The sequence below is a fragment of the Halobacteroides halobius DSM 5150 genome, assembly GCF_000328625.1.
GTDB lineage: Bacteria > Bacillota > Halanaerobiia > Halobacteroidales > Halobacteroidaceae > Halobacteroides > Halobacteroides halobius.
In genome coordinates this window covers 2,421,389-2,649,255 of sequence record NC_019978.1, presented here as the reverse complement: position 1 = coordinate 2,649,255, position 227,867 = coordinate 2,421,389, and the positions used below count along the sequence as shown (strand labels likewise).

Annotated in this window: 222 protein-coding genes, 1 pseudogene and 6 riboswitches (1 of these 229 cut by a window edge); of the genes and pseudogenes, 208 read left to right on the top strand and 15 right to left on the bottom strand. The window is 33.0% G+C overall.

Translation table 11 applies throughout. From position 1 onward, the window contains the following. Positions 1 to 52 precede the first annotated feature (52 nt). From rnpA to HALHA_RS12810, 18 genes are all read left to right on the top strand, one after another. The gene (gene rnpA / locus HALHA_RS12895) at positions 53 to 391 is read left to right on the top strand and encodes a ribonuclease P protein component (protein ID WP_015328217.1); all 339 of its coding nucleotides are present in this window, start codon (positions 53 to 55) and stop codon (positions 389 to 391) included. A gap of 4 nt (positions 392 to 395) precedes the next feature. Continuing rightward, positions 396 to 617, top strand: coding sequence for a membrane protein insertion efficiency factor YidD (gene yidD / locus HALHA_RS12890; RefSeq protein WP_015328216.1), 222 nt, complete (start codon positions 396 to 398; stop codon positions 615 to 617). 21 nt (positions 618 to 638) lie between these two features. Continuing rightward, the gene (locus tag HALHA_RS12885; RefSeq protein WP_041608308.1) at positions 639 to 1,292 is read left to right on the top strand and encodes a YidC/Oxa1 family membrane protein insertase; all 654 of its coding nucleotides are present in this window, start codon (positions 639 to 641) and stop codon (positions 1,290 to 1,292) included. A 1-nt stretch (position 1,293) separates the two neighbouring features. After that, on the top strand, positions 1,294 to 1,920 hold the full coding sequence (gene jag / locus HALHA_RS12880; RefSeq protein WP_015328214.1) for an RNA-binding cell elongation regulator Jag/EloR: 627 nt from the start codon (positions 1,294 to 1,296) through the stop codon (positions 1,918 to 1,920). A 110-nt stretch (positions 1,921 to 2,030) separates the two neighbouring features. Beyond that, the gene (mnmE, locus tag HALHA_RS12875; protein ID WP_015328213.1) at positions 2,031 to 3,416 is read left to right on the top strand and encodes a tRNA uridine-5-carboxymethylaminomethyl(34) synthesis GTPase MnmE; all 1,386 of its coding nucleotides are present in this window, start codon (positions 2,031 to 2,033) and stop codon (positions 3,414 to 3,416) included. Between the two features lie 26 nt (positions 3,417 to 3,442). Then, positions 3,443 to 5,311, top strand: a complete 1,869-nt coding sequence (mnmG, locus tag HALHA_RS12870) for a tRNA uridine-5-carboxymethylaminomethyl(34) synthesis enzyme MnmG (RefSeq protein WP_015328212.1) — start codon at positions 3,443 to 3,445, stop codon at positions 5,309 to 5,311. Beyond that, positions 5,312 to 7,174, top strand: coding sequence for a tRNA uridine-5-carboxymethylaminomethyl(34) synthesis enzyme MnmG (mnmG, locus tag HALHA_RS12865; RefSeq protein ID WP_015328211.1), 1,863 nt, complete (start codon positions 5,312 to 5,314; stop codon positions 7,172 to 7,174). Between the two features lie 73 nt (positions 7,175 to 7,247). Further along, positions 7,248 to 7,964, top strand: a complete 717-nt coding sequence (gene rsmG, locus HALHA_RS12860) for a 16S rRNA (guanine(527)-N(7))-methyltransferase RsmG (RefSeq protein ID WP_041607888.1) — start codon at positions 7,248 to 7,250, stop codon at positions 7,962 to 7,964. Between the two features lie 13 nt (positions 7,965 to 7,977). Further along, positions 7,978 to 8,397, top strand: a complete 420-nt coding sequence (locus HALHA_RS12855) for a hypothetical protein (RefSeq protein ID WP_015328209.1) — start codon at positions 7,978 to 7,980, stop codon at positions 8,395 to 8,397. A 325-nt stretch (positions 8,398 to 8,722) separates the two neighbouring features. Then, complete coding sequence (gene hydG, locus HALHA_RS12850; RefSeq protein ID WP_015328208.1) at positions 8,723 to 10,108, top strand: [FeFe] hydrogenase H-cluster radical SAM maturase HydG; 1,386 nt, start codon at positions 8,723 to 8,725, stop codon at positions 10,106 to 10,108. Then, entirely contained in the window at positions 10,083 to 10,325 is a 243-nt protein-coding gene (locus HALHA_RS12845) for a hypothetical protein (RefSeq protein WP_015328207.1), read from the top strand. Before hydG ends, HALHA_RS12845 begins: the two co-directional genes overlap by 26 nt. Before the next feature lie 447 nt (positions 10,326 to 10,772). Continuing rightward, a complete protein-coding gene (gene hydE / locus HALHA_RS12840) occupies positions 10,773 to 12,143 on the top strand; it encodes a [FeFe] hydrogenase H-cluster radical SAM maturase HydE (RefSeq protein ID WP_015328206.1) in 1,371 nt (456 codons plus the stop codon). Then, positions 12,121 to 13,338, top strand: a complete 1,218-nt coding sequence (hydF, locus tag HALHA_RS12835; RefSeq protein WP_015328205.1) for a [FeFe] hydrogenase H-cluster maturation GTPase HydF — start codon at positions 12,121 to 12,123, stop codon at positions 13,336 to 13,338. Before hydE ends, hydF begins: the two co-directional genes overlap by 23 nt. Positions 13,339 to 13,362: 24 nt before the next feature. Then, positions 13,363 to 14,502, top strand: a complete 1,140-nt coding sequence (locus HALHA_RS12830; protein ID WP_015328204.1) for an aminotransferase class V-fold PLP-dependent enzyme — start codon at positions 13,363 to 13,365, stop codon at positions 14,500 to 14,502. A gap of 82 nt (positions 14,503 to 14,584) precedes the next feature. After that, a riboswitch (cyclic di-GMP riboswitch) is annotated at positions 14,585 to 14,677 on the top strand. Between the two features lie 160 nt (positions 14,678 to 14,837). Further along, on the top strand, positions 14,838 to 15,509 hold the full coding sequence (locus tag HALHA_RS12825; protein WP_015328203.1) for a DUF554 domain-containing protein: 672 nt from the start codon (positions 14,838 to 14,840) through the stop codon (positions 15,507 to 15,509). Between the two features lie 54 nt (positions 15,510 to 15,563). After that, complete coding sequence (locus HALHA_RS12820) at positions 15,564 to 15,926, top strand: hypothetical protein (protein WP_015328202.1); 363 nt, start codon at positions 15,564 to 15,566, stop codon at positions 15,924 to 15,926. Positions 15,927 to 15,976: 50 nt separating this feature from the next. After that, positions 15,977 to 16,396 carry a bactofilin family protein gene (locus tag HALHA_RS12815; protein ID WP_015328201.1) on the top strand — a complete coding sequence of 140 codons (420 nt, stop codon included), beginning with the start codon at positions 15,977 to 15,979 and terminating at the stop codon, positions 16,394 to 16,396. Further along, the gene (locus HALHA_RS12810) at positions 16,386 to 16,814 is read left to right on the top strand and encodes a GNAT family N-acetyltransferase (RefSeq protein WP_015328200.1); all 429 of its coding nucleotides are present in this window, start codon (positions 16,386 to 16,388) and stop codon (positions 16,812 to 16,814) included. The genes HALHA_RS12815 and HALHA_RS12810 overlap by 11 nt, the downstream gene beginning before the upstream one ends. Positions 16,815 to 16,817: 3 nt before the next feature. On the opposite strand, the gene yyaC is transcribed toward HALHA_RS12810, so the two are convergent. Next, positions 16,818 to 17,504, bottom strand: coding sequence for a spore protease YyaC (gene yyaC, locus HALHA_RS12805; RefSeq protein ID WP_015328199.1), 687 nt, complete (start codon positions 17,502 to 17,504; stop codon positions 16,818 to 16,820). 126 nt (positions 17,505 to 17,630) lie between these two features. Here yyaC and HALHA_RS12800 point away from each other — a divergent pair, with 126 nt between their 5' ends. The 32 genes from HALHA_RS12800 (at position 17,631) to purH (ending at position 48,752) form a co-directional block, all read left to right on the top strand. Next, positions 17,631 to 18,680, top strand: a complete 1,050-nt coding sequence (locus HALHA_RS12800; protein ID WP_015328198.1) for a YkvI family membrane protein — start codon at positions 17,631 to 17,633, stop codon at positions 18,678 to 18,680. Then, entirely contained in the window at positions 18,670 to 19,806 is a 1,137-nt protein-coding gene (gene alr / locus HALHA_RS12795) for an alanine racemase (RefSeq protein WP_015328197.1), read from the top strand. Before HALHA_RS12800 ends, alr begins: the two co-directional genes overlap by 11 nt. Continuing rightward, positions 19,794 to 20,651, top strand: coding sequence for a mechanosensitive ion channel family protein (locus HALHA_RS12790; RefSeq protein WP_015328196.1), 858 nt, complete (start codon positions 19,794 to 19,796; stop codon positions 20,649 to 20,651). The genes alr and HALHA_RS12790 overlap by 13 nt, the downstream gene beginning before the upstream one ends. A gap of 75 nt (positions 20,652 to 20,726) precedes the next feature. Next, positions 20,727 to 20,909 carry a DUF951 domain-containing protein gene (locus tag HALHA_RS12785; RefSeq protein ID WP_015328195.1) on the top strand — a complete coding sequence of 61 codons (183 nt, stop codon included), beginning with the start codon at positions 20,727 to 20,729 and terminating at the stop codon, positions 20,907 to 20,909. A gap of 26 nt (positions 20,910 to 20,935) precedes the next feature. Continuing rightward, complete coding sequence (gene ychF / locus HALHA_RS12780; protein WP_015328194.1) at positions 20,936 to 22,033, top strand: redox-regulated ATPase YchF; 1,098 nt, start codon at positions 20,936 to 20,938, stop codon at positions 22,031 to 22,033. A 104-nt stretch (positions 22,034 to 22,137) separates the two neighbouring features. Next, positions 22,138 to 22,422, top strand: a complete 285-nt coding sequence (gene rpsF, locus HALHA_RS12775) for a 30S ribosomal protein S6 (RefSeq protein WP_015328193.1) — start codon at positions 22,138 to 22,140, stop codon at positions 22,420 to 22,422. A gap of 19 nt (positions 22,423 to 22,441) precedes the next feature. Beyond that, a complete protein-coding gene (locus HALHA_RS12770; protein ID WP_015328192.1) occupies positions 22,442 to 22,840 on the top strand; it encodes a single-stranded DNA-binding protein in 399 nt (132 codons plus the stop codon). A 31-nt stretch (positions 22,841 to 22,871) separates the two neighbouring features. After that, positions 22,872 to 23,081: a 30S ribosomal protein S18 gene (rpsR, locus tag HALHA_RS12765; protein WP_015328191.1), complete on the top strand. Its 210-nt coding sequence runs from the start codon at positions 22,872 to 22,874 to the stop codon at positions 23,079 to 23,081. Positions 23,082 to 23,183: 102 nt separating this feature from the next. Then, positions 23,184 to 23,504, top strand: a complete 321-nt coding sequence (locus tag HALHA_RS12760) for a MazG-like family protein (protein ID WP_015328190.1) — start codon at positions 23,184 to 23,186, stop codon at positions 23,502 to 23,504. A gap of 10 nt (positions 23,505 to 23,514) precedes the next feature. Then, the gene (locus HALHA_RS12755; RefSeq protein ID WP_015328189.1) at positions 23,515 to 24,405 is read left to right on the top strand and encodes a DUF2232 domain-containing protein; all 891 of its coding nucleotides are present in this window, start codon (positions 23,515 to 23,517) and stop codon (positions 24,403 to 24,405) included. A gap of 27 nt (positions 24,406 to 24,432) precedes the next feature. Next, positions 24,433 to 24,879: a 50S ribosomal protein L9 gene (gene rplI / locus HALHA_RS12750; RefSeq protein WP_015328188.1), complete on the top strand. Its 447-nt coding sequence runs from the start codon at positions 24,433 to 24,435 to the stop codon at positions 24,877 to 24,879. A gap of 98 nt (positions 24,880 to 24,977) precedes the next feature. Further along, the gene (dnaB, locus tag HALHA_RS12745) at positions 24,978 to 26,309 is read left to right on the top strand and encodes a replicative DNA helicase (protein WP_015328187.1); all 1,332 of its coding nucleotides are present in this window, start codon (positions 24,978 to 24,980) and stop codon (positions 26,307 to 26,309) included. 102 nt (positions 26,310 to 26,411) lie between these two features. Then, positions 26,412 to 26,882 (top strand): hypothetical protein, encoded by a 471-nt coding sequence (locus tag HALHA_RS12740; protein ID WP_015328186.1) that lies wholly within the window; start codon positions 26,412 to 26,414, stop codon positions 26,880 to 26,882. A 5-nt stretch (positions 26,883 to 26,887) separates the two neighbouring features. Beyond that, positions 26,888 to 27,193 (top strand): hypothetical protein, encoded by a 306-nt coding sequence (locus tag HALHA_RS12735; RefSeq protein WP_015328185.1) that lies wholly within the window; start codon positions 26,888 to 26,890, stop codon positions 27,191 to 27,193. 171 nt (positions 27,194 to 27,364) lie between these two features. Further along, positions 27,365 to 28,633 carry a transposase gene (locus HALHA_RS12730; RefSeq protein WP_015326168.1) on the top strand — a complete coding sequence of 423 codons (1,269 nt, stop codon included), beginning with the start codon at positions 27,365 to 27,367 and terminating at the stop codon, positions 28,631 to 28,633. A 118-nt stretch (positions 28,634 to 28,751) separates the two neighbouring features. Then, positions 28,752 to 29,240 (top strand): sensor histidine kinase, encoded by a 489-nt coding sequence (locus HALHA_RS12725; protein ID WP_052326484.1) that lies wholly within the window; start codon positions 28,752 to 28,754, stop codon positions 29,238 to 29,240. Positions 29,241 to 29,259: 19 nt separating this feature from the next. Next, on the top strand, positions 29,260 to 29,901 hold the full coding sequence (locus HALHA_RS12720; RefSeq protein WP_015328183.1) for an accessory gene regulator ArgB-like protein: 642 nt from the start codon (positions 29,260 to 29,262) through the stop codon (positions 29,899 to 29,901). 4 nt (positions 29,902 to 29,905) lie between these two features. Beyond that, positions 29,906 to 30,028 carry a cyclic lactone autoinducer peptide gene (locus tag HALHA_RS13385; RefSeq protein WP_015328182.1) on the top strand — a complete coding sequence of 41 codons (123 nt, stop codon included), beginning with the start codon at positions 29,906 to 29,908 and terminating at the stop codon, positions 30,026 to 30,028. 323 nt (positions 30,029 to 30,351) lie between these two features. Further along, positions 30,352 to 31,647: an adenylosuccinate lyase gene (gene purB, locus HALHA_RS12715; RefSeq protein ID WP_015328181.1), complete on the top strand. Its 1,296-nt coding sequence runs from the start codon at positions 30,352 to 30,354 to the stop codon at positions 31,645 to 31,647. Positions 31,648 to 31,695: 48 nt separating this feature from the next. Then, a complete protein-coding gene (locus HALHA_RS12710) occupies positions 31,696 to 32,979 on the top strand; it encodes an adenylosuccinate synthase (RefSeq protein ID WP_015328180.1) in 1,284 nt (427 codons plus the stop codon). A 56-nt stretch (positions 32,980 to 33,035) separates the two neighbouring features. After that, positions 33,036 to 33,122: riboswitch (ZMP/ZTP riboswitch) on the top strand. A 202-nt stretch (positions 33,123 to 33,324) separates the two neighbouring features. After that, the gene (pflB, locus tag HALHA_RS12705; protein ID WP_015328179.1) at positions 33,325 to 35,547 is read left to right on the top strand and encodes a formate C-acetyltransferase; all 2,223 of its coding nucleotides are present in this window, start codon (positions 33,325 to 33,327) and stop codon (positions 35,545 to 35,547) included. Positions 35,548 to 35,776: 229 nt separating this feature from the next. Then, positions 35,777 to 36,511 (top strand): pyruvate formate-lyase-activating protein, encoded by a 735-nt coding sequence (pflA, locus tag HALHA_RS12700; RefSeq protein WP_015328178.1) that lies wholly within the window; start codon positions 35,777 to 35,779, stop codon positions 36,509 to 36,511. Between the two features lie 75 nt (positions 36,512 to 36,586). Further along, entirely contained in the window at positions 36,587 to 37,600 is a 1,014-nt protein-coding gene (locus HALHA_RS12695; RefSeq protein WP_015328177.1) for a hypothetical protein, read from the top strand. Between the two features lie 83 nt (positions 37,601 to 37,683). Beyond that, positions 37,684 to 37,785: riboswitch (purine riboswitch) on the top strand. 162 nt (positions 37,786 to 37,947) lie between these two features. Then, positions 37,948 to 39,222, top strand: coding sequence for a phosphoribosylamine--glycine ligase (gene purD / locus HALHA_RS12690; RefSeq protein WP_015328176.1), 1,275 nt, complete (start codon positions 37,948 to 37,950; stop codon positions 39,220 to 39,222). Positions 39,223 to 39,247: 25 nt separating this feature from the next. Then, a complete protein-coding gene (locus HALHA_RS12685) occupies positions 39,248 to 40,405 on the top strand; it encodes a 5-(carboxyamino)imidazole ribonucleotide synthase (protein WP_015328175.1) in 1,158 nt (385 codons plus the stop codon). A gap of 26 nt (positions 40,406 to 40,431) precedes the next feature. Then, positions 40,432 to 40,950, top strand: coding sequence for a 5-(carboxyamino)imidazole ribonucleotide mutase (gene purE / locus HALHA_RS12680; protein ID WP_015328174.1), 519 nt, complete (start codon positions 40,432 to 40,434; stop codon positions 40,948 to 40,950). Positions 40,951 to 41,043: 93 nt separating this feature from the next. Then, positions 41,044 to 41,141, top strand: a riboswitch (purine riboswitch). Positions 41,142 to 41,248: 107 nt separating this feature from the next. Then, the gene (locus HALHA_RS12675) at positions 41,249 to 42,649 is read left to right on the top strand and encodes a lyase family protein (RefSeq protein WP_015328173.1); all 1,401 of its coding nucleotides are present in this window, start codon (positions 41,249 to 41,251) and stop codon (positions 42,647 to 42,649) included. A 50-nt stretch (positions 42,650 to 42,699) separates the two neighbouring features. Further along, positions 42,700 to 43,407 (top strand): phosphoribosylaminoimidazolesuccinocarboxamide synthase, encoded by a 708-nt coding sequence (purC, locus tag HALHA_RS12670; protein ID WP_015328172.1) that lies wholly within the window; start codon positions 42,700 to 42,702, stop codon positions 43,405 to 43,407. A gap of 55 nt (positions 43,408 to 43,462) precedes the next feature. Next, the gene (purF, locus tag HALHA_RS12665; RefSeq protein WP_015328171.1) at positions 43,463 to 44,893 is read left to right on the top strand and encodes an amidophosphoribosyltransferase; all 1,431 of its coding nucleotides are present in this window, start codon (positions 43,463 to 43,465) and stop codon (positions 44,891 to 44,893) included. A gap of 45 nt (positions 44,894 to 44,938) precedes the next feature. Next, the gene (gene purM, locus HALHA_RS12660) at positions 44,939 to 45,979 is read left to right on the top strand and encodes a phosphoribosylformylglycinamidine cyclo-ligase (RefSeq protein WP_015328170.1); all 1,041 of its coding nucleotides are present in this window, start codon (positions 44,939 to 44,941) and stop codon (positions 45,977 to 45,979) included. 212 nt (positions 45,980 to 46,191) lie between these two features. Then, positions 46,192 to 46,797, top strand: a complete 606-nt coding sequence (gene purN, locus HALHA_RS12655; protein WP_015328169.1) for a phosphoribosylglycinamide formyltransferase — start codon at positions 46,192 to 46,194, stop codon at positions 46,795 to 46,797. A gap of 389 nt (positions 46,798 to 47,186) precedes the next feature. Next, positions 47,187 to 48,752 carry a bifunctional phosphoribosylaminoimidazolecarboxamide formyltransferase/IMP cyclohydrolase gene (gene purH / locus HALHA_RS12650; RefSeq protein ID WP_015328168.1) on the top strand — a complete coding sequence of 522 codons (1,566 nt, stop codon included), beginning with the start codon at positions 47,187 to 47,189 and terminating at the stop codon, positions 48,750 to 48,752. Between the two features lie 51 nt (positions 48,753 to 48,803). Here purH and HALHA_RS12645 read toward each other — a convergent pair whose 3' ends face one another. Then, complete coding sequence (locus HALHA_RS12645) at positions 48,804 to 49,112, bottom strand: winged helix-turn-helix transcriptional regulator (RefSeq protein ID WP_015328167.1); 309 nt, start codon at positions 49,110 to 49,112, stop codon at positions 48,804 to 48,806. Between the two features lie 278 nt (positions 49,113 to 49,390). On the opposite strand from HALHA_RS12645, the gene HALHA_RS12640 reads away from it, so the two are divergent. After that, the gene (locus HALHA_RS12640) at positions 49,391 to 49,984 is read left to right on the top strand and encodes an FMN-dependent NADH-azoreductase (RefSeq protein ID WP_015328166.1); all 594 of its coding nucleotides are present in this window, start codon (positions 49,391 to 49,393) and stop codon (positions 49,982 to 49,984) included. 88 nt (positions 49,985 to 50,072) lie between these two features. Here HALHA_RS12640 and HALHA_RS12635 read toward each other — a convergent pair whose 3' ends face one another. Next, positions 50,073 to 50,954, bottom strand: coding sequence for a LysR family transcriptional regulator (locus HALHA_RS12635; RefSeq protein ID WP_015328165.1), 882 nt, complete (start codon positions 50,952 to 50,954; stop codon positions 50,073 to 50,075). Between the two features lie 218 nt (positions 50,955 to 51,172). On the opposite strand from HALHA_RS12635, the gene HALHA_RS12630 reads away from it, so the two are divergent. Continuing rightward, entirely contained in the window at positions 51,173 to 54,946 is a 3,774-nt protein-coding gene (locus tag HALHA_RS12630; protein WP_015328164.1) for a phosphoribosylformylglycinamidine synthase, read from the top strand. A 62-nt stretch (positions 54,947 to 55,008) separates the two neighbouring features. Here HALHA_RS12630 and HALHA_RS12625 read toward each other — a convergent pair whose 3' ends face one another. After that, entirely contained in the window at positions 55,009 to 55,446 is a 438-nt protein-coding gene (locus HALHA_RS12625; RefSeq protein WP_015328163.1) for a hypothetical protein, read from the bottom strand. Positions 55,447 to 55,574: 128 nt separating this feature from the next. On the opposite strand from HALHA_RS12625, the gene HALHA_RS12620 reads away from it, so the two are divergent. Continuing rightward, on the top strand, positions 55,575 to 56,840 hold the full coding sequence (locus tag HALHA_RS12620; protein WP_015328162.1) for a patatin-like phospholipase family protein: 1,266 nt from the start codon (positions 55,575 to 55,577) through the stop codon (positions 56,838 to 56,840). On the opposite strand, the gene HALHA_RS12615 is transcribed toward HALHA_RS12620, so the two are convergent. Beyond that, entirely contained in the window at positions 56,837 to 58,435 is a 1,599-nt protein-coding gene (locus HALHA_RS12615) for a bifunctional diguanylate cyclase/phosphohydrolase (RefSeq protein WP_015328161.1), read from the bottom strand. The two genes, HALHA_RS12620 and HALHA_RS12615, sit on opposite strands and share 4 nt — an antisense overlap. Positions 58,436 to 58,453: 18 nt before the next feature. Beyond that, positions 58,454 to 58,538: riboswitch (cyclic di-GMP riboswitch) on the bottom strand. A 192-nt stretch (positions 58,539 to 58,730) separates the two neighbouring features. Here HALHA_RS12615 and HALHA_RS12610 point away from each other — a divergent pair. Then, positions 58,731 to 59,366 carry a thymidine kinase gene (locus HALHA_RS12610; protein ID WP_015328160.1) on the top strand — a complete coding sequence of 212 codons (636 nt, stop codon included), beginning with the start codon at positions 58,731 to 58,733 and terminating at the stop codon, positions 59,364 to 59,366. Between the two features lie 7 nt (positions 59,367 to 59,373). Here HALHA_RS12610 and HALHA_RS12605 read toward each other — a convergent pair whose 3' ends face one another. Together HALHA_RS12605 and lgt are read right to left on the bottom strand one after the other, a co-directional pair. After that, complete coding sequence (locus HALHA_RS12605; protein ID WP_015328159.1) at positions 59,374 to 60,282, bottom strand: P1 family peptidase; 909 nt, start codon at positions 60,280 to 60,282, stop codon at positions 59,374 to 59,376. 22 nt (positions 60,283 to 60,304) lie between these two features. Further along, positions 60,305 to 61,090 (bottom strand): prolipoprotein diacylglyceryl transferase, encoded by a 786-nt coding sequence (gene lgt, locus HALHA_RS12600; protein WP_015328158.1) that lies wholly within the window; start codon positions 61,088 to 61,090, stop codon positions 60,305 to 60,307. 119 nt (positions 61,091 to 61,209) lie between these two features. On the opposite strand from lgt, the gene HALHA_RS12595 reads away from it, so the two are divergent. Both HALHA_RS12595 and hflX read left to right on the top strand, forming a co-directional pair. Further along, positions 61,210 to 61,833 carry a redox-sensing transcriptional repressor Rex gene (locus HALHA_RS12595; protein ID WP_015328157.1) on the top strand — a complete coding sequence of 208 codons (624 nt, stop codon included), beginning with the start codon at positions 61,210 to 61,212 and terminating at the stop codon, positions 61,831 to 61,833. A 308-nt stretch (positions 61,834 to 62,141) separates the two neighbouring features. Further along, complete coding sequence (gene hflX / locus HALHA_RS12590; protein ID WP_245547372.1) at positions 62,142 to 63,533, top strand: GTPase HflX; 1,392 nt, start codon at positions 62,142 to 62,144, stop codon at positions 63,531 to 63,533. A 79-nt stretch (positions 63,534 to 63,612) separates the two neighbouring features. Here the strand turns inward: hflX and HALHA_RS12585 are convergent, their stop codons facing one another. Beyond that, positions 63,613 to 64,383 carry a CheR family methyltransferase gene (locus HALHA_RS12585; RefSeq protein WP_015328155.1) on the bottom strand — a complete coding sequence of 257 codons (771 nt, stop codon included), beginning with the start codon at positions 64,381 to 64,383 and terminating at the stop codon, positions 63,613 to 63,615. A gap of 105 nt (positions 64,384 to 64,488) precedes the next feature. Here HALHA_RS12585 and HALHA_RS12580 point away from each other — a divergent pair, with 105 nt between their 5' ends. The 11 genes and pseudogenes from HALHA_RS12580 to HALHA_RS12530 all read left to right on the top strand — a co-directional run bounded on the left by HALHA_RS12580 (position 64,489) and on the right by HALHA_RS12530 (position 75,390). Further along, positions 64,489 to 65,274 (top strand): MBL fold metallo-hydrolase, encoded by a 786-nt coding sequence (locus HALHA_RS12580; protein WP_015328154.1) that lies wholly within the window; start codon positions 64,489 to 64,491, stop codon positions 65,272 to 65,274. Between the two features lie 11 nt (positions 65,275 to 65,285). Further along, positions 65,286 to 66,422, top strand: coding sequence for a S1C family serine protease (locus tag HALHA_RS12575; protein ID WP_015328153.1), 1,137 nt, complete (start codon positions 65,286 to 65,288; stop codon positions 66,420 to 66,422). 25 nt (positions 66,423 to 66,447) lie between these two features. Continuing rightward, positions 66,448 to 66,927, top strand: coding sequence for a 23S rRNA (pseudouridine(1915)-N(3))-methyltransferase RlmH (gene rlmH / locus HALHA_RS12570; RefSeq protein WP_015328152.1), 480 nt, complete (start codon positions 66,448 to 66,450; stop codon positions 66,925 to 66,927). Between the two features lie 110 nt (positions 66,928 to 67,037). After that, positions 67,038 to 69,002, top strand: a complete 1,965-nt coding sequence (brxL, locus tag HALHA_RS12565; protein ID WP_015328151.1) for a BREX system Lon protease-like protein BrxL — start codon at positions 67,038 to 67,040, stop codon at positions 69,000 to 69,002. Between the two features lie 192 nt (positions 69,003 to 69,194). After that, a pseudogene (locus tag HALHA_RS13765) lies at positions 69,195 to 69,389 on the top strand (cold-shock protein); the annotation flags it as partial. A 71-nt stretch (positions 69,390 to 69,460) separates the two neighbouring features. Beyond that, positions 69,461 to 70,375, top strand: coding sequence for an ABC transporter ATP-binding protein (locus HALHA_RS12555; RefSeq protein WP_015328149.1), 915 nt, complete (start codon positions 69,461 to 69,463; stop codon positions 70,373 to 70,375). Beyond that, a complete protein-coding gene (locus tag HALHA_RS12550) occupies positions 70,368 to 71,132 on the top strand; it encodes an ABC transporter permease (RefSeq protein ID WP_015328148.1) in 765 nt (254 codons plus the stop codon). Before HALHA_RS12555 ends, HALHA_RS12550 begins: the two co-directional genes overlap by 8 nt. Positions 71,133 to 71,254: 122 nt before the next feature. Continuing rightward, positions 71,255 to 72,346, top strand: coding sequence for a GerAB/ArcD/ProY family transporter (locus HALHA_RS12545; protein ID WP_015328147.1), 1,092 nt, complete (start codon positions 71,255 to 71,257; stop codon positions 72,344 to 72,346). After that, complete coding sequence (locus HALHA_RS12540; protein WP_015328146.1) at positions 72,346 to 73,956, top strand: spore germination protein; 1,611 nt, start codon at positions 72,346 to 72,348, stop codon at positions 73,954 to 73,956. The genes HALHA_RS12545 and HALHA_RS12540 overlap by 1 nt, the downstream gene beginning before the upstream one ends. Continuing rightward, positions 73,949 to 75,133 (top strand): Ger(x)C family spore germination protein, encoded by a 1,185-nt coding sequence (locus tag HALHA_RS12535; RefSeq protein ID WP_015328145.1) that lies wholly within the window; start codon positions 73,949 to 73,951, stop codon positions 75,131 to 75,133. Before HALHA_RS12540 ends, HALHA_RS12535 begins: the two co-directional genes overlap by 8 nt. An 11-nt stretch (positions 75,134 to 75,144) precedes the next feature. Further along, complete coding sequence (locus HALHA_RS12530; RefSeq protein ID WP_015328144.1) at positions 75,145 to 75,390, top strand: hypothetical protein; 246 nt, start codon at positions 75,145 to 75,147, stop codon at positions 75,388 to 75,390. A gap of 21 nt (positions 75,391 to 75,411) precedes the next feature. Here HALHA_RS12530 and HALHA_RS12525 read toward each other — a convergent pair whose 3' ends face one another. Then, positions 75,412 to 76,497 (bottom strand): GerAB/ArcD/ProY family transporter, encoded by a 1,086-nt coding sequence (locus HALHA_RS12525; protein WP_015328143.1) that lies wholly within the window; start codon positions 76,495 to 76,497, stop codon positions 75,412 to 75,414. A 142-nt stretch (positions 76,498 to 76,639) separates the two neighbouring features. Here HALHA_RS12525 and HALHA_RS12520 point away from each other — a divergent pair, with 142 nt between their 5' ends. The 4 genes from HALHA_RS12520 (at position 76,640) to HALHA_RS12505 (ending at position 79,190) form a co-directional block, all read left to right on the top strand. Continuing rightward, on the top strand, positions 76,640 to 77,431 hold the full coding sequence (locus tag HALHA_RS12520; protein WP_015328142.1) for a SigB/SigF/SigG family RNA polymerase sigma factor: 792 nt from the start codon (positions 76,640 to 76,642) through the stop codon (positions 77,429 to 77,431). Next, positions 77,419 to 78,057, top strand: coding sequence for a stage II sporulation protein R (gene spoIIR / locus HALHA_RS12515; protein ID WP_015328141.1), 639 nt, complete (start codon positions 77,419 to 77,421; stop codon positions 78,055 to 78,057). The genes HALHA_RS12520 and spoIIR overlap by 13 nt, the downstream gene beginning before the upstream one ends. Positions 78,058 to 78,105: 48 nt before the next feature. Next, on the top strand, positions 78,106 to 78,549 hold the full coding sequence (locus tag HALHA_RS12510; RefSeq protein ID WP_015328140.1) for a C40 family peptidase: 444 nt from the start codon (positions 78,106 to 78,108) through the stop codon (positions 78,547 to 78,549). Between the two features lie 116 nt (positions 78,550 to 78,665). Further along, positions 78,666 to 79,190, top strand: coding sequence for a phosphatase PAP2 family protein (locus HALHA_RS12505; protein WP_015328139.1), 525 nt, complete (start codon positions 78,666 to 78,668; stop codon positions 79,188 to 79,190). 42 nt (positions 79,191 to 79,232) lie between these two features. On the opposite strand, the gene HALHA_RS12500 is transcribed toward HALHA_RS12505, so the two are convergent. Genes HALHA_RS12500 through HALHA_RS13380 form a run of 3 tightly spaced genes read right to left on the bottom strand, consistent with a single transcriptional unit; the run spans position 79,233 to position 80,252 of the window. Next, positions 79,233 to 79,796 (bottom strand): manganese catalase family protein, encoded by a 564-nt coding sequence (locus HALHA_RS12500; RefSeq protein WP_015328138.1) that lies wholly within the window; start codon positions 79,794 to 79,796, stop codon positions 79,233 to 79,235. A gap of 27 nt (positions 79,797 to 79,823) precedes the next feature. Then, positions 79,824 to 80,078, bottom strand: coding sequence for a spore coat protein CotJB (locus tag HALHA_RS12495; RefSeq protein WP_015328137.1), 255 nt, complete (start codon positions 80,076 to 80,078; stop codon positions 79,824 to 79,826). Positions 80,079 to 80,090: 12 nt separating this feature from the next. Next, a complete protein-coding gene (locus HALHA_RS13380) occupies positions 80,091 to 80,252 on the bottom strand; it encodes a spore coat associated protein CotJA (RefSeq protein WP_015328136.1) in 162 nt (53 codons plus the stop codon). Between the two features lie 161 nt (positions 80,253 to 80,413). Between HALHA_RS13380 and HALHA_RS13375 the strand changes: the two genes are divergently transcribed. The 28 genes from HALHA_RS13375 (at position 80,414) to ilvD (HALHA_RS12360) (ending at position 112,613) form a co-directional block, all read left to right on the top strand. Next, complete coding sequence (locus HALHA_RS13375) at positions 80,414 to 80,569, top strand: DUF1540 domain-containing protein (protein ID WP_015328135.1); 156 nt, start codon at positions 80,414 to 80,416, stop codon at positions 80,567 to 80,569. Positions 80,570 to 80,764: 195 nt separating this feature from the next. Continuing rightward, entirely contained in the window at positions 80,765 to 81,535 is a 771-nt protein-coding gene (locus HALHA_RS12490) for a DeoR/GlpR family DNA-binding transcription regulator (protein WP_015328134.1), read from the top strand. Next, positions 81,532 to 82,476, top strand: coding sequence for a 1-phosphofructokinase (gene pfkB, locus HALHA_RS12485; protein WP_015328133.1), 945 nt, complete (start codon positions 81,532 to 81,534; stop codon positions 82,474 to 82,476). The genes HALHA_RS12490 and pfkB overlap by 4 nt, the downstream gene beginning before the upstream one ends. Positions 82,477 to 82,506: 30 nt before the next feature. Then, positions 82,507 to 82,959: a PTS sugar transporter subunit IIA gene (locus HALHA_RS12480; RefSeq protein WP_015328132.1), complete on the top strand. Its 453-nt coding sequence runs from the start codon at positions 82,507 to 82,509 to the stop codon at positions 82,957 to 82,959. A 25-nt stretch (positions 82,960 to 82,984) separates the two neighbouring features. Beyond that, a complete protein-coding gene (locus HALHA_RS12475) occupies positions 82,985 to 84,400 on the top strand; it encodes a PTS fructose transporter subunit IIC (protein WP_015328131.1) in 1,416 nt (471 codons plus the stop codon). 120 nt (positions 84,401 to 84,520) lie between these two features. Next, positions 84,521 to 84,976, top strand: a complete 456-nt coding sequence (locus tag HALHA_RS12470) for a hypothetical protein (RefSeq protein ID WP_015328130.1) — start codon at positions 84,521 to 84,523, stop codon at positions 84,974 to 84,976. Positions 84,977 to 85,047: 71 nt separating this feature from the next. Then, entirely contained in the window at positions 85,048 to 85,773 is a 726-nt protein-coding gene (locus HALHA_RS12465) for an NAD+ synthase (RefSeq protein ID WP_015328129.1), read from the top strand. 832 nt (positions 85,774 to 86,605) lie between these two features. Beyond that, complete coding sequence (gene ltrA / locus HALHA_RS12460; RefSeq protein ID WP_015326122.1) at positions 86,606 to 87,757, top strand: group II intron reverse transcriptase/maturase; 1,152 nt, start codon at positions 86,606 to 86,608, stop codon at positions 87,755 to 87,757. A 186-nt stretch (positions 87,758 to 87,943) separates the two neighbouring features. Further along, positions 87,944 to 89,971, top strand: a complete 2,028-nt coding sequence (locus HALHA_RS12455) for a sigma 54-interacting transcriptional regulator (protein WP_015328128.1) — start codon at positions 87,944 to 87,946, stop codon at positions 89,969 to 89,971. Positions 89,972 to 90,266: 295 nt separating this feature from the next. Continuing rightward, a complete protein-coding gene (locus HALHA_RS12450) occupies positions 90,267 to 90,530 on the top strand; it encodes an HPr family phosphocarrier protein (protein ID WP_015328127.1) in 264 nt (87 codons plus the stop codon). Between the two features lie 15 nt (positions 90,531 to 90,545). Continuing rightward, a complete protein-coding gene (gene ptsP, locus HALHA_RS12445) occupies positions 90,546 to 92,255 on the top strand; it encodes a phosphoenolpyruvate--protein phosphotransferase (protein ID WP_015328126.1) in 1,710 nt (569 codons plus the stop codon). A 123-nt stretch (positions 92,256 to 92,378) separates the two neighbouring features. Then, entirely contained in the window at positions 92,379 to 93,707 is a 1,329-nt protein-coding gene (gene rpoN, locus HALHA_RS12440; RefSeq protein ID WP_015328125.1) for an RNA polymerase factor sigma-54, read from the top strand. A 14-nt stretch (positions 93,708 to 93,721) separates the two neighbouring features. Then, complete coding sequence (locus HALHA_RS12435; RefSeq protein ID WP_015328124.1) at positions 93,722 to 96,457, top strand: sigma-54-dependent transcriptional regulator; 2,736 nt, start codon at positions 93,722 to 93,724, stop codon at positions 96,455 to 96,457. A 347-nt stretch (positions 96,458 to 96,804) separates the two neighbouring features. Then, the gene (locus HALHA_RS12430) at positions 96,805 to 97,119 is read left to right on the top strand and encodes a PTS sugar transporter subunit IIB (RefSeq protein ID WP_015328123.1); all 315 of its coding nucleotides are present in this window, start codon (positions 96,805 to 96,807) and stop codon (positions 97,117 to 97,119) included. A gap of 28 nt (positions 97,120 to 97,147) precedes the next feature. Next, a complete protein-coding gene (locus HALHA_RS12425) occupies positions 97,148 to 98,470 on the top strand; it encodes a PTS sugar transporter subunit IIC (RefSeq protein ID WP_015328122.1) in 1,323 nt (440 codons plus the stop codon). Positions 98,471 to 98,521: 51 nt separating this feature from the next. Beyond that, positions 98,522 to 98,866: a PTS sugar transporter subunit IIA gene (locus HALHA_RS12420; RefSeq protein WP_015328121.1), complete on the top strand. Its 345-nt coding sequence runs from the start codon at positions 98,522 to 98,524 to the stop codon at positions 98,864 to 98,866. 29 nt (positions 98,867 to 98,895) lie between these two features. After that, positions 98,896 to 100,221 (top strand): 6-phospho-alpha-glucosidase, encoded by a 1,326-nt coding sequence (locus HALHA_RS12415; protein WP_015328120.1) that lies wholly within the window; start codon positions 98,896 to 98,898, stop codon positions 100,219 to 100,221. A gap of 272 nt (positions 100,222 to 100,493) precedes the next feature. Continuing rightward, entirely contained in the window at positions 100,494 to 101,276 is a 783-nt protein-coding gene (locus HALHA_RS12410) for an IclR family transcriptional regulator (RefSeq protein ID WP_015328119.1), read from the top strand. Between the two features lie 429 nt (positions 101,277 to 101,705). Next, positions 101,706 to 102,761, top strand: coding sequence for a TRAP transporter substrate-binding protein (locus HALHA_RS12405; RefSeq protein WP_015328118.1), 1,056 nt, complete (start codon positions 101,706 to 101,708; stop codon positions 102,759 to 102,761). 64 nt (positions 102,762 to 102,825) lie between these two features. Next, positions 102,826 to 103,329 carry a TRAP transporter small permease gene (locus HALHA_RS12400; RefSeq protein WP_015328117.1) on the top strand — a complete coding sequence of 168 codons (504 nt, stop codon included), beginning with the start codon at positions 102,826 to 102,828 and terminating at the stop codon, positions 103,327 to 103,329. 26 nt (positions 103,330 to 103,355) lie between these two features. Beyond that, positions 103,356 to 104,645 carry a TRAP transporter large permease gene (locus HALHA_RS12395; RefSeq protein ID WP_015328116.1) on the top strand — a complete coding sequence of 430 codons (1,290 nt, stop codon included), beginning with the start codon at positions 103,356 to 103,358 and terminating at the stop codon, positions 104,643 to 104,645. A 248-nt stretch (positions 104,646 to 104,893) separates the two neighbouring features. Next, complete coding sequence (locus tag HALHA_RS12390; protein ID WP_015328115.1) at positions 104,894 to 105,871, top strand: C-terminal binding protein; 978 nt, start codon at positions 104,894 to 104,896, stop codon at positions 105,869 to 105,871. Positions 105,872 to 105,889: 18 nt separating this feature from the next. Continuing rightward, positions 105,890 to 106,840: a sugar kinase gene (locus HALHA_RS12385; protein WP_015328114.1), complete on the top strand. Its 951-nt coding sequence runs from the start codon at positions 105,890 to 105,892 to the stop codon at positions 106,838 to 106,840. Between the two features lie 16 nt (positions 106,841 to 106,856). After that, on the top strand, positions 106,857 to 107,513 hold the full coding sequence (locus tag HALHA_RS12380) for a bifunctional 4-hydroxy-2-oxoglutarate aldolase/2-dehydro-3-deoxy-phosphogluconate aldolase (RefSeq protein ID WP_015328113.1): 657 nt from the start codon (positions 106,857 to 106,859) through the stop codon (positions 107,511 to 107,513). 37 nt (positions 107,514 to 107,550) lie between these two features. Beyond that, positions 107,551 to 108,000: a NanQ anomerase/TabA/YiaL family protein gene (locus tag HALHA_RS12375; RefSeq protein ID WP_015328112.1), complete on the top strand. Its 450-nt coding sequence runs from the start codon at positions 107,551 to 107,553 to the stop codon at positions 107,998 to 108,000. A 23-nt stretch (positions 108,001 to 108,023) separates the two neighbouring features. Further along, complete coding sequence (dgoD, locus tag HALHA_RS12370; RefSeq protein WP_015328111.1) at positions 108,024 to 109,172, top strand: galactonate dehydratase; 1,149 nt, start codon at positions 108,024 to 108,026, stop codon at positions 109,170 to 109,172. Positions 109,173 to 109,195: 23 nt separating this feature from the next. After that, positions 109,196 to 110,917: a dihydroxy-acid dehydratase gene (gene ilvD / locus HALHA_RS12365; RefSeq protein WP_015328110.1), complete on the top strand. Its 1,722-nt coding sequence runs from the start codon at positions 109,196 to 109,198 to the stop codon at positions 110,915 to 110,917. Between the two features lie 16 nt (positions 110,918 to 110,933). After that, positions 110,934 to 112,613 carry a dihydroxy-acid dehydratase gene (gene ilvD / locus HALHA_RS12360; RefSeq protein WP_015328109.1) on the top strand — a complete coding sequence of 560 codons (1,680 nt, stop codon included), beginning with the start codon at positions 110,934 to 110,936 and terminating at the stop codon, positions 112,611 to 112,613. A 51-nt stretch (positions 112,614 to 112,664) separates the two neighbouring features. Here the strand turns inward: ilvD (HALHA_RS12360) and HALHA_RS12355 are convergent, their stop codons facing one another. Next, entirely contained in the window at positions 112,665 to 113,507 is an 843-nt protein-coding gene (locus tag HALHA_RS12355) for an AraC family transcriptional regulator (protein WP_015328108.1), read from the bottom strand. Between the two features lie 315 nt (positions 113,508 to 113,822). Here HALHA_RS12355 and HALHA_RS12350 point away from each other — a divergent pair, with 315 nt between their 5' ends. From HALHA_RS12350 to HALHA_RS12240, 23 genes are all read left to right on the top strand, one after another. After that, a complete protein-coding gene (locus HALHA_RS12350; RefSeq protein WP_015326168.1) occupies positions 113,823 to 115,091 on the top strand; it encodes a transposase in 1,269 nt (422 codons plus the stop codon). Between the two features lie 229 nt (positions 115,092 to 115,320). Next, a complete protein-coding gene (gene melA / locus HALHA_RS12345; protein WP_015328107.1) occupies positions 115,321 to 116,616 on the top strand; it encodes an alpha-glucosidase/alpha-galactosidase in 1,296 nt (431 codons plus the stop codon). A 75-nt stretch (positions 116,617 to 116,691) separates the two neighbouring features. After that, complete coding sequence (locus tag HALHA_RS12340) at positions 116,692 to 118,782, top strand: ABC transporter substrate-binding protein (RefSeq protein ID WP_015328106.1); 2,091 nt, start codon at positions 116,692 to 116,694, stop codon at positions 118,780 to 118,782. A 55-nt stretch (positions 118,783 to 118,837) separates the two neighbouring features. Beyond that, positions 118,838 to 119,833: an ABC transporter permease gene (locus tag HALHA_RS12335; RefSeq protein ID WP_015328105.1), complete on the top strand. Its 996-nt coding sequence runs from the start codon at positions 118,838 to 118,840 to the stop codon at positions 119,831 to 119,833. After that, positions 119,826 to 120,971: an ABC transporter permease gene (locus HALHA_RS12330; RefSeq protein ID WP_015328104.1), complete on the top strand. Its 1,146-nt coding sequence runs from the start codon at positions 119,826 to 119,828 to the stop codon at positions 120,969 to 120,971. Before HALHA_RS12335 ends, HALHA_RS12330 begins: the two co-directional genes overlap by 8 nt. 30 nt (positions 120,972 to 121,001) lie before the next feature. After that, the gene (locus HALHA_RS12325; protein WP_015328103.1) at positions 121,002 to 122,024 is read left to right on the top strand and encodes an ABC transporter ATP-binding protein; all 1,023 of its coding nucleotides are present in this window, start codon (positions 121,002 to 121,004) and stop codon (positions 122,022 to 122,024) included. After that, positions 122,002 to 123,051 carry an ABC transporter ATP-binding protein gene (locus HALHA_RS12320; RefSeq protein ID WP_015328102.1) on the top strand — a complete coding sequence of 350 codons (1,050 nt, stop codon included), beginning with the start codon at positions 122,002 to 122,004 and terminating at the stop codon, positions 123,049 to 123,051. Before HALHA_RS12325 ends, HALHA_RS12320 begins: the two co-directional genes overlap by 23 nt. A gap of 41 nt (positions 123,052 to 123,092) precedes the next feature. Beyond that, positions 123,093 to 125,282, top strand: coding sequence for an alpha-galactosidase (locus HALHA_RS12315; RefSeq protein WP_015328101.1), 2,190 nt, complete (start codon positions 123,093 to 123,095; stop codon positions 125,280 to 125,282). A gap of 1,087 nt (positions 125,283 to 126,369) precedes the next feature. Beyond that, on the top strand, positions 126,370 to 127,413 hold the full coding sequence (locus HALHA_RS12310) for a sugar ABC transporter substrate-binding protein (protein ID WP_015328100.1): 1,044 nt from the start codon (positions 126,370 to 126,372) through the stop codon (positions 127,411 to 127,413). Between the two features lie 98 nt (positions 127,414 to 127,511). Continuing rightward, positions 127,512 to 129,026 carry a sugar ABC transporter ATP-binding protein gene (locus HALHA_RS12305; protein WP_015328099.1) on the top strand — a complete coding sequence of 505 codons (1,515 nt, stop codon included), beginning with the start codon at positions 127,512 to 127,514 and terminating at the stop codon, positions 129,024 to 129,026. Further along, positions 129,016 to 130,005, top strand: a complete 990-nt coding sequence (locus HALHA_RS12300) for an ABC transporter permease (RefSeq protein ID WP_015328098.1) — start codon at positions 129,016 to 129,018, stop codon at positions 130,003 to 130,005. Before HALHA_RS12305 ends, HALHA_RS12300 begins: the two co-directional genes overlap by 11 nt. Before the next feature lie 145 nt (positions 130,006 to 130,150). Further along, positions 130,151 to 131,170 (top strand): 5-dehydro-2-deoxygluconokinase, encoded by a 1,020-nt coding sequence (iolC, locus tag HALHA_RS12295; protein WP_015328097.1) that lies wholly within the window; start codon positions 130,151 to 130,153, stop codon positions 131,168 to 131,170. A gap of 33 nt (positions 131,171 to 131,203) precedes the next feature. Then, on the top strand, positions 131,204 to 132,034 hold the full coding sequence (locus HALHA_RS12290; protein ID WP_015328096.1) for a class II fructose-bisphosphate aldolase: 831 nt from the start codon (positions 131,204 to 131,206) through the stop codon (positions 132,032 to 132,034). A 12-nt stretch (positions 132,035 to 132,046) separates the two neighbouring features. Next, positions 132,047 to 132,838 (top strand): 5-deoxy-glucuronate isomerase, encoded by a 792-nt coding sequence (locus HALHA_RS12285; RefSeq protein ID WP_015328095.1) that lies wholly within the window; start codon positions 132,047 to 132,049, stop codon positions 132,836 to 132,838. A 35-nt stretch (positions 132,839 to 132,873) separates the two neighbouring features. Continuing rightward, positions 132,874 to 133,890: an inositol 2-dehydrogenase gene (iolG, locus tag HALHA_RS12280; protein ID WP_015328094.1), complete on the top strand. Its 1,017-nt coding sequence runs from the start codon at positions 132,874 to 132,876 to the stop codon at positions 133,888 to 133,890. A gap of 31 nt (positions 133,891 to 133,921) precedes the next feature. After that, the gene (gene iolD, locus HALHA_RS12275; protein ID WP_015328093.1) at positions 133,922 to 135,856 is read left to right on the top strand and encodes a 3D-(3,5/4)-trihydroxycyclohexane-1,2-dione acylhydrolase (decyclizing); all 1,935 of its coding nucleotides are present in this window, start codon (positions 133,922 to 133,924) and stop codon (positions 135,854 to 135,856) included. A gap of 17 nt (positions 135,857 to 135,873) precedes the next feature. After that, entirely contained in the window at positions 135,874 to 136,770 is an 897-nt protein-coding gene (gene iolE, locus HALHA_RS12270; RefSeq protein WP_041608297.1) for a myo-inosose-2 dehydratase, read from the top strand. Between the two features lie 22 nt (positions 136,771 to 136,792). Then, entirely contained in the window at positions 136,793 to 137,809 is a 1,017-nt protein-coding gene (gene iolG / locus HALHA_RS12265) for an inositol 2-dehydrogenase (RefSeq protein ID WP_015328091.1), read from the top strand. A gap of 82 nt (positions 137,810 to 137,891) precedes the next feature. Further along, positions 137,892 to 139,346, top strand: a complete 1,455-nt coding sequence (locus tag HALHA_RS12260) for a CoA-acylating methylmalonate-semialdehyde dehydrogenase (protein ID WP_015328090.1) — start codon at positions 137,892 to 137,894, stop codon at positions 139,344 to 139,346. A gap of 165 nt (positions 139,347 to 139,511) precedes the next feature. Further along, positions 139,512 to 140,516, top strand: a complete 1,005-nt coding sequence (locus tag HALHA_RS12255; protein WP_015328089.1) for a LacI family DNA-binding transcriptional regulator — start codon at positions 139,512 to 139,514, stop codon at positions 140,514 to 140,516. Positions 140,517 to 140,543: 27 nt separating this feature from the next. After that, entirely contained in the window at positions 140,544 to 141,479 is a 936-nt protein-coding gene (locus tag HALHA_RS12250; RefSeq protein ID WP_015328088.1) for an AEC family transporter, read from the top strand. A 223-nt stretch (positions 141,480 to 141,702) separates the two neighbouring features. Further along, positions 141,703 to 142,398, top strand: coding sequence for a DUF421 domain-containing protein (locus tag HALHA_RS12245; protein WP_015328087.1), 696 nt, complete (start codon positions 141,703 to 141,705; stop codon positions 142,396 to 142,398). 2 nt (positions 142,399 to 142,400) lie between these two features. Next, complete coding sequence (locus HALHA_RS12240; RefSeq protein WP_015328086.1) at positions 142,401 to 142,784, top strand: DUF4363 family protein; 384 nt, start codon at positions 142,401 to 142,403, stop codon at positions 142,782 to 142,784. Between the two features lie 41 nt (positions 142,785 to 142,825). Here the strand turns inward: HALHA_RS12240 and HALHA_RS12235 are convergent, their stop codons facing one another. Then, positions 142,826 to 144,316: an amino acid permease gene (locus HALHA_RS12235; protein ID WP_015328085.1), complete on the bottom strand. Its 1,491-nt coding sequence runs from the start codon at positions 144,314 to 144,316 to the stop codon at positions 142,826 to 142,828. A 385-nt stretch (positions 144,317 to 144,701) separates the two neighbouring features. Between HALHA_RS12235 and glnA the strand changes: the two genes are divergently transcribed. The 59 genes from glnA (at position 144,702) to HALHA_RS13205 (ending at position 199,562) form a co-directional block, all read left to right on the top strand. Beyond that, on the top strand, positions 144,702 to 146,033 hold the full coding sequence (gene glnA, locus HALHA_RS12230; protein ID WP_015328084.1) for a type I glutamate--ammonia ligase: 1,332 nt from the start codon (positions 144,702 to 144,704) through the stop codon (positions 146,031 to 146,033). 117 nt (positions 146,034 to 146,150) lie between these two features. Then, positions 146,151 to 147,323 (top strand): beta-aspartyl-peptidase, encoded by a 1,173-nt coding sequence (gene iadA, locus HALHA_RS12225; protein ID WP_015328083.1) that lies wholly within the window; start codon positions 146,151 to 146,153, stop codon positions 147,321 to 147,323. 119 nt (positions 147,324 to 147,442) lie between these two features. Next, positions 147,443 to 147,895 carry a DUF441 domain-containing protein gene (locus tag HALHA_RS12220; protein ID WP_015328082.1) on the top strand — a complete coding sequence of 151 codons (453 nt, stop codon included), beginning with the start codon at positions 147,443 to 147,445 and terminating at the stop codon, positions 147,893 to 147,895. 235 nt (positions 147,896 to 148,130) lie between these two features. Further along, entirely contained in the window at positions 148,131 to 148,364 is a 234-nt protein-coding gene (locus HALHA_RS13760) for a hypothetical protein (protein WP_245547369.1), read from the top strand. Positions 148,365 to 148,451: 87 nt separating this feature from the next. Next, positions 148,452 to 148,868: a YwiB family protein gene (locus tag HALHA_RS12210; RefSeq protein WP_015328080.1), complete on the top strand. Its 417-nt coding sequence runs from the start codon at positions 148,452 to 148,454 to the stop codon at positions 148,866 to 148,868. 1 nt (position 148,869) lies between these two features. Beyond that, complete coding sequence (gene argS, locus HALHA_RS12205) at positions 148,870 to 150,534, top strand: arginine--tRNA ligase (RefSeq protein ID WP_015328079.1); 1,665 nt, start codon at positions 148,870 to 148,872, stop codon at positions 150,532 to 150,534. Positions 150,535 to 150,809: 275 nt separating this feature from the next. Beyond that, complete coding sequence (locus tag HALHA_RS12200; protein ID WP_015328078.1) at positions 150,810 to 150,965, top strand: XapX domain-containing protein; 156 nt, start codon at positions 150,810 to 150,812, stop codon at positions 150,963 to 150,965. A 102-nt stretch (positions 150,966 to 151,067) separates the two neighbouring features. Next, positions 151,068 to 152,669, top strand: a complete 1,602-nt coding sequence (locus HALHA_RS12195) for a CTP synthase (RefSeq protein ID WP_015328077.1) — start codon at positions 151,068 to 151,070, stop codon at positions 152,667 to 152,669. A 59-nt stretch (positions 152,670 to 152,728) separates the two neighbouring features. Further along, a complete protein-coding gene (ilvA, locus tag HALHA_RS12190; protein WP_015328076.1) occupies positions 152,729 to 153,940 on the top strand; it encodes a threonine ammonia-lyase in 1,212 nt (403 codons plus the stop codon). A gap of 46 nt (positions 153,941 to 153,986) precedes the next feature. Then, the gene (locus HALHA_RS12185; protein WP_015328075.1) at positions 153,987 to 154,382 is read left to right on the top strand and encodes a RidA family protein; all 396 of its coding nucleotides are present in this window, start codon (positions 153,987 to 153,989) and stop codon (positions 154,380 to 154,382) included. A gap of 100 nt (positions 154,383 to 154,482) precedes the next feature. Continuing rightward, the gene (locus HALHA_RS12180) at positions 154,483 to 155,220 is read left to right on the top strand and encodes a hypothetical protein (protein WP_015328074.1); all 738 of its coding nucleotides are present in this window, start codon (positions 154,483 to 154,485) and stop codon (positions 155,218 to 155,220) included. A gap of 76 nt (positions 155,221 to 155,296) precedes the next feature. Continuing rightward, entirely contained in the window at positions 155,297 to 155,935 is a 639-nt protein-coding gene (locus tag HALHA_RS12175; RefSeq protein WP_015328073.1) for a hypothetical protein, read from the top strand. 82 nt (positions 155,936 to 156,017) lie between these two features. Next, positions 156,018 to 156,872 carry a class II fructose-1,6-bisphosphate aldolase gene (gene fba / locus HALHA_RS12170; RefSeq protein WP_015328072.1) on the top strand — a complete coding sequence of 285 codons (855 nt, stop codon included), beginning with the start codon at positions 156,018 to 156,020 and terminating at the stop codon, positions 156,870 to 156,872. 144 nt (positions 156,873 to 157,016) lie between these two features. After that, entirely contained in the window at positions 157,017 to 157,994 is a 978-nt protein-coding gene (gene glpX, locus HALHA_RS12165) for a class II fructose-bisphosphatase (RefSeq protein WP_015328071.1), read from the top strand. 87 nt (positions 157,995 to 158,081) lie between these two features. Further along, entirely contained in the window at positions 158,082 to 159,083 is a 1,002-nt protein-coding gene (locus HALHA_RS12160) for a sodium:calcium antiporter (RefSeq protein WP_156801240.1), read from the top strand. A gap of 21 nt (positions 159,084 to 159,104) precedes the next feature. After that, positions 159,105 to 160,355: a transcription termination factor Rho gene (gene rho, locus HALHA_RS12155; protein ID WP_015328069.1), complete on the top strand. Its 1,251-nt coding sequence runs from the start codon at positions 159,105 to 159,107 to the stop codon at positions 160,353 to 160,355. 88 nt (positions 160,356 to 160,443) lie between these two features. Then, positions 160,444 to 160,647: a 50S ribosomal protein L31 gene (gene rpmE, locus HALHA_RS12150; RefSeq protein WP_015328068.1), complete on the top strand. Its 204-nt coding sequence runs from the start codon at positions 160,444 to 160,446 to the stop codon at positions 160,645 to 160,647. A gap of 74 nt (positions 160,648 to 160,721) precedes the next feature. Continuing rightward, positions 160,722 to 161,594, top strand: coding sequence for a DUF1385 domain-containing protein (locus HALHA_RS12145; protein ID WP_015328067.1), 873 nt, complete (start codon positions 160,722 to 160,724; stop codon positions 161,592 to 161,594). Between the two features lie 79 nt (positions 161,595 to 161,673). Next, positions 161,674 to 162,768, top strand: coding sequence for a peptide chain release factor 1 (gene prfA / locus HALHA_RS12140; protein WP_015328066.1), 1,095 nt, complete (start codon positions 161,674 to 161,676; stop codon positions 162,766 to 162,768). A gap of 1 nt (position 162,769) precedes the next feature. Beyond that, positions 162,770 to 163,624: a peptide chain release factor N(5)-glutamine methyltransferase gene (prmC, locus tag HALHA_RS12135; protein WP_015328065.1), complete on the top strand. Its 855-nt coding sequence runs from the start codon at positions 162,770 to 162,772 to the stop codon at positions 163,622 to 163,624. 39 nt (positions 163,625 to 163,663) lie between these two features. Next, entirely contained in the window at positions 163,664 to 164,704 is a 1,041-nt protein-coding gene (locus HALHA_RS12130) for an L-threonylcarbamoyladenylate synthase (protein WP_015328064.1), read from the top strand. Between the two features lie 88 nt (positions 164,705 to 164,792). Next, on the top strand, positions 164,793 to 165,362 hold the full coding sequence (locus HALHA_RS12125) for a manganese efflux pump MntP (RefSeq protein WP_015328063.1): 570 nt from the start codon (positions 164,793 to 164,795) through the stop codon (positions 165,360 to 165,362). Positions 165,363 to 165,374: 12 nt separating this feature from the next. Beyond that, positions 165,375 to 165,908: a manganese efflux pump MntP gene (locus HALHA_RS12120; protein WP_015328062.1), complete on the top strand. Its 534-nt coding sequence runs from the start codon at positions 165,375 to 165,377 to the stop codon at positions 165,906 to 165,908. A gap of 12 nt (positions 165,909 to 165,920) precedes the next feature. Then, positions 165,921 to 166,607 carry a low molecular weight protein arginine phosphatase gene (locus HALHA_RS12115; RefSeq protein WP_015328061.1) on the top strand — a complete coding sequence of 229 codons (687 nt, stop codon included), beginning with the start codon at positions 165,921 to 165,923 and terminating at the stop codon, positions 166,605 to 166,607. Between the two features lie 62 nt (positions 166,608 to 166,669). Beyond that, complete coding sequence (gene rpiB / locus HALHA_RS12110) at positions 166,670 to 167,107, top strand: ribose 5-phosphate isomerase B (protein WP_015328060.1); 438 nt, start codon at positions 166,670 to 166,672, stop codon at positions 167,105 to 167,107. A gap of 4 nt (positions 167,108 to 167,111) precedes the next feature. Then, complete coding sequence (glyA, locus tag HALHA_RS12105) at positions 167,112 to 168,344, top strand: serine hydroxymethyltransferase (protein WP_015328059.1); 1,233 nt, start codon at positions 167,112 to 167,114, stop codon at positions 168,342 to 168,344. Between the two features lie 22 nt (positions 168,345 to 168,366). Further along, entirely contained in the window at positions 168,367 to 168,996 is a 630-nt protein-coding gene (upp, locus tag HALHA_RS12100; protein WP_015328058.1) for a uracil phosphoribosyltransferase, read from the top strand. Beyond that, positions 168,965 to 169,438: a deoxycytidylate deaminase gene (locus HALHA_RS12095; RefSeq protein WP_015328057.1), complete on the top strand. Its 474-nt coding sequence runs from the start codon at positions 168,965 to 168,967 to the stop codon at positions 169,436 to 169,438. Before upp ends, HALHA_RS12095 begins: the two co-directional genes overlap by 32 nt. A gap of 122 nt (positions 169,439 to 169,560) precedes the next feature. Next, the gene (locus HALHA_RS12090) at positions 169,561 to 170,568 is read left to right on the top strand and encodes an MraY family glycosyltransferase (RefSeq protein ID WP_015328056.1); all 1,008 of its coding nucleotides are present in this window, start codon (positions 169,561 to 169,563) and stop codon (positions 170,566 to 170,568) included. 89 nt (positions 170,569 to 170,657) lie between these two features. Beyond that, positions 170,658 to 170,796: riboswitch (cyclic di-AMP (ydaO/yuaA leader) on the top strand. Positions 170,797 to 170,983: 187 nt separating this feature from the next. Beyond that, entirely contained in the window at positions 170,984 to 171,205 is a 222-nt protein-coding gene (locus tag HALHA_RS12085; RefSeq protein ID WP_015328055.1) for an AtpZ/AtpI family protein, read from the top strand. A 3-nt stretch (positions 171,206 to 171,208) separates the two neighbouring features. Continuing rightward, positions 171,209 to 171,619, top strand: a complete 411-nt coding sequence (locus HALHA_RS12080) for an ATP synthase subunit I (RefSeq protein ID WP_015328054.1) — start codon at positions 171,209 to 171,211, stop codon at positions 171,617 to 171,619. Between the two features lie 4 nt (positions 171,620 to 171,623). Next, the gene (gene atpB, locus HALHA_RS12075; RefSeq protein WP_015328053.1) at positions 171,624 to 172,373 is read left to right on the top strand and encodes a F0F1 ATP synthase subunit A; all 750 of its coding nucleotides are present in this window, start codon (positions 171,624 to 171,626) and stop codon (positions 172,371 to 172,373) included. Positions 172,374 to 172,402: 29 nt separating this feature from the next. Continuing rightward, entirely contained in the window at positions 172,403 to 172,954 is a 552-nt protein-coding gene (gene atpE, locus HALHA_RS12070; RefSeq protein WP_015328052.1) for an ATP synthase F0 subunit C, read from the top strand. Positions 172,955 to 172,989: 35 nt separating this feature from the next. Next, positions 172,990 to 173,241, top strand: a complete 252-nt coding sequence (gene atpE, locus HALHA_RS12065; RefSeq protein ID WP_015328051.1) for an ATP synthase F0 subunit C — start codon at positions 172,990 to 172,992, stop codon at positions 173,239 to 173,241. 99 nt (positions 173,242 to 173,340) lie between these two features. Continuing rightward, entirely contained in the window at positions 173,341 to 173,844 is a 504-nt protein-coding gene (atpF, locus tag HALHA_RS12060) for a F0F1 ATP synthase subunit B (protein WP_015328050.1), read from the top strand. Further along, positions 173,841 to 174,389, top strand: a complete 549-nt coding sequence (atpH, locus tag HALHA_RS12055) for an ATP synthase F1 subunit delta (RefSeq protein ID WP_015328049.1) — start codon at positions 173,841 to 173,843, stop codon at positions 174,387 to 174,389. The genes atpF and atpH overlap by 4 nt, the downstream gene beginning before the upstream one ends. Positions 174,390 to 174,399: 10 nt before the next feature. Next, positions 174,400 to 175,929 (top strand): F0F1 ATP synthase subunit alpha, encoded by a 1,530-nt coding sequence (atpA, locus tag HALHA_RS12050; protein WP_015328048.1) that lies wholly within the window; start codon positions 174,400 to 174,402, stop codon positions 175,927 to 175,929. Positions 175,930 to 176,016: 87 nt separating this feature from the next. Then, on the top strand, positions 176,017 to 176,862 hold the full coding sequence (gene atpG, locus HALHA_RS12045; RefSeq protein WP_015328047.1) for an ATP synthase F1 subunit gamma: 846 nt from the start codon (positions 176,017 to 176,019) through the stop codon (positions 176,860 to 176,862). A gap of 19 nt (positions 176,863 to 176,881) precedes the next feature. Beyond that, entirely contained in the window at positions 176,882 to 178,309 is a 1,428-nt protein-coding gene (gene atpD / locus HALHA_RS12040; RefSeq protein ID WP_015328046.1) for a F0F1 ATP synthase subunit beta, read from the top strand. Between the two features lie 2 nt (positions 178,310 to 178,311). After that, positions 178,312 to 178,722, top strand: coding sequence for a F0F1 ATP synthase subunit epsilon (locus tag HALHA_RS12035; RefSeq protein ID WP_015328045.1), 411 nt, complete (start codon positions 178,312 to 178,314; stop codon positions 178,720 to 178,722). A gap of 288 nt (positions 178,723 to 179,010) precedes the next feature. After that, the gene (locus HALHA_RS12030; RefSeq protein ID WP_015328044.1) at positions 179,011 to 179,607 is read left to right on the top strand and encodes a YueI family protein; all 597 of its coding nucleotides are present in this window, start codon (positions 179,011 to 179,013) and stop codon (positions 179,605 to 179,607) included. Between the two features lie 80 nt (positions 179,608 to 179,687). Continuing rightward, positions 179,688 to 180,938, top strand: coding sequence for a UDP-N-acetylglucosamine 1-carboxyvinyltransferase (gene murA, locus HALHA_RS12025; RefSeq protein WP_015328043.1), 1,251 nt, complete (start codon positions 179,688 to 179,690; stop codon positions 180,936 to 180,938). Between the two features lie 89 nt (positions 180,939 to 181,027). Beyond that, positions 181,028 to 181,939, top strand: coding sequence for a stage II sporulation protein D (gene spoIID / locus HALHA_RS12020; RefSeq protein ID WP_015328042.1), 912 nt, complete (start codon positions 181,028 to 181,030; stop codon positions 181,937 to 181,939). Positions 181,940 to 181,990: 51 nt separating this feature from the next. Beyond that, positions 181,991 to 182,701 (top strand): M23 family metallopeptidase, encoded by a 711-nt coding sequence (locus HALHA_RS13210; RefSeq protein ID WP_015328041.1) that lies wholly within the window; start codon positions 181,991 to 181,993, stop codon positions 182,699 to 182,701. 77 nt (positions 182,702 to 182,778) lie between these two features. Then, entirely contained in the window at positions 182,779 to 183,060 is a 282-nt protein-coding gene (gene spoIIID / locus HALHA_RS12010) for a sporulation transcriptional regulator SpoIIID (protein ID WP_015328040.1), read from the top strand. A 148-nt stretch (positions 183,061 to 183,208) separates the two neighbouring features. Beyond that, positions 183,209 to 183,952: a flagellar basal-body rod protein FlgF gene (flgF, locus tag HALHA_RS12005; protein ID WP_015328039.1), complete on the top strand. Its 744-nt coding sequence runs from the start codon at positions 183,209 to 183,211 to the stop codon at positions 183,950 to 183,952. A gap of 24 nt (positions 183,953 to 183,976) precedes the next feature. Further along, the gene (flgG, locus tag HALHA_RS12000; RefSeq protein ID WP_015328038.1) at positions 183,977 to 184,765 is read left to right on the top strand and encodes a flagellar basal-body rod protein FlgG; all 789 of its coding nucleotides are present in this window, start codon (positions 183,977 to 183,979) and stop codon (positions 184,763 to 184,765) included. A gap of 12 nt (positions 184,766 to 184,777) precedes the next feature. Next, positions 184,778 to 185,749, top strand: a complete 972-nt coding sequence (flgA, locus tag HALHA_RS11995) for a flagellar basal body P-ring formation chaperone FlgA (RefSeq protein ID WP_015328037.1) — start codon at positions 184,778 to 184,780, stop codon at positions 185,747 to 185,749. Positions 185,750 to 185,775: 26 nt separating this feature from the next. Continuing rightward, positions 185,776 to 186,348: a flagellar basal body L-ring protein FlgH gene (locus HALHA_RS11990; RefSeq protein WP_015328036.1), complete on the top strand. Its 573-nt coding sequence runs from the start codon at positions 185,776 to 185,778 to the stop codon at positions 186,346 to 186,348. 13 nt (positions 186,349 to 186,361) lie between these two features. Next, positions 186,362 to 187,453, top strand: a complete 1,092-nt coding sequence (locus tag HALHA_RS11985) for a flagellar basal body P-ring protein FlgI (protein WP_015328035.1) — start codon at positions 186,362 to 186,364, stop codon at positions 187,451 to 187,453. An 11-nt stretch (positions 187,454 to 187,464) separates the two neighbouring features. Then, positions 187,465 to 187,758: a rod-binding protein gene (locus HALHA_RS11980; protein WP_015328034.1), complete on the top strand. Its 294-nt coding sequence runs from the start codon at positions 187,465 to 187,467 to the stop codon at positions 187,756 to 187,758. Between the two features lie 16 nt (positions 187,759 to 187,774). Further along, positions 187,775 to 189,535: a SpoIVB peptidase S55 domain-containing protein gene (locus HALHA_RS11975; protein WP_015328033.1), complete on the top strand. Its 1,761-nt coding sequence runs from the start codon at positions 187,775 to 187,777 to the stop codon at positions 189,533 to 189,535. Positions 189,536 to 189,703: 168 nt separating this feature from the next. Next, positions 189,704 to 193,915 carry a translocation/assembly module TamB domain-containing protein gene (locus HALHA_RS11970; RefSeq protein ID WP_015328032.1) on the top strand — a complete coding sequence of 1,404 codons (4,212 nt, stop codon included), beginning with the start codon at positions 189,704 to 189,706 and terminating at the stop codon, positions 193,913 to 193,915. 29 nt (positions 193,916 to 193,944) lie between these two features. Beyond that, complete coding sequence (locus HALHA_RS11965) at positions 193,945 to 195,660, top strand: BamA/OMP85 family outer membrane protein (protein WP_015328031.1); 1,716 nt, start codon at positions 193,945 to 193,947, stop codon at positions 195,658 to 195,660. A gap of 15 nt (positions 195,661 to 195,675) precedes the next feature. After that, positions 195,676 to 196,158, top strand: coding sequence for an OmpH/Skp family outer membrane protein (locus HALHA_RS11960; RefSeq protein ID WP_015328030.1), 483 nt, complete (start codon positions 195,676 to 195,678; stop codon positions 196,156 to 196,158). A 32-nt stretch (positions 196,159 to 196,190) separates the two neighbouring features. Next, the gene (locus tag HALHA_RS11955; protein WP_015328029.1) at positions 196,191 to 197,321 is read left to right on the top strand and encodes a coiled-coil domain-containing protein; all 1,131 of its coding nucleotides are present in this window, start codon (positions 196,191 to 196,193) and stop codon (positions 197,319 to 197,321) included. Between the two features lie 17 nt (positions 197,322 to 197,338). After that, complete coding sequence (locus HALHA_RS11950; RefSeq protein ID WP_015328028.1) at positions 197,339 to 197,803, top strand: OmpH/Skp family outer membrane protein; 465 nt, start codon at positions 197,339 to 197,341, stop codon at positions 197,801 to 197,803. A 65-nt stretch (positions 197,804 to 197,868) separates the two neighbouring features. Next, positions 197,869 to 198,915 (top strand): UDP-3-O-(3-hydroxymyristoyl)glucosamine N-acyltransferase, encoded by a 1,047-nt coding sequence (gene lpxD, locus HALHA_RS11945; RefSeq protein WP_015328027.1) that lies wholly within the window; start codon positions 197,869 to 197,871, stop codon positions 198,913 to 198,915. Next, positions 198,912 to 199,562: a YjbH domain-containing protein gene (locus HALHA_RS13205; RefSeq protein WP_015328026.1), complete on the top strand. Its 651-nt coding sequence runs from the start codon at positions 198,912 to 198,914 to the stop codon at positions 199,560 to 199,562. The genes lpxD and HALHA_RS13205 overlap by 4 nt, the downstream gene beginning before the upstream one ends. A 34-nt stretch (positions 199,563 to 199,596) precedes the next feature. On the opposite strand, the gene HALHA_RS13200 is transcribed toward HALHA_RS13205, so the two are convergent. Beyond that, complete coding sequence (locus HALHA_RS13200; protein ID WP_015328025.1) at positions 199,597 to 200,439, bottom strand: L,D-transpeptidase; 843 nt, start codon at positions 200,437 to 200,439, stop codon at positions 199,597 to 199,599. Between the two features lie 609 nt (positions 200,440 to 201,048). On the opposite strand from HALHA_RS13200, the gene HALHA_RS13195 reads away from it, so the two are divergent. The 27 genes from HALHA_RS13195 to HALHA_RS13190 form a co-directional block, all read left to right on the top strand. Beyond that, the gene (locus HALHA_RS13195) at positions 201,049 to 202,680 is read left to right on the top strand and encodes a peptidase S8 (protein WP_015328024.1); all 1,632 of its coding nucleotides are present in this window, start codon (positions 201,049 to 201,051) and stop codon (positions 202,678 to 202,680) included. Between the two features lie 70 nt (positions 202,681 to 202,750). After that, positions 202,751 to 203,836: an LptF/LptG family permease gene (locus HALHA_RS11925; RefSeq protein ID WP_015328023.1), complete on the top strand. Its 1,086-nt coding sequence runs from the start codon at positions 202,751 to 202,753 to the stop codon at positions 203,834 to 203,836. 14 nt (positions 203,837 to 203,850) lie between these two features. Then, positions 203,851 to 204,930 carry an LptF/LptG family permease gene (locus HALHA_RS11920; protein WP_015328022.1) on the top strand — a complete coding sequence of 360 codons (1,080 nt, stop codon included), beginning with the start codon at positions 203,851 to 203,853 and terminating at the stop codon, positions 204,928 to 204,930. Between the two features lie 4 nt (positions 204,931 to 204,934). Continuing rightward, a complete protein-coding gene (locus HALHA_RS11915) occupies positions 204,935 to 206,548 on the top strand; it encodes an LptA/OstA family protein (RefSeq protein WP_015328021.1) in 1,614 nt (537 codons plus the stop codon). A gap of 141 nt (positions 206,549 to 206,689) precedes the next feature. After that, entirely contained in the window at positions 206,690 to 207,175 is a 486-nt protein-coding gene (locus tag HALHA_RS11910; protein ID WP_015328020.1) for a hypothetical protein, read from the top strand. Continuing rightward, positions 207,168 to 207,725 carry an LPS export ABC transporter periplasmic protein LptC gene (gene lptC, locus HALHA_RS11905; RefSeq protein WP_015328019.1) on the top strand — a complete coding sequence of 186 codons (558 nt, stop codon included), beginning with the start codon at positions 207,168 to 207,170 and terminating at the stop codon, positions 207,723 to 207,725. The genes HALHA_RS11910 and lptC (HALHA_RS11905) overlap by 8 nt, the downstream gene beginning before the upstream one ends. Then, complete coding sequence (locus HALHA_RS11900; RefSeq protein ID WP_041607866.1) at positions 207,715 to 208,332, top strand: LptA/OstA family protein; 618 nt, start codon at positions 207,715 to 207,717, stop codon at positions 208,330 to 208,332. The genes lptC (HALHA_RS11905) and HALHA_RS11900 overlap by 11 nt, the downstream gene beginning before the upstream one ends. A 141-nt stretch (positions 208,333 to 208,473) precedes the next feature. After that, positions 208,474 to 210,864 carry a coiled-coil domain-containing protein gene (locus tag HALHA_RS11895; RefSeq protein WP_015328017.1) on the top strand — a complete coding sequence of 797 codons (2,391 nt, stop codon included), beginning with the start codon at positions 208,474 to 208,476 and terminating at the stop codon, positions 210,862 to 210,864. Between the two features lie 10 nt (positions 210,865 to 210,874). Then, positions 210,875 to 211,606, top strand: a complete 732-nt coding sequence (locus HALHA_RS11890) for an amino acid ABC transporter ATP-binding protein (RefSeq protein ID WP_015328016.1) — start codon at positions 210,875 to 210,877, stop codon at positions 211,604 to 211,606. 489 nt (positions 211,607 to 212,095) lie between these two features. Next, on the top strand, positions 212,096 to 212,923 hold the full coding sequence (gene lpxC, locus HALHA_RS11885; protein ID WP_015328015.1) for a UDP-3-O-acyl-N-acetylglucosamine deacetylase: 828 nt from the start codon (positions 212,096 to 212,098) through the stop codon (positions 212,921 to 212,923). A 15-nt stretch (positions 212,924 to 212,938) separates the two neighbouring features. Next, positions 212,939 to 213,379: a 3-hydroxyacyl-ACP dehydratase FabZ gene (gene fabZ, locus HALHA_RS11880; RefSeq protein ID WP_015328014.1), complete on the top strand. Its 441-nt coding sequence runs from the start codon at positions 212,939 to 212,941 to the stop codon at positions 213,377 to 213,379. Positions 213,380 to 213,395: 16 nt separating this feature from the next. Beyond that, positions 213,396 to 214,211, top strand: a complete 816-nt coding sequence (gene lpxA, locus HALHA_RS11875; protein ID WP_015328013.1) for an acyl-ACP--UDP-N-acetylglucosamine O-acyltransferase — start codon at positions 213,396 to 213,398, stop codon at positions 214,209 to 214,211. 107 nt (positions 214,212 to 214,318) lie between these two features. Beyond that, the gene (locus HALHA_RS11870; RefSeq protein ID WP_015328012.1) at positions 214,319 to 215,128 is read left to right on the top strand and encodes an LpxI family protein; all 810 of its coding nucleotides are present in this window, start codon (positions 214,319 to 214,321) and stop codon (positions 215,126 to 215,128) included. Between the two features lie 212 nt (positions 215,129 to 215,340). Then, positions 215,341 to 216,480 carry a lipid-A-disaccharide synthase gene (gene lpxB / locus HALHA_RS11865; RefSeq protein WP_041607863.1) on the top strand — a complete coding sequence of 380 codons (1,140 nt, stop codon included), beginning with the start codon at positions 215,341 to 215,343 and terminating at the stop codon, positions 216,478 to 216,480. Then, on the top strand, positions 216,477 to 218,198 hold the full coding sequence (locus HALHA_RS11860) for an ABC transporter ATP-binding protein (protein ID WP_015328010.1): 1,722 nt from the start codon (positions 216,477 to 216,479) through the stop codon (positions 218,196 to 218,198). Before lpxB ends, HALHA_RS11860 begins: the two co-directional genes overlap by 4 nt. A gap of 8 nt (positions 218,199 to 218,206) precedes the next feature. Next, entirely contained in the window at positions 218,207 to 218,830 is a 624-nt protein-coding gene (locus HALHA_RS11855) for a lysophospholipid acyltransferase family protein (RefSeq protein ID WP_015328009.1), read from the top strand. Positions 218,831 to 218,832: 2 nt separating this feature from the next. Next, a complete protein-coding gene (lpxK, locus tag HALHA_RS11850) occupies positions 218,833 to 219,957 on the top strand; it encodes a tetraacyldisaccharide 4'-kinase (RefSeq protein WP_015328008.1) in 1,125 nt (374 codons plus the stop codon). Then, positions 219,954 to 220,679 (top strand): 3-deoxy-manno-octulosonate cytidylyltransferase, encoded by a 726-nt coding sequence (gene kdsB, locus HALHA_RS11845; RefSeq protein ID WP_015328007.1) that lies wholly within the window; start codon positions 219,954 to 219,956, stop codon positions 220,677 to 220,679. Before lpxK ends, kdsB begins: the two co-directional genes overlap by 4 nt. Before the next feature lie 20 nt (positions 220,680 to 220,699). Further along, positions 220,700 to 221,527 carry a 3-deoxy-8-phosphooctulonate synthase gene (kdsA, locus tag HALHA_RS11840; protein WP_015328006.1) on the top strand — a complete coding sequence of 276 codons (828 nt, stop codon included), beginning with the start codon at positions 220,700 to 220,702 and terminating at the stop codon, positions 221,525 to 221,527. 1 nt (position 221,528) lies between these two features. Beyond that, the gene (locus HALHA_RS11835) at positions 221,529 to 222,506 is read left to right on the top strand and encodes a KpsF/GutQ family sugar-phosphate isomerase (RefSeq protein WP_015328005.1); all 978 of its coding nucleotides are present in this window, start codon (positions 221,529 to 221,531) and stop codon (positions 222,504 to 222,506) included. A 30-nt stretch (positions 222,507 to 222,536) separates the two neighbouring features. After that, a complete protein-coding gene (locus HALHA_RS11830; protein ID WP_015328004.1) occupies positions 222,537 to 223,025 on the top strand; it encodes a KdsC family phosphatase in 489 nt (162 codons plus the stop codon). A gap of 37 nt (positions 223,026 to 223,062) precedes the next feature. After that, positions 223,063 to 223,944 (top strand): lysophospholipid acyltransferase family protein, encoded by an 882-nt coding sequence (locus HALHA_RS11825; protein ID WP_015328003.1) that lies wholly within the window; start codon positions 223,063 to 223,065, stop codon positions 223,942 to 223,944. Further along, positions 223,941 to 224,507, top strand: coding sequence for an LPS export ABC transporter periplasmic protein LptC (gene lptC / locus HALHA_RS11820; RefSeq protein WP_015328002.1), 567 nt, complete (start codon positions 223,941 to 223,943; stop codon positions 224,505 to 224,507). Before HALHA_RS11825 ends, lptC (HALHA_RS11820) begins: the two co-directional genes overlap by 4 nt. A 15-nt stretch (positions 224,508 to 224,522) precedes the next feature. Next, entirely contained in the window at positions 224,523 to 225,152 is a 630-nt protein-coding gene (locus HALHA_RS11815; protein WP_015328001.1) for an LptA/OstA family protein, read from the top strand. A 1-nt stretch (position 225,153) separates the two neighbouring features. Further along, complete coding sequence (lptB, locus tag HALHA_RS11810) at positions 225,154 to 225,870, top strand: LPS export ABC transporter ATP-binding protein (protein WP_015328000.1); 717 nt, start codon at positions 225,154 to 225,156, stop codon at positions 225,868 to 225,870. Positions 225,871 to 225,890: 20 nt separating this feature from the next. Further along, positions 225,891 to 226,988 carry an LptF/LptG family permease gene (locus tag HALHA_RS11805; protein ID WP_015327999.1) on the top strand — a complete coding sequence of 366 codons (1,098 nt, stop codon included), beginning with the start codon at positions 225,891 to 225,893 and terminating at the stop codon, positions 226,986 to 226,988. A 23-nt stretch (positions 226,989 to 227,011) separates the two neighbouring features. Then, on the top strand, positions 227,012 to 227,867 hold the 5' portion of the coding sequence (locus tag HALHA_RS13190; RefSeq protein ID WP_015327998.1) for a DUF3084 domain-containing protein. Its footprint extends 185 nt past the window's final position; 856 of the gene's 1,041 nt are visible here — the first part of the coding sequence; its start codon is at positions 227,012 to 227,014; the stop codon falls past the right edge of the window.

The following is a 227,867-nucleotide window of genomic DNA, read 5'->3' as shown; positions in this document are numbered from 1 at the left end:
TAGAGTATAAGTTAGTTATTATAGGGCTAATCGGTTTTAAGGAGGATCACTCATGAAAGAAGATGGTAAGTTAAGAAAAACTTATCAATTTAAAAGAGTTTATAACCATGGTAATTCAGTTGCTGATCGTATATTAGTGTTATATTCTTTAGCTAATAATAAGTCACAAAGAAGGATCGGGTATTCAGTTAGTAAAAAGATAGGTAAAGCTGTTACTAGAAATAGAGTAAAACGTTTATTTAGAGAGGTTTATAGGCATAATAATAGTCAATTAGTCTCAGGAACAGATATAGTTTTAATTGCTAGAAAACCAATTGTAGATGCTTCTTATCATCAGATTGAAAATTCTTTTAATAAATTATGCCATAAAGCTAAGATAGTGAAAGAGTGATTTTATGAAATTAGTTACTAAAAGTTTAATTAAGCTTGTAAAATTATATCAAAAGTTTATTTCTCCACTAAAGCCTAGAAGTAGTTGTCGGTTTCGCCCTACTTGTTCAACTTATTCAATTCATGCTTTAGAGAAGTATGGATTGTTTAAAGGTAGTTGGATCTCACTTAAACGAATATTAAAGTGTCATCCATTTCATCCAGGAGGTTATGACCCAGTAGATTAAGGAGGTTTTATTTTGTTAGAAATGTTTTCGCTTGGAATATTTGGCTGGTTAGGAGATTTTATGCAAAGTCTATTAATTTGGTTTTATGGATTTACAGGGAGCTATGGTTTAGCTATTATCTCATTAACTGTAGCTGTTAGAGTTGTTTTATTTCCACTAGTAGCTAAACAGACTCGTTCTATGAAAAAGATGCAGGAATTACAACCTAAGATGGAAGAATTAAAAGAAAAATATGGCGATGACAAACAAGAATTTCAACAAAAAACAATGGAGTTATACCAAAAACATCAGGTGAATCCAGCTTCAGGATGTTTACCTTTGTTAGTACAGATGCCAATTTTGTTTGGTTTGTTTAGAGGGTTAAGAGGGTGGCAGGAATTAACTGGACAATCATTTCTTATGGTGCCAGATTTAAGTGACCCTTATCTTCCTTTAGTGGTCTTAACTGGTTTAACTATGCTAGGACAAAGTTTATTAACCCAGAAATTATCTGGTAATGATGCAGCAAATAACAAAATGCTTTTATTTATGCCTTTGCTAATCGTTTTTATTGGTTATAGCTTACCTTCAGGAGTTTTATTGTATTGGTTTACTTCTAATTTAATAATGACTATTCAACAATACTTTTTATATACAGAATCGACTGCTATGGAGTTAAAGGAGGAATCTAGTTAAGATGCAGAGGGTCATTGTAACAGGAGAGACTATTGAAGAGGCCCTTGATGAAGGATTGGAAAAATTAGATGCTAAACGAGATGAGGTTAATTATGATGTTTTAGAAGAGCCTAAAGATGGTTTTTTAGGCATCTTTGGTAGACAAATAGCTAAATTAGAAGTTACAAAGCAAAAATCTAAGGTTGAAAAAGCATTGGTGTTTTTAGAAGAATTATTAGAAGAGATGGATTTAGGATTTGAAGTAGAATTAGTTGAAAATAGGGTTAGTGATAATGAAGCTATTTTTAATATTTCTGGGGATGACTTAGGAATTATTATTGGTCATCGTGGAAATACATTAGACTCATTACAGTATTTAACTAATCTAGCAGTTAATAAAGGGGAAAAAGATTATTTGCATGTTGCATTGGATGCAGAGGGCTATAGACAAAGAAGAAAGCAAACCTTGAAAAATTTAGCACTAAAATTAGCTAAAAAGTCAAAAAAAGAAGGTAGACAGATTACTTTAGACCCTATGCCTCCACATGAAAGAAAGATTATTCATAAATCTTTACAGAAGGTATCAGGTGTAGCTACTCAAAGTAAAGGACAAGATCCTAATCGGAAAGTAGTGATTAATGCTAGTTAATTTTCAGCCCAGTATTTAAAAATACTGGGCTTATTTAATTTACATATCTATTTTATTAAAAGTAATTAAAAACTTGTTAGTGGGTATTTTAGTTAAGGGAGGTGGCTTATTTGTATCCAACAGATACAATTGCTGCTATTTCTACTTCAGTTAATGAAGGCGGAATTGGAATTGTTAGAATTAGTGGGCCAAAAGCAATAGAAATAGCAGATAAAATTTTTAAAAGTATACAGAATAAAAGTTTAGCAGATGTAGATAGTTATACAGCTCATTATGGCAATATTATTGACCCTAAAACGGAGCAGTTAATTGATGAAGTTATAACTTTGGTTATGAAAGCTCCTAAAACTTACACTACAGAGGATATAGTAGAGATAGACTGCCATGGAGGGACTGTTATTTTAAGGAAAATATTAGATGTTGTATTACAGCAAGGAGCTAGATTAGCTGAGCCAGGTGAATTTACTAAACGAGCTTTTTTGAATGGAAGGATGGATTTATCTCAAGCAGAAGCAGTAATTGATTTAATTCGATCTAAAACTGAAGCGAATATGGAGGTTGCTCTTGATCATTTGGAGGGTGGACTAGCAAAGAAAGTAAATGATATTCGACAGGATTTAGTCTCTTTGTTGGCCCATTTAGAAGCAACGATTGATTTTCCTGAGGATGAAATAGATGATTTTGAATCTAATGAGTTAGATAATAGAATCAATCAAGTACTAAATAAAGTGGACAACTTATTAGAGACTAGCAAGCGAGGTAAGATATTAAAAGAGGGGATTGAAACTGCTATTATTGGAAGACCTAATGTAGGAAAGTCGAGTTTATTAAATGCATTATTAAGGGAAAAAAGAGCTATTGTTACTGAAGTTCCAGGTACTACGCGAGATGTTATTGAAGAAGTGATTAATATTGGTGGAATCCCTATTAAAATAATTGATACAGCAGGTATTAGAGAAGCAAAGGATCAAGTTGAAAAGATAGGAATAGAAAGATCAGAAAAATTTTTAGATAAAGCAGATTTAATCCTACTAGTATTGGATATGAGTCGTGAACTTTCTAAAGAGGACCATGATCTAATAGCAGCTATCAAGAATAAACAAGCAGTAATAATTGCCAATAAATTAGATTTAGAAGCTGAAGTTAGCATAGATGAAATAAAAGAAATTGCATCTGATAAGCCACTAGTTAAAACGGCGGCTATTGATAATCAGGGTATTGATAAATTAGAAAAAGTAATTTCTGATCTAGTCTTTAGTGGAGATGTAGAAGCACAAAGTCAAACTTTAATTACGAATATGAGACACAAGAATGCTTTAGATCGGGCCAAGCAAAGTTTATTGGATGTAAAGGAGACATTTGAACGCGGATTACCTAATGATTTTATTACTATTGATCTCCGTGAAGCTTTAGAAGCTGTAGGTGAAATTACAGGTGATACTCTTGGAGAGGATATTATAGACCAAATTTTTGCTGATTTTTGTTTAGGAAAATAGGATAAAATTTTGTAAGGAGGATTAGAATGAAAGATTATGATATTATAGTTATTGGTGCTGGCCATGCAGGCTGTGAAGCAGCTTTAGCTGGCGCTAGAATGGGTTGTAGTACTTTATTATTAACTTTAAATGTTGACCATGTTGCTTTAATGCCCTGTAATCCATCAATTGGGGGGCCTGCTAAAGGAAATATTGTTCGTGAAATAGATGCTTTAGGTGGACAAATGGGTAAGAATATCGATAAGACATATGTTAACATGCAACTGCTAAATACTTCTAAAGGGCCAGCAGTTCATGCTCTAAGAGCCCAAGCTGATAAACATAAGTATCAAGTTGAAATGACTAAGACGTTACAAGAACAGGATAACTTAGATTTAAAGCAAACAGTAGTAACAGATATAATTGTTAATCAGGGGTCTGTTACAGGAGTTAAGACAATTACAGGAATCAGCTACAATGCTCAGAAGGTAGTTTTAACTACAGGAACTTCTCTTGATGGAAAAGTGATAATTGGTGATGTTAAGTATACTGGAGGAAGACAAGGAGAATTTGCGGCTGTTAAGTTATCAGATAGCCTAAAAGAAGCCGGAATTAAATTAGAAAGATTTCAGACTGCAACTCCTCCCCGGATTGATAAAGATACAGTTGATTTCTCTAAAATGAGAGTGCACCCAGGATCAGAGGATAAGTTACAGTTCTCCTTTTTTGAATCCCGAGCTGAGAGAGAACAGATTCCTTGCTGGTTAACTAGAACTAATGAAGCAACTAAAGAAGTAATTAAGGAAAATATTGAACATTCTCCATTATCAACTGGGATTGTAGAGGGGGAAGGGCCAAGGTACTGTCCATCTATTGACCGTAAAGTTATGCGCTTCCCAGATAAAAAGAGCCATCAAGTTTTTGTAGAACCTGAAGGTGCTGATACTAACGAATTATACTTAAATGGATTGACTACAAGTATGCCAGAAGACTTTCAGGAAGATATTATTAGAAGTGTGCCGGGCTTAGAAGAAGCTGAAATTGTAAGGCCAGGTTATGCTGTTGAGTATGATTATATCCCACCCCATCAACTACAACCTACAATGGAGAATAAAGTAGTTAATGATTTATATACAGCAGGACAAATAAATGGTACTAGTGGATATGAAGAAGCAGGAGCTCAAGGACTAATGGCTGGAATTAATGCAGTTCTATCTTTAAAGGAAGAGGAACCTTTGATTTTAAAGCGTTCTGATTCCTATATAGGGGTTTTAATTGATGATTTAGTAACTAAGGGAACTAGCGAACCTTATCGAATGCTAACTTCTCGGGCAGAATATAGATTATTACTTCGTCATGACAATGCTGATTTAAGATTAAGTGAAACCGGGTATAAAATAGGGTTATTAGATAAAGAGAATTATCAACAAGTTGCAGATAAGAGGCAAAAGATTGAATCAACAATAAAAATCTTAGATAATGTTAGAATCACCCCTACTAAAGAAGTGCGGGGTGTATTGAAAGAGTTAGGAAGCGGTGGATTAAAAAAACCTGTTAATCTGACAACTATTTTGCAGAGACCTGAAGTTGATTATGATGATTTAAAAAAATTATCAGATGAGGTTCCAGAGATTGATCTTGAAATAGAAGAACAGGTTAAAATTCGAACTAAATATCGCGGTTATATTGAAAAACAATTAAAACAGGTTGAGAAATTTAAAGAGATGGAGGAAAAGAAATTACCAGAAGATATTAATTATCATAAATTGGATAATGTAAGACTTGAAGCTAGAGAGAAGTTAAATAGAATCAGACCTGTATCTTTGGGCCAAGCTTCTCGGATTTCAGGTGTTTCTCCAGCAGATATTTCATCATTAATGATTTATTTAGAGCAGTTAGATCGAGGGGGGAAATAATTGCGAGAGTATGATGTAATTGTAGTTGGGACAGGACATGCAGGTTGTGAGGCTGCTTTAGCTAGTGCTAGAATGGGTCATCGGACATTAGCTATAACCATTGATTTGGATAATATTGCTTTAATGCCTTGTAATCCAGCTATTGGCGGGCCAGCTAAGACTAATATTGTTCGTGAAATAGATGCTCTAGGTGGTGAAATGGCTAAAAATATTGATAAATCCTGCATTCACATCCGCATGTTAAATACGGGCAAGGGGCCAGCGGTTCAAGCCTTACGTGCTCAAGCGGATAAAATGACTTACCATCTAGAGATGAAGAAAGTATTAGAAAAGCAAGAGCAACTTGATTTACGCCAGGGTATAGTTGAAGAGTTAATAGTAGAGGATAAAATTGTGACAGGTGTTAAGATAAAAAGTGGAGCAACTTTTAAGGGCCAAAAAGTTATTTTAACAACAGGGACCTTTTTACAAGGTGAGATTATTATTGGAGAAACTTCTTTTAACTCTGGTCCCCATAACCAATTTCCTGCTAATGCTTTATCAGCTAATTTAGAAGATTTAGGGTTTGAATTAAGAAGATTTAAAACAGGAACTCCACCTCGAGTAGATAAACGAACAATAGATGTTGACCAATTAACAGTCCAACCCGGATTAGAAGAGCCAGTAGCTTTTTCATTTGCTAATGATACTATTCGTAACAATTTAGCACAGCAGGAATGTTGGCAGACCTATACTAATCAAGAGACTCATCAAGTAATCCAGGAAAATTTAGACCGTTCTCCAATGTGTACGGGTGAAATTGATGGAGAAGAACCAAGATATTGTCCTTCATTAGAGACGAAAGTAGATAGATTTCCAGATAAAGATAGACACAAACTTTATTTAGAGCCAGAAGGTGAATATATTTATGAGATGTACTTAGCGGGTCTATCTACTAGTCTACCAGAGGATGTACAAGTAGAGATGTTACATACTATTCCAGGGTTTAAAGAAGCAGAAATTATGAGACCGGCTTATGCAATAGAATATGATTGTATAGATCCTAAGTTACTACATCCTACTTTAGAGACTAAATTAGTTAATAACTTATATACAGCGGGCCAAATTAATGGAACCAGTGGTTACGAAGAAGCAGGAGCTCAGGGTTTAATGGCTGCAATCAATGCTGCTTTATCTTTACAAGGTGAAGAACCATTGATTTTAAATAGATCAGATGCTTATATTGGGGTTTTAATTGATGATCTAGTTACCCAGGGGACTAATGAACCATATCGGATGCTAACCTCTCGGGCTGAATATAGATTAGTATTACGTCAGGATAATGCTGATTTAAGATTAACTCCTTTAGGGTATGAATTAGGTCTAATATCTGAACCAAGATATAAAAAATTTAAGACTAAAAAAAGAAAGATTGCAGAAGAAAAAGAACGATTAAGAAATACAGAGATCTATTCTTCAGATGAAGATGCGCAAAAGCATTTAGAGAAACTAGGAAGTTCAAGAGTAAAGACTAAAGATAATCTAGGGCGATTATTAAGAAGACCGGAATTGGATTATGATTCACTAGTTACAATAGATCCTAAACGTCCTAAGCTAGCTACTGATATAAAAGAACAGGTAGAGATCCAACTAAAGTATGAAGGGTATATAAATAGACAATTAAAGCAGATTGAGCGCCAAAGAGAACTAGAGGATACTAAAATCCCACAAGATATAGATTATGATACTATTGAAAGTTTACGTTTAGAAGCTAGAGAAAAATTAGATGAAATTAGACCAGTATCTCTAGGCCAAGCATCACGAATTTCAGGGGTTTCTCCAGCTGATATTTCAGTATTAACGGTTTATTTAGAACAATTATAGGTTGGCAATAATTATATATTGTTAAGAAGGTACTTAGTGTAAAAAAAGTTAAAGGAAAGCAAGGTGATATATGATGGATTATAAAGAAAAACTAACTAAGGGTAGTAAAGAATTAGGGATAGATTTAAATCAATCCCAAGTAGAACAATTTTTAAATTATATGCAAGTTTTAAGAAAATGGAATAAAAAGATTAATCTCACTGCTTTAGATAAACCGGAGGAAATTATCGTTAAGCATTTTTTAGATTCTTTATCTTGTGTAAAGGGAATAAATTTAGTAGGAAAAGAAAAAGTTATTGATGTAGGAACTGGAGCTGGATTTCCTAGCTTACCCCTAAAAATTATTTATCCAGACTTGGCCCTTACTTTGCTAGATGCCTCTAAAAAAAGAGTTAGTTTTTTACAACGGGTATGTTACAAGCTAGGGTTATCTAAAGTAGAATTTATTCATGGCCGAGCCGAAGATTATGGGCAAAATGATGATTATCGAGAAAGGTATGATTACGCTGTAGCTAGAGCAGTTGCTAGTTTAAATGTTTTATCTGAGTATGTAGTACCATTTGTTAAAAAAGAGGGCCAATTTATTGCTCAAAAGGGACCTGAAGTAGAACAAGAGGTTATCAATGGAGAACAAGCAATCAAGTTATTAGGTGGTAAAGTGCTTAAAGTAAAGGAGATCACCTTGCCTTTTAGTGAAGCTGAGAGAAGGTTGGCGATTATAGATAAAGTTTCTTCTACTCCTGTTGAATATCCTAGACAGGCAGGTCAACCTAAGAAAAAGCCTTTGTAAAAGGAGGACTAAAATGAAGAAGTTAGTTATAGCTTTAATTTGTTTAATTGTTTTATTAGTTTCCCCTCCTATAGCAGCCCAAGTTAAAATTAGTACTTTATTAACTACTGAAGGTTTGGATCCACAAGGAAATCCTGTTACTGTTAAACGAAAATTTAGTTTAAGCCAAAATCAAGGTGTTCAATATTATGTAAGTTGGCTTGATGACCAGCAAGCTCATAATGTAGCTGTTAAGTGGTTTGATAGCCAAGATAAATTAATCAACCTATTGGTTTTAGAAGAATTTGCTGGAAATATTGTTAGGGATTACATTAGTTTTTCTCAGCGAACGAAGACGCAATTTTTTATTCCTGATCAAGTGGGTAACTATCAAATTTATCTCTATGTGGATCAGGAGTTAATTGCTGTAACTGAATTTAAGATTACTAAATAATTATCCTACATTTTCGGTGTTTATCGGAAAGTCAGTACTCTTCCACTATTTTTTCCGAAAGAATCGGTAATAGTAGTTTGCACTAGATCAAGGAAGAGTGTTATAATGAGTTTAGTAATTGAATACTTATTAAATAAAGATTCCTAATAAAGTGGGAGGTAATCCTGCTTTAGAGGGAGGACAATAACATCGATTTATAACTCTTAATGAAAGGGGGAACCTGCTCATCCAGAGGTATAAGCTTTAGGTATAGTAGACTAAGACTTATCCTTTGGGGTAAGTCTTTTTGTTTTGTAATTAGAAATTAAAAATTAGAGGTGATAAAATGAGTTATGATTTTATAGAAGATGCTAAGTTAGAACGGATTTTAGATATGGTAGAACCAACAGCAGAGGAAATAGAACGTATTATTAATAAATCATTAAATAAGAAACGTTTGAATCTAGAAGAGACTGCTATCTTACTTCAGGCCAAGAAACCAGCCTTAGTAGAAAAGATTTTTGCTGGGGCCAAGGAACTAAAAGATAAGGTTTATGGAGATCGAATTGTTTTATTTGCTCCGCTTTATGTAGGGAATAAGTGTATTAATAATTGTAAGTACTGTGGATTTAAAGCTTCTAATGATGAAGTTGATCGTTGTACATTAACTCATCAGGACTTAGCTCAACAGATTAAAGCTTTAGAATCTAGAGGGCAAAAGAGATCTATTTTAGTCTATGGAGAACATCCTGATTATGATGCCGATTTTATTGCTGATACTGTTAAAACAGTATATCAGACTAAACAGGATAAAGGCGAAATTAGACGAGTTAATATCAATGCTGCTCCACTTGAGGTTGCAGGATATAAGAAATTAAAGGAAGTAGGAATTGGAACCTATCAAATATTTCAAGAGACATATCACCATGATACTTATCAGCAAGTTCATCCTTCCGGACCAAAGTCTGATTTCAAATGGCGTCTGACGGGCTTAGATAGAGCTATGGAGGCGGGAATTGATGATGTAGGTATTGGGGCCTTATTTGGATTGTATGACTGGAAATATGAAGTTCTAGGCTTATTAGAGCATACTATTCACTTAGAAGAGAAGTATGGAGTTGGCCCGCATACTATTTCTTTTCCTCGTTTAAAAGAAGCTACTAATATGGATATTGATGAAGAATATTTAGTCGATGATGATGAATTTAAGAAACTAGTAGCTATCTTACGTTTGGCAGTGCCTTATACTGGTTTGATCTTAACAGCTAGAGAAGAAGCTGAAATTAGACGTGAGGTAATTGAACTAGGTGTTTCTCAGATTGATGCCGGAACTAGAATTGAGATGAATGGTTATACTGAAAAGGATGAAGAACAGGATTTAAACCGAGAACAATTTAAGATTGGTGATACCCGTTCTTTAGAAGAAGTAATTCATGAACAGGTTGGTAATGGTAAATTACCTTCTTTTTGTACAGCTTGTTATCGGCTTGGTAGAACTGGAGAACATTTTATGGAATTTGCTATCCCAGGTTTTATCAAACGGTATTGTACTCCTAATGCTATCTTAACTTTTAAGGAATATTTAGAGGATTATGCAACTGAGGAGACTAGAAAAGATGGTGAAGAATTGATTGCTAATAAGATGGCTGAAGTTAATAACCAAGAAATCAAAGAGGAATTAGAAGGTAAGTTAAGGCGGGTTGAAGATGGAGAACGAGATTTATACTTTTAAAACAGATGTAAGTAATATAGTAGATAAAGCTAAGATGAAGGTTTGGCTAGCTAGAAAGTATGGTAAAAGAGTAGAGCATATTTTCAAAGTTGGAGAAGAACAGTTTACTTCTCCAGAGGTAATAGTTGAGAATTCAGATTATGTGTTACTAGGACAGAATATTAAAGAGAAGAAAGAAGAACTGATAAGTTTATTTAAGCAATATTTTTTAGATTAGAATTAAATTTAATTGATATATAGTTTAACTTTTAGATTGCTGAGAGAGGATTTCTCACTAGATAAATTTCTCAAAATTCGTCTAAGCTTACTTCCATAAAAATAAGGTTAAGCTAATCAAAAATAGATGATTAGCTAACCCAAACCTTATTTTTATTCCAGTTCACTAAGACTCATTAATGAAAAATTTAAAAGTCGTTGCGAAACCCTCTCCAGTAATTATTAAAGGTATTGTGGAGCTTTTGGACTGTCTTATAGTTTTTGTTCATATGGTTTGAATGAAAGGTAAATGAGATATGAATAAGCAAATCTATGATTTGATTTATCTCATTTTACCTGGAATGAAATGAACAAAAACTATTTAAGGAAAAAGCCACACAATGCCTGATTGAGAAGTGCAACTGTGTAATTTCAGATACAAATTTAGAAGTTGAAAGCAGGTGCTAAAATGGCTTTACGTGATAAATTTTTAGATGAAGCAAGTAATCAGCAGTCAGTTCTAGTTTGTGCTTCTACTCATCATATGTTAGAAGCTAATCAGAGATTAAAAGAAGGTAGGATTAAGACTGAGTTGGTTCCTACACCACAAGGGATTGGGTCAGCTTGTACTACAGCTATTCGGTTTAGTAGAGAGCAGGAGCATAAAGTAGAGCAACTACTTAACCAAGCTACTGGTATTGAATGGGAAGATATTTATCCAATTGAGAAAAAGGATAGAAGAGAAGATTGGCAAGATTTATTAGAACTTGATTTAAGAGATAAGTTTAAAAAGACTTTAAGTAGAGTGGCCCAGGATGAAGTATTATCTAAGTCAGAAGTAATTACTCTTTTGGAAGCTGAAAGTGATGATGAATTAGAGGCATTATTTGAATCTGCAAATAGAATGAGACAAGAAATGGTCAGTGATATGGTTGATATTCGGGCGGCAATTGAGTTTTCTAATTATTGTACTAAAAACTGCAACTATTGTGGTCTGCGTCGTGATAATGATGTAAAACGATACAGGATGACTGAAGATGAGATTTTAGAGGGAGTAGCAGAGATAAATGAATTAGGAATAAAAACTGTTATTCTCCAGTCTGGCGAGGACCCTTGGTATACTACGGATAAGATTGTTAGTATCATAGAGCGGATTAAAGAGGAGTTTGGCATGAATATTACTCTTAGTCTAGGTGAAAGATCCTATGAAGAGTATAAGATTTTTAGAGAAGCTGGGGCCAATAACTACTTACTGAAGATAGAAGCAGCTAATCGTTGTTTATTTGATCAGATTAATCCTGATGATGATTATGAGATACGAAGACAACATACTAAATGGCTAAAGGAGCTAGGTTATATTACTGGTTCTGGAGGAATGATTGGTCTTCCTAATCAGACTATAGAAAACTTAGCTCAAGATATTTTATTTCAGAAGAAGTATGGGATTCATATGATAGGGGTTGGCCCATTCTTGCCAGCTGATGGAACCCCATATCAAGATTATTCTGCGGGAGACTTTTTATTATCCCTAAAGGTAGTAGCAGTTATGCGTTTGGTCTGTCAAAATGTCTTTATACCTTCAACTACTGCTTTAGCTTCTTTAACTGAGGATGGCCAGACAGAAGGATTAAAGGCCGGGGCCAATGTAATTATGTTGATTATGACTCCACCGGCACTACAGGAAAACTATCAGATTTATAGCAACAAGAATATGGTTGATTTGGATTTTGCTATTCAGTCTATCTTGGAAGCTGATCGGAAGATACCACCTTATATTAATCTAGACCAACTTAAGCGAATAGATAGGAGTGAGATAAATGCAGAAAACACCACAGGCTAATCGGGTTCATATTGCTATTTTAGGGCGCAGAAATGCTGGGAAATCAAGCTTGATCAATGCTTTAACTAATCAAGAGTTGGCTGTTGTTTCTGATGTAGCAGGAACTACTACTGATCCTGTTTATAAATCAATGGAGTTACTTCCTTTAGGACCAGTAACAATGATTGATACAGCAGGAATTGATGATACAGGTGAATTAGGTAAGTTACGAGTTAAGAAGACAAAAGAAGTCTTAAGTCGAACTGATTTAGCAGTATTAGTAGTGGATCCTGAACAAGGCGTTGCTGATTATGAAAAGGAACTATTACAAGAAGTAGAAGATAGAGAGATTCCTGTAGTAGGAGTAATTAATAAAGCAGATAAGCTAGACAAAATAGATAAAAAAGAGTTAATGAAAGAATTAGGACTCAAATTAATAACTGTTAGTGCTACTGAAGAGACTGGAATTGAAAAATTAAAGAAAGAGATTGTCTTTGCTGCTCCAACTGAGTTTGAAGAGCCACATATTATTGGGGACTTAATTAACCCTCAAGATACAGTTGTTTTGGTAGTGCCTATAGATAGTGCTGCACCTAAGGGGCGTTTGATTTTGCCTCAGATGCAGACTTTACGTGATGTATTAGATAGTGATGCTCAAGCAATGGTTGTTAAAGATACTGAACTAGAAGAAGCATTAACAGAACTTAAGTCGGAACCGGAGATTGTAGTAACCGATTCACAAGCTTTTAACGGAGTATCTGCTGATGTACCAGAGGAAATTAAGTTGACTGGCTTCTCTATTCTTTTTGCTCGTTATAAAGGTGATTTAGAGATTTATACTAAAGGTGTTAAAGGGATTGAAGCATTAAACCCGGGAGATAAAGTTTTAGTAGCTGAGTCTTGTACTCACCATCGAACTGCTGAGGATATAGGGACAGTCAAGATTCCTAATTGGATTGAAGATTTTGTAGGTGGTGAATTAGAATTTGATCATGTAGCCGGACGAGAATTTCCTAATAATATTGAACAATATGATTTGATTGTGCAGTGTGGTGGTTGTATGACTAATAGAAAGGAAATTTTATATCGTTTAAAGAAGGCTAATAGTTTAAATATTCCAGTTATTAATTATGGGATGTTAATTGCTCATGTGCATGGCATTTTAGACCGAGCTTTAGCACCATTTCCAACTGCTAAAGAAATATGGGAAGAATAAGGAATAGAAAAGAGGATAATGAAAATGATTTATCTTGATAATGCAGCGACAAGTTGGCCCAAACCAGAAGTAGTCTATCAAACGATGGATCAATTTATGCGCCATAAAGCAGCAAATCCAGGTCGGGCTGGACATAAAATGGCTGCTCAGGCTGGTGAGCTAGTCTGGCAGACAAGAAATTTATTAGCTAAATTTTTCAATGCTCATCGTAGCCAAGAGATTATTCTAACTAAGAATGCCACAGAAGCTTTAAATTTAGCCCTGCAAGGTTATCTAGAAGCAGGAGATCATGTGGTTACGACTAGCTTGGCCCATAACTCTATCTTACGACCACTTAAGGAATTTGAACCAGAGATTGAGGTAACAATTGTTGAAGCAGATAATTCAGGTCAGATTAAGCTAGAGCAGATTGAAGCTAGTCTACAGCAAAATACTAAGTTAGTAGCTGTAACTCATGCATCAAATGTAACAGGTTTTTTATTACCTATAAAAGAGATTGGGGAGTTATTAGAAGAAAAGGATATCAAATTTTTAGTTGATGCAGCTCAGACAGCAGGGGTCTATCCTTTGGATGTTCAAGAGATGAAGATTGATATGTTAGCCTTTACTGGACATAAGTCTTTATTTGGCCCGCCAGGTACGGGGGGGCTCTATTTAAATAATAGTATAGAACTTAAACCATTATTATCGGGAGGAACCGGTAGTAATTCCGAAGATATTTATCAACCCCGGATTTGTCCGGATAGATACGAGAGTGGAACAGCTAATACGGTTGGTTTAGCTGGTTTGAAGGCTGGGATAGAGTTTATTTTAGAGGAAGGTTTGGATAGTATTAGACAGCATGAAGAGGAATTATTAGATTATTTAATCAGCAAATTAAAAGAGATACCAGAAATTACTTTATACGGGCCAACTAATATAAACAAGCAAGCTCCTTTATTATCAGTTAACTTTGGAGCTGAAGATTCTGGTGAGCTAGGCTATATCTTAGATAAGGCTTTTGATATAGCAGTTAGAACTGGTCTGCATTGTGCACCCTTGGCCCATAGAAGTTTAGGTACTTTTCAAAGAGGCACAGTTAGATTTAGTTTAGGCTATTTTAACACCTTAGATGAATTGGAAGAGGTAATAAGAGTTAGTAAAGAAATAGCTGCTAAATTGTAAAGATTAAAAATAATACTTTATTGAAGAAGGAAAATAAAATATTATCTAGTATTATTGTAATAAGCAATCAAATATAGAAAATCCTCGAAAATGGCACACTTATCGAAAGATAAGGTCGCAAAGCTATGAGTCTAAGGTACAATAATCATTGTACTAAGATCGTCAAGTTACCGAAAGAAATATAGGCTTATAACAAGGCTCTATTCTTTAATTTAAGAGGAATAGAGCCTTTCTTTGTTAATCAATGATTATCGTTATCATTTATTATAGGTGATATTATTTAGCAGGAATTCAAGCCAAGATAAGGAATATGTAAGATAAGGAATGGTGATATAATGACGGGGACTATAGTAAATACTATTGCAATTATTATAGGTGGTACTTTAGGAAGGTTTTTAGGAGATAAATTAACTGATTCTATTAAAGATGTAGTAATGCAAGGGTTAAGTTTAGCTGTTTTATTAATAGGATTACAGATGGCTTTAAAAGCTAATCAAATTATTTTAGTTATATTTAGTCTGGTAATTGGAGGGATAATTGGGGAATTACTAAAAATAGAGACTAAATTAGAACAGATAGGCATCTGGTTAGAAAAAACTTCTGGTCAAAAGGGGGAAATTGTAACAGGTTTTGTACAGTGTAGCTTGATTTATTGTATTGGTGCAATGGCAATTATGGGGGCTATTCAGGATGGATTACAGAATAATCCAGCTACTTTATATGCTAAATCATTATTAGATGGTTTTTCTGCGATTGCTTTCTCTTCTACGTTAGGGATAGGGGTTATTTTATCTGCTTTTTCTGTTCTTATTTATCAAGGTTCAATTACTTTATTAGCTAGTTCATTAAAAGGGATTTTAACCCCAACTGTGGTAAATGAAATGACAGCAACTGGAGGGTTGTTAATTATTGGGATTGCTTTTAACATATTAGAATTAACTAATATTAAAGTAGGTAATTTATTACCTGCTGTTTTTATAAATGTTATACTAGTGACTTTAGTTTGAATTAATACATAATAAAAAGTTATATGAGTATTTATAAAAGGAAAGGAGGAAGAAATGTTTTCTGAAAAGCAAAGAAAAGAATATACTTTTCAAATTATTCCTCATGTTTCCCGTGATATATTTAAGGTTGGTTTGTCTAAAAAAATAGTTAAAATAATTATTAGTTGTTTATTAATCGGATTAATAGCTTTAGTAGGTTCTTTATGTTATTATTATTATAGTTATAATAACTCTTTAGAAAGAATTGATAATTTAATATTATTTAAAGAAAAAAACAAAGAACTAATATCAAATAATCAATATTTATATAATGAGTTAATTGAAATTTCTAATGAAACTGAAAAGATTAACAAAGTGCTAAATCAGCTTAAGAAAGAAGATTATAAGATTAGAAAAATTATTGATTTCAATAGTTAATGTAAAATGTTTAAATTTAAGAGATTATATTAAATATGGGGGATCTATTAATGTTTAATAAAAATAATGATGACAAGAATAATGTAGGGACTGTTATTAGTCAAGGGACTGCTATTGAAGGAGAGATAGCAGTATCAGAGTCAATTAGGATTGATGGTCAATTATACGGGAAATTAATTGCAGAAGGTGATGTGTTTATTGGGAAAGAAGGTAATTTAGAAGCTGATATTACCGGTAATAATGTAGTAATTGCTGGTACAGTAAAGGGGAATATTAAAGCAGAAGATAAATTAGAAATTATAAGTACAGGAAAATTAAGTGGAGATATTAGCATTTCCAATTTAGTTATTCACGATGGAGGTGTTTTTGAAGGAAGTAGTACAGCTAACTTGGCACAATCTAACCTTAATGCAACTGAAGAAAGTTATGAAGAGGATACTTCATTAGAGGATGAAGAAGATGAAAGTTAAGGTTATTAACTCAGAAGGGGATTTAGATAGAGCCTTAAATTTAAGAAAAGAGGTTTTTGTTGCAGAACAAGGAGTACCATTAGATTTAGAAGTTGATGGTAATGATCAAGAAGCAATTCATTTTATAGTAGAGAATAATGGTCAATTAATTGGTACTTGTCGACTAATGAAATCAAACTCACAAGTTGCTAAATTGGAGAGAATGGCTATTAAATCTAAGTATCGTAAACAAGGCGTAGGTAGTAAATTAATAACAGAAGTTATAGATTTTGCTCAAAGTAATAATTTTAAAAAACTAATATTACATTCTCAGCTCCAGGCTAAGGAATTTTATTTAAAACATGATTTTGAAATTGCTTCTAATCAGGTAATTAAAGAAGCTGGAATTGACCATTTTAAAATGAAAATGGAATTATAGAAACTATCTTAAGCTTTTAGCTAAAGCATAGGAGATTATTTTAGCCATTTTAAATACTATATTTAATCTTGTGCTTTGTAAGACAAAGTATTCCATATATCCTGATACATTAACTAAACCAGTAATATGTAGATTTCCTATTTCAGGTAAATCTTTGTTAACTCCTGAACCAGGGCGTAAAGGACCGTGTTTAACGCTAATTGAACCAACACTTTTATTCTTTCCTAATCCAGCGTCAATGGCAATAATAAAAGGATTATTATACGTTCGCTGGATTACCTCTATTTTTTCTTCCAAATTAGTAGCGTGAACTGGAGCTTCTAGAGTTCCGAAGATATCAACTTTATTATTTAAGCGAAAATTTGTTAGTTTTGATCCTACTAACGGGCCAAGAGCATCTCCAGTAGAGCGATCAGTTCCCACACAGGTTACGATTAGTTTTTGGGTGGAAGAATGATATTTTAGTTCTAATTGCCTATTAATAATCTTCTTTAGATTGGAAATTGCTAAGGGATCATCAATATGTACTCGATCTCGAGATAATAATTCCTGGCGATCAAATGTTGTAGAAGATGTATTTTGGAGACTAAGGTAACATTGTTGACAGACAGGTTGGTCTGCAAAGATAAATTTAAATTCAGTTAGAGACATACCACAATGTTGACAATACATTTGCCTATTTCCTTTCAAATTAATCCCTCCCTAAAATATATTGTCATTTTTTATTATATGTAGATCCATCAAGTTTAAACTGTAATATTTTACTAAATTTATTTTGTGTCTTACCTCATATATATTAGATGGGGGAGGGATAATATGAAATTAGATCGATATTTACAAATAACACTAACATATATTGGAGCTGTTATTGGAGCTGGTTTTGCTTCAGGACAAGAGATATTACAGTTTTTTATTACATATGGTACCAGTGGTTTATCAGGGATTATTTTAGCTGGATTGCTATTTATAATATTAGGTAGTAGTATTGTGTTAATTGGATATGACTTAGAGCTACCTGATTACCAAAGTTTATTTTACCAATTAGGAGGTAGCTTTCTTGGTTTATTAGCCGATATATTCTTAACTTTATTTTTATTAGGGAGTTTAATTGTTATGTTAGCTGGTTGTAAAGAAATCTTTAATTATTTCTTTACCTTGGAGATAAATTTAGGTTTAATAATTACTCTAATTATTATAGCAATAGCTAATTATTATGGATTAAATGGAATAATGAAGTTAAATAGTTTATTTACACCAATTTTAATTTTAATTAGCTTAGTGGTAGTAATCAATTTAAATAATAATTTTGGGCTTAGCTTAGAGCAATTTTCTTTAAGCATGCCGGCGATAGTTTCTTCTTTTGTTTATGCAGGATATAATACAGTATTAGGGATAGTTGTTTTATTACCCTTGACTACTAAAATAAAGAAGCAGGAAATGATATTAGGAATTTTTACAGGAGGTATCATCTTAGGATTAATTGCTTTATTAATTGGTTATAATTTGTATTATTTTTTTGACGATATAGCTGGTAGTGAAATGCCAATGTTAGAGTTAGTAAGTAAGTATAAAGTTGAGTTTCATTATATTTATGGTGTAGTATTGTGGTGTGCTATGATTACCACAGCTAGTTGTAACTTATATGGTTTAACAGAGAGAATTAAGTCGATTATAAATTTAAGTAGAGGTAAATTGGTTATTATAATTTTAGCGATTATATTACCAGTTGTTAATCTTTCTTTTTCTCATTTAGTAGAATTGATCTATCCTTGGTTAGGAAAGATAAGCTTGAGTTTAGTAGCAGGACTAATGATTGTTTTTTTCGGAAAGAAAGTTTATAAAGGAAGTGGTGATTATGGTCACTAGCCCTAGTTGGGTAGAAGTCAATTTAGATGCAATTCAGTATAATATTCAGCAGGTTGATAAGCGGTTAGACTCTAATACTAAAATAATGGCTATTGTAAAGGCCAATGCCTATGGTCATGGAGCAGTTGAAGTAGCAAAAGAAGTATTAAATGGAGGGGTAAATTATTTAGGAGTAGCTACAGTTAACGAAGGTGTTAAATTACGCCAAGCAAATATAAAAGCTCCTATTCTAATTTTAGGTACTACATTTTCTCAACAAGTAACCGATGTAGTTAAGTATGATTTAACGCCAACAGTTTATACTTATCAGCTAGCTGAGCAATTATCTAAGAAGGGCCAAGAGGTTAAAATTCATTTAAACTTAGATACAGGAATGGGGCGGATTGGCTTAAGGTCAGATGAAACTATAGAAAAAATAAAAAAAATAGCTAAGCTATCCAATGTGAAAATTGAAGGAATCTTTACTCATTTTGCTAAGGCAGATACAGATTTAGATTATACTAAGAAACAGCTCAATGAGTTTAAGGCAGTTGTTAACCAATTAGAAAAGCAAGGGATTAAAATTCCTATTAAACATACTGCAAATAGTGCAGCGATAGTTAATTATTCTGCTAGTCATTATAATTTAGTAAGGATGGGGCTAGTATTATATGGATTGTATCCCAGGCCTGAGTTAGCAGATAAGATAGAACTAAAAGCAGCACTAAGTTGGAAAGCTAGGATTGCTCACCTTAAAGAAGTTCCTGCTGGGGTAAGTATTAGTTATGGTGGAAGATATATTACTTCTACTACTACTAAAGTAGCTACTTTACCGCTTGGTTATCATGATGGCTATTCTCGTAAGTTATCTGGGGTGGGTGATATTCTTTATCAGGGCCAACGTTACCCCGTTATTGGGCGGGTTTGTATGGATCAATTAATGGTAGATATGACAGGAGCTCAAGCAGCAATTGGTGATGTAGTTACTCTGTTAGGAAGTGCAGGAGAAGAAGAAATATCTGCTAATGAGTTAGCAGATAAAATAGGGACTATTAATTATGAAGTAATTAGTAGAATTGGCCCAAGAGTACCACGAGTATTCTATAAGCAGGGGGAAATTAAGGAGGCTAAGCTATGGAAGAGTTAGTAGAGTGGTTGGCCCGCTTTTTCTCTCCAAATCTATTAATAAAAATTGGACTAGCTTTATTACAATTAGTAGGGATTTTAATTACCACTAAGTTATTATTAAGATTTGGTTATTTCTTTTTAGAAAGACTTTTTAAAGGCAAGAATAAAAGTGATAAATACATTAGACAGCGTAATAAAACATTAAATAGCATTTTAAAGAGTGCTTTAAGGTATATTCTGTATTTTATTGGTGGTACTATGGCGCTCGAAGTTTTAGGAGTACCGACTACTTCAATTATAGCTGGTGCTGGAGTAGTTGGTGTGGCTGTTGGTTTTGGTGCTCAGAGTCTAGTTAAAGATATAATTACAGGCTTTTTTATCCTCTTTGAAAAACAGTTTGTGTTAGGAGATTATATCAAGATAGCTGGTCAAGAGGGCTTTGTAGAGGAGATTGGATTAAGGGTCACTAAAATAAAAGATTTTGATGGGATTATTCATAATATTCCTAATGGTAGTATTAAACAAGTGACTAACTTGACTGCTAGTGCTAGAAGAGTTGTAGTAGATGTAGCAATTGATTATCAACAAAATATTCAAGAAGCAATTACTATCTTAGATGAGTTATGCCAAGAGGTAAAAGAAGAGCATACTAATATAATCAAAGACGGGCCAACTGTCTTAGGAGTTCAAGAGCTAGCAGCTTCAAGTGTTAACTTACGCATTACGGCTATGGTTGACCCTTTTCAAATTTGGGAAATGGAGCGAATTATAAAGCAGCAGGTTAAGGAGCATTTTGATGAAAGAGAAATTGAGATTCCCTATAAGCACTTAACAATTGTTAAGAAGAGTGAAGAATTAGTATGATTAATTCGGTTGCATTTTCTGCTAATTACTTATATACTTTTGTAAGGAGAATAAACAAGCTATGGAGGTGACAGTGTGGAATTTACTGTTGGTGAAGTGGTACAATTTAAGAAAGAACATCCGTGTGGTAATGATAAATGGGAGATTTTAAGAGTTGGAGCTGATGTTCGGGTACGATGTATTGGTTGTGGAAGAATGATTATGCTACCTCGCAAGAAATTTGAAAAGAGCGTTAAGCAAAAAGTTGATAAACTGTAAACTAACATAAAGGAGCGGTCTAAGTTATGGGTATGAAATGTGGAATTGTAGGACTACCTAATGTAGGTAAATCTACTTTATTTAATGCAATTACTGAAGCAGGAGCCGATTCAGAGAATTATCCTTTCTGTACAATTGATCCTAATGTGGGAATTGTAGATGTTCCAGATAAAAGACTTGATAATTTAACAGAAATAATTGATCCTCAAGAGACAATACCTACAGCAATTGAATTTGTTGATATTGCTGGTTTGGTAAAGGGGGCTAGTAAAGGAGAAGGTTTAGGAAATAAATTTTTAGGTAATATTAGGGAAGTAGATGCTATTGTTCATGTTGTACGTTGCTTTCAAAATGATGATATCACTCATGTAGAAGGAAGTGTTGATCCTTTACGTGATATAGAGATTATAGAAATGGAGCTAATCTTAGCTGATTTAGAGAGTGTGACTAATAAAAAAGAAAAGACTGAAAAAATGTTAAAGACAGGCGATAAAATGTATAAGGAACAATTTGAAGTATTAGAGAAAGTAGAAGCAGTTTTAGAAGAAGGTAATCCAGCCCGTATGTTAGATTTATCTGATAAAGAAAAAAAGTTAATTAAAGATTTAAATCTATTAACTTTAAAACCAGTCTTATATGCTGCTAATGTAGGAGAGGATGATATTACTAAAGATTCTATTCCATTAGTTGAAAAAATAGAGAACAAAGCAGCTCAAGAAGATGCTGAAGTAGTTACAGTTAGTGCTGGTGTAGAAGCTGAAATTGCTGAATTAGAAGGTGCAGAAAAGGAATTATTTTTGGAAGAATTAGGAATAGAGGAATCTGGTTTGGATAAATTAATTAAAGCAGGATATAAATTATTAGGTTTAATTACCTTTTTCACAGCAGGTGAGAAAGAAGTTAGAGCTTGGACAGTAAATAAAGGAGCCACCGCTCCAGAAGCCGCAGGAGTAATTCATTCTGATATGGAGCGAGGTTTTATTAGGGCAGAAGTTATTAGTTATGAAGAATTAGTAGCAGTAGGATCATTTGCTAGTGCAAGGAATGCTGGGACATTACGCTTAGAAGGAAAAGATTACATAATTAAAGATGGAGATGTTTGTTACTTCAAATTTAATGTTTAATTTAACTTCAAACTTTGCAAACTGCTTGTACTATGTTATAATAATATTTGATTCCATGCTCTAACTTAGTTTAGAGCCAATGACCATATGGGGAGGTGAAGGTAATGAGAAAATATGAAACTATGTTTATTCTTAATTCTGATTTAGAAGAAGAAGCTACTGAATCATTAGTAGAGAAGTTAACTGGTGTAATTGCTGATAATGATGGTGAATTAGTTGATGTAGATGAATGGGGTACAAAAGAGTTAGCTTATGAGATTAATGACCAAAAAGCTGGTTATTATACAGTAGTTAATTTTGAGGGAACTCCGGCAACTGTTAATGAATTAAAGAGAAATTATAAAATTAATGATAATGTTATGAGATATATTGTCTTAAGAGATGAATAAATAGTAGGTGGTGTTTTGATTGCTAAATAAAGTTATATTAATTGGTAGGTTAACTGATGACCCTGAATTGCGATATACTCCAAGTGGAACGGCTGTATGTAATTTTACATTAGCTGTTGAACGTAACTTTAGAAATCAAAATGGAGAATATGACACCGACTTTATTGATATTGTTGTTTGGAGAAAGCAGGCAGAAAACTGTGCTAACTACTTATCTAAAGGTCGTTTAGCGGCGGCAGAAGGTAGATTGCAGATTAGGTCTTATGAGAATAATGAAGGGCAACGGCGTAGAGTAACTGAAATTGTTGCAAATAGTGTGCAGTTTTTAGAGTATTCAAATAACAACAACAATAATAATAATCAAAACAACAATCAAGGACAATCTAGTGCGGAAGAAGATATAGATGTTCCGTTTTAGTAAAAGCGAAGATCTATAAGGAGGTGACGTTATGGGACGTCGAAAGTCTTGTGAATTTTGTGCAAAAGGTTTAGATGGAGTTGATTATAAAGACTTAAAGACTTTAAAAAAATATATTACTGACCGGGGAAAAGTACTACCTAGAAGAATTACAGGTAACTGTGCTAAGCACCAACGTGATATAACTAAGGCAATTAAGAGAGCTAGAAATATGGCTTTATTGCCTTTTAAAATTGATTAATTTATAAAAAAGGAGGTTATAACCTCCTTTTATTTTAATTTTGCAGGAAAAAGAAATTTCTTCCAGAAATAGGTGATAGACACTTTTTTTGGGAGGTTCGCCATGAAGAAGTATAATTCTAAAGATAGATCTATTACAAAGAATTTAAAGATTATCGAGTGGTTGAAAACAGAATTATTAGATAATGTATCTACTTTATTTAAAGCAATGTTTAATAAAGATGATGAGTTTGAATTACTAGATATAATAGTTAAAATTATTATGTCGGCTTATTTATTGGCCCAAAGATTAGGGTATTCATTTGACCAGGTAGATAGGAAGTTAGAAAAAAAGTTAAATCGTAATATTGATGATAAACACCAAATTGAAAATTGGTATGGTGACTTAAGTAAACTACTGGAACACTTGCGAAAGCGAAGTTGAGGTGTTATTATTGAAGACTAAGGCATTAGTAGAGGGGGCATTATTAGCAGGGCTTACTGTGATAATGACTATCTTAGGTTTCTTTTTACCTTTAGGTAGTTTTATATTATTAATAACTCCCTTACCATTGATTGTTTTGGCTGCTAGATGGAGTAGTAAGTTAAGTATTATGGCTAGTTTAGTAAATGCCATTCTTTTGATGATTTTAATTAATCCTTCCTTATTACTGCTAAGTATCTTTTATACTGGTTTAATTGGTGTTAGTATGGGGGCAGCTTTTGAGGAAGAATTCTCTGCGAAATTAATTTTAGCTGTAGGAAGTATAGCAGTAATTGTATCATTTATCGTTAGTTTATTTGTTGGAACTTATATATTTAATATTGATATTTTAAAACAGTTAGAGGCAGGATTTGATTTAGGAATTGGGGTTTATCAACAATTAGGAATATCTGGTGAAACAGTTAAAGAATTAGGGGCTCAAATTGTTACTTTAATTAAAGAGACTTATCCGGCTTTATTCTTAAGTAGTGGTGTATTAGTGGCAATTGTCAACTACTATTTTAGTGCTAAGGTTCTAAATCGCTTTTCTGAATATAGTTATCCTCCGTTACTTTCTTTAGAGAAAATGAGATTATCTAAATATATAGCATTTTTGTATATTTTATCAATTATTTTTAATCAACAGATAGTTTGGAAGAACATTTACATTATTGCTAATTTTTTAGTATTGTTAGAAGGGGTAGCTGTGATTTATTATTATATATTAGAAGGTAGAATAAATAAATTAATAATAATTTTAGCTATAATTTTCTTCCCAATTACTATGCAAATGTTATTATTTGTAGGGTTGGCTGATATTTTATTTGATTTTCGTAGATTAAGTAAAGAAAATCTTACTTAACTTTATTTACTATAATGGAGGGATAGTATGAAAGTTATTTTAAAGCAAAATGTTAATGGTTTAGGAAAAAAAGGAGAAATAGTTGAGGCGGCTGATGGATATGCCCGTAATTTTTTATTTGCCAAAGGATTAGCTAAGGAGGCAAATCAAGGGAATCTAAACAATTTACAACAGAAGAAGAAAGCTAAAAAGAATCGAAAGCAAAGAAAACTAGAAGAGGCTAAGAAAAAAGCTGAAAAGATTGAAGATAAAGTATTAGAACTTTCAGTTAAAGCTGGAGACAATGGTCGATTATTTGGTTCAGTAACTTCTAATGATGTTGCTGATAAAGTACAAGAAAAAACAGGAGTAAAAATTGATAAGCGTAAAGTACAGTTATCTGACAATATTAAAAGTTTAGGTACTACAAAGGTTGATATTAAGTTGCATAAAGATGTTACAGCTACAGTTAAAGTTAAGGTTGTAGAAGCTTAAAGAATAAATTATTATATACTTAAGAGGTAAAAAGAGTAGCTAACTGGTGCTACTCTTTTTGAATTTATCTAGTATATCTTAGAGGGGGTGAATTAATAATGAATGAGGTGGAAAAAGTCCCTCCTCATAGTTTAGATGCAGAAAAATCTACTTTAGGATCAATGTTATTAGATCGTGATGCTATTGGTAAAGGGATTGAGATATTAACCTCTGATGATTTTTATTGGCAATCACACTCTATTATCTTTGGAGCAATTAGTCAATTATTTGAGGCTGGTGAACCAGTTGATTTAGTAACTATCAATCAACAGTTAAGAGAAGATAAAAAATTAGAAGAAGTAGGTGGAGCATCTTATATAACTTCGTTGGTTAATAGTGTTCCTACAGCAGCTAATATAGAGCATTATGCTAAGATTGTAGGAGAAAAAGCGATGTTAAGGCGATTAATTAAGGTAGCAGGAGAAATTTCTCAACTTGGTTATAGTGAAGAAGAAGATGTAGATACCTTATTAGATAAAGCTGAAAGTCGTATTTTTGAAATTTCTCAAACAAGAAGGACAGATGGTTTTGCTAATGTTAAGGATGTATTAATGGATACTTTTGATCGCTTAGAACAGTTACATGAGCACAATAGTGATGTAACAGGAGTCCCAACTGGTTTTAGTGATTTAGATAAAATGACTTCTGGTTTTCAAGAGTCTGATTTAATAATTATTGCAGCAAGGCCTAGTATGGGAAAGACTGCTTTAGCTTTAAATATAGCACAATATGTAGCTGTGGAAGAGGATATTCCAGTAGCTATCTTTTCACTAGAGATGTCAAAGGCACAGTTAGTACAAAGAATGTTATGTACTGAGGCACAGGTTGATAACCATAGACTGCGAACTGGTAAATTAAGGGATAATGATTGGCGTAGATTATCCCAAGCAGCAGGTCGTTTAGGAGAATCGAATATATTTATTGATGATACTCCAGGAATTAGTGCTATGGAGATGAGGGCCAAGGCTAGAAGAATCAAAACTGAACACGGATTAGGTATGATTTTAATAGATTATTTACAATTGATGCAAGGAAGTGGAAGTTCTGAGAGTCGTCAATTAGAAGTATCTAAGATTTCTCGTTCTTTAAAAGGTTTAGCTAGAGAATTGGATGTACCAGTAGTTTCATTATCTCAGTTAAGTAGAGCAGTAGAACAAAGAAATGATAAACGACCTCAACTTAGTGATTTAAGGTCTAGTGGTTCTATTGAGCAGGATGCTGATGTAGTAGCATTTATTTATCGTGATGAATATTATAATCCTGACACGGAAAAACAAGGGATTACTGAAATTATCGTAGGAAAACAACGGAATGGTCCTGTAGGTACAGTAGAACTAGCTTTTCAAAAAGAATATACAAGATTTGTTGATTTATCTAAGAGAGAAGGGTAGATGATTTTCATCTACTCTTTTTGCTATATTGCAGGAGATTTGCGAAATTTGTCGAAAGTCAAAGATAATAATTAATATTTTATTGATCTTTGGAGGGATATGATGAAACTATCTTTAGGACAAATCTTATTTGCAAGTTTACCACAAAGTTTTTTATTAATTTATGTTTGTTTAGGTTTATATAATATTAAGACTAGTTTATGGGATAATATTAAAATCACACTAATCTATATGATTAGTTTATTCAGTCTAAGAAATCTATTCAATATGTATGGGCTACATACTTTTATTTTAATTTTACTGCTTATTGTAATATTTAAATTAATTATTAAAGTAGACTGGAAGGTAGCAATTATTTCTTCAGTATCTGGTTTCAGTCTATTAATGATAGGAAACTCCCTAGTGCTCCCGTTTGTTGTTAATTACCTACAAATAAGTGTAAAACAAATTATGCAAGGTGGTTTAATTCAATATTTACTCATTGCTCATCTTGTCAATCTCCCCCTGTGGTTAACTGCTATAGTTATTTATTATTGGGACTTTAATATTTTTAACTTGTCAGAAAGGATATAGTTATTATGAAAAATAATAATAAATCCAAGCTATATTATGTAATTATTATTCTTATAAGCCAATCATTTTTATTACTACTAGTTGCTACTTGGAGAGATATAAACGTTTTTAATATTGTTTCTAACAATACTTTATTAGAAATTATTTTATTTACTGCAATTATTTTATCTCTTATATCTATTGTTTTAATTAAAGAGTTATTTAAAATGGTTAATCGAGAAATGGAGTATAAAATTCAACAAATAAAATTATCAGAAAAGAGAAAGTTGATTAGAAAATTGAGAGAGCAAAAACATGATTTCTCTAAGTAGAGTTTCCCCATTTTTTCAAAAATAATAAATTAGAACTTATTGATAATAAAATTGTGGATAACTTTTGGTAAAACAGATAGTAACTGCTCTAAAATAAAAAAAGGTGAAATGAACTCCTAAATTTGGTATAATTAGTTTGGCAACCAAAACCAAATAGGAGGTCATTTCACCATGATTAATTATACCAAACTTATCTATCAATTGAAACGAAAATTATCAACTTTTTCAGATAAAATCACTAAAAATTTATCAAAACCAAAATCTAAATTCATTTTTCAAATATTATATGGTCTATTAGAAAGTCAATCTATATTATTAAGTGAAATTTCTAGAGCTTTAAAAGAAGATATAACATTAAAAAAAGTAATTGATCGTTTATCTCGCAATTGTAAAAATTTTGATCAAAGATCAACAGTTATGAATAATTATATTAATTCAGTTAAAACATGCATTAACGAAAACACAATTTTTTGTTGTGATAAATCTGATATAGTTAAACCTGCAAGCAAAAAATTAGAAGCATTAGACCAAGTTCGTGATGGAAGCACTGGGAAAATTAACGATGGTTATGATACTTTTGAAATTGCAGCATTAACAGAAGAACATGAGATGCCGCTTTCTGTATATTCTCGGGTTTATTCTACTAAAGAAAAAGGATTCAAAAGTCAGAATATAGAGACTATCAAAGGTCTTGATTTTGTTAAATCACACTTTGGGAATCAAGGTATTTATGCCTTAGATCGTTGGTACGATAATAATCGTTTTTATAAATATTTTACAAAAAACAATGATGAATGTAATTTTGTTATTAGAGCTAAAAAAACTAGAAATGTTATTTATAAAGGGCAAACAATGAATATATTAGATGTAGCAAAGTTTTACAAAGGTAAATATGTTGCTAATTTTAAAGATAAAAACAATAATCCCCAAAAAGCAAAGTATAGTTATGCTGAAATAAAACTTCCTGCTATGCCAGATAAAGATTTAACTATGGTTATAGTAAAAGGGCTTGGGCTAACCCCTATGATATTAATTAGTAATTTAGCTCCTGAATCAAAAAAACTTACTAAAACTATATTTGAAGCATACTTAAAAAGATGGAAAGTAGAAGAATACTTTCGATTTAAAAAACAACAATTCAATTTAGAAAATATTAGAGTCAGATCTTTAAATAGTATTAGAACTATGGATTTGCTACTTAGTATTTTAATTGGTTTTATTGCTATGCTGTCAGAAAAGCGAAATAAAACTAAATTAAATATGTGGATAACTAAATTATCTGAAAGAATTTATGATATCCCCGAATTTGATTATTATGCAATAGCTACTGGAATTTATAATATTTTCAAGAAAACCCGAACAGGTATCCAAAGTTTTATTAATAAAAATATCAAATACCAACAATCACAACAATTAATGTTGTCTAAACTATTGCTATAATAGCAATGTTGGCTTGCTGGTATTATAATTTTGGGGAAACTCTATTTTCTCTAATCATTTACAAACTATTTATGGTATGGTACAATTAGGTAAAAAGAAGGAAATATTTGATTATATTATGTCAGTAACTAAAGATTTAAAACAGATTAACTTAAAGCAACTTCAAACTTCTGATTCAATTTTAGATTCTATTCTAATTCCTAAAAAGATAGAAGCTAAGCAATTGGGGATAGAGTTGATATATCAGATTGATCCAGGAATAGAGGAAATTAAATTATCATTAAACAAAATCTTTAGGATAGTTTCTAATTTAGTTGATAATGCCGTTGACGCTATAGAAGTAAATAATGAAGGTACAGAGCAAATTAGGGTTGAGGGGATAAAAGAAGATGAGAGGTATATATTATCAATTTATAATACTGGTTCTTATATTGAGCCAAAGTTGTTAGATGATCTTTTTAAGGCTGGAGTCTCTAGTAAAGGTCGAGAACGAGGTTATGGTTTATATATTGTTAATTCATTAGTAGAACAAGGTCATGGTGAAATAGAAGTTAAAAGTGATAAAGACTATGGTACAGAGTTTAAATGTTATTTCAGTTTGAAATAATTTGGGTAAGGAGGTTAGAATGGTGCAGCAACAAGATAAATTTGATTTAATTAGTAACAAAATAATAGATACTTATTATCAAGAATCTTCACCTGAAGAAAAAGAAATATTAGTTTTTGGAACTAAAATTATATTAGTAACTGTAATAGGTTATTCATTAATTTTATTATTTGGTTCACTATTAGGAGTGGGCTATTTAGCTTTAATTGCAGCAGTCACAGCTGGGGTAATTAAGATTTTTTCTGGTGGAGTTCATGCTTCTTCTCTTATACAATGTGTTACCTCAGGAACAATTATGTTTAATTTGTTTGGTTTAGCAGCTAAATATTCAACTTTTTATTTGAAAGGAAAAATAATTATTTTATTATTTGGAACTTTATTAATTGGATCTGTAATTATTGATATTTATGCTCCGGCTATTGTTAAAGAGAAACCAATTAATTCTAAAAGTAAGGCATCTAGATATAAAATTTATTCTTTTATTTCTTTTTTTATTGTTCACTTAATTTATTTTAGTTGTTATAAACTAGGAGTTGCTAATCAATTTGTAGTAGCTGGCTTATTGGGGGTTATATGGCAATTATTTAGTCTAACCCCTCTATCTTATAGATTATATAATAGAGATTATATTACAGTAGAGCAAGCAATTGAGGGGAGGTGAAATAATGAAAGCAAAACAGGCTGTAAAGAAGATAATTAAGATAGTAGCTAAAGCTAATGTTTCTTCTACAAGCATAACTCTTAGTTACCAACCAGAAGTACCTAAGGCTTTAAAAGAAAAAGAATAATCTAAACTAAAGATTTGTTTTATGAGCCCTTATACAATTAGGGGCTCTTTTTTTATAGATAATTAGTTCTAATTCCGAATTTATCCTAGAGAATTACGAAATAATAATTCTTAAGTACTTTATATTGCTTTCCAGTTGGATTAAATACGAACATTTCGTAAATAATACTATGGGTTTACTTTTTTATTTTAAAGTGCTAAAGTAAACGAATATTTATTTTTATAACTTATTTAAAATTCGACTTTATATTGACAATAAATTATTATTTTGCTATTATGTTAATGTTGATAGTAAATATAATTCTTTCGTGGGAGGATTAATAGATGATTGGACGTTATACATTACCTCAGATGAAGCAAATTTGGAGTCAAGAGAGTAAGTTTAATAAATGGTTGGATATTGAATTAGCAGTTTGTGAAGCTATGGCTGAAACTGGTGAGATACCACAACAGGTAGTTGCAGAAATTAAAGATAAAGCAGATTTTACAGTAGCTAGAATTAAAGAGATAGAAGCAGAGACGCGACATGATATTTTAGCCTTTTTACAGGCAGTAGCAGAGAATGTAGGTCAAGAGTCAAAATATATTCATAAAGGATTAACTTCCTCAGATATTAAGGATACAGCTCGTGCTTTACAGCTTAAGGAAGCAGCTGAATTAATTTTAGCGGACTTAAAGGACTTAAAAGAAGTGCTAGCAAGTAAGGCTAAAGAATATAAAATGCAAGTCATGATTGGTAGGACACATGGTGTGCATGCTGAGCCAGTTACTTTAGGTTTAAAATTAGCTAATTGGTATTCGGAGATTAAGCGACAGATTGAGAGAATAGAAGGCGTGTTAGATAGAATTAGTGTTGGTAAGATTTCTGGTGCTGTTGGAACCTTTGCTAATATTACTCCTCAGGTTGAAGAGTTAGCTTGTCAAAAGTTGGATCTTAAGCCAGCTGCTATTTCTTCTCAAATTTTACAGCGAGATCGTCATGCTGAATATTTATCTATTTTAGCAGTAATAGCTAGTTCTTTAGATAAATTCGCTACTGAGATTCGAAATTTACAGCGAACTGATATTTTAGAAGTTGAGGAATCATTTAAAAAAGGGCAGAAAGGTTCTTCAGCTATGCCCCATAAAAAGAACCCAATTGTATGTGAACGGATTTCAGGTCTATCACGGGTTGTAAAATCTAATGCTAATACTGGATTTGATAATGTTAATCTATGGCATGAGCGAGATTTAACCCATTCTTCTCCTGAACGAGTTGTTTTACCAGATAGTAGTATTTTAGTTGATTATATGTTGACTAAATTTGTTGATGTAGTAGAGAATTTAGGAGTACATGAAGATAATATGAAGGCTAATTTAGAAGAGACTAACGGACTTATCTTCTCTCAAAAGGTAATGCTAACTTTAGTTGATAAGGGATTATTACGGGATGATGCCTATGAGATTGTACAACGGAATGCTCTTCAGGCTTGGCAGGGCAAGAAAAGTTTTAAGGAATTATTATTAGCAGATGGTGATTTAAGAGAGCATTTAGCAGTAGAAGAAGTAGAAGAAATTTTTGATTATGCTTACCATCTACGACATATAGATACTATTTACCAAAGACTTGGGTTGGAGTAATTAATAATTTTTAATTGTAAATTGATTTAAACAGGGAGGATTTCAGAAATGACAACTACTGTAGTAATAGGAACTCAATGGGGCGATGAAGGAAAAGGTAAGGTAACAGATTTAATTGCGGAAGAAGCTGATCTTGTGGTTCGTTATCAAGGTGGTAATAATGCTGGACATACTGTAGTAGTAGAGGATACAGAATATAAGTTACATTTAATTCCCTCGGGCGTTCTTTATGATGATACTAAATGTGTGATTGGGAATGGAGTTGTAGTTGATCCTAAAGTTTTAATTGAAGAGCTTAATTATTTGGCTGAAAAAGGTGTAGAGGTAACTAACTTTTATATTAGTTCTAAAGCTCATTTAATTATGCCTTATCATAGGATGTTAGATAAGGCTGAAGAAATTCGCAAAGGAAATGATAAGATCGGTACTACTGGTAAAGGGATTGGCCCGGTTTATCGAGATAAAATTGGTCGATTAGGAATTAGAGTTGAGGATCTATTGGATGAAGATAGATTTGCTACTAAAGTAAACGAAGCAGTCGAATTGAAGAATTTAGTATTAAATAATGTTTATGGTTTGGATACTTTAGATGCAGAGGAGATTATTGCGGAGTATTTAGATTATGCAAAGCAGATTAAAGGTTTTGTGACTGATACTTCTTTATTGGTTAATCAGGAGATAGAAGCAGGTAAAAATGTGTTATTTGAGGGAGCACAAGGGACTTTATTAGATATAGATCATGGTACTTACCCTTATGTTACTTCTTCTAATCCAACAGCTGGTGGGGTTTGTAATGGTGTAGGAGTTGGCCCAACTAAGATAAATAATATTTTAGGTATTGTTAAGGCTTATACTACACGAGTTGGTGAGGGCCCATTTCCTGCTGAATTAACAGAGGAGATTGGTGAGCATTTAAGAGATAAAGGACATGAGTTTGGAACAACAACAGGTAGACCTAGAAGGTGTGGTTGGTTTGATGCAGTGATTGTTAAGTATGCTGCGCGAGTAAATGGATTAACTAGTCTAGCAGTCACTAAACTAGATGTATTAGATGAACTAGAGGAAGTTAAAATCTGTACTGGCTATAAGTATCAAGGGGAACTTTTAACAGAGTTTCCGACTAATGAAGAAATTCTAAAGGAATGTAAACCAGTTTATGAAACTTTATCTGGGTGGCAAGAAGATACTTCTCAGATTAAAGAATATGATAAACTACCACAGAATGCTAAAAAGTATATAGATCGAATTTGTGAGTTGACAGGGGTTGAGCTATCAATTTTATCTGTTGGCCCTAAGCGCTCGGAAACAATGATACTAGACCAGTTAGTATAAAAATTGATTGACACTTTCTTTGTTATTTGTTAAGATTAAGATACAAAATAAAATAGAAAGGATTATACGACTGGCGGACAAACATGGAATTAACCATGGGGAAGTATAATCCTAATAATAAATCGCCCGCCTGGATGATAGTACTATCATCCAGGCGGGTTTATTTTTTGCAGTACTATTTCTAATAGTATGAAAATTTTATGTTTTCAATAAGCGGCTGATTTGATTGACTTAAAATAAGTTAGTGTGGTATCATTAATTACACGATAAAGAAATAAGAAAGATTATTAATTTCAATTAAAAAGCCTATAAGATATATTTTAACTTTAATAAGGAGGGGCTAAAATGGCTAAACAGAAATTTAAATCTGGTAAATGGGAAGAGGAGATTGAGGTAAGGGATTTTGTGCAACAAAATTATACTCCTTATCGAGGAGATGATTCTTTCTTAGCAGGGCCAACTAATAGAACTGAGAAGTTATGGAATGAATGTAGTGAGTTATTATGGGAAGAGATTGAGAATGATGGTGTATTAGATGTAGATACTGAAACTGTTTCTGATATAGATGCTTATGATGCTGGATATATTGATAAAAGTTTAGAAAAAGTTGTTGGATTACAATCAGATGAGCCATTAAAGAGAACATTAAACACTTATGGTGGTATTAGAATGGCTCGTCAAGCTGCTGAAGCATATGGATATGAAGTTGATGAAGAAATTGATGAAATTTTTACTAAGTATAGAAAGACTCATAATGATGGTGTTTATGATGCTTACACACCAGAATTAAGAGAGATTCGTCGTTCTGGCGTAATTACTGGGTTACCTGATGCTTATGGGCGAGGTAGAATTATTGGTGATTATCGTCGGATTGCTTTATATGGTATTGATCGTTTAATTGAAGATAAGAAGCAGGATGTTACTCATTTACCTACACGAATGACAGAAGATCATATTCGATTACGTGAGGAAGTAAGTGAACAGATTAAAGCTTTAAAGAAGCTAAAAGAGTTAGGTGCAACTTATAATTTAGATCTATCCCGTCCAGCCCAAAATGCTCAGGAAGCTATCCAGTGGACTTATATGGGATATTTAGCTTCTATTCAAGAGAATAATGGAGCAGCAATGTCTTTTGGTCGGGTAGCTGAATTCTTTGATATTTATATTGAACAAGATATTAAAGCAGGTAAATTAACAGAAGAAGAAGCACAAGAGTTAATTGATGATTTTGTAATTAAGTTAAGAATGGCGCGACAATTAAGAACTCCTGCGTATAATGAACTATTTAGTGGTGATCCACTATGGATTACTATTGTAGTTGGTGGCATGGGAATTGATGGAAGACCCTTAGTATCTAAGACAAGCTTTAGAATCTTAAATACGTTATATAATTTAGGACCAGCTCCAGAACCTAACCTAACTGTTTTATGGTCTGAAAATCTACCAGAAGGCTTTAAAAACTTCTGTACTAAGGTTTCTAAAGATACAAGTTCTATTCAGTATGAAAATGATGATTTAATGCGGGAGAACTTTGGTGATGATTACTCAATTGCTTGCTGTGTATCTGCTATGAAAACTGGTAAAGAAATGCAGTATTTTGGAGCTAGATGTAACCTTCCAAAGACTTTACTTTATTCTTTAAATGGTGGACGAGATGAAAAAACTGGTGTGCAGGTTGGCCCAGAGTTTGCTCCTTATGAAAAAGACGTATTAGAGTTTGAAGAAGTAATGAATAAATTTGATATGTTCTTAGATTGGTTAGTAGAAAAGTATGTGGATGCTTTAAATATTATTCACTATATGCATGATAAGTATGCTTATGAGCGGGTACAGATGGCCCTTCATGATACAGATGTAGATAGAATTATGGGCTTTGGGGTAGCAGGATTATCAATTATTGCTGACTCTTTAAGTGCTATTAAATATGCAACTGTTAAACCAATTAAGAATGATGATGGAATTATAGTGGATTTTGAAATCGAAGGAGATTTTCCTAAATACGGAAATGATGATGATAGAGTTGATGAATTAGCAGTTGATGTAGTAAAAAGGTTTATGACTAAATTAAAGGAACACGATTTATATAGAGATGCTAAACACTCAATGTCTATTCTAACAATTACTTCTAATGTTGTATATGGTAAAAAGACTGGTGCTACTCCAGATGGAAGAAAAGCTGGTGAACCATTTGCTCCTGGTGCTAATCCAATGCATGGGCGTGATAATTCAGGTGCTATAGCTTCATTAAATTCTGTAGCTAAACTACCTTATGATTATTGCCAGGATGGTATCTCTAATACTTTCTCTATTGTTCCTAAAGCATTAGGTGCAGATGAATCTAAGCAAGTTAATAATATGACTTCTATTTTAGATGGTTATTTTGCTCAGGGAGCACATCACTTAAATGTTAATGTATTCCAAAGAGAGACATTAGAAGACGCTGTTGAGCATCCAGAGAAATATCCACAATTAACAATTAGAGTTTCTGGTTATGCTGTTAACTTTATTCGATTAACGCCAGAACAGCAGCAGGAAGTTATAGCTAGAACCTTCCATAAGAATATGTAACTTAGCGAAAGTCGAATTAGTTACACTAAAGATTAAAAGGTTAGCCACGTCTGTTCTTGAATTTCAGAACAGAAAGTGAAGTTATAGCTAGAACCTTCCATAAGAATATGTAACTTGTTATATTAAATAATTCAACCAGAGGACTAATTCCTCTGGTTGTTTTGTTTATATCAATATTACTTTATTAAAAATATTTAGTTGGTAACAATAATCTAAGGAGGTTAAATAAATGACAACAGGTTATATTCATTCTGTAGAAAGCTTTGGTACGCAAGATGGACCTGGGATTCGTTATGTGATTTTTACCCAAGGTTGTCCACTACGCTGTAAGTACTGTCATAACCCTGATACTTGGGATTTGAGTGAAGGTCAGGAAATGAGTGTTGAAGATTTAATAGATAAAGTTATTAAATGTAAACCATATATAAATCGTGGTGAAGGTGGACTTACTGTTTCAGGTGGAGAGCCTACTTTACAGCTAGATTTTGTTTTAGAATTGCTACGTAGAAGTAAAGAAGAAGGTATTCATAATGCTCTTGATACTTCTGGTTATGTACAGATAAGTGATTTTGCTAAATTAATGCCTTATCTTGACCTAGTTTTATTGGATATTAAGCAAATTAATAAAGATAAGCACCAAGAATTAACTGGCGTGGATAATCAACGAACTTTAGATTTAGTCAATTTTTTAGAAGAAAAAAAGAAACCATTTTGGGTACGTTATGTTGTTGTACCAGGGCTAACTGATAATTTAGAGGATATTAAAGCTTTAGTTAATAAACTGACTGGATTAGAGCAATTAGAAAAGGTACAATTACTGCCCTATCATCAGTTAGGTGTGCATAAATGGAAAGAATTAGACCTGGAATATGAATTAGAGGATGTTGAACCACCTAGTAAGAGAAAATTACGACAAATCAAGGGGTTATTTGAAAAAGAAGGAATTAGAGTAGAAACTAAGTGAGTTTTGCTGGTCATTTGAATAGTAATCATTGGTTTAGCTTATAATATGAAAAAATGATTACTAGGAGTGACTAATATGAAACTTAAAGCAAAATTGATTTTAGTTTTTGTAATCATATCTATTATTCCATTGGTTGGTTGTAGTAAGCAAAAATCTAAATCTAAAGCCAAGGCTAAAAAAGACCAAGTTCCTACTTCTTTTGTTAGTGTAGTAGTTACTACAGAGCAAGTAATTAATGATTTAGAGAAATTTTATTTACAAAAAAGAAAAGAGTGGAAACAGCAAGCACAACAAAAGAAGAATAAAGCAAAGAATAAAGAAAAAATCATTGAAAAAACTGAAATAAAAAGTAAAGAACAAGAGCAAGGAAAGGAAAAAAACAAGCAGAAAAAGAAAGGAGGTAAAGAACAAGGAGGTCAAAAAGGGAAGAAGCAAAGTAAAGGAAAAAAAGAAAGTAATCAACAAAATAATAAGAAGAGTAAACAAAAAAGTAGTGAGCAGACTAAAATAAAGATTACTGAAAAAATTAAAGTACAGGATAAGAAAAAAGAAAAGAAGAAATCTAAAAATAAGGATAGTAAACAATGGGAGGAAATCACAAATCAAATAAAAGAATTGCATGATAAATGGAATAGCTATGAGAGTAAAAGTTCTGTAGCTAGTGAAAAGTTAAATCAGATTGAAGAAAAGCTAAATCAATTAACTGAAATAGCTAATCAAAAGAAGTTATTGGGAGCTTTATGGCAAGCCAATCAATTTAGTTTAAATCTAGCTAATTTATACGAAAAATATAATGATAAAAAAGGCCTTAAACAGCAGATAGTATCTAATACAAGGCAAATAATTTATTTAACTTGGCTAGGTAATGATAAAGCTGAGAAGTTATCTAACATAGAGCAGTTACAAGAATTAGTATCAGATCTAAAATTAAAGAATAGAAAGGATAAAAAGAAGAAAGAAAAACTAAAAGGAATAGAAGAAGCAGTTAAAGATTTAAAAATAGCTATTAATAAAGGTAGAAAAGAAGTTATCAAGGTCAAAGGTAATTTAATCATTGATAAAGTAAAGAAATTAGGTGCAAAAGAGTAATTTTACAATACAAAAGTGTAGTTTTTTATTGACTAACTTATGTTTATCTGTTAATATTACCATGTTAGTAGTTTTCGTTATGATTCATAAAATTCAATAGACCTCATATAATAGTGAGAATAAGGCTCACATGTTTCTACCGGGTAGCCGTAAACTACCTGACTATGAGGGAAGTGTATCTAGGGTTCCACACATCAAAGTGTAGGTCCAAGCGATACAAATTTTTATTACACCGGAGGGATAAAAGCCCAGGCGGGGAGGTTCTACTCTTAGTCTAGTAGAGTCTACCTGTCTGGGCTTTTTATATTTTGGCTGGATATTTAATTTACAGTTAAGGAGTGGTAAGTATGAAGGTATTAGTAGTTGGTAGTGGAGGACGTGAGCATACTTTAGTCTGGAAATTAAAGCAAAATTCTAACGTAGAAGAAATTTTTGTAGCATCTGGTAATGCTGGAACAGATCAATTGGCAACTAATATTGATATTAAAGCAACAAATATTACTGGGTTAATTGAATTTGCTAAAAAAGAAGGGGTTGATTTGACTTTTGTGGGCCCTGAAGCACCTTTGGTAAAGGGGATTGTTGATAATTTTAAAACAGCAGGGTTAAAAATTTTCGGGCCAACCAAAAAGGCAGCCCAATTAGAAGGAAGTAAAGTCTTCTCTAAAGACTTAATGAAGAAGTATGATATTCCTACAGCTAAGTATGAGAGTTTTACGGATCCCCAAGAAGCAATCGCTTACATTAAACAAGAAGGAGCTCCTATTGTAGTTAAGGCTGAAGGATTGGCAGCTGGAAAAGGAGTTGTAGTAGCTCAGACTACAAAAGAGGCTATTAAAGCTGTAGAAACAATTATGGTTAATGAGAAGTTTGGAACAGCAGGTAACAGAATAGTTATCGAGGAATTTCTAACAGGAGAAGAGGCAACTGTACTAGCGTTTACTGATGGAGATACTATTATTCCTATGGTACCATCTCAAGATCATAAACAGGCTTATGATGGAGATGAAGGGCCAAATACAGGAGGGATGGGGGCTTATGCTCCAGCACCAGTAGTAACAGATGAATTATTAGAAGAGGTTAAGGAGGATATTTTAGTTCCTACTATAGAAGCATTAAAAGAGGAAGGAATTCAGTATAAAGGTGTCTTATATACTGGATTAATGATTGAAGATAATAAAGCTAAAGTATTAGAGTATAATGTAAGATTTGGTGATCCGGAAGCTCAGGTGGTTTTACCATTACTTGAAACAGATTTAGTAGAGATAGCAGAAGCAGTTATAGACGAACGATTAGGAAAGGTAAATATTAATTGGTCTCCTAAGACAGCTGTTTGTGTAATTATGGCTTCTGAAGGATATCCTATAGATTATAATACGGGTAAAGAAATTACGGGGATTGCTTTGGCAGAAAAAATAGATAACATTAATGTTTTTCAAGCAGGAACTACTTGTAAGAATAATCAGTTAGTAACTGTCGGAGGAAGAGTCTTAGGTGTTACAGCTGTTGGGGAAGATTATCAAGATACAATTACTAAAGCTTACCAAGGAATAGATAAGATAGATTTTAAAGGGGCTCATTATCGGACTGATATTGGAGATAAAGCATTGGGTTATGAGTAATTAAATAGAAACAGGAGGTGTAGATATGTCTAAGAGTAAGATAAAGCAGATAATTGGAATCATCGGTGGGGGCCAATTAGGAAAAATGATGATCTTGGAAGCTAAAAAAATGGATTTTGAGATTATTATTTTAGATCCTACCCTTGATTGTCCAGCTCATAGTATTGCTGATGAGCATATTGTGGCCAATTTTGATGATCAAGCTGCTATTAGAGAGTTAGCTAAAAAATCAGATGTTATAACTTATGAATTTGAGCATATTGGAGTAGAAATCTTAAAAGAGTTAGAAGCTGAAGGATATAATATCTATCCAACTCCTAAAAGCTTAGAGATTATTCAAAACAAATATAATCAGAAACAATTATTAAAGGAAAAAGATATCCCTGTGCCAGATTTTATAAAGGTATCTAGTAGAGAAGATATCAAGAAAGCAGCAGCTAAGTTTGGTTATCCTATGATGTTAAAAAGTTGTACAGATGGTTATGATGGTAAAGGCAACTCTTTAATAAAAAGTGAAGAAGAGATTGATGAATCTTACCAAACTTTAGGGGCAGGAGATAATTTATTAATGGTAGAAGAATTTGTCCCCTTTAGTAAAGAAATTTCAGTTTTAGCTTGTCGAAGTATCGAAGGAGAAATAGTCACTTATCCAATAGGTCAAAATGATCATCAAGAGAGTATTTTAATAGAAACTAAGGTACCAGCTAAGATTACTTCTACTATTAAGGATGAAGCTCTTAAATTAGGCCAGAGTGTTATGAATATTTTTTCAGGAGTTGGGATTTTTTGTATAGAAATGTTTGTGACAGAAGATAATAGAGTATTGGTTAATGAAATAGCCCCTCGACCACATAACTCAGGCCATTATTCTATTGAAGGATGTATTACCTCTCAATTTGCTAATCATATTCGAGCTATTGCAGAACTTCCTTTAGGAACTACTGATTTAGTGAAGCCAACGGTAATGAGAAATATTCTTGGTGCAGGAAGTCAGGGCCAAGCAAATGTAGTAGGAGTAAAAGAAGTATTAAATCTCCCTAATGCTAGATTACATGTCTATGGGAAGGGAGTATCACGACCGGGTAGAAAGATGGGACATTTAATAGTTACAGCAAATACAGTAGATCAAGCAAGCCAAGTTGCCCTAAAGGCAAGTGAGTTAGTTAAGATAGAAGGTAGATAATAGATAACACTGGGAGGTATTAAGTTATGAAGACTAAAGTAGGAATTATTATGGGTAGTGATTCTGATTTACCAGTTATGAAAGATGCAGCTAAGATTTTAGAAAAATTTGATATTTCTTATGAAATTACTGTAGTATCTGCTCATAGAACACCTGATCGGGTTTCTGAATATGCAGAAAGTGCAGAGGAGAGAGGAATTGATGTGATTGTTGCTGGAGCGGGAGGAGCAGCTCATTTACCCGGTATGACAGCTTCTCATACATCATTACCTGTGATTGGAGTACCAATTAAAACTTCTAAATTAAATGGAGTAGACTCTCTTTATTCTATTGTACAAATGCCTGGTGGAGTACCAGTAGCTACAGTAGGTATTAACGGCGCTAAAAATGCTGGGTTATTGGCTATTCAAATGTTAGGAATTAATAACCAAAAGTTAAGAGATAAGTTTATGAAGTATAAAGCAGAGTTGGCCCAAAGTGTAAAAAAGACAGCCAGAGAACTAGAAAATTTAGGGTATCAGGATTATTTAGATAAACAATCTTAAATAACGAAAATTATTAGCGAATATTAAAATAACATTCGCTTTAATCTTGATAAAAAGATTATAAAATGTTATTATAGGATTAACAATCGTAATAAACCGAATATTATCTTGCTTCATATATGTGTAGGATAAGGCTACATGTTTCTACCAACAGCCGTAAACTGTTGACTATGAAGGAAGGCTTTTGCTTTTAGGGATAGTAGACCTAGATAAGCTTTCCTTGTAGTTACAAGGCAGTTTATTTAGGTCTTTTTTAGTTTTAAGTGGTTTAAATAAATAATCAAGGGGGAGAAATAAGATGATAAAGCGTAATATTTTTAAAAATATTGGCCCTTTAGATCATAGATATTCTTTGCGAGATGAATTTAAAGATTATTCAACTTATTTATCTGAGGAGGCAAAAGTTAAATATCAAGCTACTGTAGAGCTAGCTTTAGTGAAAGCTTTAGCTAAACGTGGAATTTGTTCGCAGGAAGTAGCAACCCAAGTGGAAAAAGCTGTAAAAGAGATAACGCCAGAAGAAGTTTATAAAGAAGAGAGGAAGACAAAGCATAATATTCGAGCTTTAGTAAACTGTATTCAACATAAGGTTAGTGAGGAGGCCAAACCTTATATTCACTTTACTACAACTTCTTTTGATATTGTTGATACTGCTAATTCTTTACGTTATAAAGAGGCTACTGAAGAATTAATCTTACCAACCTTAAAGGAGTTAGAAAAATTATTAATGGAGATTGCCCTTCGAGAAAAAGAAACAGTTCAGGTTGGTAGAACACACGGACAGCATGCAGTTCCAATCACTTTTGGATTTGCTATAGCAGAGTATGTAAGTAGACTAGGAAATACTATTCAAGATATTGAAGAAAGTAGTAAGCAGTTAAAAGGAAAGATTGCAGGAGCTGTAGGGGCTTATAATGCTAGTCACCTTTTCTTTGATCAACCTGAATCATTTGAAGCAGATGTGTTAGCAGAGTTAGATTTAGAAGCTAGTACTCATTCAACTCAAATTGTAGAACCAGAATATATAACCAATTTTGTTCATTATTTAACCTCTTGTTTTGGGGTTATAGCTAATTTTAGTGATGATATGCGTCATCTACAGCGCTCAGAAATTGGTGAGGTGGGAGAGTATTTTGATGAAGACCAAGTCGGCTCTTCAACTATGCCTCATAAGCGAAATCCAATTAATTATGAGAATGTTAAAAGTATGTGGAAAGAATTTATGCCTCGAATGATGACTGTTTATCAAGATCAGATTTCTGAACACCAACGTGATTTAACTAATTCTGCATCTAGCAGATTTATTCCTGAAATTATAGTTGGTTTATTATCTTCTGTCAATCGTTTAATTAGAGTAGGAGAAAAATTAGTTGTTGACCATGATAATATGAAGAAAAATTTTGCACAAAATAAAGAATTGGTGGTAGCTGAACCACTTTATATTTTATTGGCTTCTTATGGTCATCCAGATGCTCATGAAGTGGTAAGAAAATTAACTTTAGAAGCAGAAGAAACGGGCCAAACTTTAAGGAAGTTAGTCCAGACTAAAGAAGAATTAAAACCTTATTGGGAACAGTTCAATCAAAAACAGCGGGAATTATTAGTTAATCCTGAAAAATACATCGGGATTTCAGTAGATAAAACCGAAAAAATCGTAAAAAGTTGGAGTAATAAATTAGATATTGAATTAACTGGTTGATAAAATTTAATTTAATCCGAATAATTCGTATAACTTAGGAGGGGAAACAAATGGAAAAAGAAAAAATGATATATGAGGGAAAAGCTAAAAAAGTCTATAGTACTAATGATGCTGATAAAGTAATAGTGGAGTATAAGGATGATGCCACTGCTTTTGATGGAGAAAAGAAAGGTCAAATTACTGAAAAAGGAAGATTAAATGCTAAAATATCAACTATTTTATTTGAGTTACTAGAGGATAATGGTATTCCAACTCATTTAATAGAAAAAATAAATGAAACAGATGTTCTTGTTAAAAAGTTAGATATTATTCTAGTAGAAGTGGTAATGAGAAATGTAGCAGCTGGTAGTTTAGCTAAAAGACTAGGATTAGAAGAAGGAACCAGATTAAATAAACCAGTATTGGAGTTTTATTATAAAGATGATGATTTAGGTGACCCTATGATTAATAGATATCATGTGTATGCTGAAGAACTAGCTACAAAAAAGCAGTTAGATCAGATTAGTAAGCTAGCTTTTAAAATCAATGATATTTTAGTTGAATTTTTAGCAGATAAGGGAATTGATTTAATTGATTTCAAATTAGAATTTGGTACTGATAACAAAGGTAAAATTTATTTAGGAGATGAAATTTCGCCAGATACTTGTCGTTTTTGGGATACTAAAACACAAAAGAAATTAGATAAAGATCGTTTCCGACGTGATTTAGGTGAGGTAGAAGGAGCATATCACGAAATTGTAAGAAGACTAGAGAAATAATTAATATTAAGTGTGAGTAATGAGTGTTAGCTAAATAGAAGGAGATGAAATAGATATGGCGAGAAATTATTTTTGCCAAGATGAGAATCTAATAGATAAGATGGAAGAGGAGTGTGGAGTGTTTGGGGTGTATGCTACTTCAGATGATAAGGTTGATGTAGCAAATCTAACCTATTTAGGCTTACATGCTCTTCAACATCGGGGCCAAGAAAGTGCTGGAATCTGTGTTAATGATAAGGGAGAATTTACGAATCGGAGAGGGATGGATTTAGTAACTAATGTTTTTGATGAAGAGGCATTAGAAGAATTAACCGGCCAAATGGCAGTAGGACATGTTCGCTATTCTACAACGGGTTCTAGTCTATTATCAAATGCACAACCTTTGGTAACTAATTCAATTAAGGGCGAATTAGCATTAGCCCATAATGGTAATTTAGTTAATGGTTTAGAAATGAGAAAAAATTTAGAGCAAAGAGGATCTATATTTCATTCTACACTTGATACTGAGGTAATTGCCCATCTTGTGGCTAGGTCTTTTAAAGATGATATTATTGAAGCTTTGACTCATAGTTTGCAGAAGGTAAAAGGGGCTTTTAGTTTAATAGCAATGACGGAAGATAGTTTAGTAGCTGCTCGTGATCCGCATGGTTTTAGGCCATTAGCAATAGGAAAATTAGAGGATAGTTATATTATTGCTTCCGAAACGTGTGCTTTTGATATTATTGGCGCAGAGCATATTAGAGATATTGAGCCGGGTGAGATTGTTGTAATTAATGAGGAAGGCATTAAAAGCAAATATTATGGTGAACGGACTCCTTATAATTTTTGTGTATTTGAATTTATTTACTTTGCGCGACCAGATAGTGTAATTGGTGGTCAAAATGTTCAGCTTGCCCGAGAAGAAATAGGTCGTCAATTAGCGAGAGAGACAGATATAGAAGCGGATCTGGTAGTACCAGTGCCTAGTTCAGGTATTCCTTCAGCTTTAGGATTTGCTGAAGAATCTGGAGTTCCTTATAAAAAGGGGATTTTAAGAAATAGATATGTAGGCCGGACTTTTATTCAACCTACTCAAGAAATTAGGAATTTAAAGGTTAAAATAAAATTAAATCCAATTAAAGACATTATTGAAGGAAAAAGAATATTTTTGATTGATGATTCTATAGTTAGAGGAACTACTAGTAAGCAAATAATTCGCATGATGAAAGAAGCCGGGGCCAAGGAAGTGCATATGGGAATAGCTTCTCCTCCAGTAGCCTACCCTTGTTATTATGGTTTAGATACCTCTAGACGTCAGGAGTTAATTGCAGCAGAAAATAGTGTAGAAGAGATCTGTGACCATATTGGAGCAGACTCATTAACTTATATTAGTCAAGAAGGACTATTAGCTTCAATTGAAGCTAATGGCTATGGTTTTTGTACTGCTTGTTTTAGTGGAGATTATCCAATTGGAGAAGGTGAAGGAAAGTTTAGTTTGGAGTGTTGAGTGTAAGTAATATTAAATTTACCAGAAAAAGAGGTGTTAGCTAGAATGGGATTAACCTATAAAGATGCTGGGGTAGATATTGAAGCGGGAGAAGAAGCAGTAGATAAATTAAAGGATGATGTAGCAGATACTTTTACTTCTGAAGTTTTAACAGGATTAGGTAGTTTTGGGGCCTTATTTGCTCCTGATTTCGGTGATTATAATGAACCGGTATTAGTTTCAGGGACTGATGGAGTAGGAACTAAGTTAAAACTTGCCTTTATGACGGGCCAACATAATACGGTAGGAATTGATTTAGTAGCTATGTCTGTTAATGATATTTTGGCCCAAGGAGCTAGGCCATTATTCTTTTTAGATTATTTAGCGACTGGTAAATTAAAGCCAGATAGTGTAGCAGAGGTTGTTAAAGGGATTACTGCTGGTTGTAAAGAAGCAGGTTGTGCTTTAATTGGTGGAGAAACAGCAGAGATGCCTGACTTTTATGATAGTGGTGAGTATGATTTAGCTGGTTTTGTCGTGGGAATGGTTGATAAGGACAAGATTATTACTGGGGCAAATATTGCAGCTGGAGATAAGGTTATTGGTTTAGCTTCTAATGGGATTCATAGTAATGGTTATACACTAGCTAGAAAAGTCTTTTTTGATGTAGCAGGTTATGATGTTGAGGATCAAATAGAGGGGTTAGAGACTACTTTAGGAGAAGAATTATTAAAGCCAACAAGAATTTATGTTCAGCCAGTTTTAGAAATTTTAGAGCAGTATCAAGTTAATGGCATTGCTCATATTACTGGTGGAGGATTAATTGAGAATCTACCTCGGATTCTACCAGATGATTTACAAGCAGTGATTGATCAAACTAGTTGGCCAACGCAAACTATCTTTAATTTAATGCAAGATATAGGAGATATAGCAGAACGAGAGATGTATCGTACTTTCAATATGGGAGTAGGAATGACATTGGTTGTGCCGGCAGCAGAAGCAGCAGATGTAGTTAAGCAGGCGAATGAATTAGGAGAAAAAGCATATGTGATTGGGGAAGTGCAAGAAAGTGCAATTGACAATGGAAAATTAACAATTGATAATTAAAGATCAAATAATAAAGAATATAGTTTGAGATTGAGTAGATTCAAGATTAAGGTTAAGGTCGAGGCTGAGTAAAACCATAAAAGTTATATAATTCCTAGATTCAAGTTTTTATTAATAAATTTAATATTAAAGCTTTATTTGGTTTTGACCTTGTTTTTTAACTGTAAATTGTACATTGTAAATTGTCAATTTAAAGCGGGTGAGGTGTTGAAATGTTAAAAATAGGAGTTTTAGCGTCAGGAAGAGGTACTAATCTCCAATCTATTATTGATGGAATAAAAGCTGGTGAAATACCGGCTGAAATTGAAGTAGTTATTAGTGATAAAGAGACAGCTAAGGCGTTAGAGAGAGCTGCTAAGTATGACATTGATAATCAATATGTTAATCCCCAAGACTATAATACTACAGAAGAGTTTGAACAAGGCATGATTGATATTTTAGAACAACATAATGTTCAGTTAGTGATAATGGCTGGTTTTATGCGATTATTAACTCCTTATTTTGTGAAAAAGTATAAGGATAGTGTGATGAATATTCATCCCTCTTTATTACCAGCCTTTAAAGGACTTCATGCTCAGAAGCAAGCTTTAGATTATGGAGTCAAGGTAGCTGGTTGTACGGTTCATTTTGCTGATGAAGGAATGGATACTGGGCCAATAATTCTACAGGCTACAGTACCAGTTAAAGAAGATGATACGGAAGAAACTTTAGCTAATCGAATTTTACAAAAAGAACACAAAATTTATCCTAAAGCAATTAGGTTGTATGCAGAAGATAAATTAGAGGTTAAAAATGGCAAAGTTATAATCAAAGAATAATTAACAATAAACAATTAAAGGTCAAGACCTAGCCACGGATTAACACAAATCAAGACAGATTTAATTTAAAAATCAATACAATATCAACTAACTAAAATTAATAATAAAATAACGGTTGAATTTAAGTTGAATACTAAAATGCTTAATTAAATTCAATACTATGCTACTTTAAAGGGATAAATGATTGAATCAAGAAAGTTATTATTAGAAATTACAAATTAAATTTTTTATTGAATTACAGTTCTTAATTTGTTTAATTTTAGTGTCAATTAGTTGCTTGATTTTATTGGTTTATGATTTTAATTGTAGCGAAGCATGAACGGGGAATTTATTCCCCTGAATATTGTACATTATCAATTGTCAATTAATAATATTTGCGGGGTGAAAAAATGACAAAAATCAGACAGGCTTTATTAAGTGTTTCTGATAAGGAAGGAATTGTTGATTTTGCTAAAGGTCTAAGAGAGTTAGGAGTAACTATCATTTCTACTGGTGGAACTGCACAAAAAATTAAAGAAGCTGGTGTAGAAGTAGTAGAGATTAGTGACGTAACTGACTATCCAGAAATGATGAATGGACGAGTAAAAACTTTACATCCAGCTGTTCATGGTGGTATTTTGGCGGTTAGAGATAATCAAGAACACATGGAAGAGATCAAAGAGCAAGGAATTAAACCAATTGATTTAATTGTTTGTAACCTTTATCCTTTTGCTGAAACTATTGCTCAAGATGATGTAACTTTAGAAGAGGCTGTTGAGAATATAGATATTGGTGGGCCAACAATGATTCGCTCTGCTGCTAAAAACTTTACTGATGTGGGAGTGGTTGTTGATCCAACTGATTATAATAGTATTTTAGAAGAATTACAAGTAAATGATGGAGCTTTGAGTGATGAGAAACGGATGAAGTTGGCCCATAAAGCTTTTGAACATACTGCTAAATATGATAGTTTAATTCAGAAATATTTAGGTGGATTAGTAAGTGATGATGAACTTCCTGAAACTATGTTAGATGCTTATACTAAAAAATCTGATTTACGATACGGAGAAAACCCACATCAAGATGCAGCCTTTTATCAAGAGCAAGAACTTAATGAACCATCTATTACTACCGCTAAACAATTACATGGTAAAGATTTATCATTCAATAATATTAATGACACCAATGGAGCTTTAGAGTTAGTAAAAGAATTTCCAGATCAGCCTGCTGCTGCAGTAATTAAGCACGCTAATCCTTGTGGTATGGCTCAGAGTGATAATTTACTTGATGCTTATAAAAAAGCCCATGCAGGAGATCCATTATCTGCTTTTGGTAGCATTGTTGCTTTAAATCGTAAAGTAACAGCAGATGTAGCCCAAGAAATAGCAGATGAAGATAAGTTTATTGAAGTAGTAATTGGCCCTCAGTTTACTGATCAAGCACTTGAAATTTTAAAAGAGAGATGGGATAGTGTTCGACTATTAGAGACAGGAGATTTATCTATTAATCGTGATGAGCCAGGTTATAACTTAAAGAAAGTAGTTGGTGGTTTATTAGTTCAAGAGCGAGATATTGTAGAGACAGATGAAAGTGAACTAGAAGTAGTTACTGATGTTAAACCGACTGCAGAACAACTAAAAGATCTATTATTTAGTTGGAAAGTAGTTAAGCACGTTAAATCAAATGCCATTGTCATGGCTAAAGATGAAATGGTAGTTGGAGTTGGTGCTGGCCAAATGAGTCGCGTTGATTCTATGATTATTGCTGGCCGTAAAGCTGATGGTCGCCAAGAGGGTGGAGTTGTGGCTTCTGATGCTTTCTTCCCTTTCCCAGATGCAATTGAAGAAGCAGCTGCTAAAGGGATTAAAGCAGTTATTCAGCCAGGTGGTTCTATTAGAGACGAGCAAGTAATTGAAGCTGCTAATAAGAACGGAATTGCCATGGTCTTTACTGGCAGAAGACATTTTAGACACTAAAATTTAATAGTTAATATACTAAAAGCCTTGTGATTGAATCACAAGGCTTTTTTACATCCACTCCTCAGCCCAAGTTTCCATTGCTTTCATAACTGGTTTTAGAGCTTTTCCCTTTTCAGTCAATTTATATTCAATTCTGACTGGAGTTTCAGGATAAACTTTCCTATCTATTATTCCATTTTCCTCTAACTCTTTAAAACGTTTGGTTAACATTCTATCACTTAAGTTAGGGATAGTTGCAGATATATCTGAAAATCGCTTTGGCCCTTCAGATAATACATGAATAATCAATCCTGTCCACTTTTTACTGAATAACTTAAAAGCACTTTCTACTTTAGGGCATAGTTTATTGTCTGTCATATAGTATATCAACCCCTTAATATTAGTTTATCATAATTATTTAAAATATAAAAGAAATAGATAACTAACTTAAAATAATTAATCAAGATTTAATTATATTGTTGACAAAAGTTATTTATATATACTATAATAATACTAACATAAAGTAAGAACCAAACTTGATGTAATTAGCTTACTTAGTTTCATTAAATTAAAAAGATTAGCTGATGGTGGTATTGGTTATTAATAATGATAAGGTTATCTTACTAAAAAGTTAAATTAAGAGGAGATGATGAATTATGTCAAAAGTGTTATATATTAAAGCTAATCCTAAGAGTGATGAAAATTCCTATACTTTTCAGATGTCTGAGAATTTTGTAGAGAAGTATAAGGAAGAAAATCCTAATGATAAAGTAATTACTTTAGATTTATATGAAGAGGAAATTGAATTTTTAGATGGTCAAAAGATAGCAGATATGTTTGGTGGTAATGACAATGTAATGAAAGGTTATGCTGAATCATTTGCTGAAGTAGATAAGTATATTATTGCTGCTCCAATGTGGAACTTAAGTATTCCAGCTATACTAAAAGCCTATATAGATTATGTTGCTTATGTTGGAGTTACATTTAAATATACTGAAGAAGGGCCAGTTGGTTTATTATCAGATAAGAAAGCAGTTCATATTACTGCTCGTGGTGGATCATACTCTGAAGGTCCGGCAGTAGATTTTGAAATGGGAGATCGTTATTTAAGAACTATTTTAGGATTTATGGGAATCACAGATGTGGCAACAGTTACTGTAGAAAATACTAATGTATTAGAAGGTGAAGAGTTAGAGCACGCAGTCAATAGTTCTGTTGCAGAAGCAAAAGAGTTAGCTAAAGAATTTTAATTATTAGAGCATAGTCTAGATTTAGATCTAAATCTAGGCTATTTCAACTATATTTTAGGAGGAATTTAGGTTAAATTTATGAAATTATTTAAGAGCTAGTCATTAATTCAATAAATTTCTTACTAGCAATAGAAGAAGGGAGTTTTTCATTAGTAACAAGTCCTAGATTTCTTTCTGGTAACTCTTCCTCAATATTTAATCTAAAGATATTATTTACCTCGCCAATACAATAATCAGGAACAAAAGAAATCCCAAGACCTATTTTGGCCATTTCAATTAATAAGTCAACACTTCCTAATTCAACTTCAGGAGTTATATCGATAGCCAAGTCATTCATTAAACTATCAAAAAATTTACGAGTAGTTGTATTTTCTTCTAACATCAGTAATGAATAATTAGTTAGGGTATTAACATTTATCCTTTCATTCTTCAATTCATTATAATTATGTCCGCTAATAAAGACATCTTTGAAGCTAAAGATTTGCTTTATATTCATAAAATTAGTGATTTGATAGTTAGGTAGATTAGTAATTATCAAATCAACTGCTCCTTCCTTTAACAATTCAACACATTTAGCTGAAGTTCGATTTGTAATTTGAATATGAATCTGAGGATAAAGTTCATGAAACTTTTTTAGATAAGGTAATAAGAAATATTTACAGATTGTATCGTTGGCCCCAATGTGTATTTCTCCTTTTTTGAAAGAGTTAATTTCTTGAATATTTTTCTCTCCATTTTTAATCAAATTAAAGGCAGGTTTAATATGCTTATATAGCATTTTTCCTTCTTTAGTAAGACTAACTCTTTTGGTACTACGAATAAATAAAGGAGTAGCTAATTCTTTTTCTAATGACTTAATAGATTGACTAACAGCAGATTGAGAAATGTAAAGTTCCTTACCAGCTTTAGAAAAGCTTAGATGCTTTGCTACATAATAAAAGACCTTATATAATTCATAATTAATATTCATTAATAAGTCCTCCTTATTAATAATATAAGAATTATTAATTTTACTACTTAATTATAACATACTATAATGTAAGTATACAATTTAAGAATAAAGTTAATTAACAATTTATAATTGATAGTAAGTTTTAAAATGCAATTAAGTCCTATTTCAAAATTAAATAACTATATAAGTAAATACAGGTTCAAAATACAGGTTCAAAAAACAAAGGAGGCAATAAAATGTCACAAATCAGAAGAGTATATGTAGAAAAAAAGGAAGGCTATAATGTAGAAGCTAAAGAACTATTAGAAGATTTAAAACAAAATCTTCAATTAGAAAATTTAGAAGATTTAAGAATAGTTAATAGATATGATATTTCAGGGATATCTCAAAAAGCATATAATCAAGCCTGTCATGCAATATTATCAGAACCACCAGTAGATAAGTTATATGAAGAAAAGTTAGAATTAGCAGAAGGTGAGATAGCTTTTGGAGTAGAATATTTACCGGGCCAATATGACCAACGATCCGATTCAGCAGAGCAATGTATGCAGATACTAAATAATGATGAAAAGCCGATTGTTAGAAATGCACGAATAATTGTATTACAAGGAGAACTAGCTGCTAACGAAATAAAGGAAATAAAAGATTATTATATAAATCCTGTGGATTCAAGAGAAGCCAACTTAGATAAACCAGACAAGTTAGAAATGGAGTATAGCATTCCGACGGAAGTAGAAATAGTAGAAGGTTTTATAGAAGAAGATGAAGCAGGTCTAGAAGAGTTACTAACAGAATTAGGCTTAGCTATGAGTAAAGAGGACTTACTTCATACACAAAAATATTTTAAAGATACAGAAAAAAGAAATCCGACAATAACAGAAATAAAGGTATTAGACACTTATTGGTCAGATCACTGTCGCCATACAACATTCTTAACCAGTATAGAGGATGTAAAAATAGAAGAAAACAAATATACTAAACCTATAGAAAGTGCTTACGAAGAGTATTTAGCAGGCCGCAAAAAAGTCTATCCTTCTGAAGATAAAGATATATGCTTGATGGATATAGCACTAATGGGGATGAAGGAGTTAAGAAAAGAAGGTAGATTAGAGGATTTAGAAGTATCTGACGAGGTAAATGCTTCTAGCATTATTGTACCTGTAGATGTAGACGGGGAAGAAGAAGAATGGTTAGTAATGTTTAAAAATGAGACCCACAACCATCCTACAGAGATTGAACCTTTTGGAGGAGCGGCAACTTGTTTAGGTGGTTGTATTCGTGACCCATTAGCCGGACGTTCCTATGTTTATCAAGCGATGCGTATTTCAGGATCTGGTGACCCAAGAGTAGCTATAGAAGATACTATACCTGGTAAATTACCACAAAGAAAAATAGCTCAAGAAGCTTCTGATGGGTATAGTTCATATGGTAATCAAATAGGGGTAGCAACAGGAATAGTTAATGAAATTTATGATGAAAGATATCTAGCTAAACATATGGAGATAGGTGCGGTAGTAGCGGCCACTCCTAAAGAAGATGTGGTTAGAGGAGATGCTAAGCCTGGAGATATAGTTGTTTTAGTCGGTGGTAGAACTGGTCGTGATGGCTGTGGGGGAGCAACGGGTTCATCAAAAGAGCATACTAAAGAATCAATTGAAGAATGTGGAGCTGAAGTGCAAAAAGGTAATCCGCCAACAGAGAGAAAAATTTTAAGACTATTTAGAAATTCAAAAGTAAGTCGAATGATTAAGAAATGTAATGACTTTGGAGCAGGTGGAGTAGCAGTAGCAATTGGTGAGTTAGCAGATGCTTTAGAAGTTGACTTAAATGCTGTACCAAAGAAATATGCTGGATTAGATGGAACAGAATTGGCAATTTCTGAATCTCAAGAGCGGATGGCAGTAGTAATAGACCAAGAAAATGTAGAGGAATTTAAGGAGTTAGCTACAACAGAAAATTTAGAGGCAACAGTAGTGGCAAAAGTAAAAGATCATGGTAGATTAATTATGAATTGGAATGGCGATGATATAATTAATTTAAGTAGAGGTTTCTTAGATACTAGCGGCGCAACTCAAGAAACAAAGGTAGTAGTTACAGAACCTGAGGAAGAGAGTTACTTTAGCCAGGCACCGAAAAGAAGATTATCAGAAGATACTAACTTAAAGCAAAAGTGGTTTGAGAATTTATCAGATATAAATGTTTGTAGCCAAAAAGGATTAGTAGAAAAGTTTGATAGTACAGTAGGTGCTAATAGTGTACTGATGCCCTATGGTGGTAAACATCAGTTAACTCCAACGCAGAGCATGGTTGCTAAGATACCTACTTTAGAAGGAGATACAACCACAGGAACAATTATGAGCTACGGGTTTGATTCTAAGTTAGCAACTTGGAGTCCCTTTCATGGGGCTTTATATGCAGTTATTGAGTCAGTAGCCAAAGTAGTAGCAACTGGTGGAGAGTATGAAAAAATAAGATTTACTTTCCAAGAGTATTTTGAAAGTTTAAGAGATGATTATAAGAGATGGGGTAAACCATTTAGTGCTTTACTAGGTGCGTATCAGGCTCAGAAGGAATTTGGGCTACCTGCAATTGGTGGTAAAGATAGTATGTCAGGAACATTCCATGACCTTGATGTGCCACCCACTTTAGTATCTTTTGCAGTTGACACAGTAGATGTCAATCATGTCATCTCTCCAGAGTTTAAAAGTGCTGATAGTAAGGTAGTATATGTACCTTTAGAACGAGATGAAGCTGAACTACCTAATTTTAACAAGTTAAAATTAGCTTATGATAAAGTAAATGAACTAATCAAAACAGGTAAGGTCTTATCAGCGCGAGCAGTGACATTAGGTGGTCTGGCAGAAGCAGTAACTAAGATGTCTCTAGGAAATAAGATAGGTATGACCTTCCAGGATAAACTAGAAGATAATCTTTTATTTACTCCTGATTATGGTTCGCTAGTCTTAGAAATTGGAGCAGAAGAAGATCTAGATGAATTATTTGGAGCAGTAAATTATAGAGTATTAGGTAGAACAAATGCCGAAGAAATAATCACAGTTAATGGTCTAGAAATATCTATTACTGAAGCTATAAAAGTGTGGGAAGAACCACTAGAAGATGTCTATAAAACTAAAACAGAAAGAAGAGAAGAATTTGAATTTAAGCCCTATCAAGAAGAAGATATGCCTGTCTGCAAGAATAGAGTAGATAAACCAAAGGTTTTAATCCCTGTTTTTCCAGGAACAAATTGTGAATATGATACAGCTAAGCAATTTAAGGAAGCAGGAGCAGAAGTAGAAACTTTAATCTTTAAAAATTTAGAACCAGAACAGATAGAAGATTCAATATATGCTCTGTCAGAAGCAATAAAGGATGCTCAGATAGTTGCTTTAGTAGGAGGATTTAGTGCTGGAGATGAGCCTGAAGGGGCAGGTAAATTTATAGCAACAGTCTTTAGAAATCCTAAAATAAAAGAAGCAGTAAACGACTTATTAAATAATAGAGACGGGTTAATGATAGGTATCTGTAATGGTTTCCAAGCCTTAATTAAATTAGGTTTAGTACCATACGGAGAAATAAGAGAGCTAACAGAAGATGCACCAACACTAACTTATAATGAAGTAGGACGTCATATCTCATGTGTAGCCCAGACAAAAATAGTATCAAATAAATCTCCTTGGTTATCTAACGTAGATGTAGGAGATGTGCATTCAATACCTGTATCTCATGGTGAAGGTCGTTTTGTAGCCAGTGCAGAATTGGTAGAACAACTATTGGATAATGGACAAGTAGCAACTCAATATGTAGATTTTGCTGGGGTTCCAACATCTGATATAGCCTTTAATCCTAATGGTTCAGTCTATGCTATTGAGGGTATTACAAGTCCTGATGGTCGAATTTTAGGTAAGATGGGGCATTCAGAACGTATTGGAACAAATGTAGCCAAAAATATAATAGGAAAGAAGGATCAACAGATATTTAAGGCTGGGGTAGAATACTTTGCAAAATAATAATAAATTATTTCTAGGGTAAATCTAAAGGACGCCAACTGGCGTCCTTGTTTAATTTTGGATTAAAATTTAAACTTAAATCCAGCACGAGATTCTACTTGATCCTCAGATAAATAATATTTAACTTCGGAAAATAAGAAGATAAATTGATTTCCTAATAGTAGATAAGGATCTAGGTCTTTGTTCTTAATATTTACTTTTAATCCTCCTCCACCATAAAAATCAAAAATAAAAACATCTGGAATCATATAAACTGAACTTAATTCTAATTCTGCTCCATCACTTTGCTGATATTCTAAGTTCCCCCCTAAATAAATTCCTTTTTCTAAATGGTGCTTAATACCTACAGAAGGGTATTTATCTCCAGTCTTGTATAAATTTAAGATATTTGCAGGGTAGATATTTTTTTTAATTTCAACTATGTCTTTAGCTAGAATAATATTACTGGAGAAAATAAAAACAAATAAAACTAATAAGTACAACCATATTCTTTTTTTCAATTTTTTCCTCCTTTCTATTAAATATTATATAATATTTCCAATTCTAATGAAAGGCTATTTTTTTAATTATTAGGTAACAAAAGCTATCAACTAGAAATATATTAATTATAAGGGTATAGATTAAGGAGGTGGATTTAATAAGTGATTTAAGGATTAATTTATCTATAAGTGGTGGTGGAGTAAAAGGAATAGCCCATTTAGGTGGTATAAAAGCTTTAGAAGAAGAAGGGATTGAAATAGTCAGTCTTGCAGGCAGTTCAGTAGGTGCAATTATAGCTACACTATATGGGGCAGGATATAGCATTGACAAGTTAAAAGAATTAATTTATCAGCAAGATTTAGAGGATTTTAAAGATGATTTTTCTATCATAAGATTATTTACCGAATACGGGATATATAAGGGAAATGAATTTTTGGATTGGATGGCAGAGAGGTTAGAAGCAAAAGGGGTAAGAGTCTTCGAAGATTTAAATAAAGAAGTTAAGGTTATAGCTTCTGATGCAACATATAGAAGCACAAAGGTGTTTTCGAAAGAACAGACCCCACAATTTTCGGTAGCTAAAGCAGTGAGGATGTCAATGAGTATACCTATCTTTTATAAGCCATATCATTATAACTCTAGGCTATATATTGATGGAGGAGTAATGAATAATTTTCCTTTACAAGTCTTTGCTGATTCATCTCGTCCTACTTTAGGTTTAATATTAATAGATGAAAAACCTGGTCAACCAAGTAAAATAGACAATTTGATAGACTATTTAACTAACTTATTAGAGATGGTAATGACAGTTAATGAGAGAAGACAAATTGAGCTTTCGGATGCTTATGTCATTTCAATACCGACTTTAGGGATTAAAGTAATAGATTTTTCTTTATCTAGAGAAGAGAAAAACAAATTATATATGTCCGGCTATCAGCAAGTAAAGGATAATCTAGATTATTTTATAGATAGAAAACTACCAGCTGATTTTAGGGGGAAGAATAATAGACAGCTAGAGGGAACAACAGTTGAAATAGAAGAATATAGTCAGGTTATGGAAGGTTATATTAGAAAGCAAGTGAAATTAAAGCAGATAGATGGAATAGTCACTCTAAATGATGATAACTATCTATTTGCTTATCTAGTAGCTAAAAGATTGGGTAAAAAATTTACTGTAATCGATTTAGATGGAAGAGATAGTTATTCTCATTATAATCGAATAGAAAGTGATGATACGGTATTATTTGTTAATTTTATCCAGCCAACAAGAAATAAAATCAAGGGCTTATTACATTTTATTTGGAATCAGGGAGCTAGGGCCAAGGCTGGTTACTTCTTTATCGGGCAAAGAAAGAAAATTAGGGTTTATAAACAAGAATTTCCAGTCCACAATTACTATAAAAGAGAGGGTTAATCAGCCCTCTCTCTTGCTTTTTTGTTATTACTTATTATTTTCATGAATTCTTCCACTAACTTAGGGTCAAATTGAATTCCTGCTTTCTTTTTAATCTCTTTTAAAACCTTTTGTTCACTAAGTGGTTTTTGGTATGTCCTTCCATGAATCATCACATCATAAGCATCAATGATAGCAATTATTCTTGCTAAAAGAGGAATTTCTTCTTCTTTTAATCCCTGGGGATAACCTGAGCCATTCCACCATTCATGATGATTTAAAATTTCTTGTGAAATATGACGTAATTCAAAAGAAGATTTTGCTATCTGGTATCCTATTTTAGTGTGTTCTTGTATCTTCCCCCACTCTTCTTCTGTTAAAGACTTATTCTTTTCGAGTATTTTTTTTGAGATTGCTACCTTACCTAAATCATGGAACTTAGCAAGTAAAGATAGATTATTTAATTTAGGCTTTGCTAGGTTTAATTTTTTTCCTAATTTAAGAGCTAAGCTTTCTATTCTTTGGCCGTGTTCTAATGTTTCATGAGTTTTTTTCTTTAAAGTTTCTTTTAATGAGGAGATGGTTTTATTATGAAACTTTCTGCTCTTTTTTAATTTCTTTTTATACATCCAGTCTTCTGCTTCTTTAAAGATATCTTTAGAGCTTTGGGTAGGTAGTTTTTTAGTTGCATGTCCTAAGCTAATACTAATGTCAATTAGACCTAAATCTTTTTCTTTACAGTCTTTTTCTATTCTAGAACAGACTTTTTTAACATCTTTTTCAGTAGTTTGAGGTAATAAAATTGCAAATTCATCTCCTCCCCAACGGGCTACAATATCTTCATTACGACAAGAGTTCTTGATGGTTTGAGCAGCTTTCCTTAATAACTTATCTCCTAAATGATGCCCAAATGCATCATTAGCTAATTTAAGTCCATTAACATCTCCAATGATGATACTTAAAGGTAATTGCCTTTGGGTATCAAGTCTTTGTAATTCTTGTTCAAAATACCTTCTATTATAGAGACCAGTTAGGCTATCATGAAAAGTCAAACGTTTTATTTTTTCTTCTTTTTTATATTCTTTAGTTATATCTTCAGCAGTGCAGATTACATATTCAACTTCATTTGCAGTATTTAATTTAGGTATTTTTGTAATCGATAATAGTCTTTTTTGACCTTTATAGTTTTTAACCCATTGTTTAGTTGTAATCTTTTCTTTGGTAGTAAATACCTCCTGATTGCTAGTAATACAGTTTTTGTCTTTCAATTCTTCTTTTTCTACTCCTAAAAAATCTGCATGGGCTTGGTTTACCATTCCGTATGAATCCGTATCGTTTGCATACCAAATTTGCGTTTCAACATTGTTTAATAATATTTTATGTTTTTCAAGGAGACTACGAAATTCTTTTTTCTTTTCTTTAACTTTAGTAACTCTTAACTTATGTATAGTATAGATTATGATGATAATTAAGATGGCATAGGTTAAATATAGGTATTTATTTATTAAAAGAGAAGTAGTTACTAAAATTAATGAGAGAATTAATAAAAGGATCGTAAATTTAGCAAAGTCTTTTTTCTTAGCTTCATTAGGCTGGGGTTCTTGATTAATAATCATTATATCCTCCTTATATTAAAAAATACAGGGTGGGTTCACCATTAGCTCCATATAACCCTTAGGTGACCAGTTATAGATTATACTTCATAGCTCCTTTATAATTGATTTATTAATTGGTAGCATAGGTTGCTTTATAGTCATATTTAGACAAAACTTGAAATTATCCTCTATTAGTAATAAAAAAACAGAGTTATTTTGGATTCAAAATTAATTATTTAAGGTTGTTTTTTGTTAAAGATAATCTTATAATAGTAAAGGTAGAAATTATAATCAACTTTAGGAAGGGGTTTTATTAGTGCATGGCTATTATGGAAGTGTAGAAACAGGTTGGCTAGAAGTTATTACTGGGGTAATGTTTTCAGGTAAAAGTAGTGAATTGATTAGAAGGGTTGAACGAGCTATGATTGCTGAACAGGATATTTTAGTTTTTAAACCAAGTATTGATAATCGTTATAGTGATACTGAGGTTACTACTCATACTGGAAATAAAATAACAGCAGAAATTGTAGATAATGTAAGTGATATTAATCATAAAATTAAAGAAAAAAAAGAAACAGATACTATAGATGTGGTAGCTATCGATGAGGGACAGTTTTTTTCTGAAGAATTGGTTCCTTTAGCAGATGAGCTAGCGCAGCAGGGGTTAAGGGTGATTATTGCTGGATTAGATACTGATTTTGCAGGACGAGGTTTCAAACCTATCCCAGAATTAATGGCTCGAGCTGAATATGTTACTAAGTTACATGCTGTCTGTGTTAAGTGTGCTAACCCTGCTACTAGAAACCAGAGATTAATTGCTGGTCAACCAGCTAGTATTGATGATCCAGTGGTAGTAGTAGGAGCGGGTTCTACTACGGAGTGGGATGATAATCCCCGTAGAGATGAAGAGTATGAAGCTCGTTGTCGTCGTTGTCACGAGGTGAAGAAATAATTGTAAATTATACATTGTCAATTGCTTTTACGATCGCTTGGCCCATTACTTGACTAGCTGCTGTAGCTAGCAGATTAATATCTATCCTTTTATCACCTGTACTTAAAGCAAAAATAGTATCTCCATCTAACATAGTGTGGACAGGACGAATATGTTTTGCATAACCATTATGAGCTACTTGAGCTACCTTGTTAGCTTCGGTTTTGGTTAATTGAACATTGGTTGCAACTACCCCAATGGTGGTATTTTTACCAAAACCTTTTATTTCTTCTTCTTTCATTGCTTGATAAGTATTGATGAAATCTCCTTGTTCATCCTTACAGCCAGCAATAATTTTTCCTTTCTTATCTAAAATATCTCCAAAGGCATTAACTGCTACTAGAGCTCCAACATAAATTTCATCTGTTAATTGTAGGCTGGCACTACCTAAACCACTAGGACTAGCTTGCTCTATGCCTAGTAGTTTTCCTACAGTACATCCCATCCCAGCTCCTACTTTTCCTAGTCTAGTTTCAGTGGAAGAAGCATTTTTGGTTGCTTGTTGGCCCATTGTAGCATTAGGTCTGATTTGATAATCCCCAACCTCAAGATCAAATAGAACAGCTGCAGGAACAATAGGTACTTTAGTAACGCCTACATTAAAGCCGATTTTTTTGTTTTCTAGAGTAGTCATAACTCCATCTGCAGCAGATAATCCAAAAGCGCTTCCTCCAGTTAATAAAATAGCATGAGCTTTGTCTACTGTATTAATAGGATCTAAAAGGGCTAGTTCTCTAGTACCAGGTGCCGATCCTCTAACATCTACTCCAGTAGTAGCTCCTTTTTCAGTTAAAATAACAGTACATCCTGTCATTCCTTCTTTACTATGGGCATGACCTACTTTAATTCCAGGTACATCAGTGATATAATCTTTCATTGTTGGCCCCCTTAAATAATTATTAGTTTTTAATATAATGATTATAGTAGCCAATTCCAACAGAAAATAAAATTATAACAACGCTAATTACTTTAGCCATTTTAAAAGAACCTAACATTAAGCTATCTGTTCTCATCTCTTCAATGAAGAAACGACCGAAAGAATAAAGACTAATATAACTTAAAAATACTTCACCAGGTTTGAGGAAGTCTTGTTTTTTCCAGTAAAGAGTTAAGAATAGGAAAACTAATAAGTTCCAGATTGATTCATATAAAAATGTAGGATGATAATAGATGCCATTAATTTGCATTTGTTCTATAATCCAATACGGTAGATGCAAGCTTTCTAAAAAATTTCTACTGACTGGGCCACCATGAGCTTCTTGGTTCATAAAATTACCCCATCTACCAATAGCCTGTCCTAAAATAATACTAGGAGCAGCTATATCAGTTAGTTTTAAAAAGGACACTCCTTTTTTATAGGCAAAGGTAACCCCGGCTAATAAAGCAGCAATTAAGGCACCATGAATAGCTAGCCCTCCGTGCCAAATAGCAATAATTTCTTGAGGGTGTTGACTATAATAATCCCATTGAAAGATGACATAATAAGTACGTGCTCCAATAATTGCACAAGGAATCCCCCAAATGACAAGATCTATAATTAATTCAGGATCGATATTTCTTCGTTTAGCCTCGTTAGTAGCTAATAGTAATCCAATTAATACAGCAGACGCCATAATAATTCCATACCAGTAAACAGTTAGAGGACCTAGTTTAAAAGCTATAGGATCAAGATAAGTTGAATTCATTTGTTTTCCTCCTTCATATTTGAAGCTTCTGTGGTTGACCAGACTTAAATTTAAGATTATAATAAAGTTAATGAATAGTCAAGAATATACTTATTATAAACTATAAAAGGAGAGATATTATGAAAGAAATAAGAACTCCAGCAACAACAGTAGAGAGGTTACCTCTTTATTACCGCTGTTTACAAAAATTGTCAGAACAACAAGTAGAAGTTATTTCATCTAAGGATTTAGGGAATATGTTAGGAATTCCTTCTACCCAGGTAAGAAAAGATTTATCTTATTATGGTGAATTTGGGAGAAGAGGAGTAGGATATGAGGTATCTGTTTTATTAAAGAACTTAGAGAAGATTTTAGGTTTGGATAATGATTGGGAGATTGTCTTGATAGGGGCTGGGAACTTGGGCCAAGCTCTAGTTAACTATGGCAACTTTAGGAATTTAGGCCTTGAAATAAATTATGCTTTAGATGTAGACCAAGGTAAGATTGGGAATCATTTAGGAGATGTAAAAATTCATTCTGTATCTGAATTGGATGATTTAGTACAAGAAAAGGATATTAGAATTGCTATTGTAGCTGTACCAGCAGATTCAGCTCAACAGATTGCTAACAAATTAGTTGCTAATGGAGTAGAAGCTATTTGGAATTTTGCTCCTACTAGATTAGAGGTACCTGAAGAAATTGAAGTTCGTAATGAAGATCTATCTATCGGCTTAATCAGTCTAACTTATCACCTATCGGAGTAACTTAATGGAGGAGATAACAAATTAATAATCTTGATAAATTATTAGAATTTAGATTAGAACGCGGAAAGTTAATTACACAACAATTATTAAATAAGGTAGTTGATTTTAACGAAGAGCAAATTAATTTATTACTAAATCGTAAAGGCCAAGTAATAGATTATCAGTTAGGCACTTTACAGACAGATTTAATTGAAGGAGTTAGAAGAAGAAGAAGTAAAAAGCGTTTATCGGGATTAAGGATATTAGTATTTCATAAAGGAAAGAGAAGGATAAAAAAAGAGTTAGTTTTAAAATATCGGTTGGATAATTTGACTTATTTTAATTTAAATAGACAGTACTTAGAGATTATCTTTCCTGAAATTAAACAAGGTAGATTGACTGGTATAGCAAAGCAACAACTTGGATTAAAGGAAGCTGATACATTTAATTATGTAGATATTGTCTATAAATTAGAAGAAGAATTAAGTCATGTAGAAACTCATCAAATAAAACAAAGTCAAGAACGGGCTATTTTGGTAGGAAGTAAAGAAGAAAGCCTAAAAGAGTTAAAAAATCTAACTACTACAGCAAAAGTAGAAGTAGTAACAAACTTAACAATTAGAGATAGAGTAGTAGATCCCGCCTATTACATAGGCCAAGGGAAAGTTAGTCAAATAAAGCGAACTTTAATTAACCAGCAAGCTAATGTAATTATTTTTGATGATGAATTAACTCCAGCTCAATATAGTAATCTAGAAGAGGGTTTAGGTGTAAAAGTAATAGATAGAACCCAATTGATTTTAGATATCTTTGCCCAACAAGCTCAAACTAAAGAAGGCCAACTACAAGTAGAATTAGCTCAACTAAAGTATTTATTGCCTAGACTAATCGGTCAAGGAGCTAAAATGTCCCGATTAGGTGGCGGTATAGGTACTAGAGGGCCTGGTGAGACTAAATTAGAGATAGACCGTAGAAGAATCAGAAAAAGAATCCATCGGTTAAAAAAAGATTTAAAGAAGATAAGAAAGAATCGTCAGTTACAGCGTAAAAATCGACGTCATCCAGTCATTTCATTAGTAGGCTATACTAATGCAGGTAAATCAACTGTAATGAATTTATTGACTAAAGCAGAAGTGGAAGCTAAAGGTAGGTTGTTTGCTACTTTAGATTCTACTTTACGTCAAATAAAGTTACCAATAGGTAGGCAAGTGATTGTTAGTGATACAGTTGGATTTATTAAAAAGTTACCACATGATTTGATAGCTGCTTTTAAAGCAACTTTAGAAGAGATTAAGGAAGCTAATTTATTATTACATGTGGTTGATAGTAGTCATCCTAATTTAAAAGAAAGAATGGCAGTAGTTCATGATGAATTAGAAGATTTAGGTGTATTAGATAAAGAGATAATTACTGTTTTTAATAAAGCAGACCTAGTAGCAGATAATAAGTTAGATTTATTACAACGAGATTACCCTAATAGTGTAGTTATATCAGCTTTGCATGGCAAAGGGAAAGAAAGATTACTAAATAAAATTTCTTCCTTTATTGTTCAAGGAATGATTAAAGTTAAGCTTAAATTGTCTTATGATAAAGCCAATTGGCTAGATCGAATATATCAAGAAGGGCGAGTACTAAATAGAAGTTATGATAATCAAGGAATTAAATTAGAGGCTCAAATACCTAATAGGTTAGCAGCTAAATTAAAGAAGTATAAAATTTAATTTTAAGAGGATCAATATTGATCCTCTTAAATAATTAATTGTATTGATATTAATTATTATTCTTTATTAAGTAGTAATTTTAAGCCTTTTTATAAAAGGATGTATATAATTTTTCTAGATTATATTTTTTAGGTTGCAGTAGATATTCTGTATTTCCTAAAAATAAAATTCCATCATCAGTTAAAGCTTGACTTAGTTTTTGAGTTAGCCTATTTTTTATCTCTTTGGTAAAATAAATAAAGACATTTCTACACAAGATTAAATTTATATTTGTTTCATAGTCATCTTTAAGTAGGTTTAGTCTTTTAAATTTAACTTGTTGTTTAATTTTAGCATCAAGGAGATAGTTATTATTTTCTTTAGTGAAATATTGATCAATAATTGATTGATCAACTTTTTTAAGGTTAGTTGGTTTATATTTCCCTTTACGAGCGGTAGCTAATGCTGTAGAATCAATATCAGTTGCTTTAATTTCATAACGCTTAGGGCCAACCCCTAATTGATTGAGGATGATTGCAATTGTATAAGCTTCACAACCAATAGATGATGCAGCACTCCAAATTTTAATTTTATTATGCTTTTTTAATAACTTAGGCAGTACTTCTTCTTGTAAATATTTATAATTATCTGGGTTACGGAAGAATTCTGTAGTATTAATAGTCATATGCTCTAAGAATTCTCTCTTAAATTGAGGATCTGTTTTTATTTTATCAAAACAGGATTTATAATCAGATAAATTATGCTTTTTTATGAAGTTTTTTGTACGTCGTTTAACTCTTTTTTGTTTATAACTAGTAAAGTCTACTTTAATTTTTTGGGATACTTGATTTATAAAAGCTTCAAAATCCATTTTTTACCTCCTTATGAATATACGTCTTATATTATTGATTAATTCTTTATTTACAGACTTAATCCTGTTTAAAAATAAGAAATTTATAAAGAGAGGGGGATTAAATTGCAATTATGTGTTTTAGCAAGTGGTAGTTCAGGGAATGCAATTTATATTGCTAGTCAAGAACGGAAGGTTTTAATAGATGCAGGGCTAAGTGGAAAAGAGACTAGTCGTCGTTTGGCACAAATTGATGTTGATATTCATGACTTAGATGCTATTTTATTAACCCATGAGCATGGTGATCATCTTACTGGAGCTGGGGTAATAGCTAGAAAGTGCAAGATTCCTATTTATGCTACTGATGGAACCTGGCAGGTAGGTGAAGAGAAATTAGGCAAGTTGACTTCTAGCCAGAAGTTAATTGTTAAGCAAGGCTTTAATATTGGTAATTTAAAGATTAACCCTTTTAGTATATCCCATGATGCTAAAGAACCTGTAGGATATACTGTTAGTTCTGATGGTAAAAAGCTAGCAATAGCTACCGATATGGGAGTAGTAACAAAAGAAGTTAGAGCAGAAATTAATGATGCTGACTTAGTAGTTTTAGAATCTAACCATGATCTCGAGATGCTTAAAATTGGCCCTTACCCCTGGTCATTGAAAAAAAGAGTAATGGGCCCGCAAGGCCATCTATCTAATGATGATGCAGCAGACTTAATAGTTGAACTGGCTAATAAAAAGGCAAGTCGTATATTATTGGCCCATTTAAGCCAAGATAATAATATACCTGAACTAGCTTTTCTAACAATTAAGAATATGCTAGTAGATGATGGACTGGAGATAGGTCAAGATATTGAATTAGATTTTACTTCTCAAGATCAAATATCTAAACTTTACCAAGTAGGTTAGGGGGGGAGAATATGGACTCGTTATTTACTGATAGAAAATATTCTGGTTTAAAGGTCTACTTATTATTGGTTGTAATAGCTTTATTATTAGGTGGTGGATTGATTTATTTTATTAGTCTCCAACAAACTCATTCACAACAAGAAGTTAAATCAAACCAAGAAACAAAAACTGTTAAAGTGGAAAGTCATAGATTAAGTAAAGAAGATGCAATTATTACAGTAGTTGATAAAGTAGCCCCAGCAATTGTAAAAATTACTACTAAAAAGGAGAAGATAGTCTCTGATTTTTTTGCGTGGCAGACTAAACGTACAGTAAAGGGCCAAGGTTCAGGAGTAATCATTGATCAAGATGGTTATATTGTGACGAATAATCATGTGATTGATCAGGCGGATCAGATTAAGGTTATTTTATCAGATGGAGATAAAAGCTACCAAGGAAAAATAGTCGGACGTGATCCCGTTACAGACTTAGCAGTAATTAAGATCAATCCTGGGTCAGAAAAACTTCCTGTGGTTAAGATAGGGAATTCGAATAATCTAGAAGTAGGCCAATTGGCAATAGCAATTGGTAACCCTTATGGCTTTTCGGAAACTGTTACAACAGGAGTAATTAGTGCTTTAGGACGACAAATTCAGTTACAAAAAAGCACCGGTTTAATTAATATGATTCAGACTGATGCTGCAATTAACCCCGGTAATAGTGGAGGGGCTTTATTAAATAGTCAAGGAGAAGTAATTGGAATTAATACAGCAATTATTGAACAGGCTCAAGGAATTGGATTTGCTATTCCGATCAATGTAGTTAAAGAAATTACTAAGGAGTTAATTGCTAAAGGAGAGGTAGTTAGGCCTTGGTTAGGAATTTATGCTTCGAGTATAAACTCTAAGTTAGCTAAAGAGTATGATCTGGCAGTTAAGCATGGTGTGTATATTTTTAATGTAATAGAAGGTAGTCCTGCTTTTAAAGTTAACTTACAAAACGGAGATATTATTACTAAAATAGATCAAAAGATAATTACTAGTATGGCTAGACTTAAAGATATCTTGCAGGAGTATCAAGTTAATGATAAGATTAATTTGACAATTTATAGAGCAGGAAAGAAGAAAGAAATTAGTGTTAAGTTAGCTAAAATGCCACAAGATTACTAGTGGTGTAGATAAGAGGAGGGACGTTATGAAACTGCGTGTTATAGCAGTAGGTAAGATTAAGGAGAATTACATTCAACAGGGAATTAATGAGTTTATAACTAGATTAGAACGTCATACAGATGTAGAAGTAACTGAAGCTAAAGCAGAAAGAATCAAAGGTAGCTTAAGTTCAGCAGAAATGGAACAAGTTAAGGAAAAAGAAGCTGACAGAATTATTAAGCAGTTAAATAATAGAGCTTATACAATTGCTCTAGATCCACATGGTAAACCAATGACATCTAAAGGCTTAGCTAAATCAATCAATAATCTGCAAGTGCAAGGTTATAGTAGTATTGAATTTATTATTGGGGGTACACTAGGTTTACATAGTAAAGTTCGAGAAGAGGCAGATTATGTTTTAACTTTTTCTCATATGACTTTTACCCATGAGATGATTCGGTTGATTTTATTAGAACAGGTCTATCGAGCATTTAAGATTATGAAAGGTGAACCATATCATCACTAATTTAAGATTATTATTATTAGATTAGAGGAAAAAGGGACTTGTGTAGTTAATTTAAACAATAAGAATGATAATCTAATTCTTTAAATTAAATTGTAAAGTGGTGATTTGAAGTGGAGGCACTAGATAATAAAATAAAAGAAATATACTCAAATCAAATTGTTAATAAAGATTTAACAATTAAACTTAAACAAAAGTTAAATCTTCCGACTTATGTAATCGATAATTTGTTGTTGAATCACCAAGGAACCGATCATGTAGAAGAGCTTTATCAGTTATTACAAGATCAAATAGTTAATCCTAAGGATAATTTAAAGGTGCAGGATAAAATTAGACATCAAGGTAGTCTAACTGTTATAGATAAGATAACTGCTAAATCTATAACTGGAAAAGATAGTTATTTGGCCCATTTAATGAAGTTAGGGATTAAAAAAGCTAAAATTTCTAATCAGATAGTTAAAGGGCACCCTAAATTATTTGGTGTGGGATTGTGGGCCAAGGTCAAAATAAGCTATCTAGGATCAAAAGCTACAAAAAAGAGTGAGTTTAAAATTGAAGATTTGAGCCCTTGTGAAAGGACAACTTTTAGTTTAGAAGAGTTTAAGGAGAAGTCAAGTCAACTTAATAAAAACGAGCGGCTATTTTTATTACTAAGGAGTATTGGAATTGAGCCAACCCAATTATCTAACCGACAACAGTTACTTTTGCTAACGAGATTAATTCCTTTTGTAGAAAAAAATTATAATTTTATAGAATTAGGCCCCAGAGGAACAGGGAAGTCGTATCTTTATCGCCAATTATCAAATCAGTCTATTTTGGTATCAGGAGGAAAAACAACTGTAGCTAATCTCTTTTATAATATGGGAACTAAAGAGGTTGGACTAGTTGGTAACTGGGACGTTATTGCTTTTGATGAAGTAGCTTATATTGATTTTAAAGATAAGACTGCAATTCAAATTTTAAAGGATTATATGGAATCAGGAGCGTTTAGCCGTGGGAAAGAAGAAATTGATGCTGCCGCTTCAATGATTTTTTTAGGGAATATCAATACTGACCTTAGTATTTTATTAAGAGATAGCAACTTATTTGAACCTTTACCTGATAAAATGAAAGATATGGCCTTAATTGATCGGTTCCATTATTATTTACCTGGCTGGGAGATTAATAAAATAAAAGAAGAGAGTTTAACAAAAGCTTATGGGTTAGAGAGTGGATATTTAGCTTTAATGTTTAATAAATTAAGGGAACTTGATTTCACAAATGTAGTAGAGGAGCATTTTATACTTGATGAAGAAATGGATATTAGAGATAAGCGGGCAGTAAAAAAGACAGTATCTGGCTATCTTAAATTATTACATCCTAGTGGTGAATTTACTCAAGAAGATCTGCAAGTATATCTTGAGTTAGCTCTAGAAGGAAGAAAGCGGGTTAAAGAACAGTTAACTAAACTCGGTTCTTTTGAATATGAAGAAATAAGTTTTGAATACACTAGTTGTTCATCAGATGAAAAATATTACCCTGTGCTTCCGGAGTATAATATAAGCCAAGGGTTTAAAAGAAGGTTAGCTAAACCGGGAACTGTTTATGTAGGTCAGATTATTAATGGGCAAAAATTTGCTTTACTAAGAATAGAAGTTGATATAAAACCTGGCAGTGGCAAATTATTATTTGTTAATAAACAGATAAAGCAAGGACTAAAGCAGGATGTTAGAAAGACTTTCTTATTTATTAAGCGAGGAAATGGTCGTTTTGATTTAAGAAAGAAGTTAGCAAATTATGATTTTAGTATTAATATAACTATTATTTCAGAAGGAATTGATGCTGATATAAGTAATCCCGTTTTTCTAGCTATTTATTCCGCTTTAAATAATAAATCAGTCTCTCATGGGCTATTAGTTACTGAAGAAAGTAGTCTCTATCGTAAACCAGATAATAGTTATATAATAGAGGCTGTTAAAGTTAGTGTTCCAGGTGATAAAAAAAGAGTAAGAACACTATTACCTTTAAAGAAAAATAATCTTTTTGTTCAAGTCCCAAGTCAAGTAATAGAACAAGCTCCTGTTTTTATTGAGGTTTAAGATTAAATTTAAGTTTGACAAAGTTATAGCAGAATGATATCATTAATCACAGTGTGAAATTAACATATTTTGGAGGGATTTATGATGGTTAATAATTTAGGTAATGCTTTTGCAGAAGCAGGTCTTGTAGACGAAGATCAAGTTGAAGAAACAACAAAAGACCTTTCTAATGAACCTACAGAACCAACTAATACTGGTACTGTAAAGTGGTTTGATACAGAAAAAGGTTATGGATTTATTGAGCAAGAAGATGAAGATGATGTTTTTGTTCACTTTTCTTCTGTTATTGGTGAAGGTTTCAAAGATCTTACAGAAGGAGAAGAAGTTAAGTTTGATGTTGCAGAGACTGATAAAGGTCTACAAGCAGAGAATGTTATTAAACTATAAATATAGTTTGTAAGTAGTAAAGGCTCAGGCAAATTACCTGGGCCTTTTATTATTTTAGGTGGAGGGATATGATGTCAACAGCAATTGAATTTAAGGGAATAAATAAAAGCTATGGTGATTTACAAGCCCTAAATGATATTAATCTGACTATTAAAAAGGGGGAGTTTTTTGGTCTGTTAGGGCCAAATGGAGCAGGAAAGAGTACTTTAATCGGTACACTAGCAGGCTTAGTTAATATGGATTCAGGGTCAGTAACAGTGTTAGGGCAAGATATTATTACCAACTATCTTCAGACCAAGCAACAACTTGGGATTGTACCTCAAGAAGTATCATTTGACCCCTTCTTTACCGTTCGGGAGACTCTAGAGATTCAATCAGGTTATTTTGGAATTAGTAATAATCAACAAAAAATTGATGAAATCCTAGGGGCTTTAGATTTAAAGGATAAAGAGGATATAAAGCCTAGAGGGCTATCTGGAGGAATGAAAAGACGTTTGTTAATAGCTAAGGCTTTAGTTCATGATCCGGAAATAATTGTCTTAGATGAGCCTACAGCTGGGGTTGATGTAGAATTAAGACGTTCTCTTTGGGAGTATGTAACAAAGCTTAACCAAGAAGGGAAGACTATCATTTTAACAACTCATTACTTAGAAGAGGCTGAAGCGCTATGTGATAGGATAGCAATTTTGGATCAAGGAGAAGTAATAGCAATTGATAGTAAAGAAAATCTGATTAACTTGATTGATAAAAAGATAATAAAGGTTAAGTTTGCCGAAACTAATGATTTAATAGAAAAATTACCTAAATACAATGCTAAATTAAATGATGGAGAGTTAGAGTTAGAAATCACTAAAGATGAAGTAGCTAAGTTATTAAGTTGGTTAGATAGTTTAGAATTAGAAATTGAAGATATAGAGATTGCTAGTGCCAAATTAGAAGATGTTTTCGTGCAGTTAACTAATTTAGGAGGGGATAGTGATGAATAATTTAACCTCTTTTTATACGTTAGTCAAAAGAGAAATTTGGCGGTTCTCAAAGGTAGCAACGCAGACTGTATTTGCTCCTTTAATCTCTACTAGTTTGTATCTGATTATTTTTTCTTACTCTTTCAAAAGTAAAGCTATAGCAGGATATACGATAGATTATATTGATTTTATAATTCCGGGTCTGATTATGATGAGTCTAATCCGTAACTCTTTTGCCAATACATCATCTTCGTTAATGATTGCTAAGTATAATGGTTCCATTATTGATTTATTGTTGGCCCCTTTTTCTTATTTACAGCTAAGTTTAGGATTAATGGCGGGTGGTATAGCTAGAGGTATTGTAGTGGCAATTAGTATCTATGTAATCTCTATTTTCTTTTATGGAGGGGCAATTTATTCAGTAGGTTTACTAACTTTAGTCGTTTTGTTAGTAGCTAGTGTCTTTTCTTTATTAGGGATTATTGCTGGTTTGTGGGCTGAAAGCTTTGACCAGGTGTCTATTTTTTCTAATTTCTTTATTACCCCACTAACTTTTTTAAGTGGAGTCTTTTATTCAGTTAAGAACTTACCAGGTATTTGGAGTAAAGTTTCTTTATTTAACCCTGTCTTTTATATGGTAGATATGACTAGATATGCTTTTTTAGGGATTTCAGATATTAGTCCTTATCTATCTTTATTGGTAGTAGGATCATTTTTTGTTGCTTTATTGTTGATAGTAACTCATCTCTTTAAAATAGGATATAAGATAAAAAGTTAACTCCTGCAATTATGCAGGGGTTTTTATTTTTTATAACGTATAATAAAAAGGAAGTTAATCGGTAATGATAAATTATAACCAAGTTTACAATAAATTTTGATAAATGTATAGGAGGGGCTGATATGCCTCAGATTTCTAAAGGTCAATTAGCTATCTTACTGATTAATGTTTTAATTCCTACAGCTCATATACAAGTTTTATTAAATTCTATTAAGTATGCTGGGCATGATGCTTGGTTAGCTGTATCAATTGGTTATATTATTGCTTTAGGTATTGTTTTATTATCACTAAAATTAATGAAGCGTTATCCAAAACAGAATATATTGGATTTTAGCTCACAAATTTTAGGCAGTTTTTTAGGCAAATTAATAGCTTTTATTTTATTTATTTATTCTTTTTTAGTAGTAGTTTATGTTTTAGAACAATTTATAGTTTTAATTACTACAATGATTTATGGACAGAGCAGTCCAATGATGTTTAGAGTTTCTTTAATGGCTTTAGTAGTTTATAGCATTAGTTTAGGAGTAGAAGGATTTTTTAGAACAAGTAGTATTATATTTTCTGTTGTTGCTTTAATAACCCCACTTATCGCCGTGGGTTTATTACAACAGATTAATTTTAACTTAGTATTTCCTATTTTAGTCCAAAATCCCGCTAGTATTATTAGAGGTGCAATAGTACCTAGTGCTTTTTTAGGCAATGCATTTTTGATACTTTTCTTCAATGATCTAGTAGATAGATCTAATAAAGTGACTAGAGTAATTACTATTGGTTTGTCTGTTGGTTTTTTATTTGTAGCTAGTTTTGTAGTAGTTGCTATTTCAGTTTTTGGGGTTGATTTAGCATCTAAATTATTTTTTATTCCCTTTATGATCACCAGGTTGGTTAAAGCAGGGGAGATGTTATTAAGACAAGAGATATTTATGCTGGTTGTCTGGATGGGGTTAATCTTTGTGCAATTGACTACTTTCTTTTGGATTAGTTGCACATGTCTAACTAGTCTATTTAATCTAAAGAATAAGAAGAAGTATAGTATTCCTCTGGCACTATTGATAATAAATTTTGCTTCTATAGGATGGGATGGAATAATTGAACTTCAAAATTATGTAGAAAGTACATACTCTATGCTCTTAATTATTATCCAAGTAACTATTCCATTACTATTATATATAGTTGCTGTTGTTAGAGGGAAGAATGAAGGAGCTGATAAGTAATGAAGAAGCCACTAACTATAGAAGAACAAAAAAAGAAAAAGCTTAAGAAGTTACAAGAAAAAATAACTGATGATGTAGTCAATAAAGCAGATTTAGGTTCTGATTTAGATAGAAATCTAGTTTATTTTAAAGGTGTTTTTGAAAATGTAAGTGATTTGATAATTAAGGAATTTAAAATTGGAAGAGAAGTTAGAAAAAAAGCAGCTTTGATATATATTGGTGGTACGGTAGATAAAAAGATTATTAATGATAATGTGTTACAAGAGTTAATGGTTATCTCTAGAGATCGAAGTATTGAAGTTGAACCCACAAGTAATCAGTTTCGGGATTTAATTCAAAATTCATTGCTAAGTGTAGGCGAAGTAAACACTAATAATAAATTTGATAAGTTAATAGATAAATTATTAAATGGAAATGGGCTGCTATTATTTGATGGTTCTGACCAAGCTTTAACATTAGGTATTCAGGGAGGAGAGAAAAGAAGTGTTACCGTCCCTAATACTGAACGAGTAGTTAGAGGTCCTAAAGAGGCGTTTATAGAGAGCTTTAAGGTTAATATGACACTAATAAGAAAGAGAATCAAGACTCCTGATTTAAAGTTTGAGAGCTTTAAAATAGGTCGGGTTAGTAAGACAGATGTAGTGATTGGTTATCTACAAGGGATTGTCCAAGATGAACTGATAGAAGAAGTGAAACAAAGAATCAACCGGATAGATATTGATATAATTAGTGCTAGTGGAGTTGTTGAGCAGTTAATAGAGGATGAACCTTTTTCTCCTTTTCCTCAGATGAATAGTACAGAGCGTCCTGATGCAGTTGCTGGTGCTTTAAATGAAGGACGAGTAGTAGTTATAATAGATGGCAGTCCATATACTCTACTCCTTCCGGCAGTTTTCACCCACTTTATTCAAAGTTCTGAAGATTATTATCATAGATTTTTATTTCCTACTGCTATTCGGCTACTAAGATTATTAGGCTTTGTAATAGCTTTACTAGCTCCTTCAATTTATATTGCTTTAACAACCTTTCATCAAGAGATGATACCTACGCCCTTATTAATTAATATTGCTGCTTCAAGAGCTGGAGTTCCTTTTCCTTCTTTGATTGAAGCTTTGATGATGGAGATTAGTTTTGAAGCTTTACGTGAAGCTGGTTTAAGATTGCCTAAGACTGTTGGTCAAGCCGTAAGTATTGTTGGGGCTTTAGTTGTTGGAGAAGCAGCTGTGCAGGCAGGTTTAGTCTCACAAGCAATGGTAATTGTTGTAGCATTAACGGGAATTGCTTCTTTTATGATTCCAGCTTATAATTTAGGACTTGCTGTTAGATTGCTTAGATTTGGGATTATGTTTTTAGCAGGTAGTTTAGGAATGTTTGGGATTACTTTTGCTATGTTAGCACTTTTAATACATTTATCTAGCTTACGCTCTTTTGGGGTTCCCTATCTATCTCCTTTTGCTCCACTTGACTTAGTAGGGTTAAAGGATGCTATCTTTAAGGCGCCAGAATGGTTTAAGAATCAACGGGCCAACTTTTTAGTTAAAGAGGATCAACAACGGATTAAAAAGAATGCTAAACCAAAGCCTCCTCAGGAAGGAGAGGAAGATGAATAAACAAATTTTACTGGGTTTAATAATTAGTTTATTAGTCTTAAGTGGTTGTGCTCAAAAACAAGAAGTTGATCAGTTAGGAATAGTAATTTTAACAGCAGTAGACTTAGATGAAAAAAGTGGAAAGTATGAAGTGATAGTTCAGATGATTAGTCCTGAAAAAGCAGGAGGAGGAGTAAAAAATCAAATCTGGGCAGCTAGTGCTACGGGAGATACAGTAATGAGGGCTGCTAAAAATTTAAGAGCTAAAATTCCTAAAAAAATAGTCTGGTTTCATAGTAATCTTATCATCATTGGTGAAGCGGTTGCACGTCAGGGCTTAGGAAAGGTAATAGATTTTTTTGCTCGTAATCAAGAAATTAGATATAATAGCTTATTTGTAGTTACAGAAGGTAAAGCGGCTAATGTATTAGATACTAATCCTAGGTTTGAGGATTCCTTGGCCCAAGAAATTGAGGGTATCTATAGAAATTATAAAAGTTGGGCAGGAACTTATGCTCTCAATCTAAAGCAAATGCTAGTTAGATTAGCTAACAAGCAATATGATGAGGTAACAGGAAGATTAACTACTTACATACCCGATGTTGCGCCTGAAGGAACCTATAAGCAAGAGAGCTTAGTTAAAGGTACGTCCAAGAAAACTGTTGCTATGAGTGGCATGGCAATCTTTAAAAAAGGGAAACTAAAGGGGTGGTTTAATCGACCAGAAACTAGAGGATACTTATGGATAACGGGAGAGATGAAACGTGGGATGTTAATTGGGGTTAGGCCTATGGAGAAGAAGAAGTTTTCAGTAGATATTTTAGAAGAAAATACAAAGTTAACCCCCATTTTAAGTAATGGCCAGATAAAATTTAGACTAGAAATTAAAGCAGGGGTTAAGATTTCAGAACAAATAAAGGGGATCAACTTAACTAAACATAAGAATATTGCCAAGACAGAAAAACTAATAGCTGAACAGATTAAGGATGATATTAAAGCTGCTTTAGAGAAAGCACAGTACAAGTATGAAGCAGATATCTTTGGGTATGGGCCAGCTATTTATAGAAAATATCCAGAGAAATGGCAAAAGATAAAGAAGGAATGGCACCAAATATTTCCTACTGTTGAAACAAATATTAAGGTTAAAGTAACAATTAAGAGGTTAGGGATGATTACTAAGCCTATTATGATGGATTAGAGGTGATAGATTTGCAAGTAATAAAAGTAATTTTACTTACTTTACTGTTTGTGATGATAGCCTATTATCAAACTAAAGGTTTAATTAAGAATAAAGAATGGAAGGAACTTGCTGTTTATTTAGTATTGATGTTGACAGGGGTAGTTTATAGCTATGGGATATTACTTGACTTTCCCCTACCTAATCCTATTGAAGCTTTAGATAAAGTAATGAGACCTATTTATAAACAACTTAATAATTACTTAGCAAATTTTTAGGGAGCTAGAGCTCCCTTTTTTTTATTTAAAGATTTTTTTAATCCCTTTTTTAAAGTAGTAGATAGTGAGGGTTAGTAACGGAATATAAATCCCAACTACAATATTTATATAAAGAGATTGATTTAACCCAAATCTAATATGTTGGGGATATCCCTTAGCAATAGGCAGTGCTAGATATCCTATCACCGGTGGAATAAAAAGGGTCATTTTTTTATAAGGAATTTTAAATAACTGAGAGTAGCCTTGTAATCCTGCATAAGTAAGAAGTGTTATTTTCATAATTAATGACAGGACCATTACTAAAGAAATAAAAAAGTTAAGATGTAATAATTCAATGCCCAGTAATTCTGTAGCCTGAATTAAGGGAAAGGTTAATTTTCCTGTTAACATCGAGCCAAGGATTGTCAGCATCATAATAGTATTTAAAGTTAAAATTAAGTAAGTAAAAGTAGTAGCTATAAGAAATGATTTTTTTAGACCAGTTAGACTAGTATTGACCTTAGGAAAGATCATCATAAAGATAGCTGTTTCAGCCACTGGAAAGCCTAATATTCCAGGGTATAATGCCTTTAGAATTGGTTTAAATCCTTTAGCTAGAACAGGTTGTAAATTTCTAAAATCTCCTTTCAGTGTTATAAGCAAGGTAGAAGTAGTTACTAAAAATAAAATAACAAACGGATAAATAATACCTATTACTCTACCAATAGTAGATAAATTAGAATATGTAGCATAAATTACTAAAATAATAGAAAAAATAATAACTGAGGTTATATCAATTCGGGGAGTAAAATTTTGGACTATCTGTTCAGCTAAATCTCTAGTATTTCTGATTGCAATATATAAGAAAAAGGTTGAATAAATAACCCCTACTAACCAGCCTAAATACTTTCCAAATATTTTCTTAGCTAATTGTACAAAATTATCTTCTGGGGATATTGAATTTATTTTCAAATAAATTAAAGACATAATAAGCTGCAGAAAAGCCCCTGTTAAAATAACCAGATAAGCATCTTGTTTTGCTTTAATGCCAAGTGGAAATAAGATAGTACTACCGATTATAAAATTAATTACTATTAAAAAAAACTGAGTGTTTGAGATTAGCTTCATAATATCACTCCATGGCTATACTTCTTATTAGATTATTTTTTGTAATTAAATGATTTTTATACTAAAAATTATTTTTTATGTATAACCTCAGTTATTCCTGTCAATGATATTAATAGAAATAAATGGAAGAGGGGTGGGTTAGATGAAAAGAGTAAAGTTGACAGGTTTTGATACAACTGAGTTACCAGTCTTATCTAATGAAGAGATGATGGATTTGTTTGCGCAGCTAGAAGCAGGAAGTAATGAGGCTAGACAAAAGATAATCAGTGGTAATTTAAGGCTAGTACTAAGTGTACTCCAGAGGTTTAGAAATAATAAATATACTATAGATGATTTATTTCAGGTAGGGTGTGTAGGTTTGATTAAAGCTGTAGATAACTTTGATTCTACTAGAGGAGTTAAGTTTTCTACTTATGCTGTGCCTATGATTATAGGAGAGGTTAAACGACATATTAGAGATAATAAGCGAGTTAGGGTTAGTCGTTCTTTAAGGCAGATAGCTTATCAGGCTCTTAAGTTTAAAGAAGAATTAAGGAAGAAAAAGGGAGTAGAGCCTACTTTAGAGGAGATAGCAGAAGAGATGGATGTGCCCCGAGAAAAGATAGTTCATTCTTTAGAAGCTGTTAAGAATCCTATCTCCTTATTTAAACCTGTATTTGAGGAAGAAGGAGATAGTTTATTATTATTAGATCAACTAGAATCTAGTGAACAAATTAATTGGATAGAAGGAATTAATCTTAGACAAGCTCTAAAGAAACTAACTGCTAGAGAACAATTGATTATAAAACTTAAGTTTTATGAAGGTAAGACCCAGACAGAGATTGCTGAAAAAGTAGGAGTTTCTCAAGCTCAAATCTCCAGAATTCAAAAGAAAGCTCTTAATAAACTACAACAGGAAGTTAAGGTTAAGGAGGAAATAAAATGCGCAGAGTAAAAGTAGTAACAGGAGTTAGTCTAGTCTTAATTTGCTTACTATTATTTATGAGTAAGACTGCTTTTGTGGTTAGAAAATCAAGGTATAATCCTAATAATTTGTTACGATTACATGTAATAGCTAACAGTAATACATTGGCTGATCAATTATTAAAAAGAAAGGTAAGGGATGCTATAATAGCTTCCAGTCAAGATTTATTGACAAATATAACTAACATAAGTCAAGCTAAAGAGAGAATAGCTAATAATTTAGATTATCTATCTAAGGTTGCACAACGTGAAATTAATCAATCAGGTAAAGACTATCAAGTTAAATTAAACGTAGGAGAATTTAAATTCCCTACCCGAAGTTATGGTAATCTTACTTTAGCAGCTGGTAGTTATCAAGCTTTAGAAGTTGTAATTGGAGATGGGGCAGGGGCTAATTGGTGGTGCGTATTATTTCCTCCTTTATGTTTTGTTGATTCAGTTGATAATCTGTCAGCTAAAAAGGTTAATCTCACAAGTAGACAAGCTAAGAATTTAGAAGTAAAATTTAAATTTAAACTAGTAGAGTATCTAAATGAGAATGCGAAGTTGATAAAGAGTAATCTTAAATTAGGAAATATTTTCTCTAAATCTAACTAACCCTCACTGATTACTAATTATTACATATACTGTGGTAGGGGTGAGGATATGAAAGAAGAAATAACTAAGTTAGAAAATAAAATGGAAAAAGTAGTGAGAAAGTATCGGAATATTCCGTATAAACATAACGGAAGATCACTTACAGGTTTAGACTGTTTAGGATTAATAATTGGCATTTATGATGAGTTTGGTATTACAATTCCAGATGGTGATGGAGAACCTGTTCCAGAAGATTGGTACAAAGAAGATGCAGAAAGATATTTAAGGGGGCTACAAAAAATAGGTCAACCAGTTGAATTTGATAAGCTACAAGTATTAGATTTAGTTTACTTTAAACTTCTTGATGATATAGTTACTCATTCTGGAGTAATGATTAATGACCATCAATTTATTCATATTTTACAGGACAAAAATGTAGAAATAGGCACTTTAAATCGTAAATTCTGGCGGAGAAAGATTGCAGGTGGCAGAAGGTTAATTAAAATAAGTTAACGGGGTGTGTAAAGCCACACCCTTTTAAGCTATTAATTGTAAAGTAGAAAAAAATATAATATAATAATTAAAACAGTATAAAATAATAATATAAACAAAGTAAGAAGGGAATAAAAATGGCTTATTTATTGCAAAAGATAGTAAACCAAGATATTAAATTATTCTATTTTTTGAATCGTAGAATTAAGTGTAGGTTATTAGATTGGTTAATGCCTTTAGTAACCCATCTTGGAGGAGCAATATTTACAATTGCTTTTGGGGGATTATTATTTTTTTTAGGTGAGCAAAATTTAAAACAGGTGGGCAGTGAGATTATATTATCTGTTCTAATTAGTGGCACTGTTGTACAAGTTATCAAACGAATTATCAATCGTAATCGCCCTTATAAGATCTTAAAAGAGGTTAATTTAACTAAAGCTTCTTTTCGTAATTATTCTTTTCCTTCTGGGCATACAACCGCTATTTTTTCATTAGCGGTAACAGTAGGATTTAATTTTCCTAATTTTATTTTAATTAGTCAATCATTGGCAGTGCTAGTAGGTTTATCGCGGGCTTATTTAGGAGTTCATTATCCTTCAGATATAGTTAGTGGAGCTGCAATTGGAATTTATTTTTCTAATTTAATTCATGGAGCAATTTAGGTCTTAACCAGAAAAGCCCTGCCTTTAAAGGCAGGGCTTTTTTTATTCTTCCTCTAGATAATCTTGCACAATATCAAGTGTTTCGCCGAAACGTTGGAAGTGAACTACTTCTCGTTCCCTTAAAAAACTAAGTGCATCAATTACTCCAGGATCATTTGTAAGATCTATTAAGTTTTCGTAGGTTGCTCTAGCTTTTTCTTCAGCAGCTAAGTCTTCATGTAGACTAGTAACTGGATCTTCAAATGATTGAATGAAAGCTGCCGTCCATGGTACGCCAGCAGCATCATGTGGGTATAAAGCACGACCATGTTCAGTATAATGAGCACCTAATCCAGCATCTTTTAATACTTTAGCTGGAACATCTTCAGTTAATTTATAAATCAATGTTGCAATTATTTCCCAGTGGGCCAATTCTTCAGTACCAATATCAGTTAAAGTAGCCTTAGCTTCATCAGTAGGCATAGTATATCTTTGTGATAAATAGCGCAATCCAGCAGATAATTCACTATCTGGACCACCATATTGGGCATAAAGATATTTAGCCATTGTTAGATCAGTACGATTTACTGTGACTGGATGTTGAAGTTTCTTTTCATAAATCCACATACTTTCTCCTCCTTTTAATTATTAATATTATCTATATTTTATCTCCCATGGCCAAGCAGTTTTAGGATATTGCCAAGGGCATTCACTATCTTCCATAGCAATTATAGGACCATAAGTCTCTTGATAATACTCTTTTAAGTCTTCTAACTCTCTAACTATTTTATTATGATCTCTAAGTGCTTGCTTATCTTGGGGATGGGTATTAAGATATAAGTTATACTCAATCCCAGCAAATTCTAAAGCCATCATCTTTTTAAGCAATCTCATTTGTTCTCGATCCATTTTAACACCTCCTTATCTTTGTTTGTGGTACGGAAAGTATAATTCAGGGAATAAAGTTCCCTTTTTTAAGGCTTCCTCTAGTTCATAGGCTTGATTATATACTTGAAAAGGTATATAAGCTTGGGCCAATTTCAATTCCCACGGTTCATCGCCAAAATTATCTCTATAATCCATTCCATCACCTCCACAATCAATTTGCTATATCATATTCTTATAATCAGGAAATTGTTAAACATAATTGTTATAGAATATCAATTCTTACTTAGTTTAGAAGAATATAATTTTTTAATAACTCAAATACTAACCTTGTGACTAATAAACAAGGAGGGATTTATGTGGCATTAGATAATGTAAAGTGTACAGTAGATAGCTGTAAGTATTGGAAGAGTGAACACTGTAATGCATCTGCTATTGAGGTTAATGTTGATGCTGGAGTTAATGATCCTAATAAAGCTGATATGACAAATTGTCATACCTTTGAGCGTAAGTAATTTATTAAGGGCCACAGCAATTTGCTGTGGCTTTAAAAATATAGTTGACATTCTAAAAAAAATATAATATAATCATAAGTAATCAGAGATGATCAAAAACAATCAAATATTATAAGTTATACTATCACATATAATCATAAAACAATCATTTATAATCAAAATAAGTTTATAAGAAAATAATTAGAGGTGTTTAAAATGTTAGCTAAAGAAAGAAGACGTAAGATTGTATCCTTAATTGAAAAAGGAAAAACAGTTAAAGTAAAAGAGTTATGTGATAAGTTTGCTGTTTCGGGTTCAACAATTAGAAGGGATTTAAAGAAGTTAGAAGAAGAAGAATTAATCTCTCGAACTCATGGTGGAGCAGTAGCAAAAGAAAGTCGTGATTTTGAACCTTCTTTTATAGAAAAAGAGGATGAGCATACTGAAGCTAAAAGTAAAATTGGCAAAAAAGCAGCCAAGTTAATTAATGATGGAGAGACCATTATTTTAGATGCTGGAACCACAACAACCCAATTAGCCAAGTCTTTAGACCAGCATCAGGACTTAACAATTGTAACTAATGCTGTTAATATTGCTTTAGAATTATCTAATAGTCCCCATCAAGTTGTTTTACCAGGGGGGGATTTAAAGAAAAAAACTTTAGCTTTGGTTGGCCCGGCCACAGAAGATTATTTAGAGAATTTACATGCTGATAAGGTATTTTTAGGGGCCAATGGAATTGATTTAGAAGCTGGAGTAACTACTCCTGATTTAGTAGAGGCCAATGTCAAGAGTAAAATGGCCAGTAAAGCTAAAGAAGTAATTGTATTAGCTGATGAGAGTAAATTTGATAAAGTTACTTTAGTTAAAGTCATAGATATAACTGATGTAAGTAAAGTTGTAACAGATTATAAATTAGACCAAAAGTTAGTAAGTAAGTACCGAGCCCTAGTAGATTTAGTAATGGTAGGGGGTGAAAAAGAATGATTATAACTGTTACTTTAAATCCAGCTGTAGATAAGACTATATATGTAGAAGATTTTAAATTAGGTAATCTAAATAGAATTAAAGAGGTGAGGAAGGACCCTGGAGGTAAAGGAATTAATGTCTCTAAAGTAGTTGCTAAGTTGGGTAGTAAAACAGTTGCTTTAGGATTTTTAGGTGGTAGTAGTGGAGAGTTTGTTGCTAATAGTCTAAATGATTCCCCGATTAGAGATCAATTTATTAGATTAGAGGGAGAGACTAGAACTAATCTAAAGATGATTGATACAATCACTGGCCAAGAAACAGAAATTAATGAGCCAGGAGCTAAAGTTAAACAAAAAGACTTGCGCAGATTAGAAAATAGATTATTAGATACAGTAGGGACTGATGATTTTGTGGTATTAACCGGGAGCTTACCACCTGGAGTGCCCCAAGATATTTATGCTAAATTAATTAATCAAGTTCAAGCTAGTGGAAGTAAGGTAATTTTAGATACATCAGGCCAACCATTGGTTGAAGGATTAAAAAGTAAACCTTATCTAATTAAACCTAATCTAGAAGAATTAGAAGTCTTAGTTGGAAAAAAGTTAAATTCCTTAGAAGAAGTGATTAAGGCTGGTCAAAAGCTACAACAAGAAGGAGTTACAGTTGTAGTAATTTCTTTAGGGGCTAGTGGTTCACTAGTAATTAGTAAACAGAGTATTTTACATGCTCAACCTCCTAAAGTAGAAGTAGCCAGTACTGTTGGAGCAGGTGATACTTTAGTTGGTGCTTTGGCAGTTAAGTTAACTGCGGGTTCTTTGAAAGAAGCAATTAGATATGCAACTGCAGCTAGTGCTAATAGTGTAGCCCAGTCTGGCACTCAGGTATGTAATAAAGAAGGGGTAAAAGAGTTATTAAAGCAAGTAAATATAATTGATAAGTCTATTAAAATAGTAAGCTAAGGTAGTAAATTATCAAAGGAGGAAGGAAAAATGAAGATCAGTAATCTATTAACTAAAAACCTAATTAAGTTAGATCTAGTAGCTGAGAATAAGGAAGATGCTTTACAAGAGATGATTAATCTATTGGCTAAATCAGAAAAAATAACCTCTAAACAAGACTTTTACCAAACTATTTTAGCTAGAGAAGAAAAAAGTTCTACGGGGGTGGGTAATGGTGTTGCAATTCCTCATGGTCAAAGTGAAGTAGTAACAGAACCTGCCCTTGTTTTTGCTAAGTCCAAGCAAGGAATTGCTTTTGAGAGTCGTGATGGCCAGCCAGCTAAAATATTCTTTATGATTGCAGTTCCTAAAGGAGGTGCTACTGACCATCTTAAAGTTTTATCTAACCTATCACGCAAGTTAATGCATCAAGATTTTAGGGAAGATTTATTAGCAACTGAAACTAAAGAAGAAGTTCTAGAAGTAATCACAGAGCGTGAGTAATTAAAATTTGAACTGGAGGGATAATATGAAAAAAATAGTAGCAGTGACTTCTTGTCCTACTGGTATTGCCCACACTTTTATGGCTGCTGAGGCTTTAGAAGAAGCAGCTAAAGAACAGGATATTGAAATTAAGGTTGAGACTCAAGGTGCTGAAGGAGTAGATAATGAGATAACTAGCCAGGAGATTAAAGAGGCAGAAGCAGTTATTATTGCTGCTGATACAGATGTAAATCAGGCTAGATTCCAAGGTAAACCAGTTGTATCAGTTGCAGTAGGTGATGCTATTGATGATGCAGCAGGACTAATTGATCAGGCATTGGCTAAAGCTAAAGACTTTGATCCAACAGAGCAAGATATTGTATCTGATGTTAAAGAACATAAATCCCAACGTAGTTCACAAAGAAGTGGTGCTTATAAGCATCTAATGAATGGTGTTTCTCGAATGATTCCTTTTGTAGTAGCAGGTGGTTTGGCTATTGCCTTATCTTTTGCTTTTGGTATTAAAGCCTTCCAACAACAAGGGACCTTGGCTTCGGCTTTAATGACAATTGGTGGGGGATCAGCTTTTGCTTTAATGATTCCGATTTTAGCTGGGTTTATTGCTAGTTCTATTGCTGATCGTCCTGGCTTGGCCCCTGGTATGATTGGTGGTATGTTAGCTTCTAAGACCGGTGCTGGTTTTTTAGGTGGGATTATTGCTGGTTTCTTAGCTGGTTATGTTACTAAGTGGTTAAAGGATAATATTAAGTTACCTGCTTCTTTCCAAGGTTTAAAACCTGTTTTAATTTTACCATTATTATCTTCATTAACTGTTGGATTACTTATGATTTATGTTATCGGTGGTCCGGTTAAAGGAATTATGGATGGATTAAAAACTTGGCTAGAAGGTATGACAGGAACAAATAGAGTATTATTAGGTATTATTTTAGGAGCAATGATGGCTTTTGATATGGGAGGCCCAGTAAATAAGGCTGCTTATACTTTTGCTACTGGATTAATAGCTTCTAATGCTGAGGCAGGGCCAATGATTATGGCAGCAGTAATGGCAGCAGGTATGACGCCACCATTAGGATTGTCATTAGCTACATTTATCGCTCCAGATAAATTTGATGAAAGTCAAAAGGAAGCTGGTAAGGCAGCAGCTGCTTTAGGGATTTCATTTATCACAGAAGGAGCTATTCCATTTGCAGCAGCCGATCCGGTTAAGATAATTCCATCAATTATGGCTGGTTCTGCTGTAACTGGTGCTTTATCTATGTTATTTAAGGCTACTTTACAGGCACCACATGGTGGTATCTTTGTCTTAGCTATTCCTGGAGCAGTGGGTAATGTATTAATGTATGGGTTATCAATTATAGCAGGAGCAGTAGTAACTGCTTTATTAGTTAGTTTTCTTAAAAAAGATATAACTGCCCAAGAAAATAATGGACTTCAAGCTTAAATAAGATACCTCTTTAGCCATTCAGCGTTAACGTTGGATGGCTTTATTATTTATCCCCCTTCTAAAAATTTTAATATTTTTATTTAGATTGTAGTATCCTATTAAAAAAGGGGGGATAGAATGACAAAATCATATATCGATCGAACTAAGGATGGTAGTCAGCAGGTTGATTACCAAACAATTACTGATTTATTAAACAGCCTAACCCCAAAAGAACATGGTGTTTTATTAGACTGTATTTTACCTCAAGCTAATAAGATTAAATACCCTAATGGTATAGCTAAACCAATTGCTTTTTTACGGGCAGTTAATTTACCTAATAGATTGATGCTTATTATGGTAGAATATAAAATTCATTTACCTAAGAAAGCTAAAGAAAGAGAGATAGCTTTAAAAATTGATAAATCAAATTTTGAAGCTTTCAGAGAAAAGGATAAGCTTAAATTTATTTTTAGAGATGAACAAGCAATAGAAATTAGACTACATAATTCTTTTGATTTTCCCTATCAACTAGATTCTGACCTTACTATTCCTACCTATCCATTGATTGATTGGGCCAAGAGTCCTTTTATTTAAGTATTAACTCTTCCTATTAATTATGTTATAATAGTCTTATAAAAGATAGAAGTGAGTGCTGGGGGGATAGTATGTTAAACAAAGATTATAAGAAGATAAGTCAAAGATTAACAACTTGGATTAAAGAACGGGTTCAAAAGGCAGGTTGTAAAGGAGCAGTAGTCGGATTAAGTGGCGGAATTGATTCTGCTGTAACCAGTGTATTATCTAAAAGAGCTTTTCCAGATAATACCTTAGGTATAATTATGCCTTGTTATAGTAACCCACAAGATGCTGAGGATGCTAAAGAGATAGCAAAAAAATTTGATATTCCTTATCAAATTGTTGATTTAAGTACTACATTCGATCAGTTAAGGGAGACTATCGGAATAGAGGATACTGACAATTTAGCTGTAGCAAATATTAAACCTAGATTAAGGATGACTACACTTTATTACTATGCCAGTCAACAAAGCAGTTTGGTTGTGGGAACAGATAACCGTAGTGAATTGAAATTAGGTTACTTTACTAAGTATGGTGATGGTGGGATTGATATTGCACCATTAGGTAATTTAGTTAAATCAGAGGTTAGAGAAGTAGCTAAGGAATTAGGAATTCCTAAAAGAATCATTACTAAAGCACCTTCAGCTGGTCTATGGGAGGATCAGACGGATGAAGATGAATTAGGGATCACATATGAAGAAATAGATCGTTACATTTTAACGGGTGAAGCTAAACCCAAAGTAAAGAAAATAGTTGATAAATTAGCTGCTAAGAATAAACATAAGTTACAATTACCACCTATTCCAAAGTTTTAAGGTTGGGGCACTCTCAAGAGTGTCCTATTGTGTGCTCTGTAGTCTATGATGATAGTAGGTGTAAGTCCTGCCTATTCTGGAAGAATGGATAATATGGTTGAGATATTGTGGCACTCACAGACGAAATGGGTGAGCAAACGGAGAAAACAAACGTCAACCTAAGTTAATAAAGAACAGGATATGAAGTCAACAGTAACAGGGTGTTCATTGTGAGATGTAATCTGAAGAGTTTGAGGCGAAAAATCAGTCCGGAACAATATGTGAACCGAAGGTGGCATTCATTAGTGACGATCTACCAAAAGGATGGAGAAGTCCAAAGCTGACTTACAGACCATTGGAGTATGTTAGATTAATGAGTGTGATTATGGTCGGAATGATTGGAATATAGCATAGGTGACCAGAGGATGCTCTAATATGGTCTTTATAGAAATCTATAAAGATAAGTGATGATATAACCTGAATAGGGAAAGTCAAAGCGATGAAATATTAGAGTTCAGAAGCTATCATAGTAGTGAAAAAAATCAATGAAAGTTGATTACAGTGAAGGATAGCCAGGTTATTGAAGTTTAGAATTGAGTGTTGATGGTATTTAAATCAAAATGGTTTAAACATTGTTAAAGACAATAAGTCTTAAAAGAAATAGCGGACAGAAAATCATAACTGGAAGCGTGATGAATTTAAGAAAAACCATGACCTAAGTAGTAGTAAACTAAGAGGTGCGATTGGCGAGAGCTTAGAAGACGTGCTTAGGAATGCTACGAATATAGGGGTTTAGATATTAAGACAGGATAGGAAGAACTGGTAAGTCGTGAGGTAGGATAGGTGGAAAAAAATTAGTTCGCTATATAGTATAAAAGATTTAGTGACTAAGAAAAGACATTTACATTGTGCAGCTCAGAAAGTTTTGAATAATGGTGGTTGTGGAGGGATTGACGGTGTAGAAGTTGAAGAATTTAGAGAAAATTACACTAAGAATATGAGTGCTTTATATCGCCAGTTAACAGAAGATAGATATGAGCCACAACCAGTTCTAAGAACGTATATCTCAAAAGGAAATGGAGAACAAAGACCACTAGGTATTCCAGTAATTAAAGACCGAATTGCCCAACAAGCAGTGAAACAGATTCTAGAGATACACTTTGAAGAAATATTCTGCGACTGTTCTTATGGTTTTAGACCTAATAGGTCAACCGAAGATGCAATTAAGAAAGTAGAAGAATATAAAGAACAAGGTTATAATTGGGTATTAGACACAGATGTCAAATCTTACTTTGATACAATAGACCATGAAATTTTAATGGAGCTGATAGCAGAGGAAGTAAGTGATGGTTGGATATTAGATATTATTAGGTCGTGGCTTACTATAGGTGTCATGACTGAGAAAGGAAAAGAAGAAACAACGGAGGGAACTCCACAAGGAGGCGTAATTTCTCCACTTTTAGCAAATATCTACCTACATCACTTTGATAAGAAAATGACGCGTCGAGGATATAAGATAGTTAGATTTGCCGATGACTTTATAATTATGGCTAAGAGTAAAGCTAAAGCAGAACGTGCTTTGGAAGTAACTCGCCAGATTATAGAAAATGAATTAAACTTAAGACTACATCCTCGGAAAACAGTAATTACGAATTTTAATGATGGATTTAAATTTCTAGAATTTAAATTTTATAATTGTGATTATAAAAAGCCAAAAGAGAGCTCTATTAAAAGTTTCAAGGATAAAGTAAGAAAGAAAACCAAAAGGAATAGGTCAATAGGAGTAGCTGTAATGATTGATGAGCTTAATTTAATTATTAGAGGTTGGGGTAATAGTTTTCTACTAGGAAATATTAAAGGACTATATAAAAAGTTAGATGGTTGGATAAGAATGAGAGTACGTTGTTTTATAGAAGGAAAGAAGGCGAAAGGGCAGAATTATCGCCTTCCTAATAAAATATTAAGAGATTTAGGACTAGAATCACTGCTTACCGATGTGCTTTAGACAAGAGTAAAATATACATTTGTGGCAACACAAAGACGATAACTTACTCTCTGTTAAGGAGCAACAATGACCGAAAGCTGTATACGGGAGAACCGTACGTGCAGTTTGACAAGAGGTCCCAGCCGTGAGGCTGGTCCTACTTTATTTAATGTTAATGATTGATATAAATTAAGGGGGAGTAAACTGGTGATCAAAAAGGAGAAATTAACCTTTACTCATAAAAAAGGTTTACATGCTCGAGTGGCGGCTATGATTGTTAAGAAGGCTAACCGAATAAAAAATGAATATGGGGATAAACTTTTTGTAGGGGCTAGGGAAGATAATTTATTACCAGCTACTAGTTTAATTTCTGTAACATCCTCAAATATAGCTTATCAAGATGATATTATTGCTGTTAGTAAGGGGGAGAATGCTGACCAGTCAATTGAGGAGTTTGTAAATTTTTTAAAGGGAGAGTTTAATTTAGAGGATAGTAAGACTAAAGATGAAGTTGATGAATTATTACAACAAACTACTACAGCTATGGATAAAGTATTTAATAATATAGCTAATGGAGTAATTATTGTTGATCAAAAAGGGATTATTACTAGTTTTAATCCTGCTGCAGAAAGAATTACTGCCTTAGAAGCTAATCAGGTAATTGGTGAAGAAATAACTAAAGTTATTCCTAATTCTCGCTTGAAGAAGGTCTTAGAATCTGGTGCTTCAGAATTAGGCCAACGGCAAAAGATTAATCAAGCTACAATTATAACTAATAGAACTCCTATTATGTCAGGAGATCAAGTAGTTGGCGCTATAGCAGTTTTTCAAGATATATCTACCTTAGAAAAATTATCTGGTGAATTAAAGGAAGTTAAGGCCTTAAAAGAAAGACTTGATTTGATTTTGGAGTCGGTTCAAGATGGTATTTGTGTTGTTGATAGTAAGGGGTTAATAGATTATCTAAATTCTACTTATACTCAAATGTTAGGTATAACTGCTGATGAGGCTGTAGGGAATAAAATAGACCAAATTAGTAATAATAAAACATATCAACAGGTATTAGATACTGGTGAGAGTAAAACAGGGGTAGTAACTAAAAAAAATAGTCAGTTAATTATTATCTCTAATATTTATCCAATTAAAGTTGAAGGGGTAGTAGAAGGAGCAGTAATAGTATCTAAAAAGAAAACCGAAGTAGAAGAATTGGCCCAACGATTAAAAGAGTTATCAGCTAAGGCTGAATATCTAGAGCAAGAGCTGAAGCGAGAAAAGAAATTAGACAAGCCGTTTCAAAGAATTATAGGAAAGAGTGATGAATTAAGGGAAGCATTAGTTAATGCTTCTAAGGCAGCAGAGACTAATTCAACTGTTTTAATTAGAGGAGAAAGTGGAACAGGAAAGGAATTGGTAGCTGAGGCTATTCATTATGCTAGTAACCGAGCTAATGGTCCATTTATTAGGGTTAATTGTGCTGCTATCCCGCCTAATTTAATTGAAAGTGAATTGTTTGGCCATGAAAAGGGAGCTTTTACAGGAGCAGTGCAAAAGAAGATTGGCAAGTTTGAATTAGCAGATGGAGGAACTATATTTTTAGATGAGATTGGTGAATTGCCAAGTGAGTTACAGGTTAAACTATTAAGGGTTCTACAAGAAAGGATTTTTAGCAGAGTTGGTGGTACTGAAAGAATTAAAGTGGATATTAGAATCGTAACTGCGACTAATTGTAATTTAGAAGAAATGATGCAAGAAGGAACATTTAGGGAAGACTTATACTATAGATTAAATGTAATTCCAATTCTTCTACCTCCTTTGAGAGCTAGAAGAGAGGATATTCCTTTATTAGTTAATCATTTTTTAGAAAAATTATCAGCTAAATTAGAGAAACCGGTTGATAGTATTTCTAAAGAATCACTAGAGATTTTAACGAATTATTCTTGGCCCGGCAATATAAGAGAGCTGCAGAATATAATTGAACGAGCAATTAATTTTACGGATAATGACAAGATTTCTTTAGATAATTTGCCTAATTATATTAAAGAAGATTATAAAAATGGAAAAACATTAGTTAATTTAAAGGAAGACGGAGATGTCGCTTCATTAGAAGAGTACGAAAAGGAAATTATTAAACTGGCATTAAAGAAGCATGGTAGTTTTAATGCTTCTGGAAAAGCATTAGGGATTACACATCGAACTGTAGCTAATAAAGCTCGGAAGTATGGATTAGTAGATTAAATCTGATAAAATTTATCAAGAGGCTTGATAAATTTTATCAATGAACTAGTATGAAAATGTATTACCACAGATTGAATCTGATTTAAAAATGTTTTAACGGCTATTACTGATTAAATATTATAATTATTGCTGATGATGATATAATAATAGTGATTTGCTCTAATTTAATATCTAATTCTCCTTTTTATAAATCATTACAATTAATCGATATAGTTTGGAACTTAACTTGCATTAATAAATAAGTGCGAGTAAAATTAAAATTATAAATAAAATTAACTTTATGGAGGGGAATTAAATGGTAGAACAAAAAGTAACAGTTAATAATGATACAGGTATTCATGCTAGACCGGCTTCTATGATTGTTAGTAAAGCAGAGAAATTTGATGCTGATGTAAAGATTTCTAAGGATGGTCAGGAGGTTAATGCTAAAAGTATTATGGGAATTATGAGCCTAGGAGTTAACCAAAGTACAGAAGTTACTATTAAGGCTGATGGTGCAGATGCTAAAGATGCTGTAGCAAAAATTGTAGAATTAATTGAAGATGGATTCGGAGAGTAAGGAGGAATATATTAAATGAGTCAACAATTAACAGGAGTAGCTGCTTCTCCAGGAATTGTAACTGGTGAAGTTATGTTACTAGAAGAAGAAGACTTATCATATGAAACAGTAAATGTTGAAGATACTGATGGAGAAAAAGAGAGACTTCATGATGCTATTCAAGAGTCTAAAGAACAATTACAAGCTATTAAAGATAAAGTCGAAGATGATATGGGCCAAGATAAAGCAGAGATCTTTCAAGCTCACTTGATGGTTGTAGAAGATCCAGAATTGATTTCTGCTGTAGAAGATAAAATTGATTCCGAAGAGATTAATGTTGAAGCTGCTTTAGAACAAACAGTAGAACAATTTGCTACGATGTTTTCTAATATGGATGATGAGTATATGAGAGAACGGGCTAGTGATATTCGGGATGTAGGAACGCGAATTCTAAGAAATTTATTAGGAGTAGAGAATATGTCTCTAGCTGAACTAGATAGAGAAGTTATTCTAGTAGCAGAGGATTTAACTCCTTCTGATACTGCTCAGGTTGATAAAGACAAGGTATTAGGTTTTGCTACTAAGGTAGGAGGAAGAACTTCTCATACTGCTATTATGGCTCGATCTTTAGAGATTCCTGCTGTAGTAGGAGCTAGTCAGATTTTGGATAAAGTGGAAAATGGGATGGAAATTATTGTTGATGGTGTTAATGGAGATGTAATCATTGAACCAACAGCAGATGAACTAACTAACTATCAGAAAAAAGCTCAAGAATATAGAGAGCGTAGAAAGAGGTTGGCCCAATTAAAAGAGGAACCTGCTGAAACTAAAGATGGTCACCAGGTAGAATTAGTAGCTAATATTGGAACACCTAATGATGTAGCAGGTGCTCTTGATAAAGGTGCTGAAGGAATTGGTCTTTATCGAAGTGAATTTTTATATATGGACCGAGATTCTTTGCCAACAGAAAAGGAGCAGTTTGAAGCTTATAAAGAAGTAGCTGAAAAGATGGACGGGCCAATAGTAATTAGAACCTTAGATATTGGTGGAGACAAAGAATTATCTTACTTAGATTTACCAGAAGAAATGAATCCTTTCTTAGGTTATCGAGCAATTAGGATTTGCTTAGATAAAACTGATATTTTTAAGACACAATTAAGAGCTATTTTAAAAGCTAGTGCTTATGGTCAAGTTAAGATTATGTACCCTATGATTTCGGCTGTAGAACAGTTAAGAGCAGCTAATCAAATTTTAGAGGAAGTAAAGTCTGATTTATCTAAAGAAGGAATTGAATTTGATCAAGATTTAGAAGTAGGTATGATGATTGAGGTGCCAGCGGCAGCAATGACAGCAGATATCTTGGCTAAAGAAACTGATTTCTTTAGTATTGGAACTAATGATTTAATTCAGTATACAACTGCTACTGATAGAATGAATGAAAATATTGCTCATTTATATCAACCATTCCATCCAGCTTTATTAAGATTAATTAAGCGAGTTGTCAAAGCAGCTCATAATGAAGGTAATTGGGCTGGAATGTGTGGAGAAATGGCTGGAGATAAGCGCCTAACTCCTTTCCTTTTAGGAATAGGATTAGATGAATTTAGTATGAGTGCAGTTACAATTCCAGAAGTTAAAGATGCTATTCGTAATTTAACTTTAGAAGAAGCAGAAAAGATTGCTGATGAAGCTATAGGTTATTCTACAGCAGAAGAGATTGAGAATTATCTAAGTCAACAGGTATAATTTAATTTGCTAGCAATTACTTCTTATTTATAAATAATTCTTTTTTTGGCAACTACTCTATCTTGAGTGGTTGCCTTTTTTTTAGTAAACTATTAGTAAAGAGTTTAAATAAGGTGGGATAGTATGGAATTAAACTATACAACTAATTTATATCAAGAACAACAACAAAAACAAGAGTTAGCTATGACCCCTAAGCTACAGCAAGCTATTAAACTACTACAGTATTCAACATTAGAACTGCAGGAATTTATTGAAGATAAAATGATGGAGAATCCATTACTAGAATTAGATGATAATTATGATCCCCAGTCAAATAATTATATTAAGCAAAATGGAGATGATTTTAATTATGAAAAATTTGTTGCTCAAGAATTAACACTAGAAGAACATTTATTAAAGCAATTAAGCTTAGTTACAACTAGCAAGTTAGAGAAAAAAATAGGAGAACAAATTATTGGCAATTTAGATCAATCAGGTTTTTTTAGTTCGTTAGAAGAAGTTATTAATCAATTAGAAGTTACTAGAAAAGAAGTTAATAAAGTTTTAGCAAAAATTAAGCAATTTGATCCAGCAGGGATCGGTGCTAGAGATATTCAAGAATCATTGCTAATTCAATTAGATAATTTAAAAACAAGTGATAATAATACTCAAATTGGATTAGCTAAGCAAATAATTAACGGTTATCAGGCAGAATTAAATAATAATCAAGTCAGAAAGATTTCACAAGGACTTAGTATTGAACCTAAGGTTACTCAGCAGTTAATAGACTTAATTAAATCATTATCTCCTATTCCAGCAGATAGATTTAAAAAGAAAGCAAATAATATTTATATAGAACCAGATATTATTATTAAACAGATTTCAGGAAAGTATGTTATAATTATGGACCAGGCTAGTTTTCCCACTATACACATCAATAGTTATTATCGGAATTTGTTAAAAAAACAAAACGCTGCAAAACAGAGTAAGGATTATATAGAAGATAAATTAAAATCAGCTATGTGGTTAATTAAGAGTATTGAGCAAAGAAGACAAACGGTTTATAATATAGTACGAGCAATTATCAATTTACAGCAAGATTTTTTAAAAAGAGGAATTAAGTATTTAAAACCAATGACAATGCAACAAATAGCGGACGAAATTAAGATGCATGAATCAACAGTTAGTCGAGCTACAAGTAATAAGTATATTCAAACTCCTCAAGGATTATTTCCTATGAAGTTTTTATTTAGTAAGGCGATTAAAACAGGTGATCAAAAAGTATCAGCAGTAAGTATAAAAAAGGAAGTAGAAGATCTAGTAGCTAATGAAGATAAAAATAATCCACTAAGTGATAGAGAACTAAAGGATAAATTAGAGGCTAGAGGAGTAACTATTTCACGACGGACTATAGCTAAATATAGAACAGAATTGAAGATTCCCTCATCACGTAAGAGAAAGAGGTACGATTAGAGGAGGTAGTGGAGTTGAAGCAGATTGAGAAAGTATATCAAAGCTTAAAAAACAAGTATACTCAAGAGGATAAAGAAGGATATTCAGCTGGAGAGTTAGCTAAGGAACTTGATTTACACCGTTCTAATGTTAGTGGTTATTTAAATAAATTAGTTAAAAAAGGGAGAGTAAAAAAGATAACCGGAAGGCCAGTCTTATTTAAACCTCTAATTAAGAGAAAAACTAAAGGTAATGATAATAAAAATACCAATTTGAATCAACTTACAGTATTTGATCAAGTAATTGGAAAACAAGGAAGTCTAAAAACACCAATTGAACAAGCTAAAGCAGCTATATTATATCCACCTAATGGGTTGCATACCTTATTATTAGGTGATACTGGAGTGGGAAAGACTATGTTTGCAGAATTAATGCATCAGTTTGCTATTGAATCGGGTACTTTAGATTTTGCTGCTCCTTTTATCACCTTTAACTGTGCTGATTATGCAAATAACCCGCAACTATTAATGGGCCAACTTTTTGGAATAAAAAAAGGAGCCTACACAGGAGCAAATCAGGATAAAGAAGGACTTTTAGAAAAGGCGAATGGAGGGATTTTATTTTTAGATGAGGTACACCGCCTACCTTCAGAAGGACAAGAGATGTTATTTACCTTTATCGATAAGGGAATCTTTAGAAAGCTGGGAGATACAGAAAATGAACTTACTTCTGATGTATTAATTGTTGCAGCTACTACTGAAGATCCTGAGTCGAGTTTATTAGAAACTTTTAATCGACGTATACCAATGGTAATTAATCTCCCCCCTTTAGAAAAGAGAAGTTTAGAAGAGAGGTTAGCCTTAATTAAAGAATTTTTTCAACAAGAGTCTAAAAGAATTGGAGAAGTAATTTATGCTAAATTAGATGTAATTAAAGCTTTATTATTATATCATTGTAAGAATAATATTGGCCAATTAAAGAGTGATATTCAATTAGGTTGTGCTAGAGCTTTTTTAAGCTATATGAACCAAGGGAAAAATAAATTATTGGTAGATAAGAACCATTTTTCCGAATCAGTTAAAAAAGGATTGTTAAATTTAAAGAACAACCGCCAAAAAATTAGTCAAGTAGTCGATAATTCTAAGCCACAACTTAGATTTTCTCCTGAGAAAAAAGAACGATTTATCAAACAAGAAGACCAGTATGATCTACCAGGTAATTTTTATAATTCAATTGAACGGAAATTATTTGATTTAAAGAGTAAAGGAGTTAACGAACAAGAAGCAAATCAGATTGTAAATTCTGATATTGAGTCTTATTTTGAAGAGTATATTGGTGATTTTGATTCACAGATTAACAGAGAAGAATTATTAAAAATAGTAGGCAAAAATATTTTAGAAGTAACTGAACAGATTAGAGAATATGTTAACAATAATTTAGATACAGAATTACCTTCTCAGTTAATATTAGGTTTAGCTTTGCATATTCAATCAGCAGTGCAAAGAATAAAAGAAGGCGAAAAGATAGTCAACTCCCAGTTAAATGAAATTAGAATGAAGCATCCTGAAGAATTTAGTGCTGCTCTTAAGATAACAGAGATAATTGAATCTCAACTTGGAATCCAACTACCACTTGATGAGGTAGGATATTTAACTATGTTCTTATGCCCTGCTGAGTATCAATTTAGTCAGGAAGAAGAGGACAAGGTAGGAGTTATTGTGGCTATGCATGGAGCTAAAGCAGCTTCAAGTATGGTAAAGGTAGCTAATAAACTATTACAGGTCAATCATGCTAGGGCAATGGATATGCCTTTAACAATGGACCCTAAACAGGCATATAGTAATGTCAAAAATTTAGTACAAGAAGTAGACCAAGGTAGAGGGGTTTTATTACTAGTAGATATGGGTTCTTTGACCACTTTTGGTGAGTTAATTCATCAAGAGACGGGAATTGAAATAAAGACGATTGAAATGGTCAGTACTCCTATGGTCTTAGAAGCAACTCGTAAAGCAATTATTTCTTTGAGTTTAGAAGAGATTTTTGATTTTACTATCAATGTAAACCCTTATTTAGGTAAGAAATTATTAAATGATACCTCTAAGCAACAAGAGTATAGACAGACAAACCTAGTTATTACTAGCTGTTTTACTGGTGAAGGAACAGCAGTAAAACTAAAATCAACTATTTATAAAAATCTTGATTTAGAAGCTAATAATGCAGAAGTAATGGCACTTAATATATCAGATAATGAAAAGTTCAAGCAAAAGATTAAGAAATTAAGCCAAGAGTATAATATTGTAGCTATTATTGGAAGTATTAATCCTAAACTAGCTGAGGGGATTCCTTTTATTAGAGCTGAAGAGATATTTACTAACCAAGGTTTAAGACGGTTAAGTAAAATCATTGAGGCAGAGGATATATATTTACAGGTAGCTGAATCTTTAGATGAACACTTATTATATGTTGATGCCCAAGAGGTTATCCAAGATATTAGAAGGGTAATTGATGATATTGTCGAAGAATTGAATTTAAAAGTAAAGGAAGATTCACTAGTAGGATGGATATTGCACATTAGTTTTATGTTAGACCAAATATTAGCTGGTGATAGAAATCGAGAGTATCAAAATAAAGAAACTATTAAAGAAGATTATAAAAAGGAGTATCAAATTATTAAAGATAAACTTAAGCTATTAGAGTCTAATTATCAATTAGAGATTTCTGATGGTGAAGTATGTAGCTTGGTAGAGATTATGCTGGAGCTTAGTATTTAAAAAGTGAATATTATATACTGTATATAAAGCATTATACAGTTCATTTAACTAGTGGATAGTGTATATAAAAGATATACACTATCCTTTATTTTTTATCCGATAAAAAAATTGTAGAAAAAAATATTTTTTTGTTTATTCTTTTATCCCTGATATAGCAGTCTTGGAGAAGGTATTGAAGAACAAATTATAAACTTTTTATTTTTTTTGGGGGCAGTTTGGAATCAGACTTGCATTATATTATTAGTGAAGGCCGATAAGGATAGAGTCTTACTTTTAGACTCTAGAATAACATATATAAGATATCGGATTAATTTATAACAATAAAACTACTAAAAGGGGGATTTTTAATGAATATTTTATTAGTTTGTGCAATGGGAGCTTCTACAGGAGTTATGGTCAATAAGATGAAAAAGAAGGTGCAAGAAAAAGATGAGTTTAATGAAGACGAGTTTAAGATTGAAGCTGTTGCTACTGAAGAGTTAAAAGATCGAGTTGATGAATTTGAAGTTGTATTATTAGGGCCACAAATTAGATTTAAGGAAGCTGAATACAAAAAAATGTGTGAACCTAAGGGAATTAAAGTAGGTGTTATTGATTCTCGAGCTTATGGGACAATGAATGCTGAGGCTGTATTAAATCAAGCAGCAGATATGGTTAAATAATTATAATAATTAGAGGAGGGATTTTATAATGAGTACTAAAATGTTTGATAAAGTTGAACAATTATTACAAAGATATTTAATGCCTTTAGCAAACAAAATTCAAAGTCAACGTCATATTCAAGCTGTAAGAGATGGTATGGTTAGTTTGATGCCTGTTTTAATAGTAGGTTGCTTGAGTTTGTTAATTAGTGCAATCCCAAATTTAATTCCAAATGGTATGTTAGTAGGATTTGAGGAATTAATTAAGAATAATGCTGGAGTGATTATGTTTCCATTTAAACTAACTATTGGTTTGCTATCGCTTTTTTCTGCTTTTAGTATAGCTTACCATTTAGGGAAAAGATATGATTTGTATCCTTTAGGAACAGCAACTTCTGCATTGATTGTGCAGTTATTAGTTTGTGCTAAGTATGTAGATGGTAAAATTATACCAACTTATTTAGATGCTAAAGGTATTTTTGCTAGTATTATTATAGGATTGTTGACAGTAGAGGTAGCTAAATTCTTGGATAATCATGCTATTACATTTAACTTACCGGATAGTGTACCACCTTCTATTTTAAAGACTTTTCAAAGTATCATCCCATTATTTGTAAATGTAGTCTTATTCTATAGTATTTCTTTAATGATTAAAGCTGCAACTGGAGTAATTTTTCCAGAATTATTAATGAATACTTTAGCACCAGCAATTAATAGTTTAGATAGCCCACTTGCTTTTGTAGTATTGATTTTGATTACTCAATTATTATGGTTTGTTGGATTGCATGGTTATGCAATTACAAGTAGTATCTTTTTACCATTAGGAACTCAGTATTTAGCAGCTAATGCTGCGGCACAAGCTGCGGGAGAACCATTAACTTACGTCTTTACTCATGGATTTTATGTTTATTTCTTATTGGCAGGAGGTTCTGGGTTAACAGGTGGATTGGCAGCACTGATGTTATTTAGTGATTCTGATCATTTAAAACAAGTTGGGAAGTTAGGAATAGTACCAGCTATCTTTAATGTAAATGAGCCAATTATATTTGGGTTACCAATTGTATTAAATCCAATTATGTTTATTCCATTTGTTTTGGGACCGACAATTGTTGGCTTGATCTCTTATTTAGTTATTGATTTTGGTTTTGTAGCTAAGCCATTTATTGATCCACCATTATTTTTACCAGCACCGCTTGGAGCTTTTATGACTAATATGGACTGGAGATCAGTAATTTTATGTGTATTTAACCTAGTATTATCTACAGTGATTTATTATCCATTCTTTAAGATGATGGAGAAAAAGGAAGTTAAAAAAGAAAGAAAAGTAAAAGAAGAAAAGGCAGAAGCTGCCGGAGGAACAGTGACTTCTTAAGAAATTATTTTCTTATTTATAAATTTTTAAGTTGATAAGGGGGAATTAAAAATGGCTATGGAAGCATCTGAATTAAATGAGGATATTGATATAGAACAGATTGTATTTCAAATTATCTCTCATGCTGGAGACGGGAAAAGTGATGTAATGATGGCTTTACGGAAGGCACGTAAAGGTGAGTATGATAAAGCAAAAGAATTGCTAGAAGAGGCTAATGAGAAATTATCTAAAGCCCATAAAATGCATGCTAATTTAGTACAAAAAGAATCAGCTGGTGAGGAAGTAAATATGAGTTTGTTATTGGCCCATGCTGAAGATCACTTTATGAATGCTAGCATGGCAAGAGATTTAGTTTCTGAAATGGTATTGTTATTTGAAGAAAGGGATAAAGAGTAAATAAGTTAATTTATAGGGGGGCATACTGCATGAAAAAACAAAATCTAGTCATAGCAGGTGGTGGAAGCACTTATACTCTAGGTATGATTATGAGTCTAATAGCAGAAAAAGATAATTTTCCATTAAAAAGTATTACATTTTATGATATTGATGCTAAAAGACAAGAAAGAGTTGCTAAAGCTACTGAAATCATATTAAAAGAGAAATATCCTGAAGTAGAAGAGTTTAACTATACTACTGATAAAGAAGAGGCTTTTACAGGGGCTGACTTTGTTTTTGTTCAAATTAGAACTGGCGGACTTGAAATGAGAGCCAAGGATGAAGAGATTCCATTAAGCCATGGTGTTGTTGGCCAAGAGACATGTGGTCCAGGTGGTATGGCTTATGGTATGCGTTCTATTGGAGATATGATTGAACTGATTAATGATATTAGAACTTATGCTTCAGAAGCTTGGATTTTAAATTATACAAATCCAGCTGCAATTGTAGCAGAGGCTTTAAAAAGAGAATTTCCTAATGACAATAAGATCTTAAATATCTGTGATATGCCAGCGGCAATTATGGTTAGTTTTGCAGGAATTTTAGATAAAGAAATCTGGGACTTAGTACCAGAATACTTTGGATTAAATCACTTTGGCTGGTTTACTAAAATTCGTGACAAAGAAGGAAATGATTTGACAGATAAGCTAAAAGGTCATATCTTAAATAAAGGATTTGCTCCAGAGGATGCTGAGATTGCTGAAGATCCATCTTGGAAGAAGACATTTAAGCAGGTAGAGAGAATGTTAACTGACTTCCCAGAGTATCTACCGAACACTTATCTACAATACTATTTATATCCTGAAAAGATGGTAGATAAGGTAGATCCAGAGTATACAAGAGCTAATCAGGTAATGGATGGTAGAGAAAAGAGAGTCCAGGAGTTATCTGATAGTATCACAGAAGCAGGAACTACTGAAGGAGCAGATTTAGAGGTAGATATTCATGGTCGCTATATGGTACGAGTGGCAGCTTCTTTAGCTTATAATATAGGAGACACTTATATTGTAATTGTAGAGAATAATGGTATTATCTCTAACTTACCAGATGATGCAATGGTTGAGGTACCAGCCCAACTTACTAGTAATGGGCCAAAGCCATTTGCAGTAGGAGAAATTCCTACTTTCCAGAAGGGACTAATTGAAGGACAGTTAGCTTATGAGAAGTTGGTTGTAGATGCTTACTTTGAACAGGACTATAATAAGGCATTGCAGGCGTTAACTCTAAATAGAACAGTAGTTGATACACCAGTTGCTAAAGAGATTTTAGATGAGTTAATTGAAGCTAATGAAGATTATTGGCCAGAACTAAAATAGATAAGTATGTTTAAAGTCAGAGGCTATTAATAGCCTCTGACTTTATATAATAGTTTTAATTATTTAATTTCTGTAAGATTTCAGTATCTTAGTACATTGACTTATTTTTCTGCGAATAATAAAGTACTATCCTAAATTTATGGTAAACTAAACTTTATTTTACACCAAATAAAAGTGAAGTTGAAGAAGGAATTTATAATTATAGTCTTTAATTAATATAATATGAAACAATGTTTTATTATTAGAAATTAATTTGAGGAAGGAGAGATAAAATGAGAACTAAACCAAATAACTTAGTTAAATCTGTAAATAGATCAATTAATATTTTAGAAGAGTTAGCAAAGTATGAAAATGGGTTGGGGGTGACAGAGATAGGTAATAGATTGGACGTTCATAAGAGTTCAGTTCATAGGTTATTATCTACTTTAGTTTATAGGGGTTTAGTTGAACAAGATCAAGAAACTGGAAAATATAAGTTAGGGTTAAAGTTATTTGAATTAGGGAGTAGAATCTTTAATGATTTAGAAGTCAGAGAGTATGCAAAGCCATATATAGAAGAGTTAGTTAGAAAGACTAATGAAACAGTACACTTAGTTACTTTAGATCAGGGGGAAGTTTTATATATTGATAAGGTAAAAAGCCCAGAAACGATCACTATGGCTTCCCAAATAGGAGCTAGAGGTCCAATTCATTGTACTGGAGTTGGTAAAGCAATGGCAGCTTATTTAGCTGAAACAGAAGTAGATAAGATAATTAAAAAGAAAGGTATGCCTAAACAGACTGAGAATACGATTACAGATCCTCGGGAGTTCAAAGAACATTTAGACCTCGTTAAAGAGAGAGGATATGCTATTGATGAAATAGAGAATGAAGCAGGAATCAGGTGTATAGCAGCACCAATTTTTGATTATGATGGAGATGTAGTAGCTGCAGTTAGTGTTTCAGGGCCAACTATGAGAGTTACTAAAGAAAGAATCTCTGAATTAGCCAAGCAGGTTAGAGAGACAGGATTACAGATATCATACCGTTTAGGTTATAATCCCAATAATCAATAGAAAAGTAATAATAGTATAATATTATACAAAAAACAAATTATAATAAATAGTAGAAATCCTTGACAATTGATTTTTAATTCCTTATAATATAAATGTAATCAAGTTGAAACAATGTTTTTCAATAAGAAACAAATTATAATTTAATAAGTTGTATCATTTTTTATTACTTTTGTACCAAAACATAGTTTTATAATACGATAAAGATTATATAATAACCCTATGTTTTTCCCAATTTCTTAAAAAGGGGGGGTGGAAAAGAAGTAAGGGATTTAAATTTTGCCCATTTATTAAAACTTAGTTTCTTAATAAGAAATAATTTAAAAGTAGAATAAGATTATAACTTTACAAGCCTACTGGAACCTATATTTAATTTTAATATGGGTGGAGTAGGCATTTATTATTTTACTAAAATTTAGAGGGGGAATTTAAATGTTTAATAAGAAACTTACATCAGTTGCTTTAGTTTTAGTTTTATTAGCAGGTTCTTTGTTGACTCTTAGTAGTGATGCTGGTGCTTGGTGGATTTTTGGTGAAGATAAAGATAATAATAAGAAGAAAGTTTATACTATTCGAGCTGGTATTGGGTTAAATGATAAATCGGCTCAGTTTAAAGCATTAGAGAAGTGGAAACAAATGGTCGAAAAAAGAAGTGATGGACGGATTGAGATGGAGTTATATCATTCTAGTCAGCTTGGTGATGACCGTGAAATGATGGAAGCATTACAGTTAGGAACTCAGGAAGTAACTTGTCCTTCGACAGCTCCAATTGGTGGTTTTATACCAGAATTTAAGGTATTTGATTTACCATTCTTATTCCCAAGTAATAAAGCTGCTGATTATGTATTAGATGGTCCTGTAGGTCAAAGATTACTTAAGAAGTTAGAAAAGGAAGGCCTTATTGGATTAGCTTATTGGGAGAATGGTTTTCGTCATTTAACTAATAGTGTAAGAGCAGTAAAAACACCTGCAGATATTAAAGGATTAAAAGTAAGAACTATGGAAAATCCAATTCATTTAGCTGCTTGGGAAGCTATGGGAGCTAATCCAACTCCAATGGCATTTGGCGAATTATTCTCTGCTATGCAACAAGGTGTAGTTGATGGACAGGAAAACCCATGGGGAACTATTTATCTACAAAACTTCTATGAAGTTCAGGATTATGTAACTAATACTGGACATGTTTATTCTCCATTTGTATTAATGGTCTCTGAGAAGTTTTATGATAAATTACCTAGTGATTTACAAAAAATCCTTAGAGAAACAGCTAAAGAGGTTAAAGATTATCAAAGAAAAATAAATCGTGAGATGAATGCTAAGTATAGAGAGAAATTAAAGGATAAGATGAATGTAACTATTCTTTCTGCTGAAGAAAAGAAGGCATTCCAAAAAGCAGTTCAACCAGTTTATGAAAAATATGAAGAAGAAATTGGTGCTGGGTTAATTAAAGATGTAATGAATGAAGTTGAAGAATACCAAAACAAGTAAAAGTTAAATAAATATAGAGGGGATATCCCCTCTATATTTATTTAGTATCAGGAGGTGAATTAAAATGTTTAAGAAAATTTATAATTTGTATAAATATTTTGTAATATTTATTACGATTACTATTATGATAGTTGTTAATCTGAATGTTTTTTCTAGATATGTATTAAATAATTCTTTAGGCTGGGCATCAGAAGCATCAAGATTTTTATTTATTTGGCTAACTTTTCTAGGAGCAGTATTAGCTTATGAAAAAGATGAGCATATTGGATTAGATCTTGTGATAGATTTGATACCATCAGAGAAAGTTAAGACAATAGTTAGATTAATTGCAGATTTAGGAGTATTATTAGTTATTGCTGTATTAATTAAGACGGGAATTACAGTTGTTCAATTTACTTCGAATACATCACCAGCATTACAAATTCCGATGAGTAGAGTTTATGCTATCGTTCCAGTCAGTACTATTTTTATGTTCTTAATTGCTTTAGGAAAGATAAAAAGAAGAATTAGTAATTTATTTAGTAATTCAAATAAAAAAGAGTCACAGGAAGAAGAAAAGGTAGTATAATTTGATGATTAATTAGGAGGGATAACATGCTATGGTTATTTTTAGGAACTTTATTTTCCTTTGTATTTTTAGGAATTCCGGTTGCATTTAGTTTAGGATTATCCAATATGGTAATTATGTCTGCTATGGATTTTGACTTTGTAATTTTAACCAAAAAGATGATTCAAGGGATGAATAGTTTTCCGTTGTTGGCAATTCCATTTTTTATGTTTGTAGGAGAGATTATGAATACAGGAGGAATAGCTAAAAGACTAGTTAAATTTGCTGATTCCTTAGTTGGATTTATTACTGGTGGTTTAGGACATGTTAATATTTTAGCTAGTATGTTTTTTGGTGGTATTTCTGGTTCAGCAATTGCTGATACAGCAGCAATTGGAGGGTTATTGATTCCTCCTATGGTAGAAGAGGATTATCCAGCTGATTATTCCTCTGCAATTACTGCTTCTTCGGCTGTAATAGGAATTATTATCCCACCAAGTATTCCCTTTATTTTATACGGAATTACAACTAATACATCAATTGCTCAGATTTTTATGGCAGGAATTATTCCAGGAATTTTAGTAGGGTCTGCTTTGATGGTAACTACTTATTTTACTACTAAACGAAATAGTTATGGTAATGCAGAGGCTACAGCAAGTAAGAGTTTCAGTTTTAAAGAGGTTATTTCAAGTTTTAAAGAAGCAAGTTTAGCTCTATCATTACCTTTATTAATCGTAGGTGGAATTTTAGGTGGTGTTTTTACGGCTACTGAAGCAGGAGCTATTGCAGTAATATTATCTTTAGTCTTATCAATTTTTGTTTATAAAGAAATTGATTTTGGTGATATTCCTGATTTACTACTAAAAACAGCTCGAGTAACAGCTACTGTATTATTCTTATGTGGAATGGCAATGGTAACAGCATGGTTATTGACTACAGCCCGAGTACCATATCAGCTGGCTGAGTTGATTAACAGTGTTACTAGTTCTCAGATAGTAATTATGTTAATTATCAATGCTTTATTATTAGTTGTTGGTTGTGTTATGGATTTGACTCCTGCTTTATTAATTTTAGCTCCAATCTTGTTACCAATAGTTGAACAACTTGGCATTAGCCCAGTTTATTTTGGTGTAATTATGTGTATTAATTTAGGAATTGGATTAATTACTCCACCAGTGGGAACAGTGCTTTATGTAGCATGTGGAGTCGGTAATGTTAAAATGGAGCAGTTAGTTAAGTCTATTTTACCATTTTTATTTACTTTAATGGTTATATTAATTTTATTGATCTTTTTCCCACAGTTGGTTATGTTTATTCCTAATTTAATGATGGGTTAATTAAGGAGCGTAATTACAACCTATTTATCAAATTTAACAGGGATAAATATAGAAGTGGATTTAGTCAGAAAAATTGCTATTGAAAATGAAAATATAATAGGGCTTAAAGATACTATACAATGATAAATTAGAGGAGATATTAGAAATTTGCTAGGGTAGTCTTTAATTTTTACCATATATTTGAAACAAGGTTTTTTATATAGAAACAATACTATTTTCAGTACTAAATTAATAAAGGAGGAGTTATAATGTCTAAATTTAAAGTGATGGTTACTGATTATGAATATGAAACTTTAGAGTATGAAGAAAAGGTATTAGAGGAGATTGATGCTCAATTTTTAAAGGCACAAGCTAGAACTGAGGAAGAAGTTATCGAGGCAGCTCCTGAAGATATAGAAGGTTTGTTAGTTCAGTATGCTCAAATAGGCGAAAAAGTATTTAAGGCCTTACCTGATTTAAAAGTTGTAGCTCGGTATGGGATAGGAGTAGATACAGTAGATTTAAAAGCAGCAACTGAATATGGAGTTAAGGTGGTTAATGTAGCAGAGTATTGTCAAGATGAAGTATCAGATCAAGCTTTAGCTTTATTACTAGCCTGTGCTAGAAAGACTGTCTTACTGAACAATGATGTTAAGGCAGGAAATTGGGACTTTAATGTTGGAAAACCAATTTATCGATTGCGAGGTAGGAGTTTAGGAATTGTTGGTTTTGGAAAAATTCCCCATAAATTAGCAGAGAAGACTGCAGCTTTTGGACTTGAATTATTAGTTTATGATCCCTTTGTAGATGAAGGTGTAGAGGAGGAATATGGAGTTGAATTAGTTGAGTTAGATGAATTAATGGAAAAAGCAGACTTTATATCAGTTCATGCACCTTTAAATGAGAAGACAAGACATATGATTAGCACTAAAGAATTTAAGTTAATGAAAGAATCAGCTTTTATTGTTAATACAGCTAGAGGTGCAGTAATAGATGAAGCAGCATTAATTGAAGCATTAGAAAATGAAGAATTAGCTGGAGCTGGTTTAGATGTAACAGAACAAGAGCCAATTGAAAAGGATAATCCATTATTAGAGATGGATAATGTAATTATTAATCCTCATGTGGGTTGGTATTCTGAAGATGCACTAGTCGAATTAAAAACAAGAGCAGCCGAAGGGGTTGCAGATGTATTAGTTGATAACAAACCTAAGTACTTAGTTAATCAAGATGTGTTAGATAAATAAATTTAGGGAGGGTAAATTATGCTAGATGTAGTTACTCTTGGAGAGACTATGGTGATGATGAATCCTGTAGAAGCAGGGAGTCTAAAGTATATTTATGATTATAAAAAGCAATTAGGAGGAGCGGAAAGTAATTTTGCTATTGGCTTAGCTAGATTAGATCATCAAGTAGGTTGGTTTAGTAAATTAGGAGATGATCCACATGGGGAGTATGTGAAATCTTTTATTAGAGGAGAGGGAGTGGATACTTCCCAAGTTAAGTTTACTTCTCAGGCTCCTACAGGATTATTCTTTAAAGAAAGAAGAGAATTAGGAGAGAGTAATGTTTATTATTATCGGCATGGGTCAGCAGCTAGTAAAATGAAGCCAGAAGATCTATCTGAAGATTATATTGCCCAAGCTAAGTATTTACATTTAACAGGTATTACACCTGCACTAAGTGAATCTTGTCACAATACAATTTTAAAAGCAATTAAAATAGCTAAAGAGAATAATGTTAAGGTTTCTTTAGACCCTAACTTGCGTTTAAAATTGTGGAGTAAAGAAAGAATGCGAGAAGTTATGTTAGATTTATTTAAGAAGGTAGATGTTGTATTACCAGGAATGGAAGAAGGAGAAATTTTGTTAGGAACAGATGATCCAACAGAGATAGCTGAAGAAATTTTAAATTTAGGTGCAGAGATTGTGGTAGTTAAATTAGGAGCCAAAGGTGCTTTGGTAGCTAACAAAGATAGTAAGGAAAAAGTAGCAGGTTATCCAGTAGAGAGAGTTGTAGATCCAATTGGAGCAGGAGATGGTTTTGCAGCTGGATTTATTTCTGGTCAATTAAGAGGAAAAGATTTAGTAGAATCTACTAGATTAGCTAATGCAGTAGGTGCTTTTGCTACTACAGTTATTGGTGACGTAGAGGGACTACCTACTAGAGAAGAAGTGGAAGTATTTACGGGAGAGAAAGAAGCTATTACTAGATAGTAATGGGGGGATAAAAGTGGAAAAACAAGAGAATCTACAAACAATTATAGATAGTGGAGTTGTAGCAGTTATTAGAGGTATGGAAGTAGATAAAGTAGTTAATATTGTTGATGCTCTATTAGAAGGAGAAGTAAAAGCTTTAGAAATAACTTTAAATTCTCCTGGTGCTATAAATTTAATTGAAGAAGTATCAGAAAGGGTAGAGGATACAGATGCAATTGTAGGAGCTGGAACAGTATTAGATGGTGAAACAGCCCGAGATGCTATCCTAGCTGGAGCTGAATTTATCTTTGCTCCTAACTTAAATCAAGATGTGATTAAAGTTTGTAATCGCTATGGGAAAGTAGTGGTTCCAGGAGTTATGACTCCAACTGAAATTGTTAATGCTTATCAAGTTGGAGCAGATTTAGTAAAGGTATTTCCGGCGGGAGTTATGGGGCCAAAATATATTAAGAGTATCAAAGGACCACTAGACCATATTCCAATGATGCCTACAGGTGGTGTTGGTATAGATAATGCTGCAGACTTTATTGAGGCTGGAGTAGTAGCACTTGGAGTTGGAAGTGCTTTAATGGATAAAGAAGCCATAGCAAATGAGAATTATGAAGTGATAACTGAAAAGGCTAAAAAGTTAACTCAAATTGTAGAAGAGACTAGAGAGTCATTAGCTTAACTGATAGTTATTTAAGTATTAAAGGGGGAGTTTAAATATGATTATTGATAATCTTGCTAATTCGTCTTGTTATTATGGATTGGGGGGAAGATTAAAAGAGGCCTTTCAATTCTTAGAAGAAAATGATTTCTCAGAGATGGAAGAGGGTAAATATGAAATAGATGGCGATAATATCTTTGCTATAGTAGATTCCTATGAAACTAAATCTCAAGAAGAGGGGGTTTGGGAAGGACATCGTGAGTATATTGATATTCAGTATCTTGTAGAAGGAACTGAATTAATGGGCTATTCTAATTTAGAAAGAATGGAGCTTGATGAATATGATGAAGATAATGACTTTTTAACTTTTGCAGGTAATGGTGATTTTATTGCAGTTGAGCCAGGAAATTTTGTAGTCTTTATGCCTCAAGATATTCATATGCCTGGTATTTGTCTAGCTGATGGTCAAGAAGCCAAAAAAGTGATTGTAAAGGTTAAAGTTGATTAATATAGTATAAAGGGGTAATAAAGATGAAGATCACTAACTTAGAAACCTTTATTGTTCCTCCGAGATGGTTATTTTTAAAAGTTGAAACTGATGAAGGAATTAGTGGTTGGGGGGAACCAGTAGTAGAAGGAAGGGCCAAGACAGTAAAAGCTGCTGTAGAAGAATTAAGTGAGTATTTAATTGGAAAAGATCCTCTTAGAATAGAAGATCACTGGCAAGTTTTATACAGAAGTGGTTTTTATCGTGGCGGGCCAATCTTAATGAGTGCTATTGCAGGAATTGATCAAGCACTTTGGGATATTAAAGGAAAGTATTATGATGCTCCTATTTATGAACTATTAGGTGGAGCTTGTCGGGATTCAATTAGGGTTTATTCCTGGATTGGTGGCGATAGACCAAGTGATGTAGGTAAAGCTGCTAAAAAAAGAAAGGAAGTAGGCTTTACTGCTATTAAGATGAATGCAACTGAGGAATTACAGTATATTGATTCTAATAAGAAAGTAGCAGAAGTGGTAGATAGAGTGGCTGCAGTGCGAGAAGAGGTAGGAGAAGATTTTGGTATTGGAGTCGACTTTCATGGTCGGGTTCACAAACCAATGGCCAAGGTTTTAGCTAAGGAGTTGGAACCATATAATTTAATGTTTATTGAAGAGCCAGTACTACCAGAGAATAATGAAGTATTAAAGGAAATTACGAAGCAAACTAGAACTCCAATTGCAACAGGAGAAAGAATGTTCTCTCGTTGGGACTTTAAAGATTTACTAGCCAAGGGATATGTAGATATTATCCAACCTGATCTTTCTCACGCTGGAGGAATTACCGAATGTAAAAAGATTGCTGCTATGGCTGAAGCTTATGATGTAGCAGTAGCTTTTCATTGTCCATTAGGGCCAATTGCCTTAGCATCCTGTTTACAGGTAGATGCTACAGCTCATAATGCCTATATCCAAGAACAGAGCTTAGGAATTCACTATAATCAAGGAAGTGATATATTAGAATATTTAGTTGACCCATCTGTATTTGATTATCAGGGGGGTTATGTGGAGATTCCTCAGAGGTCTGGTTTAGGGATTGAAATTGATGAGGAGCATGTACGAAAGATGGCCCAAGAAGGGCATAATTGGAAGAATCCAGTTTGGCGTCACCAGGATGGAACAGTTGCTGAGTGGTAATAAACTAAAAATGGAGTGATAATATGCTAAAGAGTCAGAAACTAAGAGAAGTAGGAGTTGAAATTGATCCTTTACGCTTGGCTGCAGGTTGGGATAGAGATGATTTATCTAAACCCCAAATTTTGGTTGATAGTACTTACGGGCCAAGCCATCCGGGTAGTTTTCATTTAGATAGAGTTGTTGATAAGATAGCTAACGGAGTAGGTAATGTAGGAGCTAAACCAGCTGAATTTACAGTAACTGATATCTGTGATGGGGTAGCCCAAGGCCATGATGGAATGAATTATTCTCTTGTTTCACGAGAAATGATTGCTAATATGGTTGAGATTCATGCTTTGGGTCATCCGTATGATGGAGTTGTACTGACCTCTTCTTGTGATAAAGCAATTCCAGCCCATTTAATGGCAGCGGCTAGAGTTGATATGCCAGTAATTCATGTACCAGGTGGAACTATGAGCCCTGGGAAAGATGGTTTAACTTTAGAGAAGATAGGTACCTATGCTGCTCAATTAGAGCGAGGAGAGATTACAGAAGAAGAATTCACAAAGTATCAAAATGAGGCTTGTCCAAGTTGTGGTTCCTGTCAGTTTATGGGGACGGCTAATACTATGCAGGTTATTGCTGAAGCATTAGGTTTAGCGCTACCTGGTTCTGCTTTAGCTCCAACTAAAGATGAAGTTCTTGATGACTTTGCTCAACGGGCTGGAGAGCAGATTTTGGATTTAGTTAAAGAAGATATTAACCCAAGTTATATTTTGACTAAGAAGGCTTTCGAGAATGCAATTACTCTTCATGCAGCAGTAGCTGGTTCTACAAATGCTTTGTTACATATTCCAGCTATAGCTTATGAAGCTGGTATTGAGATTGAGCCAGATTTATTTGATGAGATTCATCGACGCACTCCTTATTTGGCTAATGTAATTCCAAGCGGAGAATATTCTTGTGAGGCTTTATGGTATGCTGGAGGAGTACCAGCAGTAATGGAAGAGATTAAAGACTTATTACACCTTGACCAGATGACAGTTACAGGTAAGACTTTAGGCGAAAATTTAAAGAAACTAAAGAAAGATGGATTTATTGGTGACTGTAGAGCTAAATTTACAGATAATTACTCTGTTGAAATAGATGATGTTTTAGTTTCTAGAGAAGAACCAATTTCTGATGAAGGGGCTGTAGCTATTTTAAAAGGTAATCTAGCTCCAGAAGGTGCTGTTGTTAAACATTCTGCAGTAGCTAAAGAGATGCACCAACACGTTGGCTCAGCTCGTGTTTTTGACTGTGAAGAAGAGGCAAGAGACGCAATTATTAATCAGAATATTGAACCAGGTGATGTGATATTTATTCGTTATGAAGGGCCAAAGGGTACTGGAATGCCTGAAATGTTTTATACAACAGAGGCAATTGCTTCTGACCCAGAGTTAGTATCTACTACTGCCTTAATTACAGATGGTCGTTACTCAGGTGCCACTCGTGGTCCAGCTATTGGCCATGTTTCTCCCGAAGCAGCAGCAGGAGGGCCAATCGCTTTGGTAGAGAATCGAGATTTGATTAAAATTAATATTCCAGAGCGTAAACTAGAGATTGTAGGAGTTGCTGGAGAAGAGAAAGAAGCTCATGAGATTGAGGAAATATTAGCAGCTAGAAAAGAAGAGTGGACTAAACCAGATGTAGGAGCTAAAAGCGGGGTCTTGGCCCAATATGCTAAGTTAGCTACTTCTCCAATGAAAGGTGGATATATGAAATAAAAGAAAGGTGGTCTAAATGCGACGAAGTAAAGATATTCTTTCCCAACCAGAATGGTCTAATGTTAGAGCCTTATATAAATCTAATGGATATACAGATGAAGAATTGGATAAACCTATTGTTGCTGTAGTTAATTCCTTTAATACTATCTGCCCTGGCCATTATAATTTAAAGGAGTTGGCCCAGCAGGTTAGAGAAGGAATTAGAGCAGCAGGAGGAACCCCGGTTGAATTTGGGACAATTGGAGCTTGTGATGGCATGGCTATGGGTCATGATGGCATGAATCATATTCTTCCTACTAGAGAACTAATTGCTAATGATATAGAAATGATGATGCAAGCTCATCGAATAGATGCTATGGTTTTATTAGGTTCGTGTGATAAGATTGTTCCTGGTATGCTAATGGCTGCAGCTCGTCTTGATCTACCATCTATTTTAGTTAATGGTGGGCCAACTTTACCAGGCAAATTAGAGGAGAATAACCCTTATGGAGGAGAATATATTGATCATTCAATTATTCAGCAGTCATTAGGATCTTTACAAGATGGATTGATGAGTGAAGAGGAATACTTATGGCTAGAGGATAATGCTTGTCCTACAGTTGGTTCTTGTGCTATGTTAGGAACGGCTAATACTATGTGTTGTTTATCGGAAGCGGTGGGTATGTCTTTACCTGGAAGTGCATCTATTCCAGCAGTCTATAGCAAGCGGAAGGCAGTTGCTTATCAGACTGGTAAAGTAATATTAGATTTAATAGAAGAAGAGATAACTGCTAGAGATATTATTACCAAAAATTCTTTAGCTAATGCAATAAAGGTTAACTCAGCAATTGGGGGATCTACGAATACTGTATTACACATTCTAGCTATTGCTTATGAGGCAGGTATTGATCTAGATTTAGATGATTTTGGGGAATTGAGTAGTCAAATTCCTCATCTTGTGCCCTTAATACCTGGTGGTTCTTATACTTTGCTTGATTTTTATGAAGCTGGAGGAGTTCCAGCAGTGATGAAAGAGTTAAGTTCTCAACTTAAGTTAGATTCTTTGACAGTAACAGGTAAGAAAGTAGAAGATAATATTGCTCAATCTGAAACTAAAGATGAAGAAGTAATTAATAAAGTTCAAGATGTAGCTAATAAAACTGGGGGGATAGCAGTGCTTAAGGGGAATTTGGCCCCAGATGGAGCTATTACAAAGCCATCAGCAATTCCTAAAGAAGCTCATCAGTTTAAAGGACCTGCGGTAGTATTTGAAAATGAGCAAGAAGCTTTAGCAGGAATAAAAGCTGGGCAGGTAAAACCAGGAGATGTAGTAGTTATTAGAAATGAAGGACCTATAGGTGGCCCTGGTATGCCAGAGATGTATAAGCCAATGAAATTATTAGTAGGTAAAGGATTAGGTAGCCAGGTTTGTGTAGTTACAGATGGCCGTTTTTCTGGTTCTAATAATGGTTGTTTTGTAGGGCACATTTCTCCTGAAGCAGCTGAAGGAGGGCCAATTGGAGCAGTAGAAGAAGGGGATATTATTTCTGTTGATATCAAGCAAGGAACAATTGAAGTTGAAGCAGAAGATTTTATAGTGCGGTGTGAAGAACTAGAAGCAGATACAAGTTGTGATTGTACGGGATATCTCTATAATTATTCTCAGTTAGTTACTTCTGCAGCTAATGGAGCTGTAATCCCCAATCGTAGTAATTAATAAAAATTAATTCAAGCAATAGTTTTTCAGGGCAGGAATATTCCTGCCCTATTATTTTTGAAAATGCTTTTTAAATTCTGCTGGAGAGATTCCCTCTTTCTTTTTAAATATTTTAGAAAAAGCCAGAGGGTCTTTGTAGCCTACTGATTGAGCTACTTCCCTAATAGATATATTAGATTTTTTCATTAGTTCACGAGCTTTATTTATTTTAAAATGAATGATAAATTGTTGTGGAGAAGTACTAACCTTTTTCTTAAAGATGGACCACAGATAGCTTCTATCTATACCCACGTAATTTGCAAGTTCACTAACAGTTATTTTTCTGTGATAATTATTTTCTATGAAACTTATAGCTCTTTTTATATATCCTTCTTTTTGGTTATTTAGATTGTTATGATAGGATAGGTGACTACCATTTGTTTCAATTAATCTAGATATAAGAAGATAAAGGAGCCCTAATAATTTTATTTCTTTATTTTGGTTTAATTTCTCAATATCATTTAATTTATTAAAAATTTCTATAATTGAATCATCTTCCACTCTTGGTAAAACAGGATTCTCTTGATTAAAACTTGCTAAATCTAAGTATGTTTCTGCTTTTAATCCATTAAAACCAACCCAAGCATAAGTCCAAGGATTATCTGTATCGGCTTGATAAGAAGAGACAACATTAGGACATATTAAAAATGCTTGTTTATCTTTTATTTTGTATTCTTTATTTTCTTTTTTAAAGGTACCTTGCCCTGCGAAAACATAATGAATTAAAAAGTAATCTCTAACTCCAGGGCCCCAAGAATGCTTAGGATTACAGTCTTCAAAGCCACACTGATGGACTTTTAAATCAGTATGATTAAATTGATTATTAATATTATGAAATTGCATTTTCCTTGACATATAATACCTCCTTAGTTTTTTATTTCACAATCAAATATGTTTAAATGTCGGAAAGAATTTAACATTCAAACATATTTGAGCTACATAACTGCATTTACATTATACTAAAAAGAGAGTATAATATCAATACAAGATAATAAGTAGAGTTTCCCCATTTTTTCAAAAATAATAAATTAGAACTTATTGATAATAAAATTGTGGATAACTTTTGGTAAAACAGATAGTAACTGCTCTAAAATAAAAAAAGGTGAAATGAACTCCTAAATTTGGTATAATTAGTTTGGCAACCAAAACCAAATAGGAGGTCATTTCACCATGATTAATTATACCAAACTTATCTATCAATTGAAACGAAAATTATCAACTTTTTCAGATAAAATCACTAAAAATTTATCAAAACCAAAATCTAAATTCATTTTTCAAATATTATATGGTCTATTAGAAAGTCAATCTATATTATTAAGTGAAATTTCTAGAGCTTTAAAAGAAGATATAACATTAAAAAAAGTAATTGATCGTTTATCTCGCAATTGTAAAAATTTTGATCAAAGATCAACAGTTATGAATAATTATATTAATTCAGTTAAAACATGCATTAACGAAAACACAATTTTTTGTTGTGATAAATCTGATATAGTTAAACCTGCAAGCAAAAAATTAGAAGCATTAGACCAAGTTCGTGATGGAAGCACTGGGAAAATTAACGATGGTTATGATACTTTTGAAATTGCAGCATTAACAGAAGAACATGAGATGCCGCTTTCTGTATATTCTCGGGTTTATTCTACTAAAGAAAAAGGATTCAAAAGTCAGAATATAGAGACTATCAAAGGTCTTGATTTTGTTAAATCACACTTTGGGAATCAAGGTATTTATGCCTTAGATCGTTGGTACGATAATAATCGTTTTTATAAATATTTTACAAAAAACAATGATGAATGTAATTTTGTTATTAGAGCTAAAAAAACTAGAAATGTTATTTATAAAGGGCAAACAATGAATATATTAGATGTAGCAAAGTTTTACAAAGGTAAATATGTTGCTAATTTTAAAGATAAAAACAATAATCCCCAAAAAGCAAAGTATAGTTATGCTGAAATAAAACTTCCTGCTATGCCAGATAAAGATTTAACTATGGTTATAGTAAAAGGGCTTGGGCTAACCCCTATGATATTAATTAGTAATTTAGCTCCTGAATCAAAAAAACTTACTAAAACTATATTTGAAGCATACTTAAAAAGATGGAAAGTAGAAGAATACTTTCGATTTAAAAAACAACAATTCAATTTAGAAAATATTAGAGTCAGATCTTTAAATAGTATTAGAACTATGGATTTGCTACTTAGTATTTTAATTGGTTTTATTGCTATGCTGTCAGAAAAGCGAAATAAAACTAAATTAAATATGTGGATAACTAAATTATCTGAAAGAATTTATGATATCCCCGAATTTGATTATTATGCAATAGCTACTGGAATTTATAATATTTTCAAGAAAACCCGAACAGGTATCCAAAGTTTTATTAATAAAAATATCAAATACCAACAATCACAACAATTAATGTTGTCTAAACTATTGCTATAATAGCAATGTTGGCTTGCTGGTATTATAATTTTGGGGAAACTCTATAAGATAATAAAATGCTTCATGATCTGTTAGATTATTTTTTGACTACTTAATAAGATTAATTAAATAAGTTTGGGATAAGTCTATAAGCTGATAATACCCATTTTTAATACCTATGATCACTAGGTGTTTGAGGTGGGTATTTTTTATTAAAAGTCATGAAGTGATGATTATAAGGAGGTTTACAATGCCAAAAATCACATTTATGGGAGCAGGTAGTACTGTTTTTGCTAAGAATGTACTAGGAGATTGTCTATTGACGCCAGCACTGAAAGATTCTCAGATTGCTTTATATGATATCGACCAGCAAAGATTAAAAGATTCTGAAATGATGCTTAATAATCTTAACCAAAATTATGACGGAGATGCAAAGATTGTTGCTTATAATGATCGAAAGGAGGCTTTAAGAGATGCAGATTATGTAGTAAATGCAATTCAGGTAGGCGGTTATAAACCTTGCACAGTAACTGATTTTGAAATTCCTAACAAGTATGGCTTACGTCAGACAATTGGAGATACTTTAGGAATTGGCGGTATCTTTAGAGCATTAAGAACTATTCCTATCTTACTTGACTTTGCTAAAGATATGGAAGAAGTATGTCCAGATGCTTGGTTTTTAAATTATACTAATCCAATGTCTATGTTAACTGGTGCTATGTTAAAAGCTACTAATATAAAGACGGTAGGTTTATGTCACAGTGTTCAAAAGTGTGTATCAGAACTGTTAGAGCCGTTAGGAATGAGTCCAGAAGGTGTACAATGGAAAGTAGCGGGGATTAATCATATGTCTTGGTTGTTAGAAGTTACAAGAGATGGGAAAAATTTATATCCAAAAATCAAAGAAAAAGCATTTAGTAGAGAGGATTCACATGATGATTTGGTACGTTATGAAATGATGAAACGTTTCGGTTATTATGTAACTGAATCTAGCGAACATAATGCAGAATATTTACCTTATTTTATTAAGAGTCAGTATCCAGAATTAATTGATAAGTTTAATATTCCCTTAGATGAATACCCACGTCGTTGTGAAAAACAAATTCAAGAGTGGGAAGAAATGAGAGATGAACTAGTTAATAATGAGGACTTAGAACATCAGCGTAGTCACGAATATGCCTCTTATATTATAGAAGCAATGGAGACAGGAGAGCCTTATAAAATTGGTGGGAATGTATTAAATACAGATTTAATTACTAACTTACCTAATGAGGCTGTGGTTGAAGTGCCATGTTTAGTTGATAAAAGTGGTGTAACACCTTGCCATGTAGGAGAATTACCACTACAGTTAGCTGCTTTAAATAGAACTAATATTAATGTTGATCTTTTGACAATTGAAGCTGCCTTAACTAAGAAGAAGGATTATATCTATCAGGCTGCTATGTTAGATCCTCATACTTCTGCTGAGTTATCAATAGATGAAATTATCTCTTTATGTGATGATTTAATTGTAGCTCATGGTGATTGGTTACCAGAATTCAATTAGTTGTTTTAGATTATTCAAAAAAGTATTAATTTTATAAGTGGCTTTAACTTATTTAAATAAAAAGGAGGAATTAAATTGTTTAAGAAAAAAAGTTTGGTGACAGTTTTAGCTTTAGTATTAGTCTTCTCTTTATCAATGACTGCTGGTGCTTGGTGGATCTTTGGCGATGATGAAGAACAAGAAAAGAAGAAAGTTAAAGAAAAAGTAGTTACTAAGAAAGCTAAAAAACTTGGTTCTAGACTTGCTCCAAGTGAGATATGGGTCTATAAGTCTTTAGCAGATTATAATCAAGCTCCACAACTTGAAGAATTAGTAGAAGCGGGTAAATTACCTTCTGTTGACAAGAGACTACCTAGCAATCCTCGTGTGGTTCAAAGAACAATGATGGCTAATGGTATTGGAGAGTATGGAGGTGTTTGGCGAGACACTTTTGCAGTACCAGTTGAAGGTTGGAATTGGGCTGCAGGTCAGATCCAAGGTTATTTTGGAATTAATCAGATAGTTCAAACAGGATTAGTAGATTTAGGGCCAATGTGGATGTTAGAGAAGCCAAAGGTACTTCCTCGTGTAGCAACTGATTGGAAGTGGTCAGCAGATGGAAAAACTTTAACAATGAACTTGATCAAAGGTGCTAAATGGTCAGATGGCCAACCATTTACTGCTGATGATATTATTTTTACTTACCGACATTTTATTCTAGATGAAAGAGTTCCTAGTTTAGCTAGTAAAGGTACATGGACTTATGGAGGAGAGGTTACTAAGATAGAAAAGGTAAATGATTATACTATTAAGTGGCATTTTGGGGTTTCTAGACCTCAACAGGCTCTCTTTGAGATGGCTGAACCCAGATTTGCTATAGCCCCTAAACATGTCTATAAATCTTTGCATCCAGCATTTAATGAGGATATAACTTATCAAGAGTTTCTTAATGCTAAAGCACCTCAGGATTTACCAGTAGCAACTCTGGGTCCTTATGTGCCAACAAAGTATAAACCAGGTCAAATGTTGGTTTTAACAAGAAATCCCTATTTCTGGCAAGTAGATGAGGAAGGTAATCAACTACCTTATCTTAATGAAGTATGGTTTACAGAAGCCAATAGCGGAAAAACTCGGACACTTAATTTGATTAATGGTTCTGGTGATAGAACAAATATAGAAAACCCAAGTGCTTTTGCAACTATTAAACAAGCAGCTAATCAAAAAGATTATATAGATATTAATTTTGGTCCTTTTGATTCAGCTTATCATCTAAATTTCAACTTATCTTTATACAAGAATAATTCTACTAAGAGAGATAAAGCATTGCGTAATTTATTTAGAAAGTTGAAGTTTAGAAAAGCACTATCTTATGCTACTAATCGAGCCGGAATAGCTAATGCTTTATTTCCAAGTCAAAAGTTTGTTAAGCCCTGGTATGGAGCCTATACTCAAGGGTCAGCCTATTACAAGAAAGAAGATGTCACTGCTTATAAGTATAATGTAACAAAAGCTAAAGAGTTATTAGCAGAATTAGGATTTAAAGATACTGATGATAATGGTATTGTTAATTGGCCACAGAATAGTTTATTAGCTGGGCAAGATTTAATTATTGAGGCATTAATTGATGCTGACCAGAGTGCAACTATTGATATAACACAAGCATTAGTTCCAATGTATAGAAAAGTAGGAATTGACTTCAATCCTAAGCCATTAAAAGCTACCTTATCTAATTCTAAAACTAACGCCAATGATTATGAGATAAATGTAGGTAGAGAAGATTATAGATTTACTCCAGCTCTTCATCCTGATTATATAGGTCTAGTAACTAAAAGCACACCATATTGGCATTCGGCTGGAAATGGTGGTAAACGTGATTTATTACCATTTGAAGCAAAGATGAAAAAATTATTAGCACAGGCTAAGGTAACTAATGATGTAGAGCAAAAGATGAGCTTATACCGAGAGATTCAAAAGCTATATACTAAAAATTTATATACTATTCCTTTAATTCAAGTTAGACGTGGAATAGGAATTAATAGTAGACTTAAGAATATAGCTCCAGATACTCCTGTTTATCAGTATGATTGGACTATGTCCAACTTCCCTCTAGAGATTATTTGGACACCAAAAGAAAAACAAAAAGAAGAGCTGTATGAAGATAATATTATTACACCTAGTGATTATTAAATAAAAGGTGGGGGGGAGCCCCCTCCCATTAAATTTAAAATAAGGGGGTATAAAATTGCTAAGCTATATTGTAAGACGTACGATGTATGCAATACCATTATTGTTAATAATAAGTTTTGTTTCTTTTATAATTATTACTCTTCCGCCAGGGAGTTTTTTGACTACTGCTAAAAGTAGATTAATGTCTCGAGCTGGATTATCAAGAGATGAAGCACAAAGAATAATTAAGCAAATGGAAGAAAGATATGGTCTTGACCAACCTCTTTTAATTCGCTATTTCAATTGGGTTAAGGCAATTTTAACTGATGGTGATTTTGGTTATTCATTTAACTATAAAAAACCAGTTTCAGAGGTAATTTGGAGTCGGTTAGGGATGACGATATTAATTGCTTTAGGGGCTCATTTATTTTCAGTAGTTATTGGGGTTTTAATTGGAATTTTTTCTGCTATCTATAAATATGGAGTTTTAGATTCTATTTTCACAGTTTTAGCCTTTTTAGGTCTTTCAATTCCTAATTTCTTTTTTGCTTTAGTGTTGATGTATTTTGTTAGTGTGAAATTAGGGGCCCATGTGGGAGGTTTATTCTCTCCTAAGTATGTAATGGCTCCTTGGAGTTGGGCCAAGTTTATAGACTTTTTAAAGCATATTTGGATTCCTATAATTGTAGTAGGAACTGCTGGTACAGCTAGAAATATGCGTGTGATGCGAACTAATTTATTAGATGCTTTAAATGAACATTATGTTATGGTGGCTCGTGCTAAGGGTTTAAGAAAGAATTTTGTTATTTTTAAGCATGCTTTACGAAATGCAATTCAACCAATAGTTATGTATCTAGGAATGTCTTTACCATTTTTAATTCAAGGAGCTATGGTGAGTAGTATTGTATTAAACTTACCAACTACTGGACCAATGTTTTATGATGCTTTAGTTAGCCAGGATACTTATTTAGCTTGTTCTTTCCTTATGATGCTTGCTACTACTTTAGTAATTGGCAATCTATTATCAGATATTTTGTTAGCCTGGGTAGATCCGAGGGTTTCATATGAGTAAAATGAAAACAAGACCCCAAGAAATTGAAGTACAGCAGGAAGTAGTAGAGGAAAGAACTAAAGTAGAGAGTTATTGGGATAAATTATGGCGCAGATTTAATCAAAATCGCTTGGCCCAGGCAGGATTAATAATGGTTAGTGCTATTATATTAATCAGTATATTTGCTCCTTTTTTAAGTCCGTATGATTATAATAGCAACAATCTAGATAGTGTATATATACCACCACAAGAAATTCATTTTATTGATCAAACCGGTGATTTTCATTTGCGTCCTTTCGTTTATCAAGTTAAAGAGGGGTTAGACCCTGATACTTGGAAACGAGTATATAAAGAAGATAAATCTAAAAGATACCCAATTAATTTTTTAGTGCGTAGTTGGAAGTATGAGTTCTTAGGATTATTTGAATCAGACCTACATTTATTTGGAATCCAAGGAGATAAAGCATCAATTCATTTATTAGGAACGGACAAATTAGGGCGTGATTTGTTAAGTAGAATTTTTTATGGGAGTAGAATTTCTATAACTGTAGCTTTGTTAGGAGCTTTAATAACGGTGGTTGTAGGTTCAACGATTGGTGCTATTTCTGGTTACTATGCTGGGAAAGTTGATATGGTAATTCAGCGAATTATCGAGATTATTCGCATGTTTCCTCGTTTAGCTTTATGGATGGCTTTAAGTGTAGCAATTCCACCTACTTGGCCCCCACTGGCTACTTTCTTTGGGATTATAGTGGTCTTTGCTTTTATTAATTGGGTCAATTTAGCTAGAGAAGTTAGAGGTAAAGTGTTATCATATAGAGAAACTGAATTTGTTCTTGCAGCTGAAACATTAGGAGCTAGTGCACCTTATATAATTTTTAAGCACATTATACCAAATGTAATTAGTCATATTATTGTAATTGGAACAATTACTATTCCTCGACTTATTATTGCGGAGAGTGCCTTAAGCTTTTTAGGGTTAGGTATTCAACCACCACTAGTTAGTTGGGGTGTATTATTAAGTAATGCTACTACGATTCAAACTATTGGTCAGCACCCTTGGATAATAATTCCAGGAGTAGCTATTTTAGTTACAGTTCTTGGATTTAACTTTCTAGGAGATGGATTAAGAGACGCAGTTGATCCTTATTCAGATTAAAATCGTATCTTATAGAGGGGTGATTATTTTATGAAACAAGAAAAATTATTAGAAATAAAGAATTTAAAGACGCATTTTGATACTCCTGAGGGTCGAGTGCGTGCTGTTGATGGAGTTGATCTTGTAATTCCTAAAAATACTAGTATAGCTTTAGTAGGAGAAAGTGGTTCAGGTAAAAGTGTTACAGCTAAGTCAATTATGGGTTTATTGCCTCAACCACCTGCAGAGATAAATGGAGAAATTTTATATAATCAAAATGAAAGAGAGAAGAATTTAGTAGAACTTGACCCTGATGGTGAAGAGTATGCTAATATCCGTGGTAATGAGATCTCTATGATTTTTCAGGATCCAATGACTGCTTTAAATCCAGTTTATACAATTGGTAATCAAGTTATGGAGATTATTATTAGACACACTGATTTGAGCAAAAAGGAAGCTAGAAAAAGGGGAATAAAATTATTAGGGAAGGTAGGTATTGCCAACCCTGAGCAGAGATTTGATGAATATCCACATCAATTTAGTGGGGGAATGCGACAACGAGTAATGATTGCTATCGGACTTGCTTGCAATCCTACCCTATTAATTGCTGATGAACCAACTACAGCAATTGATGTTACTATTCAGTCAGGAATACTTGATTTAATAAAGGAATTACAGGCTGAATTTAAAACTTCTTTATTATTAATTACTCATAACTTAGGTGTTGTAGCTCAGATAGCAGAAAAAGTAGCAGTTATGTATTTAGGGGAGATTGTTGAATATGCTGATGTTAAAGATATATATCATTCTCCATTACATCCTTATACTAAAGGGTTATTAGAAGCAGTACCAGTTTTAGGCAGGAATCGTGGGCAAGAATTTACTACTATAGAGGGAATGGTTCCTGATCCTTTTAATATCCCAGCTGGATGTAGATTTAGTACGCGTTGTGAAGAACAATGTAAACAGTGTATTGCAGGTAAAAAACCTCAGATGATCGAAGTAGAATCAGGCCATTATGTTAAGTGTTGGTTACATGGAGGTGAAGCTAATGACGGAACAGAATCTGATTAACAAGCAAGATGTAATTCTTGAACTGAAAAATCTAAAGAAATATTTTCCTATTAAACAAGGAATTTTTAAAAGAACTGTAGGGTATGTAAAAGCAGTTGATGGTGTTAGTCTAAATATAAGGAGAGGAGAGACTGTTGCTTTAGTTGGGGAAAGTGGTTGTGGCAAAAGCACTTTAGGGCGTTGTATTTTAAAAATTCATGAAGCTACGGCTGGAGAGATCAACTATTATTCTAAGAATCGAGATAATAAGATAGATGTTACAGAGGTTACTTCTAAGGATTTATTAAATTTAAGAAGAGAAATCCAGACTATTTTTCAGGATCCTTATTCTGCTTTAAATCCAAGGATGAATATACTACAAATTTTAACTGAACCATATAAGTTTCATGATTTAGGCAAAAGTAAGGTAGAAATAAGATCAGAGATTGAGGGTCTATTAGAAAAAGTAGGTTTAAGACCAAGTTATTTAAGTCGTTTTCCGCATGAATTTAGTGGGGGCCAGCGACAAAGGGTTGCTATTGCACGAGCATTGACTTTAAATCCTGATTTAATTGTAGCTGATGAACCTGTATCAGCTCTTGATGTTTCGATTCAAGGCCAAACGATCAATTTAATGAAAGATTTACAGAACGAATTAAACTTAACCTATTTATTTATTTCACATGATATAGCTTTAGTTGATCGGATTGCAGATCGAGTAGCTGTTATGTATTTAGGTAATTTAGTAGAAGTTGCTGAAACTAGTGAATTAGTATCAAATGTAAGTCATCCTTATACAGAAGCTTTATTATCTGCCGTGCCAATTGCTGACCCAAGTATTGAACAAGAAAGGATACCTTTATCTGATGAAATACCGTCTCCAAGTGATCCGCCATCAGGATGTCCTTTTCATACTAGATGTATTTATGCTGAAAAAGAATGTAGAGAAAAAACACCAGAGTTAAAAGAAATAGAAGATGGTCATTATACAGCGTGCCACTTTGCAGAAGAATTAGATATGCAACAATTTGATTCAAGAGCAGTATGATAAGTAAGACTAATATTATTTATAAAATGGAGTGATTGGTGATGGGAATTACCTATCAGAAAGAAGAAAAGCTCTTTCATTTACAAGCTAAAAATACAAGTTATATAATCAAGATATCAGAAACAGAGGATTTATATCATGTTTATTGGGGCAAAAAGCTTAATTTAATAGAAAAAACAGATTGCACAGCTTTAAATCCATATTTGGGTAGTCAAGATAGAGCATCTTTTACAATGGATTTAGCTTCTAAAGAGTATCCCAGTTATGGTCATTCAGATTTTAGACAACCAGCTTATCAAGTTCAGTTAAAGAATGGATCTAGAATATCAAATTTAAAGTATAAATCTCATGAGATTTATAGAGGAAAGAAGAGCCTAGATGGTTTACCAGCTACTTATGTAGAAGATGATTCTGAAGCTGAGACTTTAGAGGTAACATTAGTTGATGAAGTAGCTAATTTAAGGGTCATTCTTTCTTATACAACTTATGAAGATTTTGCTGTTATTACAAGGTCAGTTAAATTTATTAATCAAGGCTCAAAAGAGTTAAATCTAAAGAGAGCATTAAGTGCTAGTATAGATTTTAAAAATAGTGATTATGAATTATTACAGTTATCAGGTGCTTGGACCAGAGAGCGACATATTAAACGGCGTTCCTTAGTATCTGGTTTACAAGCAGTTGAGAGTAAAAGAGGAGCTAGTAGTCATTCTCAAAATCCTTTTATTGCTTTATTAAGAGAGGATACAACTGAGGGTCAAGGAGAAGCTTATGGTTTTAGTTTTGTTTATAGTGGAAACTTTTTGGCTCAGGTTGAAGTGAATAAATACGATCAAACAAGGGTTGCAATGGGGATTAATCCATTTGATTTTAACTGGTTACTAGAACCAAAGCAAAGTTTTCAAGCCCCAGAAGTAGTGCTGGTTTATTCAGACCAAGGGATTAATAAGATGTCTCAAACTTACCATAAATTATACCGAACGCGCTTGGCCCGAGGTAAATTTAGAGATAAAGAAAGACCAATTTTAATTAATAATTGGGAAGCAACTTACTTTGACTTTAATGAAGATAAGATTTTGGAAATTGCAGAAGTAGGTCAAGAATTAGGACTAGAGTTATTTGTCTTAGATGATGGTTGGTTTGGTAAGAGAGATGATGATACCTCATCTCTAGGAGATTGGTTTGCAGATGAAAATAAATTACCTAATGGTTTAGATAGTTTAGGAGAGCAAATAAATGATTTAGGATTAGAGTTTGGATTATGGTTTGAACCAGAAATGGTTTCTCCTGATAGTGATTTATATCGAGCCCATCCCGACTGGTGTCTTCATGTGCCTAATCGAGAGCGATCAATGGCCAGAGATCAGTTGATTTTAGATTTATCTCGCCCCGAGGTCTGTGATTATATTATAGAGCAGATATCAGATATTTTAGAAAGTGCTCCAATTACTTATGTTAAGTGGGATATGAATCGTAATATGACTGAAATTGGCTCTGCTAAACTATCTTCACAAAGACAACAAGAGACTGTGCATAGATATATGTTAGGATTATATAAAGTTTTAGAAGAATTAACTACTAGATTTCCAAATATACTATTTGAAAGTTGCTCTGGTGGTGGCGGAAGATTTGATCCCGGTATGCTACATTATATGCCTCAGACTTGGACTAGTGATGATACTGATGCTGTAGAAAGATTAAAGATTCAGTATGGGACTAGTATAGTATATCCATTAAGTGCAATGGGAGCTCATGTTTCAGCAGTACCAAATCATCAGGTAGCTCGGATAACTCCTTTAAAAACAAGGGGAAATGTAGCTGAATTTGGGAATCTGGGATATGAACTTGATTTAACTAAGTTAACAACAGAAGAGAAAGAAATAATTAAGGAACAAGTATCTGAGTATAAAGAAGTAAGAAAGCTTGTCCAACAAGGAAATTTTTATAGGTTAGCAACTCCTTTTGCAGAAAATAATGATACCGCATGGATGATAGTCTCTGAAGATAGAAAAGAAGCATATGTAGGTTATTATAAAGTATTAGCTGAACCAAATGTTCCTTGTTTGAGTCTTAAATTGCAAGGATTAAATCCAAAGTTTAAGTATCGAATGTTAAGTAATGAAAAAATTTATCGAGGAGATTTATTGATGTATGCTGGAGTTAATCTTCCTCAAGAACTATTAACAAGTGGTGATTTTCAAAGTGTTACTTGGAGGTTAAAAGCTATTGAATAGTTGGAACAAAGCAGACTACCAATTTTTAATAGTCTGCTTTGTAATCTAAAAGGGGTAGTACTAATATGGTATGATAAAATGTAATTAAAAGTTTGAAGTTTATATTATTTTTTAAGATTTTTTTTGATGAACAATGTAAAAAGTGTTAGAAACAACTTATAATATAACTATAAGATAATAAAATATAAGTTTAATAAAATTAATAAACATAAAAAATGATTTAATTATGAATATGATGTGTAAAATAGAATAAACAACCCAAATTTAAATAATTAGTAAAAGTACTTGAAAAGTGGAAAATAATATATTATTATAATAATAAGAAGTTAAATAATCAAAAGAAAAAGAATAATAATGACTGTTATATTTTTTGATTATTTTGTAAACGTTTAATATAATCATAGCTAGAAGATGATTAAGTATAATATGAAAAGTAGTCATAAGTTTATAACTTTTTATAAGAACCTACTATATCCACAGAGACTAGAATCTCTATTTTAGGATTTAGTAGGTTTTTTATTTTCAATAATTTTATAAAAAATTTGGATAATTAAATCATTGAAGTCAAGATGGAATGATATAGATTCGTAAAAATTTAAATAATTAGTAAAATAACTTGAAAAGTGGAAGATAATATACTAATATAATAATGAGAAGTTAAATAATCAAAGAAAAAAGAATAATAACAACTAATATATTTTTTTGATTGTTTTGTAAACGTTTAACATAATCACAGCTAGAGGATGATTAAGTATAATATGAAAAGTAGTCATAAGTTTATAACTTTTTATAATAACCTACTATATCCAGAGAGATTAGAATCTCTATTTTGGGATTTAGTAGGTTTTTTTCTTTTCAATAATTTTATAGAAAATTAATATTTTTAGAATTTTTTTAATAATCAAATTATTGAAATTAAGAGATAAGATTATAAGAACTATTTAGTTTAACTCTTAATTGTGTAAGGAGGTGATTAAAGAAAGTTAGAGTTTAAAATAATACTTTATTAGTGATAATCAATTCATTTCTGGAGAAGAGATTTATTTTAGATTTGAATTAACATAATGAAAAGGAGGCAATTGAAATAATGAAGAAAAAATTGGTAGTGATATTTATGGTTTGTACTTTGGTTTTAGGCTTAACTCTTAGTACATCTGCATGGTGGATTTTTGGTGAAGATGAGAAAGAAAATAAGCAAGATTTTAAGTATAAAATTGCGGTAGTATTGAAAGCAACAAATAGTGATTATTGGAAGAGTGTAGCAGCGGGGGCCAAAGATGCTGCTAAAAAATATAATGTTAAAGTGGATGTTATAGGTCCAGAAAGTGAAACTCAAATAATGCAACAAATTAATTTGATTCAAGACCAAATCACCAGAAGAGTAGATGCTTTGGTAGTAGCTCCTCTAAGACCATCTTCTGCTAGACCAATTTTGAAAAAAGCTGTTAATCAAGGAATTGCAGTAGGTACGATTGATACAGATGCTGATTTTAAAGGAAAAGCTTTTTTTGCTGGTACTGGTAACTTCTATGCTGCTAAAAAAGCTGGTAAATATATGGCTAAAAAATTAGGTAGCGAAGCAAAATTAGCTATTATTCGTGGGGCAGCAGGGGATTATATTTTTGACCAACGAACTAAGGGTTTTTTAGCTGGGATAAAAGGAACTGGTATAGAAGTAGTTTCTATACAACCAGCGGATAGTTCTCGTGGTAAGGCATTTAGGGTAATGCAAAATATGTTACAGTCTTTTCAAAATATTAATGCAGTTTACGCAGAAAACGATAGTATGGCTTTAGGAGCTGCAAGGGCTATTAAAAGTTCTCCTAGTGCTGATTTGGATAATATAAAAATAATGGGCTTTGATGGTATTCCTGGTGCTCTTAAGTCAATTTACAATGGTGATTTAACTGCTACTACAAAACAAGATTCGTATGGGATAGGATATACTGGAGTAAAGAAAATGGTCCAGTATTTAAAAGGGCAAGAGGTTAAGAAACAAATTCGAGTACCAACTTATGTAATTGATAAAGAAAATGTAGTAAAAAATATGCAAAAACTAACTAGGGCTTTTAGTAAAAATCATCTTAAAAACTTGTTTGGAGAAGAGGTATTTAACAAAGTCTTTAATTAATAGATAATTATTTAATAATCCCTTCTTTTCATTGAAAAATAAAGGTGTTAATGAGAGGAGGGATTGTTAATGCTCTTTAAAAGCTTGGAGGTGACAAAATGATAGAACCATTTTTAAAGATAAAAAATTTAACTAAAGAATTTCCAGGAGTTAGAGCTTTAGATGGAGTCGACCTAGAAATTAAACGTGGTGAAGTACATGCCATATTAGGAGAAAATGGGGCTGGGAAATCAACTTTAATTAAAGTGCTTACAGGAGTTCACACTCCAACTGAAGGCGAAATTTATATTGAAGGAAAGAAACTAGAGGATAATGATCCCCAAAAGGCATTAGAACAATTAGGCATAACTCCTATTTATCAAGAGTTAAATTTAATCCCACAATTAGATGTAACGGAGAATATATTTATGGGGCGTGAAAAAAGTAAAAACGAAATATTAGGGTGGATAGATAGAGAACGAATGGAAGAAGAAACTAAAAAAATATTATCAAGATTAGGTCAAGAAAGTATATCTCCTAATGATTTAATAAGAGATCTTGGTGTAGGAAAACAACAGATGGTAGAGATTTCTAAAGCTTTATCTGTAGAGACTAAACTACTTATTCTTGATGAACCTACTTCTTCTTTAGGTAAAGATGAGACGAAAGAGTTATTTGATACAATGGGAACATTAAAAAAACAAGGCGTAACAATGATATTTATTTCACATAAATTAGATGAGGTTAAAAAAATGGCAGATAGAGTGACTGTTTTGCGAAATGGAAAGTATATTATTACTGATAGAGTAGATAATTTGACTGAAGATAAGATGATCAGTTATATGGTAGGAGAAGATGTAGACAATAAGTTTCCTAAAATGAAGGTTGAACCCGGAAAAGAATCATTAAGGGTTGAAAATTTGAATCGGAAAGGTGTGCTTAATAATGTTTCATTCAAAGCTTATGAGGGAGAAGTTCTTGGAATTGCTGGTTTAGTGGGTGCTGGAAGGACAGAGATAGCACGAGCTATAGTTGGAGCAGATTCTAAAGATTCTGGTGATATTTATGTTCATGGAAAAAAAGTAAAGATTGATTCTCCTAAAGTTGCTTTAGAGAATGGAATAGCCTTATTAACTGAAGATCGAAAGGAACAGGGGTTGTTTTTAAAGCAGTCTGTAAAGTTCAATATTGCATCTTCTAATTTAAAAAAATATCGAGAAAATGGATTTTTGAATCTCCAAGAACAAAGAAAAGATGCTATTCGAATGGTTGATAATCTAAATATTAAGACTCCTAATGTACAGACAAAGTGTCTTCAACTTAGCGGAGGGAACCAACAGAAAGTAGTAATTGGAAAGTGGCTCAATACAGAAGCTAATATCTTTATTTTTGATGAACCAACGAGAGGTATTGACGTTGGAGCTAAAGTAGAAGTATTTAATATTATTAATGATTTAGTAAAAAAAGGGAATACAGTTATTATGATTTCTTCCGAATTACCAGAAATTTTAAATATGAGTGATCGTATATTAGTTGTTCATGAGGGGAAGATAACTGGAAGATTTAATACAGATGAGGCAAGTAAGGAAAAAATTATGAGTGCTGCTACAGGAGGGATAAAAGATGTCAGTTGAAAAAAGCACAGTTAAAGAGAATATAAATGGAGAAGGGATTGAATGGAAGGAGTTATTATTTGATAAATTAGGTCCTTTATTAGGATTGATTTTATTAATGGGGATATTATCAGTAGCTAGTCCATATTTTTTAAGTATAAGTAATTTAATGAATGTGGCTCAACAAGCAAGTATTAATGCACTTATAGCTTCTGGAGAGTTATTAGCAATTTTAATTGCAGGAATTGATTTATCTGTTGGTTCAGTATTAGCTTTATCAATTTGTGTAGGAGGAGTTGCTATTAAAGCTGGGGTTTCTCCATTAGTGGGAATACTTATTATTCTAGCAACGGGTGCTTTGGTGGGAACAATTAATGGATTACTTTTAACTAAGTTAAATTTACCACACCCATTTATTTCAACTTTGGGAATGATGAATATTGCACGTGGTTTGGCTTTGATAGTTACTGATTCTTCTCCAGTTTCAGGTTTTTCAGATGTAATTACCTTTATTGGAGTTGGGCAAGTTGGGATAGTTCCATTTAGTGTTATTTTAGTATTAATTATGGCAGTAATCTTTTACTATTTTTTAAATAAAACTAGTTTAGGACGACATATTTATGCTGTTGGCGGAAATATTGAAGCAGCTAGACTTTCTGGTATTAATACTGATAAAGTAAGAACTATTGTATTTACAATTGCAGGTTTGATGGCTGCGATGGGGGGACTGGTATTAATGGGAAGAGTAAATTCTGCTTATCCTTTAGCTGGATTAAAGTATGAACTAAATGCTATTGCTGCTGTAATTATTGGAGGTGCAAGTTTTTTTGGTGGAATTGGTACTATCTGGGGTACTATGATTGGTGCTATGATTATAGCGGTTATTAGAAATGGATTAAATTTATTGGGAGTTTCTGCAGATATTCAGACAGTAGTTATTGGAGTGGTAATTATTGCTGCTGTTTATGTAGATGTATTACGACAAAGAGATAACGAATAACTGATTTAAATTCTATTTTGGTCCCTAGTATTAATCAGAGATTAATACTAGGGTATAATCTAATACTTTTTAGTTCTGCAACTAATTTATTGTTTGGAGAATTCAGGTAATTTAGGTAAATAGATTAACAAAAGAGGTGAAAAATATGAATAACTTAGTTTTTAATGAGAAAAAAAAGAGAGATTTTATAGCGATAGGTAGAATTGGTGTAGATTTAAACGCTAATGAGATTCATAGACCCATGGAAGAAACAGAAACATTTACTAAATATGTAGGTGGTTCGCCGGCTAATATTAGTATTGGAATGGCAAGGTTAGGAATGGATACAGGATTTATTGGTAAAGTTTCAGAGGATCAATTTGGTAACTATATTTTAAATTATTTTGAACAAGATGGAATAGATACTTCAAATATAGTTATTGATCAGGAAGGTGCAATGACTGGTTTAGCTTTTACAGAGATTAAGAGTCCTACAGATTGTAGTATTTTGATGTATCGAGATAATGTAGCAGATTTAAAGATTGACCCGCAAGATATTGATGAAGAATATATTAGAAACAGTAAGGTGTTACAAGTATCTGGAACTGCTTTATCTAAAAGCCCTTCTCGAGAGGCAGTATTTTTAGCTATTGATTATGCAAGAAAACATGATACCGTTGTTGTCTTTGATATTGATTATCGACCATATTCTTGGAGATCTGAGGAAGAAACTGCTATTTATTATAGTTTAGCAGCAGAAAAGAGTGATGTGATTATTGGTTCTCGAGAAGAATTTAATATAGTAGAGAGTTTGACTATGCCAAAGAATGAGAATGATCAGGCTACTGCTCAGCATTGGTTTGATTATAATGCTCAGATAGTAGTAGTTAAACATGGTAAGGAAGGCTCTACAGCTTATACTAAAGAAGGAGAAAGTTATGATATTAAACCATTCCCAGTAGAAGTAGTAAAGACATTTGGTGGTGGAGATGCTTATGCTTCAGCCTTTATCTATGGTTTAATGCAGAATTGGGATATAGATAAGTGTCTTGAATTTGGAAGTGCCTCAGCAGCTATGTTAGTTGCTAGCCATAGTTGTTCAGATGCTATGCCAACAGTCGAAGAAATTGAAGTGTTTATTAAAGAGAAGAAGGAAGAATATGGGGAAAGGGTTGCTAGCACATAGATTATTAGAAAAGTTAGTCTGGAGGGTAAGAAGATGTTAGTTAATTTAAGAGATATGGTGGATAAGGCAGCTAAGAACAATTATGCCGTTGCTGGATTTAATGTTTATGGCTATGAAGATGCTACTGCAGTAATCAAAGCGGCAGAAGAAATGGATGCTCCTGTAATCTTAATGGCTAATAAGGATGCAGTTGAGCATATGCCAGTAGAAATTTTAGCTAATATTTTTTGTCCATTAGCTGAAGAAGCAGATGTACCAGTTTGTGTTAAGCTAGACCATGCTAAAGATTATTTTTTGGCTGTTAGAGCAATTAAAAGTGGATTTACTTCAGTAATGTATGATGGTTCTCAATTACTTTTAAAAGAAAATATTAAAAATACGCAAGAAATTGTGAAGTTGGCCCATTCGGTGGGAGTAGCAGTAGAAGCAGAGATTGGATCTGTAGGATATAATGACTCAACAATTGAAGCTGAAGAAATTTATACTGATCCAGAAGAAGCTAAAATTTTTGCAGAAAAGACTAATGTTGATGCTTTAGCAGTAGCAGTAGGAACTTTACACCGAATGAAAAAACAAGGTGCCGAAATTCAATATGATAGATTAGTAGAAATAGAAAAGTTAGTTGATACACCATTAGTAATTCATGGCTCATCAGGAGTTACTGATGAGGATTTAAGTAAACTTGCTACTACTCAAGTAGGGAAAGTTAATATTGGAACTGCTTTACGAATGGCTTTTGGTAATACTTTAAAAGCAGAAGTAGAAGAGAATCCTGAAGAATTTGATCGGATTAAGTGGTTTAAGAAGCCAATGGAAGCAGTAACTGAAGCAACAAAAGAAAAGTTAAGAATTTTAGGATTTTAAAGGAGGGATACAATGTTAATTAATCAGGATGGAGAATTTAAAGCTGGATACAATAGCATTACTGAATTAGATGGTAAGTATAGTACGATGTTAATGGATGTTGGAATTTTAAAATTAGAAGCAGACCAAGTAGAAGAAGTTTTAGAGGGAGAAAAAGAAAGTGCTTATTTACTTATTAATGGAGAAGTTACCTTTGAATGGGAAGGGAATAAAGAACAGGCTACAAGAAATTCTTGTTTTGATGAAGAGCCTTGGGTTTTACATGTACCGAAAGGAACTAAAGTAAAGATTACAGCTCAGGCTGAGTCGGAAGTATTAGTCCAAAAGACTAGAAATGAAGAAGAGTTTGATGCTGTATTTTATACACCTGAAGATTGTACAGTAGATATATTTGGAGAAAGTATAATGAATAGCACAGCTACTAGAACTGTAAGAACAGTCTTTGATTATGATAGTGCCCCTTATTCTAATATGGTAATGGGAGAATCAATAACTCATCCAGGTAGATGGTCAAGTTATCCACCACATAGTCATGCTCAACCAGAAGTTTATTATTATCGCTTTAATAAGCCACAAGGTTTTGGTTGTTCACTTGTTGGAGATGATGTATTAAAGGTTGAACATAATGATACAGTAACAATTCCTGGAGGTCTAGTTCATCCACAAACTTCTGCGCCTGGCTATGCTATGTATATTTGCTGGATGATTAGACATTTAGAAGCTAATCCTTGGACAGATAGAGTTGATGATCCAGATCATGAATGGTTATATAATGAAGATGCTAAAATATGGCCGGAGGATTAAAAATTATTATTTATAAATTATAGGGGGAATTACTTATGAAAAAAATTAAAATGGGTATGGTTGGTTTAGGAAGACTAGGAATTCAACACGCAGAAAATATTGCTTTTAGAGTACCACAAGCAGAATTAACAGCAGTTTGTGCTTTAGAAGAGGATAAAATAAATGAAGTACAGGAAAATTGGGGAGTACCATATGGATATACTGAGTATGATGAAATGATTCAAAATGAAGAATTAGATGCAGTATTTCTTTGTTCCCCTTCATCTTTACACTGTGATCAAATTGAAAAAGCTTTAGATGCAGGTTTACATGTACTGTCTGAAAAGCCATTAGGAACTACTGTTGAAGAATGTAAAGTAGCTGAAAAAGCTGTTGAAAAACATCCTGACCTAGTTTTCATGTTAGCATTTATGAGAAGATATGATCCCTCTTATGTTTATGCTAAAAAGATGATTGATGAAGGTAAGGTTGGTAAGCCATTCTTATATAGAGGGTATAGTCAAGATCCTGAGAGTGCTATTGATGGAACGTTAGAATATCTTGCTCATAGTGGTGGAGAATTTATTGATATGGCAGTTCATGATATTGATGCAGCTAGATGGCTGTTAGATTCTGAACCCAAGCAAGCGTGGGCTATTGGAGGCTGTTATGCTTATCCCCAGTTTGCTGAATATGATGATGGTGATAATGTATCTGCTTTAATGAAGTTTGAAAATGATGCTATGGGCTTCTTATTTGCAGGAAGAACTGCACCTCATGGTTATAATGTAGAGACTGAAATTATAGGAACAGAAGGCATTTTAAGAATTGGTAGTGTGCCACAAAAGAATTTAGTTGAGATTTTAGATCAAGATGGGGTTAGAAAAGAGTGCTCTCAAGACTTTTTAGAAAGATTTGATCAAGCTTATGTAGATGAGTTACAAGAATTTGTAGACTGTATTATTGAAGATAGAAAACCAGATATTACAGTTTATGATGGAACTAAAAATACAAAAATAGCTTATGATTTAACAGGATCCTTCCAAGAAAATAAACTTATTGATATTGAATAATTAAATTAGTGAGCAAATAGGAGGTGTAATTATGGGAACAATTAGATTAACAGTAGCTCAAGCATTAGTCAAATTCCTTGATAATCAATATTTAGAGGTTGATGGAGTAGAAAATAAATTTGTTGAAGGTGTTTTCACTATTTTTGGCCACGGAAATGTAGTCGGTTTAGGGCAAGCCTTAGAACAAGATCCAGGTGATTTAGTAGTCCATCAAGGTCGTAATGAGCAAGGAATGGCTCATGCTGCTACTGCTTTTGCTAAGCAAAATAAGAGACAAAAGATCTATGCTTGTACTTCTTCAGTTGGCCCAGGAGCTGCTAATATGGTAACAGCAGCAGGTACAGCTACAGCCAATAGAATTCCATTATTACTATTACCAGGAGATACTTTTGCTTGTAGACAGCCTGATCCAGTGTTACAGCAGGTTGAACATCCAACTAATTTTACAACAACTACTAACGATGCTTTTAGAGCAGTCAGTAAATACTGGGATAGAGTAAATAGGCCAGAACAACTAATGACAGCAGCAATTAATGCTATGCGGGTATTAACAGACCCAGCTAAGACAGGAACAGTTACAATTTGCTTACCACAGGATGTACAGGCGGAAGCGTATGATTATCCAGAAGAATTCTTTAAGAAAAGAGTTCATCGCTTAGATAGGCGACCATTAACTAAACCTTTATTAGAAGAGGCAGTAGAATTGATTACTAAGAAAGAAAAGCCACTACTTATTTGTGGTGGAGGAGTTAGATATTCAGAAGCAGCAGATGAGTTTAAAGAGTTTGCAGAAAAATTTAATATTCCATTTTGTGAAACGCAAGCTGGAAAGAGTGCTATTGTATGGGATCATGAATTAAACCTAGGTGGAATTGGAGTTACGGGTAATCTAGCAGCTAATAAAATTGCTAAAGAAGCTGATGTGGTAATTGGAGTAGGAACTAGATTTATGGATTTTACAACTGCTTCTAAGCAATTATTTCAAAATCCGGATGTGGAATTTATCGGAATTAATATTTGTGAATTTGATGCTTATAAATTAGATGCCTTACCTTTAGTAGCTGATGCTAAAGCAGGATTGAAGGCTTTAACTAAAGCTCTAAAAGAGGAAAGCTACCAATCTTCATATACAGATGAAATTGAGACTATTAAAGAAGAGTGGAAACAAGAAGTAGATAGATTATTTAACTTAGAGTATACAGGAGAAGACTTTACACCAGAAGTAGCTGGTCATTTAGATGAAGTTTTATCAGAGTTTAATGAAGATACAGAAAGCATGTTAACTCAAACAAGAGTTTTAGGTGAATTAGATAAATTATTAGCTGATGATGCAATTATAGTAGGTTCTTCAGGTAGTTTACCAGGATGTTTACAAAGAGTTTGGCGCCCTAAAAAAACTAATACTTATCATATGGAATATGGTTATTCATGTATGGGTTATGAAGTATGTGGTGCTTTAGGTGCTAAGCTAGCAGAACCAGATAAAGAAGTATATGCCATGGTTGGCGATGGAAGTTATATGATGCTCCATTCTGAATTAGTAACCAGCATTCAAGAACAGAAGAAAATAAATGTAGTTTTATTTGATAATATGGCCTTTGGTTGTATTAATAATCTACAGATGTCTCAAGGAATGGGTAGCTTTGGAACTGAGTTTAGATTTAGAAATGAAGAAACTGGCAAGTTAGATGGTGAATTAGTACCAATTGATTTTGCTGCTAGTGCAGCTGGTTATGGAGTTAAGACTTATAGAGTTACTAATGTAAAAGAGCTAAAAGAGGCAATTAAGGATGCTAAAAAATCAAAAGTATCTACTTTAATTGATATTAAAGTATTACCAAAAACTATGACTCATGGTTATGAATCTTGGTGGCGAGTAGGTGTACCAGAAGTATCGGAAAAGGAAAGTGTGCAACAGGCGCATCAAGAGTTAAAAGGTGAAATAGAAAAGGCGAGGAAATATTAAGGGGGCTTTAAATGACAATGAATCCAGAGAAGGTAAAGTTAGGAATAGCACCAATTGCTTGGACAAATGATGATCTACCAGAGCTAGGAAAGGAAAATACTTTTGAACAATGTGTTAGTGAAATGGCTTTAGCAGGGTTTACAGGAAGTGAAGTAGGTAATAAGTATCCAAATGATCCTGAAGTACTAAAACCAAAGTTAGATATTAGAGGAATTCAAATCTGTAATGCTTGGTTTAGTACCTTTTTTGCTACTAGACCACAAGAAGAAACTATTGAAGAATTTATTAAACATAGAGATTTTCTTCATGAAATGGGAGCTAAAGTAATTGGTTGTTCAGAACAAAGTTATAGCATTCAAGGTTTAGATAAGCCAATTTTTGATGAAAAGCCAGAGTTTACAGAAGAAGAGTGGGCCAAGGTAGCAGCAGGATACAATAAATTAGCTGAGTTAGCAGCGGAAAAAGGAATGAAGGTTTCTTTACACCATCATATGGGAACTGGGATTCAAACTCCTGAAGAGACAGATAAATTTATGGAGATGACAAATGATGATGTATATTTATTATTTGATTCTGGACATATGTATTACTCAGAAGGAACTCAAGAATCAGTAGAAAAGTTATTAACTAAATGTGTAGACCAGATTGCTCATGTGCATCTAAAAGATGTTAGAGAAGAAGTAGTAGCAGAAGTAAAAGAAGATAAATTAAGTTTTTTAGAAGGAGTAAAGATGGGAGTATTTACAATTCCAGGAGATGGAGCAATTGATTTTGATCCTATTTTTAAGATTTTAGAAGAAGCTGATTATGAAGGATGGATGGTTGTAGAAGCTGAGCAAGATCCAGCTAAAGCTAATCCATTTGAGTATGCAGTGCAAACTAGAGGATTTATTGAAGAAAAAACTGGTTTATAAAGGTAAAAAGGGAGGAGTTAAAATGATTAAAGTAGGAATTATTGGGGCAGGAAGAATTGGAAAGGTTCATGCAGAAAGTATAACAAATTATGTACCTAATGCTGAAATAAAAGGAATTGCAGATCCATATATAGATGATGAAACTGAGGAATGGGCCAACTCTATGGGAATTCCTAATGTTTATAAAGATTACAAGGAGATTTTAACTGATTCTGAAATTGAGGCAGTATTAGTTTGCTCTTCAACAGATACACATTCTCAAATATCTATTGAAGCAGCTAAAGCTGGTAAACATATCTTTTGTGAAAAGCCCATAGATCATGATCTGGATAAGATTCATGAAGTGCTGAATGTAGTAGAAGAAGAAGGAGTAAAATTCCAGGTTGGTTTTAATCGTAGATTCGATCATAATTTCAAGGCGGTTAAGGAAGCTGTAGAGGCTGGAAAAGTGGGAGAGCCACATATTATTAAAATAACATCAAGAGATCCTGAAGCTCCTCCAATAGATTATGTAAAATTATCAGGCGGAATATTTTTAGATATGACTATCCATGATTTTGATATGGTGCGTTATTTATCAGGAAGTGAAGTAGAAGAAGTATATGCAGCAGGTGAAGTATTAGTTGATCCTGAGATTGGTGAAGCAGGAGATGTTGATACAGCAGTAATTACATTAAAATTAAAGAATGGAGCTATTGCTGTGATTGATAATAGTAGAGAAGCAGCTTATGGCTATGATCAGAGAGCAGAAGTATTTGGGTCCAAAGGTTCAGTGAAAGTAACTAATGATAGAGAATCAACTGCTGTAGTCAGTACAGAAAAAGGGGTAACTAAAGAAAAACCTTTATATTTCTTCTTAGAAAGATATATGGAATCTTTTGCTGATGAAATTAAGCAGTTTGTTAATGCAGTAGCTAATGATACAGAAGTTCCTGTTGATGGAACTGATGGATTGAAACCTATATTAATAGGTTTAGCTGCTCAAAAGTCTTTAGAAAAAGGACGGCCAGTTAAACCAAGTCAAATAGCTAAAAACTAAAGATCTAAGTTCAAGAGTGTTAACTTTGTTTTAATGTTGTTTGAGAAATTCATGATTATAATAATAAACTGGAGGTATTAATATGGTAGAAGAATTAAAAAACCACATTAATGGGGAATGGGTTAGTTCTAGCACAGACCAATATGTTGACGTTATTAATCCAGCTACAACAAAAATGATTGGGAAAACACCTATGTCTACAACAAAGGAAGTTGAAGAGGCTATTCAAACAGCCAAAGAATCCTTTTGGGAATGGCGAAGTACACCACCTGTAGAAAGAGCTAGATATTTATTTAAGTTACAGAATTTAATAGAAGAAAATTATGATAGATTATCTGAAGCAGTTGTTGAAGAAAATGGTAAAAATATTAAATCGGCTCGAGCTGAGGTGCAAAGGGCTTTAGAAAATGTAGAAGTAGCAGCAGGAATTCCATCTTTAGTGCAAGGATATAATTCTGAAGATATTGCACGTGGAATTGATGAAAAGGCTATTAAGCAACCAATGGGTGTATTTACTTGTATTGTTCCTTTTAATTTCCCAGCAATGATTCCTTTCTGGTTTGTACCGTATGCTATTGCGACTGGAAATACTTATATTATTAAGCCATCGGAAAAGGTTCCCTATACTGCTCAAATCTTGATGGAATTAATAGAAGAAGCTGGTATTCCAGAAGGAGTAGTTAATTTAGTTCATGGTGGTAAAGAGGTATCTACTACTTTATTAGAAAGTGATGATATTGAAGGAGTCTCTTTTGTTGGTTCAACACCTGTTGCTAAGAAAGTATATACTAAAGCAGCTATGGAAGGCAAGAGAGCCCAATGTCAAGGTGGAGCATGCAATTTTATTACTGTAATGCCAGATGCTAATCTAGAAGCAGCAAAATCAAATATCTTTAGTTCTTTCTTTGCCTGTGCAGGACAAAGATGCTTAGCAGGTCAGAATTTAGTGGCAGTTGGAGATGAAACTTATGATCAACTAAAGGAAATGGTTGTAGAACAGGTTCCAAATATTAAAGTGGGTTATGGTTTAGATGAAGGTGTTGAGATGGGGCCATTAATTACAGCTAAAGCTAAAGAAAGTATCTTAAGCCGAATTGATGAAGCAATAGATCAAGGAGCAAAAGTCTTAGTTGATGGTAGAGATATAGAGGTAGAAGGATATGAAGATGGACATTTTATAGGTCCAGTAGTTCTAACAGGTGATATTCATGATTTGGATATTGTACATGAAGAGATATTTGGCCCAGTAATGAATTTAATTAAAGTTGATACTTTTGAAGAAGCTAGAGATTTAATTAATAGCAACAATTATGGTAATGCTGCTAATATTTATACTCAAAGTGGAAAGTGGGCTAGAAAGTTTGCTTATGAAGTAGAAGGTGGTAACATTGGAATTAATATTGGTGTACCTGCGCCTGTACCTCATTTCCCATTTAGTGGTATGAAAGATTCATTCTTTGGAGACTTACATGCTCAGGGCAGAGATGTAATTGATTTTTATACAGAAAAGAAAATAGTGATTGAGAGATATTTGTAATTAAGATAGAAGTAGTTAATTATATATAATAGAGTAGTAAGTTGTTTTTTCAAACAGCTTACTACTTTTTTAATTAATCTCTACAGTTGATTTTGACTAGAAAACTTGTTATAATTTTATCATGATTAAACGTTTACAATAGATTTAAATAGTGAGGTGAAAACAATGGGATTAACAATCAAAGATGTGGCTAAAGAAGCAGGAGTATCTTATGCCACTGTTTCTAGAGCTTTAAATGACCATCCAGATGTTAATGAAGATACTAGAAAAAGAATATTAAAAATAGCTAGTGAAATCGGATATCAACCTAATGTTATTGCCCGAGGGTTGGTAAGTCAAGAAACTAAAACAATTGGTTTATTAATACCTGATATAACTAATCCATTTTTTCCTGAGGTAGCACGGGGAGTTGAAGAAGCAGCTATTGAGGCTGGATATAATATTTTTTTATGCAATACAAATTGGAGTAAGGAACGAGAAGAACATTATATAGATGCATTATTACAAAAACAGGTAGATGGATTAATTATAACTCCTAGTTCGGAAAATTTAGATCATTTAGAAAGATTATTAAATTCAAAAGTAAAAACAGTTTTTGTTAGTTCATTTATAAAACATCCTGATTTTACTTCTATTATTGTTGATAATGTAACTGGAGCTCAAAGAGCAGTACAACATTTAATAGAAAGAGGACACAAAAAAATTGGTTTTGTTGGTGCTGGAGAAGATAGATTTGCTAACCAAGAGCGGTTAAAAGGTTATAAACAAGCTTTAGAAGCTAATAATATTGAAATTAGGCCTAAATATATAAAGAATCAAGAAGGATCATATAAAAGAAAAAGTGGATATTACTTAATGAAGGAGCTGTTAAGTCTTGACCAGTATCCAACAGCGGTTTTTAGCTATAATGATTTATTAGCTTTAGGGGCGATTCAGGCTATAAGAGAAGAGGGATTATCTGTACCAGAAGATGTGGCGGTGATTGGATTTGATGATATTTCTTTTGCTTCTTTACCGGAGATTCAATTAACTACTGTTGCGCAACCTAAATATGATATGGGCCAATTGGCTTTAGAAAATTTACTTGAGCAAATAAAGGACAAAAAAGAAAAGAGTATTAGTCGAAGAATTTTACTAGATCCTAAATTGATAATTCGTAAGACGAGTTGAAATTTTATTGAAAAGGTGGGTTAGGATATGGACAGTATTATTAGAGTACTTCCTAATATTATTCCAATATTATGTTTAATAATATTAGGATATATACTAAACAAATTGAAATTCACTTCAGCTGATACAATAAATGAGTTTAAAAATTTTGTACTAAATGTTTCATTACCAGCATTATTATTTCAGTCTTTTTTAGAAATAAATCTTGAAATTAAATATATTTTTATAATATTAACCGTTTTTTTGGCTAATTTATTAATGTTAGGAATTGGTAAGTTTTTTAAGAAAGTTTTAAAAATTGAGAATCCCTATTTTGCGTTATTATTTACAGGTTTTGCAGCGGGAGTAATGGGTATACCTTTATTTAGCGTAGCTTATGGAGCTAAAAATGTTGATTTCTTTGGAATGGTTCAGTTAGGACAAGAATTTTATGTATGGTTTATATTATTTCCAATTTTATCAAACTTAAAAGGGTTTGTTAATAGTTTAAAAGATAGAGTATTATCTTTTTTAGAATCACCAATTATAATTTCAATTCTATTAGGACTTGTCTTGAATTTACTTGGATATAATGAGTTTAATAATAATTTTTTGATAGGAATATTAAATACAATTGATCTAGTTGGTCAAGTTACCTTACCATTAATTTTAATCACAATAGGTTATAAAATTAAGTTTAAGTTTGAAGGATTTTATTTACCTTTAAAAACTTTAGGATTGAGATTAACAATTTTTGTTTGTTTGGCTTTAGTGATTGATAAGTTTATATTTCAAAAGTTGTTATATTTGAAAGATATTTTTGGAATTGCTTTATTAGTAATGTTTATTTTGCCACCACCATTTTCAATGTCTTTACTAGTAAGAAAAGATGATAAAAAAAGTCAAATTTATGTTGATAATACAATTTCACTAGGGATTATTATTTCTTTATTGAGCTTTATTGTGATAGTTTTTGTGTATTAATAAAGAATCACTTTCAAACTTGAACAGATTAACTTTGTGATTAGTATGATTATTTAATAATTTGGAGTTGACCTATTATAAATTAGGCAATGATAGTAATCTATTTTAAAGTGCTTAGAGCAACTTTTATTAGTTGCTCTTTTTATTTTAATTAGTAATTACATATTATAAATAGATTTGTTCAATACTATACTAGAAACTTATAATCAAAAGGATGATGTAAATGCTAATAGTAATTATCCGAACAATCATTTTATATATAACTGTATTAGTAGTATTAAGATTGCTGGGGAAAAGACAAATCGGAGAGTTACAACCAGTTGATTTAGCAGTTACAATTATAGTTTCAGAATTAGCAGCAATGCCAATGCAAAATACAGATATCCCATTAATTAATACGTTGCTTCCTATTTTGTTGATTTTGATTTTACAGGTTTATACTTCTGTGATTAATACTAAAAGCATTACAGCTCGTAAGCTAATTTGTGGTGAGCCAGATATGTTAATTAAAAATGGAGAGTTGAATGAAGATAAATTAAGGAAAAACAGGATTAATATTCATGAGTTGATAGAAGAATTAAGGGTAAAAGGATATCATAATCTGGCTGATATAGAATTTGCCTTTATTGAGACAAACGGAAAGATAAGCGTGATTCCTAAATCGCAAAAAAGACCTATTAATCCTCAAGACCTACAAATAGAAACTGATTATGAAGGAGTTCCCTTTCCTTTGATAGTTGATGGTAGAGTATATAAGGATAATTTAGATGAGATTGATTTATCCCCCCAATGGTTAAAAGAAGAATTATCTGAGTTTGGTGTTAAAGATCTATCTAATGTATTATTTGCTAATATTGATTCTACAGGTAATTTATTTTATCAATTAAGTGAGTCTTATAAATCTAAGGAAAGGGGATAATAATGAAAAAAGTATTAATTGGAAATACTTTATTTTTGATACTAATGGTTGGATTAACTTTTTATGGGTATAAAGAGGTAGTTCATTCAGCTAACCCCTTACTAAATAAACTAAATACATTAGAGAAGAATATTGAAAATAATAATTGGCAACAGGCCAGTCTAACTAGTAAAGCTCTACAAAAAAATTGGGAAAGAACGCAAAATTTATGGACTCTAGTACTACATCATAATCGAGTTGATGACTTAGAAAACTCGTTAACTAGAATTAAAAAAGCAGTAGCAATAGAAGAAGAAGCAGAAGCTTTAATTGAAATAGCAGTTAGTAAGAGATTAATTCGAAATGTCCCCAATACAGAAGAAATTGATATTAAAAATATATTTTAAATTAAGTAAGGTTAAGTGGATATCCACTTAACCTTTTTGCTTTACTCATTATTCTTTTTATTATTATCATTATTCTTTTTTTGACAGGAATCTTTGGGCGTCAATTCGTCGCTTGCTTCCATACTAGTTTGAGGAGTCAATCTTTCTACTCCTTTCGTATTTAATCCAATTAGCTTTTTAAAGGAAATATCTTCATTAGTTGCTTTTAGTAGGTAAGCTTTACGTACCATATAAACAATAGTATAGAAGGCTACTAATATTAATCCAGCAAATAACCCTGACCCTTGCCCAGGAATCAAAGGCATACTGAATATAGCAGCTACTAAAGCAACAAAAGCAAATATAGTTGTGTAGGGATACCACATAAGCTGGCAATTACCATCTGGTGGGCAACCAGTTTCTTTTCTGTATTTATAATGAGTAGCCATAATCATAGCATAGGAAAATAAAAAGGCAAATCCTCCTGAACTAACGAGAAAAAGATAGATTTGATTTGGTAATAAATAGGCCATACCAATTCCTACTAGCATTCCAGCTCCTGAAAATAAAATACCACGTCTAGGTACTTCACCTTCTGACTTAAGCCATGAAGGAGCATATCCTTTATCAGCTAATGAACGAACCATTCTACCTAGCCCAAACATAGCAGCTAACATAGTTGATACAATAGCTAAGATTAAAATTGCATTCATGGGAGTAGCTACCCAATCTAATCCTGCTGCACTAAGAGCTGCTACAAACGGACTAACATGCTCTCTTAATGCAGCTGTTGGAATTAGAGGAAGTAGCGTAATTAAAGAAAGAACATAAAGTCCTACTAATCCAAATACTGTGAATTTGATTGCACGTGGGATTGTAGTTGTAGGTTCGCTAGCTTCTGAGGCTGATAGTCCAATAATTTCAAAGCCTGCGTAAGTGAATATTACAATTAACATTGCACCTGCTAGCCCTGATATTCCTCTAGGAAATAGAGGTTCAGCTTTTAAAGCACCTAATCCTATAGGTTCTATTCCAGGCATTATACCTATTATTAAAGCAATAGCTAATCCGATAAATGCTATAACTGCAGATACTTTTATTAAGGCTAGTCCACTTTCTAAGGTAGCCAGTAACTTGGCCCCTAATAAGTTAACTAGTGTAACAGCAACAATGATAAGTGCTGCCATAAAAGGTAGAGAGATGCCAGGAAGCCACTTTTGGATGAACATAGCTGCAGCTGTTGCTTCACTGGACATAGCAAGAATTAATCCAGTCCAGTAGACCCACCCTAAAACAAAACCAACTAGAGGGCCATACATTTGTTCAGCGTATGTTCTAAAAGAACCAGGAGCTTGCTCAGCAATAGTCATTTCAGATAAAGCAGTTAAAACAATATATACTAGTGTACCTGCTAATAGATAAGAAATGAGTATACCTGGCCCAGCAGCCTTAATAGAGACTGCAGATCCTAAAAAGAAAGATCCCCCTACTACTGTTCCTAGGGCCAACATCGTAAGATGCCAGGCTGATAGTCCTTCTTCTTTTGTAGACATTTTTATTACCTCCTTATTTAAAATTAAATAAATATCATTATAATTACTTAGTGGGGCTGATTACCCACTAGGATTTGATTTATGGTTCTTTCGAAACTTTAAATAATATTAGTTAAGAAGTTGTTTCATAGCTCCTCTATTCATTGAATTCTATAATAGTATGAGTTAAAACCTAGTTAATTATAATAATTTAATTAGATTGTATTAAATATGGTTTATTGTTGATATTAAGAAAGAACGATTATATAATTATTACTAATTAGAAATACTTCAAATAAAACCTAACATATACTTGACATAAAGCTAGGGATTTGTTAAGATAAAATTAAGTTAAAGAAAGATTATAAAAATAAACTTTAAAATAAAGTATTGAGGAGGAAGTAGTATGAGTTTAACAAAAGAGGATATTTTGAATAAGGCTGATGAGTTAAATGTTAAGTTTATTAGACTACAGTTTACAGATATTTTAGGTGTAATTAAGAACGTAGCAATTACTATTGACCAATTAGAGGATGCATTAGATGGTGAAATCATGTTTGACGGTTCTTCAATTGACGGGTTTACTAGAATTCAAGAGTCAGATATGAAGTTAAAGCCAGATTTTGATACATTTACTGTTTTTCCTTGGCGCCCTGAAAAAGGTGGAAGAGTAGCTAGATTGATCTGTGATGTTTATATGCCTAATGGTGAACCTTTTGAAGGTGGACCGCGAAATGTATTACAAAATGTTTTAGAAGAAGCACAAGAGATGGGATATGAGATGTATCTTGGCCCAGAGCCAGAATTTTTCTTATTCGAAAAAGGTGAAGAAGGAGAGCCAACTACTATTACTCATGATAAAGGTGGCTACTTTGATTTAGGGCCAATTGATGAAGGCCAAGATACAAGAAGGGATATTGTATTAGCATTAGAACAGATGGGCTTTGAAATGGAGGCTTCGCACCATGAAGTTGCACCAGGTCAGCACGAGATTGACTTTAAATATGATGATGCTTTAAGAACAGCTGATAATATTGCTACTTTTAAATTTGTAGTAAAGGCTATTGCAAACGAGCATAATTTACACGCTACATTTATGCCTAAGCCTATTTTTGGTGAAAATGGTTCTGGAATGCATATGAATCAGTCCTTATTTAAAGATGGAGAGAATGCATTCTATGACGAGGCTGATGAATTAGGTTTAAGCCAAACAGCTTATTATTACATTGGTGGATTATTAAAGCATGCTGATGCTATTGCAGCAATTACTAATCCAACAGTTAATTCTTATAAAAGATTAGTACCAGGCTATGAAGCACCAGTTTATAAGGCTTGGTCTGCTTCTAATCGTAGTGCTTTAATTAGAATACCAGCTTCTCGTGGAGCAGGAACAAGAGTAGAGATGAGAAATCCTGATCCAGCAGCTAATCCATACTTAGCAACTGCTGTTATGCTAAAAGCTGGTTTAGACGGAATTAAGAATGAAATTGAACCACCAGCTGAAGTTGTAGAGAATATCTTTGCTATGGATAAAGGAAGAAAAGCAGAATTAGGTATTGATAGTTTACCAGGTAATATTAATGATGCAGTTGATGAGTTATTAAAAGATGAGCTTATTCAGGATGCTTTAGGAGATCATGTTTTAAAGCATTTTGTAGAAGCTAAGAGATTAGAATGGGATGTATATAGAACACAAGTACATCAATGGGAATTAGACCAATATTTAAAAACATTTTAATAAAGATAGACAAAACAGCAGGGCCAACTGGTCCTGCTGTTTTTAAGTATCAGGGTATAAAAAGCTATATCTGTTAAATAATACAAGTAACTAACTGTTTAAATTAAGGAGTGTATTATGCTTAAACTAATTAAAAATGGAGAAGTTTATAATCCTGAACCTTTAGGTACTAAAGATGTATTGATTACGGGAGATAGAATCGTTAGGGTAGCAGATAATATTCCTGTTCCTCAACAAGAATTTTGTGAAATTGAAGTAATGAATGTCAAAGGTCTTAAAGTTGTACCCGGGTTAATTGATCCCCATGTACATTTAATTGGTGGTGGTGGAGAAGATGGTTTTAAGAGTAGAACCCCTGAGATAAGGTTGACTGATTTAACTACCGCTGGAATTACTACTGCTGTCGGATGTCTAGGAACAGATGGAACAAGTAGGCATATGACCTCTTTGTTGGCTAAAGCTCGTGGCTTAGAAGAGGAAGGAATTACTAGCTATATTTATACTGGATCTTATCAATTTCCTTTACAGACAATAACAGGTAACTGCCGGGATGATATTATCTTAATTGATAAAGTTATTGGAATAGGAGAAATAGCTCTAGCAGACCATCGTTCTTCTCAGCCGACAATAGAGCAGTTTAAACGGATTACTGCATTATCTAGAACGGGGGGGATTCTTTCTAATTCAGCTGGAATTGTGCATGTTCATGTAGGAAATGGGAAAGATGGTCTAGGTTATTTGTTGGAGATAGCTAAGAATACCCAAATCCCTATAGTTCAATTTTTACCAACCCATATTAATAGAAACCCAGATTTATTAGATGCAGCTAATGAGTTTATTGAACAAGGTGGGATGGTAGATCTAACTACTAGTTCAACTAATAATCCTGAGGATAAACAGGTTCCCGCTAGTAAAGCAGCTAGGACTTTACTAGACCAAGGTGCTAGTGCAGATATGATTACTTTTAGTTCTGATGGGATGGGTAGTTTACCTCAATTTGATGATGCAGGAAACTTTATTGGTTTGGATATTGGGTCAGTTAAATCTTTATTAAAAGAGATGCAAAAGGCAGTATTAGATGAGGGGATTGCTTTAGAAAAAGCTTTAAGGTTTGTAACAATAAATGTTGCTGATATTCTAAAGCTAGAAGATAAGGGCCAAATAAAAGAAGGCTGTATGGCCGATTTAACAATTTTAGATGAACAGTTAAATGTTGATTCAGTCTTGGCCCGGGGCCAATTAATGGTAAATAATGGAGAACCGATAGTCAAAGGAACGTTTGAAGATTAGAATAAAGGCATAAGTCAGCCTTGTGGCTTATGCTATTTTTTATTATTTATAAAATTTCTTCAAGAAATTAAAGTTACTTGTTATAATGAATGTAGTTCTTAAATAAAGGTGGGGAAGATATGCAGGTTAATCTAATATTGATTGTAATCACTATTCTGGGCTTAATTGTAAAAAATGATTCGTTGATTATTTCCGGAATAGTCTTATTAACAGTTAGGAATTTAAAGTTAGAAGGAATTATGGATTTAATTGATAATTATAGTGTAAAAGTAGGTATTATTCTAATTATGTTAGGTGTATTAGCACCATTAGCAACTGGAGAAATGAAATTAGATAGGCTAACCCAAGGTTTATTAGATCCATTGTCTATCCTAGCAATAGTGATGGGGATTGCAGTAACTCAATTTACCCGAGAGGGCATTAGCTTATTAGAAAGTGATCCTGCAATAACAGTAAATTTAGTGCTAGGTGTTATCTTTGGAGTCACATTTTTTAATGGATTACCCAGTGGGCCTTTGATTGCTAGTGGGATTACTGCTGTTTTATATAAATTATTTTCTTTCTTTTCTTAACAGGAATAATTGTCCTAAAAGCTAACTATTAATGTATAGGCTAAATTAGGGAGGGATAATTATTAAAAAGATATTAATAATTCATTCAGCAGTAGAAGAGTTAAATGAAGTAGTTAAGGGCTTACAATCAGGTTTTGAAAATCAAGGGGTAAAGGTTGATTTAGAAGAAGTTGGTTATCGTACTAGACCACTAAGTTTTAATAAATATGATTTAGTATTAGTAGGAAGTCCGACTTTGGGATTCTTTGGTGGTCAAATAGATAATGAGTTAGATAGCTTCTTAAGTGATTGTAAGAGGACTTCTGGACAGCATACGATAGCTTTTGTTAGTTCAAAGTTATTAGGAGCGGGGAAAGCAGTTAAAAAAGTAATGGGGAAATTAGAGGCCCAAGGATGTTTTGTTAAAGACTTTCGTGTATTTAGTGATTATGATACAGCTAAGGATTATGCCTTAAAGTTAGAAGTTTAAACTAACTTAGTCTTGCAAAAGATAAATTTAGGTTATATAATTATATATTGTTGTATTAAATACAGATAAAAAGTGAGGTTGATACTTTTGACTAAAGAAGTATCAATAAAGATTACAGGTAAACAAAAAAATGGGACAGAAGAAACTGAGATTAACAATCATACTAAAGGTAAATTTTATAATAAGCAAGGAACATATTACTTAAGATATCAAGAAGAAGCTAAAGGATTAAAAGGAGTTAATACTACACTTAAAATTGAAGATAATCAGGTTACTTTAATTAGGCAGGGGAAGGTCAGAACCATCCAAGAGTTTATGCCCCAGACTAAGACTAAATTTGATTATAAAACTCCTTACGGAAGATTAGAGTTAGAGATTGAGGTTGAGATATTAAATGTCAATATTGGTTCTAGAGCAGGTGAAATTAATTTAAAGTATCAATTATATGATAAACAAGGATTAATTGGTACTAATTGGTTGAATATAGTTTATAAGGAGGAATAGTATGGCACTGGTTCAGGATTTGCAGGATAAACTACGGGCCAAGCTTAAAGAAGCAGTTAAAATGACAGACTTAGAGGTCGAGGTTATACCAGATATTAAGCTTGAAGAGCCTAGAGAAGAAGAGCATGGAGATTATGCTACTAATCTAGCTATGGTATTATCTGGACAAGCAGGGATGCCGCCCCGAAAGATTGCAGAAAAGATAGTTAATAATCTAGCGGAACTTGATTTTTTAGCTCAAATGGAGATAGCTGGTCCGGGATTTATTAATTTTTATTTTAATAATGAATGGTTATATGATGTCTTATTAGAGATAAATAAACAGGGTAGTAATTATGGTCAAATAGATGTTGGCGCTAACAAGCCAGTTCAAATTGAGTTTGTAAGTGCTAATCCCACTGGGCCATTACATGTAGGACATAGTCGTGGTGCAGCTGTTGGTGATGTATTAGCTAATATCTTAAAACTGGCTAATTTTGATGTTAGTAAAGAATACTATATTAATAACGCTGGTAATCAGATGGACCTATTAGGTAAATCAGTAGCTATTAGATACTGTCAGTTGCTGGGAGAGGATATTACTTTACCAGAAGATGCTTATCATGGAGCATATATTAAAGAAATAGCTCAAGAGATTGTTGAGCAAGAAGGTAAGGCTTATTTACCAGCAGCTCAAGAAGAAGAAATAGATTACTTTAGAGAGTATGCTTATGAACAATTAATAGCTAATATTGAGGAAGATTTAAAGAGTTTTGGTGTAGAATTTGATAACTGGTTTAGTGAACGGACTTTACATCCTGATTCTATTGAAGAAGTAACAGCTAAATTAAAAGAGAAAGATTTAATTTATGAAGAAGAAGGGGCTTTATGGTTTAAAGCGACTGAATTCGGTGATGATAAGGATAGAGTAGTAATCAAAGATGATGGGACGCCTACTTATTTGGCTGCTGATATTGCTTATCATCAAAATAAGTATCAACGAGGTTTTAAAGAAGTAATTAATATTTGGGGTGCTGATCATCATGGTTATGTTAAAAGAATGAAGTCAGTGGTAGAAGCACTAGGTTATGGTACAGAAGCACTACAGATTATTTTAGTACAGATGGTTAGTCTATTACGTGATGGAAAGCAACTTCAGATGTCTAAACGCTCTGGCAATTTTGTAACTCTTAAAGATGTAGTGGAAGAGGTAGGTAAAGATGCTGCCCGTTATTTTTATGTAATGCGTAGTACAGATAGTCATCTTGATTTTGATCTTGATTTAGCTAAAAAAGAGTCTACAGACAATCCAGTTTATTATATTCAGTATGCTCATGCTCGGATTTGTAGTATTTTAGAGCAGATAGAAGAAGAACAAATAGCAAGACCAGAATTTAAGCAGATTGATTTTTCTAAGTTAGATGCTGAAGCAGAGTTAAATTTAATCAAAAAACTAGCTGATTATCCAGTTGAAATAGCGAAAAGTGCTAAAAGTAGAGAACCACATCATATAGCACGGTTTGCTTATGATTTAGCGGCAGAGTTCCATAAGTTTTATAACAAATGTCGAGTATTAGTTGATGATCAAGAGTTAGTAGCAGCTAGATTATCTTTAGTTTTAGCTACTAAGCAAGTACTAGTTAATGTACTTAATCTATTAGGCGTTTCTGCTCCAGAAAGTATGTAACATTTAATTAACAATTGACAATTAAACCTAATGAAAAATCAAGATCAATTAATTCAAGTAATATGTAGATGTTTAATTAATCAAAAATCTACTAATAAGATCTCACTATATATCATTGTTTGTGTCTTTACTCAAGCTTAATCTTAAACTAATGTTTGATTTTTATTAGTATTATTAATTGTAAATTGTACATTTTCAATTGTCAATTTGTTTTTTTCGTTGGCCCAAGTTTTGGGTGGGTGGGAGAGGGTATTATTAATCAAGGAGGAATTGAAGTGAACCAAGTTTTATTATCTGCTATATCGGGGTTAATTGTTGGTGCTTTATTTTCCTTTTTAAAGTTACCTATTCCGGCTCCACCTACATTAGCAGGTGTTATGGGAATTATAGGTATTTATTTAGGTTTTTGGTTAGTCAATACTTTAATTTAAGATTATTAGACTAGAAAGTTTAGGGAGGCCTAAATTTTCTAGTTTTTTCTATAGCGAGAGTAAGCTAGACGTCTAACAGGAAATTTAAAGGAGGATTTATTAATGACTAAGTATATCTTTGTAACTGGTGGTGTAGTTTCTTCACTAGGTAAAGGAATTACAGCAGCATCTTTAGGAAGACTATTAAAAGAAAGAGGATTGAATGTTACAGTTCAGAAATTAGACCCTTATATCAATGTTGATCCAGGAACAATGAGTCCCTATCAACATGGGGAAGTATTTGTAACAGAAGATGGTGCAGAAACAGATTTAGATTTAGGGCATTATGAACGTTTTATAGATATTGATTTAAATCAAAATTCTAATGTAACAACTGGTCAAATTTATTCTACAGTATTAACTAAAGAACGAAGAGGGGATTATTTAGGAGGAACAGTGCAAGTAATTCCTCATGTAACTGATGAAATTAAATCTAGAATTAAAAGATTAGGAGATTCTGAAGAGGTTGATGTAGCTTTAATAGAAATTGGAGGAACAGTTGGCGATATAGAAGGACTACCTTTTTTAGAGACTATTAGACAGTGTAAGCATGATTTTGGTGCTGAAAATGTGATGTATATTCATTGTACATTGATACCATATTTAAATGCTGCTAATGAGTTAAAGACTAAACCAACGCAACATAGTGTTAAGGAGTTGCGCCGATTAGGTATCCAGCCTGATGTAATTGTGTGCCGTAGTGACCGAGATTTAACGCAAGGGGTTAAGGATAAGATTGCTTTATTTTGTGATATTGAAGAAGAAGCAGTAATTCAAGCTAAGGATTTAGAGTATATCTATGATGTACCACTAGTAATGGAAGAAGAAGGATTAGCTGATATCACCCTTAAGAATTTGAAGTTAGAAGCTAGGGTGGATAAACCAGATCTATCTGGGTGGAAAAAATTAGTAAATAAAATGAAGCATCTAGAGCTAAATACTACAATTGCAATTGTAGGAAAGTATGTTGAACTACCTGATGCTTATATTAGTATTGTAGAATCTTTACAGCATGCTGGGGTAGCAAATAATACTGATATAGATATTAAGTGGGTGCATTCTGAAGATATAGAAGAAGAAACTGCTCAAGAATATTTAGCTGATGTAGATGGGGTTTTAGTGCCAGGTGGTTTTGGTGATAGAGGAATTGCAGGTAAGATTGAAGCAATTAAATATGCTCGAGAAAATAAAGTACCTTACTTTGGAATTTGTTTAGGGATGCAGTGTGCTGTCATTGAGTTTGCTCGAAATGTATGTGGCTTAGAAGAAGCACATAGTGCAGAATTTGATGATACGGAGCATCCAGTTATTGATTTAATGCCTGAACAAAAGGATGTTGAGGATAAAGGTGGAACTATGAGATTAGGAGTTTACCCTTGTAAAGTTAAGGAAGATACAGTCTGTCGAGAAATATATCAATCAGAGATAATTTATGAGCGTCATCGTCACCGTTATGAATTTAGTAATCAGTTTCGTAAGGAGTTAACTGAAGCAGGATTGATTTTATCTGGAGTATCTCCGGATGATAAGCTAGTAGAGGTTGTAGAACTTAAAGACCACCCTTGGTTTGTAGCTAGTCAGTTCCACCCTGAATTTAAATCACGACCAAATCGCCCTCATCCATTATTTAATGGATTTGTAAAGGCGGCTATAACTAATAAATAAGCTAAAAAGCAGAAATTCTCTTTGTGATAGAAGGGGATTTTTGCTTAGGGAGGGATTTGATGTTAGTTGATTTAGCAAAAATAAAAGAAGCAGCTCAAGATTTAGAGGGAGTTATACATAAAACTGATTTAACTTATAGTAAGACTTTTAGCAAGTTAAGTAATAATCAGATTTATCTCAAAACAGAGAATTTACAAAAGACAGGATCATTTAAAATTCGTGGAGCTTACAATAAAATAACTAACTTAACTAAAGAGGAGCAAGAAAAAGGTGTAATTGCTTCTTCAGCTGGAAATCATGCTCAAGGTGTTGCCCTAGGAGCTAGAAAAGAAGGAATCCAAGCAACTATTGTAATGCCTGAAAATGCTCCAATTGCTAAAGTAACAGCAACTGAGAATTACGGAGCAGAGGTTATACTACATGGTAATGTCTTTGATGATGCTTATGATAAAGCTATGGAATTAAAAGTAGAAAGAGGAATGACTTTTTTACATCCATTTAATGATCCAGATGTAATCGCTGGTCAAGGAACGATTGGTTTAGAAATAATTTCCGAGTTAAAAGATGTAGATATCATCTTGGCCCCTGTTGGGGGTGGAGGATTGATTTCTGGAATTGCAATTGCTGCTAAGACACTTAAACCTAGTCTTCAAGTAATTGGTGTAGAATCTGATCATGCTGCTTCTATGAAGTATTCTCTAGAGCAAGGGGAAATAAAAAGTTTGGAAAAAGCTAATACTATTGCTGATGGAATTGCTGTTAAGAAACCTGGTAATCTAACTTATCAAGTTTGCCAAGAATATGTTGATAGGTTTGTAACTGTTAGTGATGAAGAGATTTCTAATGCCATTTTAATGTTATTAGAACGGGCCAAGTTAACAGTTGAAGGTGCAGGGGCTACTACTCTAGCAGCAGTATTAAATAATAAGCTGGGAGTTAAAGATAAAAAAATAGCAACTGTATTAAGTGGTGGTAATATAGATATGAATATGATCTCTAGAATTATTGAACGAGGTTTAACAAGGGCAGGCCGAAAAGTAAGGTTTAAGACGGTTTTAAAAGATCAGCCGGGTAATTTACAGCAACTTTTAAATCAAATTGCTAAATTAAAAGCTAATGTAATTTCAGTGACTCATAATCACCATCAAGTAGGTATTCCAATTGATAGAGCAGAAGTAGAATTAGAGTTAGAAACTAGAAATCAAAAACATGCGCAAAAAATTTATCAATCTTTAGAGGATAAAGGATATCAGTTGTTGACTAATATTTAATCAGCAGTGGGCGTAAGTTCAATAAATAATTAAAGGGGGCGAAAACATGGCAGATTTAGAAACAGTTAGTACTACAGAGGCACCAGCAGCAATTGGCCCGTATTCTCAAGGGGTTAAATGTGGGAATCTACTATTTGTATCTGGGCAAATTCCTTTAGATCCTGATCCTAAAAGAGATGATGATTTAATAAAGGGCGGAATCGAAGTTCAAACCAAGCAGGTATTAGAGAATATAAAAGCTATTTTACGGGAAGCTGATTTAGAGTTAACTGATGTAGTAAAGACTACTTTATTTATTAGTAATATGGAAGACTTTGAGCAGATAAATGGTGTTTATAGCGAATATTTTACTCATCATAAGCCAGCTCGGGCTTGTGTTGAAGTAGCTAGACTACCTAAAGGTGTAGGTATTGAAATAGAAATTATAGCTAGTATTGATTAGTACTAAGTAGAGGATAAATCCTCTGCTTTTTATTTTTTTGGTATATTAATTCCATAATCTGTCAATAATATTATTGATAATTGATTATGGGGGGATAACTATGAAGAAAACTATAACATTGGTTATGATAGGATTGATATTATTAATATCTGTTAGTTCAGTTAGAGCTAAATCAGTCAGAAGAGGAGATATAGTAGCTGTTAATGTTAGTCAAGGAACAATTTTATTAAAAAATAATAAGCAGATTCAAGAATATAATTTGGCTTTGAATGCTATAATTAAATTAAATGGTAAAGATGTGAATCTATCTGCGCTCAAACCGATAAATTCTACTAGTTTTCAAGAGGCTAAAATTAAATTAAATCAACAAGGCAAAATAGAAGTCATAAATTCATTTTATCAAGTGATTCCAATTATTGTTGAAAGGATACGTGTTAATTTAATAATAGTTAAAAATTTAAATACTAAAATTAAAAGGGTCTTTAATTTAAATAAAGATTTTAAACTAATCCGGAATAATTTTTTAACTGACCAGTCTAATATTAGAGTTGGTGACCAGGGAATAGCCATCTTAGGTATTAATAATCAATTGAAAAAACTAGTAGTTCAACATTATCAAACCAGTGGCATAATAACTGATATTAACTACCAAAAGAAAGAAATAACTGTAAATGTGGGGACTAGACTAAAGCCTCAGCTTAAGTCATTTAGTATTACAAAAAGAAGCAAATTAAAGCGGGGCAAAAGGTTAATTAAGTTTAAACAATTAGTAGTTAATAGCTGGATTAAAATAGAAGGTAAGAAACAGGTTAAACTGGCAATAATGCGAAAAATATAAATTGATTTTACAATAAATTAAAGGAGTTTGAATGTAGATAGAGAATAAATTAAATGGTTAAAGGAGGTACAGCCGAATGATAATTGATTACCAAACTGCTCTAGCATGGAGATGTCCTAAGTGTGGAAAATTAGAATTAGAGTCAATAAGTATATTTGAGTTTGCTGGTTCTAATAAATTAGAGCTAGAGTGTAATTGTGGTTTTATTAAATTAATTATAGGTAAAACAGGCCAGAGATTTTGGTTAGAGTATCCTTGTATATTCTGTGACAATAAACATAGAAAGTTTTATGATCAAGATGAGTTTTGGTCAAATAAAGTTAAAGGAATAGATTGTTCAGTGAATAATACGGAACTAGGCTACTTTGGAAAAGAGAGTGAAGTTAAAGAATTAATTGATCAAGAAGAAGAATATTTAGAACAAATGATGGATAAATTAGATTTTGAGGATTATTTCAATAATCCTGATATCATGCTATCTATTTTAAGTGAGTTGCATGATATAGCTCAAGAAAGTGGATTAGTTTGTCAATGTGGGAGTAAAGATATAGATATTGAGATGTTACCTGATGAAATAGAGTTAATTTGTGAGGACTGTAAGGGGATAACTAAGGTGAAAGCTAGTAATGAAGAAGATCTAAAATCTTTAAGAAAGCTAAAGAAAGTTAAGATTTTAGAAGGGGTGGTTAGTGCTTTAGAGAAAACAAATGTTTAATAAAAATTTAAGATAAATAAAGGACTTTTATTTTAAGTATAGTATAATAACTAGTGGAAATACTCAAGGAGGTTGTACAAAAATGGCATTAGTATCAATGACAGAAATGTTGAACAAGGCAAAGGAAGAACAGTATGCAGTAGGACAATTTAATATTAATAATCTAGAATGGACACAAGCAATTTTAGAGGCTTGTCAAGAGGAGAATTCCCCTGTAATTTTAGGTGTATCTGAAGGTGCTACTAGTTATATGGGAGGATTTAAGACAGTAGTTAATATTGTAGAAGGTTTATTAGAAGATATGGAGATTACTATTCCAGTTGCAATCCATTTAGATCATGGGTCAAGTATTGAAAGCTGTAAAGAAGCAATTGATGCTGGATATACTTCAGTTATGATTGATGCTTCTCATCATCCATTTGAAGAAAATGTTGAAGTTACTAAAGAAGTAGTTGACTATGCTCATGCAAATGGAGTATCTGTAGAAGCTGAATTAGGGATTGTAGGTGGACAAGAAGATGGTGTTGAAGGTGAAGTTAAGTATGCTGATCCAGAAGAGTGTAAAAAGTTAGTTGAAAAGACTGGTATTGATGCTTTAGCACCGGCTTTAGGTTCTGTTCATGGGCCTTACCAAGGAGAGCCTGACTTAGGATTTGAAGAAATGTTAGAGATTAAAGAGACTGCTGGTTTACCTTTAGTATTACATGGTGGAACTGGTATTCCAACAGAAGATATTAAAAAAGCAATTGATCGAGGAACTTCTAAGATTAATGTTAATACTGACTTCCAACAAGCTTGGACAAAAGTTGTACGAGAGTTACTTAAAGAGGATAAAGAAGTATATGATCCTCGAAAAATTATTGGCCCAGGTAAAAAAGGAATTATTGAAGCTGCTAAGAGAAAGATTGAAATTTTCGGTAGTGCCAATAAAGCATAACTATAAATCTAATAGTCTAGTTCAAAAAGGTGCAGATTTAAATCTGCTCCTTTTTTCTGTTTTTAGAGGGGAAGGTTAAACGTCTAACGCATAAAATAGTATTTAAATCAATCATTTTATAATTAATTTAAAGGAGAGATAATAATGCAACGAGAACTAGCAATTGAATTTGTAAGAGTAACAGAAGTAGCGGCTATTGCTTCAGCAAGATGGATGGGAAAAGGTGATAAAGAAGCAGCTGATCAAGCAGCAGTTGATGCAATGCGAGGTATGTTTGATACAGTCGATATTGATGGAGAAGTGGTAATTGGAGAAGGAGAGATTGATGAGGCTCCTATGTTATATATTGGAGAGAAGATTGGAACAAGAGAAGGAGGAGTTCCGGAAGTTGATATTGCAGTTGACCCTCTGGAAGGGACTACAATCATTGCTGAGGGGCGGGCTAATGCTTTATCTGTTTTAGCTGTAGCACAAAGGGGTTGTTTCTTACATGCACCGGATATGTATATGGATAAAATAGCTGTTGGCCCAGAAGCTAAAGGCAGCATTGATATTAATTCTTCAGTAGAGGAAAATATCAATGCAGTAGCTACTGCATTGAATAAACCGGTTGAAGATGTAACTGTAGTTATTTTGGATAAGCCACGCCACAGAAAAAAAGGAAAATTAATAGATCAAGTTAGAGAAGCAGGGGCCAAGATCAAATTAATTGATGATGGTGATGTAGCTGCTGCATTAGCTACAGGTTTATCTGGTACTGGAGTTGATCTATTAATGGGGATTGGTGGTGCTCCAGAAGGTGTGTTGGCTGCAGCTGGCTTAAAATGTTTAGATGGAGATATGCAGGCGCGATTAGTTCCTCAAAGTAAAGAGGAAGTTCAACGGGCCAAAGAGATGGGAATTAATGAAGTAGAAGCAGCTTTAGGGATGGAGGATTTAGCTAAAGGAGATCGAGTTATCTTTTCTGCTACAGGTGTAACTGATGGAGAAATGTTAGAAGGAGTCCGTTTTAGAGGTAATCAGGCTGAGACACATTCGTTAGTTATGAGATCTAAAACAGGAACTATAAGATTTGTAGAAGCAATCCACAGGTTAGACCAGAAACCATTTCCTAACAAATAATTGTTGTTAGACAATTGACTTCAAAATCAGTGGGGTATATAATAAATAATAAAGGAAATGCATATGGTAAATAAGGAGGAAACAGAATTGTCTTCATTATGGTTAGTATTTTTTCTATCGGCCTTAGCAATTATTTTAGCAGGAACTAAATTATCTGATTATGGAGATATAATTGCTACTAAAACAGGTCTTGGTCAAGCATTAGTAGGAAGTATTCTAGTAGCAGGGGCTACTTCATTACCTGAAGTAGTAACTAGTGGGACAGCTTCAGCCATTGGAGCACCTAATATAGCAGTAGGGAATGTTTTTGGGAGTAATACATTTAATTTAGCTATTTTGGCTATAGCTGATTTAATTCATGGAACTGGACCTTTTATGTTAAGAGTCCATTCTAAACATATATTATCTGCTTTATTGGGAATTTTATTATCGGCTTTTGCTACTTTATTTATTTTAGTTCATTATTTAAGTGATTTACAAGTTGGTTTATTTGGGATTGGAATTGGACCTATTATTATTTTTATTACTTATTTGATTGGAGCTCGATTGATCTTTCGCTACGAAAGTAAGAATCAAATAGAAGATGAAGAAGAAGAATTATTAGATTTAAAGATGTCATTAAATAAGGCTATTATCGGGTTTGCTATTTCAGCGGTTATAATTGTTATTGCAGGGATCAAATTATCTTCTTCTGCAGATAAATTGGCTACTTTAACTGGTTTAAAAGCGAGCTTTATGGGTACAATTTTAGTGGCAGCTGCAACTTCTTTACCAGAACTAGTAGCTACTATTTCTGCAATTAGAATTAATGCTTATGATATAGCAGTAGGAAATGTGTTTGGCAGTAATATTTTTAATATGGTAATTATTCTAGCAGCAGAGTTATTTTATAGAGGTGGTCCAGTATTAGCAGCTGCTTCCCTATCTCATGCGTTTACAGCTGTTTTAGGTTTGATTTTAAGTGGAATTGCTGTTATAGGTCTCTTTTACCGGTCTGAAAAGACTTTCTTAACTATTGGTTGGGATACTATTTCCATTGCTACCATTTACTTATTTGGGGCTTATGTAATGTTTAGGCTAGGAATCTAGTTTAGGGAGGAATTTTAGTAAATGAATATTAGTGAATTAGAAGATAAAACGATTAATGAATTATACCAAGTGGCTAAAGATTTAGGGATTACAGGTTATAGTAATCTAAAGAAGCGAGATTTGATTTTTGAAATTTTAAAAGCTGAGACTGAAAAAGGTGGATTGATCTTTGCAGAGGGTGTTTTAGAGATCCTCCCTGATGGATATGGCTTTTTGCGTCCTTCAGAATATGTACCTAGTACAGATGATATTTATATCTCTGCGTCCCAGATTAAGAGATTTGACTTAAGGGAGGGAGATGTAGTATCGGGCCAAGTTCGCCAACCTAAAGATAATGAACGATATTTTGCTTTATTAAGAATTGAAGCAGTTAATTATCAGGATCCAGAGTTGGCCCAAGAAAGACCACATTTTGAGGACTTAACCCCACTTTATCCCCAAGAAAGAATAACTCTAGAGCATAATTCAAATGAAATTTCTAGTCGATTAGTTGATTTAGTAGCTCCAATTGGTAAGGGCCAAAGGGGATTAATTGTGGCCCCACCTAAAGCAGGAAAGACAGTTTTACTAAAGAAGATAGCAAATAGCATTTCAGCTAATTTTCCAGAAGCTAAATTAATGATTCTATTGATTGACGAACGACCTGAGGAAGTAACCGACATGAGCAGATCAGTCGATGCAGAAGTGATTAGTTCCACTTTTGATGAACCGCCTGAAAACCATATAAATGTAGCAGAGTTAGTATTAAAAGAGGCTAAAAGGTTGGTAGAACAAAAGCAGGATGTTGTAATTTTATTAGATAGTATTACTAGATTAGCAAGGGCTTATAATGTTAATATTCCTTCTAGTGGTCGTACACTTTCGGGGGGGCTAGATCCTACAGCTTTACATAAGCCTAAACGCTTCTTTGGAGCAGCTAGAAATATAGAAGAGGGCGGGAGTTTAACTGTTTTAGCTACTGCTTTAGTGGAGACTGGAAGCAGAATGGATGATATGATTTATGAAGAATTTAAAGGTACCGGGAATATGGAGTTACATTTAAGTCGTCAGTTAGCTGAAAAGAGATTATTCCCTGCTATTGATGTTAAAAAATCGGGGACTAGAAAAGAAGATTTATTATTATCAGATGATGAATTAGATACTATGTGGGATCTAAGAAGGGAAATGAATAACTCACGGTCTAGTCAAATCATTAGATCTTTTATTAAACAAATTAAAGCTAGTTCAAATAACAAAGAAATGTTAGCTTCATTACAAGAAATAATCGATTAATTATCCATTAGGAACAAGTTGCAATTTGACTGGTACTATGTTATAATGTGGCAGTCAGAAGATCACGGAATAAAGAGAGGTGATTAAGATGAAGGAAGAAATTCATCCAGAATACAACGAAGCTACAATTACTTGCGCATGTGGTAATGTTTTTGAAACTAAAACTACTAAGGGTGATTTGCGTGTAGAGATTTGCTCTAACTGTCATCCTTTTTATACTGGTAAGAAAAGTAAAGCAGCTCGTGGTGGACGAGTGGAAAGATTTAAAGAAAAATATGGTATTGAAGATTAATATTTTAATGGCAGAGCTTTTGGCTCTGCTGTTTTTTGATATTATAAGAGCTAGTACTTAAAGGGGGAGAAGCCATGTCACAACAACAGTATGGTGGTCAGGCAGTAATTGAAGGGGTTATGATGCGTGGGAAAAAGCGAATAGCAGTAGCAGTTCGTAAAGAAAATGGTCAAATAGTACTAGATGAACAGCCTTTTAAATCAATAACAAATAAATTTAAAGTATTGGGTATGCCATTATTACGTGGAGTAATTGCTCTATTTCAATCGTTAATATTAGGATTACAAGCACTAACATTTTCAGCTAATCAATTTAGTGAAGAAGAAGAGGAATTATCTTGGTTTGAATTAATTACTAGTATGGGTACAGCTTTTGGGTTAGCTATTTTATTATTTGTTGTTTTACCCGCCGGAATAATACATTTAATAGAGTCTTATATATCATCTAATTTAATTTTAAATTTAATAGAGGGAATAATTAAAGTTAGTGTATTAATAACATACATTGTAGTTATCTCACAACTGGATGATATTGAAAGAGTCTTTCAATATCACGGAGCAGAGCATAAAGTAATTCATAATTATGAATCAGATTTGCCATTAAGTATTAAAAATGCTCGTCAATTTTCTACTTCACACCCTAGATGTGGAACCAATTTTTTATTACTGGTGATGATTGTAAGTATATTATTATTTTCTTTTTTTGGGCGTCCTTCCTTGATTAATCGAGTTTTAATTCATATTGCTTTATTACCAGTAGTAGCTGGGGTTTCTTATGAACTAATTAAGTTAGCAGGTAAACAAGAGGCACCCCAAGTGGTTAAGTTAATTGCTATTCCAGGTTTATATCTACAGAAACTAACTACAGCTGAACCTTCCGATCAGCAAATTGAAGTAGCAATGAAGTCTTTAGAGGCAGTATTAGAGGAAGAAGATAGTAATAATTGATATAAAGCAGTCCTAAAGCCCCACAGTACATTTAGTAATTTAATTATAAAGTGGAGATTCAAATTTAAGGAGGATTAATATGGAGTTAGATTTTGATATTGAAAAATGGCTTGATAAGCTAGATGGAGTAGTAGATCGTTATAAAGAAATTGAAGGTCTATTAAGTGACCCAGAAGTTATTAATGATCAAGAAAGATTTCAAAAATTATCAAAAGAGTACGCTGAATTAAAAAAGGTTGTAAAAAAATATGATGAATATAAAGAGTTAAGGGCTAATGTAGAAGAAGCAGAAGAAGTTTTAGAGATAGCTGATGATGAAGAAATGATTGAATTAGCTAAGATGCAATTAGCAGAGTCAGAACCAAGATTAAAAGAATTAGCTAATAAATTACCATTGATGTTAATTCCTAAAGATCCTAACGATGATAAAAATGTTGTAGTTGAGATTCGTGGCAGTGCTGGTGGAGATGAAGCTAATATCTTTGCTGGTGATTTATATAGAATGTATACTCGCTATGCAGAAAGTAAGGGTTGGGATGTAGATATTTTATCTTCTACTCCTTCTGATATGGGTGGATATAAAGAAATTGTATTTGTAATTGAAGGTAAGGGAGCTTATAGTTATCTAAAGTATGAAAGTGGAGTTCATCGAGTACAAAGAATTCCTAGTACAGAATCTGGAGGTCGAATTCATACTTCAACTTCTACTGTAGCTGTGTTACCAGAGGTAGAAGATGTTGATATTGATATTAATCCTAATGATTTAAAGATTGATACTTACCGTGCTAGTGGTCCAGGGGGCCAAAGTGTTAACACAACTGATTCTGCAGTCAGAATTACTCATCAGCCAACCGGATTGGTAGTTTCTTGTCAGGATGAGAAGTCACAACACAAAAATAGAGAAAAGGCAATGCGTGTATTAAGAGCTAGAGTACAGGAAAAGATAGAAGAAGAGAGACAAGAAGAAGTAGCTGAACAAAGAAAGAATCAGATTGGTAGTGGTGGTAGAAGTGAAAGAATTAGAACTTATAACTTCCCCCAGGGACGGATTACAGACCATAGAATTAATTTAACAACTCATCAAATTGAAGCTGTATTAGATGGGGAGTTAGATGAGATGATTGAATCTTTAATCACTGCTGACCAAATTGAAAAGTTAAAGCAGGTAGAATAAAATGGCACGGTTGACTGTTAAAGAAATTTTAGATAAAGCAGTTGGTTTTTTCAAAGAACATCAGCTTACTAATCCTCGCTTAGATGCTGAAGTATTATTAGCTGATATATTAGAAATGCAGCGGATTAAATTATATGTAAATTTTAATCGTCCTTTAACTAAAGAAGAAATTGATCGGTATCGAGAACTGATAGTAGCTCGTAGCCAGGGCCAACCAGTAGCTTATTTGTTAGGAGAACAAGAGTTTATGTCTTTAGATTTTGAGGTTAACTCTAATGTTTTGATTCCGCGTCCGGAAACAGAACATTTAGTAGAGACTATATTAGAGAAAATAGACCAAAATGATGAGGAAAAAATTAGAGTTGCTGATATTGGAACTGGAAGTGGAGCAATTATTATTAGCTTAATCAAGCTAGCTGATAAAAAAGTCCAGGGAGTAGGAATTGATATCTCTAATACAGCTTTAGAGTTAGCCTACAAGAATGCTCTACATCACGAAGTAGCTGGTAAGATAGAGTTTAAAGAGGGGAATTTAGTACAACCTTTAGATGAACCAGTTGATATGATTGTTTCTAATCCGCCTTATATACCTACTAATGATTTAGAAGATTTGCAAGAAGAAGTTAAGCAAGAGCCTAGCTTGGCCCTTGATGGTGGAGCTGATGGTTTAAAGTTTTATCGGCAAATAATTAAGCAAGCCGCTAAAAAGCTAACCGAAGCAGGATTGATTGCTTTTGAAGTAGGAATTAAGCAAGCAGAGGATGTAGCTGATTTATTAAAGCAAACGGGTTTTAAAGAGATAGAGATTATAGAGGACTATGCTGAAATTAAGCGAGTTGTATTAGGTAGGCTTTAGAGCCTACCTCTTGCTTTATCTAATGAAAGGAGTAGTCTGATGAAAGAAATCAAAGAAACTAAAGTGTTTAGTCAATCTGAAGTTCAAGAAGCTGCTAAATTATTACAGGAAGGTAGACTAGTAGCATTTCCAACTGAAACAGTTTACGGTCTAGGGGCCAATGCTCTAGATCCTCAAGCAGTAGAGAAAATTTTTGCTGCTAAGGGACGACCTGCTGATAACCCACTAATTGTACATATTGCTAACCAGAATAAATTAGAGGAATTAATATCGAGTGAGTTATCTAAGCAAGCTCAGAAATTAATAGATGAGTTTTGGCCGGGGCCATTGACACTGGTCTTACCTAAGGCCAGCAAGGTGCCTAAGATAACTACAGGAGGATTAGAGACAGTAGCAGTTAGAATGCCTAAACACCCTTTAGCTCAACAATTAATAGAAGAAGCCCAAGTGCCCCTTGCTGCTCCTAGTGCTAATTTATCAGGTCGCCCTAGTCCTACTATTGCTCAGCATGTAATGACTGATTTAGCGGGTCGAATTAGTGGAGTAGTAGATGGAGGCCAGACAGGAATAGGAGTTGAATCTACAGTGCTTGATCTATCCCAGGGTGTTCCAACTTTATTACGGCCTGGTGGGGTTACTTATGAACAATTAAAAGAGACATTAAAAAGAGTCATAATTGACCCAGCTGTAGAAGCTAAAATAGATAACGAAGCTCAGCAAGCTTTATCCCCCGGAATGAAATATAAACACTATGCTCCCGAAGCAAAAGTAGTATTGATTGAAGGAGCACAGACTGAAATTGTAGCTAAAATTAAAGAATTAATTAGAGGAGAAGAGGGTAAAATAGGTGTGATGGCTACTACAGAGTCTAGTCATCAGTATCAAAATGCAATCGTTAAGGAGATGGGCAGTAGAAATAATTTAAAGCAAATTAGTATGAGTATCTTTAAACTGTTAAGAGAATTTGATCAATTAGGTGTAGATAAGATATTTATTGAAGGCTTATCCCAATCTGGTTTAGGACTAGCTATTATGAATAGACTAAGAAAGGCAGCAGGGTATAATATTATTAAGGTGTAAGTATTGATCTAAAGTTGAATATCTATAATAAATAAACCCCTTCTAAAATATATATACTTTAGACACAAGCTAGATTAGGAGGGGTAAAGTGGGGGTTGCTGAAGTATTATTTTTAGGAATAGCTTTAGGAACAGATGCTTTTTCTGTTTCAGTAGCAATCGGAACTAAACAATTAGATTGGCTATTAATTTTAAAATTAAGTCTAGTTATAGGTGCATTCCATATTTTAATGCCTTTGATTGGGATTCAGTTAGGTTACTTTTTACAAAAATTTTTTAGTTATTATTACTTTCAAGAAACTATTGACCAGCTGACTACAGCTATTGGGGCTGGGCTACTGCTGATTTTAGGAATGATAATGATTTATGATAGTATGACTGAAGAGCAAGAGGTTTCACAATTTAATCTCTATGGATTTTCAATAATTATTTTAGCATTTAGTGTTAGTATTGATGCTTTATCAGTAGGTTTTAGCTTGGGGATGTTGGATACTGGTTTATTAGTCAGTTGTCTTATTTTGGGGGTGATTGCTGCCTTAATGGTAGTGATTGGTTTATTATTAGGAACTAAGTTGGGTAATTTAGTTGAAAAAGCAGAAGTTTTAGGTGGTATAACTCTAATTTTGTTAGGTATTCATTTTATCTTAACGATTGGTTAAGGAGTTGAATTAATGGGTATTTATGAACTAATTCTAGTAGCTTTAGCTATAGGCATGGATTCTTTTTCAGTATCTGTAGGAATAGGGGTTACAGGAATAGATGATAGTAATAAAATCTTTAAATTCAGCCTTATCACAGGAGTATTACACTTTTTATTACCATTAGTAGGTCTTTATTTAGGTACTCAATTAAGTGGTTATTTAGGCCAATTTGCTACTTATTTTGGAGCTGGTGTTTTAATTTTATTAGGAATTAATATGATTAGAGAAAATCATAAAGAGACTAAAATAGAATTTAAACTGATTGGGACAGAATTGCTTTTAATCCCTTTAAGTGTTAGCTTAGATGCCTTAACAATTGGCTTTGGATTAGGAACTTTGGGGATGAGTGTGTTAGAAGCAGCTACCTTTTTTGGTGCAGTAGCTTTTTTAATGACTATTCTTGGTTTGACTTTAGGCAATGTTTTAGGGGCAATAAGTTCTAAATTTGATTTGGTTGGTGGAGTAATTTTAATTGGGTTAGGAGTTAAACTTTTAATTTTTTAATGGGGTGGAAAAATGACTAAGATTTTATTTGTATGTACTGGTAATACTTGTAGAAGTAGTATGGCGGAGGCTTTATGTAATAACCTTTTAGAAAAAAAGGGTAAGAATGATTATGAAGTATTATCAGCTGGAATTTCAGCTAGGAGAGGAGGTACTGCAGCTAGACAAGCAGTTGAAGTATTAAGCCAAGCAGGGATTGATCTAACTGACCATGAAACGACTCCTGTAACTAAGGAGTTAGTTACAAAAGTAGATTTAATCTTGACTATGACTAGGCGACATAAATTAAGTCTTTTAGATAGCTATCCACAAGTTAAAGAAAAAATATACACACTTAAAGAATATGCATCTCAATTAGAGAAAACTAAAGCAGAAAAAGAAAAGATAGCAAAGTTACGTAATCAGATAGAGAAAAAGAGAGAGAAGTTTTTAAAGGACCACCAACCTAAGTTGGAAGAATTAGAAAAACAACGAAAAGAATTAACTTCTCAACTAAAAGAGGTAGAGAACCAGATTGTTAAACTAGAGAATAAGTTGGCCCATAAGTTAAGAACTGAGAGAAGAGAGTTGGCTAAGTTACAAGCAACAGAAGAAAATTTGGATATTTCTGACCCATTTGGTCAGCCTATTGAAGTATACCAAAAATGTGCCAATCAAATTGAAGAAGAAATAAGAAAAATTGTTGAAAAACTAGATTAAAGGAAGGATTATTACTTTAGTTAAAGAAGTCTTTATTAAGAAAATAGAACGGAGGGAGAATAATGGAAATAGCAATTGGTAGTGACCATGGTGGGTATAATTTAAAGCAAAAAATAAAAGAATTACTTGATGAAAGAGGGATAGGTTATAAAGATTTTGGAACAAATTCTACTGAATCAGTTGATTATCCTGATTTTGCTAAACAGGTAGCTAAAGCTGTAGCAAATGATGATTTTGAAAGAGGAATTTTAGTTTGTGGTACAGGCATTGGTATGTCGATTACTGCTAATAAAGTTAAAGGTATTAGAGCTGCTTTATGCCATGATGTTTTTTCTGCTAAAGCTACAAGGTGGCATAATAATTCAAATGTACTTACTTTAGGTGAACGGGTTATTGGAACAGAATCAGCATTAGAGGTTGTTAAGGCTTGGTTAGAAGCTGAATTTGAAGGTGGTAGGCATCAACGTAGAATAGATAAGATTAGTCAATTAAAGGAGTGAGACTATGAGTAAATTAGGTTCATTAGATCCTAAGTTAACAGAAGCTATAAAAAAAGAAAAGAATAGGCAACTAAACAATCTAGAGTTAATTGCTTCTGAAAACTTTGTTAGTGATGCTGTATTAGAGGCAATGGGGAGTGTATTAACTAATAAGTATGCTGAAGGATATCCAGACCAAAGATATTATGGTGGCTGTCAGTGGGTTGATGAAGCAGAAAAATTAGCTATTGAACGGGCTAAGGAATTATTTAAAGCAGATCATGTTAATGTGCAACCTCATTCTGGATCACAAGCTAATATGGCTGTATATTTTACGCTTTTAAAACCAGGAGATAAGGTATTAGGAATGAACTTGACTCATGGAGGACATTTAAGTCATGGGAGCCCAGTTAACTTTTCTGGAGACTACTATAATTTCATTTCTTATGGTGTTGATCGTGAGACAGAGAGGATAGATTATGATCGAGTGGAGCAGATAGCTAAAGAAGAAGAACCTAAATTAATTGTAGCTGGAGCTAGTGCATATCCACGTGAAATAAACTTTAAACGTTTTAGAGAGATTGCAGATCAAGTTGGAGCTTATTTGATGGTTGATATGGCTCATATTGCAGGTTTAGTAGCAGCTGATTTGCATCAAAATCCAGTTCAGTATGCTCATGTAGTAACCACAACTACTCACAAAACTTTACGAGGACCCCGGGGAGGAATGATTTTGTGCCAAGAACAATTAGCTAAAGATATTGATAAGGCTATTTTTCCTGGGATTCAAGGTGGGCCCTTAATGCATATCATTGCTGCTAAAGCAGTTTGCTTTAAGGAAGCACTAACCGAAGAATTTAATGAATATCAAGAGCAAATTATGAAAAATGCCCGAACTTTAGCCGAAACATTAGAACAGGAGTTTAGATTGGTTGCAGAAGGAACAGATAACCATTTATTATTAGTTGATTTAACTGATCATGATTTAACGGGGAAAAAAGCTGAAGAAGTTTTAGATGAGGTAGGAATTACAGTTAATAAAAATACAATTCCTTTTGAAACAAAGAGTCCTTTTGTAACGAGTGGAATTCGTTTAGGAACACCTGCTTTAACTACACGTGGAATGAAAGAAGTAGAGATGAAGAAAATAGGTAATTTAATAATTAAAGTACTATTAAATATTGATAGTCAAGATGTTAAAGATGAGGTAACAGAAGAAGTAGCAAATCTAGTAGCAGATTTTCCCTTGTTTGATTAATAGAACATAAGGAGGCTAATTAATGAGTAAAGTACATACACTTGATCATCCATTAATTCAACACAAATTGACATACTTAAGAAAGAAGGAGACAGGAACTAAAGAATTTAGGGAGTTAACTGACGAGATAGCTTCCTTGATGGCCTATGAAGTAACCAGAGATTTATCTACACAAAATATTGAGATTGAAACGCCAATTGCCAAGACTCAATCTGAAGTTATTTCTGGGAAAAAGTTAGCAGTTGTTCCTATTCTAAGAGCTGGTTTAGGAATGGTAGATGGAGTAGTTGATTTAGTTCCAGCAGCTAAAGTAGGACATGTTGGTTTATATCGAGATCCAGAAACTTTAGAACCAGTAGAGTATTATTGTAAAATGCCAACAGATATTGGATCTAGAGAATTAATTATGGTTGATCCAATGTTAGCAACAGGAGGAACAGCTGTAGCTGCTTTAGAATTTGTTAAAAATAGAGGAGCAAAGAATATTAAATTTATGTGTTTAGTTGCAGCTCCTGAAGGAATAGAGGAATTACAAGCAGCTCATCCGGATGTTGATATTTATACGGCAGCAGTTGATGAAAAGTTAAATGATCATGCTTATATTGTACCAGGATTAGGTGATGCAGGTGACAGATTGTTTGGAACAAAATAAAAGTCGCCCTTCGTGGGATGATTATTTTATGGAGCTGACTGAAGTAGTGGCTAAAAGATCTACTTGTTTACGTCGTAAAGTAGGAGCTTTAGTTGTTAAAGATAAAAGAGTACTGGCTACAGGGTATAATGGGGCACCAACTGATTTACCGCACTGTAGTGAAGTAGGGTGCATTAGAGAAGAAGAAAATATTCCTTCTGGCCAAAGGCATGAGCTTTGTCGCGGATTACATGCTGAGCAAAATGCAATTATCCAAGCTGCTTTGCATGGTACTTCAATAGAAGGGGCAACTATATATTGTACCCATCAGCCGTGTGTCTTGTGTACTAAAATGATTATTAATGCTGGTGTTGGTCGAATAGTTTTTAAGGGGGCGTATCCGGACCAATTGGCCCAAAAGATGCTGGTTGAAGCCGATATTGACTTGGAACAAATTAACTAATTCACCTTGATTTGATGATTGCAAAAAAAGAATAATTCTTTTAGAATAAAGATAGATTTCACTGGTCACTAGGGTGGCCAGTTTTTTTATTATGTAACTTAATTTAGAAAGAGGTGAGATAAATGTTACTATTTGTTCTTTTAATTAGTCTATTGGGTTCGTATCTTTTAACCCCTATGGCTAAAAGACTTGCTTTTATTTTAGGAGCAGTAGATAAGCCTAATAAAAGAAGGGTTAATGTTAAGCCAATCCCTAATTTAGGTGGCTTGGCAATTTATGCTGGGGTTATATTAGGGTTGTTATTTTTAGAAGTTAATTCTCAAATAAAAGGTATTATGGTCTGTAGTACTTTAATTGTGGGCTTAGGGCTTATAGATGACTTGTATGAGCTATCTGCACTGACTAAGTTGCTAGGTCAAATAATAATTGTGTTAATTTTAACTTTATTTGGTATTAAAATTAATTTCATTAGAGGTTATTATATAGGTATACTAAGTATTCCGGTTACTTTAATTTGGATGTTAGGAACGATAAATACTATTAATCTGATTGATGGTTTAGATGGATTAGCTGGAGGAATAACAGTTATTTCAGCAGTTCCATTAGCGATTGTTGCTTATTATCAAGGGCAAATGTTGACTGTGTTATTAACGGTAGTTTTAATTGGTGCTACTTTAGGGTTTTTACGTTATAATTTTAATCCTGCGCAAATCTTTATGGGGGATACAGGAAGTATGTTTTTAGGATTTATGTTAGGAGTTATTGCTATTACTGGTGCTTTAAAAAGTGTGACAGTTTTAACTTTTGTTACTTCAATTTTGGCATTGGGTATTCCTATTTTTGATACTTTATTTGCTATTTTAAGACGTAAATTAAGTGGAAAGTCTATTTTTAAGGCTGATAAGAATCATTTGCATCATCAGTTATTAAGAATGGGTTTAAATCAATGGCAAGCTGTAGTTATTGTGTATTTAATTAGTGTTTTTTTAGGATTGATAGCGGTTGGTCTTAATCAAGCTAACTTAGGAGAGGGCATATTTTTATTAGTTATGGCTTCTAGTTTTTTATTGGTAGGAGCTCGCAAATCAGGTTTTTTTAATTTTGATTCCAATAAGTATAGCAAGTACTAATATTATGGTCATTAGAAAAAAATTCTTTACAAAGTTAAAAATATCTATTATAATAGAGACAGCAAATATTTATAGATAAAATAAATTTAATATCTGTATAGCCGAGTCTTATTTAAGAACGGGGGACCCATTTTTGGGGCGAATCTAAGCTTATTAAATTAAGTTTGGTAAGGTACCCTTTAGCCTGAGCCCGACAGCTAACTCCGTAGGCATTTTTTAAGGGGGATACCTATATAGGATAACTCTATCCAAAATGAGACTATGGCTCTTGCTGTAGTCTTTTTATATTATTTTTTGGATGGTAATTATATGAATAATAGTTTTATTCTTGTTGTTGGATCAAATTATATTTGGTATAATAGATTTAATGTATATTTTAATTTCAATTAGGGATTACTATATTAGGAGCGTTAATATGAAAGATAAAATAGGTATTCTTAAAGCATTAGCTTTGTTATCTCAAGTAGGAATTACAATTATTGTACCAATTATAGCTGGAGTCTGGCTAGGGAATTATTTAGACCAATTATTAGGAACTAATATCTTATTTTTAATCTTATGTATTCTTTCAGGTGTTTTTATTGGTTTTAGAAATGCTTATAAATTACTTGCTAGTCAGCAAGATAGTGGGAAGTGATTGATGATGAAACAATTAACTACTACTAAACGATTTATTTTCAAGTGGGCATCTATTTTAAATCTATTATTAATCTTTTTGGTGGCTTTTTTCTTTGGTCAAAGGGCTACTTTAGGACTTATTGTAGGAGCAATAATGAGTTTGATAAATTTTCATTTATTATCGTTTTCTTTACAAAAGGCAGTTAAGTTTGAGCCAGTTAAAGCTGGTATCTATACTTTTATCCAATACATAATAAGGTATAGTCTTTGGTTTGCAGTTTTATATATTTCTTTACAAAGGCCAGATATAAATCTAGTAACTGTAATAGTAGGGATGCTAACAGTTAAGATAGTTGTTTTAATAGTTAATGTTTTTAATTTTTGGCCTGAAGATCAAAAGTTAAATAATTTAATTAGAAAGGAGGGAAAATAAACAAGTGAGTATTTTAGATAAGATATTTCTTAAAGGTGCTCCATCAGCTGATGCATTTAGTCCAGATGTTATCTTTTATTTACCTGATAATGCATTAACTAGAATATTGCAGATTGCTAATGCCCCCATTAAATCAACTGTAACTACCACTTGGGTTATTATGGCCCTTTTAGCTATTTTTTCTTGGTTAGCTACTAGAAATTTAGAAAGAGAGCCTAAACCAGGTAGTCTGCAGAATATAGCTGAGGCTTTTGTAGAGAATATCTCGAGTTTAGTTGAAACTACAATGGGCTCTGATATGAAGAAGTTTACTCCCTATATAGGAACACTAATAATTTACTTAACCATTGCTAATATTATAGGAATTGTTCCTGGAAGAGATGTACTACATCTTTATACTCCAACAGCAGATTTAAATACTACTTTTGCTTTAGCAGCAATTACTTTCTTTAATATCCACTATTTTGGTATTAAGGCTAATGGAATTAAGGATTATTTAAAAGGTTATTTCGAACCAATGCCCCTTTTATTTCCATTGAATATAATTGGGAATTTAGCAGATCCTGTTTCATTATCTTTCCGTTTATTTGGTAATATGATGGCTAGTGTTGTTATTATGGGGTTGTTATATGGAGTAGTTAGTTTAGTCATTCCAGGTTTAGCTGATTTATATTTTAATTTATTCTCTGGTGTATTACAGGCGTTTATCTTTTCAATGTTAACTATGACTTATATTTCAATGGAGATGGAGTAATCTCTCCATGTTAGAAAGGAGGGATTTAAGTGGAAGAGATATCTAATTTAGTACTCTTTTTATTAAATTGGTTACAACAATTCAGTGCTAAGACGCTAGTTTTAGCTGCTACTGCTTTAGCTGCTGGTTTGGTTATGATAGGAGGAATTGGCCCAGGAATTGGCCAAGGTTTTGCAGCTGGTAAAGGAGCTGAGGCTGTAGGAGATAATGAAGATAATAGTAATAATGTTACCTTAGTAATGTTGTTAGGAGCAGCAGTAGCTGAAACGTCTGGTATCTTTTCTTTAGTAGTAGCTTTAATCCTTTTGTATGCTAATCCATTAATTGGTGTACAAGGAGTAGGGATAGTACTTGCAGCTTCTACTTTAGGAGCGGGTTTTGCTATGATAGCAGGTATTGGCCCAGGAATAGGACAAGGATATGCTGCAGGTAAAGGTGCTGAGCGTGTTGGTAGAAGACCTAAGTACCAAAGTTTGATTGTAAGAACAATGTTATTAGGTCAGGCTGTAGGTCAAACAACAGGTATCTATGCTTTAGTAGTAGCGTTAATTTTACTATTTGCTAACCCATTACTTGGGTAGTAAGTATAAATAATCTTAAAAAGGAGGAATACATAATGGATGGTCAATCTTTAATTGCAGCTGCATCAGCTGTTGGTGCAGGTTTAGCTATGATAGCAGGTATTGGAGCAGGAATAGGTCAGGGATATGCAGCAGGTAAAGGTGCTGAAGCTGTTGGAAAACAACCCGAAGCACAAGGTGTGATTACTAGAACAATGTTACTTGGTGCTGCTGTTGCAGAGACAACTGGTATCTATGGTTTGGTAATTGCGTTAATCTTATTATTTGCTAATCCACTTCTTGGCTAATAAAAAAATTCAGTGGGGAGTATGTGGTCAGAGATAAAGTCAAACACTTTATTTCTTTCTCCCCTTGATTATGGTAGTTTTGAAAGGAGGGAATAGACAGTGATTGATATAGGTATAACCTTCTTTTTTCAGTTGATTAACTTTATAGTGTTATATCTAATTTTAAGACATTTCTTATTTGAACCAATTACAAATTTTATGAGTCAAAGAACTGAAGATATTTCTAATCAAATTGAATCTGCTAAAGAAAAAGAAGCAGAAGCAGAAAAGTTAAAAGAAAAATATCAACAACAGTTAAAAGAAGCAAGAGAAGAAGCTCAAGAGATAATTGAAAATGGACGACAGAGAGGTAAGAAGAGAAAAGAAGAAATTATTGACCAAGCACAAGAAGAAGCAAATAGAAAGATCGAAAAAGCAGAGGATGAAATTGCTAGGGCCAAGCAAGAGGCACAAGAGGAACTAAGAGATGATGTAGCTAATATTTCTGCTCAGATGAGTAAGAAAGTATTAGCGCAATATGTTACTCAACAAAATCTACAGACAGAAACTATCGATCAGTTTATTGAACAACTTGATCAAGATAAGTTAGGTGAAGTAAGATGATAGAACAAGAAATAGCTGAAAAATATGCTCAAGCTTTATTTGAAGTGGCCCAAGAAGAGGAAACTTTAGATCAAATTTTAGAAGAGTTTAGTCAATTAGTAACAGTAATTGATGAGAGTAAAGAATTAAATGAAGTTTTAGAACATCCTGAACTTAGTGCTAGACAAAAGAAGGAAATATTAACTGAAGCTTTTGAGTCACAATTGTCTGAAAAATTATTTAATTTTATTAAATTAGTGGTAGATAAGAAGAGAGAAGATTTATTACAGTTAATCTATCAACAGTTTAAGAAAAAGGTAGATGATTTTGCTGATAGGTTACAAGTTGGAGTTGAAGCACCTATTGAGTTATCTGCCCAACAGCAAGAAAAGTTGAAGTTAAAGTTAGAAGAACAATTAAATAAAACTATTGAATTAAAGGTAGAAATCAAACCACGATTAATAGGTGGTCTAGTACTAAAAATTGGTAATAAAGTAATTGATGGTAGTTTGCTTAGAAAAATTAATAATTTAAATAAAAATCTAAAGATGTTAGAAGTAAGTTAGGGGTGAGATAATGAATCTTAAGCCTGAAGAAATAAGTTCAATAATTAAAGATCAAATAGAGAATTATGATGCAAAGTTAGAAACTGAAGGCGTAGGAACTGTTCTTAGTGTTGGAGATGGTATCTCTCGGATTCATGGTTTAAATGATGCTATGGCTGGAGAGTTATTAGAGTTTGAAAGTGGAGTTAATGGTATGATTTTAAATCTTGAGGAAGATAGTATTGGTTGTGTAGTTATGGGAGATGAGTCTAAGATAGAAGAAGGAGATGAAGTCTATAGAACAGGAAATGTGGTCCAAGTTCCTGTTGGTGAAGAGCTAAAGGGTCGTGTAGTAAATGCATTAGGTGAGCCAATTGATGGTAAAGGGCCAATTGATACTACTAATAATAGACCAGTCGAATCTAGAGCTCCTGGGATTGTTGAAAGACAACCTGTAAAAGAGCCATTACAAACTGGTATTAAAGCTATTGACTCTATGGTACCAATTGGAAAGGGCCAACGTGAGCTAATTATTGGTGATCGACAAACTGGTAAGAGTGCTTTAGGAATTGATACAATTATCAATCAAAAGGGTAAAGACGTAGCATGTGTTTATGTAGCAATAGGTCAGAAGTCTTCTACAGTAGCTCAAATTGTAAATAAATTAGAGCAAACTGGAGCCTTAGAATATACTACTGTTGTATCTGCATCTGCTAGTGATCCGGCTCCTTTACAGTATTTAGCACCGTATTCTGGTTGTGCTATTGGTGAGCATTTTATGTATGAAGGAGAAGATGTACTAGTTGTTTATGATGATTTATCAAAACATGCAGTAGCATATCGTGAAATGTCCTTACTATTAAGAAGACCACCAGGACGAGAGGCTTATCCAGGTGATGTATTCTATTTACACTCTCGTTTATTAGAGCGTGCTGCTAAATTAAATGATGACTTAGGTGCTGGTTCTTTAACAGCCTTACCTATTATTGAAACTCAAGCTGGAGATATCTCAGCTTATATACCAACTAATGTAATCTCAATTACTGATGGTCAAATTTATTTAGAAAGTGAATTATTTTTCTCAGGGGTACGACCAGCAGTTAATGTAGGTTTATCTGTATCTCGAGTAGGTGGAGATGCTCAAATTTCTGCTATGAAAGATGTTGCTGGTACATTAAAGCTTGATATGTCCCAGTATCGTGAATTAGAAGCTTTTGCCCAATTTGGGTCTGATCTTGATGAATCTACACAAAAGAAATTGGCCCGTGGTGAAAGAGTAGTAGAAGTTTTAAAACAGGATGAAACAAGTCCAATGGAAGTTGAGGAGCAGGTACTAGTTATTTATGCGGTAACTAATGGTTATTTAGATGATATCCCTCTAGAAGATATAGAAAGATTTGAGGATGAGTACATTAGATTTATGCAAGATAATCATCCTGAGATTGGAGAAGAAATTAAAGAGAGTGGAGATTTAACTGAAGAAATAGAAGAGAAGTTAAAATCTGCTCTTGAAGATTTTAAAGGTGATTTTGCAGTTAGTAAGCAAGAAGAGACTGCCTAAAAGATATTATTATTTCAGGGGGTTTAAAAAGCTACATATTTATTCATTAAACTCCCTGCCTTGCAAAGAAAGTGGGGTGAGTTGTAGATGGAGAGTATGCGGGATATAAAGCGGCAAATTAATAGTGTTAAGAATACTAAAAAAATTACTAGAGCAATGAATATGGTTGCCGCAGCTAAATTACAAAAAGCTGAAAAAAGAGCTGATGAAGCAAAACCTTTTTTTAATAAAACCAAAGAGACTCTAGTTGGAATTGCTTCTGGTGTAGATGATTTACATCCTTTATTAGAACAGCGTGAAGTAGATAAAGTAGGATATGTTATGATTACTGGTGATAGGGGATTATGTGGTCCGTATAACAGTAGAGTAATTAAAGAAGTTGAAAGTCAGATCGAAGAAGCAGACCAAGAAAACGCGTTAATTACTATAGGTAAAAAAGCTAAAAATTATTTTAGAAATACGGAAGTTGAAATGTTAGCTGAATACATAGGAATAGAGGATAATCCTAGTTTTTCTACAGCTACTAATATTGCTCATGAGGCTATTGAATTATATCAAGAAGAAGTACTTGATAAAGTTCATTTAGTCTATACAGAGTTTAATTCTGTATTAGATCAAAAAGTAAAAACGATGCAATTATTACCTATTGAGCCTCCAGAAGAAGATATAGAAACTGAAAGTTTTTTATATGAACCTTCTGCTGAAGCAGTATTAGAAGCTGTATTACCTCAATATGTTAAGAATATAATTTTTGGATCTTTACTACAGTCAAAAGCTAGTGAATTTGCTTCTCGAATGACAGCTATGGATTCTGCAACTGAGAATGCTGAAGAAATGATAGAGGAGCTAACATTGTCATATAACAGAGCTCGCCAAGCTGCAATTACTCAGGAATTAACTGAGATTGTTGGTGGTGCTGAAGCATTAGATTAAGGATGAGGAGGTATTATGTATGAGTCAAAGTGATACTGAGGGCCAAAATATTGGACAGGTAGTTGAAGTTATTGGTCCGGTAGTTGAAGCTGAATTTAGCAGTGGTAAATTACCTGAAATTAATGATGCAATTAGAATTTTAGATGAAGAAAATGAAATAGATGTTACTGTAGAGATCATGAATCAGGTTGGAGATAATAGAGTTAAAGGTGTTTCTATGTCTTCAACTGATGGAATAGTTAGAGGAACAAAGGCCATTGATTTAGGAGGGCCAATTTCTGTACCAGTTGGTGAAGAGTGTCTAGGTCGGATCTTTAATGTATTAGGTGAGCCAATTGATAACCAAGGTGAAGTTGAGACAGATAATTATTCACCAATCCATCGTGATGCACCAGCTTATGAAGAACAAGACACATCTACTGAAATTTTTGAGACAGGGATTAAAGTAGTAGACTTATTAGCTCCTTACGCTCAAGGAGGAAAAGTAGGTTTGTTTGGTGGTGCAGGTGTAGGTAAGACAGTTTTGATTCAGGAGTTAATTAATAATATAGCTACTGAGCATGGAGGTTATTCTGTATTTACAGGTGTAGGTGAACGGACTCGTGAAGGTAATGACTTATGGTTAGAATTTAAAGAAGCAGATATTTTAGATAAAGTAGCATTAGTTTATGGTCAAATGAATGAACCACCTGGAGCAAGAATGCGGGTTGGTTTAAGTGGTCTAACAATGGCTGAATACTTCCGAGATGAAGCTGGTAAAGATACATTATTATTCATTGATAATATCTTCCGTTTTATCCAGGCAGGTTCAGAGGTTTCGGCTTTATTAGGTCGTATGCCTTCTGCAGTAGGTTATCAACCAACATTAGCAACTGATGTAGGGGCTTTACAAGAACGGATTACTTCTACTAAGAAGGGATCTATTACATCTGTTCAGGCAGTATATGTTCCAGCAGATGACTTAACAGACCCAGCACCAGCTACTACATTTGCTCACTTAGATGCAACAACTGTATTATCACGACAGATTGCTGAAAAAGGTATTTACCCTGCTGTAGATCCATTAGATTCTACTTCTACTATCTTAGACCCTAATATTGTAGGAGAAGAGCACTATAATGTAGCTCGTCAAGTTCAGGAGACATTACAGCAATATCAGGATTTACAGGATATTATTGCTATTTTAGGTATGGATGAATTATCTGAAGAGGACAGATTAACAGTAGAACGAGCTCGTAAAATTGAACGTTTCTTATCTCAGCCTTTCTTTGTAGCAGAACAGTTTACTGGTATGCCTGGTACGTATGTATCAGTTGATGAAACTGTACGTGGATTTAAAGAGATTCTAGATGGAAAGCATGATGATTTGCCTGAGGAAGCCTTCTTATTTGTTGGAACAATTGATGAAGCTGTAGAGAAGGCTAAAGATTCTAAAGGAAGTGAATAATCATGGCTCAAATGAAGCTTAATATTGTTACCCCGGAAGGTAGTGTTTATGATGACCAAGCCAAGATGATAACCGTAAGGACAATTGATGGTGACCGGGGAATTATGCCTCATCATGAACCTTTAATAACTGGAGTAGATATAGGACCAATAAAGATTAAAGAAGATAGTGATGAACTTCATCTTGCAGCTAGTCATGGTTATATGGAAGTTACTCCAGAAGAAGTTACTATTTTAGTAGATACTGCTGAATTTGCTGATGAAATTGATGTTGAGCGGGCTGAAGAAGCTAAAAAACGAGCTGAAGATAGATTGAATAAAGGCAATGATAATATTAATGAGCGTAGAGCGGAGATTGCTTTACAGAAAGCTATAAATCGTTTACGAGTTACTAAAGGACGTAACTTTGAGTAAGAGAGTAATCTCTTGCTCTTTTTTTATGTATTTTTAATAATTTGCAACTTAATTGATATTAAGAGCAATTGACAATGGACAATGAACAATTTACAATTAAAAATCAAAACCGTGTAATCCCTTGATTTAGAAAGGTTTTAAGGGGTTCTAATTGTCAATTATCAATTGTTAATTGTAAATTAAAAGTGAAGCTTTATATCAGTATAAATAAAATTATTCATTAAGATTACCGAAGTTCCCCTTTATAAAAAGATAATTATATGTTAATACTAAATTAGAGGTGAAATCATGACTAATAATAAAGAGGATGATATTCAAAAGGAGGCCCTTAAAGGACAACAAAATAAAAGTAATTTAGAACAGCAAGTTGCAGCAGGGATGCATGGTGGTTTGGAGTTAAAAAAGGGAGAAAAAAATAGGTTTTTAGGTGAATTTAGAGAACGAGTTTTAATTGCACTAACATATAACCAAGTTAAAGCAGGTAAGGGTTATCAACAGGTAAAAGATAATATAAAAGACCCAGAAGCCACAAAGTTAATTGTAAATCGAGAGGTTGATCAAAAAAGTGCTAAAGAGTATATTAGATTGGCCCGAGAAGCTAACCTTTCTTTTAAAAGGGTTGATTCACCAGATTTTACGGGGGATATAGCATTAATAGTTGTGAGTGATCATGCCGTAAATAAAGAAGATGTATCTATTAGGGATAAAGAGAAGTATTTATTAGAGCAAGGAATACCTAAAGAGTTAATTGATGCTCAAGGTGATAAAGTATGCGCAGATTGTTATCAACTAGTAAAAGAAAAGGCGCCACAAGAATTGGATAATTATCAACAGTTTTCCTGGTTAGATAAACTATTAGGTGCAGAATGTCCAGGGCCTCATTAGATATAGTAAACATTCAAGCAGGAACTTAATTATTAATCAAGAATATCGTTAGAGAAGATTTAGTTGACAGGAGGTATAATATGAAACGAATAATAATTAATGGTGGTAATAAATTAGGTGGTAAAATAGGCATTAGTGGTGCCAAGAATGCAGCATTACCAGTGATTATGGCTGCGTTAATGGGCCAAGGTGAAAGTATATTATATGATGTTCCCCATTTAAGAGATGTTAATAATCTAATTAAGATTCTAAATGCTTTAGGTGCTAAAACTGAATTTAAAGATAATAGATTACTAGTTAATACAAATGCACTTAATAAATTAGAGGTTCCTGCTAAATTAGCTACTCAAATGAGGGCTTCTTATTATGCATTAGGGGCTTTATTAGGTCGTTATGGAGAAGTGACTACTACTTTACCTGGTGGTTGTAAGATCGGGAGGAGACCAGTTGATTTACATTTGAAAGGTTTTAAAGCTTTAGGAGCAGAAATAAATAGAGATGGCTGCATAATTAATCTTCAAGCTGATAAATTAATTGGGGATAAAATATATCTAGATTATCCTAGTGTAGGTGCAACTATGAATATTATGATGGCAGCTACTATGGCCCAAGGAGAAACCATGATTGAAAATGCAGCTAAAGAACCAGAGATTGTTGATTTGGCTAGTTACTTAAATGTGATGGGGGCCAAAGTCAAAGGAGCTGGAACAAATTTAATTAGAATTCAAGGGGTTAAGAAACTTCAGGGGAGAGAATATACAATTATTCCTGACCGGATCGAAGCTGGGACTTATATAATATCTGCTGCTATTACAAATAGTCAATTATATATTGATAATGTATTAGTAGAGCATATTAATTCCTTACTGGCTAAATTAAGAGAGATGGGAATAAAGATCAAAGAAGATGTTAATGGGGTGGAAGTAATTGCAAATAAACCATTAAATGCAGTTGATATAAAAACGCTGCCCTACCCTGGTTTTGCTACAGACTTACAAGCTCAGACTATGGCTTTATTAACTCAGGTAAAGGGCCAAGCTAAAGTAACTGAGACTGTATTTGAAGATAGGTTTGGTCATGTAAGCCAACTTAAGAAAATGGGGGCTAAAATCAAGGTAGAAGGAAATGCTGCTGCAGTGCAGAATAGTAATTTAATTGGTGCTAGAGTCAAAGCTACTGATTTAAGAGCGGGTGCTAGTTTAGTACTGGCTGGATTAGCAGCAGAAGGTCAAACAGAAATAGAAGATATTTACCATATTAAGCGTGGATATGAAGACATAACTAATAAATTAACTAATGTAGGAGCTAAAATTAAAGAAGTTGAACAATAAACTGTGGTAAGAAGTAGGGGCTAATAATAAATATTATATAGGACACTCATATTTAGTAAAATAAACCAGGTAGGTCAAGGAGGTTTAGATTGAAGGATGTTCTAATAGTATTTATTATTTGCAGTTTATTATTTATCTTTATTATTCCTACTACGGTAGTATTTTTAACCGATCAATTGCAACCTATACAAAAGAGTATTAAAGTATATAATAGTAAGACAAAAGAAGTTATAGAATTACAGATAGAAGAGTATCTTAAAGGGGTGTTAGCTGCAGAAATGCCTGCTTCTTTTCCTATAGAAGCTCTAAAAGCTCAGGCAGTAGCAGCTAGAACTTATACTTTTAAAAGGTTAGCTAATCAAGAGCAATTAACAACTAATAGTAGAGTAGATCAAGCATGGCTTTCTCAACAGGATTTATTAGAAAGATGGGGACTAATTAATTATTTTAAGTATTGGCCTAAGGTTTCTGCTGCTGTAGAGGAGACTAAGGGGTTAATTCTAACTTATCAAGGGAGAATTATAGATTCTGTTTATCATTCTTCTAGTGGGGGCCAGACTGCCTCTGCTAAAGAAGTGTGGGGCAATAAGATTCCTTATTTACAGAGTGTAAGAAGTAGGTATGAACGAAGTTCTCCATATAATAGGAATAGAAAAGTATTTACCATGACTGAGTTATCTCAAAAATTAAATCTTGACAATAGTACTATTAAGTCTATAAGAATAACTAAATTAAGTAATAGTGGGCGAGTATTAAAAATTAAAATAGGAGATAGATTTTTCACAGGTCAAGAGCTAAGGAATGAATTAGGGTTATTATCCACTGATTTTTCTTTTGATATTACCGGGCGAAGAATTGAGTTTATTACTTCTGGTTATGGACATGGAGTCGGTTTAAGTCAGTATGGTGCTCAAGGAATGGCTAATCAAGGCTATAGTTTTAGTCAAATTTTAAAGTACTACTACCACGGAGTAAAATTTTCGCTGGTAGATTATGATTAATATGCATAAATAAATAATCTCTGGGAAGTATAATTCCCGGAGGTGGCATAAATGAATAAAGAACAGAAAGACTTAACTGCTAAATTAAAATCAATTATGAAGCAAATAGACTGGAGAAGGAGTTTATCAGTAATTGGGCTATTTTTCATTTTAGGAGCTAGTTTTGCAGTTTATCAACACTATAATAAACCTACTCAACAAAGTGAGCTTAGTCAACAAGCTAAAGTGGAAATAGTTGATATTAAAACTAAAGAAACTAATTATGATTTGGGTAGTAAAAAATTGGAGTTGCCAGTAAGAAAAAAGACTAAAGATGCTACTGGTACAAAGCCTAAGCAAGCTGTTAAAGTAACTAATAATCAAGTAGCTAATGCCCAGTTTGAAAATTTAATTATGCCGGTTAATGGAGAAGTTATAAGTTCTCGTCAATGGTATAAAGATGAAACATTGGATGCTTGGAGGTATAATCCAGGTGTAGATATTGCTGCTAAGATCGGAACAAAGGTTAAAGTAGTTCAGGATGGTAAGGTAGAAGAGATAATTAAAGATGATTTTAAAGGAATTACAGTTATTATTAAACATCAGGATGAATTTAAGACTTTATATGGTAACTTACGAAGTTGTAAAGTAAAAGAAGGATCTCCAGTAAAGAAAGGCCAAATAATTGGAGAAGTAGGAGATAGTGGTTCAGATAAGAACAGATTACATTTTGAAATTATTAAAGCAGGAAAAAGAGTACCACCTACAAAATATTTGAAGTAAATTCCAAATATTTTGTAATATTACTTGTCCTTTAGCATATGTATATAGTAAATGGATACGGATAAGGGGGACAAGTAATGAAGGATTATATTTATCGTCGAGTTTTAGAGGTTGGTAACTACATATATGAGACTAAAGCTACAGTTAGACAAGCCGCAAAAGTTTTTGGAGTTAGTAAGAGTACTATTCATAAAGATGTAACAGATAGAATAAAAAAAGTAGATGAAGAGTTAGCAGAAGATGTACGAGAGGTATTAGATTATAATAAGGCTGAGCGCCATTATAGAGGTGGAGAGGCTACAAGAAAGAAGTATTTAAATCAAAATGAGGAACAAATGATAGAGGAGGTTGGCAAATAAGCCAGTCTCTTTTTATTTTTAATAATTTTTAGCTATTATTAATTATAAGTATATTATAAAACAAAATTTTATTTAAAATAAGAGAGGATTTTGTCCTTAGATATATAAATAAGTAAATAAGTGTCTATAAAGGAGGTAAGATTATTTCATGATAAAAGGATTATATACAGCTGCTTCAGGAATGCAGGCATCATTACAAAAAAATAATATAATTTCAAATAATTTGGCTAACATTAATACAACTGGTTATAAAAAGGAGATGACTGTTAATAAGTCTTTTTCTGAAGAATTAGTAACAAGGATGGATGGTGAAGTTACTGATATAGGTCAGGGAGGTAGTAGTGTAGTTGTTGCAGGAGCTACTACTGACCAAAGTACAGGTAGTTTTAAGAAGACAGGAAATAAACTGGATTGGGCGATTGAAGGTTCTGGCTTTTTTACAATTCAAACACCTTATGGGGTCAGATATACTAGAAATGGTGACTTTACTATTAATAAGCAAAATCAAGTAGTTACTCAAAATGGATATTTAGTGAGAGGAGAAGAAGGAATTTTAAAGCTACCTCCACAAAGTGAACAAGTTAGTTTAAAAAATAATAAGTTAGTAGTTAATGGAGAGATAATTAATAAGGTTAAACTTAAAGATTTTCCTAATAAAGCTGGTTTAGAAAAAGCAGGAGGTACACTGTTTAGATGGACCCCACAAGCGGGCCAAGCTTTTGCTGCTCAAGGAGAGATCCAACAGGGCTTTTTAGAACAATCTAATGTAAATGTAGTAGAAGAAATGGTAAAGATGATAGCAAATAGTCGTAAATACGAGGCTAATCAAAAGATGATTAAAGCTCATGACAATACTTTAGGTAAGGCTGTTAATCAAGTAGGTAAGGCATAAAAACATTATTAGGGAGTGAAGAAGATGATTCGATCATTATGGACTGCAGCATCAGGTATGAAAGCACAACAGTTAAATGTTGATACTATTTCTAATAATTTAGCTAATGTTAACACGACAGGTTTTAAGAAGTCAAGAGCTAGTTTTCAAGATTTAATGTATCAAACAATTAAGCAACCAGGAACTCCAAATAGTCAAGGTTCTCAAATTCCGACTGGAATTCAGGTTGGTCATGGGGTACGTGCAGCTGCTACGCAAAAAATATTTACGCAAGGTAGTTTGAAGAACACAGGGAATTCACTTGATTTAGCTATTCAGGGAGATGGATTCTTTAAGGTGCGGTTACCAGATGGTAGTATTGGATATACTCGTGATGGTTCTTTTAATTTAGATAGTATGGGCCAATTAGTAACATCTGATGGTTATAAGCTACAACCACCGATTAATATCCCAGCTGATGCAACAAATGTTACAATCAATGAAGAAGGGATGGTAACTTATATGACTCCTGGAGCTGATGTTCCTCAAGAAGGAGGTCAGATTGAGTTGGCTAACTTTGCTAATCCAGCGGGGTTAAAGGCAATTGGTCAAAATATCTATAAACAAACAGCAGCATCTGGAGGGGCTATGGATGGAGTTCCAGGTCAGGCAGGTTATGGAACATTGGCCCAAGGTTTCTTAGAATCTTCAAATGTTAAGGTGGTAGATGAAATGGTAGACATGATAGCTGCTCAAAGGGCTTATGAAGTCAATTCTAAAGCAATTAAAACATCTAATGATATGTTAAAGCAAGCTAATAATCTAAAAAGATAGGAGCAAGAAATAATGAAGGGGCAGTTAGTACTTATTAGTTGTTTATTAGTAGTTCTGTTATGTAATGTAGGAGTCAAAGCTCAACAGATGAATACTATTATTATCCCCCAACAGGTAAAAGTAAAACAGATAGAGATTGAATTAAAGGATATAGCTTATATAAATGGAAGTAATTCGTTTATAAAACAAGTAGGGGGTATTAGTCTAGGTCGAGCCCCACTACCCGATTATAGAAGGAGTATCTATCGTCAAGAGGTTATTTATGCTCTAAAAAGGAGTAATGTTAATTTATCACAACTTAATTTTAACGTACCTTACCAATTTAGTGTTGTAAGTGATTATCGTAATTTGTCTGTTAAACAGATAATTCAAAAGGGGAAAAATTATATTTATAATCGTCTTCCCTATGCAAATAAAGATTTAAAGATCACAGCAATTAATCCTCCTCAAAAGTTAAAAGTACCTTATGGAACTTTAGAATTTAAGGTAGGGGATAATTGGTCAAGTAATTTGTTGGGGAGAACTTCGGTTGCAATTAATATTGTAGTAAATGGTCAAGTATATAAACAGGTGTACTTACAATATCAAGTTAAGTTATGGAGGAAGGTATTAGTAGCTAAAAAAAGTTTAGAACGAGGCCAAATTATTAAGCCAAATTTATTCAAAAAACAGCGTAGGTTAGTCAAAAGCTCAAGACAAGAATTTGTTAGATTAGATACTCAACTAACAGGGCTGAAGTTAAAATCTTACTTAAGCCCAGGCCAACCGTTATTAAAGTGGATGGTAGAAAAGCCACCTTTAGTACGCAGGTGGAAAGAAGTAACAATAGTTGCTCAAGTAGGTGGGGTTAAAATCACTACGATAGGTAAAGCTTTAGAGCCTGGATATAAAGGAGAAATAATTAAAGTTAGAAATGAAAATACTGGCCAGACATTAAAGGGTAGAGTAGTTGCTAAGCGGAAAGTGAAGGTTATAATTTATTAGTTAGATCAAAGGAAGGTGAAGTGAAGATGCAATATAAGAGATTGGCCCTGATGATAGTAATTATATTATTTTCTACTACAACTATTCAAGCTGCTTCCCTTTGGAATCAGTCTAAATCTATGTATTCGGATGAACGGGCCTATAAAGCAGGAGATATCTTAACGATAATAGTTAGTGAAAATGCTACAGCAACCCAACAAGCTAGTACAGATGTTTCCCAGACTAATCAAGCTGCCGTAGGAGCAGGAACAGGAATTTTGGATTTTATTAATCCATTTGCGTTTGATGAAAGTGATAGTAGTTCAGCAGCTGGAAATACTAGCCGAAGTGGCAATCTATCTGCTAAAGTAGCTGTGAGAGTGGTTAAAGTATTACCTGATGGTAATTTAAAGATTTCTGGAATGAAAGAAATTATTATTAATGATGAAAGACAGAAGATAAATTTAAGTGGAATAATTAGACCCGAAGATATTTCTGCTGGAAATACAATTCAATCAAATTATATAGCTAATTTAGATATTAATTATGAAGGTAAAGGGGTCATTGCTAACAAACAAAAGCCAGGAATTATTACTAGAATTCTTAATTGGTTCTTTTAGAAAGAGGGGTAAAATGAAGAGATATTTAATTAGTATATTATTTATAATCTTAATTGTTAATAGTTCAGTTATGGCTTTAACCCCTGATCAACCAAGTGTTAATGAACCTTTAGTGAGAATAAAAGATATAACACGGGTTAAAGGAGTAAGAGATAATCAATTAATTGGATATGGATTAGTAGTTGGTCTAAATGGGACTGGAGATGGAGATAGTGCTTATACAGTCCAATCAGTAGCTAATATGTTGCAAAATTTTGGGATTCAAGTAAATCCTGCTGAGATAGGAACGGATAATGTAGCAGCAGTAATGGTAACGGCTAAATTACCCCCGTTTGCTCGAGCCGGGGACAAAATTGATATTACTTTATCATCTATTGGTAGTGCAGATAGCTTAGCAGGTGGGACATTATTAATGACTCCTCTTCAAGGGCCAAGACAACAAAAAGTTTATGCTATGGCTCAAGGTCCAGTCTTAGTTGGAGGGGGTAATGGAGGTACTGCTACAGTTGGTAGAGTACCTAATGGGGCTATTATAGAGCGGGTTGTCCCTACTAAATTTACCTTTGGTGACCAGGTGACTTTAATTTTAAGTAATTCTAATTTTTCTACTGCCCAAAGAATAGCTGATGTAATAAATAATAACTTTGGTTATACTCCAACCGGTGGAGCATATGCTAAAGCCTTAGATGCTAGTCGAGTGGCAGTTAAGATACCACAACATTTTAAGAATAATAAGGTTAATTTTATCTCGCGGATCAATCAATTAGAAGTAAGACCAGATACTGAGGCAATAGTGGTAGTTAATAAGCGCAGTGGAACAGTTGTAATGGGGCATAATGTACGTTTGTCTAAAGTTTCAATAGCTCATGGAAATCTGACTATAACTATTGAGGCTAAGCAAGATAAACCTGCTAATCAAAATCAACAACCCAATCAGGAACAAGAAAAGAAAAAGAAGCGCTTAGTGGTTATGCCTAAGGGAGCTAGTGTTTCTGATGTAGTTAAAGGATTAAATGCAGTAGGGGCCAAACCTCAAGATATAATAGCTATTTTACAGGCTATTAAGCAAGCTGGAGCGCTACATGCTAAACTTAAGATTATGTAGGAGGTGATTAGATGAGGATAAATTCTCAGTTACAGTATAATCAATTTAAGATAGAACAGGCTCAAAATAAGATTAATAAACAGAATCAAGATAGGTTAAAAGAGGTCTGTGAGGATTTTGAATCAATATTTCTAGGGATGATGTTTAAACAGATGAAAGACGCTGGATTTAAATCTAAGCTTCTTGATACGGGAATCAAAGGAAAAATATTCAAAGATATGTATTATGATAAATTAGCTAAAGAAGCTGCCCAAAAGAGCAATTTAGGTATTGCAGAGGCTGCTTATCGGCAATTAAATAAGTAGGAAGGAAGGGATATGATTGCGAAAATACTCTCAAATAGTTCTAATAGTATTTATTTTTATCTTATTTGCTCATCCTGTGTTAGCTAGTCCTCAAATTATGCCTTTAAATCAGATTAAACCCGGTATGAAAGCGACAGGAAAGACAGTTATTAAGGGCACTAAAATAGAAAAATTTGATGTAGAGATAATTAGTATTTTAAGAAAGCAGGTAGGTCATCCTTTAATTTTAGTCAAGACAAGTGGTGATTTAATAGAACAAACTGGTGGTATTGCTTCAGGAATGAGTGGTAGTCCAGTTTATATTGATGGTAAGTTAATTGGAGCTGTTGGTTATGGTTGGCAGATGGCAAATCATAAGATTGGCATGGTAACTCCAATTAAAAGTATGTTAAGTATCTTTAAGATGAATCAACCTCAAGTCAATCGAGAGATTAACTTGACTAAACCAATTAGGATCGGAAAAAGGAAGTATACTAAAATTAGATTTGCTACAAAAGATCTAGAGGTTAAGAATAAAACTACTTTGGTAGCTAGGCCAGTAACTACTCCATTATTAGTAAGTGGCTTATATGGTAGGGCTAAAGAAAGGTTGGCCCAAGGATTAAAAAATTATGATGTAGTACCAGTTAATGCTGGTGGTCTGGTAGCTAAACAAAAAGAAGTAACCTTACAGCCAGGCAGTGCAGTAGCAGTTCAACTGGTAAGAGGGGATATTAATGTATCAGCAATTGGAACACTAACTTATCGTAATAAAGATAAAATCTTAGCTTTTGGTCATCCTTTCTTATCAAAAGGAAATGTTAACTATTTATTATCATCTGCTTATATTCATCAAATGATTAAAAGTGTTAAAATGCCTTTTAAGATTGGTTCTCCTCTTGATTTAAAGGGGCTAATTAATCAAGATAGAAAAGCTGGAATAGCAGGTGAAATTGGAAAGTTTCCTAATGTAATTCCAGTAAGAGTTAGTGTAACTGATAAAGATTTAAATAGAACAAGGAATTTTAGTTTTCAAATTATTAAAAATCAGGACTTATTAACTAAGTTAGCATCATCGGCTGTATTACAAACTATAGACAGTGCTATTGACCGACGGGGCGGAGGTACTTCACAGGTTGAGTTAAAGATTTTAAGTGGAAGTTTATCTGATGAACTAATTACTCAGAAAAATCTTTATTATAGTTCTAATGATATAGCTGTAGCATCTTTATCTAGTTTATTAAATGGCTTACATTTAATAATTAATAATCCTTTTCGAAAAGTTAATATAGCAGGTATCCACCTTAATATTAAAGTAGCACAAACGTCTAAGATAGCTACAATTGAAAAGGTTAAATTAAATAGATTTAAATTTCAACCAGGGGAAAAAATTAAAGCAGAGATAACTTTGCGTCCTTATAGAAGTAAAGCAATAAAAAAGAAAGTCAGTTTAAAAGTACCTCAAGATATTTCAAAAGATGAATTAAGGGTTCATGTATTGAGTGGACGAGAAGCAAATTTAGAGCAGGTTAGTTTAAATCAAGGTTCTTCGCTTTTTACATCTAAGATTAAAGGATTAGATGAATTAGTTAAGGATTATGAGGAGAAGAAGCAGAATAATCAATTAATAGTTGAATTAAGAAGTAATTATGCTTCCCAGTCTAAACCCAAAACGGATAAGAAAGAAACAAAACTTTCCAAGCAAAAATTAGATCAGGTAGAGTTAAATACAGATTATGTTTTAAATGGTAATAAAACGAAAAAAATTAATATTATATTGGATGAAGATGCTTCTTAAGCTCTCTAAGCAGGGAGCTTTTTTTATTTGGTAATAAGTTGTATTTATTTTAATAAATAACTAACTATATTTATTGCAAGATAGGCTAAAATGTAATATTATTAAAAGTGATTCGATGATATACAGCTAAAATATAGAATTTATTGCTATTAGACTGGAGGAAACAAGATGGTAGAGGAGGCTTTACAGTCTAAAAAGTCATTATTGATAGTAGGTATTTTATTATTTATTCTTGTAGCTACATTTTATCTAAATGATAATTTGTTACTACAGATTAAAGAGCCGGTAATTAGTCAGTTAGAGAAGAGGATAAAAACAGAGCTACAGATAGGTGAGGTAAGTTTAGGTGGATTTAATCAAATAATAATTAACGATGTAAGAATTAAAGGGGATATTTCGAATTTATTACAAGTAAAGCAGGTAATAATTAGCTATAATTTAGGGGATTTGATTTTTGGTGCCCTAAATCCGGTAAAGAGTATTGAAGAAATTAGTTTTATTGAACCACAATTGAGATTAATAAAAAGAAAAAAATGGAATTATCAGTCCCTAAAGAAGAGTATTCTTAAGTCTAGTCCTAATCAAACTAAATCTAAAACAAGTAATCTTTCTTTATCTCTTCAAATTAAAGATGGTAGAATAGAGTATGATACAAGTAAATTAACCACTGAATTTAAGCAATTAACCGGTCAAATTGATATTGAGGAGAATATAACTGTTAACTTAGGAGCTAAAGTAGCTACTTTAAAGGAGAGAATTAATTTAAAAGGAGTAATTAAAGGAGAAGAATACCAAGGGAAGCTTGATTTTAGTGACATTGATTTAGTTCGAGTAGCTAAGTTAATTGATTTTAATTCAAAAGTTGAGTATCAAGGTCTTTTAGCAGGTGAGATTAAGTTTAAAGGTCACTGGGGAAGTCTGCCCAATTACTATGGTGATTTAGCTTTAACTAAGGCTAGCTTATATTATAAAAATAATCGATTAAAAGATATTAGTGGTTATTTTAGCATTAATAATTATGGTTTAAAGGTAAAGAGGTTATTTGCTAGATATAAGAAATCGCCTTTAGTAGTTAAAGGAGAGGTTTTTAGTTGGCAAAAGCCTCAACTTAATTTAAAATATAAGTTTCCTCAACTACAGTTAGCTAAATTAAATAATTTTTTACCACCTAATTTAAACCTAGCTGGGTTAGCTAACATCACTGGGCATGTTAGAGGAGGACTAAAACAGCCTAATTTAGTAAGTGAAATTAAATTATCAACCGGAAAAATAAATCAGATTCCGATTAATGATTTTGCTAGTAAATTATATTATAAAGACGGAATTTTAAACTTGAAAAAATTAAATTTCAAGTATGGAAGTGGCCAATTTACTAGTAATGGTATGTTATCTATAAAAGATGATTTTAATTATATATTATCAGCTGAATTTAAGAAGATAGATTTAAGTCGACTTAAATCTATTATTCCAGGAAATTATTCCTTATCTGGCTTCACTAGTGGAGAAGGGATCATCTCTGGTAAAGGTTTTAAAAAGCAAGGAGTTAATTTCTTAGGATCATTATCTGTAGAACAGGGGTCAATTGCTGAGTATGAATTTGACCAATTTCAAAGTGATTTTTGGCTTAGTCAAGGCAAGATGTTTCTTAACCAGGCTCAGTTGATTGCTGATAAAAGTACTTTTGATTTAAGTGGGACAATTGATTTAGCAGGCAATATCAAACTAAATTTGGATGCAAATAAAATCAAATTAGAGGAATTAAAATCAATTCACCATTTAAATGAGTTAGCAGGTATTATAAGCTTAGATGGTAAGTTAGAAGGAAATTTATATAACCCTAGCTTTGTGGGTGATTTTAAGATTAATGATTTAGTTTATAAGGATTTGATTCAAGATAATCTAAATTTAGAAAAGGTTAATGGTCGGTTGACTTTTAAAGAGCAAGAACTTACTTTAACTCAAGTACAAGTGCCTAAATTAAATAGTCAACTATCAGGTAAGTTCAATTTTTCTAATCTAAAATCTAAATTATTAATTCAAGCAGCTAAAGTTAAGGCAGACAAATTATTATCAGCGTTAGGATTAGACTTACCAATCCAAGGATTAGTAACTGGTAGGACAAGAATTAATAATTTATTGGACAAACCTGTAATTAAAGGCCGGTTATCAGTAAGTAACGGGAAAGCTTATGGGCAACAATTTACTAAAGCGCAACTTAATTATAGTTATAAAGAGGGAGCATTTATAATTAATGATTTGCAGGCTAGATACAACAATAGCTTTGCCCAAGCTAAGGGTAGTTTAAAAGATAATTATTTGAATTTAAAATTTATTAGTGATAAATTAAGATTACAAGATATTAATCCATTGGTTAAATTAGCTAAAGTAGCAGGTCAAGCCAATGTAGAAGGTAGTTTATATGGAGATTTAGATAATCTTAAAGTAGCTGGTAAGGTAAGTAGCCATCAACTTAAAGTTAAGGGATATAAGTTAGGAGAAGTATCAGCTAGGCTGTATTATAGTCAATCAGAATTAGATGTTACAAATGGTAAGTTGAATGATCAAGATAATCAATATCAATTCGCAGGAAGTATAGATTTATATAAACAAAGCTTTGACCAGTTTGTAGTTGATATCATTAAAGGTGATTTAACTTATTTAAATCAACTACTTCCAGTTAAAATCAAGGGAGATTATCAATTAACTGGCCGGATTAAAGCTAATGGTTTTTTAAAAGAACCTAAATTATCACTAGACCTTTCAGCGCTAGATTCTGATAAGGAAGGTAGCTTAAAGTTACAAGGGGATTATTGGTTTAAAAATGGAGTTGATTTATTCTTAGCAGCTCATAATTTTAATTTAAATTTTTTAAATCAATTAGAGGAGGTACCTTATAAAGTAACTGGTGAGTTAGATTTGACAGGTCAAATAAGTGGTCAATTAGATAATTTAAATTTAGATTCAAATTTACAAGTATCTAAGGGCCAAATAGCTGATTTGAATTATCAACAGTTGGCTGGTCGATTAAGGATAATTAATGGTCAACAATTGCTTTTAAAACAAGAATTACAAGTGCAAGGCAATAATGTTCTCCAGGCTAAAGGTTTGGTTCCTTTAACTAAAGACGAAAGATTTGATCTTGATTTAAGATTAGAAGAAGGCAATTTAAGTCTCCTTTCATTGTTAGTAGATGATGTTGATTTGGCCCAGGGCCAAGGTTCAGCCCAGTTAAGTGTAGGGGGGACTTGGGAGCATCCTGTATTAACTGGAGAAGCAAAACTAAAGTCAGGAAGTATTTCTCATCCAGTCTTAGATAGAAAGATTAAAGGTTTAACAGGGAAGGTGCTTTTTAAAAAAGGTCAAGCAATGGTTAAGAAATTAACAGGCCAGTATGGGACAGGTCAATTTCAATTAGGGGGTACTATTGCTTTAGATGGTGTAGTTCCTGCTAATTATAACTTAAAGTTAACAGGTCAGGATATTGCATTTGAACATGGTTCTTGGCAAGGTTTAAATGATCTTCAATTAAAGATCGGTGGTTCTTTAAAGAAGCCATTAATTAAAGGAAATATTATAGCTCATAATATGAGATTTAGACTTCCTTTTAAGTGGCCAACAAAGAGTGATAAGAAACCAGCAGTTATTAAACCACGTTTTGATTTAGTAATAAAGCCTGGTCAAGATGTTAAAGTAGGTAATGAAAATATAGATATACTAGTGCAGAACGGAAAATTGAATTTAAAAACTGTTGATGGCACATTACAATTAACAGGAAGATTAAAATCTAATACAGGACGATTCACTTATTATAATACTGTTTTTGAGTTACAAGAAGGAACTGCTCGCTTTAATAAATATAGTTACATTCCTAATTTAGATATCCAAGCAAAGACTATGATTCAAGGCACTGAGATTAAACTTGATTTAGCAGGTCCTGCTAATCATTTAAACTTTGCTCTTAGTTCTGACCCTGCTTTAACTAGAAGAGAAATAATTAGTTTATTAATGGGTCAAGGAGGAATTGGGAACTTATTGCAGAAGAATTATGAACAAGCAGTCAAAAATGAATTATGGCGTATTATGGGAGAGGGATTAAAGACTGAATTATTGTATAAAGTAGAACGTTCGTTTGAACAATCATTAGATTTAGATAAAGTTAGAATTAAGTCACTACTAAGTAATCAATTGAAGATTGAAATAGGTAAATTTATCTTTGATAATTTTATGTTAAAGTATAATAGGACTTTTGGAATGGAAGAGAAACAATCATTAGGCTTTGAGTATAATTTTAGTCAAGGATTAGATAATTTACAATTAAGAGGAAGCTATAATAATTTAGGGAATTATAAATTAAGAATGGAAGCTACTATTCCTTTTTAATTTATAGCAAACAAAGGAGGATGAATTTAATGGAGCTTAATAGATTAGGTATTGTAACTTTAGTATTGATTTTATTAACAGTTAATGGAGGGCTTGCAGTAGCTGCTAAACCAGTATCTGTAGCACCTGGAGATTTATCTAGTAATACTATTACTAAAATCAAGGTAGCTGGAAATGATCATATTTCTGAGAGTATGATTTTAAATCAAATTAAGACTAAAGTAGGGGATAAGGTTTCTTATCAACAACTAAAAAAGGATATGCAAACAATTTTTGATCTAGGTTATTTCTTTGATGTACGAGTTAATTTTAAAAATCATGCTGAGGGGATTATGCTTATTTTTGAAGTCTTTGAACATCCTAAATTAGAAGCTATTAAGATTAAGGGAAATAAGAAGATTTCTGATAGTAAGATTAAAGAAATATTACAGATAGAACCTGGAGAAGTATTAAATATTAATAGATTAAACAAAGATATTAAAGAGATTAATAAGTTTTATCAAGAAGAAGGTTATGTATTAGCTAAAGTAGTTGATATGACAATTAAGAATAATAATGAATTACACCTTAAGATCAATGAAGGTAAACTTAATAAAATTCTAATAACTGGAAATAATGTAACTAAAGATTATGTTATTAGACGAGAGTTATCTTTACAACCAGGTCAAGTATTTAATATTAATCAAGTTTGGGAAGATTTAAGGGATATTTATAATCTAGGTTATTTTAAGGATGTAAAGCCTAAATTTAATAAAGTAGAAGGAAATCGCCAAGCTGTTAATCTAGAAATCCATGTTAAAGAAGCTAAGACTGGTACCTTTAGTATTGGTGCAGGATATAGTGGAACAAGTGGTTGGACTGGGTTAATTAATATTAAAAAGGATAATCTTTTTGGCCGAGGACAGAGTGTAAAACTAAAGTGGCAATTTGGTTCTAAAAAGAATACGTATGAGATTGGTTTCTATGAACCATGGGCGTTTGGAACTAAAACTAGTATTAATTTAAATTTATATAATAAACGAGAAACTAGACCGAGTGGTACCGAAGAGAAGACTAAGGGAGGAAGTATTACTGTTGGTCGGCCACTAACTGAGAATACTAAAGGATATCTGAAACTAAATATTGATAAAAAGAAGGTAGGAACTGGTAGTTGGCAGGATAATAACAGCTTAACTCTTAAGACGGTTAGAGATACTAGAGATAATATCTTTAATCCAAGAACAGGTAGTAGGGTTGAATTCTCAGTTAAAAAGGCAGGAATTCTAGGCGGGGATAATGATTATGCTAAATATGAAATCGATGCTAGAAAGTATTTACCCGTTGGGGATGACAATAGTTGGGCCTTTCGCTTAAAATTAGGTGAAAGTAGTGGAGACTTAGGAAATAATAGGTACTTTCTATCAGGTTTAGATGGGGTTAGAGGTTATAATAGTAACTATTATACCTCTCAAACAGATTATAAGCCTAAAGAAGCAGGATTTATTGGAGATTCAATTGTAGTTAGTAATATAGAGTATCGCCATAAATTAGTAGATAAAGTTACAGGGGTTGCCTTTTTAGATGCAGGTAGAACTTTTAAGGATAATATTGAATTAGATAAGCTAACAGACCTTAATTATTCTGTAGGATTAGGGGTTAGATTCCAGACTCCAATAGGACAATTAGGTTTAGATTATGGTTATGCTCCTGATGCACAATTAAAGTCAAAGAGTGACTTTAGTATTAGAATTGGAAATAGATTTTAATAGGGAGGCTGTCCAATGAAAAAACGAATAATGATTGTAACTAGTTTATTATTTGCTATTGTATTAACAGGTGTTCTAATCAACCAACCTGTTAAAGCACAAAAGAAGGTTGAAGCTCAGATTGGCTATGTTAATATGCAAAAATTATTTAATAATCATCCGGGTAAAAAAGCTTCTGAAGTAAAATTGCAGCAGGAAGCTAAAAGTCTGCAGAAAAAATTGGAAGTTGAAGCTAAAGATTTAAGTAAAGAAAAAAGACAACAGCTACTGCAAAAGTACCAACAGCAGCTCTCTGAATTAGAACGTGAATTAGTAGGGGAAGTAATGAAAGATATTAATCAAAAGATTAGACAGGTAGCTCAGGAAAAAGAAATTACTATTGTAGTCGATAAGTCAGCTGTATTAGCTGGAGGATATAATTTAACTGATGAGGTATTAAATTTGATCGAAGCTGAAACTGAAGATAAGAAAACAGATGAAAAAACAGATAAAAAATAGATTACTAACCAAGATGAAAGTAGGTGTCTTGTATGTTCCAACAACGTTGGTTTAAGATTGGTCTTGGATTATTAATTGTTGTGGTGTTGGGATTTGCAGGTTATGGTAAGGCACAGGTTAAAATTAAAGCTAATAGTGATAGGACTAATAATTCAAAAGTTGGAGTAGTCAATCTTGACAGGTTATATAAAGCCCATGAGTTAACTAATCAAATTAAACACTTAGAACAGCAAATTGTTAATGCACAGTTAAATTTACAAGGTGAACAAGATAATTTAAATCAAGTAAAAAAGAGTAGTCAAACACAGTTAAATAACTTTAAGCAACAGTTACAAAGTCGGTTAGCTATGATAAAAAAAGATTATCAAAGCAAAATTAAGCAGGAACAAAATAAGTTAAAGCAGAACTTAAAGGAATACCAAAAACAACTACAAGATGGAATAGCTAATAAGATCTCTCAACGTAAAAATAAGTTAAAAAGAGAGTTAGCTAAAACAATTAATCAAAAACAAAAGAACTATAAGCAGCAATTAGAAGTTTATGAGACTAAATTAGCTAAAAAATATAATACAAAGATTCTTAATTTAAGATTAAAGTTACAGTTAAATTCTTTGGCCCGAGAGGAAGCTAAAGCTTATCGACAAAAGTTAGAGAAATTAACTTCTATTAAGCAAAAGAAGATTAGGCAGCAAAAGGCCTTATATGACCAGCAGTTAGAAGAATTTATTAAACAAAAGAAAGAAGAAATTCAGAAAAAATTAACCACTTATCAGCAACAATTAGTTAAAGATGCAGAAGAGGAATTCAAGGTAAAACAGAAGCAATTGGAGAAAGAATTTAAGGATGAATTAATTGAACTTAATCAAAAGTTAAAAGAAGCTACAGCTAATCAAAAGCAGGGTTTAAAACAGGATATTAAATCTAATTTAGAGGTAGTTAAGGATCAACTATTATCTAAAGTAACGGCTAAGATTAAGCAATTAAAGACTGAAATTAATCAATTAAAAAAAAGAAAAAAGCAATTAGTCTCTAAAAGAGAAGCAGATATTAATCAGGTAATCAAAAAAGTTGCAACTAAAAAAGAAATTGATCTAGTATTAACTAATCCTAAAGAGAATATATCAGCAATTAATCTAACTGCTATGGTAAAAAGTGAAATGTAGCTAGGAGGAATAGATAAATGTCACAGAAAATAATTAAGATTAGTTTATTAGGAATACTTGTACTAGGATTACTAGTAGGTTGTGCTCAGCAGGATACTAAGCCTAAGGTTAAGATTAAAACTAAAATAGAGAAATTAAAAGTCGCCGTAGTTAATAAAGATAAAATCTGGACTAAAAGTAAGAGCGCCCAAGAGTACCAAAAGAAATTAAACCAAGAAATTAAGCAGCTACAGCAAAATTATCAAAAAGAAAGTAAGGACTTAAATCAAGGTGAAAAAGTAAAAAAACAACAAAAGTTATATCTAAAGATTAATGATTTACGAGCTAAACTAAGAGATCAATTTAAAAATAAGATTAAGCAGGCTATAAAGGAAATAGCTCAGGAGAAAGATTATGATATAGTATTAGATCAAACAGAGGTTAAGTATGGTGGAACAAATATTACAGATAAGGTAATTAAAAAGTTAGATTCAGAGAAATAATAGTAAGGGGGAGAACATTTGTTCTTCCCTATTACATATCTAGGTCTAGTTGTGGAGGGAGAAATATGGGAAAGAAATTAAAGGAGTTGGCCCGGTTAGTAACAGGAGAAGTTATTGGCAAGGAAGAAATAGTGATTAATGGAGTTGGTGGCGCTGATAATGCTCAAAGTAATCAGATTACTTTTGCTCAAAATGAGAAGTTTTTAAAAGAAGCAGAACAAAGGGCAGCCGCTGTCATTATAAATCAGAAGTTATCTCAGTTAGAGATTAATATACCAGTAATAGTAGTAGATAACCCTCGTTTAGCTTTTGCTAAAATTGCTAAGGAGTTTATTTCTTGTCCTTATTATAATTCCCAGATTAGTAAGCAGGCTGTTATTAGTCCTCAGGCAGATGTGGGAACAAATGTATCAATTCATCCAGGAGTGGTTATTGCTGAGGGGGCCAAGGTTGCAGATGATGTGGTTTTAGCCCCAGGAGTTTATGTAGGTACAAATGTAAGGATAGAAGCAGGGAGCATTTTACATCCTAATGTAGTGGTTGAACATGATTGTCAGCTAGGAGAGAGAGTTGAGGTTCATCCTGGTACTGTAATTGGTGCAGAAGGTTATGGATTTGAGACTAGTGAAGAAGGTCATGTTAAGGTGCCACAATTTGGGGATGTAATAGTTGAGGATGATGTAGAAATCGGGGCCAATGTAACAATAGATAGAGCTGCTACTGGTTCAACAGTTATTGGTCGAGGAACTAAGATGGATAATTTAATTCATATTGCACATAACGTAGAGATTGGCCCAGAATGTTTAATTATTGCTCAAGTAGGAGTTGCTGGCAGTGCTAAAGTAGAAGAGAGAGTTACTCTAGCTGGTCAGACTGGGGTAGCAGGACACTTAACTATTGAAGATAATGTAACTGTAGCTACTAATAGTGTAGTTACTAATGATATATCTGCTGGTTCTTTTGTCTCTGGTTATCCAGCTCATGATCATCGTGCTGAAAGAAGAATCAAAGCAAGTCGTAAAAAGTTACCACAAATGAGAAGTAAAATGAGAAAATTAGAAAAAGAGGTAGCCCAACTAAAAGAAAAATTATCTAAGGAGGAAGGAATATGAAGAGAATAACTGTTAGTTTAGTCTTTCTTTTAATCTTTAGTTTTACTGGGGTAGGTTATGCTCATAATGTAGGTGCGTTTGGCCCGAATGATTTACTGACGATTCCAACTGCTGATATTTTAACCACGGGAGATTTAAGTTTAAATTACCAACGAGTAACTGGGGAGAATAGCCAAGATTTAGTAGCAGGTGTTTATGGTTTAAGAGAAGGAGTTCAGGTTGGTGCAGTGATTAATTGGAATTCTGCTCAAAGAGGTCCTCAAATAGCACCTTCGATTAAAGCTAGAATAATATCAGAAGATGGTAGTTATCGTCCGCAGTTAAGTATTGGAGTTAATGGAGATAGTAATTACTTAGTTGCTAGTAAATCAACCCCTTATTATGGTCTGCGGGTTCATTTTGGGGTTGGAGAAGAAGATTATTTTGCTGACCATGCATTTGCAGGGATTAGTAAAGTTGTTAATGCAGTTACTGTTTCTTCAGGGGATAATTATGTGAAACTTCCAATTACCACTTTAATAGCAGAGTATAATGGTGGGGTTAATTTAGGAGCTAAATTTAATTTTGAACCAGGAGTTGAGGTAAATTTAGGTGTCTTAAATTTAAATGAGTTTACTTTTGGGGTTGGATTTAAAAATAAATTTTAATTGTTTAGTTAAGGTGCCTCTTAAGAGGCACCTTTTATTTTATAAAGACTGTGACCTTTGTGGGAACAAGCTGGTAGAGCTCAGCAATATCTTTTGGTTTTAACCTGATACAACCTTGAGAGGTTTGGTTGGTAAGGGCCAAGCGTTGATTAGTTGTAGCATGAATGCCATACCCTCCACCTTTAGTCCACAGGTCGAGTTCTAGCCAGTACTTTCCGTATTTTTCTCTTTGTTGCTTATTTAAGATAGCCTTATCTTCAATTCTAAATCTTCCTTTAGGAGTTGGTGATAACTTTCCTCCATCGGCTATTGGGTATTCTTTAATTATTTTAGACCCTTGTTTTAAATAGAGTTTATCCTTAGTAGTATTAACTAGGATATGATATGGTCTAAAATCGGTTATATTATTTTGTTTCGTATTGGGGCGGAGACTAGTAGTGATTAATTTAGCTAAGCTTGGCCCGGTTAATTGGGGATTATAGTACCAACCTCCAGTATAATCTAGTTTAAAACTAACCTTATTATCATCAGATATTGGTTCCGGAGGAATATTTTTAAGATAAGTACCTAGTAATTGCTTAAGATTTTTTGGTAACTGATAATGATCTTGTAGATAAAGATATAAAGCTGTTCTTAATTTATTTAAGGCTTGGTTAGATGTAATAGTGACTGGTTGGGCTTTTTTTTGTTTTGTTAAGTAATCATCAATTTGTTGCTTTAGTTTTTGATAGTTTATAGCAGTTTTTTTCTCTAGAGGTAGCGGTGAATTATTACTAAGCGAATTATTAAATAATAAGCCAAGTAAAATTAGTAATATTAGTAGTAGTAAAAATAGTAGGCGTTTTAAAAGATTATTTTGTGGAAATTTAGTATCCACTTTATAGCTCCTTTCGCTAGAGTTTAATTCTATTATTTGGAGTTAGATAAAAAATATTAATCTTTTAGAAGGAAATATACTTAGCTGGATAAAATATAATAGGTTACTTAGCAGGAGAGAATTAAGTTTTCGATAATATATTATTTAAGGGGTTTTTTGGCTATAATTAGTTAATTTGAAAATAAAGTATTATTGATATATAGTTGCACTTCTCAATTAGGCATTGTGTGGCTTTTTCCTTAAATAGTTTTTGTTAATTTCATTCCAGGTAAAATGAGATAAACCAAATCATAGATTTGCTTATTCATATCTATTTTACCTTTCATTCAAACCATATGAACAAAAACTATAAGACAGTCCAAAAGCCCCACAATACCTTTAATAATTGCTGGAGAGGGTTTCGCAACGACTCATAAATTTTTCATTAATGAGTCTTAGTGAACTGGAATAAAAATAAGGTTTGGGTTAGCTAATCACCTGTTTTTGATTAGCTTAACGTTATTTTTATGGAAGTAAGCTTAGACGAATTTTGAGAAATTTATCTAGTGAGAAATCCTCTCTCAGCAATCTAAAAGTTAAACTATATATCACAAAGGAGACAAATAACAAATGAAGAAACTAATCTGTTACCTGCTAGTTTTAGGATTAACTATTACAACATTTGGTTGTAGTTTTTTAGATAAAGAAGAATTTGTCGGAGTTAAAGGACATGTAACTTTAACTAATACTAAACTTAAAGAAAGCACTAGCACACAACAAATATCTACACAAAGTTTTGCAATTAAAGGGATAACTAGTGCTAATTCAAAAGAAGAGTATGTACAAGATGAAATTTTAGTATCTTTTGAAGATGTAGCTAAGACTAAAGTTACTAACTTGCTTGCTAAATATGGTCTAACTGTCAAAAGGGAGTTACATAAATTAAAGATTAAAGTTCTAAAAGTTAATTCGGATTATGATCTTAAAACCTTAATTGAACAACTTAATAATGAAGCCATCATAAATTATGCAGAACTAAATAGAAAGATAAGATTGCAAGCAGCTATTTCTCCTAATGACCCTGGGTATAGTAAACAATGGAATTATAAAGCTATTAGTTTACCTCAAGCTTGGGATGTAACCACAGGTAGTAAAGAAGTAACTGTGGCTGTAATTGATACCGGGGTTGATTTAGATCATCCTGATTTAGAAGGCCAGTTAGATTTAAAGAATTCTGTTAATGTAATCAATTCTAGTTCAACTGCTGATGATGACCATGGGCACGGAACTCATGTAGCTGGAATACTGGGGGCTGTAACAGATAATGGTAGGGGAGTAGCAGGAATTAATTGGAATATAAAAATTATGCCTATTAAGGTTTTTGGTGCTACTGGAAGTGGCAATTATTCAAATCTTATTACTGGGATTTATTGGGCAGTCAATAATCATGCAGAGGTTATTAATTTAAGTTTAGGAGGGAGCGAGCCTACTTCTTCATTGAATTCATTGAAAGTAGCTGTAGAGTATGCTTATAATAAAGGGGTAACTGTAGTTGCGGCAGCTGGTAACGGAGGGGAGGACATGATAGGAGATTTAGGGTTGCTTTATCCTGCTCATTACCCGAGTACAATTGCTGTAGGAGCTGTTAATTCGAGGTTAGAAAGGGCCAATTTTTCTAATTATGGTGCTAATCTTGATTTTGTAGCACCTGGCTCATATATTTATTCTACAGTACCCCCTGATTTAACCAACAATGATTTAGCTATCACAGACCCTAGTGGTTATAAGTATGCGTTTGGTACTTCAATGGCTACTCCTCATGTAGCGGGGTTAGCAGCCTTATTAATCGCTAGTGGACAAGCCAACACTCCCGCTGAAGTAAAGAGACAATTAAGACTAACAGCTCAGGATTTAGGAGTGTTTGGTCGAGATAAAAAACATGGATTTGGTTTAATCAATGCTTATGCTGGAGTGAAAAATGCTAAAATTACCAAGACACAAGTCTTTGCTGGGAAAATGAATGGTTCAATTATCAACCGGACTAGTCAAGTAACTTATCCTGTTGCAAATGGCTTTTATAGTTTAGCTAATATTGAAGCTGGTAGTTGGTATCTTTATGGTTGGATAGATGTTAATAATAATAATTTAGTAGATAAAGGAGATTACTTTGGTAAGACAGATAGTCGGGTAAGTAGGGGCTTGAATGTTAATCTAAATCTAAGTTTAATTACAGATAAAGCAATTCAATATCAAGTAGAATAATTATTCCCAGCTAGATAGCTGGGAATTAATTGTGGTAATTAGAAAGAAAGGGAAATAGGGGGCAGAAATTGTGTTGTTTAAGTTACGATTAGTTGATCGCTATTTAGGAAAAGAGTTTTTGAAGCCATTTATATTTTCTATCTTTACTTTAACAGTTTTAATGATAAGTAGTTATTTATTTGAATTAACTGATTTGATCTTGGTTAAACAGGTACCTTTAAATAAAGTGCTAAAGCTGCTATTATATAAGATACCAGGGGTAATGGTACAAAGTTTTGCTATTTCTATTTTATTTGCTACTTTATTATCATTAAGCCAGTTGGTAAAAAAGAATGAAGTGATAGCTTTTAGAATGGGCGGGGTTTCTCTTCAGCGTTTATTACTTCCTTTTTTAATTGTGGCTTTAGTAGTTAGTATTAGTACATTTTTTATTAATGAACAGTTAGTCCCGTGGACCAATCATCGAGCAGAAAATATAGTCCGCAGGATTATTTTAAAACAGGGTTTGCCAGATTTAAAAGAAGGCTCTTTTTTTAAAGGTCTAGATAAACGTTATTTTTATATTGGTAAGATTGATGAACAAGAAGATAAGTTCTATGAGATTATGCTCTATGAATTAGCAAAGGATAAGAAATTCCCGCGACTGATCACAGCTAAGATGGGTTATTTTAAAGATAAAGTATGGCACTTAGTTGATGGATTAGTTAATAAATTTAATCAGCAAGGAGAGTTAATCTATCAATCTGCTTTTAAAGAATTAAAAATAAATGTTAACCAAAAGCTAGAGAACTTTTATGGCCAACAAAAGACAACTTCAGAAATGAGTCGAGAGGAGTTACTTAAAGATATTAAATTATTTAAAGAGAGTGGATTAGATGTTAGCTCCTTATTAGTTGATTATCACTTAAAGCTAGCTAAGCCATTTGCTTGCTTTATTTTTGTTTTAATTGGTGCACCATTGACTGTGAGATCTAAACAAGGTAGAATTTTTGGAGTTATAGCTAGTATAGTAATTGTCTTTTTATACTATGTTATTCTATCTTTTTCTCGTTCATTAGGTAGAAATGGTTTATTAAATCCTTTATTAGCAGCTTGGTTACCCAATCTTATTTTTAGTGTAATAGGGATTTATTTGATTATCAAGGAAGAACTTTAGAGGGGAATTTTAAGATGAAAATAATTGATAAATATTTAGTTTGGGAATTTATAAAACCTTTTTTACTTACTTTATTTACCTTGGTTATTATTTTAATCAGCAGCTTTTTATTTCAACTAACTGATTTTATTATTATTAAGGATATTCCAGTGCCAATAGTAGCTAAATTATTGTTGTATAAAGTTCCACAAGTAATGGTTAAAAGCTTCTCCATGGCTGTATTATTTGCTACTTTACTTTCTTTAAGTCGCTTGGTTAAAGATAATGAGTTTACTGCTCTTAGAATGGGTGGGATTAAATTTACTCGGATAGTAATTCCTTTATTAATCGTGGGATTATTAATTAGTCTGGTAACCTATTGGTTTAATGAGAAAATAGTTCCTACTGCTAATAGTAAGTATCAGCAAGTAATCAACAAATCTATTTATAAGAAGAAAGACCAAGTTATTAAGCAAAATGTATTATTTAAAGATAGGCATAATCGTTATTTTTATCTAGGTAAACTTAACACTAAAACTAAAGAAGTTAATAATATCTTAGTTTATGATAAACAAGACAAGCCTAATCAGCTAATCAGTGCTACTAAGGGGTCATTTAGAGGTAAAATTTTATCCTTACAAGTGGGGATAAGATATCAACTAGGGGCTGAGGGTTATTTGGCCCAACAGGATGAGCTAAGAAAGGTAAATTTTAAGTTAGAAAGAAGGATTAAGAAGTTATATAGTAGACAAAAGAAACCAGAAGAATTAAACCGGGCCCAACTAAAAGCAAGAATAAAGTTACTACAAGCTAGTGGAATAGATACGACCAAGCTAGAAGTTGAGTATTATTTTAAATTAGCCCAGCCTTTAGCTTGTGTAATATTTATTTTAATTGGTGCTCCATTGAGTATTAAATCAGATAAAGGAAGAATTTTTGGGCTAATAGTTAGTGTAGTGATTATCTTTATTTATTATGTTTTCTTATCTATAAGCCGTTCGTTAGGCAATGCAGGAGCTTTAGCACCCTGGTTAGCAGCTTGGCTACCTAATTTAGTCTTTGCCCTATTAGGAAGCAGTTTAATAATTAAGGAAGAGCACTTTGAATTAAGTTAAGGAGGTGCCGGAAATCAAAGTAATTAAGATAGCAATTATTATCCTAGTCTTAAATCTAGCCTGTACTGTAGCATTAGCTAATCAACAGGTTAATCTTAAAGCCAAACAGGTCACATATCAGCGTAAAAAAGGAATTATTATAGCTACTGGGAATGTCAAGTTACAAACAAAGAGACTTAATTTATCAGCTAATAGACTTAAGATTAATCTTAAGCAAGATAAATTGCTAGCTACAGGTAATGTTCAATCAAAGACTGAAACAGGAGAGTACACAAGCCAAAAACTAAACTATAATTTCAAGACAGATTCTGGCATTTTTATTAATTCAGAGGGCATTATTATTAGTGATAGCCTAAAAGAACCATTTTATTTACAAGCACCTCAAACATCTTATACTCCCAATAAATCTAACTTACAAAAGGCAGAATTTACGACCTGTGATTTAGAAGAGCCTCATTATCACTTTCAAGCTGAGAGTATGACTATTTATCCTGAAGATAAAATTGTAGCTTATCATGTTACTCTCTGGGAGTTTAATGGCCAGGTGCCGATCTTTTATTGGCCTATTTTGGTTTATTCATTTAAAAATCATCAACAAATTTTTAAACCACAGGTAGGTTATAATCAGCAAAAAGGTTGGTTTATAAAGACTACCTATAATTACGATAGAGAAGACTTTGGACAATTATATCTTGATTACTTTAGTAAATTAGGCTTTGCTATAGGGGCCAAGCACTACTATAAGACACTAAAGAATGATAACGCTTCCTTATACTTTTATTTAGAAGAAGATAATAGAAATCCTACTCTAAGTCCCTGGATTAGTTTAGAACTTAAAAGAGAGTATAAAGCAGAAGATACAAGCTATACTTGGAGTGTAGGATATAAAGATCACTATAGTAATTATTTAACTACTCCCCAAAAGAATAACTGGCTTAATATATCAGCTAAGCAAAAAGTTGAGTTTACTAATTGGCAACATAACTGGGGGTTAAAGTATAGAAAGAATAGAAGTTATAATCATGATCTTGATTTAAGTTTAGATGTATGGGGGTTAAAAGATAATAATTTAGATTTAAACTTAGATTATATATATCAACAACAGCCTAAGACTACCTTTAATGAGTACGGAGTGGGGTTAAATTATAAAAAATATTTTTCTGATGATCTTTATTTAAACTATAATTATGATTATGAATATCATGCAGAAAATGAGGATAATAGCTGGCAGTATAAGACTGATTTGAGGTTACAGCTAGATAAAAGCAAGTACAACTGGTCGGTTGGCGCCAAGTTTAAAAGAGATAATGAAGGGATAAATTATTATGATCTACCAGAGGCACAATTAACGATTCATCCTGGAGAAATTTGGTCTAATAAGTTATTAAATCCCCTTGATATTACTGTAGGAGGATTAAACAGATATAATGATAGTTGGTTAGAGCCTAAACAACAAGGTTACACTCGGGTAGGTTATGAAGATTATCTATCGTTAACAGATAACAATAGATTGCATTATAATCAACAGTTTGAACAGAATATATATAGTACTGGTCACCAACACTGGTCATACCAAAATAGATTTGATTTAACAACTAAACTTCCCTTTGGTTGGTAAAATGAGATAAATTATGATTATCAGACAGTAGCTGGAACTGCTCCTCGAGTATTTGAGATAAAAAAACGAGAGCATGAAGTTAAAGAAGAACTAAGTTGGCGAAAAAATGGCAGTGAATTTTATATCAAATCAGGTTATGATTTGTTAACTAAAGGGTATGATGATTTGACAAGTGGGCTAGATTATCAAATTAATCAACATTATACTTTAGGTGCAGTGGCCAAATATGATTTAAATCAGGCTAGCTACGAGGAGTTTGCTACTACTTTAGAAATAGATTACGATAATTTTAAGTATGATACAGCAATGCAAATAGATCTAAATACAGGCCAATTAAAGAGATGGGATAATAGTTTAGAATTAAAGCTTGGCCCGTCAGATTGGCAATGGCAAATTAGTTTAAATAGTAGCTATGATCAATTAGAGCAAAAGTTTAGGGAGGCTAACTTAACGCTAGAGAAGATGTTACACAAACGCAAGTTGTCACTCTCCTATGATCATTTACAAGGAGAAGTCTGGTTCCAGTATCAGCTATTAGCTTTTCCTAACAGTGGTGTTAAAGTAGGGAGCAATGATAATGAAGGAATGTTATTTGGAGGAGAGTTAGGGAGGTTACTAGATGAATAGGAGAAAGAAGCTAATTTTTATAGTAATCTTAATCATAGGAGTAATTGGTTTATGGAAGACCAAGGAGAAAGATGATCAGCCACCTAATGCCAATTATCAGTACCAAATAACAGCCCCCCGCTTAATTAGTTATTATCAAGGCCAAAAAAGATGGGATTTAGCAGCTAAATCAATTATCAAACCTAAGGATGATAAACGAAAGAGAACTATTTTGCAGACAGTTAAAGAGGGAAAGTTATTTATTGATGGGCAGTTAGAGTATAAATTAACGGCTCAGAAAATAATTTATCTAGTCAAAAGTAAAAATGCTAAGTTAGTAGGAGCCGTTAAGTTACAAGAGATAGATGGATTAAAGATCAAAGCAGATAAGTTAAGCTGGGTAGAAAGCAAAACAGAGTTACAAACAACAAGTGGAGTTCAAGTAGAGTTAAAGAATGGTCAGCTAACTGCTCAAAAAATGAAATTAAATCTTAAAGAAGGTATAATTGATTTTGACCAAAATGTTAAATTCAATTTTAAGATTAGGGGAGGCAATAGTAGTGAAGAATAAACAGGTGATTCTCGCTGTAATATGCTTATTATTGGTAAGTCTTCAGCCTGCTTTGGCCCAGACAGGACATTTAACATCTGATCATTTAAGATATAAAAAAGATGAGGATATCTTTATTGCTACAGGAAATGTTAAATTAAATTATGATAAAAGAGTTGTAACTGCTCAACGCTTAAGAATGGATAGAAATAAGAATTTAGCTTATTTTAGTGATGATGTACATTTGACAGCCAAACAAGATGAGATTTGGAGCCAAAAGTTAAAGTTTGATTTAGAAGAGAATATTTTAATAGCCCAACAACAAGTAAAGTTAAATACAACTAAGGATAATAAATCACTAAATTTAACTAGTGATTATTTAAAGATGTGGGGTAAGAGTAATGATTTATTGGCCCAAGGAAATGTTGATGTAGTATATAATAAACAAAAAATTAAAGGTGATAAGCTAGAGTATATTGCTAAAACAGAAAAGATGATTGTAACCCAAGGAGCTAAAATTAAAGAAGGAGATAACTGGATTGAATCCCAAAAAGTAATTATTTCCCTAGCTAATGATACAATTAATGCAACAGGAAGTGTGGAAATGGAGTTTGAGATTAAAGAATAATAATTTTAATGTTTAAAAATGCCACTGATAGCAAAAGATAAGAACAAATAAACATTATTTTACTTTATTATCCAGAAGATATTTATCTAGAGCTGTTTACTCTCTGCGGTCTTAATGATATAATTTGAGGAGGATACAAGAGTGCCTCTTTTGCAATCAGAATTTGTTAAAGATATAATAGTAATGTTAGCAACTACTGTTTTAATCGCTACATTACTAGCCTTAGTTGTAGGTCAATTAAGTGATATGTATTTTGGGAATATAGTAGCTAATTTGATAGGTGGTTATGGAGAGTATGATCTATTATTAATTATTAACCAGGAAAGAAAAGCAATAGCCCAAGAACAGTTGCAGGATATTATTAAGCAGAGGTTACCCGGTTCAAAATTAATTTCAGGGATTAATCTGGTGGGAAGGGCCAATTTTTTTATTAAGTTAGCCCCGCAATATAAAAGACGAAGTATTTTTTTGAAACTTAATGATTATTTTTCTCAAGTAGAAGGTTTAGAGAGTATATCTATAATTACTCAACCACGAGTTACCATTAGGGGGTTAAGAAAAAAGGCAATTTCCTTTTTAGAGCCTAAAATTAATCGTATCTCTGGAGTTGGTTTTACTATTCCTGAAGGAGATAAGCTAGAGGTTATAATTTCTAAACCAGAGAGATTATCTTCAATTAAAGAGATGATCAATGATTTATTACGAAAATATCAGGTATTAGCAGTTAGATTCCCAATCACATTTAAGCCTAAGCAATTATTTGCTTTAGGAACAGAAGTAACAAAAGTACTAAAAAAAGAAGTTGATCATTCAATCTTTAATATTACTTCTACAGGCCGTGAGAATATAGAGTCATTAGTTAAAACTATGACAGAAATGAAGAAGTTTTTGAGTAGTTATACCAGTCGGATTACAATTAATTTAATTAAAGAGATAAAAGTAGAAGTTGGGGATAAATTAATCTTGCCTAGTAAAAGAGGAGAGCAAATTATTCTTCGGATAACTAATGTAACCGAAGATAGAGCAGAGGCTATAATTGTTAAAGGAGATAGTAGACAAATTTTAGGTGAGCAAGCCTATTTATTTCAACCAGATAAGTTAGGCCCAGTTGCAGGACAAATAGAGGTTAATAATCCTCGGCAAAAGTTAGCTTATACAGTTGAACAATTAGCCAATTTAGTACCTAATTTACAAGCTATCTTCCAGCGCTCTCAGAATTTATTAGAGCAACTGACTAAATTAACAGCTACTTTACAGACGGCTCGAGAATCTTTATTGCAGCTTAAACTGCTTAATCGTCAGTTAGCTATCTACCAACAGGATCTAAGCAAGGTTGATTTTATGCAGTTAAAGAGAGCAATAAATAAGCTAGACCAGAATTTAAGCTGGTTAACTGAAGTAGCTAAAGGATTAAATTTAATTAGGGATTTGTTAGTTAATCTTAATCAACAGTTAAACGACATTAATCAGCAGCTAAAACTAGCTAGTCAAGGATTAGCAACAGATAGTCCGTATCGCCAAGAACTGGAGAAGTTACAAGAAAGTATTAATAGGCTAGCTACTGGCTTGCAGACAAATAGCAAACAGATTATAGTTTATATTAATCGCTATAATCCTGTTTTACAAGAGGTTATTTATTGGCAGCAGCAAGTAGAGGAGTTTAAGTTGCTGCTAAATAAAGTCAGTTCTGTTACTCAATTAGATCTTAAGTCTAAGTTGGCCCAAGTAACTAATCCCCAATTAATGAAGCAGATTAATGCTTTAGATACAGCTACTTTAGGGCAGGATTTAAAGCAGTTACAAGAACAAACCAAGCAATTAAAACGGGTTGACTTTAAAGCAATAGTTACAGAATTAAAGTATATTCAGAAGTCTTTACCTCAGTTAAAAGATGAAGAGATTACCGCTACAATTGATTTAATAAATAAGTACTTAGCTGGTAAGGTAATTCCAGGGTCTGAGATTGTGCTCTTATTACCAGCTCAAGGAATTGATTTAACTAAGATTAAAGCTAAGATTCAGGAGTTAATCTCCCAGCAGGTATCATTTTCTAGCTCTCAGTTAGGGTTAATCAGTCCTAACTACAGGGCACAATTATACCAAATATTAAGTCAAGTTAAGATGATTTTGGCAGGAGTAACAGCAATTTTAATTACTGTATTCTCCTTAGTATTTGACCAATCCCTAATTATTAATTCGCTACGTCTATTACAAGATAATAATCAAAACTGGTTTACTGATTTAGGATTATACTATGGGGTGGGGGTAGGTAGCTTAATGTTAACTTTAATTTTTGCTTTAGCAGAGATAAAGTTACCTTATCTAGCTTTATGGCAGGTTAGTTTATTAGGGGCAGGATTAGGATTGCTTGCTGTAAGTAAGGCTCAGAGTCTAAATCCTATTGCCCAAGCTGAGTATCAAGCTGGCAGAGCTTTTGGGTTTAGTTATACTGAAATTATGCATCAAATTGTTATTCCAGCTGGTAAGCCTGGTATACTACAGTTCATAAATCAGAAAAAAATTTACTTTTAATGGGGGAGTTATGTTAGAAGTAAAGAATTTAATTAAAAGCTATGGAAATGAAAAGGTATTACGAGGGGTTGATTTTTCTGTTAAAAAGGGCCAAACTGTGGCTATTATGGGGCCAAGTGGTTGTGGTAAATCAACAACTATTCGTTGTTTAAATCTCTTAACAGAGCCTGATAGCGGAAAAGTCATCTTTAGGGGAACTAATTTGTTAGAGTTATCGTCTTCAGAATTATTAAAATTAAGACAAGAAATTGGTTTTGTATTTCAAAATTTCAATTTAATCGAACGATTGACTGTCCAAGAAAATGTAATGTTACCTTTAATCAAGTTGGACTTTACTTTAGAACAAAGGGTTAAATATGCTAGGGCTGCTTTAGAGAAGGTAAGGTTAGCCGACCAAGCAAGCAGTTATCCTAAGCAGTTAAGTGGGGGCCAAAAGCAACGGGTAGGAATTGCTAGAGCATTAGTTATTGAGCCTAGTTTGATGTTATTAGATGAACCTACAGCTTCTTTAGATCCGATACTAGTCAAGGAAGTACTAGAGGTGATTGAAGATGCAACTTATAGTCAAAAAAGAGCTGTAGTCTTAGTAACTCATGAAGTTTCTTTTGCCCTAAAGGTAGCGGATATAATTTTATTACTTGATAATGGACAAGTAGTAGAAATAGGAAGTTCAGAATCGATATTTACCAATCCTCAATCGGAGGTTGGGAAAAAGTATAAAGAATTATTGGAGTATTATTGATATAAAGTTTAACTTTTAGATTGCTGAGAGAGGATTTCTCACTAGATAAATTTCTCAAAATTCGTCTAAGCTTACTTCCATAAAAATAAGGTTAAGCTAATCAAAAACAGGTGATTAGCTAACCCAAACCTTATTTTTAATCCAGTTCACTAAGACTCATTAATGAAAAATTTATGAGTCGTTGCGAAACCCTCTCCAGCAATTATTAAAGGTGTTGTGGGGCTTTTGGACTGTCTTATAGTTTTTGTTCATATGCTTTGAATGAAAGGTGAAATAGATATGAATAAGCAAATCTATGATTTGGTTTATCTCATTTTACCCGGAATGAAATGAACAAAAACTATTTAAGGAAAAAGCCACACAATGCCTAATTGAGAAGTGAAGTTTTATATCAATAAAGGTTAAGTTTGAGTTTGAACCTAACTTCGTGTAGGCTTAAATTCAAGCTTAGTCTTTAAGTTATATTTTATAATAGAAGGAGGCTCAAGATTGAAAAATAAGCAGCAAACAATTCAATCACAATTTAGTTACACAGGGATTGGTTTGCATACTGGAGAGAATGTAACTATTACTTGTAAACCACTACCAGTTAATCAAGGAATTAAATTTAAAAGAATTGATTTAGCAAGCCAGCCAGAAGTGACAGCTACCGTAGAGAATGTCGTTTCAACTCAACGGTGTACTACTATCGGCCAAGGTGGATGGGAGATTAATACAATTGAACATCTAATGTCAGCTATAAGTGCTTTAGAAATAGATAATTTGTTAGTTGAAATAGATGCTAATGAACCACCAGTAACTGATGGAAGTGCTAAGGTTTTTTATCAACTACTAGAGAAAGCTGGAGTTAAGGAACAAAAGGCTACTAAAAAAACTCATCAAATAACAGAACCAATTGAGGTTAGAGATGGAGATCAATATTTAGTTCTGTTGCCAGCTGATGAATTAAAGATTAGTTATACTTTTGTAGGCAATCATCCAGGACTAACTGACCAGTTTGCTGAGTTTAATCTAACTACTGGTAATTATCAAGAGGAGATTGCTCCAGCAAGGACTTTTGGTTTTGCTGAAGAAATAGAAAAGCTAAAAAAAGCAGGGCTAGCTTTAGGTGGTAGTTTAGAGAATGCTATTTTAATTGAAGCAGATGGACCAGTTAATGAATTAAGATTTGAGAATGAATTTGTCAGGCACAAGATTTTAGATATAATTGGTGATTTGAAGTTGGCCCCTGATTTTAAAGGCCATATTATAGCTGTTAGATCAGGCCATAGATTAAATTCAATTTTAGCTAAAAAAATTAAAGATAAGGTATTATAGAGGAGGAGTTAAATTATGGAAGAAGCAATGAATATTGATGAAATTAAGGAGATTTTACCACATCGTTATCCATTTTTATTAGTGGATAAAATTTTAGAAGTTGAACCAGGAGAAAAAATTGTAGGTTTAAAGAATGTAACCACGAATGAAGAATTCTTTAATGGTCACTTTCCTGGTCATCCAATTATGCCTGGAGTATTAATTGTAGAAGCAATGGCTCAAGTAGCAGGAATTGGCTTATTAACTACTGTAGATAATCCAGAAGAAAAGGTGCCTTATTTTGGTAGAATTAATGATGCTCGTTTTAGAAAGCCAGTTAAGCCAGGAGACCAACTAATTATGGAGATTGAAGTTGCTAAATTAAGAGGAAGAATGGGTAAGGTAGAGGCTAAAGCTTTAGTAGATGGTGAAGTTGTTACAGAAGCTACTTTAACTTGCTTTATTCAAGATAAATAATCTGGAGGTGAAGTAAATGAATGCAGAAAAAGATAATGTAGTTCATCTTAATAATGGTGGTCAAATTCATCAAACTGCAGTAGTGCATCCAGACGCTAAGATTGGAGAAAATGTTGAGGTTGGCCCGTATGCTGTAATTGGTGAGCATGTAGAGATTGGGGCAGATACTGAGATTGGCCCACATACTGTAATTAAAGGCTGGACTACAATTGGAAAGAATAATAAGATCTTTAATAGTGCTTCTATTGGTCAAGAACCACAAGATCTAAAGTTTGCTGGTGAAAAAAGTTTCTTAGAAATTGGAGATAATAATACAATTAGAGAGTTTGCTACTATTCATCGGGGGACTGAGGATGGCGGGAGACTAACTAAAATTGGTAATGATAATTTAATTATGGCTTATTGTCATGTAGCTCATGATTGTCAAGTGGGTAATGATATTATTATGTCTAATTCTGCTAATTTAGCGGGTCATGTAATAGTTGAAGACTCAGCTGTAATTGGTGGTTTAGTTGGTGTACACCAGTTTGTTAGAATTGGAGAAATGGCTATGGTAGGAGCAGGTTCTAAAGTTGTTAAGGATGTACCGCCATATATTCTAGTAGATGGTCATCCATCTAGTGTAAATGGAATTAATATTGTAGGCTTAAGAAGAAATGAAGTAAAACCTGAGGTTAGACGTAAGATTAAACAGGCTTATAAAATCTTATATCGTTCAAATCTAAATACTAATCAAGCAATTGAAGAGATGGAAGAAGAGCTTGATAATAGTCCGTTAATCGAAAACTTTTTACGTTTCTTGCGTAATGCCCAACGCGGTATTTGTAGATAGTTTTTTTAGATTGAAGAGGAAATTAAATATAATAATTAGGTTAGGAGTCGTGAGTAAATATTTTGCTCACGACTTGTAATTTAATTTATATAGTCAGGAGGAAAAGTATGTCTAAAATAGGATTAATAGCAGGTAATGGAAATTTACCAGTTTTATTTACTCAAGCTGCCAGAGAACAAGGATATGAAATAGTAGTAATTACAGTCACACCAGAGGCTGCAAGTAATAAATTAGCAGATTTAACCGATCATTTCTATCAGATTGAAGTGGGCCAACTAGATAAAATTATTACTACTTTACAACAAGAAGAGGTATCAGAAGTTGTAATGCTTGGAAAAGTAACTAAAGAGTTATTATACCAGGGGGTTGAGTTAGATAATAAATTTAAGCAATTATTAGCTTCTCTACCAGACAAGAATGATGATGCAATTATGTTAGGAGTAGTTAAGGTGCTTAAAGAAGCAGGGATAAAAGTAGCAGACCAGACTAAATTCATAGAAAAGTTATTACCTGATGCAGCAACTTTAACTACTGTTGAGCCAAGTGAAGAGGTCTTAGCAGATATGAAATACGGATTTAAAATGGCTAAAGAAATAGGCAGATTAGATATTGGACAAACTATAGTAGTTAAGGATAAAGCTGTTATGGCAGTAGAAGCAATCGAAGGAACTAATGAAGCTATACGTCGAGGCGGTAAATTAGGTTGCCAAGAAGTAGTAGTAGCAAAAGTTAGTAAACCTCAGCAAGATTTACGTTTTGATATACCTACAGTAGGATTAGAAACTTTACAAAGATTAATTGAGGTAGGGGCCAAGGGACTAGTCATTGAGGCTAATAAAACATTTATCGTAAATCAAACAGAAGTAATTAAAAAAGCTAATCAGGCAGGGATTCCAATAGTGGCGATGGAAAAATAATTGACAATGGACAATTGATAATTGACAATTAAAAATCAATAAAATAATAAATAATTCCAATATTAGCTCTAAGGCAACTATCCTTTACTATCATGAAAAATTTTAGATTTAGTTATCTATTAAATCATAATTTTTGAATTGAAGATTTAAGTTTATATAGCTTTTATTGTACACTGTAAATTGTCAATTGATTTTATAAGGTTGGTGATTAGATGAGTAAAATAATGGTAGTAGCAGGAGAGGCTTCGGGTGATATGCATGCTACAAAAGTTATTAAAGAGATTAAAAAGTTAAATCCTGATGTAGAATTTTTTGGTTTTGGCGGACAACAGATGAAACAAGCAGGGGTAGAAATTTTATACGACCCTACTAAATTAAGTACCATTGGTTTTGCTGAAGCAATTAAACATTTAAAATTAATGTATGATAAATTAAATCAATTAGAAGAAGCAATGAAAGAAAGAAAGCCAGATGTTGTTTTTTTGGTAGATTATTCTGGTTTTAATATGAAAGTAGCTAAACGAGCTGCTAAATTAGGAATTCCAGTAGTTAATTATTTTGCTCCTTCTGCTTGGGTATGGGGTAAATGGCGGGCCAAAAGAATGGCGAAATATGGAGCTAAGATTGCATCTGTTTTTCCTATGGAAGAGAAGGTTTACCGTAAGGCAGGAGCTGATGTAGAATTTGTAGGCCATCCTTTATTGGACATGGTAGAACCACAATTAAGTTATCAGGAGTTTAAAGAAGAATTTAAGCTTGATTTAACAGGAAAAGTAATTGGATTACTACCTGGGAGCCGCCAACAGGAGTTAGATAGTTTATTAGGGCCAATGTTAGAAGCAGCAGATATAATTAGCAGTCACTTTTCTATTACTAATTTTATTTTACCAGTAGCTGAGACTATAGATCAAACTAAAATAAAGGAAAAAATTAAAGATTATAAAGTAGATGTACAATTGGTTACGGGCCATTCTTATGAAGTAATGGAGGTAACTGATTTATTATTAGTAGCCTCAGGAACTGCTACTTTAGAAGCAGCCTGCCTGCAAACACCAATGGTAATTGCTTATCAGACTTCTTGGTCTACCTATTGGTTAGGCAAACTATTAGTTAAGTTACCATTTATTGGTTTGCCAAATATTATATCTGAAAAAGAAATAGTCCCTGAATTATTACAAAATGAGGTTACAGGTAGTAATTTAGCTAAAGAAGTAATTAATATTTTAGATTCAGAAAGAAAAGTTAATCAGATAAAAAAAGATTTAGCAAATATTAAAGCAAAATTAGGTCCTAAGAATGCTACTAAACAAGTAGCTAGGCTGGTATTAGATACAGGAGGAATTGTGATATGAAACTAGCTAAACGAGTATTAGGTTATTTAAATCCCTATAAGGGTCGGCTTTTATTGGCGGTTGTTTGTATGTTATTTAATGCTGCTTTATCTATTTTCTTTTTTGATAGGTTCGGGAAATTAATCGATACTGTAATTGGTCAAGCCCAAATGGATAAGTTAAATTGGTTAATTGTAGGTATGTTCTTTTTATTTTTGTTTCGTGGAATCTTTCAGTATGGTCAAAAATATTTGACTGCGTATGTATCCCAACATGCTATTAAGGATCTACGAGCTAATTTATATAGCCATTTACAGAGTTTATCTTTAGATTTTTATGCTAAAAATAAGACAGGAGAGATTATGTCTCGAGCTACTAATGATATAAGCGTTTTACAAGGTGCTATTGTATCAGGAGCAATTGGTGTTTTTAGTAAGGTGTTTATATTAATTGGTGGTGTAAGTAAGTTATTTTATGATAATTGGCGTTTGGCTATAGTTTCTTTTGTTTTATTTCCTTTGATTGGATATGTAGTAGATAAATTTAATCGTAGAATTAGAAAGGTAAGTAAGAGAGCTCAAGTTAAAGTTGCTAATGTATCAGATGTTTTACAGGAAACGATTAGTGGGGTTAGAGTGGTTAAGTCTTTTGGGCGAGAGGATTATGAATATGAGCGCTTTCAAGAACAAAATTATGCTAATTTTAGGGCCAACCTAAAAAACTCTCAGCTTAAAGCTACCTTGACTCCTGCAACTGAGTTTTTAGCTGCTCTTTCATTTATTGTTGTTCTTTGGTATGGTGGTCGAGAAGTAATTGCTGGATATATGACAGCAGGTGAGTTAACCAGTTTCTTTACTTTATTATTGTATATTACGAATCCATTAAAATCACTAACCAGATTATCAGGAACTATTCAACGAGCTTTAGCTGCAGCAGAAAGAATTTTTGAAATTATTGATATTCAGCCGACTATTCAAGATCAACCTGATGCTCGTAAGTTAACTAAAGTTAATGGTACTATCAACTTTAATAATGTCTCCTTTAGTTATGATAATGATGAACTAGCTTTAGATAGGGTAAATTTAGAGGCTCAACCAGGGCAGATGGTAGCTTTAGTAGGTCCTAGTGGTGCTGGTAAATCTACCCTAGTTAATTTAGTACCTCGATTTTATGATCCTAACCAAGGATTTGTTACTATTAATGGATTAAATATTAAAGAGTTTAAAGTTGACTCTTTACGTGATAAAATAGGAATTGTACCACAAGAAACTATTTTATTTGGAGGAACTATCGCAGATAATATTTTGTATGGTAATCTAGAAGCGAATCGGCAAGATATTGTTCAAGCAGCTAAGGCAGCCAATGCTCATGATTTTATCATGAGTTTTGCTGACGATTACCAAACACAGATTGGTGAGCGGGGAGTCGGTTTATCTGGTGGCCAAAAACAAAGAATAGCTATCGCACGAGCTATTTTAAATGATCCTGAAATCTTAATTTTAGATGAGGCTACTTCAGCTTTAGACACTGAATCGGAAGCTTTAGTCCAAGAAGCTCTAGAGAGGTTAATGGAGAATAGAACCACCTTTGTAATTGCTCATAGATTATCTACAATTTTAAATGCTGATAAAATTGTAGTGATGGATGAAGGAAGAATAGTAGAGACAGGAACTCATGAAGAGTTAATCAAGCAGGAAGGAATTTATGAAGGTTTATATCAAGCACAGTTTGATAAGTAGGTGATAGGATGAAAAAAAGGATAATTCCTTGGCTGGCTTACTGGTTATCTAAGATGACTAATGGTAGTCTAAGGTTACAAGTTAAGAATGAATCAAGAGTAACCAATTTACAAAAGGATAATAAACAGATTATTTTTGCTATGTGGCATGGACAACTATGGTTGCCTGTTTATCATCTTAGAAACAAAGGTCATATTGCATTAGCTAGTCAAAGTGATGATGGTGAATATATTAGTCAAGTTTTAAATAAACTTGGCTGGGGAGTGGTTAGGGGTTCTACTTCTAGAGGAGGAGCTCGCTCTTTGCTTAAGTTAGTTAAAGAGATAAGAAGAGGAAAAAATGTAGCTATTACTCCAGACGGGCCAACCGGTCCTCGACATAAAGTTAAATCTGGTATTTTATATTTAGCTCAAAAGACAAATAGTACAATTATTCCTTTGGGGGTGTCTTTTTCTAAAAAAAAGGTTTTTAATAGTTGGGATAAATTCGAGTTACCATACCCTCTTGCTAAAGGGGCTTTAGTATACGGTAAGCCTTTAGAAGTAACAGAGGTTAATGAATGTTATCAACAGAAATTGAAAGAACATCTTGAAGCAGCAGTTGTTAGTGCCCAAAAGATGCTGGAGGCATAATTATGAAATTAGAAAAGTATCTATTGGAAGTAATTACAGGACAAAAGCGGAGTATTAAAGATAAAGTTGTTTTAGTTTTATTAACCGGTTTAGCTTGGGTTTACCAAGGTATAGTTTGGACTAGAAAGAAGGCCTATGACTGGGGAATTAAAAAATCAACTAAGTTGTCTGTACCTGTGATTAGTGTAGGTAATATAACAGTAGGAGGTACAGGCAAAACTCCAGTAGTTAAGATGTTAGCCCGTAGACTAGAAAAGAATAATTATCAATCAGTTATTATTAATCGAGGTTATAAGGGCCAATTAGAAAAAGAATTGGGGATAGTAACAGACGGAGAAGAGATTTTGTTATCCGCTCAAAAAGCTGGTGATGAAGCTTATATGTTAGCTAGTAGTTTATTTTCTACTCCTGTATTGATTGGTAAAGAAAGAAGTAAAGCGGGTAAGTTAGCTCTAGAAGAATTTAGCCCGGATTTTATTATTTTAGATGATGCTTTTCAACATTGGCAGGTAAAAAGAGATTACGATTTAGTAGTAGTTGATGCGACTAATCCTTTTGCTAATGGTTATTTATTACCACGAGGTAGATTAAGAGAACCAGTAACTAGTCTTCAACGTGCTAATTGCTTGTTGTTGACTAAAGCAGACCAGATAACCCCTGAAAAATTAAAAAAAATTAAGAAGTGTTTGAGAAGATTTAATCCCCAAGCCTTGATTATTACTACTCGTCATAAACCAACTTATTTACGAAATATAGGAAAGCAAGAGTATAAACAATTAGATTTAGAGGGAGAAAAGGTACTAGCTGTATCAGGGATTGGTAATCCACAAGCTTTTGAAGAGACACTACGGAATCTAGGAGCTCAAGTAGTAGATAAGTTTCGGTTTATTGATCATCATACCTATACTAAAGACCAAATCATGGAGATTTTTACTATTGCTTCTAAACAGAATGTAGATCGAATTATTACTACTGAAAAGGACGTAGTTAGTATTAATCAAGAATTAGTAGCTGAAATAAATCGTCAGCAGATTAATCTTGAGGTATTAGGGATTGAAATAGAGATTCTTGATTCTAAAGAAAAAGCAGATCAACTTCTTATTCAGTTGGAGGGATTACAACGATGAAAGTAATAGCTATTATTCCAGCACGTTATAGTTCTACTCGGCTACCAGGGAAGCCAATTAAAAAGATTAAGGGTAAAGCAATGATTCAACATGTTTATGAAAGAACTGCTCAAGCTCAAAATCTAGATCAGGTGATTGTAGCTACCGATGACCAAAGAATTTATCAAGTAGTTAAAGACTTTGGGGGTAAGGTAGAAATGACATCTTCTCAGCACCAGACAGGAACTGATCGTTTGGCTGAAGTAGCCAATGATTTAGAGGCAGATATTATTGTTAATGTCCAAGGAGATGAACCATTAATAGCTCCGGAGATGATTGATCAAGCAGTGAAACCTTTATTAGAGGATAATAATTTGCAGATGGGAACTCTAAAACATCCCATCATTAGCGCAGAAGAATTAGAAAATCCCAATCTGGTTAAAGTAGTAACTGATAAGAATGATTTTGCTCTTTATTTTTCTCGCGCACCTATTCCCTATCCACACCAGGAAAATGATATTACTTATTATAAACATATTGGATTATACGTTTATCGTAGAGAATTTTTATTAAATTATGCTGATTTACCTGCTACTCCTTTAGAGCAGCAGGAATCTTTAGAGCAACTAAGAGCTTTAGAGAATGGTTATAAGATTAAGGTTGTTAAGACAGAGCATCAATCTATTGGGGTTGATACTAAAGATGATTTAGAGAAGGTAAGGAAGATAGTAAATCAATCATGAATTTAATTGGAGGGGTATAAATGGTAAATGAAGTAGTATTAAATGATGATGTTAAGTTTGGAGCTGACAACCCTTTTGTTTTATTAGCTGGACCTTGTGTAATTGAAAGTGAAGATCATGTTTTACGAATGGCAGAAGAATTGAAAAAAATTACTACTAAATTGGATATTCCGTATGTTTTTAAATCTTCTTATGATAAAGCTAATCGTTCTTCAATTGAATCTTATCGTGGTCCTGGATTAGAGAAGGGGTTAAAGATTTTACAGCGAGTAAAGGATGAATTTAATCTACCAGTATTATCTGATGTTCATTCTGTTAAAGAAGCTAAAGTAGCAGGAGAGGTTTTAAATGTTATTCAGGTTCCAGCCTTTCTATCCCGGCAGACTGATTTAGTAACTGCTGTTGGTAAAACTGGCAGGGTGGTTAATGTTAAAAAGGGGCAATTTTTAGCACCATGGGATATTGAACAAGTGATAGAGAAGATTGAAAGTACAGGTAATAAAAAGATTTTATTAACAGAACGGGGAGCTTCTTTTGGCTACAATAATTTAGTAGTAGATATGCGTTCTCTACCTCGCATGAGAGAAACAGGTTATCCAGTTGTTTTTGATGCTACTCATAGTGTTCAGTTGCCGGGTGGAGCAGGTGATTCCTCAACAGGAGAACGAGAGTATGTACCATATTTAACTCGGGCTGCTGTAGGTGCTGGAATTGATTCTTTATTTATGGAGGTGCATGATAGGCCAGATACTGCTTTATGTGATGGGCCAAATATGGTGCGATTAGAAGATTTAGAAGATTTACTTAAGCAAGCCCAAGAAATTAATAATATTGTACGGAGGGGTTAAAATGTCTCAAAAAGAGATAGCAATAAAAGAACAAGCTCAAGAAGTACTAAAGATTGAAGCAGAAGCTATAAAAGGTGTATCTGAAGCAATAGATCAGGAATTTGTAGCTGTGGTACAAGAAATTTTAGATTGTACGGGGCGAGTGATTATGACGGGGATGGGTAAGTCAGGTTTTATTGCTAAGAAATTAGCAGCTACTTTATCTAGTACCGGAACTCCTGCTTTTTTTCTTCATCCAGCTGAGGCAATCCATGGTGATTTGGGGATGGTAACTGAAAAGGATATAATAATTGCTATCTCTAATAGTGGAGAAACAGAAGAAATAGTCAATATCTTACCTGTAATTAAACGGATCGGAGCCCAAATTGCAGCTATTACTGGTAATATTGAATCGACTTTGGCCCAAACTGGAGATTATACTTTAGAAGCTGCTATTGAAGAAGAAGCTTGTCCGTTAAATTTAGCACCAACAGCTAGTACTACAGCAGCCTTAGCTTTAGGTGATGCCTTAGCAATGGTATTATTGGCTATTAGAGACTTTAAACCAGAAGATTTTGCACTTTATCATCCAGGAGGTAGTTTAGGTAGGCAACTATTATTGACAGTTGATGACGTATTACATGTTAGAGAACGTAATCCAATAGTTAAGCAGGATTCTACTTTAAAAGAGACTTTATTTGTTATGACTTCTACTAGGATGGGCGCAGCTAATATTGTTGATGCTGAAGGTGAATTAGCAGGGATTATTACTGATGGTGATATTAGGCGATTGTTAGAAGAAGATCCTCATTTAATGCATAAAGAAGCCCAAGAGATAATGTCTGTAGGGCCTACAACTATTACACCGGATAAATTAGCAGCAGAAGCACTAAAAATTATGCAAGATAAAGAGATTAATGATTTGCCAGTAGTGGACCAAGAAGGTAAACCTTTAGGATTAGTTAATTTTCAAGACTTACTTAAGGCTGGGGTTATTTAGTTAATTTCAAATTGATAAGAGGTGAAAATAATGGATGAGCAACTAAAAGAAAAAGTAGTTAAGATAAAATTATTTATTACAGATGTTGATGGTGTGTTAACAGATGGCAGAATCGTACTCGGTAATGACGGTGAGGAGTTCAAATTTTTTCATGTTCAGGATGGTATGGGGATTAAATTGGCTCAAGAGGCAGGGATTAAGACAGCGATTATTACAGGGCGAGAATCTAAGTTAGTAGAACGTAGAGCAGATGAATTAGAAATTGATCAAGTTTATCAAAATATTGATGATAAATTAGGAGTTTTTACTAGTTTATTAGAGAAATATCAAATTACAGAAGATGAAGTGGCTTATATTGGTGACGACGTCAATGATCTACCTATTTTAGAGAAGGTTGGACTGGCTTTGACTGTAGCTAATGGAGTAAGTCAAGTTAAAGAAAAGGTAGATTATATAACAAAACGTGCTGGAGGTAGAGGTGCAGTTAGGGAAGCAATAGAACTACTTTTGCAGGCTTAAGATTATTTATTGAAGTTGTCACAAGGAGTTGTTAAAGGTGCAAAAGAGACTAAAATATTATATTTTTAGATTTGGTAAGTGGTTAGCTAAGGTTTTACCGATTCAAGTTAGTTATTATTTAGCCTCAGGGTTAGGTAATTTACTTTTTTATTTAGTTAAGGATAGACGTGAGTTAGGAATTAAAAATATTAAGTTAGCCCTTGATTATTCTCAAGAGGAAGCTTATAAGTTAACTAAAGATGTTTTTAAAGAATTAGCTTTTAAATTTATAGAAATATTTAGACTAGAGAAATGGAATAAAGAGGATTTTAATCATAGAATAACAGTTGAAGGACTTGATAATTTAGAAAAGGCTTATGAGCAAGGTCAGGGGATTGTTCTATTTACAGGCCATCTTGGTAATTGGGAGCTATTAGGCATTTATCTTTCTTGGCTAGGATATCCGGTTAATGCAATTGCTAAAGAACAGAGGAGTGATTTAATAACTGAAGAGTTATGGCAACTTAGGGAGATACATGGTGCTAAAATTTTCAATCGTAAGCAAGTAAAAAGCTCTTTTAAGGCTTTGTTAAAGAAGGAATTATTAGTGATTTTAGGTGACCAAGATGCTCATCAAGCCGGGGAGTTTGTTCAATTTTTTCATAGATTAGCTTCAACACCTAAAGGGCCCGCAGTCTTGGCTCAGAAAGCGCAAAGTTTAATCCTACCTATATATATGATTAGAGAAGGAATAGATAACTATTCTTTAGTTGTAGAGGAGCCATTGCAACTAACTCAAGATGCTAGTAGAGATGAAAGAAAAAAAGTTTTACAAAAATTAACTACTTCTTTAGAAGAAAAAATTAGAGAGTATCCAGACCAATGGCTTTGGTTACACCGTAGATGGAAGACAGATCCTTCTAAGGAGGATGAGCAATGAAAAAGATCGGGATTATTATAATAATTATTATTTTATTAGCTAGTGGTTATTTATTAATTAAGCGGCCATCCCCTAAACCCCAAGATAGGATCTCTAAAGAACCAATTCAGGATAAAAGAGAAGCCAATACAAAGTTGAAAAATGCAGCAATTAGTCTTTATAGTAAAGATGGTAATACTAAATGGCGATTAAGTGCTCAAACAATTTATAGATTTAATAATCCTAAACGAGTTAAGTTACATCAGATTAGTGCTACTGTCTATCAAAATCAGACAGAAGTGATCTCCTTAGTAGCTAATAAAGGTGAGTTTGACCCTCAAACAGGTTTTTTATCTCTAGAGGGGCCAATTACTATTAAAAGCAAAGAAAAATTAGTCAAAGCTAACCATTTAAAGTGGAATCAAGTCAAGAATCAACTAGTTGGTCGAGGGGAGATAGTAATTAAGCAACCAGGTTTAAAGATTACAGGGGATAATTTTATTAGTCAGATTGATTTAAAGAAGTTACAAGTGTTAGGTGATGTTAGAGTGGTGAGGAATGGGCCCGTAGCAATTATAAATTAAGAAGCAGGTGATTTGATGAATAAAAGAATAATTATCACTAGTGGAATTATACTTAGTCTATTACTGTCTATATCTGTTGGACTAGCAGCTAATCAAGAGGCAACTGAATTAACAGCTAGTAAATTAGTGGTTGATGATCTAAAATCCCAACTAATTGCTAGTGGTGGTGTTACTTTACGTCAGAATAATACCTTATTAAAAGCTAATAAAATTATTGCTCAGCAGGATTTAGAGCAGGTAACAGCTATCGGAGATGTAGTCTTTAAACAAAATAATAGTCAACTGAAGGGTAAGCAGTTAGACTTAAATTATAAAACACAGACGGGCTCTCTAACTGGTAACCCACGATTAATTAGAGATAAAATGTTAATTACAGGACAGCAGTTTGAATTTGATCTAAAAGCAGATCATTTAGCGGTTACAGGAGGGGCATATTTAAAAGACCCTACGCAAGATTTAACAGCTAGAGCAGAAAGAATAAATTATAACCAAGATAAACAAGAGGTAGTATTAAGTGGTGATGTAGAGGTTAATCGTGGTAGTCGGCGAATGATTGCTCCTAAAGTAATTATAGATTTAGAGACAAGAAAGATAACAACTCAGGGTAAAACAAAGTTTATAATCCCAAATAAGCAAGGTGATTAGGATGCCAATTAGAGCAGAAAAACTAATTAAGACGTATGATGGTAAAAATGTAGTAGATCAAGTTAGTTTTGAGGTTAAGCAAGGTGAAGTAGTAGGGATTTTAGGGCCTAATGGTGCGGGTAAGACAACAACCTTTTATATGGTGGTAGGTTTAGTAAAGCCTAATGGTGGTCGAGTTAAGCTTAATGACAATGATATTACTAAATTATCAATGCATAAACGGGCTCGCAAAGGGATTGGTTACTTGGCCCAAGAAGCATCTGTCTTTAGAAAGTTAACAGTTGAAGAAAATCTAATGGCCATTTTAGAGATGATAGACCGATCAGAGCCTAACCAAGAGATTGTAGAATCATTATTAGAAGAATTTGAGATAGGACATATTAGAGATCGGAAAGGTTATATGTTATCCGGTGGGGAGAGAAGGAGAGTAGAAATTGCTCGTTCATTAGTTACTAATCCAGATTATATTCTATTAGATGAGCCATTTGCAGGGGTTGATCCGATTGCAGTTAGTGATATTCAAGAGATTATTTCTCATCTTAAAAGTAAGGATCTAGGTGTTTTGATAACCGATCATAGTGTACGAGAGACATTAGCGATTACTGACCGGGCTTATATTATGCACCAAGGAGAAATATTACTATCAGGAACTTCAGATGAAGTTGCTAATAGTGAAGTAGCTAAAGAATTCTATTTAGGAGAGAAGTTTACAATGTAATAAGGTGGGTGCAACTGGAAATGAAGATTATTGATAGATATTTACTAAAGGAATTAATTCAACCTTTTTTATTTGGTGTTTTTGCTTTTACTAGTATCTTTGTAGGATCAGATATTTTAGTTAGATTAGGTAAGATGATGATGCAGTATGGAGTTCCTTTACTAACAACAATTAAGTTATTTTTTCTTAGTTTACCCCAGATTATTGTCTGGACTTTTCCTATGTCTATGCTACTAGCTACTTTATTATCCTTTGGTCGTTTATCGGGTGATAGTGAGATTATAGCTTTAAAAGCTGGCGGAGTTAGTTTTATAAGATTGATAACTCCAGTCTTAATAGTAGGTTTATTGGTCAGTGGGGTAACCATCTTTTTTGACAATCAGTTAGTACCTGCTAGTCAAAATGCTTACCAAGAAATAGTCTGGAGATTAAGACATGGTGAAGCTATGCCTAAAACCCAACGGAACCTGCGAATAGCCCCTGTAGATAATCAGACAGGTAAGCTTGATTTTGTCCTAACAGCTAATAAATTTGATGGCCGGACAAAGACTTTGACCGGGGTTACTTGGCAAGATTATGAGCAGGGTAAGTTAAGATTAATCATTCAAGCTAATAAGGCTAAATGGGAAAGAGATGAATGGGTCTTTCTTCACGGAACTAGTTATACAATTACTAAAGAAGGGCGTGTCCCTCAAACTACATTTCAACGGTTAAGTATGAAGAATAGATTACCTAGAACTCCTCAGCAGATAAATCGAACCCAAAAAGAACCAGCGGAGATGACATTGGATGCTTTAGCAGAGCATATTAAGTTAATGAAGCAGGAGGGTAGAAATGTTAAGAAGTTACTAGTGGCTTATCACCAACGATTAGCCGTTCCTTTTGCTTGTTTTATTTTTGCTTTATTAGGAGCTCCGTTAGGTATGAAGCCTAATCGGTCAGGTTCTTCGATTGGTTTAGGGTTGAGTATTATTGTGATTTTTATTTATTATACCTTAATGACAGTAGGTTCTACTTTAGGACAGGCTGGTCATATAGCTCCTTGGCTAGGGGCTTGGTTGCAGAATATAGTCTTTGCTCTAGTAGGAATTGGACTAGTAATTAAAGAGAGTAGATAAACTAAAAGAAAGGAGGGATTAGGATGTATATAATCCAATTAATCTTGATTTTGATTGTGGCAGGAGGATTAATAGCTTATGTTGGTGATAAAATCGGTATGAAGGTAGGAAGAAAGCGTCTGTCCCTCTTTGGATTACGTCCTAAATATACCTCGATCATTATAACAGTAGTAACTGGGATTTTAATTGCTCTTAGTTCTTTAGGGGTATTAATAGCTGGCTCTGAGAATATAAGACAGGCTTTATTTGATATGCAGGCTTTATTAACTAAATTAGATAATTTAAATCAAACAGTAGAGGCTAAGAATCAACGTTTAACTACTTTAAGTGCTAAGATCAAGGTTGTTAAAGGGCGTAAGCTAGAGTTAAAAAGGCAAGTAAAAAATCTATCTCTACAACAGCAAGCTTTAACTAAACAGGTTAATAACTTGGCCCATAACTTAAGTTTGTTTGGGAAGAAATATTTTTATTCTTTAACAGGAGATATTATTTATCCTAAAGGTACAGTAGTAACCAGTGATTCAATCAGGGGTAACCTCTCACAGGAGGAATTAAATTATAAACTCCAGCAATTAATCCTGCAAGCAAAAAAACTGGCTACTAAAAAAGGGTTAACAAAAGTTACAACTTATAGTCAACAGGAATTAGTCAAAGCAATTAATATTTTAAATAAACGGGATAATAAAATGATTGTGAGGTTATTAGCTGCTAAAAATACTTTTAAGAATGAAAAACTAAAGTTAAATTTTGATTTGTATAGTGATTATAAAGTTTATCAGACGGGGGATATTATTTTAACCCACGAGGTAACCTTTACTAAGCTAGCTGATTTAGAAATACAGTTAAAACAATTAAAAGCTAAACTTAATCAAAAAGTTA

Coding starts and splice junctions, on each gene's coding strand:
- rnpA (WP_015328217.1), top strand. CDS start 53: ATGAAAGAAGATGGTAAGTTAAGAAAAACTTATCAATTTAAAAGAGTT.
- yidD (WP_015328216.1), top strand. CDS start 396: ATGAAATTAGTTACTAAAAGTTTAATTAAGCTTGTAAAATTATATCAA.
- HALHA_RS12885 (WP_041608308.1), top strand. CDS start 639: ATGTTTTCGCTTGGAATATTTGGCTGGTTAGGAGATTTTATGCAAAGT.
- jag (WP_015328214.1), top strand. CDS start 1,294: ATGCAGAGGGTCATTGTAACAGGAGAGACTATTGAAGAGGCCCTTGAT.
- mnmG (WP_015328212.1), top strand. CDS start 3,443: ATGAAAGATTATGATATTATAGTTATTGGTGCTGGCCATGCAGGCTGT.
- rsmG (WP_041607888.1), top strand. CDS start 7,248: ATGGATTATAAAGAAAAACTAACTAAGGGTAGTAAAGAATTAGGGATA.
- HALHA_RS12855 (WP_015328209.1), top strand. CDS start 7,978: ATGAAGAAGTTAGTTATAGCTTTAATTTGTTTAATTGTTTTATTAGTT.
- hydG (WP_015328208.1), top strand. CDS start 8,723: ATGAGTTATGATTTTATAGAAGATGCTAAGTTAGAACGGATTTTAGAT.
- HALHA_RS12845 (WP_015328207.1), top strand. CDS start 10,083: ATGGAGAACGAGATTTATACTTTTAAAACAGATGTAAGTAATATAGTA.
- hydE (WP_015328206.1), top strand. CDS start 10,773: ATGGCTTTACGTGATAAATTTTTAGATGAAGCAAGTAATCAGCAGTCA.
- hydF (WP_015328205.1), top strand. CDS start 12,121: ATGCAGAAAACACCACAGGCTAATCGGGTTCATATTGCTATTTTAGGG.
- HALHA_RS12830 (WP_015328204.1), top strand. CDS start 13,363: ATGATTTATCTTGATAATGCAGCGACAAGTTGGCCCAAACCAGAAGTA.
- HALHA_RS12825 (WP_015328203.1), top strand. CDS start 14,838: ATGACGGGGACTATAGTAAATACTATTGCAATTATTATAGGTGGTACT.
- HALHA_RS12820 (WP_015328202.1), top strand. CDS start 15,564: ATGTTTTCTGAAAAGCAAAGAAAAGAATATACTTTTCAAATTATTCCT.
- HALHA_RS12815 (WP_015328201.1), top strand. CDS start 15,977: ATGTTTAATAAAAATAATGATGACAAGAATAATGTAGGGACTGTTATT.
- HALHA_RS12810 (WP_015328200.1), top strand. CDS start 16,386: ATGAAAGTTAAGGTTATTAACTCAGAAGGGGATTTAGATAGAGCCTTA.
- HALHA_RS12800 (WP_015328198.1), top strand. CDS start 17,631: ATGAAATTAGATCGATATTTACAAATAACACTAACATATATTGGAGCT.
- alr (WP_015328197.1), top strand. CDS start 18,670: ATGGTCACTAGCCCTAGTTGGGTAGAAGTCAATTTAGATGCAATTCAG.
- HALHA_RS12790 (WP_015328196.1), top strand. CDS start 19,794: ATGGAAGAGTTAGTAGAGTGGTTGGCCCGCTTTTTCTCTCCAAATCTA.
- ychF (WP_015328194.1), top strand. CDS start 20,936: ATGGGTATGAAATGTGGAATTGTAGGACTACCTAATGTAGGTAAATCT.
- rpsF (WP_015328193.1), top strand. CDS start 22,138: ATGAGAAAATATGAAACTATGTTTATTCTTAATTCTGATTTAGAAGAA.
- rpsR (WP_015328191.1), top strand. CDS start 22,872: ATGGGACGTCGAAAGTCTTGTGAATTTTGTGCAAAAGGTTTAGATGGA.
- HALHA_RS12760 (WP_015328190.1), top strand. CDS start 23,184: ATGAAGAAGTATAATTCTAAAGATAGATCTATTACAAAGAATTTAAAG.
- rplI (WP_015328188.1), top strand. CDS start 24,433: ATGAAAGTTATTTTAAAGCAAAATGTTAATGGTTTAGGAAAAAAAGGA.
- dnaB (WP_015328187.1), top strand. CDS start 24,978: ATGAATGAGGTGGAAAAAGTCCCTCCTCATAGTTTAGATGCAGAAAAA.
- HALHA_RS12740 (WP_015328186.1), top strand. CDS start 26,412: ATGAAACTATCTTTAGGACAAATCTTATTTGCAAGTTTACCACAAAGT.
- HALHA_RS12735 (WP_015328185.1), top strand. CDS start 26,888: ATGAAAAATAATAATAAATCCAAGCTATATTATGTAATTATTATTCTT.
- HALHA_RS12730 (WP_015326168.1), top strand. CDS start 27,365: ATGATTAATTATACCAAACTTATCTATCAATTGAAACGAAAATTATCA.
- HALHA_RS12725 (WP_052326484.1), top strand. CDS start 28,752: ATGTCAGTAACTAAAGATTTAAAACAGATTAACTTAAAGCAACTTCAA.
- HALHA_RS12720 (WP_015328183.1), top strand. CDS start 29,260: ATGGTGCAGCAACAAGATAAATTTGATTTAATTAGTAACAAAATAATA.
- HALHA_RS13385 (WP_015328182.1), top strand. CDS start 29,906: ATGAAAGCAAAACAGGCTGTAAAGAAGATAATTAAGATAGTAGCTAAA.
- purB (WP_015328181.1), top strand. CDS start 30,352: ATGATTGGACGTTATACATTACCTCAGATGAAGCAAATTTGGAGTCAA.
- HALHA_RS12710 (WP_015328180.1), top strand. CDS start 31,696: ATGACAACTACTGTAGTAATAGGAACTCAATGGGGCGATGAAGGAAAA.
- pflB (WP_015328179.1), top strand. CDS start 33,325: ATGGCTAAACAGAAATTTAAATCTGGTAAATGGGAAGAGGAGATTGAG.
- pflA (WP_015328178.1), top strand. CDS start 35,777: ATGACAACAGGTTATATTCATTCTGTAGAAAGCTTTGGTACGCAAGAT.
- HALHA_RS12695 (WP_015328177.1), top strand. CDS start 36,587: ATGAAACTTAAAGCAAAATTGATTTTAGTTTTTGTAATCATATCTATT.
- purD (WP_015328176.1), top strand. CDS start 37,948: ATGAAGGTATTAGTAGTTGGTAGTGGAGGACGTGAGCATACTTTAGTC.
- HALHA_RS12685 (WP_015328175.1), top strand. CDS start 39,248: ATGTCTAAGAGTAAGATAAAGCAGATAATTGGAATCATCGGTGGGGGC.
- purE (WP_015328174.1), top strand. CDS start 40,432: ATGAAGACTAAAGTAGGAATTATTATGGGTAGTGATTCTGATTTACCA.
- HALHA_RS12675 (WP_015328173.1), top strand. CDS start 41,249: ATGATAAAGCGTAATATTTTTAAAAATATTGGCCCTTTAGATCATAGA.
- purC (WP_015328172.1), top strand. CDS start 42,700: ATGGAAAAAGAAAAAATGATATATGAGGGAAAAGCTAAAAAAGTCTAT.
- purF (WP_015328171.1), top strand. CDS start 43,463: ATGGCGAGAAATTATTTTTGCCAAGATGAGAATCTAATAGATAAGATG.
- purM (WP_015328170.1), top strand. CDS start 44,939: ATGGGATTAACCTATAAAGATGCTGGGGTAGATATTGAAGCGGGAGAA.
- purN (WP_015328169.1), top strand. CDS start 46,192: ATGTTAAAAATAGGAGTTTTAGCGTCAGGAAGAGGTACTAATCTCCAA.
- purH (WP_015328168.1), top strand. CDS start 47,187: ATGACAAAAATCAGACAGGCTTTATTAAGTGTTTCTGATAAGGAAGGA.
- HALHA_RS12645 (WP_015328167.1), bottom strand. CDS start 49,112: ATGACAGACAATAAACTATGCCCTAAAGTAGAAAGTGCTTTTAAGTTA.
- HALHA_RS12640 (WP_015328166.1), top strand. CDS start 49,391: ATGTCAAAAGTGTTATATATTAAAGCTAATCCTAAGAGTGATGAAAAT.
- HALHA_RS12635 (WP_015328165.1), bottom strand. CDS start 50,954: ATGAATATTAATTATGAATTATATAAGGTCTTTTATTATGTAGCAAAG.
- HALHA_RS12630 (WP_015328164.1), top strand. CDS start 51,173: ATGTCACAAATCAGAAGAGTATATGTAGAAAAAAAGGAAGGCTATAAT.
- HALHA_RS12615 (WP_015328161.1), bottom strand. CDS start 58,435: ATGATTATTAATCAAGAACCCCAGCCTAATGAAGCTAAGAAAAAAGAC.
- HALHA_RS12605 (WP_015328159.1), bottom strand. CDS start 60,282: ATGAAAGATTATATCACTGATGTACCTGGAATTAAAGTAGGTCATGCC.
- lgt (WP_015328158.1), bottom strand. CDS start 61,090: ATGAATTCAACTTATCTTGATCCTATAGCTTTTAAACTAGGTCCTCTA.
- HALHA_RS12595 (WP_015328157.1), top strand. CDS start 61,210: ATGAAAGAAATAAGAACTCCAGCAACAACAGTAGAGAGGTTACCTCTT.
- HALHA_RS12585 (WP_015328155.1), bottom strand. CDS start 64,383: ATGGATTTTGAAGCTTTTATAAATCAAGTATCCCAAAAAATTAAAGTA.
- HALHA_RS12575 (WP_015328153.1), top strand. CDS start 65,286: ATGGACTCGTTATTTACTGATAGAAAATATTCTGGTTTAAAGGTCTAC.
- rlmH (WP_015328152.1), top strand. CDS start 66,448: ATGAAACTGCGTGTTATAGCAGTAGGTAAGATTAAGGAGAATTACATT.
- HALHA_RS12555 (WP_015328149.1), top strand. CDS start 69,461: ATGTCAACAGCAATTGAATTTAAGGGAATAAATAAAAGCTATGGTGAT.
- HALHA_RS12550 (WP_015328148.1), top strand. CDS start 70,368: ATGAATAATTTAACCTCTTTTTATACGTTAGTCAAAAGAGAAATTTGG.
- HALHA_RS12545 (WP_015328147.1), top strand. CDS start 71,255: ATGCCTCAGATTTCTAAAGGTCAATTAGCTATCTTACTGATTAATGTT.
- HALHA_RS12540 (WP_015328146.1), top strand. CDS start 72,346: ATGAAGAAGCCACTAACTATAGAAGAACAAAAAAAGAAAAAGCTTAAG.
- HALHA_RS12535 (WP_015328145.1), top strand. CDS start 73,949: ATGAATAAACAAATTTTACTGGGTTTAATAATTAGTTTATTAGTCTTA.
- HALHA_RS12525 (WP_015328143.1), bottom strand. CDS start 76,497: ATGAAGCTAATCTCAAACACTCAGTTTTTTTTAATAGTAATTAATTTT.
- HALHA_RS12520 (WP_015328142.1), top strand. CDS start 76,640: ATGAAAAGAGTAAAGTTGACAGGTTTTGATACAACTGAGTTACCAGTC.
- spoIIR (WP_015328141.1), top strand. CDS start 77,419: ATGCGCAGAGTAAAAGTAGTAACAGGAGTTAGTCTAGTCTTAATTTGC.
- HALHA_RS12510 (WP_015328140.1), top strand. CDS start 78,106: ATGAAAGAAGAAATAACTAAGTTAGAAAATAAAATGGAAAAAGTAGTG.
- HALHA_RS12505 (WP_015328139.1), top strand. CDS start 78,666: ATGGCTTATTTATTGCAAAAGATAGTAAACCAAGATATTAAATTATTC.
- HALHA_RS12500 (WP_015328138.1), bottom strand. CDS start 79,796: ATGTGGATTTATGAAAAGAAACTTCAACATCCAGTCACAGTAAATCGT.
- HALHA_RS12495 (WP_015328137.1), bottom strand. CDS start 80,078: ATGGATCGAGAACAAATGAGATTGCTTAAAAAGATGATGGCTTTAGAA.
- HALHA_RS13380 (WP_015328136.1), bottom strand. CDS start 80,252: ATGGATTATAGAGATAATTTTGGCGATGAACCGTGGGAATTGAAATTG.
- HALHA_RS12490 (WP_015328134.1), top strand. CDS start 80,765: ATGTTAGCTAAAGAAAGAAGACGTAAGATTGTATCCTTAATTGAAAAA.
- pfkB (WP_015328133.1), top strand. CDS start 81,532: ATGATTATAACTGTTACTTTAAATCCAGCTGTAGATAAGACTATATAT.
- HALHA_RS12480 (WP_015328132.1), top strand. CDS start 82,507: ATGAAGATCAGTAATCTATTAACTAAAAACCTAATTAAGTTAGATCTA.
- HALHA_RS12475 (WP_015328131.1), top strand. CDS start 82,985: ATGAAAAAAATAGTAGCAGTGACTTCTTGTCCTACTGGTATTGCCCAC.
- HALHA_RS12470 (WP_015328130.1), top strand. CDS start 84,521: ATGACAAAATCATATATCGATCGAACTAAGGATGGTAGTCAGCAGGTT.
- HALHA_RS12465 (WP_015328129.1), top strand. CDS start 85,048: ATGTTAAACAAAGATTATAAGAAGATAAGTCAAAGATTAACAACTTGG.
- HALHA_RS12450 (WP_015328127.1), top strand. CDS start 90,267: ATGGTAGAACAAAAAGTAACAGTTAATAATGATACAGGTATTCATGCT.
- ptsP (WP_015328126.1), top strand. CDS start 90,546: ATGAGTCAACAATTAACAGGAGTAGCTGCTTCTCCAGGAATTGTAACT.
- rpoN (WP_015328125.1), top strand. CDS start 92,379: ATGGAATTAAACTATACAACTAATTTATATCAAGAACAACAACAAAAA.
- HALHA_RS12430 (WP_015328123.1), top strand. CDS start 96,805: ATGAATATTTTATTAGTTTGTGCAATGGGAGCTTCTACAGGAGTTATG.
- HALHA_RS12425 (WP_015328122.1), top strand. CDS start 97,148: ATGAGTACTAAAATGTTTGATAAAGTTGAACAATTATTACAAAGATAT.
- HALHA_RS12420 (WP_015328121.1), top strand. CDS start 98,522: ATGGCTATGGAAGCATCTGAATTAAATGAGGATATTGATATAGAACAG.
- HALHA_RS12415 (WP_015328120.1), top strand. CDS start 98,896: ATGAAAAAACAAAATCTAGTCATAGCAGGTGGTGGAAGCACTTATACT.
- HALHA_RS12410 (WP_015328119.1), top strand. CDS start 100,494: ATGAGAACTAAACCAAATAACTTAGTTAAATCTGTAAATAGATCAATT.
- HALHA_RS12405 (WP_015328118.1), top strand. CDS start 101,706: ATGTTTAATAAGAAACTTACATCAGTTGCTTTAGTTTTAGTTTTATTA.
- HALHA_RS12400 (WP_015328117.1), top strand. CDS start 102,826: ATGTTTAAGAAAATTTATAATTTGTATAAATATTTTGTAATATTTATT.
- HALHA_RS12395 (WP_015328116.1), top strand. CDS start 103,356: ATGCTATGGTTATTTTTAGGAACTTTATTTTCCTTTGTATTTTTAGGA.
- HALHA_RS12390 (WP_015328115.1), top strand. CDS start 104,894: ATGTCTAAATTTAAAGTGATGGTTACTGATTATGAATATGAAACTTTA.
- HALHA_RS12385 (WP_015328114.1), top strand. CDS start 105,890: ATGCTAGATGTAGTTACTCTTGGAGAGACTATGGTGATGATGAATCCT.
- HALHA_RS12375 (WP_015328112.1), top strand. CDS start 107,551: ATGATTATTGATAATCTTGCTAATTCGTCTTGTTATTATGGATTGGGG.
- dgoD (WP_015328111.1), top strand. CDS start 108,024: ATGAAGATCACTAACTTAGAAACCTTTATTGTTCCTCCGAGATGGTTA.
- ilvD (WP_015328110.1), top strand. CDS start 109,196: ATGCTAAAGAGTCAGAAACTAAGAGAAGTAGGAGTTGAAATTGATCCT.
- ilvD (WP_015328109.1), top strand. CDS start 110,934: ATGCGACGAAGTAAAGATATTCTTTCCCAACCAGAATGGTCTAATGTT.
- HALHA_RS12355 (WP_015328108.1), bottom strand. CDS start 113,507: ATGTCAAGGAAAATGCAATTTCATAATATTAATAATCAATTTAATCAT.
- HALHA_RS12350 (WP_015326168.1), top strand. CDS start 113,823: ATGATTAATTATACCAAACTTATCTATCAATTGAAACGAAAATTATCA.
- melA (WP_015328107.1), top strand. CDS start 115,321: ATGCCAAAAATCACATTTATGGGAGCAGGTAGTACTGTTTTTGCTAAG.
- HALHA_RS12330 (WP_015328104.1), top strand. CDS start 119,826: ATGAGTAAAATGAAAACAAGACCCCAAGAAATTGAAGTACAGCAGGAA.
- HALHA_RS12325 (WP_015328103.1), top strand. CDS start 121,002: ATGAAACAAGAAAAATTATTAGAAATAAAGAATTTAAAGACGCATTTT.
- HALHA_RS12320 (WP_015328102.1), top strand. CDS start 122,002: ATGACGGAACAGAATCTGATTAACAAGCAAGATGTAATTCTTGAACTG.
- HALHA_RS12315 (WP_015328101.1), top strand. CDS start 123,093: ATGGGAATTACCTATCAGAAAGAAGAAAAGCTCTTTCATTTACAAGCT.
- HALHA_RS12310 (WP_015328100.1), top strand. CDS start 126,370: ATGAAGAAAAAATTGGTAGTGATATTTATGGTTTGTACTTTGGTTTTA.
- HALHA_RS12305 (WP_015328099.1), top strand. CDS start 127,512: ATGATAGAACCATTTTTAAAGATAAAAAATTTAACTAAAGAATTTCCA.
- HALHA_RS12300 (WP_015328098.1), top strand. CDS start 129,016: ATGTCAGTTGAAAAAAGCACAGTTAAAGAGAATATAAATGGAGAAGGG.
- iolC (WP_015328097.1), top strand. CDS start 130,151: ATGAATAACTTAGTTTTTAATGAGAAAAAAAAGAGAGATTTTATAGCG.
- HALHA_RS12290 (WP_015328096.1), top strand. CDS start 131,204: ATGTTAGTTAATTTAAGAGATATGGTGGATAAGGCAGCTAAGAACAAT.
- HALHA_RS12285 (WP_015328095.1), top strand. CDS start 132,047: ATGTTAATTAATCAGGATGGAGAATTTAAAGCTGGATACAATAGCATT.
- iolG (WP_015328094.1), top strand. CDS start 132,874: ATGAAAAAAATTAAAATGGGTATGGTTGGTTTAGGAAGACTAGGAATT.
- iolD (WP_015328093.1), top strand. CDS start 133,922: ATGGGAACAATTAGATTAACAGTAGCTCAAGCATTAGTCAAATTCCTT.
- iolE (WP_041608297.1), top strand. CDS start 135,874: ATGAATCCAGAGAAGGTAAAGTTAGGAATAGCACCAATTGCTTGGACA.
- iolG (WP_015328091.1), top strand. CDS start 136,793: ATGATTAAAGTAGGAATTATTGGGGCAGGAAGAATTGGAAAGGTTCAT.
- HALHA_RS12260 (WP_015328090.1), top strand. CDS start 137,892: ATGGTAGAAGAATTAAAAAACCACATTAATGGGGAATGGGTTAGTTCT.
- HALHA_RS12255 (WP_015328089.1), top strand. CDS start 139,512: ATGGGATTAACAATCAAAGATGTGGCTAAAGAAGCAGGAGTATCTTAT.
- HALHA_RS12250 (WP_015328088.1), top strand. CDS start 140,544: ATGGACAGTATTATTAGAGTACTTCCTAATATTATTCCAATATTATGT.
- HALHA_RS12245 (WP_015328087.1), top strand. CDS start 141,703: ATGCTAATAGTAATTATCCGAACAATCATTTTATATATAACTGTATTA.
- HALHA_RS12240 (WP_015328086.1), top strand. CDS start 142,401: ATGAAAAAAGTATTAATTGGAAATACTTTATTTTTGATACTAATGGTT.
- HALHA_RS12235 (WP_015328085.1), bottom strand. CDS start 144,316: ATGTCTACAAAAGAAGAAGGACTATCAGCCTGGCATCTTACGATGTTG.
- glnA (WP_015328084.1), top strand. CDS start 144,702: ATGAGTTTAACAAAAGAGGATATTTTGAATAAGGCTGATGAGTTAAAT.
- iadA (WP_015328083.1), top strand. CDS start 146,151: ATGCTTAAACTAATTAAAAATGGAGAAGTTTATAATCCTGAACCTTTA.
- HALHA_RS12220 (WP_015328082.1), top strand. CDS start 147,443: ATGCAGGTTAATCTAATATTGATTGTAATCACTATTCTGGGCTTAATT.
- argS (WP_015328079.1), top strand. CDS start 148,870: ATGGCACTGGTTCAGGATTTGCAGGATAAACTACGGGCCAAGCTTAAA.
- HALHA_RS12195 (WP_015328077.1), top strand. CDS start 151,068: ATGACTAAGTATATCTTTGTAACTGGTGGTGTAGTTTCTTCACTAGGT.
- ilvA (WP_015328076.1), top strand. CDS start 152,729: ATGTTAGTTGATTTAGCAAAAATAAAAGAAGCAGCTCAAGATTTAGAG.
- HALHA_RS12185 (WP_015328075.1), top strand. CDS start 153,987: ATGGCAGATTTAGAAACAGTTAGTACTACAGAGGCACCAGCAGCAATT.
- HALHA_RS12180 (WP_015328074.1), top strand. CDS start 154,483: ATGAAGAAAACTATAACATTGGTTATGATAGGATTGATATTATTAATA.
- HALHA_RS12175 (WP_015328073.1), top strand. CDS start 155,297: ATGATAATTGATTACCAAACTGCTCTAGCATGGAGATGTCCTAAGTGT.
- fba (WP_015328072.1), top strand. CDS start 156,018: ATGGCATTAGTATCAATGACAGAAATGTTGAACAAGGCAAAGGAAGAA.
- glpX (WP_015328071.1), top strand. CDS start 157,017: ATGCAACGAGAACTAGCAATTGAATTTGTAAGAGTAACAGAAGTAGCG.
- rho (WP_015328069.1), top strand. CDS start 159,105: ATGAATATTAGTGAATTAGAAGATAAAACGATTAATGAATTATACCAA.
- rpmE (WP_015328068.1), top strand. CDS start 160,444: ATGAAGGAAGAAATTCATCCAGAATACAACGAAGCTACAATTACTTGC.
- HALHA_RS12145 (WP_015328067.1), top strand. CDS start 160,722: ATGTCACAACAACAGTATGGTGGTCAGGCAGTAATTGAAGGGGTTATG.
- prfA (WP_015328066.1), top strand. CDS start 161,674: ATGGAGTTAGATTTTGATATTGAAAAATGGCTTGATAAGCTAGATGGA.
- prmC (WP_015328065.1), top strand. CDS start 162,770: ATGGCACGGTTGACTGTTAAAGAAATTTTAGATAAAGCAGTTGGTTTT.
- HALHA_RS12130 (WP_015328064.1), top strand. CDS start 163,664: ATGAAAGAAATCAAAGAAACTAAAGTGTTTAGTCAATCTGAAGTTCAA.
- HALHA_RS12120 (WP_015328062.1), top strand. CDS start 165,375: ATGGGTATTTATGAACTAATTCTAGTAGCTTTAGCTATAGGCATGGAT.
- HALHA_RS12115 (WP_015328061.1), top strand. CDS start 165,921: ATGACTAAGATTTTATTTGTATGTACTGGTAATACTTGTAGAAGTAGT.
- rpiB (WP_015328060.1), top strand. CDS start 166,670: ATGGAAATAGCAATTGGTAGTGACCATGGTGGGTATAATTTAAAGCAA.
- glyA (WP_015328059.1), top strand. CDS start 167,112: ATGAGTAAATTAGGTTCATTAGATCCTAAGTTAACAGAAGCTATAAAA.
- upp (WP_015328058.1), top strand. CDS start 168,367: ATGAGTAAAGTACATACACTTGATCATCCATTAATTCAACACAAATTG.
- HALHA_RS12095 (WP_015328057.1), top strand. CDS start 168,965: ATGCAGGTGACAGATTGTTTGGAACAAAATAAAAGTCGCCCTTCGTGG.
- HALHA_RS12090 (WP_015328056.1), top strand. CDS start 169,561: ATGTTACTATTTGTTCTTTTAATTAGTCTATTGGGTTCGTATCTTTTA.
- HALHA_RS12085 (WP_015328055.1), top strand. CDS start 170,984: ATGAAAGATAAAATAGGTATTCTTAAAGCATTAGCTTTGTTATCTCAA.
- HALHA_RS12080 (WP_015328054.1), top strand. CDS start 171,209: ATGATGAAACAATTAACTACTACTAAACGATTTATTTTCAAGTGGGCA.
- atpE (WP_015328051.1), top strand. CDS start 172,990: ATGGATGGTCAATCTTTAATTGCAGCTGCATCAGCTGTTGGTGCAGGT.
- atpH (WP_015328049.1), top strand. CDS start 173,841: ATGATAGAACAAGAAATAGCTGAAAAATATGCTCAAGCTTTATTTGAA.
- atpA (WP_015328048.1), top strand. CDS start 174,400: ATGAATCTTAAGCCTGAAGAAATAAGTTCAATAATTAAAGATCAAATA.
- atpG (WP_015328047.1), top strand. CDS start 176,017: ATGGAGAGTATGCGGGATATAAAGCGGCAAATTAATAGTGTTAAGAAT.
- atpD (WP_015328046.1), top strand. CDS start 176,882: ATGAGTCAAAGTGATACTGAGGGCCAAAATATTGGACAGGTAGTTGAA.
- HALHA_RS12035 (WP_015328045.1), top strand. CDS start 178,312: ATGGCTCAAATGAAGCTTAATATTGTTACCCCGGAAGGTAGTGTTTAT.
- HALHA_RS12030 (WP_015328044.1), top strand. CDS start 179,011: ATGACTAATAATAAAGAGGATGATATTCAAAAGGAGGCCCTTAAAGGA.
- murA (WP_015328043.1), top strand. CDS start 179,688: ATGAAACGAATAATAATTAATGGTGGTAATAAATTAGGTGGTAAAATA.
- HALHA_RS13210 (WP_015328041.1), top strand. CDS start 181,991: ATGAATAAAGAACAGAAAGACTTAACTGCTAAATTAAAATCAATTATG.
- spoIIID (WP_015328040.1), top strand. CDS start 182,779: ATGAAGGATTATATTTATCGTCGAGTTTTAGAGGTTGGTAACTACATA.
- flgF (WP_015328039.1), top strand. CDS start 183,209: ATGATAAAAGGATTATATACAGCTGCTTCAGGAATGCAGGCATCATTA.
- flgG (WP_015328038.1), top strand. CDS start 183,977: ATGATTCGATCATTATGGACTGCAGCATCAGGTATGAAAGCACAACAG.
- flgA (WP_015328037.1), top strand. CDS start 184,778: ATGAAGGGGCAGTTAGTACTTATTAGTTGTTTATTAGTAGTTCTGTTA.
- HALHA_RS11990 (WP_015328036.1), top strand. CDS start 185,776: ATGCAATATAAGAGATTGGCCCTGATGATAGTAATTATATTATTTTCT.
- HALHA_RS11985 (WP_015328035.1), top strand. CDS start 186,362: ATGAAGAGATATTTAATTAGTATATTATTTATAATCTTAATTGTTAAT.
- HALHA_RS11980 (WP_015328034.1), top strand. CDS start 187,465: ATGAGGATAAATTCTCAGTTACAGTATAATCAATTTAAGATAGAACAG.
- HALHA_RS11970 (WP_015328032.1), top strand. CDS start 189,704: ATGGTAGAGGAGGCTTTACAGTCTAAAAAGTCATTATTGATAGTAGGT.
- HALHA_RS11965 (WP_015328031.1), top strand. CDS start 193,945: ATGGAGCTTAATAGATTAGGTATTGTAACTTTAGTATTGATTTTATTA.
- HALHA_RS11960 (WP_015328030.1), top strand. CDS start 195,676: ATGAAAAAACGAATAATGATTGTAACTAGTTTATTATTTGCTATTGTA.
- HALHA_RS11955 (WP_015328029.1), top strand. CDS start 196,191: ATGTTCCAACAACGTTGGTTTAAGATTGGTCTTGGATTATTAATTGTT.
- HALHA_RS11950 (WP_015328028.1), top strand. CDS start 197,339: ATGTCACAGAAAATAATTAAGATTAGTTTATTAGGAATACTTGTACTA.
- lpxD (WP_015328027.1), top strand. CDS start 197,869: ATGGGAAAGAAATTAAAGGAGTTGGCCCGGTTAGTAACAGGAGAAGTT.
- HALHA_RS13205 (WP_015328026.1), top strand. CDS start 198,912: ATGAAGAGAATAACTGTTAGTTTAGTCTTTCTTTTAATCTTTAGTTTT.
- HALHA_RS13195 (WP_015328024.1), top strand. CDS start 201,049: ATGAAGAAACTAATCTGTTACCTGCTAGTTTTAGGATTAACTATTACA.
- HALHA_RS11920 (WP_015328022.1), top strand. CDS start 203,851: ATGAAAATAATTGATAAATATTTAGTTTGGGAATTTATAAAACCTTTT.
- lptC (WP_015328019.1), top strand. CDS start 207,168: ATGAATAGGAGAAAGAAGCTAATTTTTATAGTAATCTTAATCATAGGA.
- HALHA_RS11890 (WP_015328016.1), top strand. CDS start 210,875: ATGTTAGAAGTAAAGAATTTAATTAAAAGCTATGGAAATGAAAAGGTA.
- fabZ (WP_015328014.1), top strand. CDS start 212,939: ATGGAAGAAGCAATGAATATTGATGAAATTAAGGAGATTTTACCACAT.
- lpxA (WP_015328013.1), top strand. CDS start 213,396: ATGAATGCAGAAAAAGATAATGTAGTTCATCTTAATAATGGTGGTCAA.
- HALHA_RS11870 (WP_015328012.1), top strand. CDS start 214,319: ATGTCTAAAATAGGATTAATAGCAGGTAATGGAAATTTACCAGTTTTA.
- lpxB (WP_041607863.1), top strand. CDS start 215,341: ATGAGTAAAATAATGGTAGTAGCAGGAGAGGCTTCGGGTGATATGCAT.
- HALHA_RS11860 (WP_015328010.1), top strand. CDS start 216,477: ATGAAACTAGCTAAACGAGTATTAGGTTATTTAAATCCCTATAAGGGT.
- HALHA_RS11855 (WP_015328009.1), top strand. CDS start 218,207: ATGAAAAAAAGGATAATTCCTTGGCTGGCTTACTGGTTATCTAAGATG.
- lpxK (WP_015328008.1), top strand. CDS start 218,833: ATGAAATTAGAAAAGTATCTATTGGAAGTAATTACAGGACAAAAGCGG.
- kdsB (WP_015328007.1), top strand. CDS start 219,954: ATGAAAGTAATAGCTATTATTCCAGCACGTTATAGTTCTACTCGGCTA.
- kdsA (WP_015328006.1), top strand. CDS start 220,700: ATGGTAAATGAAGTAGTATTAAATGATGATGTTAAGTTTGGAGCTGAC.
- HALHA_RS11835 (WP_015328005.1), top strand. CDS start 221,529: ATGTCTCAAAAAGAGATAGCAATAAAAGAACAAGCTCAAGAAGTACTA.
- HALHA_RS11830 (WP_015328004.1), top strand. CDS start 222,537: ATGGATGAGCAACTAAAAGAAAAAGTAGTTAAGATAAAATTATTTATT.
- lptC (WP_015328002.1), top strand. CDS start 223,941: ATGAAAAAGATCGGGATTATTATAATAATTATTATTTTATTAGCTAGT.
- HALHA_RS11815 (WP_015328001.1), top strand. CDS start 224,523: ATGAATAAAAGAATAATTATCACTAGTGGAATTATACTTAGTCTATTA.
- lptB (WP_015328000.1), top strand. CDS start 225,154: ATGCCAATTAGAGCAGAAAAACTAATTAAGACGTATGATGGTAAAAAT.
- HALHA_RS11805 (WP_015327999.1), top strand. CDS start 225,891: ATGAAGATTATTGATAGATATTTACTAAAGGAATTAATTCAACCTTTT.